Source organism: Chitinophaga agrisoli (assembly GCF_008386695.1).
GTDB lineage: Bacteria > Bacteroidota > Bacteroidia > Chitinophagales > Chitinophagaceae > Chitinophaga > Chitinophaga agrisoli.
The window spans coordinates 115344-346029 of record NZ_VUOC01000002.1; the positions used below are offsets into that span (position 1 = coordinate 115344).

The following is a 230686-nucleotide window of genomic DNA, read 5'->3' on the forward strand; positions in this document are numbered from 1 at the left end:
TTGCCGCTGCCGCAGCATCTAACGGCGCTAAGCTCACCTGGTCAGACCAGGCGTATAACGAAACCGGCTACGAAGTATCCCGTGGCGCAGCCCAAACCGGTCCGTTCACTATACTGAACGACGGCAGCTCCAACGCCAATGACAGCACGTACACAGACGCAGGCGCCGCCAGCGGTCAAACCTGGTACTACAGGGTAAGGGCCCTTAACCAATATGGCGCTTCTCCGTACACGGACACCCTGAGCGTTACCATACCTAACATGCCGCCGGCACTGGCTGCAATCGCCAATGTGAACATGAAGACAGACGCTAGCCTGCAGGTACCTGTAACCGCTACAGATGCAGCTGGCGATGTGATCACGCTCACCGCCACCGGCCTGCCCGCCTTTGCGAACCTGCAGGTGAATGGCAACGGTAATGGCGTTATCAACCTGGCTCCTGGTGCTACAGACATAGGCAAGTATGACATCACCGTAAAAGCCACCGATAACCAGAATGGCTCCACTACCCGCACCTTTACCGTACAGGTAACAGATAAGAAGATCTCTTCTGTATACGTGAACTGTAACCAGGTAGAGCCTGCAGGCGCTCCGTGGAACAACTTCAACGCACTGCCCAACACCAACGCAGGTATCAATAATATGCAGGATGAAACCGGCGCCGCCAGCGGCATCAGCGTAACCATCCTGGATGTGTTCACCGGCGCAAACAATGTAGGCGCAGTAACCGGCGATAACTCCGGCGTATTCCCGGATAACGTGATGCACACGTTCTTCTATGACCAGAGCGGCGCAGATAAACGGATCCGCATCAGCGGCCTGTCTGCTACCCGCAAATACAACCTGGTATTCTTTGGCAGCCGTGAAAGCGTATCCGATAACAGGAACACCGTTTACGGTGCAGGCGGACAAACCGTTACGCTCAACGCAGCCAGCAACACCAGCAACACCGTACAATTGAACGGTCTTACACCGGATGCCAGCGGTAATATCATCTTTACCGTACGGCAGGCTACCGGCTCCTTCTCTGCATACCTGAACGCATTCGTGATCCAGTCTTATGTAGATGATGGTACTCCGTTAGCGCCGGCCAACCTGACCGCTACCTCTAACAGCAGGAGTAACATACAGCTCACCTGGGCAGACAAGTCCAATAACGAAACCGGTTATGAAGTATGGCGCTCCACCACCCGCAACGGTACATACAGCCTGCTGGCTACCGTAGGCGCTAATGTGACCAGCTATAACAATACCGGTTTAGCCCCTAACACCGTGTTCTTCTACAAAGTGAGGGCGATCGCAGGCGGTCTGCAATCAGACTACAGCAACATCGCAAGCGGCGGTACACTGGCATACGGTATCTATATAGACTTTACAGTGACCCAGATCCAGGGCGCCCCGTGGAATGCTACTGCTGCCCTGCCAAACGCCGGCCTGTCATGGAACAACCTGAAGGATGACGTAGGCAACACGACCAGCGTAGACCTGAGCATTGTGAATAACTTTACCGGTACAAACCCGGCAGGCGCACAAACAGGTAATAACAGCGGTGTGTATCCGGATAAGGTACTGGCTGAGTCCTACTACACAGAAACCGATACGGCAGTGATGCTCGTAAGCGGTCTGGATCAGGCTAAGCAGTACTCCTTCACCTTCCTGGGCAGCCGTATGAGCGGTGGTACAAGGGTAACCGCCTACAAGATCGGCACCAAGGTGGTAACACTGGATGCAAATGACAATACCAGCAACACCGTGACAATAGACAACGTGAAACCTGATAGCGATGGCGAAGTGACCATCACCGTGTACACGGCCCTTAACTATGGTTACATTAACGCCATGGTGATCAAGGCCTACCCGCCGGATGACAGCACCAGCCTGCAAAGCCTGCCGCAAGGCACGATGAGCGCACGCACGGAAGGCATAGGCATTATGGGCGCGGTAAGCGATGTAACTCCGGTACTGCAGAACAATGCACCGGATCCGACAGATGGTATCAACGTTGAAAAAGTATTCCCGAATCCGTTCAATAACTTCGTGAACCTGAACCTGACCATTGGTAAACAGCAGAAAGACACCAGGATCCTGGTAAGACTGCTGGATATGCAGGGCAGACTGGTACAAGTGAAGGACCTGGGCACAAGAGGAAACGGCGTATACTTCGAAAGACTGGACTTTGGCAATAGCCTGCAGAATGGACTGTACCTGTTGCAAGTAACATCAGACGATAAACCTGTAAAAACGCTCAAGTTGATCAAACATTAATATCACTCAAAAGGGTAAAAAATCCGGTTATGTATATAACCGGATTTTTTGCGTATAATAGTCTAACCGTTTTTTATCAGTAATGCACCTTAATGTTAAAGTAAGCAGAGAAAATACGTACGATGCAATTGTAGTTGGCTCAGGTATCAGCGGCGGATGGGCAGCCAAAGAACTGAGCGAAAAAGGACTGAAGACCTTATTACTGGAAAGAGGAAGGAATGTGGAACATATCAGGGACTATCCTACCACACTGCTCAATCCCTGGGACTTTAAACACCGCCTCACCAACCCGGAAAAAGACCTGTCGGAAGATCCTATCCAGAGCGCTGCCTATGACGAAAGCAGCAAACACTTCTTTGTACGTGACCACGAGCATCCTTACATACAGGAAAAGCCGTTTAAATGGATCCGCGGCTACCAGGTAGGTGGACGCTCCCTCACCTGGGGACGCCAGTGTTACCGCCTCAGCGACCTGGATTTTAACGCAAACCTGGAAGACGGCTATGGGGTCGATTGGCCCATCCGCTACCAGGATCTGGCCCCCTGGTACGATTACGTGGAATCCTATGCGGGCATCAGCGGACAGGCAGAAGGCCTGCCACACCTCCCGGACGGACAGTTCCTGCCGCCCATGGAGCTCAATTGCCTGGAACTGCATTTCCGAGAACAGCTGCAAAAGAAATATAACGACCGCCTGGTGACCATTGCCCGCGTGGCCAACCTTACCAAAGGCTGGCATGGCCGCACGCCCTGCCAGTACCGTAACCTGTGTCACCGTGGTTGCCCCTATGGCGGCTATTTCAGCACCAACGCCGCTACCCTGCCCGCCGCCCGGGCCAGCGGTAACCTCACCCTCCGCCCCTTTTCGACCGTAGCCTCCGTGATCTATGATAAGGATAAGAAAAAGGCCATTGGCGTGGAAGTGATCGACACGGAGACCAAAGAGCGCCATGAATACTATGCGCGTATCATTTTCCTGAACGCTTCTACCATAGGAACTGCTTCCATCCTGCTTCAGTCGAAATCAGACGCCTTTCCCAATGGGCTGGGCAATAACAATGACCTGGTAGGCCGTTACCTGATGGACCATCATATTAAAGCAGGCGCCAAAGCGGATTTTGAAGGTTTTGATGACCGGTATTATATTGGCAGAAGACCGGCCGGCTTTTATGTTCCCCGCTTCCGCAACCTCAACAACGCCACCAAAAGAGAAGACTATGTGAGAGGGTTTGGTTTCCAGGGTTATGCGGAACGGGAAGCCTGGGAAGATAATGTTAACATGCCTGGTTTTGGCGCAGATTTTAAACGGGCGCTTACCCGCCCCGGTAAATGGGCTATATGGCTGGGCGGCTGGGGCGAAGTATTGCCCTACGCAGAGAACCGCGTTACGCTGGATACCACCAAAACAGATTCCTGGGGCCTGCCACAGGCAAAGATCTCGTTTGAGCTGGGCGCCAATGAGCGTCATATGCGTAAGGATATACAAGCCAGCGCCATTGACATGCTGGAGCAAAGCGGCTTTTCAAACATCGCCGGTTTCGACTACGATTATGTGGGTGGGGAATGTGTGCATGAAATGGGCACCGCCCGTATGGGCCTGGACCCCGCCACTTCTGTGCTCAATAAGTGGAACCAGTTACACGAAGTGTCTAATGTGTTTATTACAGATGGCAGCTGTATGACCTCATCCGCCTGTCAGAACCCTTCCCTTACCTATATGGCATTAACCGCCAGGGCCTGCGATTACGCGGTAAAGGAACTGAAGAAAGGGAACCTGGGTTAATGTGCTAATATGCTAATGTGCTAATGTGTGTATGCCGTAAAACAAAAATGTGCAAATGATGATGCATCGCTGCATTTCATTTGCACATCTGCACATCCGCACATTAGCACATTATTTCATGCCTGCCATTTCCATGATCACCTTATATTCATCCGCCGTTACAGCGCTTACAGACAAGCGGCTCAGCTTTACCAGCTGCAGGTTAGCCAGGCGTTTTTCTGCTTTTACCTGTGCCAGCGTAACGGGCTGCTTCAGCGCCTTTACGGGTTTCAGGTCTACTACTACCCAGTTGGCGTCTGTGGTGGTAGGATCCTGGTAATGTTCTTTCAGCACTTCTGCAATGCCTACTATCTCCAGCCCTTCATTGCTGTGATAGAAAAACACTGTATCGCCTTTTTTCATGGCTTTCAGGTTGTTGCGCGCCGCATAATTGCGTACGCCATCCCAGAAGGTCTTACCATCCTTCACAAACTGATCCCAGGAGTATTTAACAGGTTCTGATTTTACAAGCCAGTAATTCATATATTGTCTTAGTGATTAGTCTTTGGTGTAATCATGCGCTCCCGCCGGGCGCTAACAGCTAAATGCTGCTCCTCACCATCCGCTGGCCAGTACATCCGCAATATGCATGGTCTTGATGGAATGCCCGTGTTTACGGATATATCCATCCAGGTGCATCAGGCAGGAAAGATCAGTAGAGATCAGGTAATCCGCGCCGCTGTCAATAGCGTTCAGCACTTTTTGTTCGCCCATACCAATGGAAATGGGCTCAAACTTTACGGAAAACGTGCCGCCAAAACCGCAGCATACCTCGCAGTCATTCATCTCCCGCAGCTCCAGGCCTTTTACACTGGATAACAGGCGGCGTGGCCCTTCCTTGATCCCGCATTCGCGCAGCGCGCCACAGGCGTCATGGTAAGTGCCTACCCCGTTGAGGGTAGCGCCCAGATCCGTAATGTTCAGTACATCTGTCAGGAATTCTGTGAACTCGTACAGGTGCTTGCGCAGCTGTTTCACGTCATTGTGCATGGCAGAGTTATCGAACAGCTTACCGTAATAGTTGCGCACAAACCCGGTACAGGAGCCGCTGGGCGCAACAATATAGTCATATGTGTGAAAGTCTTTGAGGAATTTGCTGGCTACGGACCGGCATTCGTCCCGGTAGCCGGCGTTAAAGGCCGGTTGTCCACAGCAGGTTTGATTGGGGTTATAGTTAACATTACACCCCAGCTTTTCCAGCACCTTTACCATATTAAACCCTGTTTCAGGGAACAGTTGGTCCACAAAACAGGGTATGAAAAGCTGTACATTCATTGCACGTAGATTATTAGTCGTTAGCCACTAGTCTTGGCCATTGGCCGCAGCTATTTACGCAGTGAGCGTTGCATGGCAATCATCTTCAGCGCGGTAACGGCGGCTTCTTCGCCTTTATGCCCATGCGGGCCGCCCAGCCGTTCTACGGCCTGCTCCATATTATCTACGGTAAGCACGCCAAAAATAACGGGAACAGGCAACTGCAGGTTCAATTGGGTAATACCGGAAGTTACTGCATCGCAAACATACTCGAAATGCGGGGTTCCGCCGCGTATTACGCATCCAAAAGCAATAATAGCGCCAGGTTGTGACCCTGTGCCCTTGGTAGCCTCCCAGTACTGTTTGCAGGCAAACGGCAGCTCAAACGCCCCCGGTACCTGCAGCTTGGCCACCCTGCTTACATTATAATGTTGCAAGGTACGCTCACAGCCCGCTACCAATTCATTGATGACCGTATCATTCCATTCGGTATAGACCATAACAACACTGGCATCCTCTAAATGGAGGATGCCAGTATCGTTCATTAATGCCTGATTATGTATTGACATAAATCGTTCAATTGATAATTACTCCCTCACTTCACCCAGCCTCGCCAGGTACTTGTCCATTTCGCGGCCTTCGTTGGTAGCAGGGTATTTTTCCTTGATCTCTTTGTAGATAGCTACAGCATCCTGGGCTTTGCCAGCTTTTTCCAGCGCCAGGCCTGCACGGAACAGGTACAGCGGAGCAGTGAGCTCGTTATCGCTGTAGTGACCCGCTTTCTTATAATAATCAATGCCGTCTTCAGTTTTGTTCAACTCCATATAGGCGTCGCCGGTAAGACCATAAGCGTAGGCCTGTACCAGTTTGTCGTTACCGTTAAAGTCCTTCAGCAGGTCAATGCCTTTCTGGAACTCGCCCAGCTTTACATAACAAACGCCGGCGCTATATTTTGCCAGGTTGCCCACTTTAGTGCCACCGTATTTGTTTATTACCTGTAAGTACCCATAGTTGTTACCGTCGCCATTCAGCGCCAGGCGGAAGGAATCAGCGGCAAAATACTGCTGCGCGCGGAAGATCATCTCCTGCGCTTTCCTTTCGTTAGGAACTTTATAAAAACGGTTATAAGCATAGGAACCGCCTACGATCAATACCACTACCAGCAGGGCAATATTAATGACGTTCTTATTCTTTTGATAAAAATCTTCTGCCTTGTGCAGAGAGTCTTGCAGGTCAAAGTCCTGACTGGCTTTGGGTTCAGTTGTAGCGGCGGTATGTTTTGTTTCTGCCATTTTTAAATTTGTTATCAGTTTTTACTCATAGGTACTTACCTAATAGCTTTTTAGCAGTAAATCGTTAGTAATTAGTGAGCAGGCAAATATTCGCTTTGTTCACCAATAACTAACGACTAACTGCTAATTACTACAAAAATATTAGTCCACAATGAAGGGATAATCTTGCTGTACGTAAACGTCTTTCAGCAGCTCATCATCTGAAGGCCAGGGAGATTCTTCCGCAAATTTTACGCAAGCTTCCACTTCATTTTTTACTTTCTCGTTGATTGCCTCGATCTCAGCTTCTGTTGCCCATTTGTTTTTCTGGATGGTTTTCAGCACCAGCGTAATGGGATCTTTCTCCTTATATTCCTCTACTTCTTCCTTGGTACGGTACTTGGCAGGATCGCTCATGGAGTGACCGCGGTAACGGTAGGTCTTCACCTCTACCAGGGTAGGGCCATTACCTTCGCGGGCGCGTTTCACGGCCCTGTCAAAACCTTCTGTTACTGCCTCACAGCTCATACCGTCAATGGTATCGCTGGGCATTTCATAGGCTTCTGCCAGTTTATAGATATCCAGTACGTTGGAGGTACGCTCTACGGAAGTACCCATGGCGTACATGTTGTTCTCACAAACGAAGATCACGGGCAGCTTCCACAGCATGGCCATGTTAAAGGTCTCATGCAGGATACCCTGACGGGCAGCGCCATCGCCAAAGAAACAAAATACCACATTGTCAGTGCCCTGGTATTGCTCCGCAAAAGCCAGACCTGCACCGGTGCCAATCTGTGCGCCTACGATACCGTGACCGCCAAAAAAGCCCTTCTCTTTAGAGAAGAAGTGCATACTACCGCCCTTACCCTTGGAACAGCCGGTGGCTTTACCATACAGTTCCGCCATACAGGCGTCTGCGGTAATACCTTTGGCAATAGCCAGGGCGTGATCGCGGTAAGCAGTGATAAATTTATCTGAAGGTTTGGAAGCAGTCATCGCACCTGCAGCAATTGCTTCCTGTCCAATGTACAGGTGACAAAAACCACGGATCTTCTGCATACCATATAACTGTCCGGCCTTTTCTTCAAAGCGGCGCAGTAAAAGCATCAATTCATACCAGTACAAGTACGTTTCTTTGGTAAACTTCGTCTTCGCGTCTGTTTTAGTAGCCACTATTTCTAAATTTGTCCGCAAATATAACAGGAAAATCCTAAAAACTAAATAACTGTTACAATTACCTGTAAATTTGCGCTTTAGTCCTCTAATCTATGGCCCACAATTCGTAGTATGTAACGGAAAACATATATAAGAGGATACGGTCATAGACTACCCGCCATCAACGATGGCATAACATATAATAATATTATATCCTGCTAACAGTCAGTCAAATATCGCTTACCCAGTTCAAGAACTACGCACACCGGGCCTTCCGCTTCGGAAAACGGGTGGTGGGCATTACCGGCCGCAACGGCAGCGGTAAGACCAATCTCCTGGACGCCATTTATTACCTCTGCTTCACCAAAAGCTATTTTAGCAGTAACGAAGGGCAGAATACCCAGTACCATACCAACGGCTTCCGCCTGGATGGGTTGCTGGAGCGCAACCGCCAGGAGCACCGGATCATATGCACCCTTAAGGATGGCAAAAAGGACATTTCCCTGGATGGCGACAGCTACGACCGCTTTTCCCGCCACATCGGCCAGTTCCCCGCCGTGATGATCGCCCCGGACGATGCGGAGATCATCCTGGGCGGCAGCGAGGAGCGCCGTAAATGGCTCGATGGCCTGCTCTCCCAGCTGTATCCCGGCTACCTGGAGCACCTGATCACTTACAATAAAGTGCTGCAGCAACGGAACAGCCTGCTCAAGACCATTGCCACACAGGGCCGCAACCAGGACGCCTTGCTGGACGTATTTGACCAGCAGCTGGCGGAGCACGGCGTACCCGTATTTGAAAAACGCCAGGAATTCCTGCCTGCCTTTATACAACAGGTGCAAAAACTATATGATTACCTGGCCGGCAAACATGAGGTGGTGAACATCCAGTACCAGTGCCACCTGTTGGAGCAATCCCTGCCGGCCCTCCTGGCTGCCAACCGCCATAAGGATATGATCTTGCAGCGCACCAGCGGCGGCATCCACCGTGATGATCTCCTTTTCCTGCTGGATGATCATGCCATGAAGTCCAGCGCCTCCCAGGGCCAACGCAAAAGTTTCCTGTTTGCCCTCAAACTGGCCCAATACGAAGTGGTCAAACAACAGAAAAAATTCCCTCCGCTCCTGCTGCTGGATGATGTATTTGAAAAACTAGACCAGGAACGCGTAACGCGTCTTATCCGGCTAGTGAACAGTAAAGAATACGGACAGGTATTTATAACAGATACACATGCATCCCGTTTGAATGATGCCTTTGCAGAAAATGCGGCTGAATTTCAGTTGATTGAAATGGAAGCAACCAACGATTAATACGCCATAGCCGTTATGGTGATACAAGTTTGTTACGCGGTGGTTAATGGCCGATTAAATACGGCAACGTCCTCATTAATGCCTATATTTGCCCTTATGCGTCATGGTATCAGCTCAATAGGAGATGCCCTCCGGGAATATATGAATAAAAGCCGCATGAAACCGCGGATGATGGAAGTGCGTATACAGGAAAACTGGGAACAGATGATGGGTAAGACCATTGCCCGGTATACGGAAAGTATCCAGCTCTTTGACGCTAAGCTGATCATCACTACCAATGTAGCTCCCCTTAAACAAGAACTTAACTACGCTAAAGACAAGATCATCAAACTCGTAAATGAAATGTTGGGAGAACCGGCTGTACGGGAAGTGATCATAAAATAAAAATGTGCAAATGATAATGCATGGCTGCATCTCATTTGCACATTTGCATATCTGCACATCAGTTAGTCATTCTTCGCAAAATGGTCAATAAGATTCTGCACATCGCTCATTAAAAGGCTGGTGTGCAGGTGCACCATTACCAGTTCCTCTTCGTCCTTTAACAGCATCACCACATTTCCCAATTCATCATCTTTCCCTTTGTTAAGCATATATATGGTGCTGCCTTCATCACGTACGGTCATCAGCTCTTCCATATGCTCTTTTTCAATGAGGTTCCTGCGCAGCTGGTGTAGCGATTCACTGTTAACCGGGCCGTCGATATAATATACTTTCAGCCGGCTGATCTTCTGCATTAAACGTTTGGCAACCACCGCTTCATCCTGTTCGTCTCCAATCAGGCGGGCGGGTATCAGGGCGCCGCCTATTTTTATCAGGAAGCCCAGGCCAGCACGTAAGGTTTCTGCGCTATCACCACACTGGCGCTGGAATTTCTTCAGGTATTTCTCTTGAGCAGTAGCCGGGCCGGCTAAAAAAGCCAGGCATATCAGCAGGGCAGTGAGCTGTTTCATTTCTTTAGTTTTTTGAGGTTATCCATACCATGTATATTCATGCCGCTTGCGATCTGTGAGATCTCGTTCAGGTCAATATCTCCCAGGAGGCTCATCGCAACAAATTCATCTGTACTGCCTACCAGCATGACCAGCTCAGAGATATTGCCTTTCGCATTTTCCTTTACCAGGAATTTCAGGTCCGTATCATCGTCGCGTACGGTCATCAGTTCTTCAAAATCCTTGGTAAGAAAGTTTGCTGCTTCTTTATACAATCTGGAGCCGTCTTTGGCGTCTTCTTTCGCCAGGATGCGCAGGCCTTTCAGCTTTTTTACCACCTGCATGAACTGCTGTCCTTCGCCGGTGTTGATATCCAGCTTACTGAACATGCTGAACATCTTGGGGGTGATGCTCACCAGGGTAAAACTGCGGTCGTCTTCATATTTCTGGAAAAAACGGTCTATTACGCTGGTCTGTACCTGGGCGGATAGTTGCAGGCTGGCTGCAATAAATATTAATATGATCGTGATCTTTTTCATAGTTTGTTCGTTTGATGTTGAATGCGGGATAACGGATGGATTGATGAATACGGGCGCCGGACCGGATGTCCGGACATCCGATTATACCTTCATTCGTATCGTGCTATGCAATACCAACACTGTGATCCGTAATGAGAAATGGTTGTTTGTTACTATATTAATTGCGCTTTATTTTATCTGTTGCCTCGTTAAAATAGGCCAGCTTCTCCATCTGCTCCGTGCCCTTATTCAGGTTCCTTGACAGTAGTTCCAGGGCCTTTTGCGCTTCCTGGTAGGCTTTTTCCGGGTCCTGATAGGTGTCCTGCTGCCAGGCCGCTGCGGATAGTTCGTTATGCCGAACGATATACTGCTGCACGCTGTAACCAGCGCCGGCCATCATCAACAGCGCCGCCGCATATTTCATCCAGTGCTGCCAGGGCCTGCTTCCAGGCAGGGGCGCCACCCGGGGTATTTCCCAGGCCGGCAGTTCCTGCTCCTTTTCCGCCTGGAAGTAGCGGAACAACGGGGCTGCCTCCCGCAGGTCTTCCGGCAGCGCAGCTGTGTGCGTTACAAAAAAATGGCGTAGCATCTCCTCCTCCTCCAGCGAGGTTTCGCCTTCCCAGTATAACTCCAGCAGCGCTCGTATTTTATTGTAATCCATATACCTGTATATTTTGTAATTGCTCCCGCACGGCTTTCCGGGCACGGTGCAGGTTGATCTTCACTTCGCTCATGTTTAGTTCCAGGATGTCGGCAATTTGCTGATAGGAAAAACCGTCCACATCCCTTAGCTGTATAATAGTACGGTATTTTTCCGGCAGTGCGTTGATGATCCGGTGCACGCGGCCCATTACATCCTGTTGTTCTGCGGCCAGGTGCGGGTCTGGCTGATGTGCCGCCTCCATTTCACCTGCCCGGTCCAGCATTTCAGTGCTGCGGTATTTCTTCGACTTCAGCCGGTCCAGCGCCAGGTTGCGCACAATACGCATACACCAGGCCTCCAGGTTTTGCAGCTCCGCCATCCGGTCCTGTTGATGCCATACCTTCAGCAGGGCGTCCTGGATAATGTCCTTAGCATCCTCTTCATTGTTCAACAGGCGGAAAGCAAAGCGGTAAAGCTTTGGCCGGATGGGTACTACCTGGGAATGAAACAGTTCTAAAGACATGAACGGCGTTTGTACGATGTTTTATACTAAGAAGACGACCGTAAAATTGCTTTGTTACAGAAAAGGTAAAAAAAAATCCCGTCTGCCAAAAGGCAAACGGGAAACTTGAACCATAGTTAAACTGAGGGAGACTATAAACAACGAAATTTTATCGGTTTTGTAAGATCCGGACAGCCCACGGCACACTATTTCACAACACGTACCCGGCCGGCAAAGCTGCCTGGCAATATTGGCAATATGAATAATGAATGATAAACCTGGTCTTTCTCACGGAACTCCTGTTGGGTTTATAATGAACAATAAAGTGTTTCGGTCCGGGTTAAGATACGATGGCGCTTATTACAGAATGATTAGGTTTAAAGGTTTAGATCGCTTCTCTAAGATAAGGGAAAGTCCGCAATAAACCGCCACATTTTCCGGCAATTTCTACGTCCTACCTGTAACGTTGTTTCCTGGCTGCCTCTATTGGTTTAAACGGCCCGTATTTATGGTGCCGCGCATTAAATGTATCCGCAAACGGCCCATAGGGGTAATCTATAGCCTTCCTGAGCGGATCAGGCCAGTCATGCGGGAAAAACTTTTCCGGATGCGGCTTTGCATTAATATAGGCTGCTACATCCCAGCTGTCTGCGGCGCTCAGCATGGCGGTATCTCCGGGGGGCATATTATACAGTATATAAGCAGCCAGCCGGGAGATCCGGTAAAATTCCCCGCCTATACTATAACTGTTAGCGCCCCACACCGGGGGATATACGTAGCTGATGCCCTCGTTGTCCTTTACGCCGGCGCCCTGGCCCCCGTGGCATACCTGGCAATGATCCATATAGACCACGCGGCCCCTGGCCGTATCCGCAGCCCGGTCCGGGTATGGCAACTGCGGCAGGGCCGCATTGCGCGGCCGGATGCCCCTGGGCACATCCTTGCCTATCCATAACAGGTAAGCCACCATAGCCCGCATTTCTTTGCCGCTGCTATCCAGGCGCTGCCCGTTCAGATGCCGCTGTATACAATCGTTGATGCGCCAGGGAATGGATTCCAAACGGCCACTCCGCTCTCCCACCCGGGGATAGGTGGCCGCTACCGCAGAGAAATTATTGCCCATCAGCAGCGTGCCTGCATTACGGTGGCAATCCCCGCAATCCATGCCGTTTGTGATGGCGGCCACGCTGCCCTTAGGCCCCAGGTAACGGGCTGTATGGGTGATCAGCGCCAGTCCGTAACGTATTTCAGTCCCCGCCCTGGTGGCGGGAATGGCGGCGGTATCCGGCGCCTGCCAGTCCGTATACAATAAGGCGGAATCTGCATAAGGAGGGGAATCCAAACTCAGGTCCTTATCCGGGAATTGCCGTTCCCAGCTGCGTACCAGCATGGTAATGGCCACTATCACCAGTGTAATCCATAAAAAAGTGCGAACATAATACATAACAGCAATTGACATAGTAAGCCCTCACAGCCGGGGATAAAGCCGTAACTATCCATCTGCATACATAACAACCGGTAGCCTTAAACAATATGAAAATGGGGTCTTGACAGGTAGCTGTAATATACGGAATTTCTGCATAAAAAAGCGGGGCCGCCTAAGGGGAAAGGCTGCCCCGCTGCGTTCATAACATGCTGGCAGATGTCATACCATTTGATTGTTTACGTTAAACGTGAACGGGAAGTGAATTGAAGTATCCTTATCAAATTTAGCGAACAAGCCATCTTAGTTTACATACTTTTTTATCCTATGTTTGTACTCATCGGACCAACAGGACCCGCATGTCAAAGGAGCATACCGTCATACCCACCTACCCGATACAGCCCTCCGCTGCTACACAGTTCATGATAAGGGAAATAAAAAGCCCTCGTGATGAAGAGAAGAGAGAGTGGGTAAAAACACCGCACCGTCATGATTTCTATGCCATTACCATCGTAGAAAAAGGGTACGGCAAACACCTGGTAGATTTCAGGGAATATACCATCACGCCCAATTCCCTGCACATCATGGTACCTTACCAGGTGCACCATGTACATCAGGAGCAGGATACCGAACAGGAAGTACGGGCCATGCTGCTCTTCTTTGCGCGGGATCTGATCCTGGCCCATCCCCTGCTGGATGAATTGGAATGGATGGATAAACAGCTGTCGCTTTCCGGCGATGAGACCACCCTGCTCACCAATATCTGCCGCCAGCTGCTGGCGGAGTATGAACAGCCGCAACCTATGGGCCAGCGCATCATACAGCACTACCTGGATATACTGCTGTCCCATATCAGCCGCATTGCTTCGTCCCGCAGCCCGGCCAGGGATCTTACCAACGATGCGCGCCTGGTAAGGAAATTGCAAACGCTCATTGGCCAGCACTTTGTTGAAGAGAAATCCGCCGCCGCTTATGCCGGGATGCTGCATCTCACGCCCGGTTACCTGGGCGATGTGGTGAAACAGCAGACCGGAAAACCCACTTCCCAGCTTATTGCAGACCGTATAATCCTCGAAGCCAAGCGCCTGCTGGTACATACCTCGTCCAGCGTAAAAGAGGTCGCCTACCGGCTTAATTTCAATGAATCCACGTATTTCTATAGGTTCTTTAAGAAACATACCGGCGAAACGCCGGAGCAGTTCCGGGAAATGATCCGGGAAAGATACCGGACCACCTGAAGTTATCCGGGAAAAGTATAGTCCTACCCCTGTTTTGTATGGCAGCCGTCCCATGTCTCAACGGATATTTGCAGTAAATAATTCACATGCAAAACATCATTGCCACCACCGCCCCCGTACACCCGCTGCTGCTACAGCGCTGGAGCCCAAAGGCATTCCAGGAGAGCCCGGTGCCCGCCGCCACCCTGAGCTCTCTTTTTGAAGCCGCCCGCCTTGCGCCCTCCTGCCATAATGAACAACCCTGGCATTTTATAGTCGCCACAAAGGATACGCCGCTCTACCAGCAACTGCTCCAATGCTTTAATGAAGACAACCAGGCCTGGGCATTTACCGCCCCCGTGCTCATGGTGGCCGTGGCAAAAATGTACTTTGACCATAATGGCGCGCCCAACCCCTTTGCCTGGCACGATGTAGGCCTGGCCGTGGCGAACCTTACCGTGCAGGCCGTAAGCGAAGGGCTGCAGGTATGCGAGGCTGCCGGTATAGACCTGGAGCATATCTATGAAATATTTGACATACCGGAAGGCTATCAACCCGTTACGGGCATTGCCCTGGGCTATGCCGGCGATGCTGACGGCCTCCCCGCCCCGCTCCAGGCAAAACATCACCGCACCCGTACCCGCAAACCGGTAAACAGCTTTGTGCACTATGGTCAGCCTGCATTTAAGATGGAATTGAATGAACAGCAGCAACAGGTATATAACCTGGTAAGGGAGAAGATCAGCTTTGGGGACCTGCGGCCAGCATTTGCCTTTGCCCAGCAGCGGTTAAAACGTTAGAAGCAGTTACAGCTTTATCCGGGGGTCAACGATCCGGTACAGCACATCCGCCAGCAGGTTAATGATCACAAAAATACCCGCCGTAAATAATACGGCGCCCATTAGCACAGGAAAGTCAAACTTCTCCAGCGCATCCACCGTTACTTTGCCAATACCTTTCCAGCCAAAAATATACTCAACAAAAAAGGCCCCGGCCAACAGCTCGGCAAACCAACCGGTTACCGCCGTTACCACCGGGTTCAGCGCATTGCGCAGCGCATGTTTCCAGATCACCGCCTGGTGGCCCAGCCCTTTGGCATAGGCTGTACGGATATAATCCTGGTGCAGCACATCCAGCATAGCGCTGCGGGTTAGCTGCACGATGATAGCCAGCGGCCGTATACCCAGGGTAATGGCCGGCAGTACCAGGTTACGCAGGTTCAGCACCCGGCCGGCAAAAGGGTCTACATCAAACAGGCTGCCCGTCATATGCAGCCCGGTATATGTGCTTAATACAAATCCAAACAGGTAAGCCAGCACAATGCCGGCAAAAAAAGAAGGCACCGAGATGCCCAGCACACTGGCAAAGATCGCCCCTGTATCCATCCAGGTATTTTGTTTTACAGCAGAGAGCACGCCCAGCGCTATACCGGCTACTGTAGCAAACAGCATAGCCGCCAGCGCCAGCAGCAAGGTGCCCGGCAGGGCCTCTGTAAGGATCTCCCATACATCCTTTTTGCCCTGGTAAGAGCGGCGCAGGTAAGGGGTTTTCAGCACCAGTATTTTTGAGGAGGAGATATGCAGGAGCGTAACATAATGGAGCTGGTTACGGGCTTCCTGCTCCGTGTGTATGCCAACAGGCGAAAGATCGTTCAGGTACAACAGGAACTGTACCGGTAGCGGTTTATCCAGGTGCAGCTCCCGCCTTACATTTTCCAGCGAGGCCACATCCGCCCGCTGCCCCAGCGTTAAACGCGCAGGATCGCCGGGCAGCACATTAAACAAAAGGAATACCAGTACTACTACGCCTAATAGTACCAGTATTCCATATAATATTTTCCTGAGCAGGAAACGCATATGATCACAGGCTTTAAAAGCCCGCCGTTTACGGTATATCGTTATAATGCCATTTTCCCTTGATGGTACCCTTCTCCAGCAGGATAAGGCAAGGGTTACTGCGGCCCGCTGTTTTAATAGCGGTGGCGTCCATCTGCATAAAGGGGAAGTGCAGCCCGTGCTGCGCGCTGAATGCGGCTACCGCCTCTTTGGAAGATGCGGTCACGCCGTAAATATACGCTTCTCCGTTATGGATCTTTTGCTGCAGGGCCTGCATTTGCTGATCCCAGCCTTCACCGGCGGTAGCCGTGTTTAGTACCAGGAACAGGTATACCGGCTTGGTCTCTTCCAGGATGGACTGCGTTTGGTTGCCGCCGTCAAGATCAGTAAGGGTAAAATCCTTAATGGCCGGTTCTGCATTGCCTTTCTTCACCAGCTTATCTACCCGGTCTACGAACTTCCAGGTGCTGTCCTGCCAGGGATAGTTATCCATCGTAAAGTCCTTTTGCTTACCGTCCTTTTCGTAGATCATCTTAGTTTCATACACATCCGGCGTAGCGCCCGGCGGCAGTTTCATTTTCTCCGGTATGTTATTGCCCACCTTATAGGCCAGGCAGTCCACAAAGGGCAGATGGCTTAACGTATACCATTGTATGCCCAGCGCAAATACCAGGCTTCCGATCATGATCATATTGGAAGCCCCCTTGCGGAACAGCGGTTGTATGCGGTCCCGGTAAAAGAAGATCACCAGGATCATGACCAGCAGCGCCACATCCTTATAGAAAGTACCTTCTGCAGAGAGTTTGATACAATCGCCAAAGCAACCGCATTCCTTTATCTTGCCGCTGTACAGCGCAAAACCCGTCAGGAAGGTGAAGAAAAGGATGAGTAATAATAACAGGAAAGAGAACAGGCGCATCCGGTAGCCCAGCAGCACCGCTACGCCGGCTATGATCTCGAACACGTTCATGGTCACTGATAGTACCAGGGAGTAGGGCGAGAGAAAAGCAAGGTGCAGCACGTCAAAGAACTCATCCATTTTATAGCTGAGCCCCAGCGGGTCATTGGCCTTGATAAGGCCGGAAAAGATAAAGAGTACACCCACGAGTACCCTAAATAGGTTCAGGATAATTTTCATAGTACATTAAGAATTTTCTTCTATTTTGATCAGCGCAAACAGCGCATAATTGATAATATCTACAAAGTTGGCGTCTATGCCTTCGGAGATCAGTGTTTTGCCCTCGTTACGGAGTATTTGCTTAATGCGCAGCAGTTTGGTAAGGATCAGATCTACAAAAGACTCCTGGCTCATATCGCGCCAGGCCTCGCCATAATCATGGTTCTTATTTTCCATGATATCCTGCACAAAACGGATCTTATCATCATACAGGCGGGATACTTCCGCTACCGGCAGATCCTGGTAGGGACTGCCGGGCAGCTGGCCCAGCTGTATAAGCCCTATCACGCCATAGTTCACGATACCGCGGAACTCGCCGTCTATATGATCTTCCACCTTCTGTGTGCCCAGTTCCTGTATGTTACGGATACGCTGCGCTTTGATAAAAAGCTGATCGGTAACAGATACGGGCCTTAGTACCCTCCAGGAAGTGCCGTAATCCTGTGTTTTCTTGATGAATATGTCCTTACATGTTCCCACGGCCTGCTGGTATTGTGCTAAGGTTTTGTTCATGATCGTTATTAAGGCAATAAAATTTTAATTTGCAGGGCAAAATAAAGAAAATTGTGAAACTAACGCCATACACCATCAACTGCCGCGGCAAGCTGCTCAACCTGGCGGAGCCGGTTGTAATGGGCATCATCAATATAACAGACGATTCTTTTTATGCGGAAAGCCGTAGCCGGCATCTGCATCATATCATAGAAAAAGCCGGCCAGCACCTGGCTGCCGGCGCCGCCATCCTGGATCTGGGCGCACAAAGCTCGCGGCCAGGGGCCGTGGAAATAGGCGCACAGGAAGAACAGGAGCGCCTGCTGCCCGTCATCCATGCCCTTATTAACCATTACCCGGACGCCATTATTTCTGTAGATACCTACTATGCCTCCGTGGCGGAAAAAGCCGTACATGCAGGCGCCGCTATCATTAACGATATCAGCGCCGGCGAAATGGACCCGCAGATGCTGGAAACCGTGGGCCGCCTGCAGGCGCCCTATATAGCCATGCACATGAAAGGCACGCCCGCTACCATGCAAAAGGACCCGCAGTATGAGAATGTAGTGCGCGAGGTGCTGGATTATTTTATTCAAAAGCTGGCCCAATGCCGGGCCGCCGGCATCCGCGATGTGATCATTGATCCCGGTTTTGGTTTTGGCAAAACACTGGCCCATAATTATACCCTGCTGCGCCACCTGCACCTTTTCCAGGTGCTGGACTGCCCGCTGCTGGCCGGCGTATCCCGCAAATCCATGATCTACCGCCTGCTGGGCACTACGCCGGAAGAAGCCCTGAACGGCACCACGGTCATCCATACACTGGCCCTGCAACAAGGCGTACAACTGTTGCGGGTGCATGATGTAAAACCTGCTGTGGAAACAGTTAAGATCTGGCAATATATCCGTAATAATGAGTGAATGATGGCAATCAACTGACGATCATATAATAATGATTACCTATTTTTACAGCTATGGATATGTTTCAACTTTACGGATATAGATTTAACTGGCTAAATATTCTGGACCTGCTGATCGTCATTTTCCTGGTCATTCAATTATACCGCCTGCTCAAAGGCAGCCTTGCTTTTAACATATTTGTGGGCCTGCTGATGGTGTACCTGGCCTATTTCCTGGTAGTGGCCCTGGGCATGCCTATCCTTACCAATATCTTACAGAACTTTATCAATGTAGGCCTCATAGCCATCATCATTATATTTCAGCCGGAGATCCGCAAGTTCCTGCTGGTGCTGGGCAAGAAAACGCCGCTCAGTAAAGACAGCTTTTTTACCAAGCTGTTTATGCCAGACCGTTTTAAGAGCTACCGCGAAGAAGAGAACATTATCAATGAAGTGATCATTGCCGTAGGCCATCTTGCCGCCCGGCATACCGGCGCCCTCATCGTGATCGCCACCACCCACAGGGTAAAATTCGACACAGCCAGCAGTATCGGCATTGACGGTAATATCAGCGCCAAGCTCATAGAAAGCATATTTTCCAAAAGCAGCCCGCTGCACGATGGGGCGCTCATCATCGTAGGCAATAAGATCCTGGCGGCCAAAGTGATCCTCCCTGTGTCTGACAATCCTAACCTGCCTACCCGCATTGGCCTGCGCCACCGCTCCGGCGTGGGTATCACAGAGCATAGCGATAACCTGGCCATCATTGTATCTGAAGAGCGGGCCACGATCTCCTATGCGCAGGATGGCCGCCTGGTACAGGACGTATCCCTCGAAGAGCTGAAGATAAAGCTCTATGAAATGCTGGTGGACGGCGAAAGTTAACTTATCAGAAAAAAGCGGTTTCCTGCGTTCATAATGGCCAAATGCTAATTATGAAACGCCCTTTTTCCATTATCCCTTACCTGGTACTGGTATTATTGCTTGCCGCCGCCGGCTGTTCCAAAGACAAACCCGCGGCCCTCACTAATAACGGCAGTGACGATCCTGTACCGCCGGACACCATTTCCAATGTTAGGATCAAACTGGCAGAACAGCTGTCTTTTTACGGCATCTACGATTTTGGCCAAACCTGGCGCACCTGCGCAGTGAATGACGGTAACGCCACCCGCCTCAATGGGTATATGTTTGCCCGTAAGCTCAGCGTAGATGAGAAAAAGCAGGTAGGCAACCGCCTGGAGCTGAACTTTACCCTGCAGGCCCGTTATGATGGCTGGGACCGCATAGCGGAATTCGGGTACATTAAAACGCCGCTCAATTATGCCGGCCCCCTGCAACCGGACAGCGTTTGGCAGGAACGCACCGGCATTGCGCGTTTTATTACGCCTTATTTCCTGCAATACAATGCCTTTAACAAGATCGATTATTCGTTTGATGTAAGCGCTTTTGCACCCGATCTGCGCAGCACGGATAAAGACGTTTGGATCGTATACCAGGTGGCCGCCAATCCTACCTATACCGACCCTACGAAAAAAGACACCGGCTTTTGCGCGCTGGATGGTTTCCGGCTGGATGCTTCGTTCCTGAGCAATGGCAGCACCGCAAATGACAGCACGCGGTATTTCCGGAACCTGTTTTCCTGCAATATCACCGGCACAGCGCAGGTAAGCGTCAGTTTTGAGCTGGCCAAACCCGTACGGCAGCTTACCGCTTATATCACCAACTCCGGCCATGGCAACGAAGAAGGGCTGGTGCGCCGCAACACCGTGCTGGTGGATAATACGCAAAAAGGCAATTATAGCACCAAAGTGCTCTGTACGCCAGCCAGTTATTACGATGGCATCAATCCCAACGGGGCCAAAGGCCCGGGGGTGACCTGGCGTTACCCTACCCGTAACTGGTGCCAGGGCGGCACAGTACCCCCTGCCGCGGTGCTTATTGGAGATCTGCCGGCCGGTACGCATACTTTTACGCTGGATATGACCCGGGTAATAGAAGCCGGCGGTGTTGCAAGATCTGTAGTAGCGCCCATAGACGGGAACCTGGAAGTAACCGCCTTCCTCAGTGGCGTACAGTAACAAACCATCATAAAAAAAGGATCGTCCCGGCATTACACCGGAACGATCCTTTTTCATTATTGTAGTAAGATGATTATTTAGCGGGAGCAGGAGCCGGCGTAGCAGCGGGTGCTTTACCAGGCTTCACATCTACCAGTTGCACGTCAAATACCAGTACAGAGCTGCTGGGGATGGCCGGGGGTGAGCCCTGCAGACCATATGCCAGTGCAGAAGGAATTACCAGCGTAGCTTTGGCGCCTTTTTGCAGGGTACCAATGCCAGCATCCCAACCTTTGATCACAAAACCCTGTCCGATGGGGAATTTGATCGGCTCCAGCGGCATGCCGGGCCTTAAAGTGGTATCCAGGCTGGAGTCAAAAGTCTTACCGCTCAGCAGTTTACCGGTGTAATGTACAAATACAGTATCACCAGCTTTGGGCTTTTCGCCGGTGCCAGCCTGGCTAACGGATACGTACACGCCTTCCGGAGTTTTGGTGGCATTGCTCAGCTTATGCTCGTCCAGGTAGGATTTTATCGCTTTTTCGTCCTTCTCTGTCTGTAAAGCAGCAGAATACTTGGTCTCCACAGCGAAAGTTACTTTCAGCTTGTCGCCTTTTTTACCAAACGGCGGACGAGGTTCCGGTAAAGAATCCCAGGGAATTACAAAGGTAGCGCTATCGCCTTCTTTCAACAGGGCCAGGCCTTCCATCAGGTCGTACTTGTTCTGTGATTTAGAGATCAGCACCGGTACAGGAGCACCCACGATCTTGCGGGATTCTGCCAGGATAGAATCATTCAGGCGTTGCGTAATATTCATCAGCACCGTATCGCCCAGCTTAAGCTGCGCACCGCTGCCTGATTTGTGTACGGTGTACTCCACACCATTCGGTGTTTTCTTGGGACCGCCGGTACCGCAGCTGGCCATAAACAGGCCTAATGCTGCTACAAGTAACTGATTGTTTTTTTTCATCTGTAGGTATTTATCGAAATTTTTTTTGTTATTAATGATGATGAAGATCTACGTTTATCCGGTAAAGGCCTTACATATCAGTTGGTTATCAAAAACTGCTACTGTAATAGGTCCTCATTCTCTTCCATCGCTTTAATGAAGCGCTGCACCGTTCTTTCCAGGCCGTCTGTGCTTCTGCCGCCGGCCGCATTAAAATGGCCGCCGCCTTCAAAGTACTTCCGGGCAAACGTGTTCACGTCAAAATTGCCTTTGGAACGGAAAGAAAGTTTTACCTCCTCCCTCCTGTCTATGATCAGCGCCGCCATCTTGATGCCCTGTATGGACAGCAGGAAGTTCACCAGCCCTTCCGTATCGCCCGTCTGCAGGTCAAACCGCTTCAGGTCCGTGTACGGGATGGCCATCATCGCCGTATTATATTCATAAAACACTTCCATCCGGTGCAGCAGGCTATGCCCGATGAAACGGAGGCGGTTTTCCAGGAAATTGTCATAAATAGCCTGGTGAATGAGCTCATGCTTTAATCCGCGATCCAGCAGATCTGCTACCATGCGGTGCACCCGGGCCGATGTGGAGGCGAACCGGAATGAACCGGTGTCTGTCATGGCGCCGGCATAGATACATTGCGCGATCTCGTCGGTAATATACTGCTCTTCTCCCAATTTGTAAAGCGTTTCGTAAACCAGCTGTGCCGTGGAGGAGGCCGCTGTATCGCTAACGCCGTAATCAAAGCCGGGCTGCGGCTCCAGGTGATGGTCGATCAGTATCCGGATGCTTTTCAGCTGCTCCAGGTAGGGCGCCAGGGCTTTGGTGCGGTATAACGCATTGAAATCCAGGCAAAAAAGCAGATCAACCGCTTCCAGTGCGCTCATGGCCTTATCCTGGGAAGATTCGAAATCAACCACCAGGTCAGCGCCAGGCATCCATTTTAAAAAATCCGGAAAATTTGTCGGAGAAATAACAGTGATCTCGTGCCCCTTCTGCCGCAGGTAATGGTACATGGCCAATGAGGAGCCCATGGCATCTGCATCCGGTTTCTGGTGCATGGTGATCACCACTTTCTTCGGGGTTTCCAGCAAAGGCTTTATGTCCTCGATCGGCTTCATACCTTGAGTAAGCGGATGATAAAATATTGTTATGCGTTTATTAAAAACGAAGTGCGAAGTTCTTTATTTGGTGCAGAATTTCAAAATTTTGCTCCGGATTTATCTGATAAACAAATTCTGGTTACCTTTGCGCCGGTTAAAAACAGCGATTAGCTATCCGCTGATCATATGACCAGAAGACTGACGACTAAAGACAATAAAGACTATCAACTTAAACTACGTATGGGTAACAGAACTTTTACAATGATCAAGCCGGATGCAGTAGAAAATGGGCATATTGGCGCTATCCTGGCAATGATAAACACTGCCGGTTTCCGTATTGTGGCACTCAAAATGACCAGGTTATCTACTCAGAAAGCTGGCGAGTTCTATGCGGTGCATAAAGAAAGGCCTTTTTACGGGGAGCTGGTGGAATTCATGAGCAGTGGCCATATCGTGGCTGCCATCCTCGAAAAGGACAACGCTGTGGAAGACTTCCGTAAACTGATCGGCGCCACCAACCCCGCCAACGCGGAGCCCGGCACTATCCGGAAACTGTATGCGGAATCCATAGGCCGTAACGCTGTACATGGTTCTGACTCTGACGAGAACGCGGAGATAGAGGGCAGCTTCTTCTTTAGCGGTCTGGAGAAATTCTAAGCATATTATGAATTGGTTTATAAAGGGGCGCGTCAGCAATGGCGCGCTTTTTTTATTGGCCGCCTGCCCGCCGCCGGACATCCGTTGTATTAAAACCGGACAATCCCAACGGATGCACAATACGTAATGCATTAATTACCAGCAGCTCAATTTTCCGGTCCCTTCTTTGATCAACCTGGCTAGTACCTTCTTATACCGCCGCTATGCTGAAGAACTACCTGAAAATTGCGCTCCGCAGCCTTTCCAACAATAAAGGATTCTCCGCTATTAATATTATTGGCCTGGCTATGGGCCTGGCCACCTGCCTGCTGCTGGTGTTCTATGTGATGGATGAATTAAGTTACGACCGGTATAATGTAAATGCAGACAGGATCTACCGTATCAATAATGAAGTAAAATTCGGCGATAACCATTTTGACCTTGCACAGTCCCCGCCGCTGCTGGGGCCAACGCTGGCCAAAGACCTCCTGCAGGTAGAGCAGTATACCCGGCTCCTGTACCACAACAGCATACTGGTAAAAAAAGGACAGCAGCAACTGCGCGAAACAAAAGTAGTGTATGCGGATTCCACTTTGTTTGATGTATTCACCCTCCCTGTGCTTTCCGGCGAGCCCCGTACCGCATTGCAGGCGCCTGGCTCACTGGTGATCACGGAAAGGATGGCGCGCAAATATTTTAACCGCACAGATGTTGCAGGGGAAACGGTGCTGATCGACAATACATCCACTTACAAGATCACCGCCGTGATCCGCGACCTTCCCGCACAGTCCCATTTTAACTTCGACTTTTTCATCTCCATGTCGGAGAATGCAGAAAGCCGCAGCGAACAGTCCTGGTTTAGCCAAAACTATAACACCTATCTGCTGCTGCGCAAGAACACAGATCCTGCAAAACTAACGCCGGAGATCAATAAGGTCATGGATGCCCATATAGGCCCCTTATTGCAAAGCGCCATCCATTCCAGCCTGGCAGAGTTCAAAAGGCTGGGCAATTACGCCCGCTGTACCCTTATGCCCCTGCGCGACATTCACCTGCATTCAAATAAGATAGGCGAGTTATCCCCTAACAGCAGCATCATTTTTGTATATATATTTTCCGCCATTGCCCTGCTGATCCTGCTCATTGCCTGCGCCAACTTTATGAACCTTACCACAGCCCGTTCCGCCAGCCGCGCCAGGGAAATAGGGGTCAGGAAACTGCTGGGCTCTTTCCGTAAACAGCTGGTGGCGCAGTTCCTGGCAGAGTCCCTGCTGGTAAGTTTTTTCTCGCTGGTAGCGGCCCTGGTAATAGTCGTATTGTTACTGCCCTGGTTTAATGGCCTGGCGGATAAACATATCAGTATCCAATCTTTGTTCCAACCACGTATGCTGGCCTGCCTGGCAGGCCTCACACTCCTGGTTGGCTTACTGGCCGGCAGTTACCCGGCATTCTTCCTGTCCGCCTTTCAGCCGGTACAGGTGCTGAAAGGAAAACTGGCCACGGGGTTTAAAGGCTCATGGCTGCGGAATGCGCTGGTAGTGTTCCAGTTTTCCATTTCCATTATCCTCATCACCGGTACTATCGTTATTTACAACCAACTGGTATACATACAGCACAAGGATCTTGGCTTTGACCGCGAACAGGTGCTTACCATCCAGAATACGGATGTACTGCGCTCGCAGACGGTCAGCTTCAAAAAAGAGCTGATGACCATAGGCGGTATTGAAGACGCCACCATGACCAGCTACCTGCCCGTAAACGGATTCAGGAGCAGCGACACCTATTTTACCTCCACAGCACTGGATCAGCGGTCCGCTATTGCTATGCAAAGCTGGACGGTAGATGAACATTTTATTTCCACTTTTAAAATGAGACTGCTAAGCGGAAGGAACTTTTCCGCCAACATGCCATCAGACTCAAATGCCTTTATTATCAATGAAGCAGCAGTGCGTTTTCTTGGCATAGGCACCCCCCTGGATAAAAAACTATACCGGCTCACAGATCCGCAGGCCCGGAAGCTCCAGACATATAATATCATTGGCGTAGTGCGGAACTTCAATTTTAATTCCCTGCGGGATGAGATAACGCCCCTGGCCTTAAACCTGGGTCTGGAAACAAGCAGCATAACCGTGCGCCTGCGCAGCGCTGATATTCCGGGCATCCTGGCGCAGATAGAAAAGAAATGGTTATCCTTTTCTCCCGGACAGCCCCTGGCGTATGCCTTTACAGATGATAGCTTTGACAACCTCTATAAAACGGACCAGCGTACCGGCAGGATCGTGACCACTTTTGCCGTACTGGCCGTCCTGATCGCCTGTCTGGGCCTTTTTGGCCTTTCTATGTATGCCGCCCGGCAACGGGTAAAGGAAATAGGCATCCGCAAAGTGCTGGGCGCCTCCATAGCTAATATTGCAGGTATGCTCTCAAAGGATTTCCTGAAACTGGTGCTGATTGCCGCCGTTATCGCGTTCCCCCTTGCACAATGGGTCATGCAGCAATGGCTGCAGGGCTTTGCGTACCGCACCCACATCAGCTGGTGGATCTTTGTGCTGGCCGGGGCGGCTACGCTGCTCATCGCCTTATTAACGATCAGTGTACAGGCCGTTAAAGCGGCGGTAGCCAATCCGGCGGTAAGCCTTAAAGCGGAGTAAAATAAAACAAGAAGGCCGCTTCCTTTTCAGAAAGCAGCCTCCAGGTTGATGGATATAAACAACCTAATTAATCTCCTAATTCCACTACCAGGTCATCCTGCTGCACCATGGTGCCTTCCGGCAAATGGATGGCTTTCACTTTGGTAGCCCGCGTAGCTGTTACCGTTGTCTCCATCTTCATGGCCTCAATAATGAACAATGGCGTATTGCTCCCTACCATATCCCCCGTTTTTACCAGCAGCTTGGACAGCTTGCCCTGTAAAGGCGCGCCTATCTCCAGCTCCGGGTTGGCGGCCTTTTTATTTACCGGCACCAGGCTGGCTACAGAGCGGTCCCGCACCTGTACGCGGCGGGTATAACCATTCAGCTCAAATACTACGGTGCGCATACCAGTTTCGTCTGCCGGCTGCACATACAGCAGCTTTACAATAATGGTCTTGCCCTTGCCAAGGGTGACCAGGATCTCCTCTCCCAGCTTAAGCCCGTAAAAGAACGCCGGCGTGGGAATGGCCTCTACATTACCGTACACCGTGGCATGATGATAATATTCATCAAATACCTTGGGGAACATATGATAACTAAGGTAATCCAAAAATTCCGCCTGCGGATACTTGAGCTGGAAGGCGGCAAAATCGCTGTCAAAATCTACCGGCGGCAGGTGCTCATTGGGCCGGCCCTGCAGGGGCTTTTCTCCCTTCAGCACGATCCGTTGCAGCTTTTCCGGGAAGCCGCCATAAGGTACGCCCAGGTCGCCGCGGAAAAACCCGGTCACAGATGCGGGGAATGAAAGGTTACGGCTCTCATCCAGCACATCGTCCGCACTCAGGCTATTGGCCGTCATAAACAGCGCCATATCGCCTACCACTTTGGAGCTGGGCGTTACTTTTACAATATCGCCAAACAGCCGGTTCACAACGGCGTAGTTCTGTTTGATGGTTTCCAGCTGGGCGCCCAGGCCCAGGGATTCCGCCTGCTGGCGCAGGTTGGAATACTGTCCGCCGGGGATCTCATTCTCATAGATCTGGGCGGTGCCGGCTTTCATATCAGATTCAAAGGGATAATAGTGCCCTCTTACGTCTTCCCAATAGTTGCTGTATTCATTCAGGGAGGCCAGGTTCATAGGCTGGCTCCGTTCGTTGCCTTCCATAATGGCCACCATGGCATTCAGGTTAGGCTGAGAAGTAAGCCCGCTCAGGGAGGCAATGGCGCAATCCACCACGTTCACCCCGGCTTCTATGGCTTTTAGATAGGTAGCCGCCTGTACGGAAGAAGTATCGTGCGTATGCAGCACAATAGGTAGCTGTACGGATTCGCGCAGGGCGCTGATCAGTACAGATGCGGCCTGCGGTTTTAACAGGCCGGCCATGTCCTTTACAGCCAGCATATGCGCGCCCGCGTCCTCCAGGCGTTTGGCCAGGTCTATATAATATTGGAGGGTGTATTTGCGGTTGTCCTTATTCAGGATATCGCCGGTATAACTGATGGCCGCCTGGGCCAGCCCTTCCGTGTACTCGCGCACAAAACGGATGCTGGGGGCCATGGCCTCTACCCAGTTCAGGGAGTCAAAAATGCGGAATACATCAATACCGTTCTCCCAGCTCTTTTCAATGAACTTGGCGATCAGGTTCTCCGGGTAAGCGGAATAGCCCACGGCATTGGAACCGCGGAACAGCATCTGCAGCAACAGGTTAGGCATGGCTTGCCGCAACTGTTGCAGGCGTTTCCAGGGGCATTCATGCAGAAAACGCATGGATACGTCAAATGTAGCGCCGCCCCATACTTCCATAGAGAATAGCTGTGGGTTATTACGGGCATAACCTTCCGCCACCGCCATCATATCTTTGGTGCGCACGCGGGTGGCCAGCAGGCTCTGATGCGCATCGCGGTAAGTGGTATCTGTAAAATATACCGGCTTTTCCTGGCGTAGCCAGCGGGCAAACTCCTCGCGGCCCATTTGCTGCAGGCGGTTCTTGCTGCCCTCCGGGATGGGGTCCAGCCGGGAATAGGCCGGCACTTGCGGCACACGGAACCGGTGATTGGGGTCTTTCACCTTCACATCCGGGTGACCGTTCACCGTAACATCTGCCAGGTACAGCAGCGTTTTGGTGCCGCGGTCGCGGATCTGCGACAGCTTAAACAGCTCCGGGTGTTTGTCTATAAACCCTACGGTACAGTTGCCCTTACGGAAAATATCGTGGGTGATCACGTTCTCCAGGAAACGGATATTGGTCTTTACCCCGCGGATCCTGAACTCGCGCAGCGTACGGTGCAAACGGGACGAGGCGCCGGAGAGCGTGCGGCCCCAGGCCGTTACCTTCACCAGCATAGAGTCAAAGAACGGCGAGATCTTTACGCCGGAATAGGTGCTGCCCTCATCCAGGCGTATACCAAAACCGCCAGCATTACGGTAGGCGATCACCACACCATAATCCGGGGTAAAATGGTTCTCCGGGTCTTCCGTGGTAATACGGCACTGAATGGCAAAACCGTTCAGCTTTACATCCTCCTGCCCTTTCAGGAAGATCTCCGGGTCGCTGAGCTGGTGCCCCTGGGCAATCAGGATCTGCGAGCGTACAATATCAATACCGGTTACCTCCTCCGTTACGGTATGCTCTACCTGTATACGGGGGTTCACCTCAATAAAATATACTTTATTACTCCGGTCTACCAGGAACTCCACTGTGCCCACATTGTTGTATTTCACTTTATGGGCCAGACGCAGCGCGTATTCATAGATCTCTTCCCGGGTCTCTACCGGCAGGTTGGGACTGGGCGCTATCTCTACCACTTTCTGGAAACGGCGTTGTACGGAGCAGTCGCGCTCATACAGGTGCACGATATTGCCATGGTTATCCCCCATCAGCTGCACCTCTATATGTTTAGGCTCTTCTATGAACTTTTCTATAAAGATGGTATCATCGCCAAAAGCTTTGGCCGCTTCACTGCGGGCTTCCGTAAAGTTGCGCTCCAGTTCGCCGGCCTGGCGCACTACCCGCATCCCCCTGCCGCCGCCGCCGGCTGCTGCCTTCAGCATAACGGGAAAGCCAATACGCTCTGCTTCGCGTAATGCGGTCTGTACATCCTCCAGCTTCTCCTGGCTATCCTCTATCAGGGGTACCTGCGCCTCGCGGGCCAGGGCCTTGGCGGCCACTTTATCGCCCAGCTGCGCCATTACTTCCGGCGTGGGGCCAATAAAAATAATGCCCTCTTCGCGGCAGCGCCGGGCAAACTGCACATTCTCACTCAGGAAACCGTACCCGGGGTGGATAGCGTCTACCTGTTGTTCTTTGGCCAGATGGATGATCGCTTCAATGTCGAGGTAAGGCTTCAGGGGCTCGTCGTCTTTGCCTATCTGGTAGGCTTCGTCTGCCTTGTAACGGTGAAGGGAGTACCGATCCTCATACGTGAAAATAGCAACAGTGCGGATCCTCAATTCTGCAGCGGCTCTTAATACCCTTACTGCAATCTCTCCCCGGTTGGCTACCAGTAACTTCTGGATTCTGATAAGTGGAATGTCCGGCATAATATGTTAAATAAGTATGCGTTTTAGTTAAAATTGTATGCTAAAATAAGGGAAAACACCCTTTTAAAAGCGGGCTAAAAGTAATAAAAGAATGATTGATTTTGTTCGAATACTTCTAATTATACAGCGTTTGGCATAGATAAAATTCAAAATAATGCACCCTTACCCGTAAAATGTAAAATAGTAAATTTAAATTTCATGTATGAGGAGCGGTTAATTTACGATTACATTTGTTACCTTAACGATCATCCGGCCCCTGCTGTAATACATACGTATAAAAGCAGGTCTCCGGACTACCTGGCCCGTTTATTATGTGGAATGTTTACCTGAAAGGTTTTAATGCTTACCTGCAGCTGGAGCGCTCCCTCTCCGCCAACTCCGTGCAGGCCTATATACGCGACGTGGAAAAACTGGAGCAATACCTGCTGGCGCATGATAAAAAGCTGCCGCCGGAGCAGGTTAGCCTTGATGATCTGCAAAACTGCGCCCAATGGATAGCCCAACTGGGCATGACCGCCACCTCCCAGGCCCGCATTATCTCCGGCATCAAGGCCTTTTACCGCTACCTGATGATGGAAGACCTGGTCAAACATGACCCCACCCAGCTGCTGGAAGCGCCCAAAGTGCGCCGTAAGCTGCCGGATGTGCTCAGCTTTGATGAGATAGAAAGCATTATTGGTAAAATAAAGGCCGGTACACCGGAGGGGCAGCGCAACCGCGCCATCCTGGAAACCATGTATAGCTGTGGCCTGCGCGTAAGCGAAGTAGTAAATCTAAAGATCTCCCAACTGCATTTTGATGCGGGCTTTATCCGGGTCATAGGCAAAGGCGATAAAGAGCGGCTGGTACCCATTGGCCGGGACGCTGTCAAATACATTACCCTGTACATGAACGAGATACGGATCCATATGCCCATAAAAAAAGGACAGGAAGATACCCTGTTCCTTAACCGCCGGGGCAGCGGGCTTAGCCGGGTTATGATCTTCCTGGTAATCAAGGAGCTGACCGCCGCGGCGGGTATTAATAAACAGGTATCCCCCCATACCTTCCGGCATTCATTTGCCACCCACCTGGTAGAGGGAGGCGCAGACCTGCGGGCGGTGCAGGAGATGCTGGGGCATGAAAGCATTACTACTACGGAGATCTATACCCATCTGGACCGGGAGTACCTGCGGGATACCCTGCAACGGTTCCATCCAAGGTTTTGAGCGGGATGGCGCAAAATAATAAAGGCGAAAAGTAAAGGGCTTACTTACCTTCACTTTCCGCCTTTTCCACACTTCACACGAAACAACTACCCCGAAACTGGCTGAGGGGATAGCTGTTGTATTCACATTGGGGCTCTCAAACTAAGATGACTCCTAACTAAAACTAGAATGGCGCTGATAACTGAAGTTCATTCAGGTATGTTTTACCTTGCGTGCTCACCACCGACCAGCCACCCAGCCATTGGGCCAGATGATTGGCTGTTCTTTTTACAGCAGAAGGCTGTACGGTGATGTTTAGCAAAGTACAGGGAGCAATAGCCCGTCTCTCAGGGTACTGCGCTGTTTGTATGTCCTCTTCCCAAAGCAGCTGGTCGTTCCTGTAGATCTTAAAATATACATCCGGTCCTTTATGGTACTGACCCTGGCGAACCGGCAACAGAACGCCAACTGGCATATCTTTTAGCCCGAAATGCAGCTTATAACGGCCTTGCCCATTCGTATAGGCGGTGCCTAAGAGCTTGCCGCTCTGCGCATTATAGGCTTCTACTTTTAAATGGGGTATACTTACCATGGAGGTATGCTGGCGAACAGCGCCACTGATCACCCAGGTCCCGTAGCTGCCCCGGATCTGGCTCCAGTGTTCCGATGGTATCACATAGGCAAAGGCTGCCACATATTTGTCGCGGCTGCGTTTCCAGTGCGGTACCAGTTTGCTCAGGTGGTACTGTGTGGCGCCCCTGGTACCTGGCGCCCTGCCGGGCATTTCCTCCACGCGCAGGTCCAGTTCCAGCGGCTCTGTGAACAGGTGCAACTGCTCCCAGGTGAGGCGGTAGTCGCCTCTTTCATCAAGCACGGTTTCCGCTAACAAACGTTCTGCCTTCCCGTTCACTTCGTCCGGCGAAAGCTGTTTCAGCGGGCTGAAGAAACCATTACCAGGTAAATTATCCAGGTGATGGTCCTCCGGCAAATAGATCCTCAAGGTCGCCTTGGCCAGCGGTTCAATACAATCATCACAGATCAATGCAGAGATGTTGCCAATTAACAGGTAACTCATAGCGTTAAATTTTTAAAAAAGGGGTTAACGAGCTAAACCTAAAAACCGGCTATTCTGTGGAATAGCCATTTTCTTTACTTTCTCCTTTTCTCTGCATATAATGAAGAAACAAACATGGGTAGAAAGGCCCAGTAAACTTGTAATTTCTTGTGAAAACCCAGGGTATCATCCCTCTAAAGTAAATAACGTGATCGTTTTTGTTTTCCCTGGTTGTTGATGCAAAGTTTGGGAATTCACACACAGTAGTCAAGCGTTAAACTCCCCAAAAAAACGAATGCGTAGTTCTACGCATTTTTGCGGAAAACTACCTAACCCGGGTACCTTGGGTAGCTATACATGGGTAACCAAAAGCCAATGCCATAGCGGAATCCCAGCAATTCTTCCGCACAAATAACACAAAAATGCTATGTATATCTGCGCTTTGAGAAGCCGGATTTTATGATACCTTTACCCACGCTAACTAATCATTCTACTAACTAAAACTATAACCACATGAGTACCACAACAAAAAGAGTCTTTCCTCCGGATGCCGGGGAGTTTATTTCACTAGATCATGCAGATAAGCTGATCAACGCTTTTCACGAAAAAGAAACCAAAAAAGGGAAAAAGGAATTTACCAAGGCTTACTTCTTTGGTAAAGACAAGATCCAGGAATTACTGAATTGTGAGAACAGCGTAGGTATCCGTATCTATTACGGTGCAGACCTCGACGGTGATGGCATCGATGACAAGAAAATGGTGCTGTATGCAGTAGACAAAGACGGTAAGAATATCCCTTACTATCCCCCTGCTCCTAAAACAGCCGGCATAAGCTTTAACCCTGATCCGGAACCCGATGGCGGCGGTAAAGCGCTGGATGGCGGCCTGCAATGCCCGCAATATTGCCCTTGAGCTGGTTTTTAAATAAAGAATGATTCAGTGAATATTATCGAAATTACCTTTTACACTATGACGGGGATCGAATGCTTGCTTTTGATCCCCTTCACTTTAAACTACGGATTGCTGAATAAAACCGGGAGATGGATCTATTTTTACCTCGTTTCCAGTGTTATTTACGCTATTGGATCATTTATCTTCGCGAAATTGTTCCATAATAACCAGTGGTTTTCCAACATCATGCACCTTACCCAGTTTGTAATCCTATCCGTATATTACCATGAAACCATAAAGAACACCATCATCAAACGCCTTATAAAAGTGATATTGCTGCCGGCAGTAGCGCTTTTTTTACTCGACTTCCTTAAATTAGAAGGTGTATTCGCGTTCAATTCCATATTTGCTACCGTGCGTACCCTTATATTAATGATCTGCGGCATCCTGTTCTTTTTTCAGCTCCTCACGGATGAGGACCTGGTAAAAGAGTCCGTGTTTATCAATACATTACCTGATTTCTGGTTCAATGCCGGTCTTTTCGTGTACCTCTGCGGTTACTTCGTATTTTCCCTGGCCTTTAACCTTTTTCTCAGACACCCCCTGGGAAACCTTGATACCGTACAGGCGCTTACATTTATTGCCGGTATTATGGAACTGATCCTGTTTTATATTGGCCTTACGAAAGCTGAAAAACGACCCTCATGAATTTTGTGGAAATTGTCATAATAGGTACCGTTGGTATGCTCTTGCTGGGCATACTGGTAGTAGTATTGGTCATTTTTCAACAAAAACAGGTGATCCAGCACAAACTGGTGCTGCGTGATAAAGACCTGCAGCTGCAACGGGAACGCCTGGTGGCCGTGCTGCAGGGCCAGGAACAGGAACGTAAACGCATTGCAGAAGACCTGCATGACGAAGTAGGCGCCCAGCTTTCCGTACTAAAGCTGAACCTGGGCCAGCTGCAGCAACACCTTAAGACCGGCAACGGCGAGGCTGAACGGCTCAAAGAGACCAAAGAATTCACCGATACCATCATCCAGCACCTCCGTTTTATATCCCAAAGCCTGCATCCCCAGGCCCTGGATAATCTGGGTCTATGCCATGCGCTGGACTCTTTCTGCAGCCTGATGAATAAGAACAAACAGGTGCAGATCTCCTTCAGAAGCGGCAACAACCCCCAGCGCGTAGATCGCGAAAAAGCCCTGAACGTGTACCGCGTAGTACAGGAGCTCATGAATAACATCCTCAAACATGCCCATGCCTCCCAGGTCCTGATCACCTACCATACCACCCCTGCCCTCCTCAGCATCGATGTGGAAGATGACGGCAATGGCAAGCTGCTGGCCGCCTTCGATGCATCCCGCAAAAAAACAGGCAGCCTCGGCCTGAAAAATATCGAAAGCCGCTTGAATATTATCGGCGGAAGTATCAAATTTGTGGAGCGGGCTCCTAAAGGAACAGTGGCGCAGATTAGGGTGGAGCATTATCAACCGGGAGTGGAATAGCCAGCTTGAGATATTAAAATATTGAGAGTTAAACGTTAAGAAAAAAAATCACTTAACTTTACGGCCATTTACACTGTACACAATTATTACTCCCTATGGCGGATCAGATAAAAGTGGCAATTGCAGATGATCATAAGATCTTTCGCAGTGGTGTCATTAATACGCTCACCCCCTACGATAATATCAATGTGCTTTTTGAGGCAGAAGACGGGGAGCACCTGCTCAGGATCATGCAGGAGCAAGTGCCGGACGTAATATTGATGGACCTGAAAATGCCCAATATGGACGGCATCCAGGCTACCATCCAGGTAAAGGAAAAGTACCCGGATATAAAGATCATCATCCTCACCATGTACGAGGATGACAACTTCATTGTACACCTGGTAGAGAACGGGGCCAACGCCTACCTGCTAAAGAACGCAGAGCCGGAAGAGATCTATGAGGCCATTTGCACTACCTATGAAAAAGGGTTCTATTTCAGCGAGAACGTAAACCTGGCCCTGCTCAAAAAAGTGCTGCATAAGAACAAACAGCAATTTAAGCCTACCTTTAAGAATAATAGCGCCAATACAGAACTGCAGCTGAACGACCGCGAAAAGGAAGTGTTGCAGCTGATATGCAACGAGTTCACCACCCAGGAGATCTCCGAAAAGATCTTCCTGAGCCCGCGCACTGTAGAAGGCATCCGCCAGAAGCTGCTGGAAAAGACCAGCGCTAAAAATACGGTAGGGCTGGTGATCTATGCTTTCCGTAACGGGCTGATAGAATAGCGTTTCTACCTTTTCCTTTGAAATTTAAACCACCACTCATATGAGAAAAATCCGTTTCCATTTTGCTGTAGCAGCATTAGCATTTATGTGCGCTACCCAGGGCGTTAATGCCCAGGGCCTTAAATTACCGGCCCCCAGCCCCGGCGCTACCATTAAACAGGACTTTGCCCTTTCTTCCGTGGAAGTAAATTACTCCCGCCCGGCTGTAAAAGGCAGGAACATCATGGGCGACCTGGTGCCTTATGGTAAAGTATGGAGAACCGGTGCTAACGGCGCTACCACCATCACTTTTGGCGAAGATGTAAAATTTGGCGGCACACCTGTAAAAGCCGGTAAATACGGCCTGCTCACTATCCCCGCACAAAGCGAGTGGACAGTGATCCTCACCAAAGACCTGAATGTAACCAGCCCCGCTGCCTACAAACCGGAAAACGACGTGGTACGCGTAAAAGCATCCGCCATGTCAGATCTGCCCTTCAGCGTGGAAAGTTTTATGATCTCCTTTGACCAGGTGCTGCCTACTTCCATGACCATGATGCTCATCTGGGATAAAACCGTTGTACCGGTAGAGATCACCGCTGATATCGATGGCAAGGTGATGAACCAGATCGACGAAGCTATGAAAGGCGATAAAAAGCCTTACTTCGCTGCTGCCTCTTATTACTATGAGAACGGCAAAGATCTGAAGAAAGCCCAGGAATGGGTGGACGCTGCCGTTAAGGAAAATCCTAAGGCGTTTTACATGGTGCACCTGAAAGCCAAGATCCTGGCAAAAGCCGGCGACAAAGCAGGTGCAAAAGCTGCTGCTCAACAATCCATCGAACTGGCAAAAGAAGCTAAGAACGATGATTATGTAGCGCTGAATAATAAGCTGATAGCCGGCTTATAAGCGATATTATTAGAGGAGGGCCGGCCGGTACATACCAGCCGGCCCTTTTTATTTTAATGCCTTACTCCACCCTCCAGATCAGGTATTTATACGCTTGTCTTCTATATCCGCCGCCCCTTAACTTTGTATACCCCTGAATGATTAAGCACGAGAAGCAATTGTTTGTATAACAGATCTTTTATTACACCCCAAAAATTAACTGCATTATGCCATCTACCCCAAAACTAAAGGCGGCCAGCACTGTAGAAGCGGCCGACCTGCGGAGCAAACAGCAGATCCTGTTGCTCAAAAATCCTAATTATTTTGGTATACAGGACAAAGAAAGCCCGTTCAACCAGCTGTTTAAGCCGGAACTGGAGATCTTGTATAACACCCAGTATGAAGAAGTGACCTGCGTAAGCTACAAGCCTGATGTGCAGCGCCTTAGCGCCATTGTTAAGATCAAACAGGGCGCCGGCTACAATGGCGGCCCGTGTACACCCGGCAGTAAAGAGTACGTAAGGTTTTATGTAAGCTATGACAACGGCGCCTCCTGGGAAGATGAAGGCGTGGTGGACTTTAACATCCACGATTTTGGCTCCGCAGACGATCTCTGTTATGAAGTATTCACCAGTTTTGTCCCCAAGAAACGCAGTTGCTGCGATAAGAAACCCGTGCTGCCCCTGGCCCGCGCCATACTATCCTGGAACCAGGTACCCCCGGCCGGTTCCCCTTTCTGGATTCCCATCTGGGGTAATGTGCTCGACGCGCACATACAGGCCGCTCCCCGCACCGGCATCATTTGCCTGCTGGATGATATCCTGGTAGATGTAGGCGTAAAGCTGGATGAAAAACAGATCGACCTTATAGAGAAAGCCCTGCCCCCGCTGGACTTTGCCGTTACCGCCAAAGAGAACTACTCCCTGGCGGAAATAGCCAAACTATACGGCAAAGACATTGAGCCGCATCGTAAAGGTTTCGGTTTTGTAAGTAATGCCCTGTTCACCAAAGCGGCCATCAGCGTAGAGCAATACCAGGCACTGAAGCAATATGAGCTGAACCTGGATGAGATCATCGCCGCGCTGCAACAGCTGCAGTTTAATACCACCTATGAGGAAGTAACCTGCGTAGGCCTTAACCGTGAATCTGACACCCTGAACGCCGCCATCCATATCAAACGGAATGCAGGCTACTCCGGCAATCTTTGCTCCAAAGGCTCCAAAGAATACCTGGCCTATTATATGGACTTTGGCGGCGGCTGGGTATATATGGGTACTTCTTCCGTTACCGTGCATGATATCCCCCTGCCGGAAGGCGGCCTGTGGTACAATGCGCCCCTGAAGATAGTGCTGGATAAATACCAGAAGGAATGGTGCCAGACCGGCAAAGCCCGCGTACGCGTGATACTGTCCTGGAACCAGCTGCCTCCAGTCGATCCCAACTGGGTAGCGCCCTGGGGCGACCGCGAAGAATGTAACGTAGAGATCAAACCTCTGCCGGACGGCGTAAACCCTGGCCAGCTGAAACCCTTTATTGAGCTGCTGGGCGGTATGCCGGTAGACCTGATCAGCAATGCCACCGGCGAAGCCAATGGCCTGCATACCCTGGGCTTTACTGCCGTAGAAAGCCCGTTTGGCGGCAACACTACCGTGCGTGGCCGCTTCTTTAACCAGAATACACACAGCTTCCGCTACCGCATCCGCGTGATAGAACCCGGACTGGCAGAACATTCCGTAATGAGTAAGGTGTTCATAAAAACAGATACTTTTGGCGTTATCTCCCCGCTTATCACGCTTACCCCGGACGCCAATGGCTGGATGCCTTATCACGCCAACCCGGCTTCCAATACATTTATCGTAGACGATCTGTTTGGCGCCTTTGTGCCTTCGCAGAATGGCCTGCACTATATCCGTATTGAGCTGGAGGATCTTACCCTGGGCGGCGTATTCTATAGCAGCCAGTGGGTAACCTTCCGTGCAGATGTAAACGCCCCGGATGTGGATGTGACCATTACCACCGGCGGTGGCGATTGCGGCGATTTCCCGCCGGGCACCAGCATTTCCGGCACCTATCATATGCTGGATAGTGATAGTAAGGCCATGAGCCTGATGATCACCCCTGCGGCAGCCGGTACCTCCTTTACCATAGACGGGTTGCCCACGGCCTCCCTGGCTTATGACAGCGTGGTGTTCCCATTGCCCAATGCCGGCAAGTCTGGCACATGGACACTGGCCACCTCCGCCACCACCCCGCCATGCGGCTATAATATCTGGATCACCGGAACAGACAGGACCATTGTAGGCAGCAGCCAGTACGGCTACATCAGCCAAATGCCAAAAGGCTTCTGTTTAGGATAAGTACAAAAGCTTATGCATAACTACGCTTTCATATTATGTATACTGGCCACCTGGCGCATTACCCATCTCTTGCAGGCGGAAGACGGTCCCTTTGACCTTGTCTTCCACCTGCGTAAAACAGCAGGAGCAGGTTTCTTCGGAGACCTGCTCGACTGTTTTTATTGCCTCAGCATATGGATAGCCCTGCCTTTTGCGCTATGGCTGGGCCTTAGCTGGCAGGAAAAACTATTGCTGTGGCCCGCCCTTTCCGGCGCGGCCATTCTGCTGGAGCGATTAACGGCAAAAAGAATGGACAATCACTAAAAACTAAACGTATGTGTTGCGGAAAAAAAAGGGCCTTACTGGCTTCACAAACAACGGGCATGGCCCAACGGAGTAATGCTGAAACAATGGAAACGGATGTACTGGCCTTCCGGTACACCGGCAATACCGCCCTTACCACGGTAGGCAGCGCCACCGGCAGGGTATACCGCTTCCCGGTAAAAGGCGCCGTGCAGCTGGTGCACAGCACAGATGCGGTAAGCCTGTACGAAGTGCCGAACCTGGTACTGATCGCAGATTAACGGCTCATGCCCGCTTGCGGCAGAACAGGTGTATCACCAACGCCAACACCACTACGATGATACAGCCTATGGCATTCAGCCACAGGAAGGAGACTACATTCCATTTATAGATGGTGATCACCAGCACCTCTCCTATAATAGCGGCCCAGAAAGTAGCCGTGCCATTCACTGCTTTGATATAGAAAGCGATCATGAAAATACCAAGTATCACTCCATAAAACAGGGACCCTAATACATTCACGGCTTCTATCAGGCTGCCCAGCTCACTGGCAAACTGCGCCACCACTATGCAGAAAATGCCCCAGATCAGGGTCCACCAACGGGATATGCGCAGGTAATGCTCTTCCGAATCTTCTTTATTCACCAGCCGTTTATAGATGTCCACTACGGTGGTGGATGCCAGCGAGTTCAATGCCGCCGCCACGCTGCCCCAGGAGGCCAGGAAGATAATAGCGATCAACAGTCCTACCAGCCCTTTAGGCAGGTTATGCACCACAAAATGCAGGAAGATATAGTTGGTATCATTATCGTCCGCCGCGGGATCCGCTTCCTTGATCACTTTCACCGCCTGTGCCCGCACGCCATTGGCCGTAGCCTCCGTGGTTTGCAGCGCCGTTTGCGCCTGGCGTACCGCCCCCTCATCTTTGGCGGCCAACGCATCAGCCAGGGTCTTTACCTGTGTTTGTTTGGTGGCAGACAACTGGTCATATTGCTGCTCCAACGCCCTTAAAGCAGGCCCCTGCTCTGTTTTGTGCACCTTATTCAACTGCGCCTCATTAAAGAAGATGGGTGAACGGAAATACAGGTAAAACACAAATACCAGCGCTCCTATCAGCAGGATCAGGAACTGCATGGGCACCTTTACCAGGCCATTCATCAACAGTCCCAGGCGGCTTTCTGTAACGGAGCGCGCCGTAAGATAACGCCCCACCTGCGACTGGTCTGTACCAAAATAGGACAAGGCCAGGAAAAAGCCCCCTATCAAACCGCTCCAGATATTATACCGGTCCTTCCAGTCAAAGCTGGTCACGATCACATTTAGCCGGTCCATCTTACCTGCTACATGCAGCGCATCGCTAAAACCTATGTTATCAGGCAACAGGTGCACCACCATCCAACCGGCCAGGAACATGCCCGTAAACACCACCGCCAACTGCAGGGTTTGCGTATAGCTAACCGCTTTGGTACCGCCGGACATGGTATAGATGATCAGCAAGCCGCCCATCACCACATTGGTCCAGTAAATATTCCAGCCCAGCAGGCTGCTGAGGATAATAGATGGCGCATAGATGCTGATACCCGTAGAAAGGCCGCGCTGTACCAGGAACAGTGCAGAGGTAAGGGTGCGGGTCTTCAGGTCAAACCGCTGTTCCAGGAACTCGTAGGCAGTAAACACCTTTAGCTTGTGAAAGATGGGCACAAAAGTGATGCACAGCACCACCATGGCCAGCGGCAGCCCAAAATAATATTGTACAAACCGCATCCCGTCCGTATAGGCCTGGCCGGGGGCGGAAATAAACGTAATAGCGCTGGCCTGTGTGCCAATGATAGACAGCAGCACAACGAACCAGGGCATTGACTGATTGCCCAGGAAATAGCCGTCTATATTCTGCTGGCCGCGGCTTCTCCATATGCCATACAGGATAATTACGGTTAAGGTGATGGATAATACGATCCAATCCAGGACACTCATGAGAATGTTTTGGTGAATAAATAAAATAAGATGATCAGCACGGCCAGAAAGCCAATTACAAACAGGTACCACATCCACCACGCAGGGAAGAGCGGCGGCTTTTCATTTTGCATAAGCCGGAATTACAGGATTCAAATGTTCATTATCTATCGCCTTCTTATCATAGAACCGCCCAGCAGCCCCAGGCCCAATCCTATCAGCAGGCCTATCTGCACCCGCTTGATAGCGATGCCGATGATCAGCCCTATCGCTATACACAGGCCGGCTGCAATATTTAACCGGTCACGTTTAGGTTCTTGTTTACTCATAATGCTACCCTACTATTGCTGCTTCGAAATTAGGTTCACAAATAAGCGGTAAGCGCCCGGCACGCCGGCCGGCAACTGCCGGAAAAAGGCCAGTGAGGTATACACATACCGCCCCTTGCCGTAGTCCGCTACCAGGGTGCTGCCATCCAGGGGCCGTTCTCCCTTGTCGTTCATGCTGAACAGTTTCTGGTAGGCTTTATCCGCATCTACCGTAAAATACAATCCCCTTTCCTGTACCCATCCGTCAAAATCTTCCGGGGTAATGGTATTGGGATAATGCATCACGGAATTATCCGGTTGCAGCCAGGTTATTTTCGCGTGCTCATCCGTTACCCGGTCTCCGCGGGAAAGGCTGAACGGATAAGGGCCCAGCTGGCTGGTCACCAGCGGCGCGTTGGTATTGTACTGTACCAGTAAGGTGCCGCCGTTCTTCACATAATCCATCAGGCGGGGTTGCCAGTATTTCAGGCGCTCATTGGTATTATAAGCACGTACCCCCATGATGATGGCATCGTATTGCTGCAGACGGCCGCCCATAATATCTTTTTCATCCAGGGCGGTAACGTCATATCCTACCTGCCGCAATGAGGCAGCTACCAAATCGCCGGCGCCTGCTATATAACCCAGCCGGTTGCCGTTATGCTGCAGGTGTACCCTTACCAGGCGGGCGGCCGCCAGCGGAAACAGGGTAATAGGCGGTATATGATCGTAGTGGATGGTTTGCAGGCTTTGCGTATACACTTTGCCGTTAACACTGGCGGCTACCGTAAACGTATCTACGCGGTTGGTACCGTTGATCTCAGTAGGCGTTATCTGGAACTGCAGCTCCATTTCATCCCCCTTACGGTTAAGATTGAATGGCTGACTGGCCGGCGTGGCGGCAAAACCTGCCGGCAGCTGCAGTTTAATATCGCCAGCGGAATTATCTGCCATGGTCTTCAGCTTCACGGTTACCGGCTGCGCCTTTTTCTCTGTAAAGATGAATACCTGGTTGGCCAGGTTGGCTACTACCGGCGGCGCTATCACCAGCGGGTCATACAGCTCTCCTCTTACGGGATCTGTATGTTTATATTGCAGCGGGCGTACTACGTCAAAGGTCTGGCCGCCTATCTCCAGGCGTACAGTGGCCTGTATGGCGGGTATGTTTTCCGGGCGGCCTACCAGCTGCTGGTCCTGTATAATATACATGCCAACCGGGTGCTGGGCGGCCAGCCAGTAGGGCTGCGATAAGCTTTCATTGGCAGGTACTGTCAATGCCTGCGGGAAACTCATTAGCTGGTCATATTCCAGCGGCTGGTTCACTGTGCTATCCTTATCCAGTACACGGATGTTTTGCAAACGTACCGGTACATGGCTGTTATTGATGATCTGTAAATTGGCTTGCATAGGCTGGCCGGGCACTACCACCGGCGAGGCGCTATAGGCCTCTACCCACAGGCCGGCGCAGGCCAGCACCAGCTGGTCCACTTCTTTGGCCTTCTGGGTTTTCCAGTAACCATCCGGCAATGCGTTGATGGCTTTGCGGATGGTCAGTAAAGCAGGTATGGAGGCGGAAGGATCTTCCAGGTTATAAGCAGCTAAGGCCTTGTTTACCAGGTCGCCAATGGCTTTGCCGCCAGGCACCCTTTCCCAGGAAGTGTTAACGCCGTCCATCAGGCTTTGCTTAGGCGCATCGCCCGCTATGGTAGTAAAGTATTCCAGGGAGCTGCCACGGCTGGCGGCTACGCCAAAACCCTGGCTTTTGTGCTGGGAGCGGCTTTCTGCGGCTATCTCCCCATATCCACGGCCCAGCAGCACGTTAAACGCGCCTACGTCTATTTTATATTGGTCCGGAGAGGTGGTGTTCACATTGCCAAAGCTGAAGGTATTCCACAACAGGCGTTTGGCCTGCCAGGGTTGTACATATTTCAGCTGCTCAGGGAAACGTTTAGGATCGGCGGCGGCGGCAAAAGCCTCTGCTGCCAGCATGGCGGATGCCGTATGGTGGCCATGCCCGGCGCGGCTGTCTGCCGGGAAACGGGCAACGATCACGTCCGGTTTAAAATTACGGATTACCCAAACGGCATCGCCGAGGATCTTTTCCCGGTCCCAAATGGTAAAGGTCTCCTGCGGGTTCTTGGAAAAGCCAAAGTCCTGCGCCCGGGTAAAGAACTGCTCCGCCCCGTCTATACGGCGGGCGGCCAGCAATTCCTGGGTACGGATCAGGCCCAGCAGCTCTCCCTGCTCATTACCTACCAGGTTCTGTCCGCCATCGCCCCGGGTAAGGGAAAGATAACCGGTACGGTATAACTTTTCCTTTGCCAGGTATCCCAGCAGGCGGGTATTTTCATCATCCGGATGAGCAGCCATGTATAAGATGCTGCCCAGCGTATCCAGTTTCTTTAATTGCAATTTTATGTCTGCGGCATTCCATGCGGGCGATGGTTGCGCCCATAGCTGCAGCTGAGCGAGTAATATGGCCAATGTGAAGCTGATCCTTACAAACATGTTGTTGTGTCGTGGTTTACAGATCATCAAAAATAAGAATAATAAGATAGGGCAGATAGAAAAAAGGAGGAGTGGGAAAAACGTAAAATAAGAGGCAAAATGTTATTTCTTAAACATAAAATACACGGCGGCCAGTATAAATGCAAAAGATACGAGGTAATTCCAGCGTAAAGGCTCCTTCAGGTAAAAAATGGCAAACAGGCAGAATACGCTGAGGGTTATCACCTCCTGGATGGTCTTTAGCTGGAAACCGCTAAGCCCATCCTGCGCGCCCAGCCGGTTGGCCGGGACCATAAAACAGTATTCAAAAAAAGCAATGCCCCAGCTGATGAGGATCACCTTCCACAGGGCAAGGTCCTGGTGCTTCAGGTGGCCATACCAGGCAAAGGTCATAAAGGTGTTGGAGACGATAAGCAGCAGGATGGTGCGCATAAAACCTTTTTCCTATTGTTGTTCACGTTTGCCCGCCAGCAGGTATAATACCGCCATACGGATGGCCACCCCGTTCTCTACCTGGTCCAGGATAATGGACTGGCCGGAGTCTGCCACATCAGAGCTCAGCTCCACCCCACGGTTAATGGGGCCGGGGTGCATGATCACGATGTCTTTTTGCAGGCTGTCCAGCAAGCGGCGGTTTACGCCGTATACCAGGGAGTATTCCCGCAGGGAGGAGAATAAAGGCGTATTCTGCCGTTCCAGCTGTATGCGCAGCACGTTGGCCACATCGCACCAGGCCAGTGCCTCGCGGATGTTATAGGTAACGTTTACGCCCAGGGCGGTAGCCATATATTTGGGTATCAGCGTAGGCGGACCCACTACGGTCACCTCCGCGCCCAGTTTTTTGAGACAGTAGATATTGGACAGGGCCACGCGGGAGTGCATGATATCTCCGCAGATAGCCACTTTTTTGCCTTGTACATCACCCAGCTTCTCGCGGATGGAGAAAGCGTCCAGCAAGGCCTGCGTGGGATGTTCGTTAATGCCGTCGCCGGCGTTGACGATAGGCGCCTGTATGTGTTTGGAAAGGAAGTGCGGAGCGCCGCTGGCAGAGTGCCGCATGACCACCATATCCACCTTCATGGACAAGATGTTGTTAACGGTATCTATCAGTGTTTCTCCTTTGGAAACCGAGGAGCCGGAAGCGGAGAAGTTCACCACATCCGCGCCCAGGCGTTTTTCCGCCAGCTCAAAAGAGATACGGGTGCGGGTAGAGTTCTCAAAGAATACATTCACGATGGTAGTATCCCGCAATGTTGGAACCTTCTTAATGGGTCTTTGCAATACTTCCTTAAACTGGTCTGCTGTTTGAAAAACGAGCTCTATATCCTGACGTTCCAGATCGCGTATGCCGAGTAGATGTTTTACTGAGAGTGACATTCTAAGGTGCAAATATACAGGTGAAAATTAAAATCCGAAGCCGGATTTTTGCTATTCCAGGATGATCACTTCGTCCTTACCGTCCCGTTCCTGCCATAACACCCGTACCTTTTCACTGATAATGGCGTCTACAGTACGGCCGGTATAGTCCGGCTGGATGGGCAGTTGCCGCGTAAAACGGCGGTCTACCAGCACCAGCAGCTCCACGGCGGCAGGCCGGCCAAAGTCCAGCATGGCGTCTAGCGCAGAGCGGATGGTACGGCCGGTATACAGCACATCGTCTATCAATACCACCCGTTTGTTTTCAATGGAAAAATTGATATCCGTTTCATTGGGTACATGCAGTTCCGTGCCCTTGTTAAAGTCATCGCGGTAAAACGTGATATCCAGCTTACCGTAATGGATAGGCGTGCCGGGTAGTAGTTTTTTCAGGGTTTGATGGATGCGGTCAGACAGGTAAATGCCCCGGGGCTGTAGCCCTATCAGCACCGTATGCTCAAATTGAAGATGATTTTCTATCAGTTGGTGGCAAAGCCTGTCAATGGTAATGGCCAGTTGCGTACCATTCAGTATGGTCTTCATCTGTAAAGATTAAAGGTCCAAAAGTAATGATTAATGTGCATACTATCCCCCCACAATCATATCCTTATCCGCTAACAAACTTTAACATTGTTATATAACATTCCTTAACAATATATTTTGTTTTTACTGTTTAGATTGCTGCCGTCAATTTACTTATTCAACTAAACCAGTTAAATTATGCAGAGAATTTTATCGATCCTTTGTATCGGATCCCTCATGTTATTAACCCACCCCAAAGCCAATGCCCAGGAGCAGTTACCAGAAAAAAAGAACCTCATTGGGGCCGGCCTTTCATTCAGCTCAGGAAAATCCGATGTGCCCACGGGCAGTACTTTTGATGGCAAGTACTTCAGCATTAATACCACTATCACTTACGCCCATTATCTTCGAAAGAATCTGGCACTGGGTGTTATTGTCTCCTATTCACACGCAAAGGATGGAATTTTTGATTATCCCACCAATGTATATGTAACAAAGAAATCAAATGCCGGTTATTTTGCGCCGTTTGTACGCCTGGATATTCCTCTCTGGCAAAGCCGGTTCTCTATTTTCAACGACCTGGGCATAAGCGGTTCTTATACAAAGAACAGGACCGAATATCTTACCGGTGATGTAAAAGAGGACTCCTGGGGCCTGGGGGCGTTTTACAGACCAGGGCTCATGTTCCGCCTAAAAAGCAATATTTCCCTCCAGCTGGCATATGGCCAACTGCTTTCCTACAACTATCTGCATAACCCGGGCTACAGTTCGCACTCATTCAGCCTGGTTAACGGCGATAACCTGGGTGATCTGCAGTTTGGCGTAAACTTCCTGTTTTAGGCCCTCCCATTTTTCTTACACTAAACTGATTAAACTATGCAGAGATTGCTATCAGTCTTTTGTATTGGATGCCTCTTGTTGTTTACCCATTTTACAGCCAGCGCCCAGGAGCAGTTACCTGACAAACGCAACCTCATCGGGGCCGGCCTTTCATTCAGCTCCAGTACAGCCATCTACGATGGAAGAACGAATAACCTTACCACAAGCATTAGGTATGCTCATTATCTCAGAAAAAATCTGGCACTGGGCGCCGCCATCAGTTCGGGGCGCTACAGCTTCGACGCTTTTGATTACGCCGTTAATGACTACGAAACCCTCAAATCCAACGCTTATTACTTTTCGCCGTTTGTACGCTTCGATATGCCCTTATGGCAAAACCGGTTGCTCATTTTTAATGAGCTTGGCGTAAGTGGCAACTATCTGGAAACAGCACACCACTATCCCAGTTCCGAAGACACCCATTATAGCTGGGGCTTGGGCGCTTATTACAGCCCGGGACTGATGTACCGGCTCAAAAGTAATATTGCATTCCAGGTATCCTATGGATTGGTGTCCTACGGCTACTCCGGCACATACAAATCACATTCAGTCGATGTTGTAAGCACGCGCAAATTAAAAGATCTGGCCTTTGGCGTGAACTTCCTGTTCTAACCCTTCCATACAGGGCCGTCCTGGTTATCCGGGATGGCCCTATTTTTTTAAATATCCCCCCGGCAGCAGCAACCGTCGCCCTTTATACTTCGTATTCAATTATGTCTGACCTTTATACCAGACAATAAACCCTCATACAATGATAAAACGGAACATGTTGAACGCCCTGGCGGCGTCACTGCTGCTATTGTTGGTAAGCTGCAGTTCAGAAGCACAGGTAAAAGTTGGCAGCAAAGTGCCTGAATTTCAATTGAAAGACCAGGATGGTAAGTTATTTGACGTTAGCACCGTGCTGGGCAAGCAGCCCCTGGTCATCTATTTCTATCCAAAAGATGAAACCAACATCTGCACGAAAGAGGCCTGCTCCTTCCGGGATGCATTTGCGGAGTTTGGCGAATACGGCGCCAAAGTGATCGGCATCAGCAGCGATAATGTTGCCTCCCATCAGGAGTTTGCACAACACCATCAGCTTCCCTTCACCCTGCTGGCGGATACTGCCAACCAGGTTAGGCAATTATTTGGCGTACCCAAGGCAATGATGTTCCCGGGACGGGTAACCTATGTGGTGGATAAGCAGGGCGTGGTAGTGCACCAGTTCAATTCTATAAGAGAGGCGGAGAAACATGTGTCAGAAGCGCTGACCGCCCTGAAGACGATGAAGTGATATGAATGGAAATGGGCTGATGACCGTAAAGGTCATCAGCCCATTAATATATTACGCATCAACCTATTACAGGCCAAATGCTTTCTTAACCTGGTCTACATGATCCAGCTTTTCCCAGGTGAACAGTTCTACTTCTACTTTCTTCTCTGTCTTTTTTCCTTTGTTGAACACCTTGGTAATTACCTGGCTCTCACGGCCCATGTGCCCGTAAGCAGCAGTTTCGCTATAGATAGGATTGCGCAGTTTCAACCTTTGCTCAATGGAGTAAGGGCGCATATCGAAGATCTCTTCTACTTTGCGGGCAATATCGCCATCTGTCATCTTCACATTGGCAGTGCCGTAGGTGTTGATGTACAGACCGCAGGGCTTAGCCACGCCAATAGCGTAGGATACCTGTACCAGCACCTCATCGCACAAACCGGCAGCTACCAGGTTCTTGGCAATGTGACGGGTAGCATAGGCAGCGGAACGGTCTACCTTGGAAGGATCTTTACCGGAGAAAGCACCGCCACCGTGTGCGCCTTTACCACCATAGGTATCTACGATGATCTTACGGCCGGTTAAACCGGTATCGCCGTGGGGACCGCCAATAACGAACTTGCCGGTAGGGTTGATATGATAAGTGATCTTATCATTGAACAGTGACTGCAGTTCGGGTTTCAGCTGGGCCTTTACGCGGGGCACTACGATGTTGATGATGTCCGCTTTGATCTTAGCCAGCATCTGCTCGTCCTTGTCAAAATCATCGTGCTGGGTAGATACTACGATAGTGTCTATACGAACGGGTTTGTTATCGTCTGAATATTCGATGGTTACCTGTGATTTCGCATCGGGGCGCAGGTAAGTGATATCTTTATTTTCACGGCGTACGGCAGCCAGTTCCAGCAGCAGTTTGTGCGCCAGATCCAGTGCCAGGGGCATATAGTTATCCGTTTCGCGGCTGGCATAACCAAACATCATACCCTGGTCGCCGGCGCCCTGCTCTTCGGGCGATTTGCGCTCTACTCCCTGGTTAATGTCAGGAGACTGTTCGTGGATGGCAGACAGGATACCGCAGCTGTTTGCTTCAAACATATATTCACTCTTGGTATATCCTATCTTACGGATCACTTCACGGGCAATATCCTGCACGTCCAGGTAGGCCTCAGACTTCACCTCGCCTGCCAGCACCACCTGTCCGGTAGTTACCAGGGTCTCACAGGCAACCTTTGACTTTGCATCATATGCAAGAAAATGATCTATCAGCGCATCGGAGATTTGATCGGCTACTTTATCCGGATGTCCTTCAGAAACAGACTCTGACGTAAATAAATAAGGCATAAAACGCTTTCTCTTTTAAAGTTTAGTATAAATGATCCGCAATTTCAAATTATATGTGGAGTGGCTTCCGCCGCCCACCCTTACACGGTGCACATCAATATTCCGGGGGGAAAGCGCATCCAGTCTAAACCCGGTATTGGTTTCCTGTTTACGTATCAGGAACTGCAGATAACGGGCAATATTAAACTTGTATTGTGCCATCCTGATCCCGCCAAATTCGGTCCTCACGATCTCTTTCACTCCGCCAAAATACGGTTGGTTGGGATTTTGGGGATTGCCATAATCGATAATGGGTTTGATGGTATCCCCATTACCTAACTGGCGCAAAAGTAATAAATCAGGCTCAGAATAAATACGTTCTGTTGGCGAGGTACCGGTAGTCACCTCTGTGATCACCAGCTCGGCCTTGTTGATAACGACGTTGGGGAAGTTTTCCAGGTTAGGGATGGTGACCTTCGTATACACACCCGGGGCATCTTCCAGGTACAGCAGGCTATCCCCTTCAGGGCGGTTGGTGTTCAGGTATTGATTGGCCTCCGCGCCGGTATGGTTATGCACAAAGTAGTTAGCATGTGCGGACCCGGTGTTGTCGAAGGGGAAGCTGGCCACGAGGGAGTCGTTCTCCGAATTCTTGTAGTACACCCGCAGGTACGTGGGCGTGCTGGCATGGTTCAGGTTCAGGTACAGCATGGTACGGTTGGTAGCCAGGCTGGTATCCGGTACAATGGCCAGGCCTTTCAGGAAAACATGAAAGGTTGAGTCATTGACAAAAGCGCCGGTAGACGATTGCTGCAGCAGCTGGTTACCAAAAGCGCTGCTCAGGGTGATATGCAGCTGGGGGCCTTGTTTCTGACCATATACGGACACAGAATCCCTTAAGGATCTGGCTGATACGGTGGCGGTGCCCAGCAGCTCGCCCTGGTTATACTTGAGCGCCTGGTAGTACCGGTAGTTGGAATCTATCTTAAAATCAGGCTCATTCATGCGGTACACCCGGAAGGTCAGCGGCGATAAAGAGTCGCCATAAAAACCTTCATAAGGTATATACAGCACCACGGAGTCCAGCGTCTGGTTGGCGCCCTGGTAGCTGAATGCGTTGCTGGGCAGGCTCATTTGGGTATATACAAAGCCCTGTACCCGGCCAAATAACGGATCGTCGTTAATAGAGCCTAAAACTTTCTGGTAATTACCTTGCCCGGTAAATACCGTGGAGTCTGTTTTCCAGATGTTGTGGGTGATAATGTTGTCGATAGTGGTGTCCTGCGCATTTACGAAGTCCTTACCGGGTATCAGTTCACGTCCCAGTATAGTGGCCTCATTGCAGCCGGTTGATGTACGGAGTAAAGAAAAAAGTATTGCTACTAATCCCAGGTTCCTGAAAATAACTCTCACGCTGTTTGTTTTGAGATTTTTATTGCCTGTTTAAATATAAGTTCGCCATCCAGGCACATGCCATGGGCCCCGGTTGAAGTGGGCCCAGGCTTCATAAGCTATTTACCCAACAGCTGGTTATACAGTTGCAGGTAGTCTGCCAGGTCCTCGTTATCCTTCTTATAAGGAAGCACGATCTTACCTTTTTCCCCCTTTATTTCATCCACCAGCTTTTTATCTGCTTTTTCTCCGGCTACCACTACGGCATCCGCATATTTGGCAGCGCCGCGGTTCAGGGCGGCGTTGGTACCCTCTTTATAAGGCTCTATATCCTTATCCTTGATCTGGTTGCTGATGGTGGCTTTTTTGATGAAGGTAGGGCCCAGTTTTTCCTTAAAGGAATTGGGCTCCAGTGAATATACCACCTTGGAATGTGCAAAAACCGGCTCTTTCTTATAGGCCGTTTTCAGGTACATAGGCACCAGGGCGGTCATCCAGCCGCTGCAATGGATAATATCCGGCGGCCAGCCAAATTTCTTAACGGTTTCCAGCGCGCCCTTACAGAAAAATACCGCACGGGCTGCATTATCGTCATAAAACTGCTCGTCCTCGTCCGCAAATACCGCCTTACGCTTGAAATAATCCTCATTATCCAGGAAATACACCTGCAAACGGGCGCTCGGCAAAGAAGCCACTTTAATGATCAGCGGATAGTCGTCATTGTCTATCACAATATTGATCCCCGACAGCCTTACCACCTCATGCAACCGATGCCGCCGCTCATTTATAATGCCAAATCTTGGCATAATCACCCTTACTTCCAGACCCGCCTCATTGGACTTAATTGCCATCTTATTGACCATGGCCGCATATTCTGTTAAATCCAGGTATGGCGACATTTCATGGGCAATAAAAAGAATTCTTTTCTTTGTGGACATTTAATGCTGATTATTAATGCAGTAATTTTTAATTTGGCTTGCAAAATTACGGATTTTTTAACGAAAAAAGGACAAATTGGCACTTTTAACATCGTTTTAAGCATTATCTGGTGGCAGAAAAAGGCGTAAATATTGCTGCCAGACACATGACAACCAACAGGATACTGCATAATTACCGCACAACGCGTTCATACATTCGCTACCCGATAGACCAACGCATATTTAGCATATACATATATAATAAAGTAGTAAAATGGATCTGTTCAAGCTAAAAGACGAGCTTCGGCATTATCTCAACACCGCACAGCAAAAAGGAGCAACGGTTGGTTTTGTACCCACTATGGGCGCCCTGCACCAGGGACACCTGTCCCTTATACAACAGGCCCGCCAGCAATGTAACATTGTGGTTTGCAGCATATTTGTGAACCCTACCCAGTTTAATGACCCGGCAGACTTTGAAAAGTACCCGGTTACCATAGAAAAGGATATCACCCTGCTCACCGCGGCTCATACCGATGTACTGTTCCTGCCAGCCGTAGCGGAAATGTACCCGGAAGGCCTCTCCGCCCCCGGCCCCCATTACGATTTTGGCGCGCTGGAAACGGTGCTGGAAGGCGAATACCGCCCCGGCCATTTCCAGGGCGTAGGCCGGGTAGTGCATAAGTTGCTGGACATAGTACAGCCGCAACAGTTATTTATGGGACAAAAAGACCTGCAGCAATGCCTGGTTGTGAAACGTTTGTTAAAATTGATCGAATCCCCGGCGGAAATGATCATTTGCCCCACCCTACGGGAAACGGACGGCCTGGCCATGAGCAGCCGCAATATGCGCTTAAGCCCTGCAGAAAGGCAACAGGCAGTGGCCATCTATAAAACTCTCAGTTATATAAAAGACCAGCTGCAGCAAGGCGCCCCCCTGCCGGATACCGTAGCTGCTGCCCGGTTGCAGTTGCAATCCGCTAAATTTGAAATGGATTACCTGGATGTGATCGCCGTAGGAGATGACGGCGCTATCTCCTTCCCCCAGGCCTCCCCGCCTGCCGGCCAGCCGCTGTATGCTGCAGTAGCTGCCCGTATGGAAGGCAGCCCGGTGAGGCTCATTGATAATCTGCAAGTTAGTTAATGTGCGGATGTGCAGATGCAAATGAAATGCAGCGAAGACCGGCATTGGGTATTTGCATATCTGCACATCCGCACATTTACACATTATTCCGTAGCTTTGCGGACGCTGAACTAAAACTATGCAGATCGAAGTACTTAAAAGCAAGATACACCGCGCCGTAATTACGGAAGCAAACCTGCAATATGTTGGCAGCATCACGATTGATGAAGACCTGATGGATGCTGCTAACCTTATTGAGTATGAAAAAGTACAGGTAGTGAACGTAAATAACGGAGAACGCCTGGAAACTTATATCATCAAAGGTAAACGCGGTTCAGGGGTGATCTGCATGAACGGACCGGCGGCCCGTTTGTGCGCAGCAGGCGACGTGGTGATCATCATGTCCTATGCCAGCATGGATTTTGAAGCGGCAAAAAAACACACTCCGGTAGCCGTTTTCCCAAAAGAAGGTAACAAATTATAAGGCGGACTTAACTAATATCACCCATATGCCCAAAAAGCTCAAAAGTATTCTCCAGATCGTTATTTTCCTGGGCATAGGGTTGTTCCTGATATGGCTCATTACCAAAGACCTTACTGATAAAGAAAAGGAAGACATTAAAACGGCCCTCCGTAATGCCCATTACTGGCTGGTGATACCGGCCATGATCATAGGCATTGCCAGCCACTGGGCAAGGGCGGTACGCTGGAAACTGCTGATAAAGCCCCTGGGTTATAGCCCCAGCACCCTCAATACCTTTTTTGCAGTAATGGTAGGCTACCTAGCCAACCTGGCCGTTCCCCGCCTGGGCGAAGTAAGCCGCTGCGGTATACTGGCCCGTTACGAAAAGATCCCCGCAGATAAACTGGTGGGCACCATGATCGCAGAAAGGGCGGTAGACCTTATCTGCCTGATATTGCTGATGGTAGTGACGGTGCTGGTGCAGATAGATGTAGTAGGCGGTTTCTTTAATACCCATATATGGGAGCCCCTGCAACAGAAATTTGCCAATGCCGGTACCGGCCAGCTGGGTATCCTGGCTGTGGTGCTGATCATTGTGCTGCTGATAGGATATTTCCTCTTTAAACGTTTTGCCCGTTCCAAAGCTGCTATTGCCATGCGCACCCTGGCCAGGGGGGTACTGGAAGGTATCCTCTCCATTGGTAAAATGGAGCGTAAGGGCTGGTTCATTTTCTATAGCCTGCTTATATGGGCCCTGTACTTCTCCATGTTGTACTGCGGTTTTTACACGCTGGATGAGACCACTCATCTGGGCTTTAAAGCGGCACTGGCCATCCTGGGCTTTGGCAGCATAGGCATGATCGTTACCCAGGGCGGTATAGGCGCTTATCATGCGCTGGTACAGAAAACACTGCTGTTATATAACATTGCGCCTACCACCGGTCTGGCCTTCAGCTGGATCTTATGGCTGGCCCAAACCCTGCTGGTAATGGTGCTGGGCGTACTATCCCTGATCTTACTACCGGTATTGAACAACCGCGAAACTAAAAAAGCGCCTGCTACCGGTCCGGATCCTGACCTCCTTAAAAAAATAAATCAGCCCAATAGCTAACACGGATAAACGTAATTATCCGCTTTCCCCTATTTTAGTAATCCCATTAACCCGGCCCCTACCCCTCAATCTTACCATTCACCCTATACCTGCCTGTATGCAACAACGCTATGTGGCCTGGCTCGTAATTATTACACTGGCAAGCCGGTTAGCCTTTAAGCTATTCTTCCATCTGGAGTTTGATATGAGCCATCTGTGGATAGGCTGGCAGATCATCGACCCGCAGTTATTACAACATCATCTGCTGCAAAGCATCTGGTACCTGCATAGCCAGCCGCCGTTATACAATCTTTTCCTGGGTATTGTCCTTAAGCTGTTTCCGCTGCATTATGCCGCCGTGCTGGAGCTAAGCTATCTGTTACTGGGTTTGCTGCAATCCCTGCTGCTATATCGTTCCATGGTCTTACTAACGCAAAAGGCTGTACTCTCTTTTACGATAGCTGGCGTGTTTGCCGTTTCGCCCTGTCTGGTGCTGTATGAAAACTGGCTGTTTTACACCTTCCCCGGTATGTGTATGCTCAGCATATCTGTATACCTGTTACTGCGGTTCCTGCAAACCCGGCGCGCTATCTGGTGCTTTGCCTTTTTTATACTGCTGGGGGCCCTGGCACTTACCATCAGTATGTTTCACCTGTGCTGGCTACTGTTTATCGCGGCTGGTTTACCGGTCCTTTGCCGGCGCCAGGCTGGTACCATACTGCTGGCGGCTGCCGGCCCGCTGCTGCTGGTAAGCGCCTGGTATTACAAAAATCTGCTCGTATTTGGCTTTTGGGGCGCCAGCAGCTGGTTTGGTATGAACATCTCCAGGATCATGCTGCCACCCGGACCGGCGCAACAATATAAGAGCCTGCACCTGGATAGTATGACCCGGCAACTGGTGGCCCAGGGCCCCTTTAAACCCCTTTGCCGCTACAAGCCCTTTATACCACTCTATCATGGGCCGTTGGAGCAGGTGCCCGTACTGCAACAGGAATGTAAGTCCAATGGCGACGATAATTTTAATAATATCAATTACCTGCTGATCTCTCAACGGTTCCAACAGGGCGCGGTCCACTCCCTTAAATACCGCGCCAACCGCTATCTGCATCGTGTGCTGATCGCCAATACCCTCTATTTTTCCCCGGCGTCCGACTATTTCCACCTGGAAAAGAACCGCAAACGTATTGCACGTTATAACGCGTTGTTTAACCTGGGCGATATCAGGATCTGGCATGGTTATATCGGCATCATGAACATCCTGCTGGGGGGTATTACCATGCTGGTATTATTTGCTTCCCTGCTGTACTGCTGCAGGCAAAAGAAGAACGGGGCGAACACATGCACCATCGTTATTGCCTTTACCTGTTTTAATATCCTGTTTGTGCTGGTTACCGGCAACCTGCTGGAAATAGGCGAGAATATGCGTTTCCGTTTTATGACGCTTCCGCTGTTCCTGCTGTTGTCTGCCATGCTCTATGTCCGGGTACGGCAGAAATACCTGCGTAAGTTCACGCGGAATGTGTAACTTTAAATTAACATGCGTTTTTCTCTCAAAAAACGTATTGTTGTATCTGATGTGAACCTCTGAATGCAAAAACAATATATGCGTTTGACGAAAAGTGAGCCAGATGATATGATGCCGGTTACGGACATAACAGCTGAAATGAAAGACCACAAAAAGAAGGAAGGCCTTTCCAAAAAGAAGATGATAGCCCGGGACGTAAGCTGGTTATCATTCAATGCAAGGGTATTACAGGAAGCCGCAGACCCCACCGTACCGCTGCGTGAGCGGATCCGCTTCCTGGGCATTTTCTCCAATAACCTCGACGAATTTTTCCGGGTACGGGTAGCTACCCTTAAACGTATGTTATCTTTTGGCAAATCCGCCAAGGTACACTTGGAAGATCATCCGGACCAGATCCTGGATGAGATACAACAGATAAGCCTGCAACAACAACGGGAGTTTGACCGCATCTGGAAAGGCATAGAAGAAGAGCTGCGCGCAGAAAAGATCTTCATTCGTACAGAAAAACAGCTGAATAAGGAACAGCAGAAGTTTGTGCTGAGCTATTTTGATGATGAGGTACGTACCAATATCATCCCCCTGATGATAGAAAGTATCCAGCACTTCCCCTTCCTGCGTGATAAATCCATCTACCTGGCCGTAGTATTGGCCCGCCAGGATAATTCCGTACGCCAGAAGTTTGCGCTGATAGAGATCCCTACCGCCATATTGCCCCGTTTTATCCTGCTGCCTTCCAAAGAGGGCGAGCATGATCTCATTCTCCTGGAGGATGTGGTGCGTTCTGCCCTCCCGAATATCTTCTCCTATTTTGGCTACGATAAATTTGAGGCCCATATCATTAAAGTAACCCGCGATGCTGAACTGGATATAGATAACGACGTATCTACCAGCCTTATCCATCAGCTGGAAAAAGGCATAAAAGACCGCCGTAAGGGCAAGCCCGTTCGTTTTGTGTACGATAAAGATATGGACCCGCTACTGCTGGAATATCTCATGCGCCGTATGGGCCTGTCTAAAAAAGACAACCTGATACCCGGCGCCCGGATCCATAACTTCAAGGACTTTATGGATTTCCCGGATGCGGTATTCAGCGCTAAAACACCGCCGCACCGTAAAACCTTTATACATCCGCTGTTTGTGAATGCGCCCAGCGTAATGCATGTCATACAGCAACAGGATGTAATGCTGCATTTCCCTTATCATTCTTTTGACACCATCATAGACCTGCTGCGCGAAGCCGCCATCGACCCAAACGTTACCAGCATCAAGATCACGGCCTACCGCCTGGCGCGGAACTCTAAGATCATGAATGCCCTGGTGAACGCCGTGCGTAACGGTAAACAGGTGACCGTAGCCCTGGAGCTACGCGCCCGCTTTAACGAAGCCGATAACCTGGAGTGGAAAACCCGCCTGGAAGACGAAGGCGTAAAGGTGCTGATAGGTATTCCCGGCATGAAAGTGCACGGCAAGCTCTGTGTGATCAAAAAAAGGATAGGCACCAAAACCGTGCAATGCGGTTTTATCAGCACCGGCAACCTGAACGAGAAAACCGCCCGCGTATATGGCGATCATTGCCTGCTTACGGCCAACCGTAATATAGTGGCGGACATTAACCGCATCTTCAGCTACCTGGAACATCCCCGGCACGATATAAAGCTACTGGAAGCCTGTACCACCCTGCCGGTAAGTCCCTACAGCATGCGTCCCTTCTTTATGCGGATGATCGATAAGGAGATCAAAAACGCCCGGCATAAAAAACCGGCCGGTATGATCATCAAAATGAACTCCCTTTCAGATCCGGAGATGATCGCCAAACTGTACGAGGCCGCCAGGGAAGGCGTGGACATTAAGATGGTGATCCGTGGCATCTGCTGCGCCTATACGGAAAACAAGAAATGGAAAAAGGATATCACCGCCGTAAGTATTATAGACGAGTACCTGGAACATGCCAGGGTATTTATCTTCCATAACGGCGGACAGGAAAGGATGTTCATCGCCTCCTGTGACTGGATGCTCCGTAACCTGGACCACCGCGTAGAAGCCGCTGCTCCCATTATAGATCCTATCATTAAACAGGAGCTAAAAGATATCATGAACATCCAGCTCAGCGGCAATGTAAAGACCCGTATACTCGATAACGAGCAGAAGAATGAATACAAACGGGACAGCTCCGGTAAAAAGATACGTTCCCAGATAGAGATACACCGGTATCTGCACGAAAGGCAGTACCCGATTTAACCAATGTGCTCATTTGCCAATGTGCTGATGTGCTAATGGACCCGTATTATTTTTCCATTAGCACATCAGCATATTAGCACATCAGCACATTATTTTGCTTATTTTGCGTTATCAATGAAACTGGCCGCTATCGATATTGGGTCCAACGCCGCACGATTGCTCATCTCAGAAGCATCGCCTAAAACCAATGGGGAAATGGACTTCACCAAGGTGAACCTGGTCCGTGTACCCCTGCGTTTAGGCTTTGACGTATTCAGCACCGGCACTATTTCTGACCGGAAGGCGGAAGAGCTGATGAACACCGTAAAGGCCTATAAACTGTTACTGGAAGTGTACGAGGTAAAATACCTCAAAGCAGCTGCTACCTCTGCCATGCGCGATGCTACCAATGGCAGGGAAATACTCAAACAGGTAAGACAGGAAACCGGTATCGATATCCGCATCATCACCGGTGAAGAGGAAGCCTCCTTTATCTTCGAGAACCATATAGCAGAGCACCTGGCCGCCACCCACTCTTACCTGTATATAGATGTAGGCGGGGGCAGCACGGAGCTCACCTTCTTCAGCCGCAACCGGCTTGTCTTCAAAACCTCCATCAATATAGGCACCATCCGCCTGCTGCAGCATCAGGTTACCGATGCCCAGTGGCAGCAGATGAAAGATATCATCAAACAGCAGCTCCGCGGCTACGGCCCCATTACGGCCATCGGCTCCGGCGGTAATATCAATAAGATCTTCTCCCTCTCCAAACGTAAGGAAGGCAAACCGCTTTCCCTGGATACGCTGAAAGACTTTTATAAAGAGTTTGCCAACTTTACCGTAGAAGAGCGGATCCACCTGTATAACCTGCGGGAAGACCGCGCGGATGTGATCGTGCCCGCCCTCCAGATCTATGTAAATGTGATGCGCTGGGCAGATGCCCAGGAGATCTATGTGCCAAAAATAGGCCTTGCCGATGGTCTTATACAATCCCTCTACGCGGAGATCAGCCACAGCCACGCTTAAAAAAAATTGCCGTATTCATCAATATATTCCCCAAATTTGTGATCCAGTATTAAAGCTATTAGCCTTTAGCAGTTAGCTTTTAGCTTGTTACCAATGGCTAAAAGTTCCAATGCTAACCGCTGACAGCTAAACGCTAAAAGCTAATTATCAGATGTCTGTACACAAGGAAGTTAAACGCATTACTACCCATGTACTGCAAAAAATGAAAATCGATGGGGAAAAGATCTCAATGCTTACCGCCTATGACTACTCTATGGCAGGCATCTTTGATGATGCAGGCATTGACGTGATACTGGTGGGCGACTCCGCCTCCAATGTAATGGCCGGCCACGAAACCACCCTGCCCATTACGCTGGACCAGATGATCTACCACGCCTCCTCTGTGGTAAGGGCCATTAAACGCAGCTTTGTAGTGGTAGACCTGCCTTTTGGCTCCTACCAGGGCAACTCTAAGGAAGCGCTCAGCTCCGCCATCCGTATCATGAAGGAAACCGGCGCGCATGGCATTAAGATCGAAGGCGGCGAAGAGATCATAGAATCCGTAAAACGTATTATCTCCTCCGGCGTACCCGTGATGGGCCACCTGGGATTAACACCGCAATCCATTTATAAATTTGGCACCTATGCCGTACGCGCTACGGAAGAAGCAGAAGCCCAGAAGCTGTTGAAAGACGCCGTACTGCTGCAGGAAGCCGGCTGTTTTGCCATTGTGCTGGAAAAGATACCGGCCCAGCTGGCCAAACAGGTAGCAGAGACCGTACAGATACCCGTGATAGGTATTGGCGCCGGCATGTATGTAGATGGCCAGGTACTGGTAATGCATGATATGCTGGGTATTAACAAGGAGTTTAAGCCTCGTTTCCTGCGCCGCTACCTGAACCTGTACGAGCAGATCCTGGACGCTACCCGTCAGTATATTACCGATGTGAAGGCCAGGGACTTCCCCAATGAACACGAACAATATTAGGATAAAACAGGAGGACGATGGTCAATAGGCCATCGTCCTTTATCTTTATAAAAAACACCAATAACAATGCTTACCCAGGTACTCAATGGCCTTATGCAGCGCTATATGGAGCGTGTGCCGGATGTAAAGGCCATCATCCAGACCATGATAAAGGAAGGCATCATTCCCGCCCCGGAGGCTATTGAAAATGATCATATCGCCTTCCGTACAATGGGCGTGCCCCAGCTGGGCATGCAGTCGCTGGAGAAGATCTTCCTGCATTATGGTTATACAAAACGCGATGCTTATTACTTCCGCGAAAAGAAACTGGACGCCTACTGGTATGCCCCGCCGGCGCCGCATTTCCCCCGTATTTTCCTGAGCGAGTTGCGGGTGCAGGACCTGAGCCCCCGGGCACAGCAGCTGATCACCGGCTATACGGATGAGGTGAAAACAGACCCGGTAGACGCCCTTAACCTGGACGATGCCGCCGCCGTGGATACCTTCCTGCATAGCGGTCTGTGGCGACTGCCTACGCTGGAGGATTATAAGACCCTGGCCGCGGAAAGCGAATACGCCGCCTGGGTGATCTATAATCGCTATTACCTGAACCATTTTACCATCAGCGTACATAACCTGCCGCAGGGCTACAATACCATTGCGGATTTCAACGATTTCCTGGAGCGGAGCGGCTTTACCCTTAACAATGCCGGCGGCAAAATAAAGGTAAGCCCGGATGGGGCCCTGCTGCAAAGCGCTACGGTGGCCAATATGATCACGGCTACTTTTGCCAATAACGAAAACTACCGTATTGCCGGCTCTTATGTGGAGTTTGCAGAGCGGAAGGCGCTGCCGCAGTTTGCCCACCTGCCCGCCGCGGAACTGAAGCGGGAGCACCGCCGCGATGGCTTTGAGGCCGGCAATGCAGACAAGATATTTGAAAGTACTTACCGTTCGCAAACAGAAAGTAAGTAGCTGCTGCATACACTAACAGCTAACAGCTAACCACTAACAGCTAATTCCTTAAATTGCACCCCATGATAAAGGATATCCTTCAACAGTTCAACATAACCGCAAAGCACAGCGGCGTCAGCACGGGCGCTCACTGGCTCAGCGGCACAGGATCTGTGCTGAGTTCCGTTTCACCAGTTGACGGCCAGCACATTGCAGACGTGCAAAGCCCCGGCAGGGACGAGTTTGACGCCGTAGTAGCGGCTGCCGGACAGGCATTTCACGAGTGGCGGCAATGGCCCGCGCCCAAACGCGGCGAGGTGGTGCGCCAGATAGGCGAAGCCCTGCGTACCCATAAAACGGCGCTGGGCAAACTGGTCTCGTACGAAATGGGCAAAAGCCTGCAGGAAGGGTATGGCGAGGTACAGGAGATGATCGATATCTGCGATTTTGCCGTGGGCCTTTCCCGCCAGTTATACGGCCTTTCTATGCACTCTGAAAGACCCGGGCACCGGATGTATGAGCAATGGCATCCACTGGGCATTACCGGCATTATTTCCGCTTTTAATTTCCCCGTAGCGGTGTGGAGCTGGAACTCCATGCTGGCCTGGGTATGCGGCAATGTATGTATCTGGAAGCCCTCGGAGAAAACGCCGGTCACCGCCCTGGTATGCCAGCATATCGTACAAAGCGTTTTTGCCGCCAACCAGGTGCCGGAGGGCGTTTGCTGCCTGGTAGCCGGTGGCCGCGAGGTAGGCGAATGGCTGGCCAACGATACCCGCATCCCCCTAATATCCGCCACCGGCTCTACCCGTATGGGCAAAGCCGTAAGCAGCGCCGTAGGCGCCCGTTTAGGCAGGGCCTTGCTGGAACTGGGCGGCAACAATGCCATTATCATCTCTGAGTCTGCAGACCTGGATATGGCGCTTATTGGCTGTGTATTTGGCGCTGTAGGCACCGCAGGCCAGCGCTGTACCAGCACCCGCCGCCTCATCATCCATGAAAGCGTGTACGATGCCTTTACCCAGAAATTGGTAAATGCCTACAAACAACTACGCATTGGCAACCCGCTGGACGAAAACAACCATGTGGGCCCATTGATCGATAAGGACGCCGTAAGCTTGTACCAGGCGTCGTTGCAGCAGGTAACCGCCCAGGGCGGCCATTTCCTGGTGGAAGGCGGCGTGCTCGATGGCGCGGGCTTTGAGTCCGGCTGTTATGTAAAACCCGCCATTGCAGCAGTACAGAACCATTATAATATCGTACAGCATGAGACCTTTGCCCCGCTGCTGTATGTAATGAAATATAAAAACCTGCAGGAAGCCATCGATATGCAGAATGGCGTACCGCAGGGACTTTCTTCCGCCATTATGACCCTGAACCTGCGGGAAGCAGAACATTTCCTTTCCGCTGCGGGCTCTGACTGCGGTATAGCCAATGTAAACATTGGCACCTCCGGCGCGGAGATCGGCGGGGCTTTTGGCGGCGAAAAAGAGACCGGCGGCGGCAGGGAAAGCGGCTCCGATGCATGGAAGAACTACATGCGCCGCCAAACCAATACCATCAACTATTCTAACCGCCTGCCCCTGGCGCAGGGCATCTCTTTTGATCTCTAACAGTTACAGCTATATGCTGTGTTTTATACGCCGGCGTGAACGCTTCTGGAAAGTGTTTACGCCGGCGTAATAATTTCCGGCAGGCTACGCGCCGTGGCAATGCTCCCCCTATCCAGCTGCTGAAATTTTTCAATCATGCTCGCTGTATTTTCCTGCACCCTTCGCTGCAATTCATCTGCAATTGCATTAAATGATATATCATATATGATATAAAACAATCTATAAATCATTAATAACAGGTGCAATAAACCAGGGAATATCCACGTTTTAGGGGAGGACCGTCTTTCCATTTACCATAGCAAAAAGCAAAAAATAAGCGAGGTTAGAGAACCTCGCTTTTTCGTTAAACGGAAACCATGCTTATGAGAAAAACATCTGATAAGCCGAAGATGGCCTTCAAACATTCTTCCAGTGATAAATATTATACTTTTTTTTGACAATTCATATTCTACTTTTGTGCTATAATCTTTTCTATGAACGGTCAACCGGCCCTATTTTGGCACTTCGAATTTAATGCAAAGTTAGGGTAGTTCCCTGTTTCTTCCATTAACATTTGATAATAAGGGGCTTGCACTTGTTAATTGATGGTTAATCTCAAAACCTGTTATTTTTCTGAACTAGAAAAGAAGCAAGTTTTTTTGCAATAAAGATGGTCAGTTGCAATGACGAATGTCGGTGATCAGCTTTTTTTAACGCTCGTCAGATTATTCCTTCCGAGTAAACGCATTTTACATATCTTTAACCAATACTGGTATTTAAATTGTTTGTCATAAGACAGTTACTTACCAATATTAATTAACAAGTGTTTTTTAAACGAGCACCTGTATTAAATAACGATAGGGTTACATCTGACTAAAAAAGACTACTTACAACATGAATGTACGCAGAGCAGCCGTACTGGTGGGAAGTGTTGCGTTAATGACAGCGTCTGCGGGCGCTTTTGCACAAGGCACCTCAGTACCCAGGAACTGGCACCTTTTAAGCTATGAGAAAGACAGTGTGTATGGGATTGCAGCGGATAAGGCTTATAAAGAGCTGTTAAAAGGCAAAAAAAGCACGCCTATCCTGGTAGCAGTGATCGACTCAGGGATTGATACCACTCACGAAGACCTCCGCTCCATCCTTTGGACCAACCCAAAGGAAATTCCTGGTAATAACATTGACGATGACGGCAACGGCTATGTAGATGATATCCATGGCTGGAACTTCCTGGGCAATAAAGATGGCCGCAACATGAAGGAAGATACGGACGAGGCCACCCGCGAATACTTCCGCTACCGCAGGATCTACGGCAACCCGGACTCCACCCTGGACAAAACCTCCCGCGAATATGCCTACTGGCAAAGGCTGGTGGATAAGGTGGTAAAGCCGGTAAGCCAATATAAAGCCAACTACCGCACCATGGTGAAGGTGCAGGAGAACATGAAGAAATCCGCCTACATCCTCACCTCCTACCTGAAACAGGATGATTTTACTAAGGCTAAACTTGACAGTATCGAAACCACTGACCAGGACGTGATGGTCGCCAAGCAGTTTATGCTGCGCCTGTTTAAGATCAACGGGGACGATACCAATGTAGCCTACCTGGAATTTAAGTCTGAATTTGAAGAATACTTTAAGGACCTGAAGAAAAAAGCCGAAAGGAATGACGAGATGCTGGTGGATAAACGGCCGGAGATCATCGGAGACAAACAAGACGATATTAACGACAAATTCTACGGCAACAATGATGTAATGGCAGGCTCCCCCTTCCATGGCACGCACGTAGCCGGTATCATTGCAGCCTCCCGTAATAACGGTATTGGCATGGATGGCGTTGCGGACAATGTGCGCATCATGGCCATAAGGGCCGTACCAGACGGCGACGAGCGCGATAAGGACGTGGCCCTGGCCATCCGCTATGCAGCGGATAATGGCGCCCGGGTGATCAATATGAGCTTTGGCAAATCCTTCTCTCCTAACAAGGATTGGGTGGATGACGCTATTAAATACGCACAGTCCAAGGGCGTACTGATGGTGCATGCCGCCGGTAACGACTCTAACGACAATGACAGGGTAGACAATTTCCCTTCCCCGCATTTTAACGACCACACGATAGCTACTAATGTACTTACAGTAGGCGCTTCCGGCTCCGGCCGCTCGCTCACCAGCAGGGTAGCTAACTTTTCCAACTATGGTAAAACAGAGGTAGACCTGTTTGCGCCCGGCGTGCAGATCTATTCCACGGTAGATGGCGGTAACAAATACGCCAGCGCCAGCGGTACCAGTATGGCCGCCCCGGTAGTGACCGGCGTAGCCGCCCTGGTGCTCTCCTACTACCCTACCCTTACTGCGCCGCAGCTGAAGATGATACTGGAAAAAAGCGCCGTACCGCCCAGGGATAGCCTGGTGATCAAACCCGGCTCTGACGAGAAAGTGCCTTTTAGCTCATTGTCTGTTACAGGGGGTATCGTAAATGCTTACAATGCATTAAAGATGGCGGACAGCATTGTGAACGGTGATAAGAAGACCAAGCCTAAGATGCAGCCTGTGAAGAAAGGATAACCGGTTAATTACCAGATATAAAAAGAGCGGATATGTACATGCTACATATCCGCTCTTTCTTTTTTACCAGTATATTATTTCACGATCCTCCAGCTGATAGGATAGCGGTACGCCTCACCTTTATTAGCGCGTACAGCGCCTATGATAGAAAAGATGATGTTCAGGAGCCATACAATACCGTAAGCGGAAGAGAAGGTGAAGAAATCTATATGGCGGAAGCTGAAGTCATTATCCCACATATGGCGGAATGCCCATACGCCATGGCGGATACCGTACAGCACCCCAATGGCCACATTAATAAAACTCAGCGTGATCTGGAAGTTCAGGGCCTCTTTGCCCTGGTTATCGATAAAGGCGGAATCATTACGCTTGATCAGCCACATTACCAGCGCGCCTATGATATTCCCCACATGGGACAGGATAGCCATACCGATAATGCCGCCCAGGTGCACGAGGGCGCCCCAGGTCTTTTCTTCTTTGTGATCCATAGATTATTGCGTTTTAGTTTGGTTGCTGCGGGTATAGGGGAATAACAACATAAAACTACAAACCTTGTAAGCCGGATTCTGTTTCCTCCCGCAAGCGGGAGAACTGCTATCATTTATCTGCGATGACGTTCGCACGTCACCTGTATCTGCCTACCCTCGGTCATCGGGCGGGCAGCCCTCAAACGACCGTATACATGGCATTTCAGCACGCAAGGTTTACCCTCCCGGCATGTTGCCATACCGGAACGTGGGCTCTTACCCCACATTTTCACCCTTACTCCCGCTATCGCGGGAGCGGTTATTTTCTGTGGCACTGTCTGTATCCCGGTCTTTCACCAGGATCCCACCCGTTAGGTGGTGCGTTGCCCTATGCTGTCCGGACTTTCCTTCCCCCCGTTTTGCAACGGCAAAGACGATAGCACCGGTTTGTAGTCATACGTTATTATTGACTGCGAATTTACGAAGAAAAGAACGATGAAAATCCCCCTGTGGATATTACTTAAAATATTAATGGAAAGACTATCAGTTCTTAACGCCTCAGTACTTAAAGAATATTTCCGTAGCACCGTTCCCGTAGCGGGGATGGTACTCATTTACAAAACTGCCTACTTCCGGCGTCTGGCGCAGCACCTGGTGGATCTCATCCCGCAGTTTGCCCTTGCCCAGGCCATGAATAGCGATCATGCTCACCTGCTTATGGGCAATGGCGAGGTCCAGGTAACGCTGAAACTCATTCAATTGTATGGCCAGGATGGCAATATTGCTTAAGCCTCTCCAGTCGTCCGTTATTTTTTCTATATGCAGGTCTACTTCGTATTTGGGCTGTATGGGCGTTTCCGGGGCCAACTGGATCTTGCTGTACAGGGGGGAGAGTTTGCCCACATCTACCGTATCAAAGGTTTGTGTAGCGGCAGGCGCTTTATCCGGGTACTTTTCAAACAGCGGGTAGCTTAACATGGCATCCCGGCGTACCCGCAGGTCATTCAGCTGCTGGAACAGCTGTTTGGGCTTTATCTTCCAGGTCTTTTGGAAAGCGGGGGCCAGTTTTGGATCGGGCTGCTTCAGGGAAAAGGTGAACTCAAAGCGGGGATTATCATTCAGGTTCTCAAACAGCAGGTCTGCCAGGTAAAAATGGGCAAAAGGCAGCAGTTCGTTTTTGATCTCCAGCTCCAGCTGCTGGCGCAGCCAGATCTGAAAATGGAAATTGTAGTGGCGGCTGGTCTCATTCAACAGGTGGAATTTGAGCAGGCTTATATGGTCTTCTATCCCATCAAACTGGTAAATGGGCAGCATCGACAGGAATACGCCCTTATCCATACGGATGGTCTCGTATTTCTTTTTTTCGATGGGCAGCTCATCTCCGGGTATTTTACGCGGAGCAGCGCTGGGTTGCTTTTTTTCCGTAAAACGGTAAAAATAGGGGAAGTCAATCTGGTCCAGGTATACGGGAAAGGTCACCTTGCCCACTTCTACCATCACCATCTCCTGATTTACGATGTCTACTACGGTGCCTTCCTCTTTGGAATGCAGCAGTATGATCTTATCGCCGATTTCATATTTCATATAGCATTCTCCCCACTGACATTTTAAACTTACGACATTGGGCTCATGACAAATCTGGCAGGTTGTAATTAAACCAGCCAGGTCTGCCGGACCCCAAATCTAAAGTCTTAAATCGTAAATCTAAAATCAGAATTGTCCTTCCCGGGATATGCGTCAGCTGGCATGACGGCGCATATATGTATCCAGTGACAGGGGACCGCCGCCTTCTACCAAAAATAGTATCAGCAGCAACAGGACAAGAATGGAAAGGCCGGGCTGCGAGTAAGTGGCAAATAGCCCCGTGGGGGAATGCACAAACAATACTGCGCCCAGTAAAACCGGTATGTTAGCGAGGGCAGCTACTCTTGTTAATAATCCCAGCGCCAGGAGAAGGCCGCCGGCCAGGTGGGCAAATACGATCAAATGTCCCAGTCCGAAAGACACCACCGTTAAGAAGGGTTTCTCGTTGATCAGGGCGGTTAATGCGTCCCGATTCTGTATGAACAGCACACCCATATAAAACAGGAAGATGCCTAAGCACATGCGTATCACGTCCAGCCATTTAGGGTGGTGTCTGTCGCCCCAGGTTTCAATTTGCTGTAGCAGATTCATAACATTTGTTTTTTAGGATCAAAGAGCTTATCCTAATATACGAAATTTTCCGCAGAACGCGGCCATTCCGCACCGGCAATAACCAATGAGAATCAAGCAGAATGATCCGTAAATCAATGTCAGGATACGGCGGTAGCGGTGTTTAATTTACTATTGCGATAGCTGTAGGTGAAGTAGATCAGCAGCCCTGTCAGCAGCCAGATAGTGAAAACGATCCAGTTCTTGATCCCCATCTCCGTCATCAGGTAAAAACAGCTTAACAGGCCTAGTACGGGTATCAGGGACAGCTTGCGGGTAAAGGAGAAGATGCTGAGCAGTATAGCTACGATCGTGAACAGGAAGAACGGGATATTATGTTTCCATACGTCCCAGCCCTGGGCAAAGGAGTATTTTTCTGCCAGCGCGCCCCTGAAAAGAACGGCAAACAGCAGCAGCAGCGCCGGTACGATCCATTGTCCGTTAATATAAGGCAGGCGGAAACGTTGGGTATTGCTGTCATCCTTGGGCAGCAGCAGTACGCCGCCGCATACCAGTATAAAGGCAAACAGGGTACCTATGCTGGTCAGGTCCGTTACAATGGTCAGGTTCAGGAACAGGGCCGGTACACCTACCAGTATGCCGGTAATGATGGTGGCAAAAGAAGGCGTTTTAAACCGCGGGTGGATCTTACTGAAAGGTTTAGGCAACAGGCCATCGCGGCTCATGCTCATCCAGATACGGGGTTGCCCTATCTGGAACACCAGCAGCACGCTGGTGGTGGCAATCACCGCGCTGATGGAGATGATATAGCTGATCCATTTCAGGTTCACCGCGTCAAACACAAATGCCAGCGGATCGGCCACCTTTAGCTGGGTAAAGGGCACCATACCGGTCAGCACCAGGGAAATAAGCACGTACAGGATGGTACAGATGATCAGGGAATAGAACATGCCTTTAGGCAGGTCCCGCTGGGGATTGGTACATTCCTCCGCCGTGGTGCTTACCGCATCAAAGCCAATATAGGCAAAGAACACTGCCGATACCCCTTTTAATACCCCGGAAAAGCCGTTGGGCATAAAGGGATGCCAGTTGTCCGTATTTACATAGAATGCGCCCAGTATGATCACAAATACAATGATCAGGATCTTAAAGGCCACCATTGCATTGGCGCTGCGTTTACTTTCCTGGATGCCCACATAGGCCAGCCAGGTGATAAATACCACCACCAGGAAAGCCGGCAGGTTCAGTACAATGGGCAGGCCCGCGATATGCGGGGCGGCAGCCAGGGTTTCCGGCGAAGCATTATCGTAGTTGCTGATCAGCCAACCGGGCAGCTCCAGGCCAACACCAGACAGCAGATTATTAAAATAGCCGCTCCATGAGATGGCTACGGCTATATTTCCAATGGCATATTCCAGGATGAGCGACCAGCCTATTACCCAGGCGGCCAGCTCGCCAAAAGTCACATATGAATACGTATAGGCGCTTCCGGAAACCGGTACGCGCGAAGCAAATTCCGCATAACACAGGGCAGAGAAACCACAGGTGATGGCGGTGATCACAAACAGGACCGATACGCCGGGGCCGCCGTGAAAAGACGCCTCTCCAATGGTAGAAAAGATACCTGCCCCAATAACTGCCGCTATACCCATGGCCGTAAGGTCCTTCACTTTCAGCACCCTGTGCAGCTGCAGACCGGAACCATGCGCCTCCGTTAACCCCTCTTTCGCATCTTTAAGTATAGTGGATAATGACTTCCTGCGGAATAACGACTTAGACAAAGCAAGTTTTTGATTTGGTGATTGTGCGAATATAAGCGATTTAAAATTACTGTTGCCGGCTCAATAGGAAATCCGCCAGCTCCTGCAGGGGCTTTTTACGGGCAGACAGCACGGCTATTTCCTCCAGGCTGTCAAACGCCTTTTGCTGGAAACGTTCTTTCTCTTTTTCCGCCCATTCGTCTACCCGGCAATCATGGAATAGTTCCAGTACCTGGGGCACCTTATCGTCCGGGGAGGAATCGAGCAGTTCCCGCAAACGGGTACGTTGGGTGGGGTTGCACAGCTCCAGGGCTTTTAGCAGCAGGAAGGTCTTTTTATTGGCCAGGATATCACCGCCCTGCTGTTTGCCAAATTTCTCCGGATCGCCAAAAGCGTCCAGGTAATCGTCCTGGATCTGGAAGGCGATGCCTACGTTCTTACCAAAATTATATAAATGGCCCTGGTTACCCTCGCTGCCGCCGCCGATGATAGCGCCCAGTTGCAGGGAAGCTGCCAGCAGCACGGAGGTTTTCAGGGCGATCATATTTACATAGTCGTCATACTGCACCTGAGCAGGGTCCATGGCTTCCAGGTCCATATCTATCTGCTGTCCCTCGCAGACCTGTATGGCGGCTTTGTTAAATACGGAGATGATCTTTTGCTTATAGCGGGCCTGTACCTTATTCAGGCATTCGTATACATATATGAGCATGGCATCGCCGGCCAGTATGGCCGCCGGCTCGCCGTACAGGGTATGTACGGTAGGGTTGTTCCGGCGGATGGGCGCTTTGTCCATGATATCGTCATGGATAAGGGTGAAGTTATGGAACAGCTCTACGGCATTACCTACCTGCCAGGCGTCTGCATGGATGGTATCAAACAGTTCGTTGCCCATTAAGGCCAGTACCGGGCGTATACGCTTACCGCCTATCTTAAGGATATGCGATGCGGCATTATACAGCGTAGCCGGCTCCTGCGGAAAATGTTGCTGATCAAACTGTTGAACGAATTGCGCAATTAGCTCCTGAAAAGAATACATGACTAATGAATAATATAAAGAAGTAAGGTGCAATTTAGCACCTTATATTTCATAATCTTCATAAATATTTTCCCTGCAATGGGGTTACGCGCCCTTTTTGCCGGCGCTTTTTCCGCCACCTTTTCCGCCGCGCGGTTTCTCTTTGGATGGTTTGCCGCCGCCTTTGCTCCGGCCGCCTGTTTTACTGCGGTCGCCGGATCTGTTGCGGTCATCTGGTTTGCTGCGGTCGCCGGGTCTATTACGGCTACCGCCTGGTCTTTCCTTTTTATCTGCTTTGCCACGGTATGGCTTACCGGCGGGTGATGGCAGTTCTTCGTCCAGGTCGTAGTCCAGCTGGCGTTTGGTTAAGTTGGCAGCCAGCACCCTTATCTTTACTTTATCGCCTATACGGAATTTACGGCCGGTATGCAGGCCTATCAGCGCATATTCGCTTTCATCGTGTTTAAACTCGTCTTTGGCGAGCAGGTTGTGGATGCTTACCAGGCCTTCGCATTTGGTATCTACCGTTTCTACCCAAAAGCCAAAATGCGCCACGCCGCTGATCACGCCTTCAAAGCTTTCGCCAATGAACTGCTGCATGTACTCTACCTGCTTGTATTTATTGGCGGCCCTTTCCGCTTCCATGGCCTTGCGCTCCATTTCTGAGGAGTGACGGCATTTCTTTTCCATCTGTTTGTCCGGCTTTACCTCACCGGCCAGGCATTCCGCCAGCACCCGGTGCACCATCACATCCGGATAACGGCGGATGGGCGAGGTAAAGTGGCAATAATGCTCAAATCCAAGCCCGTAGTGGCCAATATTATCCGGCGTGTAAATGGCCTTGGCCATGGTACGGATACCAATGGTCTCCAGCACATGCTGCTCCGGTTTACCCTTGGCCAGCTGCAGCATCTTGTTAAAAGAGCGGGCAATGGAATCCGGGTTATCCAGGTCAAATTTATGACCAAACTTATGCGCAAATACGGAGAACACCTTCAGCTTATCCTCATCCGGCGTATCATGCACGCGGTAAGGGAAAGGCACCGGTTGTTTATTGATCCTGATCTTAGCTACATACTCCGCTACGGTACGGTTGGCCAGCAGCATAAACTCCTCTATCAGCTGGTGCGCTTCCTTGCTTTCCTTTATGACAATGCCAATAGGTGCGCCGTTCTCATCCAGCTTAAAACGTACCTCCTGGGAGGAGAAGTTGATGGCGCCATGGTCAAAGCGCTCCTTACGCAGCAGCTGCGCTATCTTGTTCAGCAGCAGCACTTCCTCTTCATATGGCCCTTCTTTGGTCTCGATAATGTCCTGCACCTCTTCATAGGTAAAGCGGTGTTTGGAATGGATGACCGTACGGCCCAGCCAGTGCTGTTTGATCTCGCCTTTTTCATTCATCTGGAAAACGGCAGAGAACGTCAGCTTATCCTCGTGCGGGCGCAGGGAGCACAGCTCGTTGGAGATCTTCTCCGGCAGCATAGGCAGTACCCTGTCCGGCAGGTATACAGAGGTTGCGCGTTTATCTGATTCTTTGTCCAGCGCGGTATCCGGTAATACGTAATGGCTTACGTCCGCAATATGCACCCCGATCTCATAATAACCGCCCCGCAGCTTTTTGATGGAGATGGCATCGTCAAAATCCTTGGCGTCCACGGGGTCTATGGTGAAAGTGAGCTGTTTACGGAAGTCTTTACGCTTACGTACCTCCGCGGTGGTGATCTTTTCCCTGATCTCCTGGAGCTCCGCCATTACCTGGTCCGGGAAGCTGAGCGGAAAACCGCTCTCCACCAGGATCTCCTTCATGGCCAGGTCATTGGTATCGCTGGCGTCCAACAGTTCTACGATCTCGCCAACCGGTTTGCGGGTCTGCTCGCCCCAGGCTACAATACGTACCACAGCCTTATCGCCGGTCTTAGCCTCTCCCAGGGAGTTGGCCGGGATATAGATATCCGGTACAAAGGCCCCGCGTTCCGGTACCAGGAATGCAAAGCCTTTATCTTTATTCACCTCCAGGGTGCCTGTAAATTCTGTCTTTTTGCGTTTAAGGATGTCCGTTACCACGCCTTCCATGCGCCCCATTCCTTTGGATTGCTGCTTTATCACATCCAGCAGCACTTCATCCCCGTCCAGTGCGGTATTGAGGTTCTTCTGTTTTACAAGGATATCTTTGGTAAGCCCTTCTACGATAACGAAGGCCATTCCCGAACGTGTCATTTCCAGCGTGCCACGGAAGGTTTTCTTCTGGCTGCTGTCCTTTTTTGGTTTTTTCTTTTTGTTCATCTCATGTCCCATTAAGTTCTAATATATCCGCCCCACCCCTGCATATAATCAAAAATATAATTATTAAATGAATTCCCTTCGCCGGAGAGGAAAGATATTTCCACGGGCATCACTGCAATTTGCAGGCCCAGTTCCTGTAAACGGGGTTGCAGGAGGTGCAGGCGTACGGCGTCCTTCTCGGTGGTGACCACCAGCTTTTGCGTGCCTGGTAAGTCTTTCAGCTCTTTGCTCACCTTCTCCAGGTCGTTATTGCTGTAGTAATAATGGTCCGGAAAAGGCAGCAGGAACACCTCATTATAATGTTCCTTCAAATGCTGTACCAGCGGCGCGGGCCTGGCTATCCCGCATACCAGCAGCAGGGTGGCCTCCGGCGATACGGTCACCGGCTCCTGGGTAAACATATCGTATAAAGCGCCGTATTGCAGGCAGGTAAAGAACAGGCGTTGATGCGGCAAGGGGGCTATTTCATCCCGCAGGACCTGTTTACGGGTTTCCGTGAGGTCTGACGGGCATTTGGATACAATGATGCAATTAGCCCTTTCATATCCTTTCCGCCCTTCGCGCAGGCGGCCAAAAGGCACTACATGGTCGCGGGTAAAGGGGCGGTTATATTCGGTGATCAGTATGTTCAAACCGGGTTTGATGGAACGGTGCTGGAAGGCATCGTCCAGCAGCACCACCTGCGTATCCGGTTTTTCGCCCAGCAGCTGGGGAATGGCCAGCATACGTTCCTCTCCCACGCTTACGCTGATGTCCGGGAATTTCTGGTGAAATTGCATGGGCTCGTCGCCCAGGTGGGCGGCTGTGCTGTTTTCGTCTGCCAGCAGGTAGCCGCGGCTGCGGCGGTTATAACCCCGGCTCAGCGTGGCTACCACAAAATGATCTTTGAGCAGGCGTATCAGGTATTCTACATGCGGCGTTTTGCCGGTGCCGCCTACAGACAGGTTGCCTACCGCAATGGTGGGCAGGTCAAAGCTAACGGCGGTAAGGGTACCGGCATCGTACAGGCGGTTACGTATCCACATCACCAGGCCGTATAAGAGGGATATAGGATATAACAGGATCTTCAGGTATTGCAGCACTTTCACGGTTAATTATATTTTTTGAAATTGATAGATGGCATAGGGTGTAATGGCGGTTTGCAGGCGTATATCGCGGTCATCGGTATCCACGATCACGTTAACGGGCTCAAACAGGGAAAGGCCAATAGTGCGGGTATCCGGCCGGCATTGTTGCAGAAAGCGGTCATACATGCCTTTGCCGTAGCCTACCCGGTGGCCGGTACGGTCAAAGGCCAGCAATGGCACAAATACCATGTCCAGCAAAGCGGGCGCTATATGAGCGCCCCCTGCAGGCTCCGGAATGCCGTATTTGCTTTTTACCAGGGTGGTATGTTCATCCCAGAGGAAATGCTCCATTTCGCAGGTGGCCAGATCAGCCTTGCCCAGCACCCACTGTACCGCCGGATAGGCCTTGCGCAGCCATTCGATGATGGGCCAGGTGTTCACCTCCTTTTTGGCGGCAATCGGTAAAAAGATGTGTGCCCATTGTACGCCGCTGAAATCCAGCTGTTGGCAATTGGCCAGCAAGCCATGATTTAGCTCATCGGCGGCCTCCGGCGACAGATTAAGGCGCTGTTCGAGGAAATGTTTTCGTATATCTGTTTTAGTGAGCAAGTTTTTTTAGCTTTTAGCGGTTAGCTAGTGCGGGTAGCCGGCAGCGCTAATAATACCTTTCAATTGCTCCGCTGTCTGCTTCACAAACGCCTTATCCACCTGCTGCACCTGCGGTATACGCCCCAGTTTGGGATACCCGCTCCAGCGCACTATATCATCCTCATTGCTGTGGTATTCCCCGCTGAAGATCCAGCCCAATACAGGCGCTTTTTGCTGTTGCAGGACCCGGGCGGTTAACATGGCGTGGTTAATACTACCCAGGTAATTCTGCGCTACAATGATCACATTGGCTTGTAACTGCAGGATAAAATCCAGCGTAAACACCTCCTCATTCAGCGGCACCATCAGCCCGCCGGCGCCTTCTATTACCAACGGCCGGTCTGCTGGTTGTATAACCGTTGCCTGCTGCAGGATGGGCGCCACCTCGATCTGCACCTGTTCCATACGGGCGGCCAGGTGCGGAGATGCCGGTTCCCGCAGGCAATATACTTCTTTATGACATACGGATGTCGTATTGGAGAGCAGGGACCGGATAGTTTCCGTATCCGTACCTTCTTCCAGCCCGGTCTGTACCGGTTTCCAATAATCTGCGCACAATGCTTCCGTTACACAGGCGGATGTAAGCGTTTTGCCCACGCCGGTGCCTATACCGGTAATGAATATTCGGTTACTCATAACGCGGCAAAGATAGCGAGTTGTAAGGGTCTACACAAACGGTAGTACCTGTGCTGCTCACGCCAATGACTGTACCTGCAACGAATAGCCGGCTATTCATCACACGACAGAAGATCAAAACAAAATGGGTTGAAAAATATTTGAGAGGGGCTTAGAAGTGGAATTCTGTTTGGAGAAGGCCGGAACGTATAAAGCCTTCTGTTTGGGCTAACGCTTTGTACTTATTATTTACTAGCTGGAATCCTTGCACGGACTTTTCATAAGGATCAATGATCCAATATTCCTGAACGCCGCAACGCTCGTAAACATCTTTCTTTTGGCGCCGATCGTATTTGCCGGTAGACGGTGACAGGATCTCTATGACCAGATCCTGAGCGCCATAGATCCCCTTCTTTTTAACGATCGACTGTCTTGCTTTGCTGATGAAGATAATATCTGGCTGAAAGGCGTTCTCATCATCCAGGTAAACATCCAATGGCGATATCCATACTTCCCCGAGATCGTGGTCATCCACAAAAATTGCCATTACCTTGTATATCTTCGCCAGCATTCTTTGGTGGTTGGTGGTTGGTGCTGGAGACATTATAAGTATATTCTCTATTAATTGGACTAACGTACCTTCCGGAAGGTATTCAAAGACCTCCATCATGGTGCGGGGCGGTATGGTAGAAATAGGTTTGGGCATTGTCAGGGTTTGCATCTCTGCTAACATATACAAACATTTCAGACAAATCTACATGATTTGGTTTTCCCTACCAACTTATTCATGATCAGAGTTTTATCAGTCTGCCATTTTTTATCTTATTTTCGCTACAGTTAACAACCTGCTCATATGAAGTTCTGTAACAACATACTCGAAACGATAGGTAATACCCCTTTAGTAAAGCTAAACCGCGTTACCGCTGCCTTACCCTGCACCGTACTGGCCAAAGTAGAATCCTTTAACCCTGGCAACTCCATCAAGGACCGCATGGCGGTGAAGATGGTAGAAGTAGCGGAACAAAAAGGGCTGCTCAAACCGGGCGGCACCATTATCGAAGGCACCTCCGGCAATACCGGTATGGGCCTGGCCCTGGCCGCGGTGATCAAAGGTTATAAATGCATCTTCACCACTACTGATAAACAGTCCAAGGAAAAGATGGATATCCTCAAAGCTGTAGGCGCAGAAGTAATTGTATGCCCTACCAATGTGGAACCGGATGATCCCCGCTCCTATTACTCTGTAGCGCGCCGTCTGGCCACAGAGATTCCCAACTCTTTTTATGTGAACCAATATGATAACCTGGCCAACCGCGATGCGCATTATGAGCAGACCGGCCCGGAAATATGGGAACAAACGGATGGTAAGATCACGCACCTGGTAGTGGCCACCGGCACTGGCGGCACCGTTACCGGCACCGGGCAATATCTGAAGGAAAAGAACCCTGCGATACAGGTATGGGCTATTGACAGTTATGGCTCCCTGCTGAAGAAATACCACGAGACCGGCGAGCTGGATATGAGCGAAGTGTATCCCTACATTACAGAAGGTATTGGAGAAGATTTTGTGCCGCAGAACTATGATATGAAACTGATCGATCACTTCGAAAAAGTAACGGATAAAGATGGCGCCGTAATGGCCCGCCGCATTGCCAAAGAAGAAGGCATCTTTGTAGGTTACTCCGCCGGCTCTGCCATTGCCGGGCTGTTACAGCTGAAAAGCAAGCTAAAGCCGACCGACCTGGTGGTAGTGGTATTCCATGACCATGGCAGCCGTTATGTAGGCAAAGTATATAATGATCAGTGGATGATGGAACGCGGCTTCCTGGATGTGAAGACCGTGAAGGACGTAGTGAACGCGCGCCGGAACCTGCCGCTGGTGACCATCACCGAAGAAGAAAAAGTAAGCGATGCCATTGCCAAGATGAAGAAATTCGAGATTGAGCATATACCCGTACTGCATAATGGCGATGTAATAGGCGCTGTTTCTGAAGGCGGTCTGTTTAATAAGCTGATGGATAATGCGCACCTGAAAGACGCGCAGATCAGGCAGGTGATGCAGCCGGCGTTTCCTCAGGTAAGCATGGATACGCCTATCGATAAATTGTCCGTGTACATTAACAAGGAAAACGGCGCAGTGCTGGCTAAAGATGAAAGCGGCAGCTTCCATATTGTTACCAAATACGATATTATCCAGGCACTGGGCAGCTGAGCGTAATAATGGAAGACCGTACCTACATAGATCAGATGGGGCGTAGCGTGACAATACCGGTCATGCCCAGGCGCATTGTTTCCGTGGTGCCCTCTCAAACGGAGCTGCTGTTCCACCTGGGCCTGGACGAGGAAGTGACAGGTATTACTAAATTCTGTGTACATCCGGAACAGTGGTTCCGGCACAAAAAACGCATTGGCGGCACTAAAAAGCTGCACCTGGATGAGATCCGTGCGCTGCAGCCGGATCTGATCATCGCCAATAAAGAAGAAAATCAGCAGGAAGATATTACCGCGCTCATGGCGGAATTCCCGGTTTGGATAAGCGATATACAAACTTTGGAAGACGCCTTGCAGATGATACGGGAGGTAGGCGTTATCACCGGCCGCGCCCAGCAGGGGCAGCAACTCAGCCAGCTGGTACAGCAGGAGTTTGCCACGCTGGCCGCCAGCCTGCCGCCTAACCCGGCGCCTATGTACGCCGCCTATTTTATCTGGCGTAATCCCTGGATGACAGTAGGCAGGGACACTTTTATCCACGACATGCTCAGGACCTGCGGGCTGCAGCCTGTTTTTGCGGAGGCCAGGCGTTACCCGGCCGTCTCCCTGGAGGAATTGCAGACCGCCTTTAGCCAGGTACCGCCGGAGCGGCAGCTGGTCTTATTGTCCTCTGAGCCCTATCCTTTCAGGGAAGCACATATCGCAGAGATCAGGGCTGTACTGCCGGCGGCGCAGATCTTACTGGTAGATGGAGAAATGTTCTCCTGGTACGGCAGCCGCTTACTGGAAGCCCCCCGGTATTTTAAGCAGCTTTTTCAGCCTGTATTCCTGTAGTTGAACGCTATTACCCCGGTTGCGAACGCTTTTACCCCGGGGTGTGAACGCTTTTAATAGGGGTGTACTATGGGTTGCACATAAGCAAACCTTATCTTTCTCACGGCGCCGGCAACCCCCGCCGCACTACCGCCGTAAACATATATATAACACCTGTTCTCCCTGCAGATCTTTCACCTAAACCTACAACCAAGATGGAAAGAAGGGACTTTGTCAGCAATATGGGCCTGATGCTGGCCCTGGCATGCGCAGGCGGATTGGCGGCCTGTAGCAGGAATAGTGCAGATATGCCCGGTCCCGGGGGCGGAGGCGCTGCGTTTACAGCCGACCTTAACACAGAATTACAGAACGTGGGCCAGTTTAAGATAGGAGGCGGCGCTATTGTGATCCGTGTAGCAGCGGGCAATACGCCGTCCTCCTTTGCCGCCCTTACCAGCACCTGCACGCACGAAGGCTGCACCGTAGCCAGTTTTAACAGTACTACCAACCTCATTGAGTGTAACGCGCCCTGCGGTCACGGTAGCCGGTATACCACTACCGGCGCCGTGCAAACGGGGCCAGCCACTAGGGCGCTTACCCAAAAAACAGCGACCATCAGCGGCAATACCCTCACGGTGAGTTAATTCAATCGACCACTCACTGATACTATTTTACCATCCCTCTCCAGGGCTTCTCCCAGGTTCCATCCAGGCTTGACCCAGGCTTTTTGTAGCTCCGGGGCATTTGGTAATATAATATCAACCGTTTTCGGCCTTTTTTGATGGATCCATCAATTTTCCCGGCGGGTGCTGGAAGTCATCTAATGATAGCTTTTTACCTTCCGCCTTTTGCTTTCTGCATTTTCCCATTATATTTGCCCTCCGTAAACTGTAAACAATCAAAAGATATGGGAAAATACAGAGCTGGCGTGTTATTCGGCGAAGAGCTGGAAGCGCTCTATAAGGATGCAAAGGACAACGCATTTGCTATGCCTGCCGTAAACGTGGTAGGTACCAACTCCGTGAACGCTGTACTGGAAACCGCCGCCAAGGTGAATTCTCCGGTAATTATCCAGTTCTCCAACGGGGGCGCACAATTCTTTGCCGGTAAGGGCATGCCTAATGACAAACTGCAGGCTAATATTGCCGGTGGTATCTCTGGCGCCAAACACGTACATGAGGTGGCCAAACATTATGGCGTACCGGTAGTTTTACATACGGACCACGCCGCCAAAAAATGGCTGCCCTGGATCGACGGCCTGCTCGACGCTGGCGAAGCATTCAAACAGCAAACCGGTTCCCCGCTGTACAGCTCCCATATGCTGGACCTGTCTGAAGAGCCTATCCACGAGAACATCGAGACCTCAAAGAAATACTTTGAGCGCATGAACAAACTGGGTATGTCAATTGAGATCGAGCTGGGCGTGACTGGTGGCGAGGAAGACGGCGTAGACAACTCCGGCGTAGATAATTCCAAATTATATACGCAGCCTGAGGATGTAGCGTATGCATACGAAACCTTGTTACAGGTAGGCACCCGCTTTACCGTAGCTGCCGCTTTCGGTAACGTGCATGGCGTTTATACCCCCGGTAACGTAGAATTGCGCCCTGAGATCCTGAAGAACAGCCAGGATTTTATCCAGGAAAAATATAAAACTGCTGCCAAACCCGTTTACTATGTATTCCATGGCGGTTCCGGCTCTCCCAAGCATCAGATCGCTGAAGCGCTGGGTTATGGCGTGATCAAAATGAACATTGATACGGATATGCAGTGGGCTTTCTGGGAAGGTATCCACGATTACTACGAAGCCAAAAAAGGTTACCTGCAGGCACAGCTGGGTAACCCCGAAGGCGCGGATAAACCCAACAAAAAGTACTACGATCCCCGCGTATGGCTGCGTAAAGGCGAAGAAACCTTCGTAAAACGCCTGGAAGAAGCATTTGCGGACCTGAACTGTATTAATAAGAACGCCTAAGGCGTACCTACGATACCTGGTAGCCGTTAGTTATTTCATAGCTAACGGCTACCTTTTTTAGTGCCCCTACCCCCTCACTTTAGGATAATTTACTATTATATCCCTTTTATTAGATAAAGAAAATATATAATTTTTGCCGTTAAGCGGTTGGTAGCCAGTTTCTTTTCATTTAATATTGCGAACGAAAAAAGGGAGTGTGAATTTAATTCGTATCTTGCACCACTATTTTTTAACCTAACAGAAAAATATGTCTAGCTGGTTTAAGCGCATTAAACAGGGCATTTCAACGTCTACCAGTGAAAAGAAGGAAGCACCGGACGGATTATGGCATAAATGTCCTAACTGTAAGAAAACCACCACTGTAAAAGACCTGCGGGAACATTACTACGTTTGCGATAAGTGTAATTACCACAACCGTATCAACTCAGCAGAATATTTCGAGATCATATTTGATGACAACCAGTTCGAGGAGCTTTTCCCGAATATCTATCCAAAGGATATGTTGGGGTTCAACGACCTGAAACCTTATGGAGACCGTTTAAAGGACGCGCAGAAGCGTTCCGGTCTGAAAGACGCCATGCGCGTAGGCGCTGGCAAAGTGCTGGGGAATGATTTAGTAGTGGCCTGTATGGATTTTGCCTTTATTGGCGGGTCTATGGGCTCCGTGGTGGGTGAAAAGATCGCACGCGCCATTGATTATTGTATTGCGCATAAAATGCCATTGATGGTGATCTCCAAATCCGGAGGCGCCCGTATGATGGAAAGCGCATTTTCGCTGATGCAGATGGCAAAAACGGCCGCCAAGCTTACACAGCTGGCCAATGCACGTTTGCCGTATATATCTATGATGACAGATCCTACCACTGGCGGCGTTACCGCATCCTATGCCATGCTGGGGGACCTGAATATTGCTGAACCGGGCGCGCTGATCGGCTTTGCCGGACCACGCGTGATCAAGGAAACCATCAAGAAAGACCTTCCGGAAGGTTTCCAGAGCGCAGAATTCCTGTTGGAGCACGGCTTCCTCGATTTCATCTTAGACCGTAAAGAATTAAAACAAAAGCTGGCCACCGTGCTGGAATTGTTTAAAAACTAAAGTAATACTTTACAAATTACGGATTGCTGCTTACGGATGTAAAATCATGTTGATCATCGTAATGGGCAATCCGTATTTTTGTAAATGAAATTGTAAGGATAGATGGCAGAATTAAAGAACAGATCAGCCTATTTTGAGTACGCGATAGAGGACAAATTTATTGCGGGGATCGTATTGACCGGAACGGAGATCAAATCTATCAGGGTTGGAAAAGTAAGCTTTAATGACGCCTTCTGTTATTTTTCTAAAGGAGAGTTGTATGTAAAAAGTCTGCATATAGCTATCTATTCCCATGGAACCTATGCCAACCATGATCCGCTGCGGGAGCGCAAACTGTTGCTCACTAAAAAAGAGCTGCGGAAAATGGAGAACAAGTTAAAAGAGCGCGGTTATACCATTGTGCCCCTGCGTATCTTTATTACAGAAAAAGGACTGGCTAAAATGGAGATTGGCCTGGGTAAGGGTAAGAAGCTGCACGACAAGCGGGAAAGCATTAAACAAAGGGAAACCGAAAGAGAGCTCCGGCGATATGTAAAATAGCTGCCGGGCGCCACCATAAACACCACCTGCATGCGTAACTATCTAGGGCTTTTAACAGCCATTATCCTGTTGTTCCTTATATCCTCCTGCAAATCAGGCGAGAAATTGTATAATAAAGGCCGTTATGACGATGCGGTCGAGGCCTTTGTAAAGAAACTGCAACGCCGGCCCCAGGATGCCACCTCCCTGGAATTGCTGCCCAAGGCCTATGAACAATCACAGATCCAGCATGAGAATAAAGTAAACGGCTACCTGGCCTCTAATGATCCCCTGAAATGGGAATCTGTACGGCGCGAGTACGGCGCCATGCAAAAGCTGTATAAAGCCATACAGGCATCGCCGGCGGCGCTGGCCGTGGTAAAGCCTAAAGATTACCGCAGCGAGCTTACCGGCGCACGCGAAAATGCCGCGGAAGTAAGGTATGACCGCGGTATGGAACTGCTGGAAAAAGGCGATAAGATGAGCGCCCGCCAGGCCTACCAGGAATTTGCTGCTACGCTAAAGATGGTAAAGAACTACCGCGATGCGCAGCAGAGAATGGACGAGGCCTTCCAACTGGGCACCATCAACGTGCTGATAAGCCAGATAGCCGTACGCAGCCCCTATTTCCAGTTCAGCGCAGACCAGTTCCGCGCAGAGCTGATCCAGAACCTGCAAACACGTAATATCAACTCCTTTGTAAAATTCAACGACGAGCGTATAGCCAGTGCCCAGCAAATACGGCCGGATGAATACCTGGAAATGCAGTTCTACGATTTTGAAGTAGGCCAGACCTATGTAGACCGCAGCCAGCGCGATGTTTCCCGTGAGATCGAAGACCGCCCATTAAAGGATACCAGCGGTAAGCTGATCAAACGTTATATGACCGTAAAAGCCACCATCTATATCGTCAAAAAAACTGTTATCTCCCGCGGCCTGCTGGATTACCGCATTACGGATGTAAATAATAACCAGGTGCTGCGCCAGGATCGTATTCCCGGCAGCTATACCTGGGTAAACCAGGTAGGCTCTTACCGTGGCGATGAAAGGGCGCTCAGCGACGAAGATAAACGGCAGATGGGCGGTGTGGATATGGCGCCTCCCCCACCCCAGGAACTGTTCCTGGCATTTACCAAACCTATCTATGACCAGCTGGCCAGCGATCTGCAGTATTTCTACAATAACATGCAGTAACCGGTATCCATATGAACGCCGGAAGGCGTAACAATACAGTCATGCCATACTTTGACTTTCTACTTGACCGCCTGGAAGATTTTGGAGAGATAGCCGGTTGTACTGAAGAGGAGATAACCGCTATCGAAAGCCAATTCCAATTACAATTGCCCGAAGCCTATAAGGATTTCCTTCGCCTGTTTGGGCGCGAGTCCGGCCACCTGTTGGAACCTTATGCAATGACCATAGACAATCTCCAGGCGCATAAGGATGAGGTGACAGATATGTATGAAGGAACCGAGCCCTATGATATCCTGAACTTTTCTCAAAAGGGGTTCTTTTTTGGACACATGGATGATATGCTCCTGTTCTTCATATGCAACGGCGATGATGATCCGGCGGTTTATCTTATGGAGGCGCCTGAGGATATTAATGCTTATGAAAGCTCTTTCACAAGATTTATAGAACTTGAGCTACAGCGCGACGAAGAATTCCCCATATCCCACTTCCTGCACTCACCCGTTGTGTTCTTTGCGCAGGATGCGCCATCCATCGTCACGGCCGGCGATTTTAAAGACCTTGCCATCCGCGCACGTGTAGCTTTTGGTATATGTTGCCTGGAGTATGCCATTAGCCATTTCCAGCTGGAAGAGTTAAACTGGGCATTAATACTGCCTTTGCTTTGGTCATACACTGCAGATACGGTTAACACAGCCATCTGGGGAGACCAGATAGCAGAACGTATGCCTTCCGCTATCTTGTCAGACTATCCCTTTGACAGGAAAGATATCATGTGGTTTGAGCTTGACACTTATGAGCAATTACAACAACTTTACCGGCAGTCAAATGAAACGGTCAACGAATTGATCTACCTGGTGTTCCGCATAGGTACACAGGATCTGCATACGGGCGTATCCCGGCATTCCGCACAAACGCTCAACTATCTGCAAAAGATCATCAGATTGATGCACGAAAACCGGCTGGAGCTACCGGTCATTACGCCCTTCCGCCAGTATCCGATAACGGAATATAATGGCTGGGGCAGGCCATTCACCAGGGAGGACCTTTCAAATGCCGGGTATAAGCCAGCAAATAATCTATGGAGCACCACAGCAACCGCCATAGCGCAGCAAGCGATCCTTACCCAGCAGGTGATCCGTTATAATGATTTCCCTGCACCACCAGTTTTTATTGCCGGTGCAGATGTGGAATATGACAAGTACAGCGACCTGATCGCCGGCGCCATTGTAGTGCTGGAGCGGTCTACGCTGCAGGTGGTAGCCTATGCCACGCATTGTATGCAGGTAACCTTTCCCTACATACCAGGGCTCTTTTCTTTCCGCGAGATGCCGCCCCTGCTGGCGGCCTGGGAAAAGCTATCGCAAAAGCCGGACCTCATCATCTGTGACGGCCATGGTATTGCGCATCCCCGCCGGTTTGGGCTGGCCTGCCATATGGGCGTTACCCTTAACCTGCCCGCTATTGGTTGTGGTAAGACCCGCTTATGTGGCCACTATGCGATGCCTGCCGGCGAAAAAGGCGCCAGTTCCCCGCTACTGGCGGATGGTAGTGATGAAGTGATAGGCGCTGTATTGAGGAGCCAAACCCGTATTAACCCCATATTTGTGTCCATTGGACATAAGATCGATATCTCAACCGCTACCAGCGTGGTGTTGGATATGTGCAGGGAATTCCGCCTGCCGGAGACTACGCGCATCGCGGATCAATATGCCAGAGAGGCTATGGAAGCCTATAAAGCAGCGCATGACACCGGCCAATCACATTAATAAAATATCTATATCTTTGCCCCTCAACCCAATAAAATAAGTTAACAGACCTATGAAAAAACTATTGTTAAGCTCCGCCGTGCTGGCCGCTATCTTCATGTCGTGTGGTAAAGATGATAACCCATCCCCAGCAACCAAACCCGATGATATAGACAGCACTAACACTTTTGCCGTGGACAACAAATTGTTTAAAACGCCTTACGCCTGGATGGATAACAACAACACAGACCCGGGCGAGCTCAATTTCACTAACGTGGATCTTTCTGTTACAAAGGATACCACGGTGCTTCACGGGTTGATAATTGAGGTGGATACCCTGATCGATGGTCAGACCTATACTTTTCTTGACGACCACGCGGCCGGTTTTGACAGGACCAAACACTTTTCTGACGCTGAATATGTATATGATGCCAAACTGGTAGATGAGATCGCGGAAGGCGGTACCGGCAACGTTTATACAGATGTGCAATCCGGCAGCCTTACGGTGCATAAACAGGGAGAAGATAACTATTCCTTTACATACACCCTGACATTTGTAGACAACAAAAAAGTAGTGGGTAACTATACCGGTAAAGTGCGGATCACAAATAATTAACACATCCGTAGCAGTTATAAAAGACAAAGTCCTGCAGGCATCTGCAGGACTTTATCTTTTATACGCCTTGTTCAAAGCCTTCGTCCACCAGCCAGGGGCCGGTATCTGCCGCCTGTGTGGCCAGCTCGTCACAACGGTTATTAAACGGGTTGCTGGCATGGCCTTTTACCCATGTCATCTTTACTTTTTGCTTTTTATAGAGCGGGATGAAACGCTGCCAGAGGTCTTTATTCTTCTTATCCTTAAAGCCGATCTTCACCCAGTTCCACAACCAGCCCTTTTCGATACTGTTCACAATGTATTCACTGTCTGTAAAAATGTTCACCTCCAGGCCGTCCTTTTTCAGGGCTTCCAGGCCGGTGATCACTCCCAGCAGTTCCATCCGGTTATTGGTGGTGCGGCGGTATCCCTGTGAAAGCTCCTTACGTACCTTGCCCCACATAAGTATAACGCCATAACCGCCAGGGCCCGGATTGCCGCGCGATGCGCCGTCTGTATAGATAATAATCTCTGACATAGCGGCGCAAATATAGTTACGAATTACTAATTACAAATTACGAATTGAGCCGCCATGTCAATTAATAACAGGATTTACTATCTTTGCCGCCCCAATACCAAAAATTGTAAACCCGGTATCTATGAAAAAAATGCCAACATTGTTTGTCAGGGACTATGAAAAAGAAGTGATCCCAGCGCCTGACGCAGCTAACGGATCAAAAGCAAAAGGAAATAACAACAGGAAAGGCCGCTTTCTGGCCATTAACCAGGTAAACCCCGGTTGCGAGTGGGTTATTAACGGAGAAGGTGTGCCTACCCGGAAATGGGACGGCACCTGTTGTATGGTCCAAGAGACCGTATTGTATAAACGGTTTGATGCCAAACAGGGCGCTACGCCGCCAGCCGGCTTTGTTCCCGCCCAGGACCCGGACCCGGTTACCGGCCACTGGCCCGGATGGCTGAAAGTTAACGTTACACGTACCGGCGACAAACTGATCGCTGACGATAGCGCCGACAAATGGATCGTTGAAGGTTTAGCCAACAGCTTCCCTAATTACCCTGCGGAAACGCCGGCAGATGGCACCTACGAAGCCGTAGGCCCTAAAATCAACGGCAGCAGGGATGGCTTTGCGGAACATAAGCTAATCCAGCACGGTGATGCTGCATTTACTCCGGAACCACCCAGGGATTTTGAAGGGCTGAAAGCGTTCTTTGGAGAACAATGCACGGATATAGAGGGCATTGTATGGCATCACCCTGATGGCAGGTTGTGTAAGATCAAACGTTCTGATTTTGGCCTGAAATGGTAGCCTGTGTAAATTGTCAATTACGAATGAAGCATTCGTAATTGACAATTCAATGTTTTATACCTGGAACACGCCCAGCGCAAACCCGTCCTCCAACGGCGCCTGGTTGGCGGCTGTAATACCTTCAGAGATCACGCGGCGGGTTTCTCCCGGGTCAATGATCTCATCCACCCATAACCGCGCAGCGGCATAATACGGGGTGGTTTGACTGTTGTATCTTTCTGTAATATCGTTGAGTAGCTTACTTTCCTCTTCCGGGCTGATCTCCTGGCCTTTTGCCTTTAAAGAAGCCACCTGGATCTGTAACAGCGTTTTAGCGGCCTGCTCGCCACCCATTACGGCTATCTTGGCGGTAGGCCATGCGTAGATGAAACGCGGCCCATATGCCTTGCCACACATCGCGTAATTACCGGCACCATAAGAGTTGCCAATGATAATGGTGATCTTGGGCACAATGGAATTAGCCACTGCATTCACCAGCTTAGCGCCATCTTTGATAATTCCGGCATGCTCGCTGCGGCTGCCCACCATAAAACCGGTCACATCCTGCAGGAATACCAGGGGAATCTTTTTCTGGTTACAGTTCATGATAAAACGGGCAGCCTTGTCGGCGCTATCGTTATAGATCACGCCGCCCATCTGCATTTCGCCTTTTTTACTCTTTACGATCTTGCGCTGGTTGGCTACAATCCCCACTGCCCAGCCATCAATACGGGCATAACCACAGAGAATGCTTTTACCATAGTCCTGTTTGTATTGCTCAAACTCTGAATTATCCACCAGGTGATCGATGATCTCCAGCATATCATAAGGTTTGGAGCTATCTGTAGGCAATACGCTGTACAGGGTATCCATTTCCCTGACCGGGGCTACGGGCGTTATACGGTCAAATCCCGCTACTGCCGGAGCGCCCAGTTTGCTCATGATCTTACGGATATGATCCAGGCATTCCTGGTCTGTTTTGAATTTATAATCGGCAATACCGGAGATCTCTGTATGGGTAACTGCGCCGCCTAAGGTTTCCGCATCTATGCTTTCGCCAATAGCAGCCTTTACCAGGTAAGGGCCGGCCAGGAAAATGGAGCCGTTGCCTTCCACCATCAGCACCTCGTCGCTCATAATGGGCAGGTAAGCGCCCCCGGCTACACAACTGCCCATCACAGCTGCGATCTGGGTAATACCCATGGCGCTCATCCGGGCGTTATTATAAAAAATACGGCCAAAATGCTCTTTATCGGGGAAGATCTCGTCCTGCATTGGCAGGTATACGCCGGCGCTGTCTACCAGGTAAATGATGGGCAGCCGGTTTTCCATGGCAATTTCCTGCAGGCGCAGGTTCTTTTTGCCGGTCATCGGGAACCAGGCCCCTGCCTTTACGGTCATATCGTTGGCTACAATTACGCACTGGCGGCCACTTACATAACCAATACCGCCTACGGTGCCGGCAGCGGGGCAGCCGCCATGCTCGGGGTACATTTCATAGGCGGCAAAAGCGCCTATCTCCGTAAAAGGGGCGTCTTTATCAATCAGGTAGGCGATCCGTTCGCGGGGGGTTAATTTACCTCTCTCCCTAACTTTTTCCATGTTCTTTTTGCCGCCCCCCTGCTCTATCACAGCCAGGCGCTGCTTAAGGGTGCTGGTGGCCCTGCGCATGGCATCCTCATTCCGGTTGATCTCCAGTTGTTGTTGATCCATAGCTATATTATTTTGCTAAATGTAACGAAGAATAAAGACATGATGAAAAAAGCGGAATAGTCGTAAATTTAGTTAACCACTAAATCTACCACCATGTCGCACCTGCAATACCTCGCCACATCGCTGGAGAATCTGTACAATGGCAGCCCCTGGATAGAAGTCACTTTTACCGAACACCTTAAACGCGTAAGCGCCAGGCAGGCGGTACAGCGCTTTGGGGACTCCAACTGTATCTGGCAGATCGTGAACCATCTTATTTACTGGCACCAGCGGGTACTGCGTTACATGAATAATGAGCAACCCGAACAGGATGGCGACCTGCCGGATTTTTACCTGCCGGAAAATCATGGGGAAGAGAACTGGCAGGCTACGCAGCACCGGATGGAGCATTCCGTGGCGCATGTTGTAGCGGCTTTGCGTTCCTTTCCGGAAGATAAGCTGTATGAGTTATTTCCGGGTACCACGCATCCGGCGGCTTATTATTTTCATGGGATAGTGGACCATGCGGCTTATCATCTTGGGCAAATTGTGTTGCTGGAGAAGTATAGCAGGGAATGAACCTCTATTATTAAAACTGGGAAACGTTTGAGGGATCGCCTACCTCTTCAATTATTTTTATTACTTCAAGAACCCGTTCTGCCGATGGATGATTAATTGGAACTGCCTGCATTCCATTGTTATTGAACGCGCCATATTTACTTCCGCTTTTTACGATAAAAAACTTTTTACCATTAAATGTATAAACTTTAGGCTCCACGTAGTCATAATCGCATTTAATTACGGTATCTCCTTTTAAATTAACTACACCATATTTATTTCCAATAACAATTACCGTAAAATCTTTGGCAGGCACATTTATAGGCATAACCTTTTCCTGATGAATATTTGAAGTATCCCCATTAAGCGTGCCGTACGCCAATTTCACCTTCTTTGCCGGCTGTCGCAGATTTGAGTAACGCTCCTCCATAGGATTAAGAAGCTTATTATTTAATTTATTGGCAATAGTATACTCTCGATAAGCGTCATCCATGGCACCAGTAGCCAACATTACATTTGCCAGATTATAATGTAAATAACCATTCATGGAATCAACCTTGATCCCTAATTTATATTCTTTCCCCGCCTCAGCAAACTGCTTTTTACAGAGCAGATTATGCCCGATAAACAAACGACTGTATCCAATTAATTTTCTATTATTTTCATTTTGATTTATTTCCAGCACCTGCTGGAATTTCCCCTTAGACACATCAAATTCGTTTGAATTATAATACAACAATCCTAAAATAAATTCTGCAACAACCTGAGATTGATAGTCAATCGAAAACTTTATTACATCCGGGTTTTGCAAGTGGATGATCTTTTTATTATTTAGGATCCCATTCAGGTAGATATTGCAATCAAAAACTGGCGAGGTTGTACTCCTCTTTCCGAATATGAGCAGTCCTTTCTTATAAAGGTTGTCGTCAAATACGTTCTTAATAGTATCAAGATAACCGACCCCTCCGATGTTAATAAATTTATTAACCCGCATAGTATTTATTGTATCGCCATCTTGTAATTCCGCATCCAATACGCTAAACAATTTATACGAGAAATCATCATCTTCTTCGTTCGTAAATCGGGCAATAAGAAGTCCTATATTTTTTTCATCGACCCTATGCGAGGTACTTTTAACAATGATGATTTTTATCAACAAAAAAAGAGGGAATACCAAAAGTATGCCACTAAAAAATCTTAAGACCTTCGCCCACTTTATTTTTTGGGGGCTATACTTAGGCACAAACAGTCCAAAAGCTTCCTTTTTTGCATTGATCATTTCAGTGAATGCCCTTTGCAAAATAAAGAAGAGCGCTATACAAATCAAAGCTATACTATAGCTGGAATCAAAAATTTGTGTGGCTAATGTCGATATACTGAAAAGTATTGCAATTAATCCTATAATTACTTCGAGGGAATTCTTATACTTTTCTATCTCATTCCTTAGAATGCTAAGAATATTTTTCATAGAAACAGGGAGATCTTATTACATGGTTGACAATTAAAAGTACTTACAAATAACCAGTTTAACAAAAAACTGTCGCCCATTTACCTTATCCTACTCCAACTCCAACTCATACCGCACTTCCTTCAACCTATGCCCCCACATTTCCTGCGGTATCTCCTCCGTTTTCTTAAACCCTTCTCTCTCATACAGCGCAGCAGCTGTAGTCTGCTGATCCGTAGTCAGCAAATACACCTGCTTGTAGCGCTTCTCCCGGCAAAAAGCTATCGCATCCGCTACCAGCTTCTTTCCCAAACCCACACCCCGCATATCCGGGTGCACCAGCAGCCAACGCAACTGCGCCTGTTTCCTAGAATGGCCTATAATTGCTACTGCGCCTACAATACGCTCATTATAGGTAGCCAGGAAAGCCCGGTCCTTAGCCGGATCATATTTGGGCAGAAAATCATAAAAGGTCTTACATACATACGCCTCAAACTCCAGGTTGTACTGCATTTCCTTGGCGTATAACTCGCCATGGAGGTAGATCAGATATCCCACATCTCCCGGCTGCAATTCATGACGGAATACGATATCATCCAGGCTAATAGGCCGTTTAACAGATAATACCTGCTGCAATGTTTGCAGACACCCCGCTACAGATTGCTGCTGCCCTTCCGGTAAATGTGCCAGCATATCTGCTATCTGCTGATTGGAGCGTGCGTCCAGTGTATCAAACAGCTTGCGGCCTTTGGCGGTCAGCTGCAGATACCAGGTGCGCCCGTCTGTGGCAGACTGGCGCCGGTTGACAATGTTACTTTTTTCAAATGCCTTCAGGATACGGCTCAGGTAACCACCATCTATCACCAGGCTTTCAATAAGTTTGCCTGCCGTGCAGTTTTCCATATGCCGTATTTCATAGAGTACCCGTACTTCTGAGAGGGATAGCTCACTGTCCAGGATATGCTGGTCCAATAAACCTATTAGCCGGGTATAAAAGCGGTTGAACTGGCGGATGGCGCCCACTGTTCCGTTTATTGCTGACATAGTTGTTTCACTTGTATGGAACAAAGATCGACACAATAGTTGACAATGTCAAGTTAATTATTTGACAAAAGCAAGTATCCTTAATACTTCATCCAAAATTCATATTGCCGCATAAAAAATAACTGTATCTTCCCAAGGCAAACGTGTTTAAACTATGGAACCCTTATTAACTGCCCTTCAGCAGGAATTAACCCGTGTATATCCGCCTGTAGTAGCGCAGCTCAATGCTGGCGCCAGTGATCAGGCGATACAGGAAACGGAACAGCAACTGGGCTTCCCATTACCAGAAGAGGTAAAAAACCTTTACCGCTGGAAAGATGGCATCAACATAGGCCAGGAAATCCCTTTCAAAGCGCATTTCATGTCGTCTTTTGGTTATTTCGCCAGCCTGGCAGAAGCCGCGGAGACCTATCAATATTCCGTAAAGGAAAACAAAGAGCTCCGCGAAAAAATGTTCCAGCTATTCAGTGATGGCCAGGGGAATCTGGTGCTCATAGATTGTGATGAGCCATCCAAAGATTATGGCAAGATCTTGTTGTTTGATCCTTTTGCGGTGGATGAAAAGCATACAGGGCTAACGGTTTTATATGATTCACTGCCTGCCTTTCTCGAAACCATGATCGCTTGTTACCGGGAAGGTATATATAGCTTTAAGGCCCTGGCAACAGAAGAAGAAAACCAGCCGGAAGAAGAAGCTCCCTATCGTGCAGGTTTTGTATCTGACGAAGATTATAACAAATACCTGGACTATGATGAGGATACGGAAGTGATACTGCGGACAGATCCCGAACGCGAGCACACCATCAGCAAAAAGCTGAATCCGCAAGCTGCTTATTGGAAAAAGAAACGATGATTTCCTCTTATAAAAAAGATAAGGGCCGGCATTACGCCGGCCCTTATTGGTTTGTGTCAATCTGTATCCGTTACCTAGTAAAAAATCCTTGTCTAATCTGCGCAGGTGGGGCAGCATACAAACGGCACTTCCGCAAGCGGAGATGTACGTAGTATGCGGTACTGGCCCAATGCTTCGTTCAATGCCCGCTGGCTTTGCAGCTGCCGCGTTTCTATGGCCTGGTATACCTGCGGATAGTTAGCGGTGAGCTTTTTGATCTCCGGCAGGGATAGGCCCATATGTTCGTAAATGCTGGTAATGTTGCCAAACACTTCCACCGTTAGTACGCTTAAGGGCGAATCTTCCGGCAAGCCCAGACCTACCAGCAAGGCAGCTACCTCCTTGTTCTCCCAGGTTACTCGGGCGGTCTTTATCTGGTCTTTAAAGATGGCGATCTTAGCGCCTGCAATCAGCGAGGCCTCTGTATAGCTTACGGCCTGCGGCTGTACGGTAATGGGTGCATCCTTTAATTGATCATAAGCCTGCAACAGTTTGCGGGAGGTGTCCCTGTCCAGCTCCACTATTTTACCGGCGGCGCGGTCCTTCATTACCTGGTTCAGCTTGCGCTGGGTAATGGCGTCCAGGCGCAGGGAATCCACTTCATTCAGCATGGTCAGGTTGGTGAGCAGTACGCCGGCGCGGGCGGGCTCGTCTACCTGGTCTACGGTCCAGCGGTTCAGCTCTGCCTGTGCGTTGCGGTACAGCAGTCCCAGGTCGCGGTCCGGCATTTTTATGGCTGGGGGCAATACTAAGGTCATCAGCTTCTCATCCAGCAGTATGTTGCGGTAAGCCAGGCCGTCTGCCTGTTTTACCTGGGCGTATAATACGCAGTGCAGCTGGGTGCGGGGCGGGTCCGGCGTAATGTCGCGGCCTCTCCATACCGCTTTGGCATAGGGGGCGTTTACATATACGCGGTCCTTATCGCGGTTCACATTGCAGAGCAGCGTAGGCGCGGGGTGTTGCATACCCGTTACCCGCAGCGGCCTGCCAAAGCGGCCCTGGGCGGTGCTCCACAGGTTTTCCTTACCGTCTTCCTCATTGCTCCAATGGCCATGTCCCATGCGGAACTCATAGGTAAAGAAGCCAAACAGCTCCGGGCTTTCCGAATGCAGTCCGGGCGGCAGGGGCAGCAGGTAGTGCAGGTTATCATCATCGCTGGCTTTTTCCATGGCCTGCATGGCGCTCAGGCCCGCCATATCATCGGTTTGATTGGGGGTAATGCTGCGCGTGTATTCCGGGTCTATGGGCAGCGGCGGATCTTCTGTTACATCTGTGGCCACGGCCAGGTTACCGCCCAGCATCTGATCCGGCGCATATTGCAGCAGGCGGCAGAATACAGTATCGTGCGGGTCTGCTACCGGTTCTTCCAGCTCTACCCACAGGTAACGCTGGCGCGGCTCTGTAGCGCTGTATTTCTCGTTCTTGCGGTAGGGAGAGAATGCGATACCCACGCTGGCGATTTTTGGCACCTGGGCAGGTATAACGGTGCTGGGCAGGTCCAGGCGCTCCTGCGGGAAGGAGGCCGGCGCGCCATGTCCTGGTTTAAAATGCGGGGTAAGCGTATACGTTACCTCCAGCTCATCCGGGAAACGTAACATACCATTGGGCCGTTTCAGGGCTGTTTTGGGCTCAATAGCGTCAATAAACACCAGCGTGGTGTAGTTACGGTTCACCAGCCCAAACTCGTCTGGAGTAAGCGACTCAAAGGAGGCGTAGTGTTTCAGTTCAATATCACCCAGTATATCCAGCGTCTCTGCTTCGGCGGCGCTGTCGTGTTTGAATTTCTTTACACGGCCAACGGTAAAGCCAACATCCTGCAGCGCGTCCCAGCTCCAGTCGCGGTTCAGGCGGTATACGATACAGCCTATCCAGTGATTGGCCAGATCGCCTTTGGAAGAGAAAGTAATGCTGCTCTGGTCCGGGGCCAGGTGATGGCGGATCTTAGCGTTACAGCCAAATACCACGCGCTCACCTTTTTTGCCCACAAGGGTAAGGCCTTTGGATACTACGCCCAGTTCTGTTGCCAGGCGCTGTACCATATCCGGCATACGGTCCACACTTTCTTTGATGAAGAGCATGGAGGCAATCAGCCCGTCGTTCACCTTGGGCGGATCCGGCTGCAGGTACACGGCTTTCACCGGCGCTACATTGGGTTTGGGCAGCAGCAGGTTGTCTTCGTTATCAGAAGCTTTATAGAACCATAGCTGGGTGGTTTTGCCATAACGGCTGTCCAGCTCAGGATCAGCGTCGTTAATAAAGCCATGGTAGCTGCTATCGCCATCGCATATGCCGCGGATGGTCACGCGTATACGGCGGGCGCTGGGCAGCGGTATATCCGTCATGGCGTCAATAGCGGCTTTATTGAGGGCGGCATTATTGAAGGGATCATCCTGGTTGCCCAGGTTCAGGGCTGGCGCATCATGGAATACCACCGGCAGCACCAGCTCATCTTCAAAGCCAGCGCCAAAAGCGCGGGTGGTGCGGTACAGTGTGATGTAATGCTCTGCGCCGCTATCGCTGAGCAGGTTATCCAGGCGCAGGGTCTCCACTTCCACTTTAATGGATACCCGCGTTACGTCCGGGTCTGCAATAGCGGGGATCTTGTTATCTGTGCCTTCGGTGGATTGTATAAGCAGTTGTACAGGGTCCTGTCCGGCTGCCTGGTATTTGCCGGTGAACACTACCGCCGGGTAGTTAAGCGTGGGGCGGCGGATGTGTAAACTGGGGCTGGGATCCATCGTATGATCCGGCAGCTCGTTAAAGAATTCTGTTTTTGCCTGTAGCAATTCAGCCGGTTTATCTACCCGGCAAAGACCCGGGGTTATATAACGTTTAAAGGTGCGTTTGGCCGTAGGAGAAGGGGCATTGTTGAATATATCTGTGGCGATGGACGGGCCGCCGCCGCTAATGTCCATCATGCGTACACGGAACTCATAGGTATTACCATAACGGAGTTGGGCCGCTGCGGCGACTTCATCAAACAGGTTGGCGGGTTGTACATTCTTGGGAGTATCATCATCCACGCTGGTCAGCGCTTCCGCGTTGCGGTAGATCTGTACAGCGTCGCTGTCTTTCAACACCAGGCTTTTGCCTGTCCAGTTGGTAAAATACATAGGCAGCCAGTAAGCACCGGTGGTATCATTATCCGGTTGCGTAGGAAATACCTGGTAAGGCAATTCTACTTCTTCGTTAGCGCCATTACCTACGCCGGCGCCGCCAATGGAATAGGATTGTTTGCTGCGTACCAGGTTCAGGCTGTTCCAGTCGCCAGCGCCTTCCTGTTTTACATCTATGCGGTAGCCAAATACGCCCAAAGGCGCATCCAGCCTTTTGCCCGGCTCCAGCGGGTTCTGTGCCAGCTGGCGGATGTACCAGATCAGGATCTGCTCATCATCCCAACCCAGGCGGATACCGGCATCCTTTACCGGGTGCGCGCCATCCTGCTGTTCGCTTAGCAGGTTGCTGCTCACCGGTTGTGTGGCATGTACAATCTTGGCAAAACCATCGTTATACTCATTCAGTTCCTGGAAGATCTTGTCCCACTCCCCTTTGGGTTCAGGGTCTACTGCATCAATGGCTTTGCGGTACAGCACGGGGAATAACAGCGGCGCAAATACCGGGCGGGGCGTGTTCAAGGCCAGTTTAGGTATACGCGCGGCATAACGTTTAACAAAGGGGCCGTCTACATCTTCTAACAGGGCGTTCTGGATGGGCACATAATCCGCGTTCACCATATCCACATACAAGTAACAACCCTTTTCAAACAACGCAGCATTGTCTGCTACGGATACCTGCGCGGTATAGATCATACCGCAGGCCCTGGCCAGCAGCGGTTGCCGCAGGATATGCGCAAACACCTGTCCCCAGCTCAGATCATCCTTATTGGCCCATCCGGGTTTCTTTTTGGTATCCTTACGGATGGCGCAATGATAGCTATCATCCGTGCGGGCATTGGGATGGCGGGGCGTGGTAAAGTTGAAGGACTCGCGGTAGCTCACCGGCAGGTACTTGCGTACGCTTACCGACTCCGGTATCACCGCTTCCGCTTTATCCGTTGTATTGTCAACATTGATCTTTGCGCCCAGGTCTGCGGCAATGGCGGTTAACAGCGCCTTTTTATTAGCGGCGGCGGTTACCGTCAGCGGCACCTTTACCGGTATGCGGCCAGCGGCGGTGGCATTGCTCAACGGCCATTCGTCCAGTCCTTTTACAATACCCAGCTCAAATTGAGGTACCAGGTCTGCAAAAGGCGTGGCGGAATCATTGGGCGCCGCCAACCCTGTGGCATAGGGTACAAAAGGATCCTGGTTGCGGGGTATCAACACGATGTTCAGGGACAGGTTGGTCCCGTCAAATCCCTGGGGTAATACCATTACCGTATATCTTCTTTTGGCTTCCATGAAAGTATAGTTTAGCGGGGTCAGGCGATCTGCCGGTCTTCACCCCAGGTTTTTGAAAAGCTGATGTCAATGATGAGGAAGATGCTGATGTCCAGTGCAAAGGTCACCTGTGCGGATGTTTCTGTTTTACCACCGCTCCTTTCTACAATACCTTTGGCTTCTATGGTAATGGTCACGCATACCAGGCCGCCAAGCAGCTCGGCATTACCGCGGAACAGCATCATGGCAGTGATCACCACTTTGTCTTTGTCCGCATACATCTCTATGCCTACCATAAAGGTTACGCTGGCGTTACCTACCACCGGCAGGCTTACCACGATCTGTACGCCAAAAGCAAAAGCGAGCGTAAGGTTAGGCCCTACCTTGGTATCGCAGGCGATCTTTACATCCACAGAGCCTTTGGCAAAGATGGAGCCTACGCCTACGGACATACACATTACGCTCAACCCACCATGGAATTTCAAGAAAGCGCCTGCTGTGGGCAGCAGCTGGTTCAGGTCTGTAGTCACCTTTAAGGCGGCATTAAAATAAACGCCTACGCCTAAAGAGGCTTCCAGCTTCAGGGGTGTCTGCGCGCTGTTATACAGCTCATCGGTTGGCGGGAAACGTACCAGCGGAATTTCCTTGGTGGCCTCAAATTTATACTCCCATATTTCGCCGCTATTGCTCATGGCGATCTGCAGGCCTTTCTTCATGGCTTCTGCATAATTGCCCTGGCTTAGCTGGGCCAGCACTTCCAATATATCGATCACGGGTTGCAGCGCATCGCTGAACTCTATTTCCGGTACGGGTAAGCCTACGCCGCCGGCATTACTGCCTTCGTAGCCGCTTTCTTTTCCTTTGGAGGCGTCGAAATTGCCTTTGATGGTCATCAGCTTTTTCATATCGCCCAGGTCTACGATCATGGCCAGGTTATTCAGGCGGCTTTTCCACTGGTTGCCCATATCGCTGGCAAAGGAGTCTACATCAAAATTCAGCTTGCTATTTACATAGTTGGCAGGCGCGTCGTCTTTTTTGCCCGTTTTGTAGGAGATGTAAATACGCAGGGCTTCCGTATCTACCAGAGGGATATCAAAGTCTGGTACGTCAAACTTCATGGCTTTGTCCAACAAACCGTTGGCGCCTTTTTGCAGCATGCTCATGCCTTGTTTCACCACCGCTTCGCCGGCTTTTTCCGCCACTACTTCCATGAGCTCCAGCACCTGCGTGCCGCCGTCCGATAAGGCATTGGTGATAAAGGCGGGTACATTGGGCGTATTGCCACTATCGGTGCCAAACAACATGGGCATGGCCTTACCAAAATTATCGATCGCATTGCCAATATTGGGGAAGATGCCGCTACCGGTCATCATGCGGTAAGCATCCGCAAATATGGGCGGTGTTTTACTAAGCAGCTTTTTCTGCAGCAGGCCATAGGCGGGCGTGAGGAACAATGCTTTTTGTGTGGCCGTGCTTTGCAGGTAACCGAAGTTGATGGTGCTGGCAGATGGCGGGCGTAAGATCTCCAACGGGTGTGCTATACGCAACAGCGCATTGGTCACTACCGCAGGGTCTATTACCACATCCTTTTTCCATTTACCGGTACGGATCAGTGGCACCGTAATACCTTCCGGCAGGGGCGTTACATCGCCGGTGCCGGCATTGTGCTGTACCATGGCCCAGCTGCCATCTTTGGGCAGGAATATATTACCACGGGCAGCGACTACAAATACGGGGTTGCCACCAGCGTCTACGGAAGCATTTACATCAAAACGGTTAATACGCATCTGCTGATCGCTGCTGTTGATATCTACCACGCAATCCAGATCGCCGCCAATACTATTGTCCTGTAAGGCCAGCAGCTCTTTTAGCTGTATGGCGCTAAGCGGTTTACCAGCGGGCGCTACCTGCACATAACCCAGGATCTTTTTAGATACCACGCGTTTGTTTACATGGCCCTGCACCACGTTCTCTATCTCTACATCAGCGTCAAAATAAACGCCGCCACATTTCACCGGCTCATGTAAAGTATTGCCGGAAGTGTTGGTGTAGACCTGTCCCTTAATACCGTTGACATAATCGGTATTGTTGGGGATATCGTTGGTGGAGCTGTACTCTTTTACAGAGGGAGCGTCCTTGATATTGCGCACATTGAACAGGCCCTTGATCACTCCAGGATGGAATTCATAAGGGGCCTGTTCTGTAATAAAGTCTGCGGGGTTAGTGGTGTAAGGGTCCACACCCTTCTTCTTATAGCGGAAGGAGAAATCAAACTTACCATCGCTTTCCGCTTTCCAGCCACTGTCTGTACGGTACACAAAGCCTGTGCCGGTGCGGAATACTGTAATGGTGCGCACTACGCGTATGCCCCATGGGTACAGGATGCTTTTTACCTGTATCACTTCATGGCCGGTGCGGCCTAACATCACATCAAAACGCGCCTGGCTGGTTTGCGCCATGGCGGCGGAGGGACTGAGCCAGTTGCTGAAGATGCTGGCGCCATAACCGGTAATGTCCATCCGGCTCAGTGGCACGCCCCTGGAATCTTTGATCAGGCTGGAGAGGCTTAATACACCGGTAAGGAATTCGTTGTTAAAGATCTCCGTTACACGGTGCCCCAGGTTACTGGCAACTGTCTGCTGTCCGGTTATATTCAGCAGGTTATTAAGCTGTACGGTGTAACCGGGGAACATGGGCGAATCATTCCCCATCTCCGGGTCTGTTTTACCAAATGTGCCCGCTGTCATACGCAACTGTATACCGCCCTGCAGTTTGTAAGTGCCATCCTCATTCTTGCGGAACAGGGGGCGTATATTGCTGATGTCCGGCTTTTGCGGCTCTACAAAGTTCTTTGATACATAGTTGATGGCCTTGAGCCCAAAAGGCAGCGTAAACGCAGATACGGTGAAGTTCTGCGGGTTGTTCTTAAACTCATCCAGCAGGGATTGTATCACCGGTACCGGCGCCAGGGCTACGGGTTTTGTATTGTTATTCCAGATGCGCGTAGGTCCGCCATCATTAGGGAAATAAATAAACCCTGCTTCCGGGTCCATGGGCAGTTTGGGCGAGTTGGGATCCAGCGGCTCATCGCGGTCCGGTGGCGTAAGGTTGATCACCGGCTCCCAGGCGATCTGCGGCAACGTAAAGGCCCGTGCCAGTACGCCGGGCACTTTCACTTCCATGCCATCCACAATAAAGGGGAAGCCGGTATTGCTGGTCACTACGGCCGCCTGGTTAGTGGCGCCCGGCACTACCGCGCCAGTTTTAACAATGATCATTTGCCCGCTTACGCTAATGCCCAGCTGGTTGGCATTACTGCTCACATCCAGCAGCGCAAATGGCTCTGCATTGAGGCGGTTGCCTACCAGCGCGTTGCCCCAGAGGTCTTCATACCTATGCTCCCGTGTGGCGCTCAGGATGGCGCCCTGTAAGGCCTGTCCTGTTAAGTTAGTGGTGAGCGTGGGGTTCTGCTCCTGCGTGGCGCCGGCGATCTCCGGCCGCAGGGTCAGCTTTTCCAGGAAGGCATTGTTCTCCTGCGCTCTTTTTTCCAGGCCTGCGGTAGTGATCTTTGTGGCTGTTTTTACGGAGCCAAAGCTACCTAATGCTTTTAATGGGGCGGTGTTAATGCGGGCGGCGCGGCTAAGCCGGGCCGCTGTTGCTGCCGGCGTAGCCACTACATTGCCCGCCGCCACGCCGGGCAATGCCCCGAGTTCTTCCGGTGGCAATGCGCCAAAATGGAAGCCTGTGTTTACGTCGTCGCTATTATCATCAACAGGTTTGTATTTAACGGCGCACAGCAGCATGCTGATGGGCGTAGTAGCGGCCAGGGTGCCGCCGCGGCCCGGTTCTCCCCTGCCAAATAAACGCTCCCAGGTACGCAGGTTGCCTACATAAGGATCCGGCAAAGTGGGCAGATAACGGTAGAGTATGAACGCCAGGAAAAAGTTGCCGCGGGTTACGCGGTCCCATGCTTCGTTACATTCACCAAAAAGCAGGCAGGCATTTACCGGCGATACGGTGAATACCGCATTCTCCAGTGCAATGGCCACCGGTTTAATAGGCGGCGCGGCCGCTACTACCGGCGTATTGTCTGCTATAATATTATCATCATACAGGTAGATCAGGCGGCGGGTGGCGTTAGCGCCCAGCATCAGCAAGGAAGAGCGGGAACGGATGTCGAATGCTTCCCCGTTCACTTTCACCGGCCGGTCTGTTTTAAAATCGCTGTTACAGATGGTGGTCAGGAATTCCTGTGCGGGGGCGCTGGCGCTGCTGTAAAAGAATGGCGTGCCTTCCAGGAAGCTGAGGTCTACAGAAGTACGGTGCGGGTTCAGCCCATCCTTCCACAGCTCCAGGCGTTGGGAACCACCGGCTATATTGGCCTGCATTTCTGCCAGGATAATAGCGCCCGGCATACCGGCAATAAAGGGTTGTTGTAAACGGGCCTCTTCATCCCGGAGATTGGTCCATGCGGCGCGCAGGCCGGTATCGCATTGCAATAGCACGCCGCCATTGCCGCCTGCTTCCACCGGGTTATTTACATCCAGCACGGCTGCCGGCAGGCCCCAGTAACTTTGCGTTATGGGAGCTGCGCCGGATAATGTATTAAAAGGGCTTTTGCAGCTCTTTATTTCGAAGTTGGGCACACTGGCTTTCCAGGGTATCAGTACCTGCGTAAATACCTCGTTATAGCCTATTGCGGGGTTAGCTACGGGTTGGTAGTCGAATTTCATCGCTTGTCCGTACAGCTCACAGGTGGCAGCGCCTACGGTCATAGCAGCAATACGTTTGGTAGCGCCATTCCAGGTAAAGGTCCAGGTATCCGGCAGCTGGTATTTGGCGGCACGGGCATCGCTGCCATAGGCGGATGTGCCGGCGGCGCCTTCATCCACATCCTGCTCCAGCTGCAGATTACATTCAATATTTGTGCTGGGGTTCAAGGTAAGTTTGCCGTTCTGCAGTACAGGTATGATGCTCAGTTTTATGCTACCGCCTTTCACCTTTACGCCCGCAAAACGGTCTACCGGTCCTGCGGTGGATAACAGCCTGGCATTGATCCACACGCTGCCGGCCACCAGCGTATAACTGGTAGCCGCGCCAATAGGCAGGCGGCCTATCTGCGCTTTGAACAGCAATACCGGCTGCGTGCCCATATATAAGGTGACCAGTTTTACAATGCGATAGAAATCTATCCAGATCTCACGGCCTTCATTATTCAGGAAAGGGCCCATAGTTTCCGTAGGTTTGGCCCCGGCTGCCCATTCCGGCACGCTGCCGGATAACTGCGCGCTCAATATGGGTACACTGCGCACATACACGCGCGTGCCATCATCGGGCTGCTGCTCCAATGTTTGTTTGGCCACTTTCGCAATGTTATCAAGATTGGCGGCGCTGATGTTCTCCCTGCCGTAAAGGTCTGAGTTGGCAAAGAGCTGTTCACTGCCTGTATCGTCATTACGTAAAAGGGATGCAGCAATGCGCTGGCGGGCATGCTGTAATGCCTTTTCCTGCTCCGGTGTATCTGCCTGTAAATGGCCGGTAATACTTTCCAGCAGTGACGTTAATTGGGGTTCCGTCATTGTGTCTGATTAATAGGATTTGTGGAAATTTGGGGTAGTCGTTGGCCTGTCTATTGGGGTACTGGTTCTTCGAACAATGATTTAAAACTACAAATATTCTCCAGAAAACAAAAAATAAAATGCGTGCACACGCATAATCAGGTATAAATACGTGGTCTCTTTCAACCGCATAAAAAAAGGCTGACCAACAGTATTGGTCAGCCCCTTGTCTATAATGGGTAAGCTTATTTTTTATTATACACGATCCGGTAGATAGCGCCTTTCGCATCATCAGATACATATAAGGAGCCATCCGGGCCTTGTGCCAGGCCACAGGGACGGTGTTTAGCATCGCCAGGGGATACTACTTTTTCCATACCGGCAAAACCGTTGGCAAATACTTCCCATTTGCCGGAGGGTTTACCGCCTTCAAATGGCTGGAATACTACAAAATAACCTTCCTGTTTTTCCGGAGCCCTGTTCCAGGAACCATGGAAAGCGATGAAAGCGCCGTTCTTATACCTGGCAGGGAACATATCGCCGGTGTAGAACAGCAGGCCGTTAGGCGCCATATGGGCCGGGTAGGCCGCTACAGGATCTTCTGCTTTTTCGCCGCCGGTCTTTTTACCATCGCCGCCAAATTCAGGAGCCAGGATCTTTTTTTGCTGCACATCATCATAGTAGATATAAGGCCAGCCACAGTCAGATCCCTGCTTTAAACGGTACATACATTCCGCGGGCAGGTTTACAGATTGGTCCTGGGTAAAGAGCTTGGGCCACATATCATGCAGCTGGTCGCGGCCATGCTGCATTACGAACAAGGCGTTCTGCTCCTGGTTCCAATCCAGGCCTACCACATTACGCAAACCAGTGGCATACCGTACGCCGGTACCATAGGTCTGGTTCTGCTGATCGGCTTTGAACTGCCAGATACCGCCCGCAGAGTCCAGGATAGGACAAGGTTTCATACCCTTTGAACCTTCTGTGCGGTCTTTTTCCTGGCAGGCGTTGGAGTAAGCGCCTATGTTTACATAGATGTTGCCATTGTTGTCCAGCACCAGCGATTTGCTTTCGTGCTGGTTGCGGTCCAGTAAACCGGTCACGATCTTTTCCGGCTGGTCAGGATTGGTTACCTGCTCTTTATCATCCAGCTTGTAACGGAAGATCTCTGTATTGGAAGAGGCATACAGGTAGCCATTCTTAACATAGATGCCTGTGCCGCCGTAATCGCCAAAGCCGGTCTGCTCATCCGCTTTGCCATCGCCATTGGCGTCGTGCAGGCGGATGATACCTTTACCATCCTTAGGGCTGTTAAGTTTTACATAAATGGTGCCGCCGGCGGTTACTACCAGGTGGCGTGCCTTGCCAATGCTATCGGCCACTTTGAGTGCGCCGAAACCTTCCGGCAGCGTAAGGCCGGCATTGTCTGCATCAGGAGCGAGGGTTGCTGCGGTCTGGGCGGTGGAATCCTTGCCGGAATTGCTCCCACCCTGCTGCCCACACGAAGTAAGCATAACAGCACCGGCCATCGTGGCCAGCGCCAGCTGTAAGCATGTTGTCTTCATAAGAATACAATTATGGAAATAATGAGCCGTCAAATTAAGGCGATTTTTTGACTTTGTCCGGCGCTATTTTACCGGCGGTAAGCGCTGTGCCTGCCTGTTACTGGCGCCCACTAAAAATGCCGGTCCCGGGACCGGCATTTTCGAGTCTAACAACTGTGGATGGGAATAACAGTTGGGTGTATGAATGAACCGTCAATAACCCGGGTTCTGCACCAGCTTACTGTTACGGTTGATCTCATCACGCTGGAAGGGCATAAAATACATCTTATCCAGCCACAACCGTTTTTCTGCTTCCATGGTGATGGGCGAATACACATAATTGTAGTGAACAGGATCATAGCGGTATACGGTGATCTGGCTACCCGGCTTTAAGGTGCCGGTGATATTGATGCCCCGTAAAGGCCGCCCGATGGTAGCCTGTGCTGTCATCCAGCGGCGTACATCGTAGAAACGCTGCTCTTCAAACACCATCTCTATTTCGCGCTCTTTGCGGTAACGGGTACGCAGCGCATCGCCGCTTTCCGTGATGTCCGGCATAAAGGCACGTTTGCGGATCATGTTCAGATAACCGCGGGCTTCTGCGTCTTCGCCCAGCTCAATACAGGCCTCCGCGCAGTTCAGCAATATCTCCGTATAACGGAAAAAAGGATAAGGCACCTGCTGGTTATAGAATTGCGCATCCACGGTTGTATCCACAAACTTTTTGATGTAGTAGCCGGTAAAGGAACCGTTCCAGTCCTCTATAGGGCCAGAGCGGGTATCCAGTCCGGGGTTGGATACGGTGCCGCTGCCGCTGCTTACCTCATACTTACCGGTCTGGATCTGGTTAAACGGATCCTTTGCCTGTACATCCGCCGGACGTTTGCGCCAGTTAGCGCCATCGTACAGGATAGACGCATAAAAGCGGGGATCCCTGTTCTGGTAAGGATTGGCCTTATGCGCAGGATTGGTCCAGTCAAAAGCGGTACCATCGCTCATCTCATAATCGTCTACCAGCGATTGGGTAGGCGTGTTACCCGCCCAGTTATGATAGCCGTTAGCGCCGTTATACAAACCAAAATCACCACCCGGCTCGTCCTTATTATTGGTGAAATAACGGGAGAAAATGCTTTCGGTATTATCCTTCAGGAACATGCCCTGTATATTGGTAATGGCCTCTTCCCTGCTGGCAGGGTTTTCGCTCTGGACGGCATACATATTACGGTCTATGATCGCACGGGCGGCGTCCTTGGCTTTTTGCCAGCGTGCACGGCGATCGCCGGTCACGTAGCCCAACAGCTCAGGTTTGGCAAAGCCGGCGATAGTGGCAGACTTTGCTTTTGCCGTAGGCACATCATGCAGATCGCTGGCGGCATATAACAGGATCCTGGATTTTAATGCCAGCGCCGCGCCTTCCGTAGCGCGGCCTTTTACGGTGATACCCTGTTTGCCAGCCAGGTATTTAGCGGCAGAATCGCAATCGTTCACGATAAAATTCACACATTCCTCAAAGGTATTGCGGGCCACGGTGTAGTCCGTTTGTCCCAGTGAATACACTTCGTTTATCAGCGGCACGGCGCCGTAACCACGCACCAGCTGATGGTAAAAATAGGCGCGCAGAAAAAAAGTTTCCCCCTTCAGTCTGTCTTTGGCATTAAAATCATCAAAAGGAACGTCCTCTATTTTGGTAAATAGTTTATTACAAGCCCGGATGCGTTTATACATCTCGTCCCAGCGCATCGTACTGCGGCTGGTCACATATTCCGCATCTGTTGGGCTGATGGTGGATTCCACCATATTCTTCATCCCGTAACCATGGGTGAACATGGTCTCGTCCGTAGCGGAGGCCAGCATGGTTTCCAGGAAACCGCCGCTGCTAAGGCCATTATAGATATCATTTACAAAGGCTTCCGTTAAACCGGGGTCGCTGAACACCAGGTCTTCCGCTGCTTCATCCCTTGGCTGCGTATTCAGGAAATCCTTGTTGCACGCAGTGATGCATACGCCTGCCGCCAGCACCACGCCCAGATATATACGTTTGATAGTGTATTGCATACTTTACGCTTTAAAATGTTAATGAAAAACCGGCATTGATCACCCTTGACTGCGGATAGTACTGCCCGTTACCGTTAATGGATTCCGGATCCAGGATACCCAGTTTATCAATGGTAAACAGGTTCAGACAGTTGGCATACACGCGCAGGTTACTGATGCCGATACGTTTCTTCAGCAGGCTGGAAAGGTTATACCCTATCTCCACGTTCTTCAGACGCACGTAGTCCGTGTTCCGGAACCAATAGGTATTACCGGTAGCCCAGTAGGTATCATTACGGTCATTTACGCGCGGATCCACGCTGCTGGGATTATCCGGGCTCCAGCGATGATCGTAATAGTCTTTGGTGAAGTTGCCTATCTCCCCGGACTCCGTATTGATCTGTAATCCACCGCCGGTGGCGCCCTGCACCAATACAGACATATCAAAGTTCTTAAACTGCAGGCCTATGTTCAGACCACCGGTAAACGTGGGCTGGCTGCTTTTATCCATACGTATCTTATCATCACCATTGATCTGTCTGTCGCCATTGATGTCTTTGAACTTCATATCGCCGGGGCGCAGGTCGTTGGTGAGCGCGCTGTAGTTGATCGTGTTGGCCTTGATATCATCAAAATCGCGGAATACGCCATCATACTCGTAGTATAACCCTGTATTCATAGCGCGGCCGGTGGATTTCTGCCAATCAGGCGCGCCTGGCGGCTCATCCCAGAACTCGATGGTGTTTTTGGCAAAACCACCGTTCACACTTACGTTGTAATTCAGCTCTCCTATCTTATTGGCATAACCTACGTTAAACTCCCACCCTTTGTTCCTTACACGGCCCAGGTTCTCCGCGGGTAGCGTCATACCGGTTGTTTGCGGGATAGAAGCGTTCCTGCGCACCAGTATGCCGGAGCGTTTGTTGATGAAGTAATCCAGTTCAAAGAAGATTTTGCCATCCAGCAACTGGCCATCCAGGCCCAAATTGTAGTTATTAGCTTTTTCCCAGGTGATATTAGGGTTAGCCAGGCGGGCTTCGAAGATAGACTTGGCCATCTGCCCATCCAGGATATAGCTGTTAAAGCCATAAGTACCGTAGTACTGGTATTCCTGCAGGGTAAGGGTGCCATCGTTATTATCATCAAAATAGATCTGGTCATTACCCAGCTGGCCCCAGGAGGCGCGCAGCTTCAGGTAATTCATGAAGTGCACATTCTCTTTCCAGAAGTTCTCTTCAGACACACGCCAGCCGGCCAGTATACCAGGGAAGAAACCAAAGCGCGACTGGGCGGGGAACATGTAGGAACCATCCACGCGCCATACAAATTCCGCCAGGTATTTTTCTTTGTAGTTATAAGCGGCACGGCCAAAATAGTTAAGGCGCGCACGGTCCCAGGCGCCGCCATCGTTGTTCTTTTCACGGTCGCCGCCGGCTACCAGCTGGTCAATGGCAGATGAGATGAAGTATTTACGGGATGCGGAGAAATTATCATTATTCACCGTTTCCTTTTCCATACCAAATACGAGGTTCACCGTATGGCCGCCTTTAAAGGTGCGGTCATAGGTGAGCAGGCCTCGCAGCAGTTTATTGGTCTGGTCTTCATCTGCCTGATCCAGTGTAGGCTGGTCAGTACCGCGTTTGCTGCGGGAGAGCTTAGGCGTTTTGCCATCTGCCTCATAACTGGTGCCATCCCAGGTATACAGGTACCAGGGCGTCATCCAGTCCTTAGTACGTTTAATGTATTTATCAAAGGCGATATTGCCGCTCAGCTTTAATCCCTCTACCCAGGGTATGGTAATATCCAGGCGGGCATTGGTCTGTACGTAATAGCGTTTATCATTATTATAACCGGTCTGGCTGGTGGTGATCACCACCGGGTTGTTACCATACTCAATATCCGGACCGGGCATGCCATTGGGCCAGAAAGCAGGCTCCGTAGGCTTACCGCGCATCAGCATACGGAAGATATCCGCAGCGCTGCGTGTGGGGAAATGGCGGTTCTCCTGACGGCCCAACATGTCTACGCTTACGCTCATATACTTGTTGATCTTACCATCCAGGTTAATACGCAGGCTGTATTGATCAAAACCAGTGGCGGATTTTTTATAATAGCCGTCCTGGTCCATATAGTTAAAGGAAGTGAGGTAACGCAGGTTCTCAGAACCTCCGGAGAGTTGCAGGGTATGATTAGCCACCGGTGACCAGGTCTTTAAAGTAGACTTGTACCAATCTGTATTGGGATGCCCCCAGGGATCAGAGCCATCGCCATATTTTGTGATGTCTTCCTGTGTAAAAGGCGGCGTCCAGACATTACCGGAGTTAGGTGAGGTATAGGTACCGCTTTGTTTATAGCTGCTCCAGGCATCATTCCATTCAGCGGGCGCCACGTTCTTATACATGCTCAGCTCATTACGGATCTGTGCATATTCCGGCGCAGAGGACATTTCCGGTACATGCGTAGGCTGTGAAAAGCCCTGGTTAAAATTATACATGAGCACCGGCTTACCACTCTTACCACGTTTGGTAGTAACGAGTATTACGCCGTTGGCCGCCCTGGCGCCATAAATAGCAGCAGAAGCGTCTTTCAGTACAGACATATTTTCTATATCCGCAGGGTTCAGCCTTTCCAGGCCACCGGTACGCTGGGCCACCCCATCTATCACCACCAGCGGATCATTATTACCTAATGTATTGGAACCGCGTATGCGCAGCGTAGAGCCATCGCCACCCGGCTCGCCGGTGTTCTGCATGGCGGTAACACCCGGCATACGGCCGGCTATGGAGTTACTCAGGTTGGTAGCCGGTGATTTTACCAGGTCTGCGCCCTTGATAGTAGCTACGGCGCCGGTCACGGATTCGCGTTTCTGTGAACCGTAACCTACTACCACTACTTCACTCAGGCCTTTGGTATCTTCCTGTAAGCTGATGTTGAGCGTGGTCTGGTCCGTAACGTTGATCGTTTGTGAGAGAAAGCCAATAGCGCTGATCGTGATCTTTGCGCCCGCAGGCACAGAGATGGTAAAGGCGCCATTTACATCGGTGGTGGTACCTTTATTGGTACCTTCTATCTTCACCGTGGCGCCGGGCACCCCTTGTTTATTCTTATCCGTGATATGCCCTTTCACCACAATATCCTGCGCCTCGCCTCCTTTAGGCGATATTACGATCAGGTTATCATTTACCATCCTGAATCCAAAACCGGTATTATGCAGCGCCATGTCCAATACTTCAGACACGGGTTTGTCCTGCACGTCTACCGTGATCACACGGTTCAGGGAGGCGGCATCTTCCTGGTAGATGAAGCGGTAGCTGGTTTGCTCCGCTATTTTACGGAAGAGCTGTTTGATGCTTTTGTTTTCCTGCTTCAGCGTGACTTTAGCCTCTTGCGAGAATGCGTCGTTAGCAGAGGCCTGGAAGATGGTCGCGAGCAGTAGAAGGATGGTCAGCTTCATACATAGTATCGACTTACAGACATAACGATGCCTGTCCACCAACAAGTCAAATTTTTTCATAAATTTGGTTTGAAAGGTTAATGAAATAGCATGCCCGGGTAACGGCTAATTACCTGCATGAGATTTTGGCTTTTACGGGAAATGCGGCCACATTTCCCGTTTTTATGCGCTACTATTGTGGTTCATGATAACATAACGTGGTTTAGTTAGAGAATAGCATATAGTTTATTTCTACCATGGTTTTACTCTTCCTCGTAAAGCTGGGCCACATGATCCTTTAATTTATATTTACAACCGGTGATCATGCTGATGGCCTTTAAAGCCTGCTCCGGCGATTCATCCTTAAACGAGCCTGTCATCCTGAAATGCTGCAGGCGTGCGCCCGTCACGGTTATCCGTATATCAAACCATCTTTCCATACGGGTAGTCAGCTCAGATAATGGCTCACCGGTAAAGATCAGTTGATTGTCTATCCAGGCGGTTTCTGCGATGGTGCTGTCTTTATCTACGTCTACATTGGAGATGGTCAGCTCTTTCCGGGGGTGTACATCCGGTGGCGTTGCCGCTACAGACAGCTTTTCAAAAGAGCTTAACAGGTAACGCTCCTGCGGACGGCGTTTTACCTGTACTTCTATCTTTCCACGTATCAATACTGCTTCCGCCTTCTTATCGCCCCCATAGGACCGCACGTTCAGCGAGGTGCCCAGCACCCGTACTTCCATCACATCTGTATTAATAATAAAAGGTTTTCCTTCGTTCTTTACCACTTCAAAAAAGGCCTCTCCATCCAGCTGTACCCGGCGTTCCTTTTCCAGGAAATCGTCGCCATAGGTAAGTTTGCTGCTGGCGTTCAGCCATACCGTGGTGCCATCCGGCAGTATCAGCTTGGTACGGGAACCGGGCCGGGTCATCACCATATTGGGATACCGTTTTTCCTGCACCGGGGCTACGCGGGTATAACGTAGTGTCCAGAACAGGGTGCTTGCCAGCAGGGCCAGTATAACAGCAGCTGCGAGGTAGCGCTTTTGTACCTTGCCGCCGAGCCGCCTGATTCGGGCGGGTTTTCTTTCCGGTACCAGCTTAGCATCGTGCAGCCGCTGCATATGTTGCTCCAGCAACCGTTTGGATTGCTCCGGCGCCCGTGGCTGGGAGCTCAGTTTTCCATCCTCCCAGAGCCATTGTACCGTTGCATACGCTTCAGAGAATTCCGGAAACGCTTTCAGCAGATCCGCCAGCAGCAATTGCTCTTTTGCTGTTAGCGCTCCGCTGATCTTTCTCAACAACAGTTTGTAAAAGATAGATTCCGGTCCGTTCATTTAACTTGCGTGATACGTTATATATATAGACGGCAGAATGGAACGGTTACCATTAAGAAAGTATTAACTTTTTTTTAAGACAGGGGTTTTGGGGTGATGTTACCCCGCAATTGGTGGTAGGGTGTAACGTTGCGATGCAGTTGCAGTAACGTTGCCAGGCAGTTGCGATGCGATTGTGAGCGGGTCGAATCCCGGACAGATGTTAATAGCAATTCCCCGGTCAGATGTTAATATAGTAATTCCCAGGATAGATGTTAATATAGTAATTCCTCAGCCGGCAGGTTCAAAATAGGCTGCGCCTGCCGCGGGAGGGCTGCTTAGCAAGTAGGCTGCATGAGCCGCGCCAGCCAAGGCCTATTTTGAATCCTGCCGGCACGGCGGTAGTACGTTGTTCAGTTGGGGAATGCCTTTAATCAGGCAGGCTGGCGATGCTATTATTGGGGGAGCCTATTAACTATTGAATCCTGCCGGCAAGGCAGTAGTACGTTGTTCGGTTTGGGGAATGCCTTTAATCAGGCTGGCTGGCGATGCTAATATTGGGGGAGCCTATTAACTATTGAATCCTGACGGTAATGCAGTAATACGTTGTTCAGTGGAAAATACCCTTAGTAAGGCAGGCTGTCTGATGATGCTATTACCCGGGCCTATTAATTAAATGTCCATTAACCGGATATCTATTAACTGAGAAAAAACCCATCTTGCTAATTGTAACAATAGGGATGCAGGCGGCCTCCTCTGCTGAATGACGTACTAGCGCCTTGCCGGCAGGATTCAAAATAGGCCTTGGCTGGCGCGGCTCTTACAGCCTACTACCAAACGAACAAGCCGCGGCAGGCGCAGCCTATTTTGAACCTGCCGGCCAGGAACCCATTAGTTGCGAATTCATCAACTTTGAAACCCATTAGTTATGAAACCCGTTAGTTATGAAACCCTTTAGTTGTGGAAACCATAAGTTGCGCAACCCACTAGTCGTATACCCCATTAGCTGCGCAACCCATCAGTTATGCAACCCATTAGTAGCAAAACCCACTAACAACAGGCAATCTATTAACCGCGGGAGCCAATTAACTGTTATATTAACAATTATTACTAACCAGCCAGGGTTTTGAACTTTACGGAGGCGGCTACCTTCTTTAAGGCGATGGACATCTGTACTTCTACGGTGTTTACGGAAATGCCCAGTAAGGCCGCTACCTCTTTGTATTTGAAGCCATCTTCCTTTACCATCTTAAAAATAAGGCGGCAACGGGCGGGTAATACGTTGATAGCGCTTTCAATCTTGCGGATCATTTCTTTGGAGATCACTTGTTCTTCCGGGGTGGGCGCCTGGTCCTGTACGGTGAGGGGGTCTATTTCGTGGAATTCTATGCTGTGCAGCGGGCGTTCTTTTTTCAGGTAGTCCAGGGCCAGGTTGCGGGCCATAGTATAAATATAGTTACGGGGATATTGGGTGGCGGGCAGGGTCTTACGCCTGGCCCAGATCTTTACAAAGAGATCGGAATACAGTTCCTCCGCCACTTCCGTGGCGCCTACCAGCGCTTTTATGAAAGCGATCAGGGGCGTTTCCATCACCAGGAATAATTGCTGATAAGCCGTCATATCATCCTTGAGGCAAACGCTGTCGTACAACTCTTTTATTCCTTGCAGGTTATGCATAGATAGCACTTCAATTAAACGTTTTCAATATGATACAGTCTGACGCATACGGGGGATCACTTCAACGGTTTACGGCAAAGTTTTTCATAACGAATTTCTCCCTATCCATGCTACAATAGCAGTGCTACGTTTTACCAAAATAATAGGAAAATATTCAAAATCCAAATCCTAACCGGTACATTCAGAATTAATTATTCCTTAATAAACGTCATCGCAGGTTTTTGCAAACTTTGCCCCTTAAAGAAAAACTCGGTTCGTGGAAGAGATACTTGCATTACAAGCGGGACATACACAGGTATTTGAGCAGGTATACCATGCCTATCACGAAAAACTATACTTCTATTTTCTGAAGCATACCCGCTCCCAGCTGTGGGCAGAGGAACTGCTGCAAACCACCTTTGTAAAGCTCTGGCGTCACCGGCAGCAGCTGTCGGCTGAGCATACCCTTTCTGAGCAGCTGTTCCGCATTGCCAAAACATCGCTGATAGATATGGTACGGCATAACCGTCACCAGCAGGAGTTCCTGCGCTCCTATACTGCGGACCTCCTGCAGCAGGGGCTGACGGCAGAACCCACCAGCCGGGATACCATTCACCAGCTGCACCGCGAAATGGAGAAACTGCCGCCCGTACGTAAGAAAGTGTTTATGCTAAGCCGTATAGATGGCCTTTCCCATAAAGAGATCTCCCATCTGCTCTCCATCTCCCCCAGAACGGTGGAGGTACATATCACCAAAGCCCTGAAGCAATTACGCAGGGCGCTGCTCACCTTTCTTTGTTAGGCCCCTGTTTTTCCAATTTAAACAAATTGTTAAGGGTAAGGGATAGGCCCTTGCCGATCGTAGTATATAAAAATGCGCAGATGCTATGGCATTATCACGGGAGTTATACCAGCGGTTCATAAAAGGTCAATGCACGGAAGAGGAAGAGCTGGCAGTGCTGTTATACTTCAGGGAGCATCCGGATGCTATGGAGGAACACCTGCAGGGGGCGGACTGGGAAGACTTTACGCCGGAGGGTAAACTGCACCCTGTGGTGTCAGAGAAAGTGATGGACCGCGTTCAGCACCGTATTACGCAAGGCGCGCGCTGGCGGCAGGTCATCCGCCGTACGGCGGTAGCCGCAGCCTTTACCGGTACGGCGGCGCTGGCCTGGCTATTATTACGGCATCATGCGGCGCCTGTTCCGCAAGCGGCACTGGTCCGGGATACGGCTAAACCGGCTATCTTCTACCGGGATTACCGTAATGATGGCGCAACCGTTATGCAGCTGGCACTGGAAGACAGCTCTACCGTGCAACTGCAGCCGGGCAGCAGCCTTCACTACCGGCAGGGGTTTGACAGCAATAAACGGAATATCTGGCTAAAAGGGGACGCCCGTTTCCAGGTAGCCAAAGACAGCCACCGCCCCTTTACGGTGTATGCCGCTACCACTGCTACTACCGCATTGGGCACCAATTTCCGGATAACAGAGGATAGCGCCACCCACCGTGTAACGGTAAAGCTATACAGCGGCCTGGTAAAGGTAAGGCCCTATGAGCACAGCCTGGCTGTATTTGCGCCTACCTACCTGCACCCTGGCGAAAAGCTGGTGTTCACCGCAGGTGCTAATAAGCTTAAACTGTATAAGCCAACGGCGCAGCAGGCGGATGGCGACGCCGGTACAGCAGATAATGCACTGGTATACCGGCAGCGGCCGCTGCCCGCTGTACTGAAAGCGCTGGAACAACATTTTAATGTACAGATAGCATTTAATGCAAAAGCGTTGTCCGGTGTCCGGGTTACCGCGGAATTCAACGATACCGATACGCCGGAGCAGATATTACAGACGATCGCATTGCTAAACGATCTTACGCTGGAAGGAAATACAGCAAACGGGTTCACTTTAAAACGATAAGATAAACACCCTTTATTGAAAACGGGCCATATATGGCCCCGGGAAAACTATTGTCCAAAAAAAACGATCATATGATACGATCTATCTGCCAACATCTTTTACGCTTATGGTTATATATAGCCATACTGCTGTTAGCGCCTGCCCTTGGGCACGCACAGGATAAACCCTATGTAAGCGGCGTGGTGCAGAACGAACTGGGCGAAAAGATGCCCGGCGTTTCTGTAAAAGCATCGCCCGCAGGCGGCGCATCTCCGGCCTTCCAGGTAACGGACGAAAAGGGCTGGTTCCGCTTTATGAGCCTTACGCCCGGCGAGCGCTATAATTTCAGCTTCTCCTTTGTAGGTTATAAAGCGCAGACGCTGGAAGGGTATACCATTAAAAAAGGCGAGCCCATTAACCTGGTGGTGCGTTTAAAACTGCGCGACGACTCCCTGGCGCAGGTAGTGGTAGTGGGTTATGGCACGCAGAAACGTTCCAACGTTACCGGCGCTATTGCGCAGGTAGGTCCGGAGGTATTTGAAGACCGCCCCGTTACCAATGTGGCCCAGGCCCTGCAGGGTACCATCCCTAACCTGAATATCACCTTTGGCGATGGCACGCCGGGACGCGGCGGTACCTTTAACGTACGTGGTTATACGTCCATCAATAAAGGCGGGCCATTAATGCTGATAGATGGTACCCCGGGTGATATCAACCTGCTGAACCCGGAAGATATTGCCAGCGTTACCGTGTTGAAAGACGCCGCTTCTGCCGCTATCTATGGCGCCCGCGCCGCGTTTGGCGTAATACTGGTCACTACCCGCAAAGCAAAAGCCGGCCAGATCCAGGTACGTTACTCCGGCAACTATGGCTGGGGCACGCCTACCCGCCTGCCCAAGGTGATCAAAGACCCGCTGGCAGCCGCTACCCTTCAGAACGAAGCCTATAAAGGCTATGCCGGCTCTGACCAGCCAGACATGCCCAGTGTGATCGCTTACCTTAAACAGCGCCAGGCAGATCCCAGCCTGCCGGAACTGGGCGTAGGCCCCACTGGTAACTTTGTACGCGGCGCCAATACAGATTGGTATGGCGAGTTCTTTAACGATAAACAGCCCTTCTCTAAACATTTCCTGAGCGTGGCCGGTGGTAAAGGCAGCACCAACTACTACCTCTCCGCCGGTTACCTGAAACAGAGCGGCGCTTTCCGTGTAGCCACAGACGATTATAAACAATATAGCTTCCGCCTGAAGCTGGAGAACCAGCTGGCCAGCTGGGTAAAGCTGTATGATAACGTGGAGCTCATGCAGGGTGTATATGATGCGCCGAATAAGTTTGTGTCCGGCGGTTATAATGTATACCGGTATCTTTCCTTATTTGCCAATCCCTATGAGGCCATCAAAACGCCCGATGGCAATTATACCCAGGGAGGTATGTTCACCTTTGGACAGCTGGAAACAGGCGGCCGCACGCTGGATAAAAACCAGCTGCTGAAAAATACCATCGGCTTCCAGACCAATTTCCTGAACAATGCGCTGCACATTAACGGTGATTATACCCTGTTTGTAAAACAGGACCGCGAAGATGTGCAGAACCTCCGGATGAAGTACGAGACCCGTCCCGGCGTGATCGCGGACTACACCAACCCGGACTTTTACCGTTCCGGTTTAGAAGAAACTTATGATCATATCATCAACCTGTATGCGGACTATGCCCGCAGCTTTGGCAATCACCATTTGAAAGCGCTGGTAGGTTACAACCAGGAGCTTAACAGTTTTCACTCCTTTTCCGCGCAACGGGATGATAATATCACCCCTACGCAGGGCGCTATTAACCTGACCACCGGTATCTCTACCGTTAAGGACAGCAAAAAGGATTGGGCCACACTGGGCGTATTTTACCGCCTTAACTACGATTTTAAGGACCGTTACTTGCTGGAGTTTAACGGCCGGTATGATGGTACTTCCCGCTTCCCGGACAGCAGCCGTTTTGGCTTCTTCCCTTCTGTGTCCGCGGGATGGCTGGTATCCAGGGAGCCCTTCTTTGAGCCTATCAGCAGAACAGTGAACAATTTCAAATTACGCGCTTCTTATGGCTCCCTGGGCAACCAGCTGGTGGGCGAGTATGACTATATACAGCCCATGAGCGTTTACAAGACCACTAACATACTGGATGGGGTGCAGCCCCTGGGCATCAAAGCTCCTGGCCTGGTGCCATTGGGCTTTACCTGGGAAACTGCCACTACCCTGGACTTTGGCGCGGACATGACCATTCTGAAGAACCGCCTGGACCTGGGTTTTGACTGGTATAACCGCCGCACCACCAATATGCTTACCAAAGGCAGGACCTTGCCCGCCGTATTAGGCGCTTCAGAGCCTAAACAAAATGCGGCCGATCTTTCTACCAAAGGCTGGGAGTTCTCCATGAAATGGAGCGATCAGATCCAGCTGGGCCGCAAACCATTCTCCTATCATGTTTCTGTGGTATTGTCAGACAGCCGGTCCTTCATCACCCGGTTTGATAACCCCAATAAATTCCTGGGCAGCAACGGCCCCGATGATCATTATGTAGGCCAGGAGATAGGCGAAATCTGGGGCTATCATACCATGGGCTTTTTTGCTACCGATGATGAATACGCGAAGTATAACGTAGACCAGCGCAAGGTGCAGAGCACTTCTTATAACCTGAGCGGGCACCCGCTGGCCGGCGATATCCGGTTTGAAGACATTAACCGGGATGGTAAGATCGACAACGGCGCCAACACTGTGGACTCCTCCGGCGATATGCGTATCATCGGCAACAGTCAGCCCCGTTACGCCTATGGCATCAGCCTGGGCGCCAACTGGGGCGGTATCTCGCTGGATATATTCCTGCAGGGTATTGGCAAACAGGACTTCTGGCCGGGCGCAGAATCGGGCATCTTCTGGGGTTTCTACAACCGGTGGAACCAACCGGTGTATGAGCATATCTACAATAACTACTGGACGCCAGAGCACCCGGACGCCTATTTTCCCAGGCCCAGGGCTTATGATGCATTCAATGACACCCGTCAGCTGGGCGTAAAGCAAACGCGTTACCTGCAGAATGCCGCCTACCTGCGCGTAAAGAATATCACCCTTGGTTATACCCTGCCTGCCCGGTGGATACATGCCATCGGTATGAGCAGCACGAGGATCTTCTTCTCTGGTCAGAACCTGTTTGAGTTCACCAAACTCTCCAAGGCCTTTGACCCGGAATCTATTGGCGATGAGGTAGACGCCAGCACCGTAAACGGTAACGGTTATGTATATCCGATACAACGCACCTACACCTTTGGCCTGGATGTGAATTTTTAATGCTCCAAACCATTCAACAAATGAAGAAACTACTAACAATACTGGGACTGGCCGCCGCATTATGCGCATGTAAGAAAGATTTCCTGGACCGCCTGCCCCAGAGCGATATTACTTCCCCGGCCTTCTTTAACAGCGAGAAGGACCTGGACCTGTATGTGAACAGCTTTTATGATTACCTGCCGGGCACCGTGTGGGATGAGGATGTTACCAGCGATAACGTAGAACCCGGCGTGATCAGCGACCTGGTAGCCGGCCGTGTGGTAACGCCCACAGACGCCAGCTCTGCCAAATGGACCTGGACAGACCTGCGCAATATCAACTATTTCCTGACCCATTACGATAAGGCCCAGGTAACGGACTCCGTTAAAGCGCATTATGCCGGCATTGCCCGCTTTTTCCGGGCTATGTTCTACTTTAAAAAAGTACAGCTTTTTGGCGATGTGCCCTGGTATAACCAGCCGCTGGAGGCCAACAGCCCCGACCTGTATAAAGGCCGCGACCCGCGCCAGCTGATAGTTGACAGCATCCTGACTGATCTGGATTATGCCATCGCCCATGTAAAAAGCGCTAAAAGCGTTTCCCGCATCACCAAATGGGCAGCGCTGGCATTGAAAGTACGGGTATGCGTGTTTGAAGGCGCCTACCGCAACTATCACAAAGAACTAGGCCTTAGCGGTACAGCACTGCTGCAGCAAGGCGTTGCGGCCGCAGAACAGATCATGCAGAGCGGCAACTATAAACTGTATAGCACCGGTAAACCGGCCAGCGATTACCTGAATCTGTTTGCTGCCGATGCCGCTAATACAGATGAATACATACTGGCCAGGGTATACGACCGTACGCTCAAAACCCAAAACGCCAACGGTACCTTCATTACCCCCACTTTAGGCGCCCCAGGCCTTACCAAAAGCCTGGTCAACAGCTACCTGATGAAAGATGGCACGCCTTTCTCCGCACAACCAGGTTATGCCACCAGGCCTTACTGGGAAGAAGTGAAGGACCGCGATCCGCGTTTAGCGCAAACCATCCGCACGCCGGGTTATGCGCGCATTGGCACTACGGCCTCCCTGGTACCGGATTATTCCAATGCCCTTACCGGCTATCAGTGCATTAAGTTTGTAACCGGTACAGACCAGGACGCCAATAACACCAATACCAATGACCTGCCTGTTTTCCGCTATGCGGAAGTGCTGCTGAACTACGCAGAGGCCAAAGCAGAACTGGGATCATTCACACAGGTGGAAGCGGACCTTTCCATTAACCTGATACGCGCCAGGGCCGGCATGCCCGCTATGCAGGTAGCTACGTTAACGGTAGATCCTTTATTACAGGCCCAATACGGCCTTTCAGACCCGAAAATACTGGAGATCCGCCGTGAGCGCCGTGTGGAGCTGGCCATGGAAGGTTTCCGCTACCAGGACCTGATGCGTTGGAAAAGAGGCCCCCTGCTGGCAGAAGTTTTCCAGGGCGCCTGGTACCCGGGTCTGGGTACTTATGACCTGAACGGTGACGGTAAAAATGATATAGCCCTGGTAAGCGCACTGCCAACCAACCCGGACAAGACGCTGCAGTACTTTACCCTTTCAGACAAAAAGCTGAGCGATGGTAACAGCGGTAATATTATCATACATCCTACCACTAAGAAACAATTCCTTGATCCTAAGCAATATCTTTATCCCCTGCCCAGAACAGAGTTGCTGCTGAATAAAGCACTTGTGCAGAACCCGGGATGGGAAAACTGATGTGCGGATGTGCTGATGTGCTAATGTGCTAATGGATTGGTACGATGTGTAAATAGACCTTATAAATTTTATGATGATGCATAGAATGAGATTTTTGATCAGTACGTTTGTCTTTATTGTTTTTTGTCTGCCGGCAATGGCGCAGGATACCCTGTTCCGCTTTGCGATGCTGTCGGACACGCATATTGGCAATCAAACTGCGCAAGAAGACCTGGAAAGAAGCATCCGGGATATTAATGCGCAACCGGATGTAGCCTTTGTCATGATCTCCGGCGACATTACAGAATTTGGATCTGATGAGGAGCTGCAGCTGGCCAAAAGCCTGTTTGATCAGCTAAAAAAACCCTGGTATATCATCCCTGGTAACCATGACGCCAAATGGTCAGAAAGTGGCTGTAATACTTTTCACACCGTATTTGGCGGCGAAACTTTCAGCGTCACCTATAAAGGCTACCGTTTTCTGGGTACCAGCTGCGGTCCTAATATGCGCATGGGCCCCGGGCAAATACCCCGGGAGCATATCGTATGGCTGCAGGAACAGTTGAAAAACCAGGATAAAAAGCAGCCGCTCATTTTCGTGAACCACTATCCCATGGATGACGGTCTTAACAACTGGTACGAGGTGCTGGACAGCTTTAAAGGCTATAACCTTAAAGCCATTATCTGCGGCCACGGGCACAATAACCATAAACTGAATTTTGAAGGCATACCCGGTATCATGTGCCGCTCTAACCTGCGCGCAAAAGCCAGCATTGGCGGTTATAACCTGGTATCGCTGGTGCATGACTCCCTGGTGTTTAATGAGCGCCGCCCGGAAAAAGAAACGCTGCCTGCCTGGCATGCAGTAGCACTGCATACACCCGAGGCGCCGCAGTGGATGGCTAACCCGCCCCGCCCTGATTTTTCCGGCAACAAGGCATATCCGCAGGTAAGCGTAAAATGGCAGCTGCAGGAACAAGGCGATATAGGTAGCGGCGTAGCCATTGCAGATAACAAAATTATCTATACCAATACCAATGGCGATATCAAAGCGGTAGACCTGCGCTCCGGCAAGCTGCTGTGGAAATACAGCGCCAAAGGCAAAATATACGCAACGCCTCTGGTACAAGGCAGCAACATCGTAGTTCCCGCCACAGACGGGCAGGTATATTGCCTGGACCTGCGTAACGGGCACGTGCGCTGGCAACAGCCCACCAATAAAGCTACTGTTGCCTCTGCAGCCCTGTACCACAATACTGCCATTATAGCCGGTTCTGACGGCCATTGCCGGGCATGGGATATTAACAGCGGCAAACTGCAATGGGATTTTGACAGCGTGCGCAATTTTGTGGAAACAAAGCCCCTGATCTATAATGACAAGGTGTATTTTGGCTCCTGGGGCAATGATTTTTATGCGCTGGATGCTGCCACCGGTAAACGCGTATGGACCTGGAACAACGGCTCGGCTAACCGCATGTTCTCCCCTGCGGCTTGCTGGCCGGTAGCGGTAGATAACAAGGTATTCATTGTGGCGCCGGATAACTACATGACCGTAATGGATGCCAATAGCGGCCAGGTATTATGGCGGCAGCGTGATACGGCTAACCGTGTGCGGGAGTCAATGGGGCTTTCTGTTGACAGTAGCAAGGTATACGCCAAAACCATGCAGGGTTATATCATGGGCTTCAGTACGCATGCCAGCGCCAAAGAGCTGGTATGGAAATCGCCCGTAGCCCTTGGCTACGAGATCTGCCCCTCGCCTATTGTTGAATACCGTAATACTGTATATGTGCCTACCCAATCCGGCATTGTATACGCGCTAACAGCAAACGATGGCGCGCTGCGCTGGCATTATAAGTTCTCTAACTGCCTGGTAAATACGATCCAGCCGGTGGATGAACATACGCTGATCGCCTCTGCGGCGGATGGGAAGCTGGTGTGTTTGACGATCAAATAACAAGATCAACACAATAGAAAAGCCCTCCGGAAAGCATGTTTTCCGGGGGGCTTTTTTCTATCAGCAGTTATTTAACTCAGGCGCTCCGCCTCTTTCTTTGAAGTAGCGGGCACGGAAGTATTCAGTTTCTGCAGCTCCAGGATGGTCCTGGTGCCGGTTTCCCGGTACATAGGCACAAAACGGCGGTCCAGCTTGATCTCTTCCCAGGTATAGGAAGTGCGTTTCAGCACAAAATTGGAGAATACATCATCAAAGCCCCGCACCGTTACGTAGATCTCTACATCGGCCGTTTTAAGGTCGTCCTCATTTAGTCCCAGCAGCGGGCTGTCCTCATCAATGGGGTGCACCACCGTCCAGTTCATAGGCAGGTTCTGGATCCGGTTACGTTCCAGCGTTAGCTCAAAGAATTTATACACGGATTTTTCGCCTTCTGTTACCAGTAGGGCGATATTAGCTTTTACCTCCAGGTCTGTGAGGGTATGCATATCCTTATAGGAAGCAAGACGGAACATAAGCGCGGTTCTCTCCTGGTAAGGCGCTATCACCGCATGATCACTAAACATCAGGAAAGCCTTTGGCTTGGCAAAACGGCCATAGATCAAACCTGTGAACACGGCCAGGTACAGGAAACCGTTCAGGGCTTCCAGGGAGGCCACCAGGTTGGCGCCGTCGCCAATGGGGTTTACGCGTCCGTACCCTACGGTAGTAAAGGTTTCTGTACTAAAAAAGTATATTTCCTTGAACACCTGCCATTCATTGGCGCCCAGTATACCCTGGAACTCGTGTGCGCCCAGGGTGAGGTAAATACCCGTATACACCAGGTTAATGGCAATAAAGCAAAGGATAATAGCGGAGAAGAATTTCCAGGAGGGCAGGTTCAGTAAGGTATGGTAAAGACTTATACGCTCCCAGAACGGTATCCCCTCCTTGCGCAGGTTAAAGGAGCCATCGCGGTTTACAAAACGCCCTACCGAGCTATTGGAGCTGCTGCCAAAACCGGTATCGTTATTGACCCTGGAAAAAGGATTGATGCGGAGTGCCATATAAGGTAAATCTTTATATGGCAAAACTAAAGGTTAGATTTCATTTTTTTTCCTCACCCATTCATCTATGCTGATGCTACCCGGTCCCATGATCAGCAAAGTAAGCAGCATAATGAGGTAATACAGCGGTATCTCGAACCCATTTTTGGCAGAACTGAAGCCATTGGGCCAATGCACGGCAAATATGGCTACCAGCATAATGATCATGAGAGGAATGGCGATCACCCGCGTAAGCAGGCCCAATGCCAGCAGGGCAACGCCGGCCCCTTCAAAGATAGCCACCATATAGGCGCTCACCGTAGGGAATGGGAAACCGGCGCTGGTAAACCAGGAGATAACGGCCCCTATATCTGACCACTTCATCCGGGCGGCCTCCAGGAAACCATAGGCCAGGATCAGCCGCATGAACAGCAGCGGTAAAGCACGGCCCCGGTACAGGGAACTGGCCCAATTTGCATAAGCTGGTAGGATGCTCATAAACTAATGATTTTTAAAACCAATAATCAGCCGGCTCTCCAGTGCCTGTGTAAAAAAAGCCTTTGCGGCCGCCAGCAGATCCGCTGTTACGGGTAACTGCCAGGCAGCGCAGCATTGCCGCACAAGGGCATCCATCGTCTGCGGGCCCTCCTGCAGCAGTTCCAGCATAGCCACCAGCGCCGGTGAAAGGTTCATAAATGTAACCTCACCGCTATCCGGTTTGCGGAACAGCGCCAGGAAATACTGGCCTTTATCCGCCGCCGTTATCTCTTTGGCGGGTTTCAGGTGCACAGGATATACAAATTGTTGCAGCGCATATTCCGGGTTCAATACCAGGGGATCAGTCGTAAGATCGCCTATGGTGGTATAGGCCGTGGGACGGTCTTCCATCATAAACAGCTCCACCTCCAGCCATTCCAGCCAAAGCAACTCCTGCAGGAAAGCGTATTTGCGCAGCAGCCTGTGGCCTTTTTGGGTCATATATTGATAGAGCTCCCTGGGCATGTACCATACCTGGGGCGATTGGCAGGGGTGATTGGAAAAGAACTCCTTTACCATCGCATTCCATTCCCGGGTGCTGAGCAGGTGGCGGGTAAGCGGGTAGGCGGACTGCAGCATATCATCCACCACATTATACACCAGCCGGCGGTACTGGCCCACATGCTGTTCCCGTACACCGGGAATGGCGTTGTACTGGCCTGTACGGCAGTAATCCGCCAGCGCGGCCTGATGCCGGTACGTGTCTTCATGCAATAACATAAGCCGTCTTTTTCAGGTTCGCGGTTTTAATGGCCTGCAGGCGGTCCATTTCGTGTTGCAGTTCGTCCAGTTCCGGGATGTTAAAATCCCTTTCCAGCAATACGGGCACATCCCGGTTAAGGCGCTGTATGGTATAGGTAAAAAGATCGTATACGGGGTCTATAATGGCTTCGCCATGGGTATCAATGATCAGGTCATCAGCTACCTGTTCATGCCCGGCCATATGAATATAAGCCACCTTATCCATCGGCAGCTGATCAATAAATGCTTTGGCGTTGTAATGATGATTGAATGCGTTTACATATACATTGTTCACATCCAGCAGCAGATCACAGCCCGCCTCTTCCAGCACCGCGTTGATAAAGGCGATCTCCGTGAGCTCCGGCGCTACCGGCGTATAATAGCTTACGATCTCTATGGCTATCTTCCGCTCCAGGAAATCCTGTACCTGGCGGATGCGGCGGCTTACATGATGCACAGCGTCTGCTGTAAAAGGGATGGGCAGCAGGTCGTACAGGTGCGCGTTATCGCATTTGGAATAGCTGAGGTGCTCAGAATACAGCTGCACATTGTTTTCCTGCAGGAAGCATTTTACTTTTTGCAGGAAATCGAGGTCCAGCTCATCCGGGCTGCCTACAGACAGGGAAAGGCCATGGGTATACAGGGGATACTTTTCCAGGGCCTGGTTAAACAGCTTTTTCCAGTAACCTCCCACGCCTATCCAGTTCTCCGGCGCCACTTCAATAAAAGCCGGATTGAAAGACGGACTTTGCAGCAAGTTAACCGCAAAATCTTTTCTGAAACCAATACCTACCATGAGGAGTACTTTAAGATGACTAATAGGCTGTTAGCCTTTAGCTATTAGCTTTTAGCGCTATGCTGTAAGCGGCTAAAGGCTAATAGCTAAAAGCCAATAGCTATTTTTATTATTTTCCTGCAGCCTTCGGTTTAGCATTGGCGCTGTCTTTTTTCTTCTTATCGCCGGACTTCTTTTTATCGCCACATTTACCTTCACCGCATTTACCTTCGCCGCATTTGCCATCTTTCCCTTTTTTCATGGAAGCGGAGTCTTTCTTTTCGCCACAAGCCAGTTCCAGGCTGCGCGCATGGCTGCCGCCATCCATCAGGCGGGCGCGTACGGCTTCGCCGCTGCCCAGGTTATTGAAGCTGAAAAGGTCTGCAGCGTTTGCATTAAGGTTAGCAGTGGCCAATAGGGCGCCGGCCACCAGGGAGCCAGTGAGGAGTACTTTCTTTTTGTTGTTCATTGTTGTCAGTTTTATAAGTGAATAGATGTCTTCACGATATAGTCGGCACGGTTACCAACCTGACACAAATACCAAAAATATAAGGCTTATTTTTTTTCCAGGCTGTCGATGATCCTCTGTTTAAGGGCGGTAACATCCTGTTCTGCCGGTTCCTGGGCGTGTTGATGCGTATGGTGCAGCTCAATCATCAGCCTATCCAGCAGCCTGCTATGTTTTCTATAGCGGTGGCAAAAACCGCAGATGCCGGCATGCATGAATAATCTTATCTTATCAATAGGGGATAATCTAAAGTACAGCTCTTTTTCTATGAGCCCGGTTGCTTTACTACAGGAAAGCAGCAATATGTGTAACACGCTCTTCAGCATCTTCATGATCTACTACTTTTTAAACCAATTGTTTTCCAGGCATGCCCTTAACTGCAGCTTGGCACGGTGTAAGATCTGCCAGAAATTAGACGGTGTGATCTGCAAATCCTTACAAATTTCCTTACCATCCTTTTGTTCCAGGTATTTTAGTGATACTGCGGCCAGCCAGGAGCCGGGCAGCAGATGCATACAGTGTTCCAAGATCTTCCTGAAATCCGGGTTGTCCAGCAGCTGGGTATCAGCGGCAGGCCATTCCTGGGGCCGCCTGTCCTTGTACCATTCCCCATCGCTGTTAAAGAAGAACGATAAGCCGCTCTCCGCTTCATTCTGCACCGGGTTGCGGAATTCCTTCCGGAAATGGTCAATGATCTTGTGGTTCAGGATAGAAAAGAGCCAGGTCTTAGGCGAGCTTTCCTGTTTAAATTTATCGAATGATTGTAATGCAGCCAAAAAACTATCTTGTACCAGGTCCTCCGCCAGCGCCTTATCGGCGGTTTTGTAGTGAGCCCAGGCAAACATGCTTTCCGCATACAATTGTACCCATTCCTGGATGATAGTGTTACTATCTCCCTTTAGCGCTTCTTTTGCTGCATTCATATAAAGTAGGTATGGCAAAAGTAGCAATATTATGGATATATGAATGTATAAATATATATTCCTTGGCGTCTGATCATCAACTAGTTAACTACAGACCGGTTTTTCCGGATGAGCGATGGTAAGTTAATTCTTTATTCTGCCCCTGAAATGGTATAATTCCTGCACCCTCCCCTTACATGAGATACTTTGTAATGGCAACCGATTATGACGGCACCCTGGCCCTGCACGGGGGCGTTAGCGACGAGGTGGTGGAATCCCTCAAAGCCCTGAAGGCCAGCGGCCGCACCATTATACTGGTCACTGGCCGGGAGCTGGATGAGCTCAAGACCCTTTTTCCCGCCCATGCGGTCTTTGACCTCATCGTGGCGGAGAATGGCGCCCTCATCTACAACCCGGCCACCCTGCAGGAAACCGCCCTGGGCGATCCGCCGCCGGAGGCCTTTATAAAGGAGCTGCAACAGCGCGGGGTACAGCCCCTCTCTGCCGGACGCGTGATCGTGGCCACCTGGGAGCCCCACCAGGCTACTGTACTGGAGGTCATCAAACAATTCGGGATCGAGCGCCAGATCATCTTTAACAAGGGCGCGGTGATGATCCTGCCGCCCGGTATTAATAAGTCCAAAGGACTGGACGCCGCCCTGGCCCAGCTGGGCTTTTCCATGCATAATGTGGTTGCCGTGGGCGATGCGGAAAATGATACCGCTATGCTGCAGGTGGCGGAGTGCGCGGTGAGCGTATCCAATGCCCTGCCCGCCCTGCAAAAGATCAGTGACTGGATCACGCCCGGCGATCATGGTACCGGCGTTATGCAATTAGCGGCCAAAATGCGGGAAAACGACCTGCTGGTGCTGGACCCTATCCTGCACCGGCACTACCTGCCCATGGGCGACCGTTTTGACAATACGCCTTTTCAATTAAGCCCGTATGGCAGCAGTATTATCCTGGCCGGTACCAGTGGGGGCGGAAAGACCACATTGACCGCCGCCTTTATGGAAATATTGCTACAGCGGGGTTACCAGTTCTGTATGATAGACCCGGAAGGCGATTACCTGGAGCTCCAGGGTGTGGTAACGATTGGCGATGTGAGTCAGCCGCCGGCTATAGAGCCCCTGATGCAGTTATTGGAAAATCCAGCGCAAAGCGTGGTAGTATGCACGCTGGCCCTCCGCATGGAAGACAAACCCGCTTTTCTGCAACAGCTGCTGGCCGCCATAATGAAACTGCGGCAGCATAAAGGCCGGCCGCATTGGCTGCTCCTGGACGAAGCCCATCACCTGGCCCCCGCGGAGGTCAGCGAACAGTCCTTTGCTTCCCTGCAGGCCTTCAGGAACATTATGGCTATCACTACCAGACCGGAGCTGCTGCATGCTACCCTGCTGCAAAAAGCTACTACCCTTATTGCCGTAGGCGAAGCCCCGCATGAAACCCTGCACAGTTATGCTGGCCTGTTAGGGGAATCCCTGCCGGACCTGCCAGATACGCCCCTGCAGAAAGGCGAGGCCCTGGTATGGCACCGCCCCTCCGGCGAAGCGCCGTTTTTTGTAAGGACCCTGGTGCCGCAACAGATCCTGCAGCGGCATAAGCGTAAATATGCCACGGGCGATATGGGGCCAGCCAGCTTTATCTTCACCGGACCGGAAAACAAATTAAAATTAAAAGCCAGCAACCTGCACCGCTTTATAGAGATCTCCGATGGTGTGGACGATGATACCTGGATGTACCATCTGCTGCGGCACGACTATTCCAATTGGATAAAAGACGATGTGAATGATGAGACCCTGTCAGAACAGGTGGCCAAAATAGAGACCGCAGAACAGGATCCCATCACCTCCCGCAGCGCTATTGCCCAGCTGATACAACAACATTATACCGGCCCGGCATAAGTGTTTAGCGCCTTGCCTTCTTGCGGCTGACGAGGTACAGTACAAAGCCCAGGCTGATCATCACTACCTGCGTAAACACCCACCACATGGTGCTGATGTCGCGCACGGTTTTGCCGCCCCAATCCATGAAATGATGTTTATGGAACAAGGCAAAGGAATACCCTTCCGCCAGATCGCTATCATCTACCCTTACGGATAGTTTACCGGTGCTGGTTTCTATATAATACCGCTCATGACGGCGTTTATTATAACCTATTTTCCATACCGGCAACCGTTTATCGGAGAAATTGTACTCATCTGTAAACTTTGTGACAGGCGCTGTTGTAACGATCTCCTCCTGCGGGTTACCGCTGAAACGGGTAGCCAGGTAGCGGGCATACTGAGCATCGCCCTCCGGCAAGAGCTGTCGGTTGCTGATATTAATGTACGCCGGTACAGCGGCGCTTTTTGTATATACCTGCCAGTAATTGCTGCCGTTCATCTGTACGGCGCTTATATTGGTCACCGGCGCGTGTACCAGCTGCTGTAAAGTATCAAATGGGATATGTAATGCGGCAGCTGCAAAATGATCTGTTACAAAGTAGCGGTCCCGGGTATCTTCTTTTAGTTTACTAAGTGCGTGATAACATCCGCTAAAGGTCCACATCAGCGTAAACAATGCGGCTACAATGGCGGTATAACGGTGCCAGCGCCGGGCCTTTACCCGGCCGTTGCCATTTGCTTTTTTGCTTTTGGTGCTAAAGAAAAGATAGATGCCCAGCAGTGCGGTGGTAAAAGCCAGCGCTGTGATAGCGCCTATCACCAGCAGCTTGCCCCGGCCTAACAGATCCAGCCAGTCCCAGGTATGCAGGTAGCGGAAGATGGTATCAAACACGGCCCGTTTATTATCCATCGCAAAGGCAAAACGGTCCTGCGTGGTCTCCACGTACAGGCGTATACCATCTTTGCGCGCAAAGGATACTTTGTATACGGGCAGTATGCGGTTGATCTCTTTGTATTCCGGGTTAAAAGCGGTTACCAATGTGGCGTCTATCACTTTGGCGCCTTTAGGGTTATTAAGCACACAGGAGGTAGCGGCATCGCAACAGTCATGTAGTGCGCTGCCTGCTGCGGCAGGAGCAGCAGCCGTAGTGCTATCTGCCACCGCCGCTCCTTCCAGGAATTCCCGGGCCAGGTACTGGGCGTACAACCACTCCCCCGCTGTCAGGATCTTACCTGTCAACGCGCTCAGGTACAGCGGCTCCGGCTTACCGGGCAGCTGCACCTGGTAAAACCAGGTGGTATCTATATGCACCAGCCGGAACCGGCTGATGCTGTCAATATGATGGGTTTGTAAAGCTGTAGCGAGGTCCGTTCTCAGGTGCGCGCTATCTATGGCCAGGGGCGGCAACAGCTGTGTAGCCACCTGCGGACGGATATTCGTCATTACCGGGTGCATAAAACCGCTGGACGCCCATAAAAACACCGGCAGCGCAATGATCAGCGATAGCTTGCGATGCAGCTTGTAGAGTTGTTGCTTCATTATTTACTGTTTACCAAAACGGAAAGCGGCGCCTACATTCCACTCGCGCGGGTCGCCCAGGTTATAACTGTCGCCATAGGCCGATCTGCTGGCCAGGCTGGCGTAATATTTATTAAACACATTCAGCGCATTCACCCACACTTCGCAGCGGCCCAACACATAACCGGTACGCAGGTTCACCAGGTTAAACCCGTTGTATTGCCGCGTATTGGCATTATCCATCCAGTATTTGCCCAGGCGCTGCCATTCTATGCCCACCCGCAATCCTTTTACAAAAGCGGGATGATACATTACTTCTGCATTGCTGATGAAATGCGGCGCGGCGCTCATTTCATTACCGCTTACATCGCTGCCTTTTTCTACATATTCTGTAAACGTGTGTTGGGCATTGGTAGCACTGATACGGAACATCCACTGCTGTGAAGGCCGGTATGTAACGCCGTACTCCACGCCCCGGTGACGGGTCTTTCCTGCATTCTGGTTCTGAAAAGTACCGTCATCCTGCCGCACGGAAATGATCTCATTGCTGCCGTCCATAAGGTACAGGCTCCAGTCTGCATACAGTTTGTTATGCAACAGGGATATCCAGCCGCCTGCTTCGTAGTTGAAGAAAGTTTGCGGCTGCAGGTAAGGCACTTTTACGCTGTTAAACAGCTCAGATACCTGCGGTGGCACATACCCCTGGCTGTAATTAGCATAGATACCTATGCCTTTGTAGTTATAGGTAAACCCTGCCTTTGGCGTTAAACGGTTAAAGTCCGTACGCGTATTAGGCGCGCCGGTAGCGGCAGACGCCGGCAGATGGTTATTAAAATCAAAATGATAGAAATCATAACGCAGCGCACCTACCAGCTTTAAACCCTTCAGGGGGCTCATCTCATAATGCGCATAAGCGGCCAGGTTACTAATGCCGGTGGCGTAATCGCTCATTACAGAATCCGTTTGCTGATAGCTGGCATAATTGCCCTTGGCGTCGCGGTTAATACGGATGTAGCGCGCTATATAAGTGCTGGGACTAATGTCTGCGCTAATGCCCCCAATCAGCTTACTACCCAGCCAACCCAGCTGCTGCTGGTGCTGTGCAAAGAACAAGTAGCTGTTGAAGGAGCTGTTATTGAGCTGGCCATTGGCTTTAGAAGGGTCATTGCGGTCGTTGGCAATATAATACGCCGGGTTCTGTTTAACGCTGTTATCCCGGAACAGTGCTGTAACCTGCGTTTGGCTGCGCTCATTCCATTGCTGTATCAGCTGGGTTCTGATCCTTAACGCAGTGGTGCTGCGATAAGTAAAAGAGTAAGGCGTGGAATAATCCTTACGCGCAAAATGCGCGCTATCCAGGGAGCCGGTCATATCGCTGTAGTAATCAACATAGGTAATGCTGTTGCTCCAGGTGGTGCGCTCGCTGGCTTTATAGTCTGCGCGCAGTGTAAGCGCTGTTTTATGGAAATCGCTGTAATCGATAGGTCCGTTATGCCGGTTGGCATAATAGCCGCTCAGCACCAGCCCCCATTTACCAATGGTGGTACCCGCCTGCACATCCGCGCGTCTATAACCGTTATTATTGCCCTGTATGCTTACCATACCACTGCCCACCGGCGGAGGCGCTACTGTAATGATATTAACGGCGCCGCCTACGGCCTCTGCGCCGTATAACGAAGAAGCAGGGCCGCGGATGATCTCTATCTGTTTGGTAGCGGCCATATTCATTTCCAGCAAGGCGTTGTGATTATACAGGCCGGTAGTGCGGATAGGAATACCATCCTCCAGGTAGAGGAACAGGCTTTTGGTGGTCATGGGCTGGCGGATGCTCATTTCATGCTGTTCATTGGAAAGGCTTACCATAAACACGCCGCTTACTTTGTTCAGCACCTGGTCCAGCCGGTTGGGTTTGGTATCCTGCAGGGTTTGCGCGGTGATAGTACTGATGGCCACAGGCGCCTCGCTACGCTTTTGCTTTGTGCGGCTGGCGCTGATGACCAGCTGCTGCAATTCTGTGATAGCAGTGGTATCCTGCGCTATAGCAGCAGTTGTAACGCCCATGAGTATTATAATGGACAGTAATCCCTTTTTCATCATGTATGATTCAGGTAAAACAATAGGTGTGCCACTCACATGACCGGGCGGTATGGGAATAGCGTCGCTGCATGCGGAAAGGCATGCCGGGCGGAGGCACCAATCAATTCAAATAGTTTACGATAACCCTGTGCTGCAGGCAGCCAGGATGGAACATCACAATACGTAGTAGAAAAGGAATTACGCCTGCGGGGGGTGGAAAGGCGCTGCTACAAAATCAGTACAGGTGTTTTCCTGGAAAACGGGATATTGAATAAAGGTAATTACCTGTGTAAGGGCAAGATGATCGGGATGAAAAGCGGCGCAAATGATCTCCAGTTTGTTCTCCAGCCGGCGCTCAGGGTTCTCCTGGTCTTTTTTCTCTTCCTGCTTTAGCTGCTTCATCATATGACAGCGGCCATTACAGTGCATCTTAGGCCGGCTCCTGTTCACGCACAGGTTTTTGGCGATATACTCCTTGTTGAGCTCATATTCCGCAATAATGAGCGCCTTGCTGAACGTTTGGCCCAGCACGCCTATGAGTAATAATATTGCGGCAACCTGTTTCAAGTTGCCGCAAAGATAATGGCCAGTGCTGGTATTTCAAAGATGAGAAAAATCAGTTTATTTAGTATTCCACCGGAACCATTTGATGCCTAAGACCGTGAATACGATCGCATATCCGATGGTCACTAATAGCGCCATAGAGGTATGCTGGCTCCAGGTACCGGGATACAGGCTGTCTGATACGATCCGCTTCACTGTGCCAAAAGGGGACCAGATCACGATCTGCTTCAGCGACTCTCCCAGTACGCCCAGCTCGCCAAACATGCCTATCATAATAAAGGCAAAATAGACAAGACGGGTGGTGGCGTTTACCGCTTCCGGATTTTTGATAAGCCCTACGATCATCTGGCCCAGGCCCAGGTATACGGCGCCGCCGGCTAAGGCCATCAGCAAACCGAATATATATCCCGCGGGAGTCAGGACCACCTTATCAACATTAGCGCCCACGATAAAAACCAGCAGGGTAAGCGCCGTTATCATGGCTATCTGTACTGTAATGCGGCTGGCCATGATGGTCCAAGAAGGTACCGGCGCTACGCGCAGGCGTTGGAAAATACCCTTATCACGATCGCGGGCAATAGAAATGGTATAACCCATTAAGCCAATAGCCGTAAGGCCGATGGTGATACACATGGATAAGGCAAAGGCCCCGCCCATCTTATCCACGATCCCTTTCCAGGAGATGAGGATCACAACAGGCACCAGGAAAACAAGTATCGCCGCACGGCGGTTACGCCACAGCGTGGTAAAGTCTGCACGTAATAACGAGGTATAAACAGCAGCAGTAGCAGGAATGGTATTTTTCATAACTGGTAAACTAGATGTGTTAGATAATTAAGAACGGATGGTACGGCCGGTAAGGCCAATGAATACATCTTCCAACGTGATCCTTCCTTTGCGGGATGCGCTGATGACCTCCGGATCATGCCGGTGCCGCTGGATCAGTTCCGCTGGCGTATCAATGGCCACGATAGTACCGTGGTCTATGATAGCGATACGGTCACAAACGGATTCCGCTTCTTCCATGGAATGGGTGGTCAGCAGCACGCCATGGCCTTTTTCGCGGATAGCCTCAATACGTTCCCAGAGCTGGCGGCGGGACTGTGGGTCCAGGCCGGTGGTAGGCTCATCCAGCAGCACCAGGCTGGGATCATGGATGGTGGCGATCACCAGGGATACGCGTTGTTGCTGTCCGCCGGAAAGCTGTCCGTAGCGTTTGCCCGCGGCGTCTGCCAGCTGGATCTCTGCGAGTACGGCCAGGATCTGCTCCGCTGTCATGTTCACCCCATAGATACCGGCATATAACCGGATGATCTCTGTAATGGTCAGCTCTGCCTGGAAGCTGGTGGATTGCAGCTGTACGCCCATATTGGCGCGGGCATATAACGGCTTTTGCCTTACATCATGCCCGGCTACGGTAATATGGCCGGAACGGAACCGTATTAAGCCTTCTATAGCGCTTAAAGTGCTGGTCTTACCGGCGCCATTAGGCCCCAGCAGCCCAAAGATCTCCCCGGGCTTTACTTCAAAGGAAACATTGCGCACGGCCTGAAAGGCCCCATAATACACCTCCAGGCCGTTTACCTGCAGAATGGGCGTGTGCTCGTGTGTGCTCATAATACAAAAGGTTTTTTCTGGTTGTTGCTACAAACTTAGTGTGCCCGGCGGATGCCTGTTTTTAGAAAAAGGCGAAAGAACGGGATCTGCCGGTGAACGGCGGCATACCGGCGGTGAAGTTTACGCTCCCTGCTACCCGTATGGCCCCTTTAGCCGGTCATCCATATTAAAAGATAAGCGAATTAAATTATTTTTACCTTCCATATAACATAAAGAAGATACTACATGTTCCGTTACGCCATTTTATTGGTGCTGGCCATCAGCAGCGCCAGCTATGTTGCCGCACAGTCTTTGTACATGCCGCGCGACATTACCAAAGCTTTTAAGAACGATACCCGCTCCCTGGATGGGCGCCCCGGTAAAAACTACTGGCAGAACCACGGCCGGTACGATATTACCGTTACCGCCCTGCCCCCGGACCGCACCATCAGGGGCAAAGAAGATATTACCTACATCAACAACAGCCCGGATACGCTGGAGCACCTGGTGATCAAACTGTTCCTGAATATCCATAAACCCGGCGCGCTGCGCCTGAGCAATGTTTCGGAGGATTATCTCACAGACGGCATGCATATCGATGGCTTTAGCGTAAACGGCCAGCCGCAACGCTGGAGGAACAGCAGCCGGTATATGACCTGGCAACCGGTTACCCTGTCTGTGCCCTTAATGCCGCATGACTCCATCCGGCTGTCATTTATCTGGCATTATGAAATATCCCTGCAGAGCAACCGTGAAGGTATGATAGACTCCACCACCTACTACCTGGCATATTTTTACCCGCGTGTAGCCGTATACGATGATTACAACGGCTGGGACAGGATGGATTTTAACGATGGCCTGGAGTTCTACAGCGATTTCAATGACTATACCGTTACCGTAAATGTGCCTAAGAACTTTATTGTAGCCGGCACCGGCACCCTGCAACAGCCAGAAAAGCTGCTGCAACCGGAAATAGCCAAACGCCTGCAGGCCTCCCAGACCTCTGACGAGGTGCATCATATCGCCAGTTTTGACGAGATGAAGGCAAAGAAGATAACTGCTCAAAATGAGCTGAACAGCTGGCAGTTCAAGGCCACCAACATACCGGATATGGCCTTTGGCCTCAGCGATCATTTTGTATGGGACGCCAGCAGCGTGATAGTGGATGACGCCACCAAACGCCGCGCCGGCGTACAGGCCATGTATAATGATACCGCGCAGGACTTTCACCATATGATCAGTTTTGCGCGCCATTCCCTGGACTGGTTATCCCATAAATGGCCGGGCGTTCCCTACCCTTATGAAAAGATGAGCGTATTCCAGGGGTATGCGGATATGGAGTATCCCATGATGGCTAACGATGGCTCCACGCCGGATACCAATTTTACCCGTTTTGTGGCAGAGCATGAGATAGCCCATACCTATATGCCTTTTTACATGGGTATCAACGAAACCCGTTATGGCTTTATGGATGAAGGATGGGCCACCACTTTTGAGCTGCTGATAGGTCGCGAAGACCAGGGCGTAGAAAGAGCAGAGGATCTGTATAAAGAGTTCCGTATTGATTACTGGATCCATGACGCCACACAGGCAGAAGACCTTCCCATCATCACCCCCGGCGATGCTATGACCGGCCCTGGCCTGGGCAACAATGAATACGGCAAGGCGTCCATTGGTTACCTGGCCATGAAGGACCTGCTGGGTGACGACCTGTTTAAAAAATGCCTGCATGCCTATATGGACCGCTGGCATGGCAAACACCCCCTGCCCTGGGATTTCTTCCATACCTTCAACAATGTATCCGGTAAGGACCTGAACTGGTTCTGGACCAATTGGTTCTTCACCAACTATTACATTGACCTGGCCGTGAAACGGATGGCCACTACCGCCCAAGGTTATACGCTTACGGTAGATAATAATGGCGGCATGGCTACACCCTTTGATGTAAAGATCACCTATACGGATGGCAGCAGCGAAAGCCTGCACCAGACGCCACTGATCTGGCAAGCCAACCAGAAACAAGCGCAGGTGCATATCGCCACCAAAAAGAAGATCCAGTCACTGGTACTGGATGGCGGCATTTTTATGGACGCCACTACGGATGATAACAAATGGACAGCAGGCAGCTAAGTTTGCCTGTGTATATAAAGAGAGCGTCCCGTAGAAATACCACGGGACGCTTTTTTGTTTATTGATGATCTCCGCTTTAATCCAGTTTATACCGGTAAATAGTATATGGCGAGGTACGTTTGTTTACGCCATTATTATACTCCGGCTGTTTGTGTATCTGTGAGCAGCTGATATACAGGTACCCGTCTTTTGATACCTGGTAGCTGTCTGGCCATATCAGCAGACTATCCTGTACCAGTGTATGCATTTTCAGATCGGGGTCAATACGTACTATCCGGTAATGTTCAATATCGCCCAGGTACAGGTTGCCATCATGGTCAAATATCATCCCGTCTGTAGTGGTAAAATGCCCCAGGTCTTCTACTTTCTCCCCTAGTCCGGCATTGTTCATTCCCTCATCACGCAGGTATTCCGTACGTATGCGGTACAGTTTATCGTCTGTAAGCGGTTTATAGTATAACCAGGTCCCCTCCGGTGAAAGCGCCAGCCCGTCAGAGTTGATCTTTACCGGTTTCCCGTTCTTACGCAATTCATGCCCGTCTACGGTAAAAGTGTAGGCCGGATCGGATTTTACGGAGTAGTGATCCTGTAACACCTGCCGCACATGGCCGGTAGCCAGGTTCAGTACAAAAATGCCGCCTTCATTCGAGTTGGTGAGATAGGCGTATTGCGTAGCCGTATCCACGCGTACATCGTTTACATAGGCATGCGTGCCGGCGGCGCTGTCAAACGGGTAAGTACGCGCTACTTCGCCATTTCTGGCATTGATCTTCACCAGCTTGTAGCTTTGCTGGTATACCGCCGCCATACGGGGCGCCGCCGGATCTACGACCCACATATTATCCGCATCATCGAAGTATACCGCCTGCACACATACCCATTTATCTTCACCATTCTGTCCCGGTTGCCAGCTGTTCATCTCCGCATTGGGATATGGGATCACCTGGTTGCCTGGTTTTGTCTCCACCAGGGCATACCGGTAAATGTCTGACCATAAAGGGTAATTGGTGAATACGCGGCCGTTGGCAGCAACACCTACGCCGGTCAGCTGATAGATACTGTCTTTAAACACCAGTTCCAGTTCATGCTGCGGTTCGGGTTCGGATGGTGGATTGCCATTCCACAGCTCGCAGGAGGCCATCCCGGCCATTACATATCCTGTAAGCAAAAGCGACCATAATTGGATCATAACATGGATTTACCCACGTGCGAACAAATAATATACCCATGCCAACGCATATAAACGCACCTCGTAATGCAGTTCCGGCTGCTTGCCCATACTGCCCCGCAAATGCCACAGCAGTGGGGAGGTGTACAGCTACGCGGACCACAACAACCCACTAATAAATGCGGATAAATGAAAACGATGATATAAAAAACGGCCCGCTGCCTTTTGCCACCACATACAGGTCATGCGTACCATAAAAACGGCCCAGTGAGGTGGGTACTTTCAACGCGTAGGTGGTATCTCCGGTAAAGGGTACCTTCAAGGTGCCTATGATCTTTCCTTTGGGTTTATCTATCCTGAATTCCAGCCGGGAATCGCCCCCTTTCTGGGTATTTGTTACCTGTACTTCAAAGCCTATCTCCCCGGAGCCCAGGTATACCTGTCCAAAACCAAGGTAACTGCCGTGCTGCATCTTGAACTCTGTTTCCGGTTTAAGGCGGGGTGTGGGTGGAGTGGGCAGCAATCCCTGTGGATTTGTCTGCGGGTCTGCAGGCGTTGTTTGAGCGCCTGCCGGAGCTGCCTGTGGTGGCGGCGGTGTTCCCTGTGTTACCGGCGTAGTTGTCTGCCCCTGTACCAGCAAGGGTAGCAGGAAAAGCATCAAACACTGCAACATCATCAAGATCAACCGCATAGGCATCATAGGATAGACTTCATCACATCGCTCAAATATTTATGAGGCCGGGCCGGTACCCGACAATTATCCGGCCGGCAAAATAATACTAAATTTTCTAATATTTGAAACCTTGCAAAAAATATTGAATACTTAACAGTTATGTAAAACGGTTAATTGTGGATTTTATTTCATGTTTATGTGTAGATAGCGGGGGTAATAAACGGAACCGCCGGTCAGTTTTCTTACTGGCCGGCGGCGGAAGATATGACAATTGTATGGCCGCAAAAGATAACTGTCAGGGCCTTATCAGGTTAACAGATCCTTTGCGGAGGGTTTCCTTCCCATCTGCCAGCTTTAACCGGATGGCATACACATACACGCCCATGGGCTGAGGTTTGCCATTCACCGTGCCATCCCAGGCGGCGCTTCGCTCCGTGCTGGCGTATAACAGCTCGCCCCATTGGTTAAAGATCTTCATTTCCACCCCGGAAATGATATTCCCCTCCGGCTTAAAGAGATCATTCTTACCATCCTGGTTGGGGGTAAAAGCATTGGGGATGAAGACATCCTGGCTCAGGAGCTTAGCGGTAGTATTACCAGGGTCACTGTTCTGACAGGCGGCATCGCCCAGCGCAATTACCTGTATAGTCACACCATCTGCCAGGGAAATACCGGTCACTTCATGCGTGGTCCCCGCAGGGCCGGAACTGGGCATTCCGTAGGGACTGCCATTTACGGATACCTCGTACCCGGTAGCCTCCGGCGAGGCCGGCCAGGTAAAGACCACGCTGTTAGGCGTTATATTGATGGCGGTTACCACGGGCGCGGCTTCCTGCTGCAGCCGGTTTACCGCCACGGGCACACGTTCGCTGGCACAACGGCCATTTACCGCCTCCACATACCAGGTAGTATTGGTATTGGCGGCAGGCACGCCATAGGTTTTTCCCGTACCAGCCACCGTAGTACCGTTTGCCGTACTATACCAGCGGTAGGTATAAGCGGCCAGCGGGTTACTTATTGTTAAAAGTGCCGTACTATCTACGCAGGCGGTGACCGCGGTGGCATCCGGCGCAGCCGGGATCTCCGTTACCGTTAGTTTCACCGTGGCGGTTAGTTTGCAACCCAGCGTATCCGTGGCGCTCACTGTGTAGGTAGTGGTAGCCGTTGGGGATACCTTAAAGCTGGTACCGCTGCCATTACCAGGCTGCCAGGTGTAGTCCGTTACGGGGCTGCCGGTGGCTGTGGCGGATAAGGTGGCCTCTGCGCCCTTACACAGCGAATCAGCATTAGCGGCAGCCGTGATGGTAGCCGCCGTTTTCTTAGGCACCGTGCCTTTATAGATGGTGGCGCAGCCGTTGCCATCCAGGATGGTACAGGTATAATCGCCTGCCGGCAGATTGGTGGCGGTATCGTTCACCTGCACGGGAGATGAGGTCCAGGCATAGGAGAGCCCCGTACCGCCGCTGATGCTTAAGGCAATGCTGCCATTGGCGTCATTACAGGTGGCCGGCGTAATATCCGCTGTTACCGTCACCGGCGTATTAGGGATACCGGAAAGCGCCATGATCACCGCCCGGGAAGGGAAATTACTGCCGCTGCTGGAGATATAGTCAATGGAGATAGAATCCAGCAGTTTGGTGCGGTTGCTGCAGCCCAGGGCAATATCGTATTTATAAAAACGCGGGTTATTGGCAAACAGGCCATCCACTGTGTATGGGCCCGCATCCTTACGGGTTATACGGCCATAACCGCCCAGTACTTCATCCGGCCCGTTAAACCAGTCGTTCACCGTTACCGTGCCGCCAGGCGCGCTGGTCCCATCCGTAAAATGCAGTGTAGTAGTAAGCGTGCTGTTGCCTTCTGTTGAAAAAAGCAGCAGGCTTACCCGGCTAAAGGAAGCCGGTGTGGTCAGGATCACCGCGCCTGATGCCGCGGTATTAACAATATCGCCGTTCTCTGACAGGTACAGGCCATTACTTACATCGTAGGGGGCCAGCTGGTAGCTACGGTTGCCATTGACGATGGTACCGTTATCCGGCAGACCGCCGGAAAGGCCGTTGGCATTGGCAAAAGCCTGCGAAAACAGCAGGTAAAAACTAAGGTCCAGCTCTGTAGTGGTAACCGCCAGGGAACTGGTACCAGTTTCCGCCACCACATCATTATTAAAGCCGGTGATGGCTACCGGCTGATAGTCCTGTGCGGATAATGGTTGTATGCCTGCGCAAAACGCCAGCATGAGGGCAATCTTAATAGCGTGTCTCATTGTACGTACTAATTTTACTTTGGTTGATGTTCCATGAAATCAGCGGAGTAAGGCTACCCACCCCGCATAGGGTTTATCTTTGGCTTTTGCTTTGATCACGTAATAGTAAGTGCCCAGCGGCAGCAAATGCCCCTGCCAGGTACCATCCCAGGGATGGGCATATCCAATGCTCTCATAGATGCGCTGTCCCCAGCGGTTAAAGATCTCCACATGGCAGCCCGGTATACCCTGCAGCCCTGCTATCTCCCAACGGTCATTGATGCCATCGCCATTAGGGCTAAAGGCATTGGGTATGTGCAACACCTTATCCGGTATGATCTTTAGCCAGGCGCGGCTGGTAGTGTCCGTACAGCCTATCTCACTGGTGATCTGCAGGGTTACGCGGTAATCGCCGGGCAGCCCGTATCTGTGCTGCGGGTTGGCTTCCGTGGCGCTATTACCCTCCCCAAAATCCCAGTTATATGCCGTAGCGCCGGATGATTGATTACTGAAGCTGAACAGCGCTTCGCTGAACTCCAGCTCCGTATCCAGCCCCGGTATTACCGTAAAAGCAGCTACCGGAGATGGTTGTACGTTAATAAGCGCTGTTTCCACCAGCGTATCAAAACATTGCTGCTGCGCGCCTGCTACCAGCGTTACGGTATAAGCTCCCGGTACGGTATAGGTATGCGCAGGGTTTTGTTCAGAAGAAAGATCACTATCGCCAAAACGCCAGAACCAGCTGTCAGCGTTTTGCGACTGGTTAGTGAAGACCACCGGCAGATCAGGGCAGCCTACGGTAACATCCGGGCTAAAAGCGGCCAATGGCACAGGGATCACTGTTACCTGCCGGGGCGTTGCGGTTACGATACAAGCGCCGTCAGTGACCGTTAAGTTTATAGCGCCACTGTTTGTGTAGACCACGTCAAATGGTCCCAGCCCGCTGCCCCGCTGTACCGTTCCCCCACCCCAGTCCCAGGCGGCGGTAGCCGCATTGCTTACATTGCCGGTAAAGCTGATAATGGTAGCCGTGCCCGCACAAGGCGTAAGATCACTTACCTCAAAACCCACCACTGGCGCGGCAGTGACCGTAAGCGCCCGGGTAGCGGCGGCAGATACGCAGCCCTGGTCTGTTACCTGTAGTTCCAGGCTGTAGTTGCCGGCGGTACTAAACAGGATATTATAAGGCCCGGCCCCTGTGCCGCTTTGCACAGCAGCGCCGGAAAAATTGTTCCAGTTATAACTGGCAGTGGGGCCGGCCGTACCGGTATAAGTGATTGTTTGTACAGTACCCAGGCACACTGCTGCCGGCGTAACCGTAAACGCTGCTGCAGGCAAGGGTTTTACGGCCACGGCTACAGAGTCCGTTAGCTTACAGCCAAACGCGTCCTGTGCGGTGACGATATAAGTAGTACTGGCGGCCGGCGTAGTAGTTACCGTTGCGCCGCTGGTATTGAGCGGTTGCCAGCTATAATCTGTAATAGTAGCGCCCGTAACCGCGGCAGTCAGCGTAACGGCAGCGCCCGCACATATGGAATCCTCGCTGCTGCTTACGGTCAAGTTTCCCTGTGACTGCAACGGCACCGTATCCCGGAACACCGTGGTACACCCCACCGCATCTACAATAGTACAGGCATAAGCGCCGCCCGGCAGGTTAGTGGCGGTGGGCTGTGTTTGCACGGGTGTAGTGTTCCAGCTATATGAGAGTGGCTGTATACCGCCATTGACCGTAAGGGCAATACCGCCATCCGCACCGCCGCAGATGGCCGGCGTTACCACCGCAGTTATATCCAGCGGCGTTGCCGGTATACCGGACACCGCCATGATCACCGCCCGGGAAGGGAACGTAGTGCCACCAGACAGGAAATTGACCGTGACGGATTGCAGCTGTTTGGATTGATTGACGCAGGACAGCGAAATATCAAAACGGTAAAAACGTGGATTGCTGGTCGTAAAACCATCCACCAGGTATGGACCGGCAGCCGCCCGGGCTATACGTCCAAAGCCGCTGGCTACCGCATTACCGCCGCCAAACCAGTCCTGCACCGTCATGGCACCGCCGGCTGCGGTAGTGCCATCCGTAAAATTAAGGGTAGCGCTGATCGTGCTGGCGCCCTCCGTAGAAAACAGCAGCAGGCTTATCTTATTAAAGCTGGCCGGCGTTACCAGCGTGAGCGTACCAGCGGCTGCGGTATTGGCCACCGCTCCATTCTGCGACAGGAACAGGCCGTTATTGCCTGCATAATCCGCCAGCTGGTAATTGCGTACGCCGTTGATGATGGCGCCGTTATTGGGCACGCCGCCTGCAATGCCATTAGCCGCGGCAAAAGCAGCGGTGTACAGGATGTAGTTGCTCAGGTCCAGTACACAGCTGGTCACCGCTGTAGCGCTGGTACCGGTTTCTGCTACCACATCATTATTAAACCCGGTAACGGCAACCGGCGTATACGTTTGGGCACAAAGCTCATGCGGGCCGGTCATACAAACCAGCATTAGTACAATAATAAATATGGTTCTCATTTGTTACAGCATCATTATCTTCTTTGGCGGCCAGGTGCGATCGACGGTACGGACAAAGGGATCTTGGTTTTCATTGGCACTTCCATGGGTATATGGATCTGCTTTTTCTAAATACAACCATCCCGGTTAACCGGGGGGGTATATGCAGTACTTTTTTTTGCTACCTCAACGTATACACATAAACGTTACTACATAGGGCCAGCGTGATCATATCTTTATCTTTTGGGGCTGATTTGCTAAAGCAGGAATATGCATCTATATTTGCCGCCATACCACTAATTACCGGGAAAATGCAGCTAAACAAAACCTTTACCGTTATACTGCTGGGCGTTATTGCAGCCTTGCTTTTCATCCCCTTCCTGGGCAGGGTGCACCTGTTCGACTGGGATGAGATCAATTTTGCAGAATGCTCCAGGGAAATGATCAAATTGGACGATTACTCCCGTATCTATGTGAACTTCAAGCCTTTCTGGGAAAAACCGCCCATGTTCTTCTGGATGCAGACGGTGGCGATGAAAATGTTCGGATTTAATGAATTTGCCGCCCGTTTTCCCAATGCGCTTTGTGGTATTGCTACGCTTATTACCCTGTTCCTCTGCGGACAGAAGATCTATGACCGGAAGTTCGGCATCCTGTGGGCGCTGGCCTATGGTGGTTCCCTGTTCCCTAATATGTATTTTAAATCCGGGTTGATAGATCCCTGGTTTAACCTGTTCATCTTTCTCTCCCTCTATTTCTTTATCCTGTACCACTGGAAAAAGAATGGGTTTGACAGAACGGACCTGCAGAAAAAGCCCCTGTACTACGCGGTATGGGCCGGCATTTTCATGGGCCTGGCCGTGCTTACCAAGGGACAGGTGGCCCTTATGATGTTTTTACTGGTGCTGGGTGTATACCTTATCTATAACCGCTTTAAGATCTATTTTGGCTGGGGGCATGCCCTGCTGTTCCTGGTGGTGGCCTCCCTGCTCACCTTCTCCTGGTATGGTTATGAGACCATCAAAAACGGGCCGTGGTTCATTACATCGTTCCTGAAATACCAATACCGCCTGTTCACCACCCACGATGCGGGGCAGAAAGGTTTTCCCGGTTATCATTTTGTGGTGATCCTGATCGGTTGTTTCCCGGCCTCTATATTCGCTATCCCGGCTTTTTTCCGCATGCACTATACCAGCCGCTATGATAAAGATTTTAAGATGTGGATGATCATGCTGTTCTGGGTGGTGACCATACTTTTCACCATCGTGCAGTCCCGCATTATCCATTATTCTTCCATGGCCTGGTTCCCGGTTACATTCCTGGCGGCCTACAGTTTTTATAAATGGGAGCGGAAAGATGCCGCCTATAAAAAATACGTGGGCGTGCTGGCCGGCATACTGGGCAGCCTGGAAGGTTTTGTACTGTTATTGGTAGCTGTTATTGCCCTCAACATCAAAAAGCTGGTACCTTATGTATCAGACACGTTTGCGCAGGCCAATATGCAGGCGGATGTACATTGGAACGGCCTGGAAGGCCTGGTAGGCATACTGATGATCGTATCTGTGATAATGGGCCTGGTATGGCTCAGGAAACGCGCCTTTATCAAAGCGGCATGGGCCTTTTTTGGCGGCACCGCCATCGTTATATTCCTGGCGGCAGCTATTATTGTGCCTAAAGTGGAACGGTATTCCCAGGGCGCCGCTATCGATTTCCTGATACAGCGGCAGGGCGAAGACTGTTATGTAAACTCCCTGGGCTACTGGAGTTACGCGCCTTTCTTCTATGCGCAGAAAGAGCCCCCCACCAATCCCAAATCCTATGAAGAATGGTGGCTGCTGACCGGCGATATAGATAAACCGGCTTATTTCATTACCAAGGTAGACCGGGTAGATGGTTACACTAAACAGCATCCGGATCTGAAAGAGCTGTACCGTAAAAACGGCTTTGTGTTCCTGAAAAGGGAGATCCCCGCGAAACAATAAATAAGATTACCCATAAAAAAACAGCCAGGTATCGTTACATACCTGGCTGTTGCTTTTTTATAAATGGCCTGTTATTTCTTGCGGGAAAAGAGGCGTAAGATATTGCTCACAATTTTATCGTTGGAACCCAGCCAGCCCTTTACTTCGGTATACGTAGCTACCATGAAATTGTCCAGCTTCACCATGAACTTCTTCTTGCCTTCGCCCGGCCTTGCCATGTAATGCGTAGCCCTGCGGAAAGGTTTATCCTCGATAGAGTAATAGTATAATGCTATAGAACGGCGATACTGGTCTTCCGGGCAGGTCATCGGCTCCGGATGGCCATGGTAAGAGTCCGCATCTGTGTTAAAGATCACGCAGCGGTTAAACACCGGCAGCACTTTCTTTTCGCAGGCTTTCATTTCTGTATCCCACAGCTCCAGCTTACCGCCCCACTCTTCCTGCCAGCCTTTATTCAGGTATACCAGCACATTTACCCGGCGTTGCCAGTGGCGGTGATGCGGATGCACGGTAAAGTCGGCATGGATGTTCAGGAAACCGCCCTTGCCGGACTGGTGGATGCCACCGCCTTCCAGGTGATCGTCTTTCTGCAGGTTATCAATCCCGGTCAGGGTGCTGAGAAATTGCAGGAACTCAGGGGAGTTGAGCTCATTAATAGTATGTTTGATATTATCCGGTAAAAGGTCCAGCTTATTAAGGCCTCTCTTTTTTTCATTATAATGGACATAGTTGATCCAGCCGTCTGATTTATTGAGCTGGTTAAACTCCTCAATGCATTTATCCAGCATAGCAGGATTCAGGAAATTTTCCAGTACGATATGCGGGTAAGGATTGGCCTCCTGGTATTGCCGGCTCAACATGGGCAATTCACTATTCCAGTGATTCAGGTCTATTACTGTTGCAGGTGGTGTGGTGAGTGTTTGCAATTTCAAACATTTTATAAGTAACAAATATAGCGCCTACCGCTTGTTGGACAAAAAAGGTTTTCAGCCAACAAAGTATAAAAATAAACTGTTAAATGTAAGTTGTGTTTTTGTTAAAACGGGGCTACCTCTAAGTAACTCAGTTCCAACCGGTTTAGCCGCTTCCTTAAAAATAACGGTTTGGCAGCCTTAACATTGGCGTAATGTGTGAAATTTATATGTAATCCTGTAATATTTATACTTTTTCGCGTAACCGGCGGCTGATCTTTGTGTTACCATAAAATCAACTGTATGACCATTTTAAAGATAGTCAATTCCATTTTTATCCTCTTTGCGGTGTATATGGGCTTTAAGCAAGGCTGGGCCATGTATACGGGGCAACCGGAGATGCTGACCCTATTTAACCGCTGGCATTTGGGCAAAACGGGTATGGCAGTTAACGGTATTATTACCATCATTAGCGCCCTGCTGATCCTTTACCCCCGGACATTCATATGGGGTAATTTCCTGATGGCTGCCTGTATTTTGCTGATCATTTGTTTTCACTTGTTGGAAAAGGATCTGAAAGGCGCGGCGATAGAGTTGCCTTTCTTTCTTTTGAATCTTATTATTATCTACCTGCAGCATCCGCTGTCTAAAACAAATCCGGTATGAAAGCAATTCTTTTTGTACTGCTGCTGGCTGGTAGTACCGCGTATGCCCAGAAAGATACGCCCCTTCCTCCTGTTAAACCGATTAAAACACAATATATGAATACGGACAAACTGACCCATCCTATCGTTAAAAAAGCTATTGACGCGCTGCAGGCTGCGGATCGTAATACCTGGTTTGCACAGTTCACGGAGGATGCTGAGCTGTATGATGATGGGAATAAAATGAACCTGCGGAGTTTTTTTGACAAGGCGATGGGGCATGAGCGCTTTACGAGTATTGATAAAGTGGAGAATAAGGGGTTGGATGTGTATGGGCATTTCCATAGTGACCAATGGGGGGATTTTAAGACTTATTTTAAATTTAAAGTGAATGGGAGTGGGAAGGTTGAGCGGTTGGATATTGGGCAGGCGAATTATTGATTTGTGATTACTGACTACTGGCTATGGTGGCTGTGTACCATGCAGGGCAGGTTCAAAAATGGCCTGCGCCCGCCGCGGGTTGGCTGCCTGGGTAGTGGGCTGTATGAGCCGCGCCGGCCAAGGGCCATTTTGAATCCTGCCCTGCAATGACAGTATACCGTAGCTGGGTAGTTGTTGACCATGGGTTAGAATAACGGGCAGATGGCGCGCTGCAGGGCCCACCACTCTCAATTACTCTCAAACAAAACATCTAAAACCGTAAGCTGAAATGATGCGCGGAGAGTTTGTATCCCTTGTTTAGATAAAGTCTATGGGCATCATTAAGCTGAAAGCCACTGTCCAGCACAACGCCCGTTTTATTCGTTTCACGGGCTAACTGTTGAATGTAGTCCAGTAACGCACCCGCATAACCTTTTCCACGATAGGCGGGTAGCGTGCACAGGTCGTCTATGTAAATGTATCTGCCGCCATGGAGGGAATGGAGATTACGGTAGCCTGCAAAGGCCGCGGCATCGCATGAAGAGCCGGCACCTGCTATGTATAACATATGATAGCCGTCTTCCTTCATCTCTTTTACCTGGCGGATGTATGCTTCCTTATTGTCAAGATGGGGACGCAGCAGGTGTACTACCTCCCAGCAATCCCCGATCTCTTTTTCGCTTTGCGCGAATTTTATCTGGTACATGGTCCCGTTTTAAAATTGTGGGTGCATATGCAGGGAGACGCCAATACGGTTCCATGCATTGATAGTAATGATCGCCATAATGATCTGGGCGGTCTTCTCTTCGCCAAATAAGGCCATGGACTTATTATACAGCGTATCGCTGAGACCATGCTGATGTATTAAGGTGATCTCTTCTGTCATCTCCAGCAACAGTTGCTCCTCTTCAGAGAAATGATTCACCGCCTCGCGCCATACGCCCACCAGGTACATACGTTTAGGGTCTTCTCCCATCTTCAGCGCATCCTCCGTATGTTTATGCACGCAAAGCGCACATCCGTTGATCAGGGAAGCTCTCACTTTGATAAGTTCATAATGACGTTTATCAAGGGAGGTGGATTCCATGTATTTATCCAACGCGTCCATGGCGGCATAAGCGGCAGGTTGCACCTTGCTCATTTTTAATCTTGACATCTTAATCCTTTTTTATTGTTTCTTTTTTATGCTGTTTTATCGTTCTGTTTTGTTGTTCTGTTTTGTTGCGCTGTTTATTGTTCTGTTTTGTTGTTCTGTTTTATTGTTGAAAGATATTGCTGGTATCGAAATTAGTTCTACGGTTATTCAGGCGGTTGTCCAGGCTGTATTTATATATGGGCATGGTGGCGAGTAAAAAGCTGCCCGCGCTGGCCGTGAATACGGAGTAATTAAGCGGCGCCTGTACGCCAAAGGCAAAGGTCATACACAGCGCGAAGGTTAACAGCAACAGACCGCTGCCAAGCGCTGCCCAACGGGTAAAGAGACCAATGATCAGCAACGTGCCAAAGATGATCTCTGACAGAGAAGCGATGAAAGCAAATACCTCTGCAATGCCGGCCGGCAGGAAGAACAGTACCTTACTGGCGTATTGCATAAAATGCGGCCAGTCGCCCCAGCTGATACGCGCGCCGCCCGGCGGGCCCCATACGCCAAAACGGTCTAGGCCCGGACAGATATAACTGGCGCCGATGGCGATGCGGAGAAAAAGCTGGATATAGTCCTGTTTGTTATTCGTTTGGTGATTCATATAGGTCCATGTTTGATACTACAAAAATATCGGGTCATTGGCCTATCTTTATAGTCCAGATAATACAAACCGGGTAGTCCACATGCTTCCTTTTCAAACGCTTCTAACCATCAATAAAGATTCCGCGGCGCCGGTATACCAGCAGATCGCCAACGGGCTGGTAGGGCTTATCCGCGATGGGGTGATCAAACCCGGCGCTGGCCTGCCCGGCAGCCGGGAGCTGGCGCTTATATTGCAGGTACACCGTAAAACCATTGTAGCGGCCTACCAGGAGCTGTTTACGCAGGACTGGATAGAGACCATTCCCCGTAAAGGCGTGATCGTTTCCCAGAAGCTGCCGGAGATCAAACCCCGCAGTTTTAAAGCGGTGGCCAAGATACCGGCCTATGCAGGCAATACCGGTTTTCCCTTTCAGCAGGTAGGCCCTTACCCTGCGACCATGGTCAGATCTGGCGAGCACCGGCTGATGATCAATGATGGCTTTCCGGACCATCGTATTGCCCCCATTGATATGCTGATGCGGGAATACCGTAGCCTCTTCCACAGTCCCGGTATAAAACGGTATGCGGCTTACGGCAGCATGTCTGGCCCGCTTAGCCTGCGTACGGAGCTGACCGGCTTCCTGTCTGAAACACGGGGGCTGAACATAGGCGCGCAGAATATATTGCTGACACATGGCGCGCAGATGTCCATCTACATTGCGGCGCGGCTGATATTAAAGCCCGGCGCCACCGTGCTGGTTGGCGATCCCAATTATTTTATGGCGGATATGATCTTTCAGCAATGCGGGGCCAAACTGCAACGCATTCCGCTGGATGAGCAGGGCATGGATGTAGACGCTATTGCAGCCATTTGCAAACGTAAAAAACCGGACCTGCTGTATATTATCCCCCATCACCACCACCCTACCACCGTTACCCTTAGTGCAGAGCGGCGTATGAAGCTGCTGGAGCTGATCCGCCAATACCGGTTCCCGGTGATAGAGGATGATTATGACTATGATTTTCACTACGGCGGCAGCCCCATACTGCCACTGGCCAGCGCAGATCATGATGGCAATGTGATCTATATAGGTTCCCTCACCAAATCGCTGGCTACGTTTATGCGGGTGGGTTATATGGTAGCGCCGGAGAACTTTATACAGGAAGCGGCCGTATTAAGAAGGATCATTGATATCCGCAGCGATAATGTGCTGGAAGAGGCCCTGGCCACGCTGTTCAGAAATGGGGATATGCAGCGCCACCTGAAAAAATCCGTGAAGTTATACCATGAAAGGCGGGATCATCTCTGCAACCTGCTGGACCAGGAGCTGAAGCATGTGGTGAAGTTCCATAAACCGGCGGGCGGTATGGCTGTATGGGCACAGTTTGATAAAAAGTATCCCTTGCCGGCCATTGCCGCCAAGGCAGCCGCCAATGGTTTGCTGATGAGCGACGGCGCCAGCTACAGCTTTCATACGCATAACTATAACGCGTTGCGTATGGGCTTTGCATCGCTGAATGAAAAGGAGCTGAGCGAAGTAGTGGAGATCCTTAAGAAACTGGTGTGATCATTTGAACAACCCCTGTACCCAGCGTTTAAAGCGCCGTTTGGGCTTATTATACCGCCGCCATTTGGCGTCCAGATCATACTCCTTCCGGAAGAAAAAATAGTCTGCCTCTTTTTCCGGTATAAAATATACGGGATGTAATAACGGTTGCGCCATATTGCCGGCAGGCACATTGGCATTATGGTTCACATCAAAGGTGTGGGTAGCATTGTTGCCAAAACCAATATTGGTGATGAGGTTTACATTAGGAACAGCACAGAGCCCGTTGTTGAAGAAAGTCTGCAGCTGGAACTGGTAATCCCAGGTATCTACCTTGCCTGCTTTGGTATCCCTGAAGATCTGCAGCCAGGCGGCAAAAAGGAACGGATCAGGGAACATTTTCCTTAACCATGCCTCCGCATCCGCGTCATTATACAAGGCCAGCTCCCGGTCATAATTTTTCCAGGCGCGGCGCCAGCTGGCCCATCCCCATATATTGCTGTGCTGTGAAAAATAATAGCTGGCATCGCCCCATTGTTTACCATCCTGGGAGTTGGTGCCGGTTATATTACGGATCCGGCTATCATGCCGGTATTTTGCCAGTAAAGTATCGCAGAAATAGAAGAAGCTGTTAGAGGGCAGGCAATCATCTTCCAGTATAATACCTTCCTCTTCCTGTTCAAAGAACCAGCTGATGGCCTGTGATACCGCCATTTTGCAACCCTGGTTCTGCTCAAAGAAAAGATGTTTTACCTCACAGTCCCAATCCACCTTGGACACAATTTCCCGCGTTTGCCGGCAACCTTCCACATCAGCGGTATTGCCCTCCCTTGGCCCGTCTGCAGCAATATACAGGCGGGCGGGTCTGGCCGCGCGGATCTGGTCAAACACCTGTTGCGTGGTATCCGGTCGTCTGAAAACTATGAATAACACAGGAGACTGTACGGTGTGGTTGGTCATGCTGTTGACGGTAGCTTTAATGCGGCGACAAAATTAATTTTTTTTAATTTAGCAAACAATTTAACCAGAACTATGAACAGCGGGGCCTTGCAAGTACCTGATAACGTATTGATCAGCATCATTATTGCCACTTTTAATGCAGGAAAACACTTGCGGGACTGCCTCGCCTCCATCGAATCCCTTACAGAAAAGCGTATAGAAGTAGTGATCTCCGATGGCGGCAGCACTGATGATACCTTATCTATCGTAAAAGAATTTCAGCAACGGCTTTTTATCACCTGTAACAGCGCGCCGGATAAGGGCATTTATGACGCCATGAACAAAGGCGTACAGCTGGCCAAAGGCCGCTGGGTGCATTTCCTGGGGGCGGATGACCGTGTGCTGCCAGGCTTTAGCGAACTGGCTGCACAGCTGCAGGATGAGCATACGGTCTATTATGGCAACAGCACGCCTTACTATGGCGACAGCGGTTTAACGCCGCTGCTGCTTATAGGTAAATTCAGCAATTACCGGCTGGCCAAACACTGTATGAACCACCAGGCTATTATCTATCCCATAGCGGCTTTCCGTAAATACCAGTATAACCTGCGTTATAAGGTGTATGCGGATTATGCCATGAACATCCGGCTTTGGGGCGACCGTGCCTTTAAAAAAGTATTTCACCCGGTGAATGTTGTGCAGTATGATATGACGGGCTTTTCCTCCATCACCAATGATATACCCTTTAAGCAGGACAAGCTGCAGCTGATCCGTGAAAGCATGGGCTGGATGATGTACCTGCGCATGTTATATAAACGGTATAAGAAAAAGTTACAGGGCGAAAAAGATTTCTGGGGAGTATGATTAATGAAATGTATATATCTTTATCGTTCCAATTGTATGCATGAAACTAAGTATTGACGTAGTTATTCCTTCTTTCCGACTGGATGAGCAATATATCCTCCCTATCCTCCGCCTGCGTAAACCAGCAAATGCCCATATCAAATTTTACCTGGTAGCTGATAATCCTGCCATTGTGCCTTCTGCCGCTATTCAATCCCTGGTGGATAATGAACAGGTTTTCCTGTCCATCAACCCAAAGAATATGGGGGCCAGCCTTACGCGCAATGCCGGTATTAACATGGGCCAGGGCGAATGGGTATTATTCCTGGATGATGATATTGCGGTGCCGGAAGATCTGCTGGCTACCTATGCGGACGCTGCTGCACAACATGCGGAAGAGATAGGTTTTATTGGCCTGGTGCATTTACCGGAGCCACACACTGCTTTTACCCGGGCGCTGAAAGTAAGCGGCTCGCTGGATATATTTTCCATTGCAGAAAAGAAACCCGCCTTTGCGTGGGGCGCTACCGCCAATATCATGATCAAACGCAGCGCTATGGGCGATGTGCGGTTCTCTACCGTATACCCTAAATCCGGCGGCGGCGAAGATGTTGACTTTTTCCTGAAGATACGGGAGCGCAATGATTTCAGGGACTTTAAGACCTTACCGCAGGCAGCGGTGGTACACCCCTGGTGGAATAACGAGCAGGTGAACCTGCAACGCCCCTTCAGATATGGTACCGGCAATAGCTGGCTGGGGGAGTTGAACCCGCTGTATACTTACTACGATTTCTTTAATACGCCGGAAACCCTGTTGCTTTGTTTAATAGCAACAGTGGCGCTGGCGTTCATACAACCCATGTGGATAGTGCCGGTGTTACTGTTTATGGCGGGCGCTATTGTAATAGAGCTTATTGCCAGCGCAGTGCAAACCGTTAAACGGTATCCCACAGGTAATGTAATAGTGATGATGTATGTAATGGCATTAAGACTGGTACATGAAACGGGCGTTTTATGGGGAAAGCTTTCCAGGTGGAAGCTCCATAGGATAGGCGAACGTTTTCACGATAACGGGATCATCAGCAGGGTCAGGTTCTACCGTTCCAATACCTACAAGACCGTTAAATGGATCCTGTATCCGCTGCTGGCATTCCTGATCTTACATTTTTACGCTTAAACCTCAGCGTAACCATCCAGGCAAAAAACCACTTTATTATTGAGCGTATCGCTGTAGCGCTGCTCATTTACTGTGATCTGTGCTTTTGAATGGTATTCGTGGTGCAGATGGAAGCACACGGCCGCCAGTTTCAGGCGTTTCTTGCGTACGCCGGCATTGATCAAGCGGGCGGCAAACTCACAGTCTTCAGAGCCCCAGCCAAAGAACAGGTTATTATAGCCGTTAATGGCAATATAATCCTTTCTCCAGAAGGCCAGGTTACAGGCTTTGGTATTATCAGAGCTGTACGGGTTGGCTGTTACGGCAAAGGAAAGCGCCGGAAAACGCAGGGCATTGAAGCGGCTTTTAAGCCCTTTGGTAAAGAAACCCAGGGAAATTTGTTTGGTCTTCAGGATCTGTTGGGTGGTAGCCTCCCCTATCATGGCGCGGGCGCCCTGTACGAAGTGGCCTTTTTTTGCCTGCTCTATATGATCCTCTATGAATTTGCGGTGCAATACAATATCGCCGTCAATTTCAATAATATAGTCAGAGGAAGACAGTTTTACCGCTTTATTCAGGATAATACCTTTTCTGAACCCCAGGTCCTCATGCCAGGCATGTTTGATGGGGATATTCAGTATACTGCGGTATTTGTTGATCAGGCGCTCCGTATCCATACGGGAACCGTCGTCTGCGATCAGTATCTCATCCGGCATATGCGTTTGCCGCAATATGCTCAGGAATATGATCTCCAGGGCTTCTGGCCAATTGTAGGTGGCGATCAGCACCCCTACCGAAAAGTTCTTCTTCACCATCCTGATACCGGTTTACGTTCAATAAAGAATTTTTTCGACACACCAAGGCTTTGATAGAATAGCATCACAATTTGAAATTTGGTTCATAAAATGCGGCGTGCACAGGGCCCGCCCTATCATATAACGTACTACAGTTTAATTTGTTACAGTATATATATCTAGTTCGCGCTAAAGGTCTGCATTTCTATCAATCTGCGGTAAAGCCCGTCTTTTTCAAGCAGTTGTACATGTGTTCCCTGCTCAACAATGTTGCCATTATCCAAAACAATGATGAGGTCCGCATTCTGGATGGTGCTTAAGCGGTGGGCTATCACCAGGGAGGTACGGTTTTTCATCAGGTTATTGAGCGCCTCCTGTACCAGCTTTTCGGATTCCGTATCCAGTGCGGAGGTAGCCTCATCCAGCAACATAATGGGCGGGTTGCTCAACACGGCCCGGGCAATACAGATACGTTGCCGCTGGCCGCCTGATAACTTAACGCCTTTATCCCCAATATTCGTCTGGTAGCCATGCTCCGTATCCATAATAAAATTATGGGCGTTGGCGATCCTGGCGGCGGCCTCTACCTCCTGCGGGGTAGCGTCCGGTTTACCAAAGGCTATATTATTATATACTGTATCATTGAACAGTATGGATTCCTGGTTTACGATGCCCATCAGCGAGCGGAGCGAGTCTGTGGTCACTGACCGGATACTTTTGCCATCCACCAGTATATCGCCGGACTGCGGCTCTATAAAGCGGGGGATCAGGTCCATAAGGGTAGTTTTACCCGCCCCGGAAGGGCCTACCAGCGCCACAGACATTCCCTTGGGAATGGTGAAACTGATGCTGTTCAGCACCGGGCGCTCATTATAGGCAAATTTCACCTGGTCAAAATGGATGGCGTTCTCAAAACCGCCCACGGGTTTAGCGTCCGGCGCATCCACGATCTGGGAGCGCTGGTCTATCAGGGACAGTACCCGTTCCCCGGCTGCCAGCCCGGAGTGTATATTGCTGAATGAGGCGGATATGGCCTTAGCCGGGCGCATGATCTGTGAGAATAGTGCTATATAGGCTATGAACGAGGCCGCATTCAGGTCCCCGTCATGGGCAATTACCAGGGAACCACCGTACAGCACAATACCGGATACCATCATGATACCCAGCGTTTCTGATACCGGCGAAGCCATTTGCTGCCTTTTTACCATGGCGCGGACAATATTGGAATAATGCACGTTTTCCTTGTGAAAACGGTCCTTTATATAGGGAGTGGCATTAAACGATTTAATGATCTTGATACCGCTGAGCGCTTCCTCCAGGTAACTGATCATGGTGCCGTAGGAGATATGGGCAGCTGCTGCCTGCTCCTTTAGCTTGGAAACGATCTTGGATATAATAAAACCCGCTACCGGGATGATGAGCATGGAAGCCAGCGTAAGCTTGTACGAGATAATAAACAGCATCACCAGGTAAGTAAGCAGCGTAAGCGGCTCCTTAAAGATCACCTGCAGGGTACCCGTTACGGAATATTGCACTGTTTGCACATCCGAAGCGATCTTGGCCATAATATCCCCTTTACGCTCATTGCTAAAATAGCCCAGGTGCAGGTCCATTATATTGTTAAATACCGATTTACGCAGGTTCAGCAGGGTATGGATCCGCAGGTTTTCCATCGTACGTTCCGATAAATACCGGAATATGTTCCCCAGTAAAACGGAGGTGATAATGGTCAGACATACGAACTTGAGGGTGTTCAGCAAGCCGTACTTGTGATTAACCACTGCGGAATAATAGATCAATGTTTTAAAGATATCGTAGGTGTGCGCCGGTTTGGGCGGAATAGCGCCGGATGCATTCTGATCAAAGAGCGTAGTGAGCAACGGCGCCAGCAATGCCAGGTTCAAAGCGCCAAACAACACTGAAAGCAATGTGAAGATGATATACGGGATAGCATACTTTTCAATTGGTTTCGCAAAAGACAACAGCCGGAAATACGTTCTCATTATTATTATTATAAATATATATATAAAACTCCAAAATTAATAATTATTTAAAGACTCTCCCAAATAGCTGTGTTCGTACATACTCTTTTCCCTGCCGGGAATGGTTGTTTAAAATGGATAGCAACACCAGGATAATATCAACCTACAATTCGCGCAAAAGGAGGACAGACAAGGTTTTGTAACGGGGGCATAGGAATATGATTGCCAGGACTTTACATAGCTTTATCTTGTTATTAACTGGTTGAAATCTTTTTTTCTCCGATGATAGTTTTCCATATACTCACCAGCTGTTGGGCGCCCCAGCTTCTTCATTTTCAAAAATATAAAACTTCTTTATATTTTACAATATTTCAGTGTTTTATGCTTAATAATTTTATTTGATTGCTGTAAACAGGGTCATTTACGGCCGTTCTTTATTTTAAGAGTTATTTAACACAGGGCTACACGCGCCCGGGGTCTCCCGCAAGACAGGCCACCCTATCGGATAACAATTAAACTATATATTTATCTGCGGTAAAGTCCGGCATGATGATTAATTTTGCGGTTCAAATGAGTGATTTAATGACGAATGTTAAGCCGGACCATCATGTGCCTTTAGTTTCTGTGATCATTCCTAACTATAACCATGCTGCCTACCTGGAGGAACGGATACAGTCAGTTTTGAACCAAAGCTTTCCTGATTTTGAAGTGATCATCCTGGACGATTGCTCTACCGATAACAGCCGGGCCATCATTGAACGATACCAGGACCATCCCAAAGTAAGCAAGGTTATTTATAACGAGGAAAACAGCGGCAGCGTATTCCGCCAGTGGAAAAAAGGCGTGGCGAACGCCCGTGGTAAATACATCTGGATGGCGGAAAGTGATGATTATTGCGAAGCCTCCCTGCTGCAGCACCTGGTAAACGGCCTGGAGGCGCATGCCCAATGTTCCGTGGCCTATTGCCAGTCCAACATCATCGATATGAACGGCCGGATCACCTGGCAATCCCGTCATAACAAACTAACGGATACCATTGATGGCCGCGCGTTCATTCACCATCACCTGGCCATGTATTGTTCCATTTTTAACGCCAGCATGGCCATTTTCCGGAAAGAGCTGTTCAGCGCTGTGAGCGAGGAGTACCTGACATTCCGGTTTAGCGGCGATTGGTTCTTTTGGGTGGAGATGTGTAAACTGGGCGATGTTTTCATCAGCGGCCGCACGCTGAATTATTTCCGTAACCATACGGGAGATGTAACTACCACGGCTGTACGCACCGGCCAGAACTATATAGAGGCTACCCGCATTATCATCAAACTCTATGATGAGCAGCTGATACCCCGTAAAGTGTACCAGCGCGCCTTCCGCAAGCAATACCGCCAGTATTGGGAAAGACGGCGGGAGTTTAACGGGGCTGTGCTGGAGAACCTGCGCGCCTGCTTCTACGATCCGCAACGTACGCACCTGTCGCCGCTTATGCTGCGCCTGGACGCGTGGTGGAAACATACCCGTAATAAGTTTTCTAAAAAATAGCTATCCCTGCACATGAAGATATTATACGTTACCGATCACCAGAAGATATTTAAGGCCAGCTATGGGTTCATCAGCGATTATATGAACGATCTGCTGTTCTATGGCTTATACGAACTGTTTGGCGATGATGTTACAGACAGCACCCAGATCGTATCCCTGTACAAAGACCAGCAGCAAACCGTGGATCCTAAAAGCATATGGGGCGGTTTTACCGCATTCTGGCTGATAGGCGATAATAAGATCGACCGTTCTGATATCGAACAAAAAATAAAGAACCGTTATTACGACCTGGTGATCTATGGGGCTATTAACCGCTGCGACGATTACCTGCGGCTGGTGAAACGCAAGTACCCGGCCAATAAGATCCTGCTGGTAGATGGCGCGGATGAAACAGGCGTGCTGCCCCTGCATAATAAGTTTCCCTATTTTAAACGGGAACTGACACAACGGCTTAAGAACACTTTTCCTATATCCTTTGGCATACCGGAGCAGAAAATGCACCCTACCCCGGTGATGGATAAACAACAGCTTTTCAGCAGCATTATACCCGGCGTAAAAGAAACCTATACCTTTAAAGAGGAACAGCCTTATTATGATGATTACTACCATGCACACTATGGCGTAACTACCAAAAAGGCTGGCTGGGACTGTATGCGCCATTATGAGATCCTGGGTAATTACTGCCTGCCTTATTTTCCCGGGCTGGAGAACTGCCCGGAGCTTACGATGCAGGATTTCCCCAGGGAGCTGGTGAAACAAGGCATGCTGCTGATGCATGCCAGGCAGTTTGATACCGCCCATTACCAGGAGATAACAGACAAGGCCTACCAGCACACGCTGGCGCATCTGACAACAAAGGCAGTGGCAAAAAAGGTAATAGATACCGCTATTTCGCTATAAAAAGGAATTTTATTATTTTGGCGGCCTATGCGAATGATCCCCACTACAGGAAGCTTGTTCTTCCTCTTGTCCTGTTATCTGCTACTGGCGAACAATGTTGCAGCGCAATCCGGTCCGGAACTGCTTACTTCTCCGGAAACACCTGTATTGCTGGCCAAAGACAGTACACGGGAAAAAGTATACAATGTAAAGTGGAAGTATGAGCTACCAGGGGCTGTTGGCTTTGTGGTGGGTTCCTATTTCCTGTTCCCTGCGCTGGACAGGAGCTCTGCCTTTGATGTAAGCGACCTGGCCAAACTAAACCCTGATGATGTAAATGGGTTTGACCGTCCTATCATCTTCAAGGACCCTAACGGTTTTGCCAATGCGCAAAAACATTCTGATTTCTGGCTCAACCTTTCTATCGTAAGCCCCATTGTACTGGGTTTGGATAAAAAAGTACGGAAAGACTGGCTGGATCTGATCTCGCTATACCTGGTCACCCATGCGGTGGATAACAGCGTTTATTTTGCGCTGGCCTTCCCTATCCGCAGGGCGCGGCCTTTTACCTATAATCCAAATGTAAAAGTGGAAGACCGCGTTGGCCTGGCCAAAAGCAATTCCTTCTTCAGCGGCCACGTATCATTTGCGGCCACCTCCACCTTTTTCCTGGTGAAGGTATTTACGGACTATCATGAGATCAAAGGCTGGAAAAGGCTGCTCTTATATGCAGCCGCTACCGTACCGCCTTCACTGGTGGGTTATTACCGCATGGAAGCGGCCCGTCACTTTAAAACAGATGTGCTCCTGGGCTTACTGGTAGGCGGCAGCTCCGGCATACTGGTACCAGAGCTGCACCGTAATAAAAAGAAGGACGCCCGGCTGACGCTGGAGCCATATTACGGCACACAGTCCACCGGGGTCACTATGCGGCTGGCGCTACGGTAAGCACGCTTAACCGTTGCGCTTATTGCTGCCCACTAACAGCACTACGCCTACAACGGCTACAATGCCGCCGGCATAGGTGGGCCAGCCTACCCATTTATTTTCCTTTTTATTCACTTCCACCGGGCCCAGATCCACTACTTTTTTCTCGGTCTGCACGGAGAATCCGCGGATAATGATCATGGCAATACCGGCGATGATCAGAATGATGCCTAATGTTTTCATGCGTGTGTGGTTTACAGGTATGTTACAATCGTTATGCCATATCTCGTTCAGGGGTGCGCACAAAGGCGTACTTCCGGATTGTGACAGATTTTTGCGATTTTTACGGTGATTTGATTAAACGGGCCAATCATGTTCGCACCACTTTTTGATTTCCTGGAGCAATTCCGCAGTTTCAGCCATGAAGATAAAGCGCTGATCAGTGAGCAGGTACATCACCGGCAGGTGAAGGAAGGAGAATTGTTATTACAGGAAGGCAGCCTGGCGCGGGAGCTGTTCTTTATCAGCCAGGGCATATTGAAGATCGTGACCATTAATGGCAAAGGCAATGAAGTGACCCAGTTCTTCCTGAAGGAAAACCAGTTCTGCACTATTCTTAATAGTTTTAATAACCAGGTACCGGCGCATGAAAGTATTGTAGCCGCCTGTAATGGGGAGCTGATCGTTTTTCCAAAGGATCACCTGTTACGGCTGTATGAGCAACTGCCTTATATGAAAGAGCTGATCACGGGCATTACCCAAAATACCCTGCTGGAAAAGATCCGTGTGCGGAATGGCTATATGGGAGAAGACGCCGCTACCCGGTATGAGAAATTCCTGGAAAAGCAGCCGGAAATTGCGCTAAGGGTGCAGTTGAGCGATGTGGCCTCTTACCTGGGCGTTACCCCGCAGTCACTGAGCCGGATCCGAAAAAACATGCGATAATCTTAAGAAGCCTGCGCCCATCGTAGTTCAGGGTAGGTGTATGGCCAGGCATAACGTCTTAAATTTCCGGCCGGAAAATAGCGCATCTAAGCCGGATTACATAGCCACCGCGGCCTTTGCCCACTCCTGCATGTAATAAAATATTTTATGGTATTATCCTTATTTCCTATCTTTAATAACGAATTTAGCCCCAATGCAATAGGCCTTATATAATAGCAGGCAGGTTTTAGTTATTCTTATTCATGTGATCCACGAATTCTTTACCCCAATTAAATAGTCATCTATGATAGACTTTTTGCAGAACCTCCAGACAGAAGAGCACAATTTCCAGGAGACTTTTGAGAACGCACACCATGACGAAGAGATCCTGACCAGGGATATCCCTACCTCCCAGGACATTTGCGGCATGGAGATAAGATTGTCCGATGTAATGATCATTGACAACAAAACGCCCAAAGTATTCCCCTTTCCCGGCCTGGCAAAGGTGTATTTCATGAACCTGGTGGTATCTGACCTCTCTGCAGACCCGGTTTCCATAGATCTGAAAGGATTTGAGAAGATAGATGACGGCGAAAAGCTGAACGTAGACAAATCCCTGTTCTACTGGAAGGAAACAGAAGCAGACAAACGGGCGCCTTCCCAGATCCATGTGTTCTGCTCTATTATCAAGAGCAAACAATCGCTGCGGGATGTAGCGGAGGTAATGGGGAATGTAAAGAATGATGAAAGCTACAAGCAGGTGGTGGATACCCTGGCCGGTATCGTAAAAACAGCCACCAGCCTTACCTCTGTCAGCAGCCTGATATTCCAGGTGGCCGGCATCGTAGGCAACTACCTGGGTAAGGTGGACGATAAGCCACTGCTCACATGGGTACAGAGTTTCACAGATATCAGCGGTGATTTTGATGTGCTGGGCACAACAGATAAAGCCGCGGAGAACAAATTTGCTTCAATGAAATTATCCATCACCATCAGGGATACCGCCCGTCAGAAAGAAGCGGACTTAAAAAGCGCCGCTACCTTGCAGCCGAACGGCCTCTGAGCTATTGTTTAGATTAACCCCATCTGATGTGTCATGAAAACCGTGTACATAGCGTTTGCCAACAGTAATGATCATCCATTGCCCTCCCTTACACGGGAATATAATGGTGTGTATACCACCTTACTGAACCAGCATAACAACGCTTTTCTGCTTTACCAGGACCAGTATGCAAATATTGCCAATATCAATATGCAGCTGGACCAGTTTAACGATCAACTTGCCATCTTCCATTTCAGCGGGCATGCCGGCAGGGATGCCCTGCTGCTTACTGACCAGCAGGCCAATGGCAATGGTATTGCCCAGCAGCTGGGCAAAAGCGCACAACAGGGCGCGCTGAAGCTCGTAGTGCTGAATGGCTGCTCCACCGCCGGACAGGTAAAGGCCCTGCTGGAGCAGGGCGTGCCTGCAGTAGTAGCCACCAATGCGCCGGTGGAAGACGCCAGCGCCACAGAGTTCTCTCTGCGCTTTTATAAGAACCTGTGTGTAAAAAGGATGAGCATACGGGACGCCTTTAACGACGCCCTCTCCGCCGCCCAAACAGCTACGCAAATGCCGCTTACCGTAGCCGGTAACCTGCAGCATGGGCGGGACCTGGGCTTCCTGGCCACCGTGCCTAAGGAAACCGGCATGTGGGAACTGTTTTACAAACAGCCTTCCGATGTGGACCTTAACCCGGTGCCCATTGCCTCCGCTGCCACCGCGCCCAAGGCATACACCCCCAATGAGCAGCTGACGGAATCCCTTTTCAATACCCTGGCCGCCACCGGCAATGAGGATATGATCTACCTGCAAAAGAAGGCGCAGACAGAGGGCGTATCTACCAGCAAGATCCAGAAGGCTTTGCTGGATGTGCTGCCCTATCCCGTTTCCGCCCATCTGCAAAAACTATTCTCCGCAGACCAGGGGGATGATGGTTATGATAAAGCTGGCCCCCGGCGTTTGGGACAGGTAGGGCTGTTGTTCCATATCGTTTCTGAATTCCTGGGCTTTATCGTGATCTCCCAACTATGGGAGCTGAAACTGAAAAAACAAGTAGTACAGCTGCCGGACCAGGTCATGGCGCTGCTCACCAATTTCTTTAAGCTGAACCGGAACGAAAGAGCGGTGTTTGATTATATCCGCTTTATCCGCGATCTGCGCCAGGCCTTTAAAGACTCCTCCTGCGATAAGATCTGGTTCTTTATGGAAGAGCTGGAGCAGCTGGAAGAGCAGCCCGGCGAAAGCAGCCCGTTCTCAGAAGCCTGCGATTATCTTACCCATATCCGTAAGATCACGGTAGAGAAGAAAGTGCCGGATGCGGATATCATCGATATGTGCATTGCCTCTGAGGATATGCTATGCAAATTCTTTGAGAAACTGGGCTTCCTGCACCTGTATACCCTTACCAGCATACAAAGCATATTGATAGAGAAATACCGGCATAATACGCCGGAAGAAGCAGAATACAACCACCGGGTAGTAAAACTGATGGACGCTTTTGGCAGCCAGGAGCTGAATTATTACCTGCTCTCCAAATACATTGATAACAGCGGCGTGATCATCACCAAACAGCAGCTGCCGCCTTTTGATATCAAAAGACGGATCTATAAAGGAGAGCAGCTGGCTTTCCTGAACCTCTCTCCTTTTGTAATAGACCGTAACGCCTTTGAGAGCCGCAGCGACCGCTCCAACCTCATGTTCTTTGAATTGTACAGCGAGGATAACTGCTGCACTTTTAAAAGCGTGATGCGGCCGGAAAAAGAAGCAGACCTGCTGAAGATACCATTGGATGATGATGCCGTGGCATTTACGCCGGAAGAGCTGGAGCAATACCGCGCCGTAAGGCTGCAATTCAATGCCTTTAAAAAAATCTCCTGACCGAATAATATTCCGGATATAATGTCGTCACCACAGCTAAAATCGCCTTTTAAATTCCTTGATCCATACGGACCGCAGGACAGTGAGATCTTCTTTGGCCGGAAAGACGAGGAAGACCTGTTATACCAGTACATTAATAAAAACCGGCTGGTGCTGGTCTATGGCACCTCCGGCACCGGTAAGACCAGCCTGGTGCAGTGCGGCCTTTCCAAACGCCTGGAGGTAACAGACTGGGTGCCGTTCTATATACGCCGGGGCAATAACATCAACGAATCTGTGACCCGTGCGCTGCATGGGTGCAAGGCCATGCAGGACAGCGATATTGTGGCAGACGGCAATGGCTCCCTCATAAAAGCGCTGGAACAGGTGAATGTTTATTACCTGCGCCCGGTGTACCTGATCTTTGACCAGTTTGAGGAGCTGCTGATCATGGGCGATGAGGATGAAAAACAGGCGTTCATTAAACTGGTGCATACCATTTTCACCTCTCCGCAAACTAAGTTCTGCAGCCTGCTCTTTATCCTGCGGGAAGAGTATTTTGCGTGGATGGAGCCGTTTGAGAAGCTGATACCCGGCTTTTCTGACCGGCGCCTGCGGGTGGAGAATATGCGCCCGCAACAGGTAAAGGATGTGATCCTGCGCTCCTGCGAGGCATTCAATATCACCCTGGAAGACGGCAGCAAAAACATAGACCAGATCATTGATACCGTTGCCAACAAAACCAATATCCCCCTGCCCTACCTGCAGGTATACTTAGACCAGCTATGGCGGGAAGATTATAAACGCACCTACCCGCAGGGTTATCCCGGCAAGGAAGATCCGCCCCCGCTGGTGATCACCACCAAAGAGATAGAAGCCTGCGGTAAGATCAAGGATGTATTACAGCGTTTCCTGGTAGAAAGAAAGGATACCATACAGAAAGAGCTAAAGGAAAAGTTCCCTAATATACCGGACAATTTCACCGCCAAGGTGCTGGACTCCTTTGTATCTTTTAAAGGCACCAAACGCCCCCTGGCCTACCAGGTAGAGAACGACAATATTGTGCTTTCCTCCACCACGGCGCCGGAGCTGGCGGACCTGCCGGCCAATGCGCTGCATAACTGCCTCACAGAACTGGAGCGCAGCCGTATTATACGTATGGACGGCTCTTATGTAGAGCTGGCGCATGATGTGCTGGCCGCGCTGATAGACGATATGCGCAGTGATATGGAAAGACGGCTGAACGAGATCCGCTACCAGATCTCCAACCGCCGGGAAGAATACCGCTATACGGGCGATGTACTGTCTATTAAGGAATTGAATTATTACGATGAATACCTGGATAAGCTGCATCTGAATGATGAGCTGATGAACTTTTACCGGTTCAGCCAGCAGAAACGGCTGGAAGAAGAGGATAATACCCGTGGCCTTAAGAAACAGTTGTACCGGCGCAAATTACTGGGATACCTGAGCCTTATACTGATACCGGTGGTCTTTTTGCTTACCATCACCATCCGGAAGATCAGCCGCGACTCTAACCGCAACCTGGGCCTGTTGTTCCTGGCCTCCAAACTAAAGACCACCACTAAGCTGAATGGTCTTAACATGATCCCTATTATAAAGGAAAAATTATATGGTGAAGACAGTGCCGCCGTAAACGCCACCCTGCTGGAATATATGCAAAGCCAGGATGTGCAGTCCCTTTTCAGCGCATACAGCGATACCCTGGCCAGCACCAGCCTGGCAGAAGCAGAGATCAATATATCGCCGGACGGGCGCTACATACTTTACCTGGACAAAAAAGACACCAGCTGGGTTGTAAGGGATGATACCGGTGGGGTGCAACGACGTTTTAAGGATGTAGAGTACGTATATTTCACCAACCGGGCGGCCATTGCCGTTATTGCCAAGAAATATACGCCGCCGGCCGTAGCCACCAATTCCGTATTGCAGAACAATTATGCCGGCCTGCCCCGTGATGTGCTCATTTACGACTGCAACACCGGCGATACGCTGGCGTATATACAATTGAGATACCAGCAGTATATGTACCCCTTCCGTTTTGTATACCGGCGTTTTGAACGGGAGTATGACTCCTACCGTGTACGATACCTGTCTAACGGCAACCTGCTGCTGCCCTATTGCGAAATAGACCGCAACGGTATACAGAAAGGCAAGGTAAGGCTGATGCGCGATACCCTGGTGGTACAGGAGCTGCCCTCTGAGCTCAGCATCAGCACCGCCAAGGATAATTCCATGTTTATGACGGGCGCCTTATACGCCAGCCCCACCTTCGACGCCAATGTTTACAATGCCAATGGCGAGCGCACCGGTATCATAAACGGCGCTTATTTTGCAGACTTCTCCGATGACGAGGGTATTTTCTATACCACCAAAGATTTCCTGTATGCCGTCAAGGGCAGGGATACGTTCCGCACCGTAGCCTTTGATCCACGTTATGCCTATGCGGATATTGACAAAGATTTCCTGCTGATGGAAACCAACAGCGTAGGCACGCCGGATACCCTTCAGATCAAACATATCCGCACGGCCGGTACTTTCACCTACCCGGAGAAATTGATCGGCATCAACTATGACCAGCAAGTGGTCATTACCCAGTTTAAACGGAGACCCCTTAGCGCAGATCAACCGCCACCGGCCACGCTTTACCGGCGTCCCTTCCAGCGCGGAGCGGTGCTGAGCTACACCATACAGGAAGGCATTAACAAAGCGGTATATAACAGCGCGGTGGATGAGATCATGGTGCTGACCGCCACTAACCGGCTGTTATTACTACGCAGTAATATGTCCGTTAAAACGGCCTTACAGCTTACGCCCAATGATGTATTTGGTTTGTCGAAGAACGGGAAACGGTTCTTTTATGTGCGGGATCAATACCTGACTGTTTTCAACAATGACAGCGCTAATGTAAACGTGTTTGACCCGGTGCAGAGCGCCAAACTGCTGGAAGGGCCTTCCCCCATCTACCAGCCACTACCGCAGGATACGCTGCGTGCATACGGGCTGATATTTAAATAGTGCGTACCTGGGCCACTACCTGGTCTATTACGGTTTCCAGTTTATTGATCAGGACGCCGGCTTCTGCTGTGCCAGCCTCTTCATGATCCATCCTTTCCAGTGCGCGGATATCCTGCTGCAGGGAGGTAATGGCCATTGTATCCAATGCAGACTTGAGGCGGTGCGCCTGCGCGGCCATAGCGGCAAAATCCTTTTTTTCATATGCCTGGCGGATATCTTTTACGCTGCTGGGGGCCTGCTCCAGGAACAGGTTGATCATCTTGCGCAGGAAAGCCTGATCGCCCCGGGCAATATGCTCTATTTTCTGTAAGCTGTACAGTTCATTTACTTCCATAAGGAATATATTTATACGGGGAGCACAATTTCTTTATTCTGTATCATCTTATAAATGGTGGACTTTCCTATGTCCAATATGTCTGCCACTTTCTGGATATTGTTATTGTTGGCCTTCAGGAGGTGGCGGATGATCCCGATATTATATTCCTTCATTGTTTTGGCGTCAGACAGCAGGAAATTATCACCCCCCACCGTGTTGAGGTGCAGGTCGTCTGCCGTTACTTCCTGCCCGTTGCTCATTACGGCGGCCAGTTCTATGACCGCTTTCAGCTCGCGCACGTTACCGGGAAAAGGGTATTGTTTCAGCATTTCCTTGGCGCTGTTGCTCAGCTGCAAGGGGCCCAGCTTATTGGTCTTACAAGCCTCCTGCAGGAAGGATTTTGCCAGCATCAATACATCGTTATCCCGCTGGCGCAGGGGCGGCAGCTCCACCGGCAGGCCCATAATACGGTAGTAAAGATCTTCGCGGAAATGGCCCTCTTTTACTTCCTTCGCCAGGTTGCGGTGGGTGGCCACGATCAGGCGCACATCCAGTTTTACTTTCTCATTTCCTCCTACCCGCACCAGCTCCCTTTCCTGCAGTACCCGCAGCAGTTTGCTTTGCAGGTTCAGGTCCAGCTCTGCTATCTCATCCAGGAACAGGGTACCTTTAGCCGCTTCTTCGAACTTGCCGATCTTACGGGCGATAGCGCCGGTAAAAGCGCCTTTCTCATGTCCAAACAGTTCGCTTTCCAGCAGGTCTGCCGGTATAGCGGCCATATTCACCGGTACAAACGGTTTTTTAGCGCGCTCTGAGTTATAGTGGATGGCTTTGGCCACCAGCTCTTTGCCGGTGCCTGTTTCGCCTGTTACGGATACGTTTATGCTGGTGCGGGCGGCTTTTTCCATAATGGCAAAGACCCGTTTCATGGCGGCAGAGGAGCCCAGTATGGTCTTTTCAAACTCATATTTCTGTCCCAGCTCTTCGCGCAGCTGCTCCACCTCCTGTTTCAGGCGCTGGTTTTCGCGGATGCGCACGATGCTGTTCCATAACAGGTCCTTGGTATGATCGTCTTTTACGAGGTAATCGTTAGCGCCCATTTTAAGCAGTTCTACCGCGGTGCCTACATCTTCCTGTCCGCTGATGAAAATCACGGGCAGGTCCGGGTTGGCGGAACGGATGCGCTGCAGCAGCTGCTTGCCGTTCATATCGGGCAGGGAATAATCGATGGTAATAAGCTGAGGTCTTTTATGTAATTGCGCCAGGCATTGGCTGCCGGAGGTAAGGCGGGTGATCTGGTATTCGGGGTTCAGTGTAAGGTGATATTCCAGGATCTCTCCGTACCAGGGATCATCTTCAACAATGAAAATGCTATAGCTATCCATAGGATAATGGCCTTTTATACCGGAATTTAAGGAAAATCCCTGGATTTCAGCACACTAGCCTACTTCTTCATACAGCTGACGGAGCATTTCGCCCCGTACATTCCAACGGAACAGCTGCCAGTAACGGTGCATGGAAAGATATCTTTCGCGGTGGTACAGGGCAGGGCGGAAATAGAGCTCCTGCAGCTTAGCGGCCAGGTTGGCCACGGTGGCGTCATAGCCGCCTACCGGTACGGATAAAGTGGACTGCGGGTGGATGAACTCGCCAGCGCCGCAGTTCTGCAGGCATACTACCGGCAGGTTATAACTCATGGCCTCCGGCACTACCCTGCCCGCCGCCTCGTGGGAGGGGAACAGGAATGCCGCGGCCAGGCGGTACAGCGCGGCCACTTTCTCCCGGGGCATCCATTCGATGAATACCACTGCCTGCTCTATCTTCTCTTTTTTCACCAGCCCTTGCAGGAAGGATTTAAGCGGCCCGCTGCCAGCCAGCACCAGCTGTACTCTCTGCTGATGCGCGTTGCTTAGGTTATGATAAAACTGCGCAAAACTTTTAATGGTCAGGTCAAATCCCTTTACCGGCACAAACCGTCCTACCGATAATACCCTGAACTTATCTTTTTCTCCCTCTTTATAGATCGTTTCGTCCGTAGCCACAGAAGGGTGCAGTATAAAATTGTTCTTCAGGTGCAGGCGTTTTGCCGCCTCACTGTTCATACAGATAATACGGGCCGCTTTCTTGCGGGCCAGCCAAAGGAAGGGATCCGCATGCCAGCACAGCTGTTTAATGGACCACCCGGCGCGGTCTTTCAGGTAAGCCCGCCAGCCGTAGACCGGTAGCAGGAACTGCCTCGGTATCTGCGGCTGGTGGCCTATCTGCCCCCATACCAATGGCTTCCCCAACATCCACAGGAAAGTAGGCGTCCAATCATTCGACACGTTCAGGTTGTGCACAATATCAAAGCCATCCCTTTCCATCCATAACCACGGTATAAGGGTTAACTGCCAAACATAATAGTACCACATCTTCAGCAACGGTCCTTTTTCCCAGCGGGTAATCCATGTTGGCCAGTCAAAATACAGGAAGCGGATATTACGCAGCAATACTCTTTCCTCCGGGTGCTCCTGTAAATATCTTTCTATTGGTAATCGGTTATTTCTCCTTGTAACGGCAATCACGTAATTGAACCGGGCGGCCTGTAAGAGCATATGCCACCCCATGGTGTCTTCGCTGCCTATATATGGATTCACTGCGTAGGCAGTGATCAGTATCGTCTTCATCGTCTTTACTTTTAAGTGTTCCGGTTTGGTAAGAAACCGCCATACTGGCTGTAGAAACAACCTGTCTATTTCAGGCGGTAATAACCATATCCTATGAAAAACCTAGTTAAGTAACGTTTATCGAAAGAGTCGAAATTTTCAGATTTGATTAGTAGGATGCGATTGGCGTGCCATAAGTGCAATTAATTAATAATCAATGGATTAACAGTTGGCATGGGAGGTGATTTTTCCACCTGGTGGAAAGCTGGTCTATAAAATAGAAAAAGGAAGTAAGTTGAAGAGGCGCCGAAAGGGAAAAAAGCTATTTGCGGGATAAATACCCACAGGTTATTCCCATAACTACTGGCTATCTAAGTCTTTTCAACACGTTACGCACGTTAACAGTTAGCATTATACGCAGTAAATCTATCCTGGACTAACATAGCTTCGTGGATGCAGTGTATATCAAATTTCAGTCGATCGGATTAAAGATATCTATTTTTGCGCCCACTTAAGTCTAAATTGTAGTAATTTTGATGCTCAAACATTGATTTATTTAAATCCATAAGTTAGCTAACTTCACTGAATCAGGAGTTTAATCATATATGAGATCTTCACTAGTTGTAAAAAATTTTGGTCCGATCGATTTTGTGGATTTAGATCTTCGAAACGTAAATGTATTTATAGGGCCCCAGGCAAGTGGTAAAAGTGCTTTGGCCAAGCTCTTAACAATTATGAAGGCTCCAAGAAGATTTTTGAGATTCACAGACTCAAGCAAATCAAGCTATGAACATACTCAAAACTCGTTTTTCGGCATATTAGAAGAATACAATGTATCCTCCTTTTTAAAAAGGAATACTGAGATAAATTTCAGTTCTGAGCTGCATGATATAAAATATAAAGACGGAGAATTAATATACACGCCAAAACTGTTAAATGCTATTGATGAGATTGAATTATTGAAAAGCAACTTTGAGCACAATACTGACAGGCTAACGATGCTTATTAAGCAAATAACCAACAAATTTATCTTTATAAACTTGCATGTTAGCCGTATTCTTCACGGAGAGCATAGCAAAATTCTCTTTACCTCTGATAGTGCAAAACTTTTCTCCTCCGAAAAGTTAGATGCTATTATATCAGTACTTAAGGAAACAGAAGCAAATCTAAGCTCCAATACTGCATTATACATTCCTTCGGAAAGGGCTTTTATAAACATCATCAAGAATGCCTCCCTTAATCTGATTCACAATAACGTTCCCATACCTAAGCACATTTTGGCTTTCGGGGCGGAAGTTGAGAAATCTGTAATCAGGGAGATTGATCTTAGTTTTTTACATAAAAAGCTCATCTATAGAAATATTAATGGTGAGGATAGGATATTTACTGAGCACGGGGACAACATAAAGCTTACCGAAGCGGCATCCGGCATACAAAGTGTTTTACCAGTATTAATTCCAATTCTACACCACCAAGGTGCTGCTGGGCATCGGTCATTTGTGATAGAGGAACCGGAATTAAACTTATTTCCGCTAGCGCAATATGAGTTAATAAAAAAACTAGAATCAACCAGAAGAGAGGCCGTTTGGGATGATTATGGTTCAATACATACATATACAACACACAGTCCGTACATTTTGTCGGCGTTGAATAATTTACTATATGCCAACAAAATTATTTCCACCGAGAGAGAATTCAAAGGAGGTATTCAAAATGATAAGCGCAAAAAAATAGAAAATGCAGTTTCACAGGTTGTTTCGTCCAACATAAACCCTTATTACTTTACAGCTTATCAGATACGTGATGGCCGTGCAGAATCTATAATAGACAGAAATTCAGGATTAATTATGAACAACTATATCGATGAGGCATCAGACACGCTTGCTGATGACTTTGATGCACTGCTTAACATAGAAAAACAATGGAGGAATTTTTAAGAATTCGACTGGGAGATTGCAAATACAACCACCAATCTAAATGTGCACATCCTAGCCCTTATGTAATATTAGACAGCCCGAACATATTCATTACTGATCCCGGAGGGGAGTTCCCTGTTAAAATTGCGTTAGAAGACCATGATGCGCACCTGGCAGTAAGTAATCCCAATGGCACAACTGTTTGTGTAGTTAAAACAGACAATTGTCTATTTAACGACGATACTAAAAAATGTGATTGCTTTGTTTTCAGTAACGATAAATTTTATTCTGTTGAGATAAAGGAAAACTCTTCTGGAAACAGAAATAAAAAAAGGAATAAAGCTGTTGAACAGCTTACCGCTACCTTTGAGTTTTTAATTCGTTCCGGAATAGACCTGTCTCCTTATGAGGTTAAAGCCATTATCTGTTTTTCCAGAAATGACCAATACCCTATTCGAGCCTCTTCCAATAGCCAAAGAGCAATATTTCAATCCAGATTTAATGCAAGCCTGGAAGAGGGAAATGTCATTACCATATAATTTTAAGCGTAAAGCAAAGGGCTTCTGGCGTGCCACTTAAACCCTTTTATTTATCAAGTTGGTTAACTTCCACCGCATTACAACATCCATCATATGAAATCCTCACTCATTGTAAGCAATTTTGGCCCCATTGAATTTGTGGACCTGGATCTCCGGATAGTAAATGTGTTTGTTGGCCCACGGACAAGCGGTAACACTGCCCTGGCGAAATTGCTGACCATTCTACAGGCGCCGGGACAATTCTGGAGGCCTGATGATCCGGGAAAAACAGATTTTGAATATAGCGGCTACTCGTTTTCAGCGGCACTTCAAGCGTATAATATATTACCGTTCTTACAACGCAATACGGAGATAGTTTTCACTTCTGAGATCCATACTATAAAATACAGCGAAGGAAAATTAATATATACTCCCATGCTGTTAAATACCATCAACGAGATCGAATCCCTAAAAACTGATTTTGCTGCCAACAGTAAAAAACTAAGGGCGCTTTGTAATGAAATAGATGAAAAATTCCAGTTTATAAGATACATGATTGCGGATGTACCGCCTGTCACTGATCATGACCTCCTGTTTACCGATGCGCTTGCAACTAATCTTACCGAAGAAAAGTTAGCTGCTATCATAACAGCGCTTAAGAAAACGGAAGCTGATCTGAGTACTCATGCGGCTTTATACATTCCCTCCAAAAGAGACGATATCAATATTACGGGACACCGCTCATTTGTGATAGAAGAGCCGGAATTAAACCTGTCGCCTTCTGCACAATATGAGCTGATGAAAAAACTGGCATCGGCCAGAAATAAAATGTTTGGGGTAAGCTATGGATCAATACATACCTACACCACCCAGAGCCCATATATTTTATTGGCGTTGAATAATTTACTGTGTGCTGATAATGTGATTTTCACCTGGCAGGTTATGCACAAGCAATCAGGCAATATATCATACGAGCAGCTTGACAGCACAGAAAAAACGGTTTTACAGATTGTGCCTTCTCCCATTAACCAGTATTTTATGCCAGCCTACCGGATAGCTGACGGCCGTGCGGAGTCCATATTAAATAGAAGTGAAGGGTTAATAAGACACGGGGATACAGGTGAAGTATCCGGTGCTCTTGCGGAGGATTTTGAGGTGCTGTTTAACATGGAAAAACAAGGCCAGGAGTTCTAAGCAATTGCTTTTAAGCAAAGCAAAAACGGCTTTAAGCATAATGCTTAAGCCGTTTTACTATTTATCAATCAATCATCCATCTAATTATAAGTGAGGTAAGCCATTCATTGCGGTTACAATACGCACTATCCAACGCCCAATGAAGTCAGCAAAATGGCCTATGTTCCGGAAAATCGGTTTCATGCAGAATCTACATTTAAGTAATTCAGTTTTAGAAAAGCCGTCATACTGATTGTAGAAACAATCTGTCTGTTTCAGGCGGCGTTAACCATATCCTATGAAAAACCCGTTTAAGTAGATGCGATTGGCGTGCCACAACTGCAACTGACTAATTATCAATAGATTGACAGTTGGCTTGGCAGGTGATTTTTTCACGAGATGGAAAGTGGGTCTATAAAATAGAAAAAGGGCCGCTCCCGTAGAGAGCAGCCCTTGCCAATTTGCTATAAAACTGTTTATAATACCAATGTCATGATAGAATGCGGCAGGCTTTCCGTAGCCGCAGCCTTACCCTTGATCCACAGATTAAACGGTATATGTTGTGAGGAGGTGTTCATCACTACTACGGCTATACTGCCATCTGTATTCCGGAATGCGGTAGACTGCAGGAAATACCGGCTGCTGGAGGCGGCAATACGCTTTGCTCCCGGGTGAATGAATTTAGAGAAGTGGCCAATATACCAATACGCATTGGTGAATACCAGCTTACCACCCTGTGTATCGCCATGTACCGGCGCAAAACAGAAATTGCCCACATGGTTAGGGCCGCCATGCTCATCCAGCAGTACGTTCCAGTCTATCCAGGCGGCGGTGCCGTTATTAAAATCGTTGATCATGGAGTAACCATACCTTTCGCCCAGGCTCCAGTTATTTACGCTATCCATATTGAACTTTTCTTTACACCCTTCCGTAAAGACCAGGTGTTTATCCGGGAAGGCCTGCGATACCAGGCGCAGGTTATCGAACTGCATGTTGCCGCCGGTCCAGGTCTCGTACCAGTGAAAGCCAATGCCCCATACATATTTTGCAGCGGCTGCATCTTCCAGGATGGTGCTGGCGCGCTGGTACACCAGGTCGCGGTTATGGTCCCAGGCAATCAGCTTTTTGCTATCCAGGCCGTTCTTTTGCAAGGTGGGGCCCAGGTAGGTCTTAATATAATCACGTTCTTCTTCCGCGGTGTAGATACAGGATTCCCAGCGCTGTTTGGCCATGGGCTCATTCTGTACGGTGAGGGCCCATACCGGCATGCCTTTCTCTTCATACGCCTTTATGAACTTCACCACATAATCCGCCCAGTGCTGGCGGGCAGCAGGTAGCAGTTTACCGCCCTGCAGCATACTGTTGTTATCTTTCATAAAAGCGGGCGGGCTCCAGGGGCTTACCAGCAGGGAGAGTTTGTTGCCGGATGCGGCAATGGCCTTTTTAATGAAAGGGATCTTGAATTTCTCATCATGGGCCAGGTTAAAGGTGGCCAGCGTACTATCCCCTTCATTTACATAGGTGTAGCTATCACTGGAAAAATCGCAGCTGTTGATATTGGTGCGGCCCAGCGTGTAACCGATGCCTTTTACCGGGTCAAAATAGGCGGTCAGCAGCGAGTCCTGGGCGGCCTGCGGCAGTTTGGCAAAGGTTTCTGCGGCAGCATCCGTGAGCGCGCCGCCAAAACCTTCCATTTGCTGGAAAGTGGCTGCCGGATCTACGAATACGCAGGGCTCTGTTTCAAAGGGCTGGGCCCTATCTGTAAAGCTAAGCGTGTCCGTAGGCGTTATCCTGTAACTGGTGCTGTCTGCGGTGGTGTAAACTGTTACCGGGCGGCTGGTGATACCGGCTGTATCCGTTTTGGCCTCCTGTTTTGTGGCGGTCTGCGGCTGGCAGGCGCCCAAAGCGGCGGCTGAAAAGATCAGAACGTACTTTTTCATAACGCTGTTAGGTAGGTGATAAATATGTTTTAATGGATAAGGGGTGTAAGATAAAGTATTTTGGCATTTCCAGGAGGCAAATTGGGGTCTTTGGGGGCTAATACCGGCGTTAAACGGGTGTTGCTGTTAAACGGGACCGTTTAACAGCAACACTTATTTATTATCCTTTATTACAAGGCGTTAGCAACGCTGTCCTGTCAGGTCCTCTATCGCTTTGCAAAGCTGGGTTTTGGTGAATGGTTTTTCCAGGAAAAGATCCGCGCCGCTTTCCAGCGCTACATCTCCTGCGGCCACGTCTATCCCGGAGATCATGATCACCTTTGTGGCGGGATAGTTTTCTTTGATATAGCTCAGGAAGTCCAGGCCAAAACCATCCGGCAGGCGGTTATCCAGTAACACAATGGATGGCGGCTGTTGTTGAAAATATTCCACAGCATCGGAAATAGTTTTTACATGTTCTACTTCCAGGTCTTTGCTATCCAGCAAAAGATTGATCAGGAGGCACATTTCGCCTTCGTCTTCGATAATCAGCAGCTTCTGTTTTAGCGCAGATTCTACAGTAGCGTTGTTCATAAAGTTGGTTTTAAACGATATGTTTCAGTTTTACATAGTATGTATAATAAAAACCGTACCAGCCCGGGCGGGCATCATGGGGTGGGGATCAATGGCGGTCTTCTGTGGGTAACGTGATCATAAATTCTGAACCTTCATTGAGCTGGCTTTTTACGGCAATAGTACCGCCCAGCAGCTCCACATAACGTTTAATGATATGCAGCCCCAGTCCGGTGCCTTTTATGTTGCCGGTATTGGATGCGCGGAAAAACCGCTCGAACAGGTGCTGCTGGTCATCCGGTGAGATGCCAATACCCTGGTCCTTTACCGTTAGCTGCACTTTGGCGGGATCTGCATAGGTGGTAATGGTCACTGTGCTGTTCTCCGGGGAATATTTGACGGCGTTAGACACCAAGTTGGTGATAATATGGTCGATAAAGGTCCTGTCCAGCGAAACCTGTTCCTCTCCGTGATGATCATACCTGATCACATGGCCGGATTTAGACACGGAGCGGAAGTTCTCGCACAGGAGATTTACCTGGTCGCGCAGGTTAAAGGCCGTCCGTATGGGATTTACTTTTCCTTCTTCTATTTTCTCCAGGGAAAGGAATTCCTCTAATGTGGCCACCAGTTCCCGTACAGAGGTCTTAATGCGCAGGATATGTTTATCGCGTTTTTCCTGTGTTTCCGTGGTACGGTACTGTTCCAGCAGGGATACGGAAGAAAGGATGGTGCTAAGCGGGGTGCGGAACTCATGGGAAGCCAGGGATACAAAGTTCGATTTCATTTGGTTCAACTCTTTTTCCTTTTCCAGGGCTTTGTTCCTTTCATCCTCCGCTTTGCGGGTCTTATCGAAGTAATAGTAGATGGAAACAAATGTCAGTATCAATAATAAGAAAAGTAATCCCACCACTACCAGGAAGAACTGGTTGGTAAGGGTGATCCGGCGGTCATTATTTGCTTCCCGCTGTGCCAGCAGGTGGTTCTCTTCATTACGGATATGGTCCAGCAGGCTGCTGATCTCTGTATAATATACCATTTGCTGCCGGAGGTAGTTGGCAAATTCTTCCGGCGTCAGCACTTTTTGATCCCGCCGTACGATCATACTATCACAAAAGGTCTGGAGGTTCGCCAGCCATACCTGCAGGTCTTTGATCCTTGCCTCCTGGGCTGCGTTATCCCTGGCCAGGCCTGCCAGCTGTTTACTCCGGTATATGAGGGAATCATTCGTTTTGTAGTAGTTATCCAGTCCGCCGGGCTCTGTGCTGCGCATATGGTTCCGGTGCTCCCATTGCAGGTTCTTGGATAAGGAGCTGATCAGCAGTGTTTGTTCGATCACATCATAGGTATGCCTAACCCAATAATTGGTGTTCTCTGCCGCGCGGTTATTACGGTAAAAGAAAATGCATACGGCAATCAAACTGGCCAGGATCACCAGGAAGAAAATTAATATTCGCTTGGAAAAAGAAAACAGATCATTGGCTGTAGACGCTAATCTTGCTTTCATTTATGGCTATTTAGGGTTATTATCTTTTGGTTGCCCGGCTAATTTAGCGATTAATTTAATAATCGGGGAACACCAGGGGTGTCCCGCTATTATCATGCCTTATCAAACAAGTACGCCAGGTATTGCTGTAATACCAGGGCATGGGTATGCGCTTCGTCTTTGGCGGCGTATACGAGGGTGAGTATTTTGTCTTTTTTGTGCGCGTCAACAAAACTGGCCACATGATCATTCTCCTTCAATTCTTCCTTATACCGTTGCTGAAAAACTTCCCAGCGTTCCGGTTTATGACCAAACCAGGTACGCAGGGGCGGGCTGGGCGCCAGGTCTTTTTCCCAAGCGTCTATAGCAGCTGCCTCCTTTTTCACGCCCCTGGGCCAGAGGCGATCTACGAGTATACGGTGTCCATCTGATTCTTTAGCATCTTCATAGATGCGTTTGATCTTAATTATTGATTTCAGATTAAAAGCATTTTAAATATGAGCAATTTATATACGTCGATTAAACAAAAAACTAGATGAAAATTCTTAGCTAAGAATCAGCAAAAACTTGAAGCTTCTCGTCCTATATTGCGTGGCATTGTACCAAGACAACAATTCTCCATACAATTAGAGCTTACGGGTAGCTGCTTGTATTATTTCCTTCAGCAAATCATTGTCAGCTTTATTTGACCGCGAGCCAGATGAAGGTTTGGCACCCAGCGGTTCTTGTACGCCGGTTATGAAGTTTTGCAGCACAATCTTACGGGCCTCAGGATTACCTTCCGAACTTTTATAGGCTACGTAAAATTTACGGATCATGAGCTCCTGTTGTTCGGTTATAAGCATTTGATTATAATTATTCTGATAAAGTCCTCTAAAATATCTTAACACTGCCAGAAAAAAAGTAAGTACTACCGCGCTTAAAATAAGCCGTTTTATCATTTCACTTTGTTGGCTCTCCGGTGTCTGCAGTTCTTTCTGCACCGTAGTAATCGCATCAGTCGTTTTGCTCAACACGTTACCCAATGACTCCAAAACACCATTTCTTTTATTTATATATTCTGCAACTGTATTCGTCGACTCTACTAATGCTTCATAATATTGAGGTTCATCAGGAAGTTTGTCGCGGGGAACATTCCCAATTTCCTGAAATTTAGCATAAAGGGTATCTATATTTCCTGTCACTTTAAAGACGGTTATTGCAGACGAAACTTTCCTTGCAACATCAGAGCCATTTTCCTTTCCATTACCGGTATAATTCTGAAGCAGATCAAGATTCTTGCCGTTCAGTTTAAAGAAAGCACTATTAGTCGAGATATCCCTTTTCATGAACTCCTCCATCCGTGACACTTCTCCCAGCTGGCTTGTGAGATTATTCAGGTGTTTATATCTTCCAATAGAAGATTCATCTAACAAAAAATATGAAAAAACAATTGCGATCAGGACAAAGAAACCACTAAGCACAATTGTCGTCACCAAAAACATTCCTGCATTTTTCTTAAATCTGGTGCGTTGCATCTCTAAATTAGCCAGCATGAAGGGTATATAATCAAACCCATTTTCTTCATCACGATTGCCCCTTGGAAGTACGGTTGTAACGGCCAATAAGAAAGAGTCCGAACTAAAAACATTCCTTACAGCCATTTCTACTTCTGGTTCTATGATGTTTCTCCCTCTCAAATAGTTACTGCTCGAAAAGAAAATGGATAAAGCAATCAAGGTTGTAAATATCGATACAAAGAACTCAAGAGGAATTGTAACCCAGCCCCAAAACTCCATAAACGAGCCTACAAAGCCCAAAATAATAGAGAGAACCAAAACATACCAGCTATATCTTCTTATCTGCGACTGGGTGTTTGGATCGTTAACTTTCCTTCTCAATAGCCGATTAAAAATGCTATAACAAATAATAAATCCAACAATACATCCAATGATTACTAGTAACGGAACGATTACGTCCGAATAGTCATCTAGACTTTTGCGAAGGAAATGAATCCCATTTTCAAGAGTCAATATCTTATATTTTCCCATATGTATAGAGCAAGGATAATTTAATTGTAAACGATTAAAAATAAAGAAGTGTATGCTAATAGCAAAATATTATATAGCTACAGACCAGTTACTCAGACAGCCTGGAGTATTGCATCGCATCTTTTATTTTTCGGTCTCTTTGTCCTTTACATCGTCGTCAGGAAGATTAACCGTAAATTGATCCTTTTACTGTTCGGATTATGATTTAGTGTCAATGAATCACCTTTGGTAATACACGCTCCAGCTCATCCACGCTGGTAACAACCTTAGCTATACGCCCTTCTTTATTAACAATGACATGGGTTGGATAAAGGCCGACCTGTAAGGTGTCTTCCATATAACGCTGTGGTACCGAGGCGACCTGATAGTTAAACGTCTTCTTTTTCAAAAAAGCGCGCAGTTCGGTTTCTGTATCGAAGGCCAGGCTTAAAAAAAGCACATCATCCCGGTTGCTGTATTTGCTCACCAATTGGTTTAGCCGGGGCATTTCCTGTACGCAGGCCCAGCAATGGACAAACCAGCATTTTAAAAATACGGTTTTACCCAGCATCGTCTCATTCGTATACAATTTGCCATTTATATCCCGGAAATTAAATGCGGGCAGCTTTTGCCCTTCCCGCTTATACTCTCCGTAGTATTCCTCCCCTATCTGGCCTAATGTATGGATGAGAGAAATGTCCGTTGAATCCGGGACCCTATACAATAGATATGCATTTGATGAATCTGCGGTATGCAGCCGTAAGGGTAAGTACTTACCAGAGCTGAGGGTTTTAAGGAACTGCTCTTTGCTAATCTCATTTGCGGCGGTATCATAGGCGGTAAGATCTTCTGCTAATCTCAGATGATCCCTTTTATAGTATAATATGCCACCCACACCATACAGGATCGCCTCGGGATTGCCGATTACTTTCATTTCGCTTAGTTTCGTTCCGGCTGAGGATGGCGAACACGCACAAAAATACAAAGCTCCGAACAGCAGTAAGCCTATCGTCACTAAACGGGTACGCATTGTATACTGTTTGGCGCAGCTTATAATCAATTGGAGATAATGTTCCATAGTACCAATGTAAAAAAATTCTTTTACATTGGCTAACTGTCTTATTGTTTGTTGTTCAAATACCGCTCTATCGCCAATCCAACGGCTTTTGACTTTTCAGTTTCCTTATCTTTTCCATCTTCAAACCAGTGATTGGCGCCTTCATTATCCTGTTTAAGCAGCAAATATATTTTGCCCTCCGGAAGGTCAACGGTAAAATGATCATTTTCCTGCTCTGTTACCTGCAGGTCTTGCTGCTGATACTGGATCTGAAATGTGTTCATGTGCCATAAGGTTTGGTACGCCCTATAGCCTCCAATATTCGCACCAAGCAGGCAAAACTCCCTGCCAATACGGGAATGTTCATTACTGCCGGGGTTGGCCTGCTACAGATTGGGGAATTATTTTGTTTGCAGTCGGTTATTGCTGATGGTGACCTGGGTGCAGTCTTTTAGCTGTACCAGCTCATCTGCCTGTTTTACCGCAGCGGTTGTTTGAATGGTGTTGTTCTCTATGCGGACATGGGAAGTGTTTTTTGCAGCGAGCAACACGTTTCCTTTCAAGATAAAATCATTGTTGCTGATCCGGATATTGCTGTGTACCGCCCGGGGACCGTTTACTGTATTTTCCGGGTGAATGCTGATGGCCGGCTCGCCGCAGGCGTTAAAGGTATTGTGGCTGATGGTCACATCTGTTACCGGGCCAGACTCAAACCAGTTCTCTCCATCATCATTAATAGCAATACCACTCATGTGTGTATGATCCAGTGTATTATGATCTATCATCACCGGGCGTTTGCTGGTGACTAAGATGCCCCTGGTGGGTATACGGGTAATGGTGGAATGGTGGATCCATACCTGGGGGGTGGCGGTGGTGTTCTCTATTACCTGGCCTGCGGCGGCGGCTTTTGTGAGCGGCTGTTGCAGGGTTAAGATCCATTCTTTATCGTTTACCTGTTTTACTGCTGCCACGCGGTTATTTTCTACCGGCTGCAGGCTTTGCGGGTTTACCAGGGTGATGCTGTCCTGCGGCGCAAATGCGGGAAAGCCAAAGGTTTGCGGATGCATAAATTGCACCTGTAGCTTATCAGGGGCTAATAGCTTTGTGATCTTCAGGTGCGTGCCATGTATATTGATCGCATCATCATTAGCGGCGGAGAGGTAGGCATTATTCACGGTGATCTTACCGCTGCAGCCGGAAAAATGCAGGATATCTGCCCAGGCGGCGCAGGTGCGGCCGGAGTTATCTCCGGGCTTTACGGTGATGTTATCCATGGTAAGATCATGGCAATACTGGCTTACTACGCCCATACCATGCATAAAATTAATGCGGAGATCCTTTAACGTGATATTGCGGCTATAGCGCATAAAGATACCGGCACAATCGCGGCTTACATCGCGGTTCTGGTAGGTGCAGCCTGTTTTAAAACCCGGGTCTTTCCGGAACCAGATGCGCACGGTGCTATCTTTTTGCACGGCAAAACGGAGGTCTTCCGTGTTGATCTCCTTACGGGAAAGATCATTGGCTGCGGGGTCCCATACCTGCCAGTAACTGCCGGGCTGGTAGCTCCAGCCCTCGCCTATCCAGGTGAGCAGACTATCGCTGATACGGTATTTTGAATCCGGATGGATCTTAACATCCGCATAATTATCTGCGGTGGATACTACGGTCATTTCTGAGACAGTGGGCCGCTGGTAGTCATAGGTAAGCCCATCCAGGGTGATATCATGGCCGCCATTCACGAAGGTCTCTATCATCTTGCCACGGAGCATACAGGTAGCGCCGCTGCCGGTAACCTGTACCGCCTCGCAGCTATCGAACAATAGCGCAATGGCCTTTGGCTCATAAGGCAGGTCGTTGGTGTTGGAGATATGTAACGGCTTTTTGATGGCCTGGTCCGGGAAGAAGTCGTAGCGGCCGGGTGCAAAGCTAAGCTTTACGGGTTGTGCTGCTGTACCTTTTGCCATCAGCATCAATGATCCGTGAAAAGCGCCGGGGGCCACTACCTGCACGGCATCACCGGCCTGCAGGATGAGCTGATTAAGCGGCACAAAACTTTTCCATGCCTGGCCAGCAGCCAAACCGTTGTGCTGATCATCTCCCTTAGCGGGATCGATGTAGTAAGTGGTTTTACCGCGGGAAGTCTTCCGGTCTTTGGCCGCCGGATAGCTGTCCGTGACCGCGGTAAGGGTATATGACTGACCTGCCTTTGTAGGAAAAACATACAGGATGGTATTGCGTCCCTCAACAGCGGTAGGCATATAAGGACCTTCCAGCGCATTGGGTGTTCTCAGGCTACAAGTGCCGCCGCTGTTAGAGCGGATAGTCAGTTTGGTTATCTGCCCGTTCTCCCACTGCATGTTGGTGATCTCAAAATTACCGCGGGCGCGTAATCCTTTTACCTGTCCGCTGCTCCATGCCTGCGGCAGAGCGGGTATTAGCTGGATCTCGCCGGCCTGGCTTTGCAGCAGCATTTCCGTTACGGCGGCCACATAACCAAAATTACCGTCTATCTGGAAAGGCGGATGCGCGCAGAACAGGTTGGCATATAAACCGCCGCCCTGGTCATAGTTTACGCCAGCGCCGCCTACCGGGTGGAAGAAATTGCGGAGGATGCGGTAGGCATGATCTCCATCCTGCAAACGCGCCCAGAAATTCATTTTCCAGGCCATGGACCAGCCGGTGGACTCATCTCCCCTGGCTTCCAGGCTTACCCTGGCTGCCTGCGCCAGCTCCGGCGTTTGGGTAACGCTGATCTGCCGGCCGGGATGCAGGGCAAACAGGTGGGATACGTGGCGGTGTTTATCCGTGGGATCGTCCCGGTCTGTTTCCCATTCCTGCAGCTGTCCCCATTTACCTATTTTAGGTTTAAGCAAATGTTGCTGAAGATCTGCTACATGATCCCGGTAATCTTTATCAATCGCTAAAAGATCCGCTGCTTCTATGTAATTAGTGAAGAGGTCATAAATGATCTCCTGGTCATGCGTTACGCCATCTTCCGTAGGGCCATGTTCCGGCGACCAGCCCATGGGGGCCACCAGCGTGCCATCCGGACGGCGCTTCAGGTGATCGTCCCAGAAGTTCACGATCTCTTTTAAGATGGGATAAGCAAAGTTCCGGAGATAATCCTTATCCTTTGTAAAGGCATAATGTTCCCAGATACCCTGCATATACCAGGCGCTGCCGGGCGTATTCCATTTAAAGCTGGAGCCGCCAAAGATATTGTTCTCCGTTTTTACCGTCCAGCCACGCACACCGGGATATTCTTTTACCGTGCTTTCATGTTTTACGGCGCGCATGCTGTTAATGTAATCCAGGTAAGGAATATGGCATTCAGAGAGGTTAGCCGGCTCTGCCAGCCAGTAGTTCATCTGTATGTTGATGTTGGAATGGTAATCGCATCTCCAGGGCGGGTTATTGCTATCGTTCCACATACCCTGCAGGTTGGCGGGCAGGCCGCCCTTGCGGGAAGAGCTGATGAGCAGGTAGCGGCCGTACTGGAACTGCAATGCTTCCAGGTTATGATCCGGGGCGGATGCGTTATTCAGCAAACGCTGGTGTGTAGGCAGCTGTAAAGCGCCGGGATCTGTTGCGCCCAGGCGCAGGGATACGCGGTTGAATAATTGCTGATAATCTGCGGTGTGCGCCTGTAGCAGCTGCTGATAGGTTTTGCTGGCAGCGGCGGTCAATGACCGCTTTATTTTGTTGACGGGGTCTTCGCCTCTCCAGTGTTGTTCGCGTTTGTTACTGTAATTGGTGGCGGCGGAGAAGAGTATTGTAAAGCTGTCTGCCTGTTTCACCTGTAGCACCCAGCCATCATTGGCGTCTTGCGTGGCAGTAACGGCGCCCTGCGCTGTTATTACCCGGGCGGCAGCGGCATAGGCCAAGCCATTGTCCAATTTGCCCGTCATGTTAAGGGTAGCATCTGCGCCGGTAATGGTACCGCTGTGGGCATCCTTTAACCGGATAGTAGCGTTATATTGTCCTTTTTTGCTGGCGGTAAAACGTAATACCATCACATTACCGGGAAAGCTGGAGAAGTACTCGCGCTTCCAGGTTACGCCGCCGGTGGTAAAGGCCACCTGCTGTACGGCTCTGCTGATATCCAGCTGCCGGCGATAGTCCACCGGTACAGGCGCGCTGGTATCCATGCCGTTAAAACGGATCAACAGGTCGCCCAGGTCCTGGTAGGCCCCGGTCTCTTCTTCATCGCCCGTCCAGAGGCTGAGCTCATTTAACTGGATCCGCTCCTGCCCCAGGCCGCCAAAGACCATACCGCCTATACGTCCGTTGCCCATAGGATAGGCGTCTGTCATCCAGGCGGCGGCGGGTTTTGTGTCCCATAATTCCAGGCTTTGCTGCGCTTGTGCGGTTAATTGTAACAGTACCAGGCTTACGGCTAAAAGTAGTCCCCTCATAAGTGAAATGCTTATTTAACGGATAAAAAAGAGATTTGCCTCCCAAGGGAAAGCAGGGAGGCAAATCTCTACATAAAAATCAACTAAATCAATAACCCTCATTCTGGATCAGTACCGGCGCGTTCCTGTCCACCTCTATCTGCGGCAGGGGCCAGTACTCAAACTGTGAGCGGTAGATGGTTTTCAGGTTGGGCGTGAGCGGGTTCTGTACAAAACCGTTCAGCGTTTGCTGTGCAATGCCCCAGCGGCGCAGGTCAAAATAACGCAGGCCTTCCAGCGCAAACTCCACGCGCCTTTCATGGCGGATACGCTCGCGCATATCTGCCTGGCTCAATCCTGCGGGCAGGACGGGCATATTAACACCTGGCCTGGCGCGTACCTCATTTACCTGCTGGTATACGCTGGCATCGGGGCCGGCTACTTCATTCTGCGCTTCCGCATACATCAGTTTTATATCCGCATAGCGCAGCCATACATAATCCTGGTCGTCCAGCATACCGGGTTGCGGGTTTATGAGTTTGGGATCCAGCCATTTCTTAGCGGGGTAATAACCCTTGGTCCAGTTGTTCACACCGGGTGTACCCACTGTACCGGGGAAAGGCCAGCCTTGCGCCGGCGTATCACCGGGGAAGAAGAAGCTCATGGTCTTGCGGGGATCGTTGGCTTCATATTCATCGATCATATCCTGTGTACCTTGCAGGTCCTTATAACCGGAACCAATGATCACCGTAGTGATGGCGAATTCATGCGGCACAGAAGGCGCCTGGAACTGGATGGAGAACATGATCTCCGGGCTGGAGCGCTGGTCCGGTTTATAGAAATTACCGTCATATGTGCTGTTGAGGGCAAACAGACCGTCATCTATGATGGTTTTTGCCAGGGCGGCTGCTTCCGGGAACTTCTTTTCAAACATGAGCACGCGCACCTTCATACCCTGGGCAGAAGCTTTTACTACATGACCGCTGGTGTATTTAGCGGCGGGAAGGCCGCTGATGGCCTGATCCAGGTCTGCTTCGATCAGCTTGAGTATTTCTGCGCGGGGAGATTTGGCCACTTTTTGCTTAAAGTCAGTTATGGCCAGCGGATCCTCTGTAACCAGGGGCACGTTACCATAGGTCTGGGCCAGCATAAAGTAGTGGAAGGCGCGTATAAAATAGGCTTCGCCTTTGTACTGGTTCAGCTTATCACCGCTTAATACCTTTTCCACATTGGCCAGGAAGCTGTTGGAAGCGGCAATACCTTTATAACACAGGACGTACAGGCTCTGATCATTGGAAGTGGGAAATCCGCCCACAGTAGATGTAAGGCCTGCGGTAAGGGACTGTTGCGCCCCTCCCTGGTTGTTTTGCGTGAAGCTGTTATCACTGAAGCTGTCCCACCACATGGGCGCAAAAACGCTTACCTGCCCGTTGGGGCCATATAAGGTAGCATACAAACCTGTGAGCGCCAGGTCCGCGTCGCCCTCTGTTTTCCAAAAGACCTTGGTGGATAGTTTATCAGGCGTCGTGAGATCCAGCTTTTTACACGCGGTAGCGCAAATGGCGGCTATGATCAGTAAATGCAAATATCTTTTCATGCTGTATACAAATTAAAATTGAACAGAGGCTCCAAAAGTGAATGTGCGGTTCTGCGGATAGTTGGCGAAGCCATACCAGGCATCCGGCTTATTGTTGATGTCCAGCCTTTCAGGATCTACACCCACTTTCAGTGGCGTAAATACCGCCAGGTTGTCTATAGCAACATACACGCGCACAGAACGTACGCCTTTCAGCAAGCCCAATGGCACTGTATAACCCACCTGCACATTCTTGATGCGCATAAAGCTGGCGTTGAACAGGTAATAAGAAGAATTGATGTTGGTGATCTTGGGATACCCGTAGAAACCCATATAGAGCTTAGGTTTGGTCTGGGACGGATGCTCAGGCGTCCAGCGGTCTACCCAATCCGTAGTAGGCATAGCGCCCTGTGCAAAGGGATCCACGCCCCATTTACTGAGATACAGTTTATTGCCATAGGAGCCATACAGCTGTATGCTGGCGTCAAAATTGCCCCAGTTGGCGCCCATGGTATAAGAGTATTCAAATTTGGGATACTGTCCTTCAAAGATGGAACGGTCATTTGCATTCACTGTCTTATCGCCGTTCACGTCCTTGTAGCGGATATCGCCGGGAGTGGGCACACCGCCCAGGGAAGACTGGTCCGGCGCAGCGTCGATCTCCTGCTGGTTCTGGAAAATGCCGTCCATGGTTTGCAGGTACAGGGAGTTGATGGGATAGCCGTTACGCATGATGGTCTGTCCATCAGGGCCACCGATCTCGTCTGCGCCAAAAGATACCAGTTTGTTACGGTATAACTGGAAATTGGCCACTGCATAGTAGTTAAATTTCTTACCCACTTTATCTGACCAGCGCAGGCTGAATTCTACCCCTTTATTGCTTACCGCGCCATTGTTCACGATAGGTGCGCTCACGCCCAGGGCCTGCGGCACCTGTGACTGGCGCAGGATGTTATAGGTATATTTATTGAACCAGTCAAAAGTAAAGGTCATGCGGTTGTCCAGGGCGGTCATGTCCAAACCGATATCCGTCATACGCGTGGTTTCCCAGGTAAGGTTGGGATCTACCAGGTTATTGGGAATAAAACCGGACAGGATACCTGTAGCGAATGCATAATTGGTTTGGGTCAGTGTAGGCTGGTAAGGATACTCGCCTATGTTCTGGTTACCCAGGCGGCCCCATGAACCACGGATCTTGAGGTCATTCAGCCATTTCACATCCGCCAGGAAACTTTCCCTGGAGATACGCCATGCGCCGGAGAAGGACTCGTATAAACCCCAGCGGCTATCGGCCGGCAGGCGGGATGTTCCGTCATAACGCAGGCTCATACCAAACAGGTATTTATCATCAAACCCGTAGTTCAGGTTACCATATGCAGAGTGGATGACCCACTGCCTGGAGCTACCGTCATTTGTCTGACCGTTGGCAGCGCCCGCGGTCAATTCCTGTAACTGGTTGGTAGGATAACCGATACGGTTGGCGTTTATCCAGTTATAGCTATATACTTCCTGCTGTCCGCCGGCTAATACCGTCAGGTCATGTTTGCCGATTGTTTTATGATAGTTCAGCTGGCTGTAGAGGGTAGAATGCGATTCATCCCATTGTTTCTGCTCCAGGCCGGGTGTACCTATATCTGCATTGCGGCTAAAAGACATGTCGCTGTACAGGTACATGGGGATGGTGGGGCGGAAGGTCTTCGCCTTATCGAGGGTATAGTAGATACCACCGCGGTTCTCCCATCTCAGACCCGGCAGCACGTCAACATCCAGGGAGATATTACCCTGTACATAATAGTTGGGATTTGCGGTGCGCACGGTGGAAGTGAGCACAGGATTCTTGTTGCCCAGCTCCCGGTCGTAAGCCTTGGTGATCCAAAGGCCATCCGGCGTTTGAGCCGGGTACAGGGGAGACTGCGCCAGGGCGGAAATATACAGGTCTGTAGGCCCGTTATACGGGAATTTACGGTCGCCATAGCGGAACTGGATATTGGTACCCAGGGTCACGCGCTTGTGCACATGGGAGGTAAGGCCCAGGGATACGGTATATTTTTTATAGTCAAACCCTTTCATGGTGCCCGGCTGGTCTGTATAACCCAGGCCCAGGCTATAGGTAGTTTGTTCATTACCGCCGCTCAGGTTCAGGTAATGGTTCTGTACCACCGCGGAGCCAAACATATCCTTGAGCCAGTCATGGTTGGGATATTTTACACGGTCAGTGGCGTTCTTATACAGGTCTATCTGTTCCTGTGTATAGATAGGCGCGTTGCCTGAATTAAGCTCTGCTTCGTTCAGCATCTCCATGTAGGTAGCGGAGTTGGTGATCAGTTTTGGCAGGCGGGTGGCGTTGGCGATGCCCAGGTTATAATTATAGGTAAGCGAGAATTTGCCGGGGTTGCCTTTTTTGGTCTTTACCACGATCACGCCATTGGCGCCCCGGGAACCATAGATGGCAGCGGCAGATGCATCCTTTAACACGTTTACTGATTCTATGTCGTTAGGATTGATCACAGACAGGCTACCGGGTATACCATCCACAATCACCAGCGGATCAGTACCCGCGCCGCTAAAAGTACCCAGGCCGCGGATCCGCAGCTTGATGGTCTCGTTACCGGGCTCCGCGGAGTTCTGTACCACAGAAAGGCCCGGTAATTGTCCCTGCAGCAGGGAGGTAGCATCTGTAGCCACGCGCCTGGTCAGCTCCTCTCCTTTTACGGAAACGATAGCGCTGGTGAGCGAGTGTTTAGCCTGGGTGGTATAACCTGTTACCACTACTTCTGTGAGCTTGCGGTCATCTTCTGCTAAGGAAACATTCACCACGCTCCTGTTATTTACCGGGATCTCCTGGCGGGCAAAACCAATGAACCCAAACACCAGCACACCATTGCCATCCGGCAGGTTCAGGCTATAGGAGCCATCGTTAAGGCTGGCCGTGCCGGTAGTGGTACCTTTCAGCTGAATGGTAACGCCCTGCAGGGGAATACCCTTGCTGTCTGTAACGGTCCCTTTTACATTAAAGACGACTGTTTCCACCACGGTCTTGTGCTTGAGCGTGACCGTTTTTTTGTTGATGATGTAATCCAGCGGTTGTTTTTCAAAGATGGTTTTCAGCGCATCTGTAAACGCCACCTCTTTCATTGATAATGATACCGGTGCGGCAGATTTGATCAGCTGTGTGCTGTAGAGAAAATCATAACCGGTTTGCTGCTGTATGGTAAACAGCACGTCTTCCAATGCGGCATTGCGCACATCGATACTTACTTTCTGGTTCTGGGCATAGGTGCGTGTGCCGGCGCCCGCCTGCATGGCAGTGGCGAGCAGCAAAATACAAGCGAAGTGAATAATACGCCGTAGTTTGATATAGGCATAACGCGGCCTCCCGAACATCTGCTCGGTAAAATTTTTACACATTTGAACGTCAGGTTTAATTTAAAATTTTGGTATCACAGACATGTTTATTGACTGTAGTTTCATAACACGAGTGGTTTATGGCCTTGTGAATTTTGGTATCACAGACAAGTTTGTTCACTGTGGATTCATAACACGATCAGCTTACGGCCTTCTATCTTAAAATGTACCAGTCCTGTAAGTTCAAGCCCTTTTAATAATTCCTGTATATCCTTATTCTTGGAGTAGGTGCCGCCAAATGTCCCCGTGGGCGGCGTTCCACTGTATGCTATCTCTATATCATACCAACGGCTTACCTGCCGCATAATATCCTGTATGGTACTGTTCCGGAACACAAAGTAGCCGGCTTTCCAGGCTGTTTCCCGGGCAATGTTCACCTGTTTTTCCTGGATGCCCGGATGGCCGGGTGTGATAACGCCCTGTTCTCCCGGCGTTAATATGGCGCTGGCATCGGCGCCTGACAAGCGGACGGAGCCTGTTACCAGGGTGGTCCTTATCGTGCTCTCATCGGCATAAGCGCTTATATTAAAGGCGGTGCCCAGTACGTGCACGGTGGCATGTTCTGCTTCCACGGTAAAGGGCTGCTGCACGTTCTGGCTGATCTCAAAATAGGCCTCGCCCTGCAGTTTCACCTTACGCTCCGGCCCGGTAAACACCTCCGGATAGGTAAGGGATGACTGGCTATTGAGCCATACGCGGGTGCCATCCGCCAGCGTTACGGTATATTGTCCGCCACGCGGCACCGTCATGGTATTCAACGCGTTAGTTACTGGCCTGCCATTCCCGTTAGCTGCGTAAGCCAGGCCGCCATTGCCGTTGGTAATAGCGGAATTATCTGTTTGCGCCAGCACGCCTTCCGGCGCATCATTCAGTGTGATCACTTTCCCATTGGCCAGGGTAAGGGTGGCTACATTGGCGCCCGGTTTAATAGGCCGTTTATCAGGTGTTGCAGTAGTTTTTTGTTGTGCAGCCAGCGGCTTTTCCGCCTGCGGTTTACGCAATACAACGCCCAGCCCTATCAATAACCCCAGTACCGCCGCTGCCGCCCACCACCAGTTAAAGCGGCGTATTTTCGCCTGCGCGGTGGTTTGCGTGATACGGTCAAAGATGCGGCTACCCACATCCGCTCCTATCTCCGGCAGTTCTGGCAGCTCTTGCTCCAGCAACCGGAACCGGTCGCGGTGCGATAAGACCAGCGCTTCCTCCTCCGGTGTACACAATCCATCCTGGTACTTTTCAAACAGGGATATGTATTCTTCTGGCGTCATACCTATATAGTGTCCTAAATGGGCGGCGCACACACATATTTTTTAACTTTTTTTTAGAAAAATATTCCAGGATTGTTAATTTTATATCGCCACTTTATGAATAGTTATTCCACCGACCATGAATTATGGAGCGGCGTTGTCGCTGATGACAGTCATGCTTTTGCACTGCTGTATGAGCGTTATTGGAAGAAATTATACCAGACCGCCCGCTACTATTTAAAGGATGATGCGGCAGCAGAAGAGATCACCCACGATGTATTTGTATCCCTCTGGGAAAAGCGCGCATCGAGCAATATTCAAAACTTCCGGCATTATATACAGGCTACGGCGCGTTATCATGTATACAAATACCTGAAAGCGGCCAAGGTGAACTGCGTGGAATACCTGGAGCAGTTTCCGGAGACGCCTGCGTTACAGGTATATAATATTGCGCCGGATAAACTGGGGTATGAGCAGCTGGAATCTCAGCTGGCGGGGTTGTTGAAAGACCTGCCGCGCAGGTGCCAAGAGATCTTCTGGTTAAGCCGGGTGAACCATCTGAGCAACCAGGAGATAGCGGACAAACTACATATCTCTAAACGTACGGTGGAGAACCAGATCACGACGGCGCTGAAAGCGCTGCGGGTAGCTTATCCGCCGTTTATGCTGGCGCTGATGATCAGCCGGTTATTATGATGCGGTCATTTTCTCCAAACGTTACGCTATCTTTCGCCTAATTTGTATATTTATCCTAAATTGTACTCATGCCCGATTATAAACTCGACAGAACTGCATTTAGAATGACGAATTTCAAGGAGGCAGATGCTGCAAATGTATTTGATAAGAACACCCCTTATCCAGAACGTTTACGTCAAGCCTATTACCTTATTTCGCAGGCTTATGGCTTTTCTATGGAAGATGAGCCCAAACTGGACAGAAGTTACTTTTCCCGCCGGAAACTGAGCAATTAATGGGGACTATCTTTAACGACGATTTCAGGGATTTTATTCAGGCTATGAACAACCAAAATGTTGACTATATTTTGGTTGGCGGATATGCCGTTATTCTTCATGGATATAGAAGAGTTACCGGAGACATGGATATTTGGGTAAAAAGGACCAGCGAAAATTACGCTAAACTCACCCGCGCTTTTGCCCAATTTGGCCTTCCTCTTTTTGATATGACTGAGCAAAATTTCCTGAATGCCGCAGCTACGGATGTATTTTCTTATGGCAGGCCACCTGTCAGCATTGACATAATCACCGAACTTAAAGGGGTAAAATTTGACGATGCTTTTTCTAAAGCTCAAATCTTTAATGAAGATGGATTAATGATCCGGTTCCTACATTTAAATAACCTGATTGAAGCCAAAAAAGCAGCCGGACGTCATAAAGATCTGGATGATATTGAGAAATTGACATCAGGGGATTAACAAATACCTGATCATATAAAGCAAAATGCTTGCAGCGGTTTATTGCTACAAGCATTTTTGCTTTATAATATTCCCTATTTATTGCACTTTACAGACAGGTGCACCAACCGGCAAGACTTGGTATTATCTATCACCGCTCCCCTATCAGACGTAGTACTACCGGCCGTATTATCCGCCGCCCGTAACCGGATATACAGGTTGGCCAGCCCACTGGCCGCCTGCGGGAACTGGAAATTCAGCGCTTTATAACCCGCCACCTGCGTAAGCAGGGTATTGGAGTAGTTAGCCACATCTTCAAAGGTGAAATTGGCTACGGTGTTCCACACCGCCGCATCGTCATTGCTATCCGACCATTCCGCTACAAAATTGCGTGGCCCGCCAATATCTACATTGCCTTCTACCTGCAGGGATACCGGCTGGGTAATACCGGCGGTGGACAGCGCTATTTCCCAGTATTGCCCGCGGTTATCCGCAGTGGACCACCAGTTCTTAGCGCCCCAGCCGCCGTTGGCTACCGCGCCTTTTACCGTGGTGGGCTCCTGTATAAGGCCGTTATAATCCGTGGTGGTATACAGGCCGTTGGCAGTAAAATCAAAAGGCGCAGTACCGCTTTTTGTGATCTTTCCCTGGCCCAGATCCGGCGTTAGCGGGTTGGCGGTTGCAGTGGGCGTAGCGGCGTATTCATTGCGATAACGGCTCCATTCCACCAGCACTTTGGAGAAACCGTTGCTTCTGTCCTGCTGCAGGGCAATATCTGCGCGCTGCATGGGGCGTATGGCGTATTTGCCAATATTGCCGCCATAACGCTCCAGCGTTTCGGTTACCAGTATACCCGTGATGGCGCCGCTGCCCTGCGGCACGGCATTGCCATCACGGCGGTAAGGCACATCCAGGTTAGTAAGCATGTACATGCTGTTGCCATGTATGTCGCGTATGCTGGTGGGATAACAATCCATGCGGGCGGTATACCCTTCGTTAATATTGGTAAAAGCGCCAAAGGGGATGGAGATCTCTACATCCTTCAGCTTTACATAAGTATAGAGATCAGCGTCTGTAAGCTCGCTCATATATTTTTCACGGGGTTGTAATACACCGCCCTGTGCTTCTTTCTGGATGATATGGGTAACGGTTACGCCGGATACGATCGCGCGGTCCGGGCTCATATACCGGGTAAGGGTGGTGCCCTTCAGCCAGATCTTCACGTGGTCGTTAAAGTTGAAGATGTTCTCACCCGGCGTTTGCGTTTTAAAATAGAGGCCGCTTTTGCCATCCGCGCTTTGCACGTATACGGCAATGGCGTTCTCCGTTTTATCCAGGGTATGTTTATTAGCGGGATTGTTAAGGTTTTTGGCCATATTGGGATGGCCTTTATCGCTGATCACCGTGCCTTCTATGTAGATATTCTCCTGCACTGTGCCGGCCGCCAATACCTGTTTTACATAAGAGAAGTCTTTTAACACAGCGTCTTTATAACTGATCCCTAATCCCTGTTTGATCTGGATGGAATCCTGTGTGGTGGCGCCCAGGGCGTCCAGGTAACTGAGTTTCAGGAAAGCGCTTCTGTCTACGATGGACTTATTGCTATCTACCTTAAAATAGAGGTACCCATTTTCCAGCTTTAACTGGGACACCCAGTCTACCTGGTCTGCGGGCTCATACCGGTAGCTGACCGTCATTTTCGCTAAAGGAATGTTGGTGGTAATGGGCGTTTTAAATGTACCGCCATTGGGGATGCTTTGCGCGGTAGCATCGTTGATGGCCAGCGTGGGTGTTAGGCCCAGCTGCTGCAGCCGGATGGTATCGGTTTTACCATCTGCCTTTACCACCAGGGTGGCGGTGCGGGGCAGCTGCCCGTTATTGTCTGTAACCGCTACTACAGCATAGGCTTTACCGTGGCCGGAGGCGACCTGCACATTCACCCAGTCTGTTTCTTCTGCAGGCTGCAGTTGCCAGTCCTTTTCCGCATATACAATAATACGGGTAGTGTCCGCATTGGCCTGCAGTTTTACCACCCTGCTGTCAATAGCCAGGTCTGTGGTGAACTTACGGTCTATCTCTTTGCGGCAGGCCGCCAGCAGCCCTACCGCTGCCAACAGCCACACTGTATATTTAGCATTTATAAAATGTAACATGTTGTTCAATTAGTTTTTTAGTTCCAGTATAACCGGTTTGTGATCGGAATACTTTGCGGTAAAATCGTCGTAGATGAATTTGCAGTACTGCATTTTCTTCAGCAGGTCTTTGCTGAGGTAGATGTAGTCGATGCGGGTATTGGAGCGGATATTGTTTTTACCATGTTGCTGGTCCCAGGTATATCCTGCATCCATAAAACCGGCGTCCCGTATATGTTGCTGTACTTCGTAATCCACCGTTTGTCCGTTCACCAGGTTAGCCACATAGGTGAATTTCCGTTCCGCCTCCTGTTGCCGTTGTACAAAATTGCTTTTGGATACACGGGCGCTGTCTATGGGTGAGAGGGAGTTAAAGTCGCCCATCATCAGCCATTTCCTGTGAGGATCGTGCAGGGCCAGGGTTTGCAGGATCTGCGCTATCTCGTTCCGGCGCTTTAAGTATTTATGCGGATTCAGGTGCAGTACACAAAAATTGTAGCCGTTAATACTGGCGGTAATAAAACCATGCGTCATGTTCTCGTTCACCTTGCGGATGTCCACTATCGGGTAGCGGGAGGTAATACCCACCGGGTAACCGCTTTCTTTTACGATCACGGCGTAGCTGTGGCCCCAGGAAGCGGCCAGTTCTTCCAGCGTTTTCTGTGTAAAGCCGTTGCACTCCTGCAGGGCTACCACATCCGGGTTTTTATCCTTTACCCAGGCTACAAACAGCTGTTTGCCAGCCGTGGTATCTGTTTTCATGCCTTCCAGTATGTTATAGCTAAGCACTTTCATGGCAGATTGCGCCATGGCCGTAATGCCGGCCAGCATCAACCATCCTATTAATAGTATAGATCTCATAGCACCGTTATTTATAGGCTTCATTGGTTAATATGCCGCCGGAGCGCACTACTTCCTTATCCGGTATGGGATAATATTCATTGTAGGGCCGCAGGTTGTTCTTTATTACATCGTATTCCGTGGCGGCCGTTTCGCTTACCACGCGGTACCAATCGCCCCAGCGCACCAGGTCCCATTTACGGCCGTATTCGCCCATCAGCTCGCGGCCTTTTTCTTTCTTCACTTCTGCCAGGAATTCCGTTTTACCGGGATAGGCTTTCAGCTCAAAATCAGGGCTGGCCCTTCTTTTTACTTCGTTGATGCATTGCATGGCCAGGTCTGTTTCGCCGGTTTCGTTGGCGGCTTCTGCCAGCATCAGCAACGCATCCGCATAACGGAATACTTTCTGGTTATTGCCATCTGCAATATTGTTCATACCGGGGCACCAGAATTTGGGCCCCATCCAGGGCTTGCCGGTACCGTTATTCTGCATAGGGCGTTTGAATAGCTGCCCGTTATACTGGGTGGACAGGATGATCTCGCGGCGCGGGTCTGTAAGATCATACAGCGACAGGAAATAGGCCGTAGGCGTAATAGAGCCGTACGGGTTAGCGTCAGCCCCGAGCTCCGGGATAGGCACGCCATCATAGATGTTAGAGCCCGCTGTTTTGGTGGGCGTACAGAAACAGGCGGTCTGACAGGTTTTCTTTATACCGTTGGCAGACCAGATATACTGTACTTCAAAAATAGATTCCGGCGTATTCTTGTTCCGGAACCAGGTATCGTTTAACGGGTACTGCGCCAATTGGCCATACACTTTACGGATCTCCTGCATGGCGGCGGCACATACATCGTACTTTTTATTCCAGAGGGCCAGCTTGCCGATCAGCATATATGCCATGGGGGCGGCTACCCTGTTCTGCAATACATCTGAGGTACGGGCCTGGGGCAGTTTGGGCGCATATTCCTGCAGCTGCGCTATCATCGAATCGCGCGTAGCGGCAGCGCTCATACGGCCCAGTTTGGCTACGGTTTCCAGCGCATTAAGGCTGTTGATGTCCTGGGTGTAATAAGGCACATCGTTAAACGTGCTGGTGAGCACATAATAATACAGGGCGCGCAGGGTAATGGCCTCCCCTATTAATGCGGGCTTATGGTCTTCTGCGATGGTTGCCTGCTGTATGCCGCTGATGGCGGCATTACAATACATGATACCGGTATAACAGGCGGTCCACACATTATCCCCCATGCCCGGGTTAGCGGGGGAGATCTCCAGGCGCGCGTCTATCTGCGTGGAGTTGAGGAAAGCCAGGTCTGTGACCGCTTCCTGCGAGATCAGCAGCTCATGGTTAAAGATGTTGTTCAGCTGCAGGTAACAGCCGTTCAACGCGGCTATACACTGGCTTTCTGATTTATAGAAGGATTCCGGGGCCACAAAGCCGGCGGTATCCTCTTCCAGGAATTTGCTGCAGCTGCTCATGCATACCATGGCTGCCAGCAATATTTGGATGATCGTTCCTTTCATAAAATATTTTTCTTAGAATTTTAATTCAGCACCAAATGTGTACGTTCTGCTATTGGGATAAGCCCCGTTGTCCATACGGCGGATGGTGGATCCATCGCTTTGGGTGGATACTTCCGGATCGTAGCCGTTATAGTATTTCCAGAGGAACAGGTTATTACCGCTCAGCGAGAGCGAGAGGGATTGCAGGCGTTGCGCGGTGATACGCGACAGGTCGAATGAATACCCGATAGACACGTTCTTAAAGCGCAGGAAAGTAGCGCTATGCACGAAGCGGTCATTGGGAATATCATCCTTAGAATCTGCCCGCGGAATATCTGAGTTAGGATTGCGGACAGGATGCCAGGCATTGACCATATAACGGAACTGGTTACTGAGATAGGTACCCGTGCCCATGAACAGCTCTACCGGGTTATAGATGCTACCACCCAGCGAGTAGTTAAAGTAAACGGAGAGGAACAGGCGTTTGTACCGGAAAGAGTTCTGCAGGCCGCCGTATACATCCGGGTCTGCATTGCCCAGGTACACCAGGTCGTTATTATCCAGCACGCCATCGTGGTTCTGGTCTATGTAGCGCTGACGGCCCGGGGAATAATAGGCCGGTGAAACAGATACATAGTTCTTATCGATCTTGCCCTGGTCTATCTCCGCCTGGTTCTTCCAGGTACCGGCGTACTGCATGCCCCACAGGGCATTGAGCGGCCGGCCTTTTTCATAACCATACATCATGTACTGGGCCCCCTGGTTGTTGTTGTAAACGGATATGCGGTCCAGGCCGCCTATATCCTCCACCATTTGTTTGTTATGCGCAATGGTGAAGGTAGTAGACCAGCCAAAATTGCGGGTGCGGATATTCTCATGCTCAATGGTGAGCTCAATGCCTTTGTTGGAAGTTTTGCCCACGTTCGCCAGGCGGGAATCGTAGCCTACCTGTGTAGGCAGCTGTACTGTCAGCAACAGGTCTGAGGTAGTGCTTTTGTACGCATCCACGGTAATGCTCAGGCGTTTGTTAAAGAGCGACAGGTCCAGGCCGGCGTTGTAGGTAGCTGTTTTTTCCCAGGTAAGACCTTCGTTGCCAATGCGGGAAGGGTAATATGCCACCGGCTGGGTACCGCCAAACAGGTAACCGCCGGTAGTAGAGGCCAGGCGGGCCAGTGACTGGTAGCGGGCAATAGCGTCGTTACCGGAGGTACCCGCGCTCAAACGGATGGCAAATTCATCCACGCCGCGCAGGCCTTTCATAAAGCGTTCATTCATCACATTCCAGCGGAAAGCGGCGGAGGGGAAATAAGCCCATTTATTATCCTTTGAGAAATTGGAAGCGCCGTCTGCGCGCATGGTGGCTGTGAAATAATACTTGTTATCGTAATTATAATTTAAACGCCCCAGGTTGGACATACGCGCCAGGTTCTCCAGGGAAGAGCCCAGCGTCACTGTTTCTTTTGAAGGCAGGGCAGACAGGTCATTGGTCTCCACATCATCCACAAAATAGCCGTTACCGCTGGCGTTAAGGCTTACAAAGTTCTTTTTCTGCAGGGTGAAGCCATACAGTACATCTATATTATGTTTGCCGCCAAAGGTATTCTTATAGCTGATGGTGTTCTCGTTCAGGATGTTGTTCTCCTCATACGTTCTTTTATAGGCATAAGCCCCGGAATTAGCCTTGATACGGGTAGGAAAGGTAGAAGGCAGGAACTGATCATCCGCGCGGGTATAATCCGCAAAAGACACCGTAGAGCGCAGTGTTACGTTGCGCAAAGGTTTTATCTCCAGGTATAACATAGAGCTCAGGTTCTTTTCCTGGCGGTCATTCTTTTTGAGCTTTACGTTGGCCAGGGGCGAGTCAAACAAGGTGCCGGTGTACCATTGCGTGTTGAAGTCGTTAAACGAGCCGTCTGGTTTATAGGCGGCAATGGTAGGCGCCAGGAACAGCGTGGAGCGGTACCAGAGGGTATTGGTGCCAATATCCGCATTATTCAGCGCCCGGTCTACCACGGAATAATTGAAGCGCACCCCGGCCTTTACAAAACGGCTGATGGTACGGTCCAGGTTCAGGCGCACCTGGTAGCGTTTTAAACCGCTGTTCAGCACAATGCCCTGGTTATTGTTATAGTTGGCGGAGAAATAGTACTGGGTAGCCTTATCGCCGCCGCTGGCAGATAACATATAGTTCTGGTAAGGCGCTTTGCGGGTGATCTCTTTTGTCCAGTTGGTGCCTTCGCCCATGATCAGCGGATCTGGGAAAGGGTATTCCTCCAGCGGTTTGGTTTGGTTGGCCACATTACTCAAATAGAACCGGTCGTTCTGCAGCTGTGCAAACTCTGTGGCATTCATAATATCCAGGAAACGGGGCAGCTCAGAATAGCCCAGGTCTGTATGGAAAGTAAAGTTGGTCTTGCCTTGTTTATCCGTACCGGATTTGGTGGTGATGATGATCACGCCGTTACTGCCGCGGGAGCCGTAAATAGCGGTGGAAGATGCATCTTTGAGCACGTTGATAGTAGCGACATCTGAAGGGTTGATCTCGTTCAGGCTCTGGATGGCATCCATCAAACCATCTACAATATACAGCGGCTCATTGCTGGCTGAAATGGAGCGGGTGCCGCGTATACGTATGGATGTGGCTGAACCGGGCTCCCCATCGGTAGATACGATCTCTGCGCCGGCAATACGGCCCTGCAACATCTGATCCACCCGGGTAACGGGTATATTCTGCAGGTCAGCTACTTTAACCGTAGACACCGCGCCGGTGAGATCAGTTTTCTTTACGCTGCCATAACCGATCACCACCACTTCGTTCATATTCTTTTTGGAAATGCTCAGCTTTATCCGTAGTGGCGCAGCGATGCCATCCAGCACAATGGACTTACGGTCGTACCCTACATAAGATACCACCAGTACATCCTTACTGTCTGCTTCAATGGTAAACGCGCCTTTCTCATTGGTTTGCACGCCACGGCCGGTACCGGCTACGGAAACAGTGGCGCCCGGCAATGGGTTGCCCTGTTCGTCTGTTACGGTGCCTCTTATGGGCGGCGCCTGTGGGGCGGCTATTATGTTACCCTCCTGTTTTACGGGCATGGGTCTTTCCTTGATGGTGATGGTGCGGCTGCTGATCTCGTAATCAATGGGCTGGTTGGCCATGATGCTCCTGAGGCATTCTTCCAGCGTTACGTTCTGCAGGGATACATCGATAGGTGTTGTTTTGGCCAGCAGCGCGGCGTTGTAGAACACTACATAACCGGTTTGTTTTTCCAGCCGGCTAAAGATCTCTTTAAAAGACAGTTGTTTGCCGCTGATGGATACCGTTTGTGCGCGTACGATAGCGCTGGCATCCATAGCTGCCAGCATAATCAACACCAGGGTGATCCTGATGAATTTTGAGCGGCGTCCCTGACCAGTGTCACGGGCAGTTCCTGTACATAGTGCCGCGGTTTTGCGGGCAACAGCGTGTAGCAATGTAAACATGATCAGTTTTAGTTATTAAGTTGAGCGCATAGTAATGACTGCTGTTGTGCAGACAACAGTGCGCGGTTTAGATGACCGGTAATCTTTTATTCTGTGATGATCAGCTTTTTACCTTCGAGCCTGCAGTGGACCTTTGAAATTTCCAGCATACGGGTAATATTTTTAAGGCTCAGGTTCCTGTCCATTTTTCCGCCAAAGCTGATGGCGGGCACGCCGTTCTCATACTGCACTTCGATATTATACCAGCGTTCCAGCTGTTTCATGACGGTTTGTACATCTGCATTGTCGAAATTAAATATGCCATTCTTCCAGGCCAGTACCTGGCTGGTATCTGCGCGGCTCACCTGTATGCCCGCAGCCGTATAGGAAAGGCTGGCCTGGTAGCCGGGCTGCAGTACCCGGCTGTTATTACCGATACCATTTACCTGTACGCGGCCGCTGATCAGCGTGGCCGTAATAGCGCTTTCATTATCGTAGGCATTGATATTAAAGGCAGTGCCCAATACCTGTACGGTCGTATTATTGGCCAGCTTTACACGGAAAGGTTTGGCGGCATCCGGCCGGATGTCAAAATAGGCCTCTCCCGTAAGGGTCACGATCCTTTCGTTACCTGCAAAACGGGTAGGGAACGTAATGGAGCTGGCAGCATTTAACCATACCGCGCTTCCATCCGGCAGTACCAGCTGAAACAGCCTGCCCCTTGGCGTGCTAAGCGTGTTGTAGCTGACCGTGCCGGCATTCTGCGCATCGTATGCCAGCGTGCCTTGTGATAACATGACCCGGGCGCCGCCCTGACTGGCCAGCAACCCTTTCCGGGCGCTATCCAGCGTAAGCTTGCTGCCATCTCCCAACGTAAGCACCGCGCCATGTGTAGCCGGTGGCAGATCCTGTAAGGCTACCGCCTGTATGGTATTTGCCGGTTTGGAAACCGGTTGTAAGAAATACAATATGGCTGCGCCAACAGGCAATAATATGGCCGCCGCCCAGCGGGCAAACATCACCAGCCTGCCGCGCCGTTGTTTGCGCGGGGCGCTTTGCAGCAGTACAGACAGTATTTCATCTGCCCGGTGCGCCGGCACTGCAATTTCCACAGCAGGATCATCCACAGCGGCTACAACCTCATCTGCCATCTGTTGCAGGGTTGCATCGTGTTCACCGGTTGCCATCATGGCAAATAAACGTTCCCTTTCCTGCTCGGTACAGGATCGTTCCATAAATTTCCGGAATAACACTTCAAATTCAGACATATGATGCATTGCTTAGCCAGTACTAGCTGGTTTACTATAAGAGACGAAGAAAAAAAACGGATGGGTCAGTTGGAGGGAAAAAAATTTTTATAACAGCTCTTTCAGGAGCATCAGCGCAGCGGCTACCCCTAAACGGGTAAGGCAATAGGTACGGATCACCTGCATAGCCTCTGACAGGTGGCGTTTAACGGTTTCCGGCGACAGATTGAGCTCCGCGGCTGCTTCCTGCCGTTTAAAACCCTGTTCCTTGATCAGGTGATATACTTTCTTCTGTTGTGGCGAGAGCCGGGAAATGGCTTGCTGTAATATTAACCGGTATTCTTTTTCCTGCAGGCGGCCGGCCGGGTGATCGGTGGCCTGCAGCAGCAGATCGTTATCATCCGGTATAGGCGTGGCAGTATGCTGCGCAGCCATTTGCCGCAGCATGCTGAGCGCCCTGTTGCGGGTGATGGTAAACAGCCAGGCACGGAAATGCATGACCGCCGTAAGCTCCTCCCGTTTCATCCATACCTGCAGGAATACATCCAGCAGGATCTCTTCCGCCACCGGCACGGAGACCGTTAAACGGTAAGCAATGGTGTAGACCTTGTTCCTGTATAAGTGAAAAATTTCGCTAAAGGCCTTTTCGTCCCCAGCCGCCACGGCGTTTAGCAGGCTACGCTCGTCCATTACTTTCTGAACAGACATCACATTGGATTTTGGTTACAAATATAGTATCGCAGGTAAGAAACGCTACCAGCTACAGTGCGCCCGCGCTATCCCCATTTATTGAAACATTCATCAGCCGCAGGCTCTAAACCCTTTCTGTTATTGCTATTACGCCAGCCTATCATTACGTGGATCCATGCTGTAAGGGCGGTCTAAATTAATAATTAAATAACATTCATGCATAGTGGAGGCAAATATTGTATTTTTAGCACATGGGACATCCTTTTGCGCGTATATTCTTCCTTCCTGTTACGGTTTTGCTGTTATCGTGCGGTAATAACCCGCCCGCCAAAAAGCCGGTTTACCTTAGCGTACCGGCGGAGCATATTGTAGCCACTAAAGACCAGCAGGACAGGCGGATGCGGTCAGAGGCTTATTGTACCGTACATGAAGTGCCTGTTTATATCAATCCCAACTCAATGTTCACGGACGCGGAGAGCAGCGTGACCATCCGCACAAAAGACGAGATCGCGGACCGGGCCATAGGTTTGTTTTATGCCGGTATGAAAAGCGGCAACCTGGAGCCGCAGTTTATGGACGAGATGAACCAAAAGTTTGATGCCGTAAACAAATTAACACAACAGGAAAAGGAATTCATATTTGCGCCTGCGCCTACTCCTCAGCAAACCGCCAATGCGGACTGGGGCTATGAGAGCCTGCATGTGCTGCTTTGGGCACTTGGTTATATAGATTCGCTGGACTATCCCAGCCACACCTGTGATGTGGACCTGGACACTAAGATCATGTTCAATACCTCGGATATGCCATTCCGCGAGCAGGCAAAATTGCGCAGCAAGCAGGAGATACTGGACCAGGCAGACCTGATATTGCGGCTGCACTGGGCTTGTGTAGAAGCCAGGCTGGCCAATAAAGCGGCGCCCGGTAAGCTGAATGAGGAAGTAGTGATGGAACGGCACCGGGCTTTAAACTGGCTGATACGTTATGGTAATGCGGGCTGGGACGAGGTGCCTACTGACACGTGATCCCTACCTGTTCTCCATCCACGTTAAAAACGTATGCGCTTTCTCTTTTGTCACCAACAACTTATCTACATTAGGGAATACCAACCGCACAAACAGCTTGCGCGCATAATAATGCTCCACTTCTTTAATAGCCGTGAAATTGATAAGGTACTGCCGGTTAAGGCGGAAAAACTGCTCTTCCGGTAACATGGCATGCACCTGGTCCAGCGATTGGCTGATGGCATACTCCTTCTGATCGAAAGTACGGATCATCACCACATCGTTTTTGATATAAAAAAAAGCGATGGTATCTGTGGGTACGGAGATGTATTTGTTCTGGGTATAGACCAGGAAGCTCTTTTTGCCCGAGGCCGGCGACAGCTTCGCCAATAAGTTATTCAGGTCTGGCTGCTCTTTCTGGAAGAAGTTCTTAAACTCGTCCACCTTCTTAAAAGCGGCGGCAATATCTTCCTTAGAGAAAGGTTTTAACACATAGTCTATTCCATTGGCTTTAAATGCCTCCAGTGAATATTCATCAAAAGCGGTACAGAATACTACGGGGCTGGTGATCTTTACGGCTTTGAAGATCTCAAAACAAAGACCATCGGCCAGCTGGATATCCATAAAGATCAGGTCAGGCTGCGGGTTTGCCGAAAACCAGGCCACGGCGCTTTCTATACTATCCGGCTGGGCCACTATCACCGCTTCCGGTTTGATAGCTGTGATCATGGCGGTCAGCGACCTGGCCGCTTTTATTTCGTCCTCAATAATTATAATTTTCATGTATCAGCGGCAATTTTACTTTAAAGATATTGTTACTGGCATCTATTGTTACTTTCTGATCGAGCAAATGTAAGTAACGCTGGTTAATATTTTCCAGCCCTACCCCGGTAGAGGTATCGGGCGTTTTCTTTAACTGTATGGGGTTCTCTATCACAATACAATTGTTCTCGACATATAAGCGGATACGCAGCGGATTGGAGCGGGATACCACGTTATGCTTAACACAGTTTTCAATTAACAGCTGCAGCGTGAACGGCGGCACCCAGGTATTGTAGTATTGTTCTGCTATATCGTTGGAGAGGTCTATGCTTTCCTCAAAACGCGCTTTTAGCAGGAACATATAAGCCTCTATGATCTCTATTTCATCTGAGAGATGTATCAGGTCTGATTTACGGCTTTCCAGCGTGTACCGGTAAAAGTCTGATAGTTTCAGGATAAAGTCCACCGTTTGTTTATCACCGGTTTCCGCCATGGATTTCAGCGTATTCAGGCTGTTGAAGAGAAAATGCGGGTTGATCTGGTTTTTCAGCAGCTCATATTGGGCGCCCAGGTTATCCGTTTTCATACGTTCCAGCTCTACCGCCACCTGCTCGTTATGATAGCTTTGATATAACAGATGCAGGAACATAAAGAACATGAGGTTGATCAAGATACCGCGCACCTCCACCATCAGCATTACCGGGCCAAACTCCAGGTATGACAGCAGCAGCTGCTGGCCGTAAGCCAGTATATACATCACTATGGTTCCTATTGCCAGGCTACGCAGCAGGCGGAATATAGAAAACTCCTTCCGCCCTTCCTGTGCATTGAACCGCGGCAGGGTATAGATATTATAATACCATACAAATAAAGAAAAAAGGAAGGTAAGGCCTGAATTAAGCAGTGTCTCCTTCAGGTTAAAATGCTGCTCTGCGATCTTGGGCACAGAGGCGATCACCCCCAGGAAGAGGGAGCTTAACCAGATAATTGCGGGAGATACTTTAAATGTTTTCCTGATCATAATATATACTGTCCTTAAGGGATTACAGCTACCCTTGCGTCAAAAATAAGGCTAATTCCGGCCTGTTTATCAAAAAGATACGCTCCTGTGGCGGCGCCAGATCTTTTACCGGCCTTACATCGAAACTACTTACTCCATAACAGGGCGCCATCAATTATTACCCCAGGACAGACGGATAAGGGGGTGAAACGGACAGTTTCTGCCGTGAAAAAATGGGGGGTATGGCCTTGAATTTTCGGGCGCAGAAATGGCCGGTTCGGGATTTACTTCGTCCACCTGCGGTACTTGTTGCTTTGCCATGGACCTGCACCGGGGTAGTTTTGGGTCATCAAATTAAAAAAACAAAAAAAACATCATGGAAACGAACAACATCACCACCATCGAAAAAGTATTGTACACGGGTAAAACCCATACCACCGGCGGCCGCGAAGGCGCATCTGTAAGCACCGACGGACAGCTTGATATTAAGTTATCCACCCCCGGCGCCAAACGCCCCGGCACTAACCCGGAACAATTGTTTGCCGCTGGCTGGTCCGCCTGTTTTATTGGCGCAATGGGCATTGCAGCCGGCGCTATGAAAATAACCTTCCCTGCGGATGCAGCCGTAGATGCAGAAGTAGACCTGGGTACCGCCGGCAATGGTTATTTCCTGCAGGCCCGTTTAAATGTAAGCCTGCCCGGTCTTGACCAGGCAACCGCACAGGCACTGGTAGACGCCGCCCACCAGACCTGTCCTTATTCCAAAGCCACCAGGGGCAATATTAATGTATCTATTAACCTGATCTAAGCATCACCGCATCATGAAAAAACACCTCCTCCTCGCCGCCATGCTGCTGGCAGGCATCAGTTATCAAACAAAGGCACAAGTGCCCGGGCTGCCCAACAGCAGCGCCACGCAAACCGTTATCCAGGAACTGGGATTGGGTAAAATAACCGTCTCCTACTCCCGGCCCAATGTAAAAGGCCGTAAAATATTCGGCGGGCTGGTACCCTATGGGCAGGTTTGGAGAACCGGCGCCAATACGGCCACCAGTATCAGCTTTTCTGAAGATGTGATCATTGAGGGCCACAACATAGCTGCAGGCGAATATGCCTTGTTCAGCATACCGGAAAAAGACGCCTGGACCATTATCCTAAATAAAGCTACCGGACAATGGGGCGCTTATAAATATGATCAGGGGGCTGATGTGTTGCGGTTTAAGGTAAAAACAGCGCAGGCTGCCGCCAGACAGGAATCCTTTACCATACAATTCGCCAACAGCAGTACCGAAACAGTTGACCTGAGTCTTTCCTGGGATCATACTACTGCCGCCGTACATGTGCAAGCCAATGACGACGCCAGGATCACGGCCAATATTGAACAGCTGATGGAAGGAAAAGATATATCCAACCTTATCTACTTTAATTCGATCCAATATTTTGTGCTGCATAAAAAGGACAGTGATAAAGCTTTAGGCTGGGCAGCCAGGGCGCAAAAGGATTTCCCGAAGAACGCCGCCTTTGAGCTGTTTGAATCCCGCCTGCGCCTGCGCAAAGGCGATAAAGCCGGCGCCCGGGCCGCAGCGGAAAAAGGGATCCAGGTGGCAAAAGAGAACAAGTCAGGAGAATATGTAATGCTGAACCAGGAAGCGCTGGCACTGGCAAAAGACTGATAGCTATAATAACATACCGGGGCTGCGCCCTGGTATGTTCATCCGCTCAAACTTAAAAAAGATATTATGAAATCGATATTTGCATTTATTGGGGCGCTGCTTTTACACTTCACGGCCAGCAGCCAGATATTGCAGCCGGTTACCTGGAGTTATGCCGCCAAAAAGACCTCTGCTACCACCGCTACGGTTTTTATAAAGGCTACGCTGCAGGATGGCTGGCATATTTATGCGCAGGAAATGAAAGGCGCAGGGCCGGTAAAGACCAGCTTTACTTTTACACCTGCCGCCAGCTTTCAGCTAAAGGGCCAGGTAACAGCCCCTGCCCCGCTCACTAAATATGAAAAAGCTTTTGATACGGATGTAAACTATTACGAGCACTCCGTTATCTTCCAGCAAAACATACAATTAACCGGCGGCAAAGCCACGGTAAAGGGCGCTGTTGCGTACATGATATGCAGTAACCTGCAATGTTTACCCCCGGCCACCAAAGAATTCTCCATCCCCATTAACTAATCATCAAAACCCAAAGACATGAGATCCTTTAGCGTATTTATAATCACCATCGCCTTATTAGGCGTATCTGCGGTTACCACCGCATTTCTGAACATGCATTATGAAAAGAAAGCCATCAAACAGATACAAACCATGAAAGATAATAAAGGTTTTGCCGTAGTGGAGCTTTTCACCTCCGAAGGTTGCTCCAGCTGTCCGCCGGCTGATGAGCTGCTGGAAAGCATACAGCGCGATAATAAAAACAAGGAGCTTTATTTACTGGCCTTCCATGTGGACTACTGGGATCACCAGGGCTGGAAAGACCGTTTCAGCGATCATGCCTATACAGAAAGGCAGCTGCAGTATGTGAACTGGCTGCGTTTGTCTACCGCCTACACCCCCCAGATCGTAGTGAACGGTTCCGCGGAGTATATAGGCTCTTCCCAGGGCGAGGTATTAAAAGCCATATCCGCCGGCCTTAGCCAGCAAAGCAACAATACATTGACCCTGAACGGCCGCATTAGCGGTAACGAGCTGGCTGTGACCTACGATGGCGCAGGCGCCGATAAAAAGACGGAACTGGTACTTGCACTGGTACAGCGCTCTGCGCACAGCAATGTAAAGGGCGGCGAAAATACCGGCAGGCAGCTTACCCATGTACAGGTCGTACGCCAGCTGCGCGAAGTGGACATCAACAGTAAAAAAGCCATCACCCTGGACCTACCCAATGATTTCGATAAAAACAGCTTTGAGCTCGTAGGTTTTGTACAGGATAAACGGGATGGGCATATTACCGCAGCAGCCAGGGCTGTGCTCGAATAAGCGGATGTACCCACAGGATCGATGTATTATATAAAACAGGAACAATGAAAACGTACATACCTCTCCTATTGCTGCTGCTTTGCTTACTAGCAGGGCCTTCATTTGCAGCCATTACCCAGACGCCGGACACGGTGAGCAGCGAAGGGTTAAGTTTTACACCGGTAGCAGATACCCTGACCATTGAACCAGCGGAAAATGAGGCTACCGTGTCGACCGCGCCACCGCTGAGCCTTTGGGCCACCTTCTTGGGCGGTTTCCTGGGCGGTTTTGCAGCGCTGTTATTACCCTGTATATTTCCCATGCTGCCGCTGACGGTAGGCTTCTTTACCAAACGGCATAAAGACCGGAAAAAGGGCATACTGGACGCCATGGTATATGGCCTTTCCATTATCCTGATCTATGTGGGCCTGGGTATGCTGATCACTATCTCGTTTGGGTCGGATGCGCTGAACGCCCTTTCCACCAACGGTATCTTTAACTTTATCTTCTTTGTGCTGCTGGTGGTATTTGCGGCCTCCTTTTTTGGCGCATTCGAAATAAGCCTGCCCAATAAATGGCTGAATAAAGCGGAAGAGAATACCGGGCGTAAGGGCTTTGCGGGGATCTTTTTTATGGCGGCGGTGCTGGCCCTGGTGTCCTTTAGCTGTACGGGGCCTATTATTGGCACCCTGCTGGTGCAGGCCGCCACTTCTGGCGCACGCCTGGGCCCCGCAATAGGCATGCTGGGATTTTCGCTGGCATTATCACTGCCGTTTGTACTTTTTGCGCTGTTCCCTTCCTGGCTTAAAAGTCTTCCTAAATCCGGCGGCTGGTTAAATAGCGTGAAGGTGTGCCTGGGTTTCCTGGAGCTGGGGCTGGCCCTGAAGTTCCTGAGTAATGTGGACCTTACTTACCGCTGGCATTTCCTGGACCGGGAGGTTTTCCTGGTGCTGTGGATCGTGATCGCCGCATTGGCGGGATTTTACCTGCTGGGCAAACTGCAGTTTGGGCATGACAGCCCGGTAACGCATGTTACCGTACCCCGGCTTTTTCTTTCCATTGTCGTGTTCTCCTTTACCATATACATGATACCCGGTTTGTGGGGCGCGCCGTTAAAATCTATTGCTGCTTTTTTACCCCCGCAATCCGGTCAGGATTTTGACCTGTATACGCCTTTGTTATCATCCGGCAGCAGCACGGCGCAGGTAGCTGAAACGCAGCCGCGTAAGTATGAAAAGCTGTTTGACCGCCCGCTGCACTTAGATCCATTTTTCGATTACCAGGAAGGGCTGGCCTATGCCCGCAAAGTACATAAACCGGTGCTGATCGATTTTACCGGGCATGCCTGTGTAAACTGCCGGAAGATGGAAGCCAGTGTTTGGCCAGATGCGAAAGTATTGCCCCTGCTCCGGGATGATTATGTGCTGATCCAATTGTATGTGGATGATAAAACCGCCCTGCCGGCGGCGGAACAATATATAAGCAGCTTTAGTCACCGGAAGATCACCACCATTGGCGCATTGAACAGTGATATACAAGCTACCCGCTTTAAAGCCAATGCCCAGCCTTTTTATGTGTTGCTGAACCCTGCCACGCAAGTACCGCTGGTACCCCCTCAGGGAACGGACTATGATCCGGGCAGCTATTATCGTTATCTGGCATCCGGTTTGCAAGCATTCCAGCCGCTTTAAACAATATTTCTTCCTATTTTCATCTATAAAACAGTGAACGGTATCATGAATAAACAATATGGACTTTTAGCTTTGTGCCTGGTATTTTTCCTGCAGCTTAGCGCACAGGGCCTGCAGCCGGGTAAATGGCGCGCCGTACTGCACCGCGCAGACGGGCATCACATTCCTTTTGAATTAGACATCCAACAACAACAGCAACAATACACCGTGTTTATTGTAAACGGAAAGGAAAGGGTTAATGCGGGCAAAGCCAGCCTGCGGCAGGACTCCCTTATTTTCAGCCTGCCTGTATTTGAATCTGATTTTAAAGCCAGGATCATTTCCCGGGATAGCATCAGCGGCGTATGGATCAGCGGCGGGCCCAATGGCGATGTGCTGTTACCGTTTACCGCTGTGGCAGGACAGGCCCGCTTTAGGGCTGCCGCTGCGAGTAAGCCGGCTGCCATACAGGGTAAATGGCGCTTTACCTTTACCCGGGCCAACCAAACCAAGCGGCAGGCCATTGGCCAGTTTGCGCAGCAGGGCGCCGCTGTTTCCGGCTCTGTGCTAACGCCGGCGGCAGACTACCGCTACCTGAATGGTATTATTACCAATGACTCCCTGTTCCTCTCCACTTTTGATGGCGCACATGCCATTCTGCTGGCCGCCCGGCTGCATCCGGATAGCCTGAATGGCGTTTATTACGCCGGCACAGCGGCTACTGAACGGTGGACCGCCGTAAAAACGGACAGTGTGACCCTTACGGCTGCTGTTACTAAAGTAAAGGAAGGCAGTGATGGCAAGGTGGATTTCAACTTCCGCGACCTGGATGGCCATCCGGTATCCCTGCAAAGCGAACGGTATAAGGGCAAAGTGGTGATACTGCAGCTGATGGGCTCCTGGTGCCCGAATTGTATGGATGAAACGGCGTTTTTAAGCGAGTATTATGCGAAAAATAAACAGCGGGGCGTAGAGATCATTGCCCTGGCCTATGAGCAGAGCACCGATAGTATACGCTCCCATAATAGCCTCCGGAAATTCCAGACCCGGTTTAATGTGCAGTATCCCATGCTGAATACCGGCGTGGCGGTAGGTGATCCGCAGCGTACGGAAAAAACGCTGCCGCAGTTAACGGAGATCAAGGTATTCCCTACTTCTGTGATATTGGACAAAAATGGCGTGGTAAGAGAGGTGGAGACGACATTTTATGGCCCGGGCGCGGGGGAGTATCACCAGCGGTTTAAGGCGAAGTTTGAGAAAACGGTGGATGAGTTGCTGGAGGAGCAGTAGGAGACTGCGTAAATAGATTAAGGATAGCCCTGATGCGGTTGCATCAGGGCTTTTTAATTTAGTTACTGTTACGGGCGGAAGGCTTCAGCAGGCCCATCTTATCATACAGGTGTAAGGTGCGCACGCTTACCCGTGCCAGTCTGGCCAGCTTTTTAACAGAATAGTTGTCCATCGTTTGGATTTATACCTTATGAGGGCAGATATAGGGTATGACCTAAGGGGAGAGTCAAGAGGGAAGGCCTGTTTTTTTGAAAAAAAGTTGGCAAAGGCTCCGGCGAGCGGCTATCCTGACCACGATCAGCCACCCGCATGAACTTCATCATTTCCCTCCACTATGCCAGCCCATACCTTTGCCCCCTCACTATCCATGGCGCCCGTTTGTAAACTGATGATGCAATGAAAGGTATAATTATTTACAAAGGGAAATATGGGGCTACCCGGCAATACGCAGACTGGCTCAGTAGCGCCCTGGATTTTTATGCGGTAGAAGCGGGATATGAATACCAGGAACAGCTGGCCCTCTGCTCCTATATTATCATCGGCACCAGTGTTTACCTGGGCAAGTTCCAGCTGCGTGGCTGGCTCCGGAAACACCGCCAGCTGCTGGCGGGCAAAAAACTGTTCCTGTTCGTCGTAACCGGCACGCCCCTGCACGAAAAAAACAAACTGCTGGCCTATTATCAAACCAATATGCCGGCGGAGCTCCGGGATAAATGCCAGTACTATTTTGTGCCCGGTAAATTAACAGTGAGGCAGCTATCACCGGTGGACCGGCTGGTACTCCGGGTGGGCGCCTGGTTAACGCAGCGGAACGGCAATAAGATCACCCTGGAGGACTACAACGGGGTAAAAAGGGAATATATCGTACCCCTGCTCAATGCGGTAAAAGGCGCGCAATTACCGCCCCATCCGCTGTACAGGGCGAAATAATCTACAAACAATGTTTCAGAATAAACAAACAGTCTATCCCATCTGTCGCCATGTGTAGCAGCAGCCCAATGGCAATAAGCCTTGTTCTTGGAAAAAACAGCAACAGGCAATATACCGCAATGGCCACCGGGCTATGGAGCGGGTGAAAGCCTATACTGCAGCGGCAGGGATCGTAGATAGGCCTGGCCAGCAGATGATCCGCATCCACCAGCATGGTGGCCAGCATGATGAGGTAGGCTTTTAGCCAGGTTTTCCGGTAAAAAAACCAGGCGATGAAGACCGGGAATATGAAATGAAGGAAATAATGAATAAACTGTTGCATAACCGTAAATAAAAAGGCCGCAAACGCGGCCTTTTCTTATTGGCATCAAATGTAATACATTCCGGTTGTATGTTTTACTGTTGAGCGCCTGCTACCGGTTCCACATAATTGAGGGATACGGAATTAATACAGTAGCGCAGGCCGCTGGGCGGGGGACCGTCCGGGAATACATGGCCCAGGTGGGCGTCGCAGGTATTACACATCACCTCTACCCTCACCATTCCATAAGACTCATCTTTTTCGTATTTGATGGCATTCTCCTTTACAGGCTGTGTAAAACTGGGCCAGCCGGTACGGGAATCAAATTTTATGCTTGAATCAAAAAGCTCGGTATCGCAGCAGATACAGCTGTATTTGCCCGGTTCATAGCGGCTGCAGTGCTCTCCGCTGAATTTAGCTTCCGTACCCTTTTTGCGGGCTACCCGGAATTGCTCCGGCGTTAACAAAGCTTTCCATTCCGCATCTGTTTTTTCTACCCTGCGGTCCGGTGTGGGGTTTCCCTTACCGGCAAAATTCAACACATCATTCCAGTTAAGCATTGTTGTTTTTTTTAGCGGTTTTAGAATTTATTCACCTGTATAGTCGCGCTTTTTGTGCAATCCTGACAAAACGCGCCCTCCGGCAAACCAAAGCCCCTGTATGCCATTGGTATACAGGGGCTTTTATCGTTACTGGCCAGGGTGGCTTAGCTCAGTTTCCAGTCAGGCCGTATGAAGTGACAGGTATACCCATTTGGATGTTTGCGCAGGTAATCCTGGTGCTCCTCTTCGGCATCCCAAAAGTCACCGGCCGGTTTTACCTCTGTTACAATTGGGCCCGGCCATTTTTTAGACGCTGTCATTTCCGCGATCAACGCATTAGCGGTGTCCTTTTGTTCATCGCTCAGGTAAAAAATGGCGGAGCGGTAAGACATCCCTATATCATTACCCTGCCTGTTGCGGGTGGTAGGGTCATGAATCTGGAAGAAGAATTCCAGCAGCGTGCGGTATGATAGTTTATCCGTTTCAAATGTTACGGCAATACCTTCTGCATGCGTACCATGATTCCGGTAGGTGGCATTGGGCACATCGCCACCGGTATACCCCACCCTGGTGGCGGTAACGCCGGGCAGGTCACGGATCAGCTCTTCCACGCCCCAGAAACAACCTCCGGCCAAGATAGCTTTTTCAATACTCATATATTTCTCCCGTTTTTAGACTGCAAAGATAACCATTCGTTGTATACCGGATAGCTACGGCTTCTCCTGCTCACCGGATGGCGGTTTTAGCTCCAGCTCCCTTATTTTCTGCTCTAACTTACTGATATATTGCTGTTGCCGGGTAAATAGCTCCCGAACTTCAGATTCGCTGTACCGTGGCATAATATGCTGCTGGCAATTCCAGTCGTACGCCTGGATCTTAAAGATCATCATCCGTTCCGGTTTAAACCTGTAATCAGCGGGTTTCAGGTATTCGTACAACTGATCATCCTCTCCCAACGCTACAATGCTGGCTTTGGCATAGATCTTTAACCTGGCCCCGAGTGGGTAAGATACCAGGATCAGCGAGACGTTCGGGTTTTCAGTGATATTGCCAACGGATATATACTGACGGTTCCCGGAAAAGTCCACGATACCGATGGTGTCCCTGTCAATTACCTTAATAAAACCTTTGGGCCCTCCCCGGTGCTGGATATAAGGATATTCATTTTCTCCGAAGGAGGCCATATAAAAGCTGTCGCGTTCCCGGATAAATTCAATTTCAGCATCTGTTAACCCATCCACATATCTGAAGTTCTCCATGCGGGCATAGGCCGTGCGGCTGCCCCATTCCTCCTGCTGTTGTTTGATAGCGTCTGTAAACGCCAGTTGTGGGTAATTCATAACCAATATTTTAAACGACCGGATCGTTTGCTACTACAAATATACCGAACGATCGGTAAAATTAGAACATAAAAACCTATTTTCAGGTGGTTAGTACCATAAAAGCGTTGATTAGTGCCATGAGGAACAGTGAGGGGGATGGGATATTAGTAGCCATGGCGGGCTGGTTCATGCGGCTAATAAGGATGGGATCTTAGACAGCGATTGCTTAAAATAACCCGTTTCCCCGGTGGCGCCGGCCACTACCAATGAGCCCTGGATCAACAGGTTCACCTGTTTCGCCTTTTGCCGGGCCTTTTCCGGCGAGGCGCCCAGGTCGCGTGCAATAATTGTAAAACCTTCGGTCACCAGGTGGAAGCAGTTGCTTATACTGCCTTTAAAATCTTCCGCATCTGTGCCAACGGAGAGTGTTCTTAGCAGGCAATTATTAGCGCCTCCGTTATAAAGCTTATTAATAGCAGCTACTGTCTTTTTCAGGCGTATTTCCGGCTTTACATCTTTATCCTTTGCCACGGCAATGATATGCTGCCGGATCCAGGCGGCGACTATCTCCAGCATGCGCAGGGCCATTTGTTTTTTGCCAAGGGGGAAACGGTGGTACAGGCTGGCTTTTTTAAGCCCTGTGGCCTTTGCCAGCAGCTCCATGGACGCGCCGTCGTATCCCAGCTGGCTAAAAAGCTCAAACAGCTTCTGATCCAGGTCCCCTGATTCAATTTTTTGTGCACGCATAATTTACCGATTGTTCGGTAAAGGTAAAAATATCGTTTCAATCTGGTGCGCATCCTGGAATGCTCCCCGTGTTGCGTACTAAAAAAGGCGGCCACAAGAAACCTGCGACCGCCTTTTTATTGAAGGATCATTCCCTTAAAACTTATAGGATACCGTTCCCGTGAACTGGGCAGGCGGTATAGGATTAATGCTGTAGTTCTCGTGTACGTAGTAGTTATAAGTATTGGTAACGTTGGATACCTTGGCGATCAATCCAAAGCGCCCAACCGAATACCCGGCGCTGATATCCAGTGTAGAGAACCCGGGCACGGAGATAAGGCGGTTGTACTTCTGTGACTGCCCGATCGTATTGTTCCAACCGGAAAAGCGCTGGCCTATATAATAATAGCCCACGCCCAGCTTCAGTCCTTTGATCTTGTATTGCTGAAAAGTATAGAATACGCTGGCATTAGCAGTATGGTTAGGATTGCCAACCAACCGTTCGCCGGCTATGGAGCCACCGGTTGTGCCGGTAGTATTTTCTATGGTAATGTTATTATAGCTGTAACCGGCAACAACGTCCAGTCCGGCCACGGGATGGCCGGCAATATCCACTTCCACGCCGCGGCTCAGGGTTTCGCCGATGAGCGCCTTCAGATTGGTATTGTTATTTGGCGTCACCCCATCCTTCTGGAAAGGAGCGGTCTGCGAGTAGTTGTTGTTTTTGATACGGTAAGCGGTTACATTCACGGAAAGGCGGCCGCCCAGGAAATCATTTTTTACGCCTACTTCGTACTGATCAATAACAGACGGTTTCAGCGCATTGCTGTCTACGTCCAGGCCATTGTTTGGCGTAAAGGAGTTCGCATAACTGGCAAATACCGCCATGGTCTCAATGGGTTTATACACCAGGCCTACGCGGGGCGAAAAAGCATGATCGTATTTGGCGGCGGCCAGGGTGCTCACGTTGGTTTTATAATCCAGGGTCCTGGGCGCTTCGTTCTGCAGATAGGAGAAGCGTACGCCGGCCAGGAAATTAAGCTTGGGCGAAATACGCACCAGGTCCTGCACATAAGCGCCAAAACGGTTTACCGGAGTGGTTACGCTCCTGATCCTGCTGGCCTCCGGCATATCAGTACGGGGCGTATATAAGCCGGGCTGCAGGATGTTAATGGTGTCATATGCGGTTGGCTGGTTGTAGGAATAGGCCGCGGTATAGTATCTGTCGCCATCCACGCCGGCCAGTACATTATGCTCCAGGCCACCGGTCTTGAATTTACCGGTCAGGTCTGCCTGCGCCAGGTAGTAATCCTCGTTATTATAGGCCCTGTTCAAGGGGCGTCCCCATTTACCGGTTGCATCCGCCTGGATCCTCTCAACAGCATAATAGTCACGGTTATAATTCTGGTAAGAGAAGGTACCGCTTAATGACCAATTGCCATTTAACTGGTGTTTAATGGTAGCGCCGGCGGATGTTTGCCGGGTATGCGCATACTGCCAGGGCGTGCCAAAGAAGCTGTTACGGGGCAGGTCCGCTATTTTGGTGTTATCCAGGGAGCCGATGCCGAAGTCCGGCGTAAAGTCATGTTTCAGGTAATCGCCCTGTACCAGCAGCTCTGTGCGGTCGCTTAATTTGAATACCAGGGAAGGATTTACGTAATAGCGTTTGGAATGCACCTGGTCACGGTAGCTATCCGCCGTTTCGAAGGTACCGTTCACGCGGTAGGCTATTTTTGAAGTAAGGGGGCCATATACGTCAAAAGCAGGTTTAAACAGCCCATAGCTGCCGGCGCGTACATTCACTTCGCCGCCAAAATTGAATTTTGGCTGTTTAGTGACCATATTCATCACTGCGCCCGGGGCTACGTTACCATACAGGATGGCCGCGCTGCCTTTGAGTATCTCCACTTTTTCCAGGGAGCTCATTTCCGGCATTACGCCTGAGTTTACACGGGCGCCATTTTTAAACATATTGGTGCTGGAAAAACCATAGCCCCTGGCATTGAACGACTCCTGGGTGCCTGCCCTGGAAGAGGCCATGTACACGCCGTTCACATTCTTTACCACATCGCTCATACGCTGTACCTGCTGTTCTTCCAGCACTTCGTGGCCGATGATAGCCACTCCCTGCGGCAGGTCTATGGCTGGTACCGGCAGCTTACCGATACTGAGCGGCTTTTTATTGACCGTGCCGCTTTTGCTGCCATTGATTACAATTTCATTCAGCTGGCTGGAGGTGGCTTCCAGCGCAAATGTCACTTCTGTGGCCTGGTTGCTGTTCACCACAACTGTTTCATACAAGGTTTTAGTGCCGGTATGGGAGATCACCAGCACATAGTTGCCAGGTTTGATATTTTTCAGCACAAAAAGCCCGTCTTCGCCGGTGATGGCGCCTTTACGGGTATCCTTTATACCAATGGTAACATAGGGGGCTGGTTGTCCATCGGCAGAGCTGATCCTGCCTTTAATGGCCCCGGTTTGTGCAAATACAGTAAGGTGCGCTAATAAGAGTAAGCATAAGGTGTAGCAATAGTTCACTGGCTCAAATTTCCTGCAAAGGAAAGACACCCGGTCTGATTAGCCCGCTCCGATCGGGAAAAAAAGCGGCGGGAAAATGGCTTTTCTTTTTCCCGATCGGATCATCGCGCTTATTCATACTTTATGCTAAACCAGGAGAAACAGGCCGCCTCATTGGCCCCGCCTTGCTGCAACAATCCTGGCCGGGGGCTCCTATCCCACTGTTTCAAAAAGCGCCCATCCAGGAAATTGGCGTCGCTACCTGCCTGCGGCAGCTGCTGCCAGGCGCCGTTGCCCGTACGGTAAGAACATTGCAGCTGCCAGCCGTCTACCACCTTTATCTTCAGTTGCACTGGCGCAGCATCAGATAAGGTAATGCCTGGCAGCTCTTCCCGTTTGCCATCTGTCTCTTTCCATAGCAGCACCTGCTTATCTTTAACGCCAATGCCTGCGGTGGCCTTATCATCCCCATATATCACCAATCCTTTGAGCGCCGCATTGATATTTGCCACCTCCGTACTTATTTCATAGCTGGCCCTTAACGGTCTTAAACACAATGCCGTGCCGCTTGTATTGGGTTTTATGGCGTTGCCGGAAAGGTATAGTTTACCGCCATTCAGCTTTGCATCCGGCGTATAGGCACGGAAATTCCATTGCCAGTTAAATGAAAGTGTTGCACGCTCAAAATCATCCCGCCATTCCGGTGTGGCAGCATCGCCTGCCGAAGGGCTATTATCGTGTTTAAAATAAGGCCAGCCACTGGTTTTGTCCCAGAACAACTCGTCCAGCATGCCCTGGCGGCCGGTATATACGTTGTCTTTTACATTGTAAGCATGGTACAGGTAAAACCAGCGCTTATCATCCACCTTCACGGGCGTGCCATGGCCGGTGCACATCCAGCTGGTATTGCCGTGCAGGATGGGATTGGCGGGGTTTAATTCATAAGGGCCTTTCAGGGACTTTGACCTGGCCACCCGTACGTTATAATCGCAGGGTACGCCACAGCAGCCGCCTGCGGAATAGAGCAGGTAATAATAGCCGTTCCGTTTCACAATGCTTTGTCCCTCCATGCCTTTACGGGCGGTATCCTTCAGCAGGGAAAAAGGTTCGCCCTGTAAAGACAGCCCATCGGCAGACAAACGGGAACCCAGCAGCTCGATAGGCCGCTTATCCAGCCCGTAGGCTTTCCAGGTAATGTATAAACCGTCATCGTCCTTAAAAACAAAAGCGTCTATATCTTCTGTTCCCATGGTTATCAAGGGCCCTTTATCGGTGAAACCTTTAGCCGGATCATCCGTCACAGCTACCCCTATATAGGATACTTTTTGCTGGTTCCTGGCCGTGTAGTATACATAGAACTTGTCTTTGTAGTAATACAGCTCCGGCGCCCAAAACGAGGCGGTGGTCCATTCCGGCTTCTTTGAAAAGATATAGCCCAGCTGTTTCCAGTGCACCAGGTCTTTTGAGGTAAACAGCGGGTAGTGTGGCGCCCATTCTGAAGAGGTACCGGTGGCATAATAGGTATCGCCCACTTTTATAACAGAAGGATCCGGAAAATCGCCGGGGATAACGGGGTTGCTATAGGCCGGCGGCACAGCCGGTGAAGCGCCCTTGCCTCCCTGGTTAACCGCGGCGGCAGCAGTATTGGTTTGTGCGGCCGATGGTATGGCCGCGAGCAATAATAAAATAAGCCAGCTGTGTACGATGCGCATTCTCATAGTTAATGTTTTGCTAATAACCGGGTTCTGCTTCAGGCGTCCCTGATAGGCGTCTAATGTAGCCTGATCACAGGGAAACAGTTCGGATCTCCTGGCCATTATTCCAACAATATATGTATTGTGGCGCAAAACTGTATGCTCCGGTCACGGATCTGTTTTATTTCTCCCGAAAAAGGCTGTATACGGATCAGGGAACAACTATTCATAACGTAATGGATAAGCGGGCGATTCTTGCCCTATATTTTTTTACGCAACTGTTCCCGATCATCTGACGTGCTGAAACAAAAATTTTGAAATATTAAAATGCTCCCTATCTTTGTAAAACCAGAACAGACCAGACCAGAACATGTGATATGTCATAAGAGATTCCACCAGGTAATTTATTCACCGCCAAAATCAATGTTATGAAAAGGGGGACGTGATACCATTCGTTAGCAGTACGCATTCAAATTACTCCATGGCGAGATGGTTCCTTATCTATGCCGCGCCTGGCAGGTTCAAAAGCGGCCTGCGTCTGCCGCGGGGTGTTCGTATAAAGTGTTGCCAGTATGAACCCGCGCCAGCCAAGGGCCGTTTTGAATCCTGCCTGGCAATGCTGATAGGCCGGGGAGGACATATGGGAACACCAATGAAATGCGATATGAATCCGCGGCAGTCAAGATCGTTTTGAATCCTGCCTGGCAATGCTGATAGGCCGGGAGGACATATGGGAACACCAATGAAATGCGATAAGCCGTACGGCCAATACTTCCATCATCAAACAAATTCTGTTATGAAAAGATCAAAGTATAAAGGGTATCCTGTTGCCTGTACCTTCAGTGCGGGGCCCTTGTTTAACACGCTTATTTTCCTATGCTTTTTATTATGTAGTTATGTTATTTCTTTTGCGCAGGAGCAGACCCGCACTGTTAGTGGTAAGGTGCGGAATGATGTGGGAGAAGCCATTCCCGGCGCTACTGTTATGGAAAAGAATAGTAAGACCGGGGCTATTTCTGATAATGATGGCCATTATAGCATCCGGGTGTCTGGTAATGGCGCCGTGCTGGTGATCTCTGCTACTGGCTTTACGGCGGTTGAAGTGCCGGTAGGAGACAAACAAAGCGCGGATGTTACTTTACAGAATGAGAACAAGGCATTGACAGAAGTGGTGGTGATCGGTTACGGGACTAAAAGGCGCGCTAATCTTACTGGCGCTGTATCTGCGGTGACTGGTAAGGAGTTGCAGAAATCGCCGGCTGTTAATATCAGTAATTCACTGGCCGGACAGGTGCCGGGCCTGATCGCTAATACCCGTAGCGGCGAACCGGGTAATGATAATGCGGAGATCTTTGTACGCGGTAAGGCTACGCTGGGCGCCAGTGGCGCGCTGATAGTGATAGATGGCGTGCCGGACAGGTCTGGCGGATTTGCACGGTTAAACCCCGCAGATATTGAATCCATCTCTGTTATTAAAGACGCGACTGCGGCCATCTATGGCGCACGCTCCGCTAACGGTGTGATACTGGTGACCACCAAACGCGGGCAGTCCGGTACGCCGGTGCTTAGCTTCAGTACTAACTGGGGTTTTACGCAGCCTACACGTGTGCCTAAGATGCTGAATTCTTATGAGTATGCGGTGGCTACCAATGAATATGATGCGTTGCTGGGACAGCAAAAGACCTGGCCCGATGCGGATATCCAGTTGTTCAAAGATGGTACTGATCCGCTGGGGCATCCCAATACCAACTGGTGGGATGCTATTATGAAAACCTGGGCTATGCAGCAGAACCATGTTGTATCATTGAGCGGCGGCTCAGAAAAAGTGAAGTATTTTCTCTCCGGGCAATACCAGCACCAGGACGGTATTTACAAAGAAGATGCCGCCTATTACAAACAGGCGCAGGCCAGGGCGAATGTGGATGTGCAGGTGACCAACAATTTTAAGGTGGGCGTAGATGTGCTGTACCGCAATGAGTACCGTAATGCCGCCAAACCTGGTTATGATGCCGGCGGTATATTCCGGGAGCTGTGGCTGGCCTATCCTTACCTGGTGGCTACATATCCCAATGGTTTGGTAGGTCCGGGCATAGGCGGCGGCCCGGATAACAGCATGGTCTATATTACCAGCGGCGATGCAGGGTATCAGCGTTTCATTAACGATTACCTGCAAACAAAGGCCTCTTTTAGCTGGAACCTTTCCAGGATCACGGATGGCCTGTCGCTGGATGGTTATTATGCCTATGACCTTACGCTGAACCGGACCAAGGCATTTGTACAAACGCCGCCGCCGGTGTACCGCTATGATCCCACCACAAAGGACTATACCCGGATCGTTTCATCCATCACGCCTAACCTGGCAGAGCTGCGGGGCAATCTTTCGCAGAAATTGATGAACCTGCGCCTGAACTATAACAGGAAGTTCCGGGATCATGGAGTGGAGGCCTTTGTAGCCTTTGAGCGCTTCCAGGGATCAGCAGATACGCTGACGGCGTACCGCTCCAATTTCCTGAGCAACTCGCTGGACCAACTGTTTGCGGGCAGCCTTACGGGGCAGCAGAACGGTTCTATAGCCGCGCAGGCCGGGCGTATCAATTTCATTAGCCGTATCTCCTATAATTTCCGGAATAAGTACCTGCTGGATTATAATATGCGCTATGACGGTTCTCAGAATTTCCCGGAAGGCAAACGGTATGGTTTCTTTCCCGGGATCTCTGCCGCCTGGCGCATCTCTGAAGAACCCTTCTTCCGCTCTTCTTTTGTATCTGATCTGAAATTGCGGGCTTCGTGGGGCCGTACAGGTAATGACGCCGTATCTGCCTTTAACTATATTCAGACCTACCTGTTTGGCGAAGGATTTGGTTACTCGCTTGGCTCCGGCGCATCGCAGGTAAGCTCCCTTACCCTGGGGCCAACACCCAACAGGAATATTACCTGGGAAATAGCCAATACTACAGATATAGCGGTAGAGTCCCAGCTGCTGGGCGGCAAGATAGGGCTTAGCCTGGATTATTTCCGCTCTATGCGCAGCGGGATCCTTATCACGCGCGGCGAGTCAGTGCCCGGTTATACCGGTCTTATACTGCCTGCGGAGAACCTGGGGCGTGTGCTGAACAGGGGCATTGAAGTAGAAGCGTCTTATAATAACCGCGCGGGCAAGGATTTTTCTTATTCGATCCGTGGTAATATGACCTATGCGCACAATAAAGTGATCTTTATGGATGAAGCGCCGGACATTCCCGCCTATCAGCAGAAAACAAACCTGCCCGTTGATGGATGGTTCCTTTACCAGTCTGAAGGCATTTACCAGAACCAGCATGAGATAGATAACAGCCCGCACCCGGCTAACACGGCGCCCGGCGATATCCGTTATAAGGATGTAAACGGCGACAAACAGATCAACGGCCTGGATATGGTGCGGATGCCGCTGGTGAGGACGCCGGAGATCATATTTGGCACTTCCTTGAGCGGCAGCTGGCGGAATATTGACCTTACCATCTTCTTCCAGGGACAGGCCAGGGCCAGATCTTACCTGGCGCCTGCGGGGCTGAATATGGCGGAGGAGTTCTTTGATGGCCGCTGGCAAAAAGAAGGCGATAACAAATACCCGCGGAATTTTAACGGACCTACCGGCAGGACCTTTGGCGTAAATACTTTGCCTTCTGATTTCTGGTTACGCAATGCCGCTTTTGTGCGATTGAAGAACGTGGAGATCGGTTACAATTTCCCCTCTTCCCTGCTGAGCAAAGCGAAGATCCAGGGCGCCAGGGTGTATGTGAATGGCAGCAACCTGTTCTCCATTGATAAGTTTGGGCCTTCTTACGATCCGGAAATACCTGTTGATAACGGCTATTATTATCCGCAGCAGCGGATAATCAACATTGGCGCAAACCTTAGTTTCTAACGGTAACAAATCATCAGTATGAAAAAACATTTCACTCAATTATATGCAGCTGTTTGTATACTGGCGGCCAGCCTGTTGTTTGGGGCCTGTAAGGATACGCTGGACCTGAAACCGCAGAATGCTTATTCTGAAAACGATGTATGGAGCGATCCCAAGTTGACGGAGGTCTTTGTGAACGGTATCTATGACCGGGCCGTGCTGGCTTATAAGGATGCCGGATTTGGCTGGGCCGCACAAACGGATGAGCTGTATGGTAATTTTAACTGGACCAATGAGAATATATATGTGCGAGGCGAAGCAACGCCGGACAACCAGACAGATGGCTCCCTGAATAACTGGAACAGCCTGTATACTGCTGTGCGTTACTGCAATACTTTTTTTGCCAATATTGATAAAGTGGACTCCAGCGGCAACGGGGACCTGATCCGCCGTATGAAAGGGGAAGTATACTTTTTACGCGCCATGAGTTATTTTGAGCTATTGAAACGTTTTGGGGGCGTGGTGCTGATCACCAAAGTGTATGATGTAACTGATAATACGTTTGACGAAAAACGGGCTACCTGGCAGGAGACCAAAGATTTTATACTGGCGGATATTGGTCAGGCAGTACAGTTGCTGCCAGCCAACCAGGCCAATGATGCAGATAAAGGCCGGGCTACCGCAGGCGCCGCACTGGCCCTTAAATCCCGTTTGCTGTTGTATGCTGCCAGTCCATACTTTAATAAAAGCAATGACCAGCAATTATGGCGGGATGCCAGGGACGCCGCCAAAGCGGTGATCGATTATAACGGTAAGATGTACAGCCTGTATGGCAATGCCGCAAACGGCACCTATAACAAGACCTTCCTTGATCTCTTTAACCCGGAAGTGATCTTTGGCCGGGTATTCAGCGGCCTGGTAAAGGCAGACCGGTACAATACCGTAAGCCGCGATCTTAGCCCCAACGGGTATGACGGGTACAGCGCGTACAATGTGATACAACAAATGGTAGATGAGTTTGAGATGGCAGACGGCAGCGCATTCAGCTGGAACAATCCCGCCCAGGCGCAAAACCCCTATACCAACCGCGAGCCCCGTTTTTATGCCGATGTGCTAGCCAATAACCAGCTGTTCAAGGGCCGGCTTACACAATTCTATGAAGGGGGCGACGACTCGCCACAAAGCCCATTCTCCCCCTGGAACGCTTCTAAAACACGTTATTGTGTGCGGAAGATGGTGGATGAAAATACAGACTGGAAGAAACAGGAATTTGCCACATCACAATGGGTGGTATTCCGTTTATCAGAAATCTACCTTAACTATGCAGAAGCCTGCGCCGCACTGGGCGAATACGGAGAGGCCCGCAGCTACCTGGATATGCTGCGGCAGCAGAAGGCCGGTCTGCCGGCCGTAACAGCGGCAGATGCAGCACTGATGGATAGGATCCGGCATGAGCGCAGGATAGAGCTTTGTTTTGAAGGGCACCGTTATTTTGACATCCGGCGATGGGGTATTGCTGAAGTGGGATCCGAAGACGCCAAAGGGGTGATCATCACCAAACAGGCGAATGGCAGCTTCACCTACCAACAGACAACGGTAGAGGAAAGGACCTGGACGCCCGGCTTCTATTTCTATCCCATTCCACGCACGGAGATCCAGAAGAACCCGAATATTACACAGAACCCGGACTATAATTAACAGCGGAACAGGGCCGGATGGCAGCACATACATCCGGCCCTGTTATATTGATAACAGCAATTTTTTCATGATGATCAGATCCCTGTTGTTACTTGTTTTTATACAGCTTTCATTTAGGTTATATGCCCAACATGGGCCGGTGGTTTTTCATTCCTCCAACAAAGCGCTGGAAGCAGCTTTTAACTGGGCGCAGCAAACGGCCTTATCCTACCAGGGACGCCCGGGCGATCCCGTTGGTCCGTGGTATGAATCCGCTTTGCCGCCAAGATCTGCTTTCTGTATGCGCGATGTGTCCCATCAATGCATTGGCGGGGAGATACTGGGGTTGGCGGCGGCTAACAAAAACATGCTGACCTTGTTTGCCAAAAACATTTCTGCTGAGAAGGACTGGTGCTCTTACTGGGAGATGAATAAACACGGCGTACCTGCGCCGGAGGACTACCGCAATGACAAGGAGTTCTGGTACAACCTGAACGCCAATTTTGATATACTGAATGCCTGCTGGCGTATGTACCTGTGGACGGGGGATAAAAGCTATATCAACGATCCTGTATTCCGCCGCTTCCATGATAAAAGCGTGCAGGAGTACATCCATACCTGGGTACTGCAGGCAGACTCCCTGCTAGCGCGGCCGGCCTATCCCAATGCCCCGCAGCCTTTTAATGAGCAGGACGCTTTTCATCGTTGCCGGGGGCTGCCCTCTTATTCTGAGGGCGTACCGCACCTAAAAATGGGCGTGGACCTGGTAGCTGCGTTGTACCGCGGCCTGGAAACCTATGCCAGCATACTAGCCGCCAACGGGCAGGCAAAAGAGGCGGCAACCTACCGGCATAAAGCGGAACAATACCGCCGCCATATAGAAGATACATGGTGGGATGCCAGCGCAGAACGTTACAACACCCATATTACCCGCGACGGCGCTTTTGGCAAAGGGGAAGGAGAAACGTTCCTTCTCTGGTTCGATGCCCTGCAGGACAGCACCCGTGCCCGCCATACCGTAGAGCACCTGGTATCCAATGACTGGAATGTAGAGAACCAATCCTATTTTCCGGTGGTGCTTAGCCGTTATGGCTATTATGACCAGGCCCTGCGTTATATCCTGCACCTGGCGGATACCGGTACGGAACGCCGGGAGTACCCCGAAGTATCTTTTGGCGTAGTGGAAGGGGTTATACAGGGGCTGATGGGCATAGACGCAGACGCGCAGCACCAACGGGTAAGCACCTTATTTAACGGGCCTGCAGCGGATACGCTAACGGCAGCCAACATTCCCCTGCTGGCCGGCCATATCACGGTATGCGAATATAAAAACGGCGCTACCCTGGAACATCATGGCAGCAAGCCTATTGTATGGCGGGTGAAATTTACCGGACAGCACGCCTATATCAAAGCCGGCGGCAGAAAGCTGAAAACATTGCAGGAACGGGATAAACGCGGTAAATTTATCTCCTTTGCAGACGTACCGCTGCAACCAGGCATGGTGATGACCGCGTTGGTGGATTAAAATTATAACCTGATGGAAAACGTATTTGAAAAGATAAAGGAGCTCGAAGAAGTATCCGCCTACTCCAAGCATGACCGCCTGGTGCAGGGGATCATCAATGCCATTAATGAAGACGTGCTGAAGAGGGATGATGCGCTGCCCTCCGTTAATACTATGATCCGGGAGCTGAAGTTTTCGCGGGAAACGATCGTGAAGGGATACAAGGAGCTGGTAAGCAGGGGCATCATAGAATCCAATTACCGGCTGGGTTATTTTGTGGCTAATGGCAATACAGAGCAGATCATGAAGGTGGCCCTGCTGATGTATAACCTGGATACGTTTGAAGAGCAGTTTTACCGCAATTTCCGGCAGCAGCTGGGTAAAGGGGTAGACCTGAACATCTTCTTCCACCACGGCAATATCGAGATCTTTGAGACCATCCTGCAACAGATCAAGGGCAAGTATGGCATGTATGTGGTGGCGCCCATCCCCCACCCTAAGACCAGGGAGCTGCTGGAAGCCATTCCCCGTAATAAATTCCTGATGTTTGACCGCTATGAGCCGCTGGAGGGCGAGTTCAACTATATTACCCAGGAGTTTGAACAGGCCTCGTACAACGCCTTCAAACAGCTGGCCAAGGCCATTAAACAATTTGATGAAATGATCTTCCTGCATTCTGACCAATCACTGGACCCCAGGGAGATCGTGAAGGCCTTTAAAAAATTCCTGAAGGACTTTAAGATGAAAGGCCGGATCATCCCTGAGTTTACCGCTGGTATGGTGGAAAAAGGCAAGGTGTATTTTACGCTGGACAACTTTGCCATGTGGGAGATACTGAAGGAATGCGAGCGGAAGAAATTACAGCCGGGTAAAGATGTGGGCCTCCTGTCCCATAACGATGAACCGGCCAAGGAGTTTGTAGGCATCACCACCTACTCCACCGATTTTGCGCTGATGGGCAAAACAGCCGGTCAGGCGGTCATAACCCGGGAAAAGATCCAGCAAGTGATACCCACGGTGCTGGCCAAACGAAAGACACTATAAAAGACGCAGATGAGATATTTACTGACCTGGCTGCTGTTAGCGGCTACCTACCCATTGCATGCCCAGTTAAAATGGCAACTGTTACCCGACGGAGGAATTGGATGGCAGATCAAAAATGGCGAGATCCATGCAGACCATATAGAGATGAGCGGTAAAAGGATCTCCGCTATTATCTACTACGGAAAAGACAGTACGGGCGGGTTGCTGCTGAAACGGAAGCTTGTTTTCCCCATGCTGCGCACTATTCCCAATAATACCCGTGGCAGCCTGATACGGACCTTTGAACAGCATATCATTGATTCCGTAAAATCCGATGGCGCTTACCTGCATGAAGTACCGCAATCATTTTATATAAAAGGTTACCTGCAATCTGAAAGCAGCGCCGGCAACGGTATTACCATCACCCGGCAAATATTCCCATCTACAGAGAAAGCGGCCTATATAGAAAAGTATACACTTTCCAATACCGGGAAAAAGCCTGTCATGATAAACATCCCCATGCAGGACACCAGTATGGTAACGGATGCCAGTAAAGGCGTGTATGGCGCCTACACGCTGAATTACCGGGTATATGATGGCGGTTCCTTTACATTGCAGCCGGGGGAGCAACATGCGTTTGCCGTGGTGATCTCTGCCTATAAAGCCAGCGAGGGGCCTTATTTCTTCTCCGCCGCTTATGAGCTGGAAAAAAGGAAAGCGCTGGTAGCGCAACTGGGACATTCGCTGGTGCTGGAAACGCCCAATGATACCATCAACCGGATGTTTGGCTTTGCCAAGATACGGGCGGCGGAAAGCATTTTTGATACTAAACAGGGCCTGATGCATGCGCCGGGCGGCGGCGACTATTATGCCGCCATCTGGGCCAATGACCAGGCAGAGTATGTGAATCCCTTTTTCCCTTTCCTGGGATACCCGGAGGGCAATGAATCTGCCAGGAACGCTTTCCGGCTGTTTGCCGGGTATATGAATGATGATTACAAACCTATCCCCAGTTCCATTATTGCAGAAGGTACGGGCACCTGGCATGGCGCCGGCGACCGCGGCGACCAGGCCATGATCGCCTATGGCGCTTCGCTGTTTGCATTATACTCCGCCGATACCACCACGGCTAAACGCCTGTGGCCCCTGATCTCCTGGTGTAATGAATACCTGCGCCGCCACACTACCCCGGAGGGCGTGATCACCTCTGACTCTGATGAGCTGGAAGGCCGGTTCAAAGCCGGTAAGATCAATCTCTCCACCAACGTGCTGGCTTACGGCGCTTATGTATATGCCTCCCGGCTGGCCGCCACACTGGGATTGCAGCCAGTCTCCCAACAGCTGCGGCAGGCAGCGGTACAGTTAAGGAAAGACATTGAGCGTTATTTTGGCGCTACGGTAGAAGGTTATCCTACCTACCAGTATTACGATGGCAATACGGTACTGCGCTCCTGGATCTGTATCCCCCTGGTGATGGACATTTTTGAGCGAAAAGCGGGCACGGTACGGGCGTTGCTCTCTCCCCGGCTGTGGACAAAAAACGGCATATTAACGGAGGCAGGTTCCAAAACCTTCTGGGACCGGTCTACCCTGTATGCTTTCCGCGGTATGCTGCGCGCCGGCATGGTAGATACCACCCTGCCCTATCTTAAATACTACTCCGCCCAACGGCTGCTGGGCAACCATGTGCCCTATGCGATAGAGGCATGGCCGGAAGGCGACCAGCGGCACCTGGCAGCAGAAAGCGGGTTGTATTGCCGGGTGATCACGGAAGGGCTGTTTGGGTTTGATCCGGTGAGCTTTAATGCTTTTTATATTTGTCCGCGGATGCCTAAGGAGTGGAATCAAATGGCCTTACGGAACATCCGGGCCTTTAACCGGGATTTTGATATAACGGTTAAACGGCGCGCCAGCCAATACAGCATCCAGGTCCTGTCTGGCGGACGGGTGATCAAAACCATACCATGGGACGGGAGGAACCCGGTAAGGGTGGATTTTTAAATATTTCTGTTAACTTCCGTGTTGTATGAATGCAACAACACTCCTTACCTTTTTACTGATAACGGGTACGATTGGTGTTATATCCTGGTACCAGACAAGAAAGGAGCGGCTTAACACGATCGTGGGTTTTTTCCTGGCCAACCGCAACCTGGGTTTTATTGCGGTAGGCAGCGGCCTGCTGTTTGCCAATATCAATACGGTGCTTTTTGTGGGCGAGAATGAGCTGGTGTATGCTAATAATATGAGCGTAATAGGTTGGGGCATGACCTCCGTAGCCGCTATGCTGATCGTATCTGAATTCATTATGCCCATTTACCTGCGCACGGGTATAGCCACTACGCCTGATTACCTGGAGCGGCGGTATGACAGCAGCGTGAAGCGTATTGTTTCGCTCATTTTCCTGGTTAACTATATTGTAAACCTGTTGCCATCTGTATTATATGGCGGAGCGGTGGCGTTTAACGGTTTATTCCATTTTTCTGATCATTACGGTATCAGCTACTGGAGCAGTATATGGATCCTGGTATGGATCATGGGCACAGTAGGCGGGCTGTATTGTTTACTGGGCGGGCTGCGGGCCATTGCGGTCTCAGACGTGCTGTTAGGCGCCGCTATGTTTACCGGGGGCATCCTGCTGCCCTGGTTTGGCCTGCGTTACCTGGGGCACGGCAACATCAGCGAAGGGCTGGCCGTGATACTATCCTCCAAAACGGAGCATATGCGGGTGATGGGCGGCCCCAAAGATTCCGTGCCTTTCAGCACGCTTTTTACCGGTATGTTACTGGTAAACCTTTATTACTGGGGCACGGAACAATATATTGTACAACAGGTACTGGGCTCCCGCAACCTGGCTGTTTGTCAGAAAGGTATTGCGCTGGCCTGTTTTGGAAAGATACTCTCTCCCCTGCTCATTAATATTCCCGGGCTGATAGCCGTACATATGTACAGCAGCCTGCATAATACGGCCGAAGTATTTCCCAGGATGGTGAGCGATGTATCGCCGCCGGTGTTTGTGGGTTATATGGCGGCCATCCTGTTTGGGGCCACTTTTACCACTTACAATGCAGGGCTTAACAGCGCCAGCACCCTGTTTATACTGAATGTATACAAACCCTGGCTGGAAAAACAGCAGCGTATGGCAGACGACCGGCAGCTACTGCGTGTTGCCAAACGGTTTGAGCTGAGCATTTGTTTACTGGCCATGTTTATTGCCCCTTTTATCATTTTTGCGAAGGGCGGCTTTTATAACTACCTGCAAATGGTAGGCGGGTTCTTTAGCGTGCCTATCTTCACTATTTTGCTGGTGGGGTTCCTGACCCGGCGGGTGCCGCCGCTGGCGGCCAAGGTGGGGCTGGCTTTTTTTATCCTATCCTACGGGTTTACGCAAACGGTATTTCCTACCGGGTTACATTTCCTGCATGTGCTGGCTATCCTGTTTGTGATCACCTGTGTGATCATGCTGGTCATTGGGCGTATTTATCCTTTGCCTGTGCCGTATGTACCGGTGGTGAGCAATGTGGTGGATGTAGCGCCCTGGAAAGGGCGGCATGTATGGACAGTGGCGTTGCTGGCGATGATGGTGGGGGTGTATGTGTTGTTTACGCTGGCCAGCCGGGCATAGTAAGCGGCTATAACTCTACGGCCGGGTCCCAGAACAGGGTCTTAAAATCAATGATCTTATCTCCTTTTACCACTACACCTTCTTTTTCGAGCGCCTGCTTACGGCCATCCTGGTGCCCGCCTGATAAACGGCCCGCGCTGTTGACCACCCGGTGGGCCGGATACGCCTTGCCGTTGCTGGCTGATACGCCCATAGCATGGCCTACCATCCTGGGATTGGGCACGCCCAGCACCTTAGCTACCGCGCCGTATGAAGTTACCCGGCCTTTGGGGATATGTCTTACCAGGTCATGGATAAGATCCACCATTGAGACTGGCTCATCTTTTTTCCCGGATGGTTTTACGGGCATTAACCGTTCTTTCATAGCAGCTGTACTGCCGGTCTTATTATTTTTTGAAATGGCCATGTTTCCGATATTTTAAGCAGGTACTGCCTGTTTGCGATGATGGCAAAAGATAAGCAATTCCCAAAAGTATTTAAAAACGAGTATATTAGTTCCAAATGCCCGGAGCCGGGTTATGGTGAGCGATGATACAACAATTCAATCAAGAGAACTTCCAGCAGATATGTGACCAATTAGCTACTACAGATGATGATCTGGCGATGATCCTGCAAACGCACCGTTATCCGCCCATGTGGACCAGGACTAACAGTTTTGAGACCCTTGTTCATATTATACTGGAGCAACAGGTATCCCTGGCTTCTGCGCTGGCTGCCCTGAATAAGCTGAAAGAACGGTTACAGGAGGTGACGCCGGCCAGGTTCCTGGCGTTGACTGATGAGGAGTTAAAAGCTTGTTATTTCAGCCGTCAGAAAACGATCTATACCAGAGGTCTGGCAATGGCGCTGGCGGACGGCAGCCTGGATCTTAACATGCTGGCGCAATTGCCTGACGACGCGGTAAGGGCAAAACTGATCACACTAAAGGGCATTGGCAACTGGACGATTGATGTGTACCTGATGTTTGTATTACAGCGCACCGATATATTCCCGATTGGGGACCTGGCAGCCGTTAACGCCCTTAAACGGCTTAAGAAGCTGCCGAAAGATACACCCAGGGAACGCCTGCTGGAAATAGCGGCCGGCTGGCAGCCCTACCGGTCTGTGGCCACCATGATGCTCTGGCATTTGTACCTGTCATCACCCATGCGGGAGAAGTTGTCACAGTTTTAAAAAACGTGCGTCTAACCTTAAAAATTCGTTTTATGTACCCATTTGCAGCACAGTACGACGAAACTAAGGACCGGTCACTGATAGAGCAGGTATATGCCGGCTCCCGGGAGGCCGCTGAACAGCTGGTGCGGTTACATCAGCGGTTTATTTACAACCTGGCGCTGAAACTGGTGCGCGATGCAGACGATGCCGCTGACCTTACGCAGGAAGTGCTGATCAGGATGCTGACCCGGCTGCACCAGTTCGAGTTTAAAAGCAGCTTCCGCACCTGGTTGTACCGGATGGTCATGAACCATTTCCTGAGCGCCCAGCGTAAGAAAGCCGAAAAAGATATCCATTCCTTTGAGGAACTGGGCGTTGTGTGTGAAGAGCTGCATTCCGGAGAAGATATGACCGCCGCCGAGCGGGACGAATACCGGGAACAGATCATAGACGTGCGTAACAGATGCATGGCCTCTACCCTGCTATGCCTGGACCGCGAGCAGCGCATTATATTGATCCTTGGGGCGATATTCAACCTGAAATCACCTGTAGCGGCGCAATTACTGGATATAACCCCGGAGAATTTCCGTAAACAGCTATCCCGCGCCAAACATGATCTGTTCCAGTTCATGGATAACAAATGTGGACTCATCAATCCCAACAATCCCTGCCGTTGTCATAAAAAGACCAAAGGATTTATCAAAGAAGGCAAGGTAGATGCGGTTACCCGGCAGTTCACCCCTGATGCCCTGGAAAGCATTGGCGCCCTGGTAGGCCTAAAGAACAAGGAGCTTGACCAGTTAATGGAGGGTAAGTATCTAAGTTTGTTCACCGCGCAACCGTATGAGCCCATGCCGGAAGAAGATAAACTGATCGCCTCCCTGCTAATGGACCCCAATGTAAAGGCTTTATTCCTGCTGAACCAATAACCCATGCATATTAACGATCAGGAGGACCAGCACCTGGTTAACCAGGTTTGCGAGGGCGTGTTGCCTGCCCTGCAGCAATTGATCCAACGTTACCAGCATTTTGTATTTGACCTGGCGCTAAGCCGTTCCGGCAATCCGCAACAAGCCTATGAATGGGCCCGGCAGGTATTTGTAAAAATGATCGCAGTCATTGCCACCTACGATCGCCAGCT

190 protein-coding genes and 1 other RNA gene (2 of these 191 only partly in view) are annotated in these 230686 nt (G+C 50.1%); 88 read left to right on the forward strand and 103 right to left on the reverse strand.

Going from position 1 to position 230686, the window contains the following annotated elements:
* Both F0L74_RS07905 and F0L74_RS07910 read left to right on the forward strand, forming a co-directional pair.
* On the forward strand, nucleotides 1-2264 hold the final stretch of the coding sequence (locus F0L74_RS07905) for a fibronectin type III domain-containing protein (RefSeq protein ID WP_149837330.1). 4093 nt of this gene lie to the left of the window's left edge; 2264 of the gene's 6357 nt are visible here — the last part of the coding sequence; its start codon lies beyond the left edge, outside the window; it ends in the stop codon at nucleotides 2262-2264.
* An 82-nt stretch (nucleotides 2265-2346) separates the two neighbouring features.
* Nucleotides 2347-4047 carry a GMC oxidoreductase gene (locus tag F0L74_RS07910; RefSeq protein WP_149837331.1) on the forward strand — a complete coding sequence of 567 codons (1701 nt, stop codon included), beginning with the start codon at nucleotides 2347-2349 and terminating at the stop codon, nucleotides 4045-4047.
* 111 nt (nucleotides 4048-4158) lie between these two features.
* Here the strand turns inward: F0L74_RS07910 and F0L74_RS07915 are convergent, their stop codons facing one another.
* The 5 genes from F0L74_RS07915 to pdhA form a co-directional block, all read right to left on the reverse strand.
* Nucleotides 4159-4569: an EVE domain-containing protein gene (locus F0L74_RS07915; RefSeq protein ID WP_149837332.1), complete on the reverse strand. Its 411-nt coding sequence runs from the start codon at nucleotides 4567-4569 to the stop codon at nucleotides 4159-4161.
* A 72-nt stretch (nucleotides 4570-4641) separates the two neighbouring features.
* On the reverse strand, nucleotides 4642-5361 hold the full coding sequence (locus F0L74_RS07920) for a (Fe-S)-binding protein (RefSeq protein WP_149837333.1): 720 nt from the start codon (nucleotides 5359-5361) through the stop codon (nucleotides 4642-4644).
* 50 nt (nucleotides 5362-5411) lie between these two features.
* Entirely contained in the window at nucleotides 5412-5909 is a 498-nt protein-coding gene (gene ribH, locus F0L74_RS07925) for a 6,7-dimethyl-8-ribityllumazine synthase (protein WP_149837334.1), read from the reverse strand.
* An 18-nt stretch (nucleotides 5910-5927) separates the two neighbouring features.
* Nucleotides 5928-6632 (reverse strand): tetratricopeptide repeat protein, encoded by a 705-nt coding sequence (locus F0L74_RS07930; RefSeq protein WP_149837335.1) that lies wholly within the window; start codon nucleotides 6630-6632, stop codon nucleotides 5928-5930.
* A gap of 141 nt (nucleotides 6633-6773) precedes the next feature.
* A complete protein-coding gene (pdhA, locus tag F0L74_RS07935) occupies nucleotides 6774-7784 on the reverse strand; it encodes a pyruvate dehydrogenase (acetyl-transferring) E1 component subunit alpha (RefSeq protein WP_149837336.1) in 1011 nt (336 codons plus the stop codon).
* 215 nt (nucleotides 7785-7999) lie between these two features.
* On the opposite strand from pdhA, the gene recF reads away from it, so the two are divergent.
* Both recF and F0L74_RS07945 read left to right on the forward strand, forming a co-directional pair.
* On the forward strand, nucleotides 8000-9076 hold the full coding sequence (gene recF, locus F0L74_RS07940; protein ID WP_246197718.1) for a DNA replication/repair protein RecF: 1077 nt from the start codon (nucleotides 8000-8002) through the stop codon (nucleotides 9074-9076).
* Nucleotides 9077-9172: 96 nt separating this feature from the next.
* Nucleotides 9173-9460 (forward strand): DciA family protein, encoded by a 288-nt coding sequence (locus F0L74_RS07945; protein ID WP_149837338.1) that lies wholly within the window; start codon nucleotides 9173-9175, stop codon nucleotides 9458-9460.
* A gap of 62 nt (nucleotides 9461-9522) precedes the next feature.
* Here F0L74_RS07945 and F0L74_RS07950 read toward each other — a convergent pair whose 3' ends face one another.
* The 5 genes from F0L74_RS07950 to F0L74_RS07970 form a co-directional block, all read right to left on the reverse strand.
* On the reverse strand, nucleotides 9523-10029 hold the full coding sequence (locus tag F0L74_RS07950; RefSeq protein ID WP_149837339.1) for a DUF4252 domain-containing protein: 507 nt from the start codon (nucleotides 10027-10029) through the stop codon (nucleotides 9523-9525).
* Nucleotides 10026-10547 carry a DUF4252 domain-containing protein gene (locus F0L74_RS07955; protein ID WP_149837340.1) on the reverse strand — a complete coding sequence of 174 codons (522 nt, stop codon included), beginning with the start codon at nucleotides 10545-10547 and terminating at the stop codon, nucleotides 10026-10028. The genes F0L74_RS07950 and F0L74_RS07955 overlap by 4 nt, the downstream gene beginning before the upstream one ends.
* Before the next feature lie 157 nt (nucleotides 10548-10704).
* Entirely contained in the window at nucleotides 10705-11187 is a 483-nt protein-coding gene (locus tag F0L74_RS07960; RefSeq protein ID WP_149837341.1) for a PG0215 family putative anti-sigma factor, read from the reverse strand.
* Entirely contained in the window at nucleotides 11174-11692 is a 519-nt protein-coding gene (locus F0L74_RS07965) for a GFO_1088 family ECF-type sigma factor (RefSeq protein ID WP_149837342.1), read from the reverse strand. Before F0L74_RS07965 ends, F0L74_RS07960 begins: the two co-directional genes overlap by 14 nt.
* A 433-nt stretch (nucleotides 11693-12125) precedes the next feature.
* Nucleotides 12126-13115 carry a c-type cytochrome gene (locus F0L74_RS07970; protein WP_188315910.1) on the reverse strand — a complete coding sequence of 330 codons (990 nt, stop codon included), beginning with the start codon at nucleotides 13113-13115 and terminating at the stop codon, nucleotides 12126-12128.
* A gap of 338 nt (nucleotides 13116-13453) precedes the next feature.
* Here F0L74_RS07970 and F0L74_RS07975 point away from each other — a divergent pair, with 338 nt between their 5' ends.
* The gene (locus F0L74_RS07975) at nucleotides 13454-14332 is read left to right on the forward strand and encodes a helix-turn-helix domain-containing protein (RefSeq protein ID WP_149837344.1); all 879 of its coding nucleotides are present in this window, start codon (nucleotides 13454-13456) and stop codon (nucleotides 14330-14332) included.
* Between the two features lie 86 nt (nucleotides 14333-14418).
* On the forward strand, nucleotides 14419-15111 hold the full coding sequence (locus tag F0L74_RS07980; protein WP_149837345.1) for a nitroreductase family protein: 693 nt from the start codon (nucleotides 14419-14421) through the stop codon (nucleotides 15109-15111).
* Between the two features lie 6 nt (nucleotides 15112-15117).
* Here the strand turns inward: F0L74_RS07980 and F0L74_RS07985 are convergent, their stop codons facing one another.
* Genes F0L74_RS07985 through F0L74_RS07995 form a run of 3 tightly spaced genes read right to left on the reverse strand, consistent with a single transcriptional unit; the run spans nucleotide 15118 to nucleotide 17836 of the window.
* The gene (locus F0L74_RS07985; protein WP_149837346.1) at nucleotides 15118-16167 is read right to left on the reverse strand and encodes an ABC transporter permease; all 1050 of its coding nucleotides are present in this window, start codon (nucleotides 16165-16167) and stop codon (nucleotides 15118-15120) included.
* A gap of 28 nt (nucleotides 16168-16195) precedes the next feature.
* Nucleotides 16196-17284 (reverse strand): BT_3928 family protein, encoded by a 1089-nt coding sequence (locus tag F0L74_RS07990; RefSeq protein WP_149837347.1) that lies wholly within the window; start codon nucleotides 17282-17284, stop codon nucleotides 16196-16198.
* A gap of 6 nt (nucleotides 17285-17290) precedes the next feature.
* Nucleotides 17291-17836, reverse strand: coding sequence for a DUF1599 domain-containing protein (locus tag F0L74_RS07995; RefSeq protein ID WP_149837348.1), 546 nt, complete (start codon nucleotides 17834-17836; stop codon nucleotides 17291-17293).
* 53 nt (nucleotides 17837-17889) lie between these two features.
* On the opposite strand from F0L74_RS07995, the gene folP reads away from it, so the two are divergent.
* Genes folP through F0L74_RS08010 form a run of 3 tightly spaced genes read left to right on the forward strand, consistent with a single transcriptional unit; the run spans nucleotide 17890 to nucleotide 20791 of the window.
* Complete coding sequence (folP, locus tag F0L74_RS08000) at nucleotides 17890-18735, forward strand: dihydropteroate synthase (protein WP_246197656.1); 846 nt, start codon at nucleotides 17890-17892, stop codon at nucleotides 18733-18735.
* Nucleotides 18736-18794: 59 nt separating this feature from the next.
* The gene (locus F0L74_RS08005; protein WP_188315911.1) at nucleotides 18795-19598 is read left to right on the forward strand and encodes a diadenylate cyclase; all 804 of its coding nucleotides are present in this window, start codon (nucleotides 18795-18797) and stop codon (nucleotides 19596-19598) included.
* Nucleotides 19599-19648: 50 nt separating this feature from the next.
* A complete protein-coding gene (locus tag F0L74_RS08010) occupies nucleotides 19649-20791 on the forward strand; it encodes a peptide-N-glycosidase F-related protein (protein ID WP_188315912.1) in 1143 nt (380 codons plus the stop codon).
* A gap of 73 nt (nucleotides 20792-20864) precedes the next feature.
* Here F0L74_RS08010 and F0L74_RS08015 read toward each other — a convergent pair whose 3' ends face one another.
* Both F0L74_RS08015 and F0L74_RS08020 read right to left on the reverse strand, forming a co-directional pair.
* Nucleotides 20865-21740 (reverse strand): FKBP-type peptidyl-prolyl cis-trans isomerase, encoded by an 876-nt coding sequence (locus F0L74_RS08015; protein WP_149837351.1) that lies wholly within the window; start codon nucleotides 21738-21740, stop codon nucleotides 20865-20867.
* Nucleotides 21741-21838: 98 nt separating this feature from the next.
* Nucleotides 21839-22843, reverse strand: coding sequence for a DHH family phosphoesterase (locus F0L74_RS08020; protein ID WP_149837352.1), 1005 nt, complete (start codon nucleotides 22841-22843; stop codon nucleotides 21839-21841).
* A 168-nt stretch (nucleotides 22844-23011) separates the two neighbouring features.
* Between F0L74_RS08020 and F0L74_RS08025 the strand changes: the two genes are divergently transcribed.
* Nucleotides 23012-23482: a nucleoside-diphosphate kinase gene (locus F0L74_RS08025; protein ID WP_246197657.1), complete on the forward strand. Its 471-nt coding sequence runs from the start codon at nucleotides 23012-23014 to the stop codon at nucleotides 23480-23482.
* 203 nt (nucleotides 23483-23685) lie between these two features.
* Nucleotides 23686-26112, forward strand: coding sequence for an ABC transporter permease (locus tag F0L74_RS08030; RefSeq protein ID WP_149837353.1), 2427 nt, complete (start codon nucleotides 23686-23688; stop codon nucleotides 26110-26112).
* A gap of 67 nt (nucleotides 26113-26179) precedes the next feature.
* On the opposite strand, the gene F0L74_RS08035 is transcribed toward F0L74_RS08030, so the two are convergent.
* Entirely contained in the window at nucleotides 26180-29635 is a 3456-nt protein-coding gene (locus F0L74_RS08035; RefSeq protein ID WP_149837354.1) for a pyruvate carboxylase, read from the reverse strand.
* A gap of 311 nt (nucleotides 29636-29946) precedes the next feature.
* On the opposite strand from F0L74_RS08035, the gene xerD reads away from it, so the two are divergent.
* The gene (gene xerD / locus F0L74_RS08040) at nucleotides 29947-30843 is read left to right on the forward strand and encodes a site-specific tyrosine recombinase XerD (RefSeq protein WP_149837355.1); all 897 of its coding nucleotides are present in this window, start codon (nucleotides 29947-29949) and stop codon (nucleotides 30841-30843) included.
* A 163-nt stretch (nucleotides 30844-31006) separates the two neighbouring features.
* On the opposite strand, the gene F0L74_RS08045 is transcribed toward xerD, so the two are convergent.
* Entirely contained in the window at nucleotides 31007-31897 is an 891-nt protein-coding gene (locus tag F0L74_RS08045; protein WP_149837356.1) for a hypothetical protein, read from the reverse strand.
* A gap of 492 nt (nucleotides 31898-32389) precedes the next feature.
* Between F0L74_RS08045 and F0L74_RS08050 the strand changes: the two genes are divergently transcribed.
* From F0L74_RS08050 to F0L74_RS08085, 8 genes are all read left to right on the forward strand, one after another.
* Nucleotides 32390-32788, forward strand: coding sequence for a hypothetical protein (locus tag F0L74_RS08050; protein WP_149837357.1), 399 nt, complete (start codon nucleotides 32390-32392; stop codon nucleotides 32786-32788).
* A gap of 108 nt (nucleotides 32789-32896) precedes the next feature.
* The gene (locus tag F0L74_RS08055; protein WP_213086923.1) at nucleotides 32897-33475 is read left to right on the forward strand and encodes a hypothetical protein; all 579 of its coding nucleotides are present in this window, start codon (nucleotides 32897-32899) and stop codon (nucleotides 33473-33475) included.
* Nucleotides 33472-34275: a sensor histidine kinase gene (locus F0L74_RS08060; RefSeq protein WP_149837359.1), complete on the forward strand. Its 804-nt coding sequence runs from the start codon at nucleotides 33472-33474 to the stop codon at nucleotides 34273-34275. Before F0L74_RS08055 ends, F0L74_RS08060 begins: the two co-directional genes overlap by 4 nt.
* Nucleotides 34276-34370: 95 nt before the next feature.
* Nucleotides 34371-35045, forward strand: a complete 675-nt coding sequence (locus F0L74_RS08065; RefSeq protein ID WP_149837360.1) for a response regulator transcription factor — start codon at nucleotides 34371-34373, stop codon at nucleotides 35043-35045.
* Between the two features lie 40 nt (nucleotides 35046-35085).
* Complete coding sequence (locus tag F0L74_RS08070) at nucleotides 35086-35934, forward strand: DUF2911 domain-containing protein (RefSeq protein ID WP_213086924.1); 849 nt, start codon at nucleotides 35086-35088, stop codon at nucleotides 35932-35934.
* 206 nt (nucleotides 35935-36140) lie between these two features.
* Entirely contained in the window at nucleotides 36141-38270 is a 2130-nt protein-coding gene (locus tag F0L74_RS08075; protein WP_149837361.1) for a hypothetical protein, read from the forward strand.
* A gap of 12 nt (nucleotides 38271-38282) precedes the next feature.
* A complete protein-coding gene (locus F0L74_RS08080; protein ID WP_149837362.1) occupies nucleotides 38283-38573 on the forward strand; it encodes a DUF1360 domain-containing protein in 291 nt (96 codons plus the stop codon).
* Between the two features lie 11 nt (nucleotides 38574-38584).
* A complete protein-coding gene (locus F0L74_RS08085; protein WP_149837363.1) occupies nucleotides 38585-38833 on the forward strand; it encodes a hypothetical protein in 249 nt (82 codons plus the stop codon).
* Between the two features lie 4 nt (nucleotides 38834-38837).
* Here F0L74_RS08085 and F0L74_RS08090 read toward each other — a convergent pair whose 3' ends face one another.
* From F0L74_RS08090 to pyrR, 6 genes are all read right to left on the reverse strand, one after another.
* Nucleotides 38838-40526, reverse strand: a complete 1689-nt coding sequence (locus tag F0L74_RS08090; protein WP_149837364.1) for a sodium:solute symporter family protein — start codon at nucleotides 40524-40526, stop codon at nucleotides 38838-38840.
* Between the two features lie 146 nt (nucleotides 40527-40672).
* Nucleotides 40673-40834, reverse strand: a complete 162-nt coding sequence (locus F0L74_RS33225; protein WP_188315913.1) for a hypothetical protein — start codon at nucleotides 40832-40834, stop codon at nucleotides 40673-40675.
* A 12-nt stretch (nucleotides 40835-40846) separates the two neighbouring features.
* Nucleotides 40847-43321: a PIG-L family deacetylase gene (locus F0L74_RS08095; RefSeq protein WP_149837365.1), complete on the reverse strand. Its 2475-nt coding sequence runs from the start codon at nucleotides 43319-43321 to the stop codon at nucleotides 40847-40849.
* 102 nt (nucleotides 43322-43423) lie between these two features.
* On the reverse strand, nucleotides 43424-43753 hold the full coding sequence (locus F0L74_RS08100; protein WP_149837366.1) for a DMT family protein: 330 nt from the start codon (nucleotides 43751-43753) through the stop codon (nucleotides 43424-43426).
* Nucleotides 43754-43765: 12 nt separating this feature from the next.
* Nucleotides 43766-44698 (reverse strand): aspartate carbamoyltransferase catalytic subunit, encoded by a 933-nt coding sequence (locus tag F0L74_RS08105; protein WP_149837367.1) that lies wholly within the window; start codon nucleotides 44696-44698, stop codon nucleotides 43766-43768.
* Nucleotides 44699-44749: 51 nt separating this feature from the next.
* Entirely contained in the window at nucleotides 44750-45280 is a 531-nt protein-coding gene (gene pyrR / locus F0L74_RS08110) for a bifunctional pyr operon transcriptional regulator/uracil phosphoribosyltransferase PyrR (RefSeq protein WP_149837368.1), read from the reverse strand.
* A 177-nt stretch (nucleotides 45281-45457) separates the two neighbouring features.
* Here pyrR and F0L74_RS08115 point away from each other — a divergent pair, with 177 nt between their 5' ends.
* The 3 genes from F0L74_RS08115 (at nucleotide 45458) to F0L74_RS08125 (ending at nucleotide 47414) form a co-directional block, all read left to right on the forward strand.
* A complete protein-coding gene (locus F0L74_RS08115) occupies nucleotides 45458-46099 on the forward strand; it encodes an outer membrane beta-barrel protein (protein WP_149837369.1) in 642 nt (213 codons plus the stop codon).
* A gap of 36 nt (nucleotides 46100-46135) precedes the next feature.
* A complete protein-coding gene (locus F0L74_RS08120; protein ID WP_149837370.1) occupies nucleotides 46136-46750 on the forward strand; it encodes an outer membrane beta-barrel protein in 615 nt (204 codons plus the stop codon).
* Nucleotides 46751-46889: 139 nt separating this feature from the next.
* Entirely contained in the window at nucleotides 46890-47414 is a 525-nt protein-coding gene (locus tag F0L74_RS08125) for a peroxiredoxin (RefSeq protein ID WP_246197658.1), read from the forward strand.
* 66 nt (nucleotides 47415-47480) lie between these two features.
* On the opposite strand, the gene metK is transcribed toward F0L74_RS08125, so the two are convergent.
* The 3 genes from metK to F0L74_RS08140 form a co-directional block, all read right to left on the reverse strand.
* Nucleotides 47481-48734: a methionine adenosyltransferase gene (gene metK / locus F0L74_RS08130; RefSeq protein ID WP_149837371.1), complete on the reverse strand. Its 1254-nt coding sequence runs from the start codon at nucleotides 48732-48734 to the stop codon at nucleotides 47481-47483.
* A 15-nt stretch (nucleotides 48735-48749) separates the two neighbouring features.
* Nucleotides 48750-50126, reverse strand: coding sequence for a DUF4270 domain-containing protein (locus F0L74_RS08135; RefSeq protein ID WP_149837372.1), 1377 nt, complete (start codon nucleotides 50124-50126; stop codon nucleotides 48750-48752).
* A gap of 98 nt (nucleotides 50127-50224) precedes the next feature.
* Entirely contained in the window at nucleotides 50225-51043 is an 819-nt protein-coding gene (locus tag F0L74_RS08140; RefSeq protein WP_149837373.1) for a glycogen/starch synthase, read from the reverse strand.
* Between the two features lie 253 nt (nucleotides 51044-51296).
* Between F0L74_RS08140 and panC the strand changes: the two genes are divergently transcribed.
* From panC to F0L74_RS08190, 10 genes are all read left to right on the forward strand, one after another.
* Nucleotides 51297-52166: a pantoate--beta-alanine ligase gene (gene panC / locus F0L74_RS08145; protein WP_149837374.1), complete on the forward strand. Its 870-nt coding sequence runs from the start codon at nucleotides 51297-51299 to the stop codon at nucleotides 52164-52166.
* Nucleotides 52167-52284: 118 nt separating this feature from the next.
* Nucleotides 52285-52629, forward strand: a complete 345-nt coding sequence (gene panD, locus F0L74_RS08150) for an aspartate 1-decarboxylase (protein WP_149837375.1) — start codon at nucleotides 52285-52287, stop codon at nucleotides 52627-52629.
* A gap of 25 nt (nucleotides 52630-52654) precedes the next feature.
* Nucleotides 52655-53719, forward strand: coding sequence for a lysylphosphatidylglycerol synthase transmembrane domain-containing protein (locus tag F0L74_RS08155; protein ID WP_149837376.1), 1065 nt, complete (start codon nucleotides 52655-52657; stop codon nucleotides 53717-53719).
* Between the two features lie 97 nt (nucleotides 53720-53816).
* The gene (locus F0L74_RS08160) at nucleotides 53817-55223 is read left to right on the forward strand and encodes a hypothetical protein (RefSeq protein WP_149837377.1); all 1407 of its coding nucleotides are present in this window, start codon (nucleotides 53817-53819) and stop codon (nucleotides 55221-55223) included.
* Nucleotides 55224-55301: 78 nt separating this feature from the next.
* On the forward strand, nucleotides 55302-57461 hold the full coding sequence (gene ppk1 / locus F0L74_RS08165; protein WP_246197659.1) for a polyphosphate kinase 1: 2160 nt from the start codon (nucleotides 55302-55304) through the stop codon (nucleotides 57459-57461).
* Nucleotides 57462-57575: 114 nt separating this feature from the next.
* Nucleotides 57576-58466, forward strand: a complete 891-nt coding sequence (locus F0L74_RS08170) for a Ppx/GppA phosphatase family protein (protein WP_149837378.1) — start codon at nucleotides 57576-57578, stop codon at nucleotides 58464-58466.
* Nucleotides 58467-58617: 151 nt separating this feature from the next.
* Entirely contained in the window at nucleotides 58618-59433 is an 816-nt protein-coding gene (gene panB / locus F0L74_RS08175; RefSeq protein ID WP_149837379.1) for a 3-methyl-2-oxobutanoate hydroxymethyltransferase, read from the forward strand.
* A gap of 66 nt (nucleotides 59434-59499) precedes the next feature.
* On the forward strand, nucleotides 59500-60387 hold the full coding sequence (locus F0L74_RS08180) for a DUF1338 domain-containing protein (protein WP_149837380.1): 888 nt from the start codon (nucleotides 59500-59502) through the stop codon (nucleotides 60385-60387).
* Between the two features lie 62 nt (nucleotides 60388-60449).
* Complete coding sequence (amaB, locus tag F0L74_RS08185; protein WP_149837381.1) at nucleotides 60450-61979, forward strand: L-piperidine-6-carboxylate dehydrogenase; 1530 nt, start codon at nucleotides 60450-60452, stop codon at nucleotides 61977-61979.
* A gap of 873 nt (nucleotides 61980-62852) precedes the next feature.
* Entirely contained in the window at nucleotides 62853-64523 is a 1671-nt protein-coding gene (locus F0L74_RS08190; RefSeq protein WP_213086925.1) for a S8 family peptidase, read from the forward strand.
* A gap of 74 nt (nucleotides 64524-64597) precedes the next feature.
* On the opposite strand, the gene F0L74_RS08195 is transcribed toward F0L74_RS08190, so the two are convergent.
* From F0L74_RS08195 to F0L74_RS08245, 11 genes are all read right to left on the reverse strand, one after another.
* The gene (locus F0L74_RS08195) at nucleotides 64598-65011 is read right to left on the reverse strand and encodes a DUF4870 domain-containing protein (protein ID WP_149837382.1); all 414 of its coding nucleotides are present in this window, start codon (nucleotides 65009-65011) and stop codon (nucleotides 64598-64600) included.
* 51 nt (nucleotides 65012-65062) lie between these two features.
* An RNA gene (gene rnpB, locus F0L74_RS08200) (RNase P RNA component class A) lies at nucleotides 65063-65443 on the reverse strand.
* Between the two features lie 105 nt (nucleotides 65444-65548).
* Nucleotides 65549-66574 (reverse strand): Smr/MutS family protein, encoded by a 1026-nt coding sequence (locus F0L74_RS08205; protein WP_149837383.1) that lies wholly within the window; start codon nucleotides 66572-66574, stop codon nucleotides 65549-65551.
* Between the two features lie 153 nt (nucleotides 66575-66727).
* Complete coding sequence (locus F0L74_RS08210) at nucleotides 66728-67165, reverse strand: DoxX family membrane protein (RefSeq protein WP_149837384.1); 438 nt, start codon at nucleotides 67163-67165, stop codon at nucleotides 66728-66730.
* 119 nt (nucleotides 67166-67284) lie between these two features.
* Nucleotides 67285-68925, reverse strand: coding sequence for an amino acid permease (locus F0L74_RS08215; protein ID WP_149837385.1), 1641 nt, complete (start codon nucleotides 68923-68925; stop codon nucleotides 67285-67287).
* A gap of 46 nt (nucleotides 68926-68971) precedes the next feature.
* Nucleotides 68972-69943 carry a polyprenyl synthetase family protein gene (locus tag F0L74_RS08220; protein ID WP_149837386.1) on the reverse strand — a complete coding sequence of 324 codons (972 nt, stop codon included), beginning with the start codon at nucleotides 69941-69943 and terminating at the stop codon, nucleotides 68972-68974.
* An 84-nt stretch (nucleotides 69944-70027) separates the two neighbouring features.
* Nucleotides 70028-72205 (reverse strand): ribonuclease R, encoded by a 2178-nt coding sequence (rnr, locus tag F0L74_RS08225; protein ID WP_149837387.1) that lies wholly within the window; start codon nucleotides 72203-72205, stop codon nucleotides 70028-70030.
* 11 nt (nucleotides 72206-72216) lie between these two features.
* A complete protein-coding gene (gene lpxK / locus F0L74_RS08230; RefSeq protein ID WP_246197660.1) occupies nucleotides 72217-73293 on the reverse strand; it encodes a tetraacyldisaccharide 4'-kinase in 1077 nt (358 codons plus the stop codon).
* Nucleotides 73294-73299: 6 nt separating this feature from the next.
* Nucleotides 73300-73881, reverse strand: a complete 582-nt coding sequence (locus F0L74_RS08235) for a 5-formyltetrahydrofolate cyclo-ligase (protein WP_149837388.1) — start codon at nucleotides 73879-73881, stop codon at nucleotides 73300-73302.
* 24 nt (nucleotides 73882-73905) lie between these two features.
* Complete coding sequence (bioD, locus tag F0L74_RS08240; RefSeq protein WP_149837389.1) at nucleotides 73906-74556, reverse strand: dethiobiotin synthase; 651 nt, start codon at nucleotides 74554-74556, stop codon at nucleotides 73906-73908.
* A gap of 151 nt (nucleotides 74557-74707) precedes the next feature.
* Nucleotides 74708-75268 (reverse strand): Uma2 family endonuclease, encoded by a 561-nt coding sequence (locus F0L74_RS08245; protein ID WP_213086926.1) that lies wholly within the window; start codon nucleotides 75266-75268, stop codon nucleotides 74708-74710.
* A 120-nt stretch (nucleotides 75269-75388) separates the two neighbouring features.
* Between F0L74_RS08245 and F0L74_RS08250 the strand changes: the two genes are divergently transcribed.
* The 9 genes from F0L74_RS08250 (at nucleotide 75389) to F0L74_RS08290 (ending at nucleotide 84704) form a co-directional block, all read left to right on the forward strand.
* Nucleotides 75389-76747, forward strand: a complete 1359-nt coding sequence (locus F0L74_RS08250; RefSeq protein WP_149837390.1) for a pyridoxal-phosphate dependent enzyme — start codon at nucleotides 75389-75391, stop codon at nucleotides 76745-76747.
* Between the two features lie 8 nt (nucleotides 76748-76755).
* A complete protein-coding gene (locus F0L74_RS08255; RefSeq protein WP_149837391.1) occupies nucleotides 76756-77580 on the forward strand; it encodes an ABC transporter substrate-binding protein in 825 nt (274 codons plus the stop codon).
* A 194-nt stretch (nucleotides 77581-77774) separates the two neighbouring features.
* Nucleotides 77775-78203, forward strand: a complete 429-nt coding sequence (locus F0L74_RS08260) for a QcrA and Rieske domain-containing protein (protein WP_149837392.1) — start codon at nucleotides 77775-77777, stop codon at nucleotides 78201-78203.
* 263 nt (nucleotides 78204-78466) lie between these two features.
* The gene (gene fbaA, locus F0L74_RS08265; protein ID WP_149837393.1) at nucleotides 78467-79534 is read left to right on the forward strand and encodes a class II fructose-bisphosphate aldolase; all 1068 of its coding nucleotides are present in this window, start codon (nucleotides 78467-78469) and stop codon (nucleotides 79532-79534) included.
* A gap of 247 nt (nucleotides 79535-79781) precedes the next feature.
* A complete protein-coding gene (gene accD, locus F0L74_RS08270) occupies nucleotides 79782-80630 on the forward strand; it encodes an acetyl-CoA carboxylase, carboxyltransferase subunit beta (protein ID WP_149837394.1) in 849 nt (282 codons plus the stop codon).
* A 102-nt stretch (nucleotides 80631-80732) separates the two neighbouring features.
* A complete protein-coding gene (smpB, locus tag F0L74_RS08275; RefSeq protein WP_149837395.1) occupies nucleotides 80733-81170 on the forward strand; it encodes an SsrA-binding protein in 438 nt (145 codons plus the stop codon).
* A 30-nt stretch (nucleotides 81171-81200) separates the two neighbouring features.
* A complete protein-coding gene (locus tag F0L74_RS08280) occupies nucleotides 81201-82343 on the forward strand; it encodes a hypothetical protein (protein WP_149837396.1) in 1143 nt (380 codons plus the stop codon).
* Between the two features lie 41 nt (nucleotides 82344-82384).
* Nucleotides 82385-84109 carry a deoxyribonuclease V gene (nfi, locus tag F0L74_RS08285; RefSeq protein ID WP_188315914.1) on the forward strand — a complete coding sequence of 575 codons (1725 nt, stop codon included), beginning with the start codon at nucleotides 82385-82387 and terminating at the stop codon, nucleotides 84107-84109.
* A 52-nt stretch (nucleotides 84110-84161) separates the two neighbouring features.
* The gene (locus F0L74_RS08290; protein ID WP_149837398.1) at nucleotides 84162-84704 is read left to right on the forward strand and encodes a hypothetical protein; all 543 of its coding nucleotides are present in this window, start codon (nucleotides 84162-84164) and stop codon (nucleotides 84702-84704) included.
* 58 nt (nucleotides 84705-84762) lie between these two features.
* On the opposite strand, the gene rnhA is transcribed toward F0L74_RS08290, so the two are convergent.
* The gene (rnhA, locus tag F0L74_RS08295) at nucleotides 84763-85221 is read right to left on the reverse strand and encodes a ribonuclease HI (protein ID WP_149837399.1); all 459 of its coding nucleotides are present in this window, start codon (nucleotides 85219-85221) and stop codon (nucleotides 84763-84765) included.
* A gap of 121 nt (nucleotides 85222-85342) precedes the next feature.
* On the opposite strand from rnhA, the gene F0L74_RS08300 reads away from it, so the two are divergent.
* On the forward strand, nucleotides 85343-86011 hold the full coding sequence (locus tag F0L74_RS08300; RefSeq protein WP_213086927.1) for an RNA ligase 1 family protein: 669 nt from the start codon (nucleotides 85343-85345) through the stop codon (nucleotides 86009-86011).
* Nucleotides 86012-86065: 54 nt separating this feature from the next.
* Here the strand turns inward: F0L74_RS08300 and F0L74_RS08305 are convergent, their stop codons facing one another.
* On the reverse strand, nucleotides 86066-87703 hold the full coding sequence (locus tag F0L74_RS08305) for an acyl-CoA carboxylase subunit beta (RefSeq protein WP_149837400.1): 1638 nt from the start codon (nucleotides 87701-87703) through the stop codon (nucleotides 86066-86068).
* Nucleotides 87704-87796: 93 nt separating this feature from the next.
* Between F0L74_RS08305 and F0L74_RS08310 the strand changes: the two genes are divergently transcribed.
* Nucleotides 87797-88261: a DinB family protein gene (locus F0L74_RS08310; RefSeq protein WP_149837401.1), complete on the forward strand. Its 465-nt coding sequence runs from the start codon at nucleotides 87797-87799 to the stop codon at nucleotides 88259-88261.
* 10 nt (nucleotides 88262-88271) lie between these two features.
* Here the strand turns inward: F0L74_RS08310 and F0L74_RS08315 are convergent, their stop codons facing one another.
* Nucleotides 88272-89708: a WG repeat-containing protein gene (locus F0L74_RS08315; RefSeq protein ID WP_149837402.1), complete on the reverse strand. Its 1437-nt coding sequence runs from the start codon at nucleotides 89706-89708 to the stop codon at nucleotides 88272-88274.
* Nucleotides 89709-89798: 90 nt separating this feature from the next.
* Complete coding sequence (locus F0L74_RS08320; protein WP_149837403.1) at nucleotides 89799-90731, reverse strand: bifunctional helix-turn-helix transcriptional regulator/GNAT family N-acetyltransferase; 933 nt, start codon at nucleotides 90729-90731, stop codon at nucleotides 89799-89801.
* 154 nt (nucleotides 90732-90885) lie between these two features.
* Here F0L74_RS08320 and F0L74_RS08325 point away from each other — a divergent pair, with 154 nt between their 5' ends.
* Complete coding sequence (locus F0L74_RS08325) at nucleotides 90886-91584, forward strand: SMI1/KNR4 family protein (RefSeq protein ID WP_149837404.1); 699 nt, start codon at nucleotides 90886-90888, stop codon at nucleotides 91582-91584.
* 92 nt (nucleotides 91585-91676) lie between these two features.
* On the opposite strand, the gene F0L74_RS08330 is transcribed toward F0L74_RS08325, so the two are convergent.
* The 7 genes from F0L74_RS08330 to F0L74_RS08360 all read right to left on the reverse strand — a co-directional run bounded on the left by F0L74_RS08330 (nucleotide 91677) and on the right by F0L74_RS08360 (nucleotide 111564).
* Complete coding sequence (locus F0L74_RS08330; protein WP_149837405.1) at nucleotides 91677-96023, reverse strand: hypothetical protein; 4347 nt, start codon at nucleotides 96021-96023, stop codon at nucleotides 91677-91679.
* A gap of 20 nt (nucleotides 96024-96043) precedes the next feature.
* Nucleotides 96044-101581, reverse strand: a complete 5538-nt coding sequence (locus F0L74_RS08335) for a hypothetical protein (RefSeq protein ID WP_149837406.1) — start codon at nucleotides 101579-101581, stop codon at nucleotides 96044-96046.
* Nucleotides 101582-101805: 224 nt separating this feature from the next.
* A complete protein-coding gene (locus tag F0L74_RS08340; RefSeq protein ID WP_306462921.1) occupies nucleotides 101806-103125 on the reverse strand; it encodes a PQQ-dependent sugar dehydrogenase in 1320 nt (439 codons plus the stop codon).
* Nucleotides 103126-103317: 192 nt separating this feature from the next.
* A complete protein-coding gene (locus F0L74_RS08345; RefSeq protein ID WP_149837407.1) occupies nucleotides 103318-105159 on the reverse strand; it encodes a RagB/SusD family nutrient uptake outer membrane protein in 1842 nt (613 codons plus the stop codon).
* Nucleotides 105160-105169: 10 nt separating this feature from the next.
* Entirely contained in the window at nucleotides 105170-108652 is a 3483-nt protein-coding gene (locus F0L74_RS08350) for a TonB-dependent receptor (RefSeq protein WP_246197661.1), read from the reverse strand.
* Between the two features lie 182 nt (nucleotides 108653-108834).
* On the reverse strand, nucleotides 108835-109908 hold the full coding sequence (locus F0L74_RS08355; RefSeq protein ID WP_149837408.1) for a FecR family protein: 1074 nt from the start codon (nucleotides 109906-109908) through the stop codon (nucleotides 108835-108837).
* 1089 nt (nucleotides 109909-110997) lie between these two features.
* Nucleotides 110998-111564, reverse strand: a complete 567-nt coding sequence (locus F0L74_RS08360; protein WP_149837409.1) for an RNA polymerase sigma-70 factor — start codon at nucleotides 111562-111564, stop codon at nucleotides 110998-111000.
* Nucleotides 111565-111820: 256 nt separating this feature from the next.
* Between F0L74_RS08360 and F0L74_RS08365 the strand changes: the two genes are divergently transcribed.
* The 5 genes from F0L74_RS08365 to F0L74_RS08385 all read left to right on the forward strand — a co-directional run bounded on the left by F0L74_RS08365 (nucleotide 111821) and on the right by F0L74_RS08385 (nucleotide 120448).
* Nucleotides 111821-112345: an RNA polymerase sigma-70 factor gene (locus tag F0L74_RS08365; protein ID WP_149837410.1), complete on the forward strand. Its 525-nt coding sequence runs from the start codon at nucleotides 111821-111823 to the stop codon at nucleotides 112343-112345.
* An 85-nt stretch (nucleotides 112346-112430) separates the two neighbouring features.
* Entirely contained in the window at nucleotides 112431-113459 is a 1029-nt protein-coding gene (locus tag F0L74_RS08370; RefSeq protein WP_149837411.1) for a FecR family protein, read from the forward strand.
* Nucleotides 113460-113530: 71 nt separating this feature from the next.
* Nucleotides 113531-116770 carry a SusC/RagA family TonB-linked outer membrane protein gene (locus tag F0L74_RS08375; protein ID WP_149837412.1) on the forward strand — a complete coding sequence of 1080 codons (3240 nt, stop codon included), beginning with the start codon at nucleotides 113531-113533 and terminating at the stop codon, nucleotides 116768-116770.
* A 20-nt stretch (nucleotides 116771-116790) separates the two neighbouring features.
* On the forward strand, nucleotides 116791-118512 hold the full coding sequence (locus tag F0L74_RS08380; protein ID WP_149837413.1) for a RagB/SusD family nutrient uptake outer membrane protein: 1722 nt from the start codon (nucleotides 116791-116793) through the stop codon (nucleotides 118510-118512).
* Between the two features lie 85 nt (nucleotides 118513-118597).
* Entirely contained in the window at nucleotides 118598-120448 is a 1851-nt protein-coding gene (locus F0L74_RS08385; protein ID WP_149837414.1) for an outer membrane protein assembly factor BamB family protein, read from the forward strand.
* 71 nt (nucleotides 120449-120519) lie between these two features.
* Here the strand turns inward: F0L74_RS08385 and F0L74_RS08390 are convergent, their stop codons facing one another.
* The 7 genes from F0L74_RS08390 to F0L74_RS08420 all read right to left on the reverse strand — a co-directional run bounded on the left by F0L74_RS08390 (nucleotide 120520) and on the right by F0L74_RS08420 (nucleotide 124954).
* The gene (locus F0L74_RS08390) at nucleotides 120520-121491 is read right to left on the reverse strand and encodes an ion channel (protein WP_149837415.1); all 972 of its coding nucleotides are present in this window, start codon (nucleotides 121489-121491) and stop codon (nucleotides 120520-120522) included.
* Nucleotides 121492-121524: 33 nt separating this feature from the next.
* The gene (locus F0L74_RS08395; protein ID WP_149837416.1) at nucleotides 121525-121968 is read right to left on the reverse strand and encodes an HvfX family Cu-binding RiPP maturation protein; all 444 of its coding nucleotides are present in this window, start codon (nucleotides 121966-121968) and stop codon (nucleotides 121525-121527) included.
* Between the two features lie 3 nt (nucleotides 121969-121971).
* Nucleotides 121972-122727: an HvfC/BufC N-terminal domain-containing protein gene (locus F0L74_RS08400; protein WP_149837417.1), complete on the reverse strand. Its 756-nt coding sequence runs from the start codon at nucleotides 122725-122727 to the stop codon at nucleotides 121972-121974.
* Nucleotides 122714-123544, reverse strand: coding sequence for an HvfB family MNIO-type RiPP peptide maturase (locus tag F0L74_RS08405; protein ID WP_149837418.1), 831 nt, complete (start codon nucleotides 123542-123544; stop codon nucleotides 122714-122716). Before F0L74_RS08405 ends, F0L74_RS08400 begins: the two co-directional genes overlap by 14 nt.
* Nucleotides 123545-123653: 109 nt before the next feature.
* Nucleotides 123654-123992: an HvfA family oxazolone/thioamide-modified RiPP metallophore gene (locus F0L74_RS08410; RefSeq protein WP_149837419.1), complete on the reverse strand. Its 339-nt coding sequence runs from the start codon at nucleotides 123990-123992 to the stop codon at nucleotides 123654-123656.
* Between the two features lie 86 nt (nucleotides 123993-124078).
* Complete coding sequence (locus F0L74_RS08415; protein ID WP_149837420.1) at nucleotides 124079-124363, reverse strand: hypothetical protein; 285 nt, start codon at nucleotides 124361-124363, stop codon at nucleotides 124079-124081.
* A gap of 6 nt (nucleotides 124364-124369) precedes the next feature.
* On the reverse strand, nucleotides 124370-124954 hold the full coding sequence (locus tag F0L74_RS08420; RefSeq protein ID WP_149837421.1) for a sigma-70 family RNA polymerase sigma factor: 585 nt from the start codon (nucleotides 124952-124954) through the stop codon (nucleotides 124370-124372).
* 176 nt (nucleotides 124955-125130) lie between these two features.
* On the opposite strand from F0L74_RS08420, the gene F0L74_RS08425 reads away from it, so the two are divergent.
* Entirely contained in the window at nucleotides 125131-126837 is a 1707-nt protein-coding gene (locus tag F0L74_RS08425) for an HAD-IIB family hydrolase (protein ID WP_149837422.1), read from the forward strand.
* A gap of 4 nt (nucleotides 126838-126841) precedes the next feature.
* Here F0L74_RS08425 and F0L74_RS08430 read toward each other — a convergent pair whose 3' ends face one another.
* From F0L74_RS08430 to F0L74_RS08450, 5 genes are all read right to left on the reverse strand, one after another.
* Nucleotides 126842-128359, reverse strand: a complete 1518-nt coding sequence (locus F0L74_RS08430; protein ID WP_149837423.1) for a PepSY-associated TM helix domain-containing protein — start codon at nucleotides 128357-128359, stop codon at nucleotides 126842-126844.
* A 3-nt stretch (nucleotides 128360-128362) separates the two neighbouring features.
* Nucleotides 128363-130435 (reverse strand): TonB-dependent receptor, encoded by a 2073-nt coding sequence (locus F0L74_RS08435; RefSeq protein WP_149837424.1) that lies wholly within the window; start codon nucleotides 130433-130435, stop codon nucleotides 128363-128365.
* Between the two features lie 177 nt (nucleotides 130436-130612).
* Nucleotides 130613-130981: a hypothetical protein gene (locus tag F0L74_RS08440; protein ID WP_149837425.1), complete on the reverse strand. Its 369-nt coding sequence runs from the start codon at nucleotides 130979-130981 to the stop codon at nucleotides 130613-130615.
* A gap of 54 nt (nucleotides 130982-131035) precedes the next feature.
* The gene (locus F0L74_RS08445) at nucleotides 131036-131785 is read right to left on the reverse strand and encodes an ABC transporter permease (protein ID WP_149837426.1); all 750 of its coding nucleotides are present in this window, start codon (nucleotides 131783-131785) and stop codon (nucleotides 131036-131038) included.
* Nucleotides 131786-131812: 27 nt separating this feature from the next.
* Nucleotides 131813-132595, reverse strand: coding sequence for an ABC transporter ATP-binding protein (locus tag F0L74_RS08450; RefSeq protein WP_149837427.1), 783 nt, complete (start codon nucleotides 132593-132595; stop codon nucleotides 131813-131815).
* A 225-nt stretch (nucleotides 132596-132820) separates the two neighbouring features.
* Between F0L74_RS08450 and F0L74_RS08455 the strand changes: the two genes are divergently transcribed.
* On the forward strand, nucleotides 132821-134704 hold the full coding sequence (locus F0L74_RS08455; RefSeq protein ID WP_149837428.1) for a M1 family metallopeptidase: 1884 nt from the start codon (nucleotides 132821-132823) through the stop codon (nucleotides 134702-134704).
* Nucleotides 134705-134780: 76 nt separating this feature from the next.
* On the opposite strand, the gene F0L74_RS08460 is transcribed toward F0L74_RS08455, so the two are convergent.
* From F0L74_RS08460 to F0L74_RS08475, 4 genes are all read right to left on the reverse strand, one after another.
* Complete coding sequence (locus F0L74_RS08460; RefSeq protein WP_246197662.1) at nucleotides 134781-135893, reverse strand: SMP-30/gluconolactonase/LRE family protein; 1113 nt, start codon at nucleotides 135891-135893, stop codon at nucleotides 134781-134783.
* Between the two features lie 151 nt (nucleotides 135894-136044).
* A complete protein-coding gene (locus F0L74_RS08465) occupies nucleotides 136045-136563 on the reverse strand; it encodes a carbohydrate-binding protein (RefSeq protein WP_188315915.1) in 519 nt (172 codons plus the stop codon).
* 277 nt (nucleotides 136564-136840) lie between these two features.
* Nucleotides 136841-138808 carry a T9SS type B sorting domain-containing protein gene (locus F0L74_RS08470; RefSeq protein ID WP_149837430.1) on the reverse strand — a complete coding sequence of 656 codons (1968 nt, stop codon included), beginning with the start codon at nucleotides 138806-138808 and terminating at the stop codon, nucleotides 136841-136843.
* Between the two features lie 39 nt (nucleotides 138809-138847).
* The gene (locus F0L74_RS08475; protein ID WP_149837431.1) at nucleotides 138848-141307 is read right to left on the reverse strand and encodes a PKD domain-containing protein; all 2460 of its coding nucleotides are present in this window, start codon (nucleotides 141305-141307) and stop codon (nucleotides 138848-138850) included.
* 290 nt (nucleotides 141308-141597) lie between these two features.
* Here F0L74_RS08475 and F0L74_RS08480 point away from each other — a divergent pair, with 290 nt between their 5' ends.
* Nucleotides 141598-143268 (forward strand): ArnT family glycosyltransferase, encoded by a 1671-nt coding sequence (locus F0L74_RS08480; protein ID WP_149837432.1) that lies wholly within the window; start codon nucleotides 141598-141600, stop codon nucleotides 143266-143268.
* 71 nt (nucleotides 143269-143339) lie between these two features.
* On the opposite strand, the gene F0L74_RS08485 is transcribed toward F0L74_RS08480, so the two are convergent.
* Complete coding sequence (locus F0L74_RS08485) at nucleotides 143340-144194, reverse strand: 2OG-Fe(II) oxygenase (RefSeq protein WP_149837433.1); 855 nt, start codon at nucleotides 144192-144194, stop codon at nucleotides 143340-143342.
* Between the two features lie 288 nt (nucleotides 144195-144482).
* On the opposite strand from F0L74_RS08485, the gene F0L74_RS08490 reads away from it, so the two are divergent.
* Complete coding sequence (locus tag F0L74_RS08490; protein ID WP_149837434.1) at nucleotides 144483-144845, forward strand: DoxX family protein; 363 nt, start codon at nucleotides 144483-144485, stop codon at nucleotides 144843-144845.
* Entirely contained in the window at nucleotides 144842-145264 is a 423-nt protein-coding gene (locus F0L74_RS08495; RefSeq protein WP_149837435.1) for a hypothetical protein, read from the forward strand. Before F0L74_RS08490 ends, F0L74_RS08495 begins: the two co-directional genes overlap by 4 nt.
* Nucleotides 145265-145514: 250 nt before the next feature.
* On the opposite strand, the gene F0L74_RS08500 is transcribed toward F0L74_RS08495, so the two are convergent.
* From F0L74_RS08500 to F0L74_RS08510, 3 genes are all read right to left on the reverse strand, one after another.
* On the reverse strand, nucleotides 145515-145949 hold the full coding sequence (locus F0L74_RS08500) for a GNAT family N-acetyltransferase (RefSeq protein ID WP_149837436.1): 435 nt from the start codon (nucleotides 145947-145949) through the stop codon (nucleotides 145515-145517).
* Between the two features lie 9 nt (nucleotides 145950-145958).
* Nucleotides 145959-146399, reverse strand: a complete 441-nt coding sequence (locus tag F0L74_RS08505; RefSeq protein WP_149837437.1) for a carboxymuconolactone decarboxylase family protein — start codon at nucleotides 146397-146399, stop codon at nucleotides 145959-145961.
* A 100-nt stretch (nucleotides 146400-146499) separates the two neighbouring features.
* Nucleotides 146500-146988: a DoxX family protein gene (locus F0L74_RS08510; protein WP_149837438.1), complete on the reverse strand. Its 489-nt coding sequence runs from the start codon at nucleotides 146986-146988 to the stop codon at nucleotides 146500-146502.
* Between the two features lie 82 nt (nucleotides 146989-147070).
* On the opposite strand from F0L74_RS08510, the gene pdxR reads away from it, so the two are divergent.
* Nucleotides 147071-148537, forward strand: a complete 1467-nt coding sequence (gene pdxR, locus F0L74_RS08515) for a MocR-like pyridoxine biosynthesis transcription factor PdxR (protein WP_149837439.1) — start codon at nucleotides 147071-147073, stop codon at nucleotides 148535-148537.
* Here the strand turns inward: pdxR and F0L74_RS08520 are convergent, their stop codons facing one another.
* Nucleotides 148538-149476, reverse strand: a complete 939-nt coding sequence (locus tag F0L74_RS08520) for a nucleotide-diphospho-sugar transferase (RefSeq protein WP_149837440.1) — start codon at nucleotides 149474-149476, stop codon at nucleotides 148538-148540. It lies immediately after the preceding gene.
* A 72-nt stretch (nucleotides 149477-149548) separates the two neighbouring features.
* On the opposite strand from F0L74_RS08520, the gene F0L74_RS08525 reads away from it, so the two are divergent.
* Nucleotides 149549-150319, forward strand: a complete 771-nt coding sequence (locus tag F0L74_RS08525; protein WP_149837441.1) for a glycosyltransferase family 2 protein — start codon at nucleotides 149549-149551, stop codon at nucleotides 150317-150319.
* Nucleotides 150320-150359: 40 nt separating this feature from the next.
* Nucleotides 150360-151475 carry a glycosyltransferase family 2 protein gene (locus tag F0L74_RS08530; RefSeq protein WP_149837442.1) on the forward strand — a complete coding sequence of 372 codons (1116 nt, stop codon included), beginning with the start codon at nucleotides 150360-150362 and terminating at the stop codon, nucleotides 151473-151475.
* On the opposite strand, the gene F0L74_RS08535 is transcribed toward F0L74_RS08530, so the two are convergent.
* A complete protein-coding gene (locus F0L74_RS08535) occupies nucleotides 151472-152269 on the reverse strand; it encodes a glycosyltransferase family 2 protein (protein WP_149837443.1) in 798 nt (265 codons plus the stop codon). The two genes, F0L74_RS08530 and F0L74_RS08535, sit on opposite strands and share 4 nt — an antisense overlap.
* A gap of 158 nt (nucleotides 152270-152427) precedes the next feature.
* Nucleotides 152428-154251 carry an ABC transporter ATP-binding protein gene (locus F0L74_RS08540; RefSeq protein ID WP_149837444.1) on the reverse strand — a complete coding sequence of 608 codons (1824 nt, stop codon included), beginning with the start codon at nucleotides 154249-154251 and terminating at the stop codon, nucleotides 152428-152430.
* 549 nt (nucleotides 154252-154800) lie between these two features.
* Here F0L74_RS08540 and F0L74_RS08545 point away from each other — a divergent pair.
* The 3 genes from F0L74_RS08545 to F0L74_RS08555 are packed head-to-tail and all read left to right on the forward strand — an operon-like array spanning nucleotide 154801 to nucleotide 157593.
* Nucleotides 154801-155766, forward strand: a complete 966-nt coding sequence (locus F0L74_RS08545; RefSeq protein ID WP_497707332.1) for a glycosyltransferase family 2 protein — start codon at nucleotides 154801-154803, stop codon at nucleotides 155764-155766.
* 12 nt (nucleotides 155767-155778) lie between these two features.
* Nucleotides 155779-156666, forward strand: a complete 888-nt coding sequence (locus F0L74_RS08550) for a hypothetical protein (RefSeq protein WP_149837446.1) — start codon at nucleotides 155779-155781, stop codon at nucleotides 156664-156666.
* 27 nt (nucleotides 156667-156693) lie between these two features.
* On the forward strand, nucleotides 156694-157593 hold the full coding sequence (locus tag F0L74_RS08555) for a phosphatase PAP2 family protein (RefSeq protein ID WP_149837447.1): 900 nt from the start codon (nucleotides 156694-156696) through the stop codon (nucleotides 157591-157593).
* Nucleotides 157594-157599: 6 nt separating this feature from the next.
* Here F0L74_RS08555 and F0L74_RS08560 read toward each other — a convergent pair whose 3' ends face one another.
* Nucleotides 157600-157815 carry a hypothetical protein gene (locus F0L74_RS08560; RefSeq protein WP_149837448.1) on the reverse strand — a complete coding sequence of 72 codons (216 nt, stop codon included), beginning with the start codon at nucleotides 157813-157815 and terminating at the stop codon, nucleotides 157600-157602.
* A gap of 129 nt (nucleotides 157816-157944) precedes the next feature.
* Between F0L74_RS08560 and F0L74_RS08565 the strand changes: the two genes are divergently transcribed.
* From F0L74_RS08565 to F0L74_RS08580, 4 genes are all read left to right on the forward strand, one after another.
* A complete protein-coding gene (locus F0L74_RS08565) occupies nucleotides 157945-158517 on the forward strand; it encodes a Crp/Fnr family transcriptional regulator (RefSeq protein WP_149837449.1) in 573 nt (190 codons plus the stop codon).
* 283 nt (nucleotides 158518-158800) lie between these two features.
* On the forward strand, nucleotides 158801-159559 hold the full coding sequence (locus F0L74_RS08570; RefSeq protein WP_149837450.1) for a hypothetical protein: 759 nt from the start codon (nucleotides 158801-158803) through the stop codon (nucleotides 159557-159559).
* Nucleotides 159560-159592: 33 nt separating this feature from the next.
* On the forward strand, nucleotides 159593-161416 hold the full coding sequence (locus tag F0L74_RS08575) for a CHAT domain-containing protein (RefSeq protein ID WP_149837451.1): 1824 nt from the start codon (nucleotides 159593-159595) through the stop codon (nucleotides 161414-161416).
* Between the two features lie 21 nt (nucleotides 161417-161437).
* The gene (locus F0L74_RS08580) at nucleotides 161438-164434 is read left to right on the forward strand and encodes an ATP-binding protein (RefSeq protein ID WP_149837452.1); all 2997 of its coding nucleotides are present in this window, start codon (nucleotides 161438-161440) and stop codon (nucleotides 164432-164434) included.
* On the opposite strand, the gene F0L74_RS08585 is transcribed toward F0L74_RS08580, so the two are convergent.
* From F0L74_RS08585 to F0L74_RS08595, 3 genes are read right to left on the reverse strand one after another with little or no spacing between them, the layout of a single operon-like run.
* Nucleotides 164427-164768, reverse strand: a complete 342-nt coding sequence (locus tag F0L74_RS08585; protein ID WP_149837453.1) for an Hpt domain-containing protein — start codon at nucleotides 164766-164768, stop codon at nucleotides 164427-164429. The two genes, F0L74_RS08580 and F0L74_RS08585, sit on opposite strands and share 8 nt — an antisense overlap.
* 11 nt (nucleotides 164769-164779) lie before the next feature.
* On the reverse strand, nucleotides 164780-166135 hold the full coding sequence (locus F0L74_RS08590) for a sigma-54-dependent transcriptional regulator (RefSeq protein ID WP_149837454.1): 1356 nt from the start codon (nucleotides 166133-166135) through the stop codon (nucleotides 164780-164782).
* Nucleotides 166136-166189: 54 nt separating this feature from the next.
* Complete coding sequence (locus F0L74_RS08595) at nucleotides 166190-167416, reverse strand: glycosyltransferase family 4 protein (RefSeq protein ID WP_149837455.1); 1227 nt, start codon at nucleotides 167414-167416, stop codon at nucleotides 166190-166192.
* A 584-nt stretch (nucleotides 167417-168000) separates the two neighbouring features.
* On the opposite strand from F0L74_RS08595, the gene F0L74_RS08600 reads away from it, so the two are divergent.
* The 3 genes from F0L74_RS08600 (at nucleotide 168001) to F0L74_RS08610 (ending at nucleotide 171023) form a co-directional block, all read left to right on the forward strand.
* Nucleotides 168001-169332: an AAA family ATPase gene (locus F0L74_RS08600; RefSeq protein WP_149837456.1), complete on the forward strand. Its 1332-nt coding sequence runs from the start codon at nucleotides 168001-168003 to the stop codon at nucleotides 169330-169332.
* Nucleotides 169317-169850, forward strand: a complete 534-nt coding sequence (locus F0L74_RS08605) for a hypothetical protein (RefSeq protein WP_149837457.1) — start codon at nucleotides 169317-169319, stop codon at nucleotides 169848-169850. The genes F0L74_RS08600 and F0L74_RS08605 overlap by 16 nt, the downstream gene beginning before the upstream one ends.
* Nucleotides 169851-169988: 138 nt before the next feature.
* Entirely contained in the window at nucleotides 169989-171023 is a 1035-nt protein-coding gene (locus F0L74_RS08610) for an OLD family protein (RefSeq protein WP_149837458.1), read from the forward strand.
* A gap of 455 nt (nucleotides 171024-171478) precedes the next feature.
* Here the strand turns inward: F0L74_RS08610 and F0L74_RS08615 are convergent, their stop codons facing one another.
* The 11 genes from F0L74_RS08615 to F0L74_RS08665 form a co-directional block, all read right to left on the reverse strand.
* Nucleotides 171479-172942 carry a glycoside hydrolase family 30 protein gene (locus F0L74_RS08615; protein ID WP_149837459.1) on the reverse strand — a complete coding sequence of 488 codons (1464 nt, stop codon included), beginning with the start codon at nucleotides 172940-172942 and terminating at the stop codon, nucleotides 171479-171481.
* Between the two features lie 180 nt (nucleotides 172943-173122).
* A complete protein-coding gene (locus F0L74_RS08620; protein ID WP_149837460.1) occupies nucleotides 173123-173515 on the reverse strand; it encodes a response regulator in 393 nt (130 codons plus the stop codon).
* Nucleotides 173516-173603: 88 nt separating this feature from the next.
* Nucleotides 173604-175001: a sensor histidine kinase gene (locus F0L74_RS08625; protein ID WP_149837461.1), complete on the reverse strand. Its 1398-nt coding sequence runs from the start codon at nucleotides 174999-175001 to the stop codon at nucleotides 173604-173606.
* A 92-nt stretch (nucleotides 175002-175093) separates the two neighbouring features.
* Complete coding sequence (locus F0L74_RS08630; protein WP_213086977.1) at nucleotides 175094-175459, reverse strand: DUF488 domain-containing protein; 366 nt, start codon at nucleotides 175457-175459, stop codon at nucleotides 175094-175096.
* A 147-nt stretch (nucleotides 175460-175606) separates the two neighbouring features.
* Nucleotides 175607-176860, reverse strand: coding sequence for a hypothetical protein (locus F0L74_RS08635; RefSeq protein WP_149837463.1), 1254 nt, complete (start codon nucleotides 176858-176860; stop codon nucleotides 175607-175609).
* 361 nt (nucleotides 176861-177221) lie between these two features.
* On the reverse strand, nucleotides 177222-178019 hold the full coding sequence (locus F0L74_RS08640) for a TlpA family protein disulfide reductase (protein WP_188315918.1): 798 nt from the start codon (nucleotides 178017-178019) through the stop codon (nucleotides 177222-177224).
* Nucleotides 178020-178108: 89 nt separating this feature from the next.
* The gene (locus F0L74_RS08645) at nucleotides 178109-178330 is read right to left on the reverse strand and encodes a hypothetical protein (RefSeq protein WP_149837465.1); all 222 of its coding nucleotides are present in this window, start codon (nucleotides 178328-178330) and stop codon (nucleotides 178109-178111) included.
* Between the two features lie 117 nt (nucleotides 178331-178447).
* Nucleotides 178448-182464, reverse strand: a complete 4017-nt coding sequence (locus F0L74_RS08650; protein ID WP_149837466.1) for a glycosyl hydrolase family 95 catalytic domain-containing protein — start codon at nucleotides 182462-182464, stop codon at nucleotides 178448-178450.
* 88 nt (nucleotides 182465-182552) lie between these two features.
* Complete coding sequence (locus tag F0L74_RS08655; RefSeq protein ID WP_149837467.1) at nucleotides 182553-184040, reverse strand: RagB/SusD family nutrient uptake outer membrane protein; 1488 nt, start codon at nucleotides 184038-184040, stop codon at nucleotides 182553-182555.
* Nucleotides 184041-184052: 12 nt separating this feature from the next.
* Nucleotides 184053-187427 (reverse strand): TonB-dependent receptor, encoded by a 3375-nt coding sequence (locus tag F0L74_RS08660; protein WP_149837468.1) that lies wholly within the window; start codon nucleotides 187425-187427, stop codon nucleotides 184053-184055.
* Nucleotides 187428-187552: 125 nt separating this feature from the next.
* Nucleotides 187553-188692: a FecR family protein gene (locus F0L74_RS08665; RefSeq protein WP_149837469.1), complete on the reverse strand. Its 1140-nt coding sequence runs from the start codon at nucleotides 188690-188692 to the stop codon at nucleotides 187553-187555.
* 96 nt (nucleotides 188693-188788) lie between these two features.
* On the opposite strand from F0L74_RS08665, the gene F0L74_RS08670 reads away from it, so the two are divergent.
* The 3 genes from F0L74_RS08670 (at nucleotide 188789) to F0L74_RS08675 (ending at nucleotide 190103) form a co-directional block, all read left to right on the forward strand.
* Nucleotides 188789-189367 (forward strand): RNA polymerase sigma factor, encoded by a 579-nt coding sequence (locus F0L74_RS08670; RefSeq protein ID WP_149837470.1) that lies wholly within the window; start codon nucleotides 188789-188791, stop codon nucleotides 189365-189367.
* A 104-nt stretch (nucleotides 189368-189471) separates the two neighbouring features.
* Nucleotides 189472-189642 (forward strand): hypothetical protein, encoded by a 171-nt coding sequence (locus tag F0L74_RS33230; RefSeq protein WP_188315919.1) that lies wholly within the window; start codon nucleotides 189472-189474, stop codon nucleotides 189640-189642.
* Nucleotides 189642-190103, forward strand: coding sequence for a DUF6036 family nucleotidyltransferase (locus F0L74_RS08675; RefSeq protein WP_149837471.1), 462 nt, complete (start codon nucleotides 189642-189644; stop codon nucleotides 190101-190103). Before F0L74_RS33230 ends, F0L74_RS08675 begins: the two co-directional genes overlap by 1 nt.
* A 74-nt stretch (nucleotides 190104-190177) precedes the next feature.
* Here the strand turns inward: F0L74_RS08675 and F0L74_RS08680 are convergent, their stop codons facing one another.
* The 6 genes from F0L74_RS08680 to F0L74_RS08705 form a co-directional block, all read right to left on the reverse strand.
* Nucleotides 190178-192235, reverse strand: a complete 2058-nt coding sequence (locus F0L74_RS08680) for a BACON domain-containing protein (RefSeq protein WP_149837472.1) — start codon at nucleotides 192233-192235, stop codon at nucleotides 190178-190180.
* 9 nt (nucleotides 192236-192244) lie between these two features.
* Entirely contained in the window at nucleotides 192245-193075 is an 831-nt protein-coding gene (locus tag F0L74_RS08685; protein WP_213086928.1) for an endonuclease/exonuclease/phosphatase family protein, read from the reverse strand.
* Nucleotides 193076-193082: 7 nt separating this feature from the next.
* Nucleotides 193083-194579 (reverse strand): RagB/SusD family nutrient uptake outer membrane protein, encoded by a 1497-nt coding sequence (locus tag F0L74_RS08690; protein WP_149837473.1) that lies wholly within the window; start codon nucleotides 194577-194579, stop codon nucleotides 193083-193085.
* A 12-nt stretch (nucleotides 194580-194591) separates the two neighbouring features.
* A complete protein-coding gene (locus F0L74_RS08695) occupies nucleotides 194592-198044 on the reverse strand; it encodes a TonB-dependent receptor (RefSeq protein ID WP_246197663.1) in 3453 nt (1150 codons plus the stop codon).
* An 86-nt stretch (nucleotides 198045-198130) separates the two neighbouring features.
* Entirely contained in the window at nucleotides 198131-199258 is a 1128-nt protein-coding gene (locus F0L74_RS08700; protein WP_188315920.1) for a FecR family protein, read from the reverse strand.
* Between the two features lie 120 nt (nucleotides 199259-199378).
* The gene (locus F0L74_RS08705; protein ID WP_149837475.1) at nucleotides 199379-199978 is read right to left on the reverse strand and encodes an RNA polymerase sigma factor; all 600 of its coding nucleotides are present in this window, start codon (nucleotides 199976-199978) and stop codon (nucleotides 199379-199381) included.
* A 233-nt stretch (nucleotides 199979-200211) separates the two neighbouring features.
* On the opposite strand from F0L74_RS08705, the gene F0L74_RS08710 reads away from it, so the two are divergent.
* Nucleotides 200212-200982, forward strand: a complete 771-nt coding sequence (locus F0L74_RS08710; protein ID WP_149837476.1) for a DUF4272 domain-containing protein — start codon at nucleotides 200212-200214, stop codon at nucleotides 200980-200982.
* A 3-nt stretch (nucleotides 200983-200985) separates the two neighbouring features.
* Here the strand turns inward: F0L74_RS08710 and F0L74_RS08715 are convergent, their stop codons facing one another.
* The gene (locus F0L74_RS08715) at nucleotides 200986-201744 is read right to left on the reverse strand and encodes a LytR/AlgR family response regulator transcription factor (RefSeq protein WP_149837477.1); all 759 of its coding nucleotides are present in this window, start codon (nucleotides 201742-201744) and stop codon (nucleotides 200986-200988) included.
* Entirely contained in the window at nucleotides 201725-202744 is a 1020-nt protein-coding gene (locus F0L74_RS08720) for a sensor histidine kinase (protein ID WP_188315921.1), read from the reverse strand. Before F0L74_RS08720 ends, F0L74_RS08715 begins: the two co-directional genes overlap by 20 nt.
* A gap of 355 nt (nucleotides 202745-203099) precedes the next feature.
* Between F0L74_RS08720 and F0L74_RS08725 the strand changes: the two genes are divergently transcribed.
* The 6 genes from F0L74_RS08725 to F0L74_RS08750 all read left to right on the forward strand — a co-directional run bounded on the left by F0L74_RS08725 (nucleotide 203100) and on the right by F0L74_RS08750 (nucleotide 208649).
* Nucleotides 203100-203531 (forward strand): organic hydroperoxide resistance protein, encoded by a 432-nt coding sequence (locus tag F0L74_RS08725; RefSeq protein WP_149837479.1) that lies wholly within the window; start codon nucleotides 203100-203102, stop codon nucleotides 203529-203531.
* Between the two features lie 13 nt (nucleotides 203532-203544).
* Nucleotides 203545-204396 (forward strand): DUF2911 domain-containing protein, encoded by an 852-nt coding sequence (locus F0L74_RS08730; RefSeq protein WP_149837480.1) that lies wholly within the window; start codon nucleotides 203545-203547, stop codon nucleotides 204394-204396.
* Nucleotides 204397-204462: 66 nt separating this feature from the next.
* The gene (locus tag F0L74_RS08735; protein ID WP_149837481.1) at nucleotides 204463-204909 is read left to right on the forward strand and encodes a protein-disulfide reductase DsbD N-terminal domain-containing protein; all 447 of its coding nucleotides are present in this window, start codon (nucleotides 204463-204465) and stop codon (nucleotides 204907-204909) included.
* A gap of 18 nt (nucleotides 204910-204927) precedes the next feature.
* Entirely contained in the window at nucleotides 204928-205710 is a 783-nt protein-coding gene (locus F0L74_RS08740) for a DUF1223 domain-containing protein (RefSeq protein ID WP_149837482.1), read from the forward strand.
* A gap of 44 nt (nucleotides 205711-205754) precedes the next feature.
* Complete coding sequence (locus F0L74_RS08745) at nucleotides 205755-207380, forward strand: protein-disulfide reductase DsbD family protein (RefSeq protein WP_149837483.1); 1626 nt, start codon at nucleotides 205755-205757, stop codon at nucleotides 207378-207380.
* Nucleotides 207381-207425: 45 nt separating this feature from the next.
* Nucleotides 207426-208649 (forward strand): peroxiredoxin family protein, encoded by a 1224-nt coding sequence (locus F0L74_RS08750; RefSeq protein WP_149837484.1) that lies wholly within the window; start codon nucleotides 207426-207428, stop codon nucleotides 208647-208649.
* A 58-nt stretch (nucleotides 208650-208707) separates the two neighbouring features.
* On the opposite strand, the gene F0L74_RS08755 is transcribed toward F0L74_RS08750, so the two are convergent.
* On the reverse strand, nucleotides 208708-208821 hold the full coding sequence (locus tag F0L74_RS08755) for a MerR family DNA-binding transcriptional regulator (RefSeq protein WP_149837485.1): 114 nt from the start codon (nucleotides 208819-208821) through the stop codon (nucleotides 208708-208710).
* 224 nt (nucleotides 208822-209045) lie between these two features.
* Here F0L74_RS08755 and F0L74_RS08760 point away from each other — a divergent pair, with 224 nt between their 5' ends.
* Nucleotides 209046-209579 (forward strand): flavodoxin domain-containing protein, encoded by a 534-nt coding sequence (locus F0L74_RS08760; RefSeq protein ID WP_149837486.1) that lies wholly within the window; start codon nucleotides 209046-209048, stop codon nucleotides 209577-209579.
* Between the two features lies 1 nt (nucleotide 209580).
* Here the strand turns inward: F0L74_RS08760 and F0L74_RS08765 are convergent, their stop codons facing one another.
* The 7 genes from F0L74_RS08765 to F0L74_RS08795 all read right to left on the reverse strand — a co-directional run bounded on the left by F0L74_RS08765 (nucleotide 209581) and on the right by F0L74_RS08795 (nucleotide 216705).
* Nucleotides 209581-209901, reverse strand: a complete 321-nt coding sequence (locus F0L74_RS08765) for a DUF6122 family protein (RefSeq protein WP_149837487.1) — start codon at nucleotides 209899-209901, stop codon at nucleotides 209581-209583.
* 74 nt (nucleotides 209902-209975) lie between these two features.
* A complete protein-coding gene (msrB, locus tag F0L74_RS08770; RefSeq protein WP_149837488.1) occupies nucleotides 209976-210440 on the reverse strand; it encodes a peptide-methionine (R)-S-oxide reductase MsrB in 465 nt (154 codons plus the stop codon).
* Nucleotides 210441-210586: 146 nt separating this feature from the next.
* Nucleotides 210587-211078 carry a peptide-methionine (S)-S-oxide reductase MsrA gene (gene msrA, locus F0L74_RS08775; RefSeq protein WP_149837489.1) on the reverse strand — a complete coding sequence of 164 codons (492 nt, stop codon included), beginning with the start codon at nucleotides 211076-211078 and terminating at the stop codon, nucleotides 210587-210589.
* A gap of 54 nt (nucleotides 211079-211132) precedes the next feature.
* Complete coding sequence (locus tag F0L74_RS08780) at nucleotides 211133-211762, reverse strand: pyridoxamine 5'-phosphate oxidase family protein (RefSeq protein ID WP_149837490.1); 630 nt, start codon at nucleotides 211760-211762, stop codon at nucleotides 211133-211135.
* 168 nt (nucleotides 211763-211930) lie between these two features.
* Nucleotides 211931-212491: a TetR/AcrR family transcriptional regulator gene (locus F0L74_RS08785; protein ID WP_149837491.1), complete on the reverse strand. Its 561-nt coding sequence runs from the start codon at nucleotides 212489-212491 to the stop codon at nucleotides 211931-211933.
* 135 nt (nucleotides 212492-212626) lie between these two features.
* Nucleotides 212627-215008, reverse strand: coding sequence for a TonB-dependent receptor (locus F0L74_RS08790; RefSeq protein WP_246197664.1), 2382 nt, complete (start codon nucleotides 215006-215008; stop codon nucleotides 212627-212629).
* A gap of 110 nt (nucleotides 215009-215118) precedes the next feature.
* Nucleotides 215119-216705 (reverse strand): family 43 glycosylhydrolase, encoded by a 1587-nt coding sequence (locus tag F0L74_RS08795; protein ID WP_188315922.1) that lies wholly within the window; start codon nucleotides 216703-216705, stop codon nucleotides 215119-215121.
* A gap of 772 nt (nucleotides 216706-217477) precedes the next feature.
* On the opposite strand from F0L74_RS08795, the gene F0L74_RS08800 reads away from it, so the two are divergent.
* The 6 genes from F0L74_RS08800 to F0L74_RS08825 all read left to right on the forward strand — a co-directional run bounded on the left by F0L74_RS08800 (nucleotide 217478) and on the right by F0L74_RS08825 (nucleotide 228390).
* Nucleotides 217478-220585, forward strand: coding sequence for a SusC/RagA family TonB-linked outer membrane protein (locus F0L74_RS08800; RefSeq protein WP_188315923.1), 3108 nt, complete (start codon nucleotides 217478-217480; stop codon nucleotides 220583-220585).
* A gap of 18 nt (nucleotides 220586-220603) precedes the next feature.
* Complete coding sequence (locus F0L74_RS08805) at nucleotides 220604-222262, forward strand: RagB/SusD family nutrient uptake outer membrane protein (protein ID WP_149837495.1); 1659 nt, start codon at nucleotides 220604-220606, stop codon at nucleotides 222260-222262.
* A 67-nt stretch (nucleotides 222263-222329) separates the two neighbouring features.
* The gene (locus F0L74_RS08810; protein WP_149837496.1) at nucleotides 222330-223766 is read left to right on the forward strand and encodes a hypothetical protein; all 1437 of its coding nucleotides are present in this window, start codon (nucleotides 222330-222332) and stop codon (nucleotides 223764-223766) included.
* Between the two features lie 12 nt (nucleotides 223767-223778).
* Nucleotides 223779-224789 carry a GntR family transcriptional regulator gene (locus F0L74_RS08815; protein ID WP_149837497.1) on the forward strand — a complete coding sequence of 337 codons (1011 nt, stop codon included), beginning with the start codon at nucleotides 223779-223781 and terminating at the stop codon, nucleotides 224787-224789.
* Between the two features lie 9 nt (nucleotides 224790-224798).
* Entirely contained in the window at nucleotides 224799-226769 is a 1971-nt protein-coding gene (locus tag F0L74_RS08820) for a glucosidase family protein (protein ID WP_149837498.1), read from the forward strand.
* Between the two features lie 25 nt (nucleotides 226770-226794).
* Nucleotides 226795-228390 (forward strand): solute:sodium symporter family transporter, encoded by a 1596-nt coding sequence (locus F0L74_RS08825; RefSeq protein WP_149837499.1) that lies wholly within the window; start codon nucleotides 226795-226797, stop codon nucleotides 228388-228390.
* A gap of 7 nt (nucleotides 228391-228397) precedes the next feature.
* On the opposite strand, the gene F0L74_RS08830 is transcribed toward F0L74_RS08825, so the two are convergent.
* Complete coding sequence (locus tag F0L74_RS08830) at nucleotides 228398-228796, reverse strand: MGMT family protein (protein ID WP_246197665.1); 399 nt, start codon at nucleotides 228794-228796, stop codon at nucleotides 228398-228400.
* A gap of 122 nt (nucleotides 228797-228918) precedes the next feature.
* On the opposite strand from F0L74_RS08830, the gene F0L74_RS08835 reads away from it, so the two are divergent.
* The 3 genes in view from F0L74_RS08835 to F0L74_RS08845 are tightly spaced (at most 32 nt apart) and all read left to right on the forward strand, a layout consistent with a single transcriptional unit that may run on beyond the window.
* Entirely contained in the window at nucleotides 228919-229563 is a 645-nt protein-coding gene (locus F0L74_RS08835) for a DNA-3-methyladenine glycosylase family protein (RefSeq protein WP_149837500.1), read from the forward strand.
* Between the two features lie 32 nt (nucleotides 229564-229595).
* On the forward strand, nucleotides 229596-230474 hold the full coding sequence (locus F0L74_RS08840) for an RNA polymerase sigma factor (RefSeq protein WP_149837501.1): 879 nt from the start codon (nucleotides 229596-229598) through the stop codon (nucleotides 230472-230474).
* Between the two features lie 3 nt (nucleotides 230475-230477).
* Nucleotides 230478-230686: the 5' portion of an RNA polymerase sigma factor gene (locus F0L74_RS08845; RefSeq protein WP_149837502.1), read on the forward strand. The gene runs 172 nt beyond the window's last position; only the first 209 of its 381 coding nucleotides appear in the window; it begins with the start codon at nucleotides 230478-230480; the stop codon falls past the right edge of the window.

Coding starts and splice junctions, on each gene's coding strand:
- F0L74_RS08005 (WP_188315911.1), top strand. CDS start 18,795: ATGTTTCAACTTTACGGATATAGATTTAACTGGCTAAATATTCTGGAC.
- F0L74_RS08250 (WP_149837390.1), top strand. CDS start 75,389: ATGAAGTTCTGTAACAACATACTCGAAACGATAGGTAATACCCCTTTA.
- F0L74_RS07910 (WP_149837331.1), top strand. CDS start 2,347: ATGCACCTTAATGTTAAAGTAAGCAGAGAAAATACGTACGATGCAATT.
- F0L74_RS08355 (WP_149837408.1), bottom strand. CDS start 109,908: ATGAACGGACCGGAATCTATCTTTTACAAACTGTTGTTGAGAAAGATC.
- F0L74_RS08650 (WP_149837466.1), bottom strand. CDS start 182,464: ATGAGGGGACTACTTTTAGCCGTAAGCCTGGTACTGTTACAATTAACC.
- F0L74_RS08475 (WP_149837431.1), bottom strand. CDS start 141,307: ATGAGAACCATATTTATTATTGTACTAATGCTGGTTTGTATGACCGGC.
- F0L74_RS07920 (WP_149837333.1), bottom strand. CDS start 5,361: ATGAATGTACAGCTTTTCATACCCTGTTTTGTGGACCAACTGTTCCCT.
- F0L74_RS33230 (WP_188315919.1), top strand. CDS start 189,472: ATGACGAATTTCAAGGAGGCAGATGCTGCAAATGTATTTGATAAGAAC.
- pdxR (WP_149837439.1), top strand. CDS start 147,071: ATGCTTCCTTTTCAAACGCTTCTAACCATCAATAAAGATTCCGCGGCG.
- F0L74_RS08685 (WP_213086928.1), bottom strand. CDS start 193,075: ATGAGATCTATACTATTAATAGGATGGTTGATGCTGGCCGGCATTACG.
- F0L74_RS08320 (WP_149837403.1), bottom strand. CDS start 90,731: ATGTCAGCAATAAACGGAACAGTGGGCGCCATCCGCCAGTTCAACCGC.
- F0L74_RS07930 (WP_149837335.1), bottom strand. CDS start 6,632: ATGGCAGAAACAAAACATACCGCCGCTACAACTGAACCCAAAGCCAGT.
- F0L74_RS08095 (WP_149837365.1), bottom strand. CDS start 43,321: ATGTTTGTAAGGATCAGCTTCACATTGGCCATATTACTCGCTCAGCTG.
- F0L74_RS08310 (WP_149837401.1), top strand. CDS start 87,797: ATGTCGCACCTGCAATACCTCGCCACATCGCTGGAGAATCTGTACAAT.
- F0L74_RS08625 (WP_149837461.1), bottom strand. CDS start 175,001: ATGAAAGCAAGATTAGCGTCTACAGCCAATGATCTGTTTTCTTTTTCC.
- F0L74_RS08825 (WP_149837499.1), top strand. CDS start 226,795: ATGAATGCAACAACACTCCTTACCTTTTTACTGATAACGGGTACGATT.
- F0L74_RS08820 (WP_149837498.1), top strand. CDS start 224,799: ATGAGATATTTACTGACCTGGCTGCTGTTAGCGGCTACCTACCCATTG.
- F0L74_RS08740 (WP_149837482.1), top strand. CDS start 204,928: ATGAGATCCTTTAGCGTATTTATAATCACCATCGCCTTATTAGGCGTA.
- F0L74_RS08420 (WP_149837421.1), bottom strand. CDS start 124,954: ATGAATGCAGCAAAAGAAGCGCTAAAGGGAGATAGTAACACTATCATC.
- metK (WP_149837371.1), bottom strand. CDS start 48,734: ATGCCTTATTTATTTACGTCAGAGTCTGTTTCTGAAGGACATCCGGAT.
- F0L74_RS07980 (WP_149837345.1), top strand. CDS start 14,419: ATGCAAAACATCATTGCCACCACCGCCCCCGTACACCCGCTGCTGCTA.
- F0L74_RS08470 (WP_149837430.1), bottom strand. CDS start 138,808: ATGAGACACGCTATTAAGATTGCCCTCATGCTGGCGTTTTGCGCAGGC.
- F0L74_RS08705 (WP_149837475.1), bottom strand. CDS start 199,978: ATGTCTGTTCAGAAAGTAATGGACGAGCGTAGCCTGCTAAACGCCGTG.
- F0L74_RS08525 (WP_149837441.1), top strand. CDS start 149,549: ATGAACAGCGGGGCCTTGCAAGTACCTGATAACGTATTGATCAGCATC.
- F0L74_RS08720 (WP_188315921.1), bottom strand. CDS start 202,744: ATGATCAGGAAAACATTTAAAGTATCTCCCGCAATTATCTGGTTAAGC.
- F0L74_RS08660 (WP_149837468.1), bottom strand. CDS start 187,427: ATGTGTAAAAATTTTACCGAGCAGATGTTCGGGAGGCCGCGTTATGCC.
- F0L74_RS08415 (WP_149837420.1), bottom strand. CDS start 124,363: ATGAAGATGCTGAAGAGCGTGTTACACATATTGCTGCTTTCCTGTAGT.
- F0L74_RS08590 (WP_149837454.1), bottom strand. CDS start 166,135: ATGGATAGCTATAGCATTTTCATTGTTGAAGATGATCCCTGGTACGGA.
- F0L74_RS08735 (WP_149837481.1), top strand. CDS start 204,463: ATGAAATCGATATTTGCATTTATTGGGGCGCTGCTTTTACACTTCACG.
- F0L74_RS08375 (WP_149837412.1), top strand. CDS start 113,531: ATGATACGATCTATCTGCCAACATCTTTTACGCTTATGGTTATATATA.
- F0L74_RS08565 (WP_149837449.1), top strand. CDS start 157,945: ATGTTCGCACCACTTTTTGATTTCCTGGAGCAATTCCGCAGTTTCAGC.
- F0L74_RS08690 (WP_149837473.1), bottom strand. CDS start 194,579: ATGAAAGGAACGATCATCCAAATATTGCTGGCAGCCATGGTATGCATG.
- F0L74_RS08570 (WP_149837450.1), top strand. CDS start 158,801: ATGATAGACTTTTTGCAGAACCTCCAGACAGAAGAGCACAATTTCCAG.
- F0L74_RS33225 (WP_188315913.1), bottom strand. CDS start 40,834: ATGAGTAAACAAGAACCTAAACGTGACCGGTTAAATATTGCAGCCGGC.
- F0L74_RS08360 (WP_149837409.1), bottom strand. CDS start 111,564: ATGCATAACCTGCAAGGAATAAAAGAGTTGTACGACAGCGTTTGCCTC.
- F0L74_RS08750 (WP_149837484.1), top strand. CDS start 207,426: ATGAATAAACAATATGGACTTTTAGCTTTGTGCCTGGTATTTTTCCTG.
- F0L74_RS08115 (WP_149837369.1), top strand. CDS start 45,458: ATGCAGAGAATTTTATCGATCCTTTGTATCGGATCCCTCATGTTATTA.
- F0L74_RS08725 (WP_149837479.1), top strand. CDS start 203,100: ATGGAAACGAACAACATCACCACCATCGAAAAAGTATTGTACACGGGT.
- F0L74_RS07960 (WP_149837341.1), bottom strand. CDS start 11,187: ATGGATTACAATAAAATACGAGCGCTGCTGGAGTTATACTGGGAAGGC.
- F0L74_RS08540 (WP_149837444.1), bottom strand. CDS start 154,251: ATGAGAACGTATTTCCGGCTGTTGTCTTTTGCGAAACCAATTGAAAAG.
- F0L74_RS08535 (WP_149837443.1), bottom strand. CDS start 152,269: ATGGTGAAGAAGAACTTTTCGGTAGGGGTGCTGATCGCCACCTACAAT.
- F0L74_RS08395 (WP_149837416.1), bottom strand. CDS start 121,968: ATGAGCATCCTACCAGCTTATGCAAATTGGGCCAGTTCCCTGTACCGG.
- F0L74_RS08050 (WP_149837357.1), top strand. CDS start 32,390: ATGAGTACCACAACAAAAAGAGTCTTTCCTCCGGATGCCGGGGAGTTT.
- F0L74_RS08105 (WP_149837367.1), bottom strand. CDS start 44,698: ATGTCACTCTCAGTAAAACATCTACTCGGCATACGCGATCTGGAACGT.
- F0L74_RS08155 (WP_149837376.1), top strand. CDS start 52,655: ATGCCCAAAAAGCTCAAAAGTATTCTCCAGATCGTTATTTTCCTGGGC.
- F0L74_RS08805 (WP_149837495.1), top strand. CDS start 220,604: ATGAAAAAACATTTCACTCAATTATATGCAGCTGTTTGTATACTGGCG.
- F0L74_RS08680 (WP_149837472.1), bottom strand. CDS start 192,235: ATGTTACATTTTATAAATGCTAAATATACAGTGTGGCTGTTGGCAGCG.
- F0L74_RS08220 (WP_149837386.1), bottom strand. CDS start 69,943: ATGTATTCTTTTCAGGAGCTAATTGCGCAATTCGTTCAACAGTTTGAT.
- F0L74_RS07955 (WP_149837340.1), bottom strand. CDS start 10,547: ATGAAAAAGATCACGATCATATTAATATTTATTGCAGCCAGCCTGCAA.
- F0L74_RS08835 (WP_149837500.1), top strand. CDS start 228,919: ATGATACAACAATTCAATCAAGAGAACTTCCAGCAGATATGTGACCAA.
- F0L74_RS07915 (WP_149837332.1), bottom strand. CDS start 4,569: ATGAATTACTGGCTTGTAAAATCAGAACCTGTTAAATACTCCTGGGAT.
- F0L74_RS08290 (WP_149837398.1), top strand. CDS start 84,162: ATGAAAAAACTATTGTTAAGCTCCGCCGTGCTGGCCGCTATCTTCATG.
- F0L74_RS07985 (WP_149837346.1), bottom strand. CDS start 16,167: ATGCGTTTCCTGCTCAGGAAAATATTATATGGAATACTGGTACTATTA.
- F0L74_RS08045 (WP_149837356.1), bottom strand. CDS start 31,897: ATGAGTTACCTGTTAATTGGCAACATCTCTGCATTGATCTGTGATGAT.
- rnhA (WP_149837399.1), bottom strand. CDS start 85,221: ATGTCAGAGATTATTATCTATACAGACGGCGCATCGCGCGGCAATCCG.
- F0L74_RS08140 (WP_149837373.1), bottom strand. CDS start 51,043: ATGTCCACAAAGAAAAGAATTCTTTTTATTGCCCATGAAATGTCGCCA.
- F0L74_RS08405 (WP_149837418.1), bottom strand. CDS start 123,544: ATGGTAGGTATTGGTTTCAGAAAAGATTTTGCGGTTAACTTGCTGCAA.
- F0L74_RS08530 (WP_149837442.1), top strand. CDS start 150,360: ATGAAACTAAGTATTGACGTAGTTATTCCTTCTTTCCGACTGGATGAG.
- F0L74_RS08555 (WP_149837447.1), top strand. CDS start 156,694: ATGCGAATGATCCCCACTACAGGAAGCTTGTTCTTCCTCTTGTCCTGT.
- F0L74_RS08585 (WP_149837453.1), bottom strand. CDS start 164,768: ATGGAAGTAAATGAACTGTACAGCTTACAGAAAATAGAGCATATTGCC.
- F0L74_RS08400 (WP_149837417.1), bottom strand. CDS start 122,727: ATGTTATTGCATGAAGACACGTACCGGCATCAGGCCGCGCTGGCGGAT.
- F0L74_RS08830 (WP_246197665.1), bottom strand. CDS start 228,796: ATGGCCATTTCAAAAAATAATAAGACCGGCAGTACAGCTGCTATGAAA.
- F0L74_RS08760 (WP_149837486.1), top strand. CDS start 209,046: ATGAAAGGTATAATTATTTACAAAGGGAAATATGGGGCTACCCGGCAA.
- F0L74_RS08615 (WP_149837459.1), bottom strand. CDS start 172,942: ATGAAAAAGTACGTTCTGATCTTTTCAGCCGCCGCTTTGGGCGCCTGC.
- F0L74_RS08070 (WP_213086924.1), top strand. CDS start 35,086: ATGAGAAAAATCCGTTTCCATTTTGCTGTAGCAGCATTAGCATTTATG.
- panD (WP_149837375.1), top strand. CDS start 52,285: ATGCAGATCGAAGTACTTAAAAGCAAGATACACCGCGCCGTAATTACG.
- F0L74_RS08645 (WP_149837465.1), bottom strand. CDS start 178,330: ATGAACACATTTCAGATCCAGTATCAGCAGCAAGACCTGCAGGTAACA.
- F0L74_RS08190 (WP_213086925.1), top strand. CDS start 62,853: ATGAATGTACGCAGAGCAGCCGTACTGGTGGGAAGTGTTGCGTTAATG.
- F0L74_RS08385 (WP_149837414.1), top strand. CDS start 118,598: ATGAGATTTTTGATCAGTACGTTTGTCTTTATTGTTTTTTGTCTGCCG.
- F0L74_RS08450 (WP_149837427.1), bottom strand. CDS start 132,595: ATGAGCACACACGAGCACACGCCCATTCTGCAGGTAAACGGCCTGGAG.
- F0L74_RS08795 (WP_188315922.1), bottom strand. CDS start 216,705: ATGAGAATGCGCATCGTACACAGCTGGCTTATTTTATTATTGCTCGCG.
- F0L74_RS08015 (WP_149837351.1), bottom strand. CDS start 21,740: ATGAAAAAAAACAATCAGTTACTTGTAGCAGCATTAGGCCTGTTTATG.
- F0L74_RS08010 (WP_188315912.1), top strand. CDS start 19,649: ATGAAACGCCCTTTTTCCATTATCCCTTACCTGGTACTGGTATTATTG.
- F0L74_RS08380 (WP_149837413.1), top strand. CDS start 116,791: ATGAAGAAACTACTAACAATACTGGGACTGGCCGCCGCATTATGCGCA.
- F0L74_RS08840 (WP_149837501.1), top strand. CDS start 229,596: ATGTACCCATTTGCAGCACAGTACGACGAAACTAAGGACCGGTCACTG.
- F0L74_RS08605 (WP_149837457.1), top strand. CDS start 169,317: ATGGAGGAATTTTTAAGAATTCGACTGGGAGATTGCAAATACAACCAC.
- F0L74_RS08510 (WP_149837438.1), bottom strand. CDS start 146,988: ATGAATCACCAAACGAATAACAAACAGGACTATATCCAGCTTTTTCTC.
- F0L74_RS07945 (WP_149837338.1), top strand. CDS start 9,173: ATGCGTCATGGTATCAGCTCAATAGGAGATGCCCTCCGGGAATATATG.
- xerD (WP_149837355.1), top strand. CDS start 29,947: ATGTGGAATGTTTACCTGAAAGGTTTTAATGCTTACCTGCAGCTGGAG.
- fbaA (WP_149837393.1), top strand. CDS start 78,467: ATGGGAAAATACAGAGCTGGCGTGTTATTCGGCGAAGAGCTGGAAGCG.
- F0L74_RS08695 (WP_246197663.1), bottom strand. CDS start 198,044: ATGTTTACATTGCTACACGCTGTTGCCCGCAAAACCGCGGCACTATGT.
- F0L74_RS07975 (WP_149837344.1), top strand. CDS start 13,454: ATGTCAAAGGAGCATACCGTCATACCCACCTACCCGATACAGCCCTCC.
- F0L74_RS08170 (WP_149837378.1), top strand. CDS start 57,576: ATGAAACTGGCCGCTATCGATATTGGGTCCAACGCCGCACGATTGCTC.
- F0L74_RS08815 (WP_149837497.1), top strand. CDS start 223,779: ATGGAAAACGTATTTGAAAAGATAAAGGAGCTCGAAGAAGTATCCGCC.
- F0L74_RS08090 (WP_149837364.1), bottom strand. CDS start 40,526: ATGAGTGTCCTGGATTGGATCGTATTATCCATCACCTTAACCGTAATT.
- panC (WP_149837374.1), top strand. CDS start 51,297: ATGGATCTGTTCAAGCTAAAAGACGAGCTTCGGCATTATCTCAACACC.
- rnr (WP_149837387.1), bottom strand. CDS start 72,205: ATGAACAAAAAGAAAAAACCAAAAAAGGACAGCAGCCAGAAGAAAACC.
- F0L74_RS08435 (WP_149837424.1), bottom strand. CDS start 130,435: ATGATGAAAAAGGGATTACTGTCCATTATAATACTCATGGGCGTTACA.
- msrA (WP_149837489.1), bottom strand. CDS start 211,078: ATGAGTATTGAAAAAGCTATCTTGGCCGGAGGTTGTTTCTGGGGCGTG.
- F0L74_RS08500 (WP_149837436.1), bottom strand. CDS start 145,949: ATGTACCAGATAAAATTCGCGCAAAGCGAAAAAGAGATCGGGGATTGC.
- F0L74_RS08445 (WP_149837426.1), bottom strand. CDS start 131,785: ATGAAAAATACCATTCCTGCTACTGCTGCTGTTTATACCTCGTTATTA.
- ribH (WP_149837334.1), bottom strand. CDS start 5,909: ATGTCAATACATAATCAGGCATTAATGAACGATACTGGCATCCTCCAT.
- F0L74_RS07965 (WP_149837342.1), bottom strand. CDS start 11,692: ATGTCTTTAGAACTGTTTCATTCCCAGGTAGTACCCATCCGGCCAAAG.
- F0L74_RS08315 (WP_149837402.1), bottom strand. CDS start 89,708: ATGAAAAATATTCTTAGCATTCTAAGGAATGAGATAGAAAAGTATAAG.
- F0L74_RS08425 (WP_149837422.1), top strand. CDS start 125,131: ATGAGATACTTTGTAATGGCAACCGATTATGACGGCACCCTGGCCCTG.
- F0L74_RS08575 (WP_149837451.1), top strand. CDS start 159,593: ATGAAAACCGTGTACATAGCGTTTGCCAACAGTAATGATCATCCATTG.
- amaB (WP_149837381.1), top strand. CDS start 60,450: ATGATAAAGGATATCCTTCAACAGTTCAACATAACCGCAAAGCACAGC.
- F0L74_RS08640 (WP_188315918.1), bottom strand. CDS start 178,019: ATGCGTACCCGTTTAGTGACGATAGGCTTACTGCTGTTCGGAGCTTTG.
- F0L74_RS08430 (WP_149837423.1), bottom strand. CDS start 128,359: ATGAAGCAACAACTCTACAAGCTGCATCGCAAGCTATCGCTGATCATT.
- F0L74_RS08465 (WP_188315915.1), bottom strand. CDS start 136,563: ATGCGGTTGATCTTGATGATGTTGCAGTGTTTGATGCTTTTCCTGCTA.
- F0L74_RS08035 (WP_149837354.1), bottom strand. CDS start 29,635: ATGCCGGACATTCCACTTATCAGAATCCAGAAGTTACTGGTAGCCAAC.
- F0L74_RS08195 (WP_149837382.1), bottom strand. CDS start 65,011: ATGGATCACAAAGAAGAAAAGACCTGGGGCGCCCTCGTGCACCTGGGC.
- F0L74_RS08025 (WP_246197657.1), top strand. CDS start 23,012: ATGACCAGAAGACTGACGACTAAAGACAATAAAGACTATCAACTTAAA.
- F0L74_RS08205 (WP_149837383.1), bottom strand. CDS start 66,574: ATGAAATATGAAATCGGCGATAAGATCATACTGCTGCATTCCAAAGAG.
- F0L74_RS08210 (WP_149837384.1), bottom strand. CDS start 67,165: ATGAATCTGCTACAGCAAATTGAAACCTGGGGCGACAGACACCACCCT.
- F0L74_RS08595 (WP_149837455.1), bottom strand. CDS start 167,416: ATGAAGACGATACTGATCACTGCCTACGCAGTGAATCCATATATAGGC.
- F0L74_RS08785 (WP_149837491.1), bottom strand. CDS start 212,491: ATGCGTGCACAAAAAATTGAATCAGGGGACCTGGATCAGAAGCTGTTT.
- F0L74_RS08670 (WP_149837470.1), top strand. CDS start 188,789: ATGAATAGTTATTCCACCGACCATGAATTATGGAGCGGCGTTGTCGCT.
- F0L74_RS08745 (WP_149837483.1), top strand. CDS start 205,755: ATGAAAACGTACATACCTCTCCTATTGCTGCTGCTTTGCTTACTAGCA.
- nfi (WP_188315914.1), top strand. CDS start 82,385: ATGCCATACTTTGACTTTCTACTTGACCGCCTGGAAGATTTTGGAGAG.
- F0L74_RS08100 (WP_149837366.1), bottom strand. CDS start 43,753: ATGCGCACCATCCTGCTGCTTATCGTCTCCAACACCTTTATGACCTTT.
- F0L74_RS08390 (WP_149837415.1), bottom strand. CDS start 121,491: ATGGCACTCCGCATCAATCCTTTTTCCAGGGTCAATAACGATACCGGT.
- F0L74_RS08765 (WP_149837487.1), bottom strand. CDS start 209,901: ATGCAACAGTTTATTCATTATTTCCTTCATTTCATATTCCCGGTCTTC.
- F0L74_RS08325 (WP_149837404.1), top strand. CDS start 90,886: ATGGAACCCTTATTAACTGCCCTTCAGCAGGAATTAACCCGTGTATAT.
- F0L74_RS08300 (WP_213086927.1), top strand. CDS start 85,343: ATGAAAAAAATGCCAACATTGTTTGTCAGGGACTATGAAAAAGAAGTG.
- F0L74_RS08455 (WP_149837428.1), top strand. CDS start 132,821: ATGTTCCGTTACGCCATTTTATTGGTGCTGGCCATCAGCAGCGCCAGC.
- F0L74_RS08620 (WP_149837460.1), bottom strand. CDS start 173,515: ATGAACAACGCTACTGTAGAATCTGCGCTAAAACAGAAGCTGCTGATT.
- F0L74_RS08340 (WP_306462921.1), bottom strand. CDS start 103,125: ATGAAGACAACATGCTTACAGCTGGCGCTGGCCACGATGGCCGGTGCT.
- F0L74_RS08060 (WP_149837359.1), top strand. CDS start 33,472: ATGAATTTTGTGGAAATTGTCATAATAGGTACCGTTGGTATGCTCTTG.
- F0L74_RS08020 (WP_149837352.1), bottom strand. CDS start 22,843: ATGAAGCCGATCGAGGACATAAAGCCTTTGCTGGAAACCCCGAAGAAA.
- F0L74_RS08665 (WP_149837469.1), bottom strand. CDS start 188,692: ATGACGCCAGAAGAATACATATCCCTGTTTGAAAAGTACCAGGATGGA.
- panB (WP_149837379.1), top strand. CDS start 58,618: ATGTCTGTACACAAGGAAGTTAAACGCATTACTACCCATGTACTGCAA.
- F0L74_RS08600 (WP_149837456.1), top strand. CDS start 168,001: ATGAGATCTTCACTAGTTGTAAAAAATTTTGGTCCGATCGATTTTGTG.
- F0L74_RS08120 (WP_149837370.1), top strand. CDS start 46,136: ATGCAGAGATTGCTATCAGTCTTTTGTATTGGATGCCTCTTGTTGTTT.
- F0L74_RS08710 (WP_149837476.1), top strand. CDS start 200,212: ATGGGACATCCTTTTGCGCGTATATTCTTCCTTCCTGTTACGGTTTTG.
- F0L74_RS08490 (WP_149837434.1), top strand. CDS start 144,483: ATGACCATTTTAAAGATAGTCAATTCCATTTTTATCCTCTTTGCGGTG.
- F0L74_RS08410 (WP_149837419.1), bottom strand. CDS start 123,992: ATGAACAACAAAAAGAAAGTACTCCTCACTGGCTCCCTGGTGGCCGGC.
- F0L74_RS08755 (WP_149837485.1), bottom strand. CDS start 208,821: ATGGACAACTATTCTGTTAAAAAGCTGGCCAGACTGGCACGGGTAAGC.
- bioD (WP_149837389.1), bottom strand. CDS start 74,556: ATGAGTAACCGAATATTCATTACCGGTATAGGCACCGGCGTGGGCAAA.
- F0L74_RS08580 (WP_149837452.1), top strand. CDS start 161,438: ATGTCGTCACCACAGCTAAAATCGCCTTTTAAATTCCTTGATCCATAC.
- F0L74_RS07995 (WP_149837348.1), bottom strand. CDS start 17,836: ATGAACAAAACCTTAGCACAATACCAGCAGGCCGTGGGAACATGTAAG.
- F0L74_RS08495 (WP_149837435.1), top strand. CDS start 144,842: ATGAAAGCAATTCTTTTTGTACTGCTGCTGGCTGGTAGTACCGCGTAT.
- F0L74_RS08480 (WP_149837432.1), top strand. CDS start 141,598: ATGCAGCTAAACAAAACCTTTACCGTTATACTGCTGGGCGTTATTGCA.
- F0L74_RS08305 (WP_149837400.1), bottom strand. CDS start 87,703: ATGGATCAACAACAACTGGAGATCAACCGGAATGAGGATGCCATGCGC.
- F0L74_RS08505 (WP_149837437.1), bottom strand. CDS start 146,399: ATGTCAAGATTAAAAATGAGCAAGGTGCAACCTGCCGCTTATGCCGCC.
- F0L74_RS08700 (WP_188315920.1), bottom strand. CDS start 199,258: ATGGAACGATCCTGTACCGAGCAGGAAAGGGAACGTTTATTTGCCATG.
- F0L74_RS08075 (WP_149837361.1), top strand. CDS start 36,141: ATGCCATCTACCCCAAAACTAAAGGCGGCCAGCACTGTAGAAGCGGCC.
- F0L74_RS08280 (WP_149837396.1), top strand. CDS start 81,201: ATGCGTAACTATCTAGGGCTTTTAACAGCCATTATCCTGTTGTTCCTT.
- F0L74_RS07950 (WP_149837339.1), bottom strand. CDS start 10,029: ATGAAACAGCTCACTGCCCTGCTGATATGCCTGGCTTTTTTAGCCGGC.
- smpB (WP_149837395.1), top strand. CDS start 80,733: ATGGCAGAATTAAAGAACAGATCAGCCTATTTTGAGTACGCGATAGAG.
- ppk1 (WP_246197659.1), top strand. CDS start 55,302: ATGCGTTTGACGAAAAGTGAGCCAGATGATATGATGCCGGTTACGGAC.
- F0L74_RS08550 (WP_149837446.1), top strand. CDS start 155,779: ATGAAGATATTATACGTTACCGATCACCAGAAGATATTTAAGGCCAGC.
- accD (WP_149837394.1), top strand. CDS start 79,782: ATGTCTAGCTGGTTTAAGCGCATTAAACAGGGCATTTCAACGTCTACC.
- F0L74_RS08245 (WP_213086926.1), bottom strand. CDS start 75,268: ATGTTAGCAGAGATGCAAACCCTGACAATGCCCAAACCTATTTCTACC.
- F0L74_RS08180 (WP_149837380.1), top strand. CDS start 59,500: ATGCTTACCCAGGTACTCAATGGCCTTATGCAGCGCTATATGGAGCGT.
- F0L74_RS08810 (WP_149837496.1), top strand. CDS start 222,330: ATGATGATCAGATCCCTGTTGTTACTTGTTTTTATACAGCTTTCATTT.
- F0L74_RS08160 (WP_149837377.1), top strand. CDS start 53,817: ATGCAACAACGCTATGTGGCCTGGCTCGTAATTATTACACTGGCAAGC.
- F0L74_RS08345 (WP_149837407.1), bottom strand. CDS start 105,159: ATGCAATACACTATCAAACGTATATATCTGGGCGTGGTGCTGGCGGCA.
- F0L74_RS08675 (WP_149837471.1), top strand. CDS start 189,642: ATGGGGACTATCTTTAACGACGATTTCAGGGATTTTATTCAGGCTATG.
- F0L74_RS07990 (WP_149837347.1), bottom strand. CDS start 17,284: ATGAAAATTATCCTGAACCTATTTAGGGTACTCGTGGGTGTACTCTTT.
- F0L74_RS08260 (WP_149837392.1), top strand. CDS start 77,775: ATGGAAAGAAGGGACTTTGTCAGCAATATGGGCCTGATGCTGGCCCTG.
- F0L74_RS08715 (WP_149837477.1), bottom strand. CDS start 201,744: ATGAAAATTATAATTATTGAGGACGAAATAAAAGCGGCCAGGTCGCTG.
- msrB (WP_149837488.1), bottom strand. CDS start 210,440: ATGCTTAACTGGAATGATGTGTTGAATTTTGCCGGTAAGGGAAACCCC.
- F0L74_RS08730 (WP_149837480.1), top strand. CDS start 203,545: ATGAAAAAACACCTCCTCCTCGCCGCCATGCTGCTGGCAGGCATCAGT.
- F0L74_RS08520 (WP_149837440.1), bottom strand. CDS start 149,476: ATGACCAACCACACCGTACAGTCTCCTGTGTTATTCATAGTTTTCAGA.
- F0L74_RS08780 (WP_149837490.1), bottom strand. CDS start 211,762: ATGAATTACCCACAACTGGCGTTTACAGACGCTATCAAACAACAGCAG.
- F0L74_RS08560 (WP_149837448.1), bottom strand. CDS start 157,815: ATGAAAACATTAGGCATCATTCTGATCATCGCCGGTATTGCCATGATC.
- F0L74_RS08080 (WP_149837362.1), top strand. CDS start 38,283: ATGCATAACTACGCTTTCATATTATGTATACTGGCCACCTGGCGCATT.
- pyrR (WP_149837368.1), bottom strand. CDS start 45,280: ATGAAGACCATACTGAATGGTACGCAACTGGCCATTACCATTGACAGG.
- F0L74_RS08125 (WP_246197658.1), top strand. CDS start 46,890: ATGATAAAACGGAACATGTTGAACGCCCTGGCGGCGTCACTGCTGCTA.
- F0L74_RS08655 (WP_149837467.1), bottom strand. CDS start 184,040: ATGAAAAGATATTTGCATTTACTGATCATAGCCGCCATTTGCGCTACC.
- F0L74_RS08800 (WP_188315923.1), top strand. CDS start 217,478: ATGAAAAGATCAAAGTATAAAGGGTATCCTGTTGCCTGTACCTTCAGT.
- F0L74_RS07970 (WP_188315910.1), bottom strand. CDS start 13,115: ATGTATTATGTTCGCACTTTTTTATGGATTACACTGGTGATAGTGGCC.
- F0L74_RS08255 (WP_149837391.1), top strand. CDS start 76,756: ATGGAAGACCGTACCTACATAGATCAGATGGGGCGTAGCGTGACAATA.
- F0L74_RS08330 (WP_149837405.1), bottom strand. CDS start 96,023: ATGGAAGCCAAAAGAAGATATACGGTAATGGTATTACCCCAGGGATTT.
- F0L74_RS08460 (WP_246197662.1), bottom strand. CDS start 135,893: ATGATCCAATTATGGTCGCTTTTGCTTACAGGATATGTAATGGCCGGG.
- F0L74_RS08545 (WP_497707332.1), top strand. CDS start 154,801: ATGAGTGATTTAATGACGAATGTTAAGCCGGACCATCATGTGCCTTTA.
- F0L74_RS08085 (WP_149837363.1), top strand. CDS start 38,585: ATGTGTTGCGGAAAAAAAAGGGCCTTACTGGCTTCACAAACAACGGGC.
- F0L74_RS08030 (WP_149837353.1), top strand. CDS start 23,686: ATGCTGAAGAACTACCTGAAAATTGCGCTCCGCAGCCTTTCCAACAAT.
- F0L74_RS08370 (WP_149837411.1), top strand. CDS start 112,431: ATGGCATTATCACGGGAGTTATACCAGCGGTTCATAAAAGGTCAATGC.
- F0L74_RS08350 (WP_246197661.1), bottom strand. CDS start 108,652: ATGAAAAAATTTGACTTGTTGGTGGACAGGCATCGTTATGTCTGTAAG.
- F0L74_RS08335 (WP_149837406.1), bottom strand. CDS start 101,581: ATGACGGAACCCCAATTAACGTCACTGCTGGAAAGTATTACCGGCCAT.
- F0L74_RS08065 (WP_149837360.1), top strand. CDS start 34,371: ATGGCGGATCAGATAAAAGTGGCAATTGCAGATGATCATAAGATCTTT.